This is a genomic window from Sphingobacterium spiritivorum ATCC 33861 (assembly GCF_000143765.1).
Lineage (GTDB): Bacteria > Bacteroidota > Bacteroidia > Sphingobacteriales > Sphingobacteriaceae > Sphingobacterium > Sphingobacterium spiritivorum.
Genome location: NZ_GL379770.1, coordinates 1586960 through 1817645, shown reverse-complemented (window position 1 = coordinate 1817645; position 230686 = coordinate 1586960). Strand labels below are relative to the sequence as shown.

The 230686-nt window shown below is 39.9% G+C and carries 199 protein-coding genes, 3 tRNA genes and 1 pseudogene (1 of these 203 only partly in view); 114 read left to right on the top strand and 89 right to left on the bottom strand.

All coding sequences use genetic code 11. The features are described 5' to 3' along the window. Positions 1-74 precede the first annotated feature (74 nt). The 6 genes from HMPREF0766_RS07990 (at position 75) to HMPREF0766_RS07965 (ending at position 8613) form a co-directional block, all read left to right on the top strand. Positions 75-2825: a carboxypeptidase regulatory-like domain-containing protein gene (locus HMPREF0766_RS07990; protein ID WP_002995466.1), complete on the top strand. Its 2751-nt coding sequence runs from the start codon at positions 75-77 to the stop codon at positions 2823-2825. A 12-nt stretch (positions 2826-2837) separates the two neighbouring features. Continuing rightward, complete coding sequence (locus HMPREF0766_RS07985; protein WP_236590501.1) at positions 2838-4193, top strand: DUF5689 domain-containing protein; 1356 nt, start codon at positions 2838-2840, stop codon at positions 4191-4193. 11 nt (positions 4194-4204) lie between these two features. Then, the gene (locus HMPREF0766_RS07980; protein ID WP_002995462.1) at positions 4205-5251 is read left to right on the top strand and encodes an endonuclease/exonuclease/phosphatase family protein; all 1047 of its coding nucleotides are present in this window, start codon (positions 4205-4207) and stop codon (positions 5249-5251) included. Positions 5252-5272: 21 nt separating this feature from the next. Beyond that, on the top strand, positions 5273-6406 hold the full coding sequence (locus tag HMPREF0766_RS07975) for a clostripain-related cysteine peptidase (RefSeq protein WP_002995460.1): 1134 nt from the start codon (positions 5273-5275) through the stop codon (positions 6404-6406). Between the two features lie 285 nt (positions 6407-6691). Next, positions 6692-7312 carry a class I SAM-dependent methyltransferase gene (locus HMPREF0766_RS07970; protein ID WP_002995457.1) on the top strand — a complete coding sequence of 207 codons (621 nt, stop codon included), beginning with the start codon at positions 6692-6694 and terminating at the stop codon, positions 7310-7312. A 119-nt stretch (positions 7313-7431) separates the two neighbouring features. Continuing rightward, positions 7432-8613: a metallophosphoesterase gene (locus HMPREF0766_RS07965; protein ID WP_002995454.1), complete on the top strand. Its 1182-nt coding sequence runs from the start codon at positions 7432-7434 to the stop codon at positions 8611-8613. Positions 8614-8679: 66 nt separating this feature from the next. Here the strand turns inward: HMPREF0766_RS07965 and HMPREF0766_RS07960 are convergent, their stop codons facing one another. After that, positions 8680-11070, bottom strand: a complete 2391-nt coding sequence (locus HMPREF0766_RS07960) for a TonB-dependent receptor domain-containing protein (RefSeq protein WP_002995452.1) — start codon at positions 11068-11070, stop codon at positions 8680-8682. Between the two features lie 138 nt (positions 11071-11208). Here HMPREF0766_RS07960 and HMPREF0766_RS07955 point away from each other — a divergent pair, with 138 nt between their 5' ends. Then, the gene (locus tag HMPREF0766_RS07955; protein ID WP_002995451.1) at positions 11209-12234 is read left to right on the top strand and encodes a sensor histidine kinase; all 1026 of its coding nucleotides are present in this window, start codon (positions 11209-11211) and stop codon (positions 12232-12234) included. Next, positions 12231-12929, top strand: coding sequence for a LytR/AlgR family response regulator transcription factor (locus tag HMPREF0766_RS07950; RefSeq protein ID WP_002995448.1), 699 nt, complete (start codon positions 12231-12233; stop codon positions 12927-12929). Before HMPREF0766_RS07955 ends, HMPREF0766_RS07950 begins: the two co-directional genes overlap by 4 nt. Before the next feature lie 9 nt (positions 12930-12938). On the opposite strand, the gene HMPREF0766_RS07945 is transcribed toward HMPREF0766_RS07950, so the two are convergent. Next, the gene (locus HMPREF0766_RS07945) at positions 12939-13391 is read right to left on the bottom strand and encodes an Lrp/AsnC family transcriptional regulator (protein ID WP_002995445.1); all 453 of its coding nucleotides are present in this window, start codon (positions 13389-13391) and stop codon (positions 12939-12941) included. A gap of 106 nt (positions 13392-13497) precedes the next feature. Between HMPREF0766_RS07945 and rocD the strand changes: the two genes are divergently transcribed. After that, on the top strand, positions 13498-14778 hold the full coding sequence (rocD, locus tag HMPREF0766_RS07940) for an ornithine--oxo-acid transaminase (RefSeq protein WP_002995443.1): 1281 nt from the start codon (positions 13498-13500) through the stop codon (positions 14776-14778). Beyond that, positions 14775-15734 carry an arginase gene (locus HMPREF0766_RS07935; RefSeq protein WP_002995441.1) on the top strand — a complete coding sequence of 320 codons (960 nt, stop codon included), beginning with the start codon at positions 14775-14777 and terminating at the stop codon, positions 15732-15734. Before rocD ends, HMPREF0766_RS07935 begins: the two co-directional genes overlap by 4 nt. A 94-nt stretch (positions 15735-15828) precedes the next feature. Here the strand turns inward: HMPREF0766_RS07935 and HMPREF0766_RS07930 are convergent, their stop codons facing one another. The 3 genes from HMPREF0766_RS07930 to HMPREF0766_RS07920 form a co-directional block, all read right to left on the bottom strand. Further along, positions 15829-16494, bottom strand: coding sequence for a PDZ domain-containing protein (locus HMPREF0766_RS07930; protein WP_002995439.1), 666 nt, complete (start codon positions 16492-16494; stop codon positions 15829-15831). 47 nt (positions 16495-16541) lie between these two features. After that, on the bottom strand, positions 16542-16988 hold the full coding sequence (locus tag HMPREF0766_RS07925; RefSeq protein ID WP_037459739.1) for a retropepsin-like aspartic protease: 447 nt from the start codon (positions 16986-16988) through the stop codon (positions 16542-16544). 202 nt (positions 16989-17190) lie between these two features. Then, the gene (locus HMPREF0766_RS07920) at positions 17191-18837 is read right to left on the bottom strand and encodes a glycoside hydrolase family 43 protein (RefSeq protein ID WP_002995435.1); all 1647 of its coding nucleotides are present in this window, start codon (positions 18835-18837) and stop codon (positions 17191-17193) included. Between the two features lie 318 nt (positions 18838-19155). Here HMPREF0766_RS07920 and HMPREF0766_RS22705 point away from each other — a divergent pair, with 318 nt between their 5' ends. The 4 genes from HMPREF0766_RS22705 to HMPREF0766_RS07905 all read left to right on the top strand — a co-directional run bounded on the left by HMPREF0766_RS22705 (position 19156) and on the right by HMPREF0766_RS07905 (position 23105). Next, the gene (locus tag HMPREF0766_RS22705) at positions 19156-19581 is read left to right on the top strand and encodes a DUF6660 family protein (RefSeq protein ID WP_428834890.1); all 426 of its coding nucleotides are present in this window, start codon (positions 19156-19158) and stop codon (positions 19579-19581) included. A 235-nt stretch (positions 19582-19816) separates the two neighbouring features. Beyond that, positions 19817-20548 carry a methyltransferase family protein gene (locus HMPREF0766_RS07915; protein ID WP_002995432.1) on the top strand — a complete coding sequence of 244 codons (732 nt, stop codon included), beginning with the start codon at positions 19817-19819 and terminating at the stop codon, positions 20546-20548. Between the two features lie 16 nt (positions 20549-20564). Beyond that, a complete protein-coding gene (locus HMPREF0766_RS07910) occupies positions 20565-20987 on the top strand; it encodes a Fur family transcriptional regulator (RefSeq protein WP_037460019.1) in 423 nt (140 codons plus the stop codon). A gap of 75 nt (positions 20988-21062) precedes the next feature. After that, positions 21063-23105, top strand: coding sequence for a heavy metal translocating P-type ATPase (locus HMPREF0766_RS07905; protein ID WP_002995428.1), 2043 nt, complete (start codon positions 21063-21065; stop codon positions 23103-23105). An 86-nt stretch (positions 23106-23191) separates the two neighbouring features. Here HMPREF0766_RS07905 and HMPREF0766_RS07900 read toward each other — a convergent pair whose 3' ends face one another. Then, positions 23192-24058 (bottom strand): hypothetical protein, encoded by an 867-nt coding sequence (locus HMPREF0766_RS07900; protein WP_236590502.1) that lies wholly within the window; start codon positions 24056-24058, stop codon positions 23192-23194. A 193-nt stretch (positions 24059-24251) separates the two neighbouring features. On the opposite strand from HMPREF0766_RS07900, the gene HMPREF0766_RS07895 reads away from it, so the two are divergent. Beyond that, the gene (locus tag HMPREF0766_RS07895) at positions 24252-24632 is read left to right on the top strand and encodes a hypothetical protein (protein WP_002995424.1); all 381 of its coding nucleotides are present in this window, start codon (positions 24252-24254) and stop codon (positions 24630-24632) included. Positions 24633-24669: 37 nt separating this feature from the next. Here HMPREF0766_RS07895 and HMPREF0766_RS07890 read toward each other — a convergent pair whose 3' ends face one another. Next, on the bottom strand, positions 24670-24885 hold the full coding sequence (locus HMPREF0766_RS07890; RefSeq protein WP_002995422.1) for a hypothetical protein: 216 nt from the start codon (positions 24883-24885) through the stop codon (positions 24670-24672). Between the two features lie 29 nt (positions 24886-24914). Continuing rightward, on the bottom strand, positions 24915-25922 hold the full coding sequence (locus HMPREF0766_RS07885) for a DUF6268 family outer membrane beta-barrel protein (protein ID WP_236590503.1): 1008 nt from the start codon (positions 25920-25922) through the stop codon (positions 24915-24917). A 211-nt stretch (positions 25923-26133) separates the two neighbouring features. Here HMPREF0766_RS07885 and HMPREF0766_RS07880 point away from each other — a divergent pair, with 211 nt between their 5' ends. The 3 genes from HMPREF0766_RS07880 (at position 26134) to HMPREF0766_RS07870 (ending at position 28509) form a co-directional block, all read left to right on the top strand. Further along, positions 26134-27204: a sensor histidine kinase gene (locus HMPREF0766_RS07880; RefSeq protein WP_037459737.1), complete on the top strand. Its 1071-nt coding sequence runs from the start codon at positions 26134-26136 to the stop codon at positions 27202-27204. Next, on the top strand, positions 27201-27926 hold the full coding sequence (locus HMPREF0766_RS07875) for a LytR/AlgR family response regulator transcription factor (RefSeq protein ID WP_002995415.1): 726 nt from the start codon (positions 27201-27203) through the stop codon (positions 27924-27926). Before HMPREF0766_RS07880 ends, HMPREF0766_RS07875 begins: the two co-directional genes overlap by 4 nt. 97 nt (positions 27927-28023) lie before the next feature. Continuing rightward, entirely contained in the window at positions 28024-28509 is a 486-nt protein-coding gene (locus tag HMPREF0766_RS07870) for a hypothetical protein (protein ID WP_002995413.1), read from the top strand. Positions 28510-28532: 23 nt separating this feature from the next. Here HMPREF0766_RS07870 and HMPREF0766_RS07865 read toward each other — a convergent pair whose 3' ends face one another. Next, a complete protein-coding gene (locus HMPREF0766_RS07865) occupies positions 28533-28895 on the bottom strand; it encodes a DUF4180 domain-containing protein (protein ID WP_002995411.1) in 363 nt (120 codons plus the stop codon). A 160-nt stretch (positions 28896-29055) separates the two neighbouring features. Beyond that, entirely contained in the window at positions 29056-30360 is a 1305-nt protein-coding gene (locus HMPREF0766_RS07860; protein ID WP_037459735.1) for a glucosidase family protein, read from the bottom strand. A 346-nt stretch (positions 30361-30706) separates the two neighbouring features. Here HMPREF0766_RS07860 and HMPREF0766_RS07855 point away from each other — a divergent pair, with 346 nt between their 5' ends. Further along, positions 30707-33031 (top strand): GH92 family glycosyl hydrolase, encoded by a 2325-nt coding sequence (locus HMPREF0766_RS07855; protein WP_002995407.1) that lies wholly within the window; start codon positions 30707-30709, stop codon positions 33029-33031. Positions 33032-33235: 204 nt separating this feature from the next. Beyond that, positions 33236-34825 carry a M60 family metallopeptidase gene (locus tag HMPREF0766_RS07850; protein ID WP_002995406.1) on the top strand — a complete coding sequence of 530 codons (1590 nt, stop codon included), beginning with the start codon at positions 33236-33238 and terminating at the stop codon, positions 34823-34825. A gap of 80 nt (positions 34826-34905) precedes the next feature. Here HMPREF0766_RS07850 and HMPREF0766_RS07845 read toward each other — a convergent pair whose 3' ends face one another. After that, entirely contained in the window at positions 34906-35772 is an 867-nt protein-coding gene (locus HMPREF0766_RS07845; RefSeq protein WP_002995402.1) for an AraC family transcriptional regulator, read from the bottom strand. A gap of 250 nt (positions 35773-36022) precedes the next feature. On the opposite strand from HMPREF0766_RS07845, the gene HMPREF0766_RS07840 reads away from it, so the two are divergent. The 8 genes from HMPREF0766_RS07840 to HMPREF0766_RS07805 all read left to right on the top strand — a co-directional run bounded on the left by HMPREF0766_RS07840 (position 36023) and on the right by HMPREF0766_RS07805 (position 48555). Next, on the top strand, positions 36023-36736 hold the full coding sequence (locus HMPREF0766_RS07840) for an RraA family protein (RefSeq protein WP_002995399.1): 714 nt from the start codon (positions 36023-36025) through the stop codon (positions 36734-36736). 4 nt (positions 36737-36740) lie between these two features. Then, a complete protein-coding gene (locus tag HMPREF0766_RS07835; RefSeq protein ID WP_002995396.1) occupies positions 36741-39632 on the top strand; it encodes a glycoside hydrolase family 2 TIM barrel-domain containing protein in 2892 nt (963 codons plus the stop codon). A 105-nt stretch (positions 39633-39737) separates the two neighbouring features. Beyond that, positions 39738-40904 (top strand): mandelate racemase/muconate lactonizing enzyme family protein, encoded by a 1167-nt coding sequence (locus tag HMPREF0766_RS07830; protein ID WP_002995393.1) that lies wholly within the window; start codon positions 39738-39740, stop codon positions 40902-40904. A gap of 4 nt (positions 40905-40908) precedes the next feature. Continuing rightward, positions 40909-41697 carry an SDR family NAD(P)-dependent oxidoreductase gene (locus tag HMPREF0766_RS07825; protein ID WP_002995391.1) on the top strand — a complete coding sequence of 263 codons (789 nt, stop codon included), beginning with the start codon at positions 40909-40911 and terminating at the stop codon, positions 41695-41697. Positions 41698-41962: 265 nt separating this feature from the next. Beyond that, complete coding sequence (locus HMPREF0766_RS07820) at positions 41963-44722, top strand: DUF1553 domain-containing protein (RefSeq protein WP_002995389.1); 2760 nt, start codon at positions 41963-41965, stop codon at positions 44720-44722. 5 nt (positions 44723-44727) lie between these two features. Then, positions 44728-46221, top strand: a complete 1494-nt coding sequence (locus HMPREF0766_RS07815) for a DUF1501 domain-containing protein (protein ID WP_002995386.1) — start codon at positions 44728-44730, stop codon at positions 46219-46221. Positions 46222-46231: 10 nt separating this feature from the next. Beyond that, the gene (locus tag HMPREF0766_RS07810) at positions 46232-47116 is read left to right on the top strand and encodes a sugar phosphate isomerase/epimerase family protein (protein ID WP_002995376.1); all 885 of its coding nucleotides are present in this window, start codon (positions 46232-46234) and stop codon (positions 47114-47116) included. Further along, entirely contained in the window at positions 47116-48555 is a 1440-nt protein-coding gene (locus HMPREF0766_RS07805) for a c-type cytochrome domain-containing protein (RefSeq protein WP_002995373.1), read from the top strand. The genes HMPREF0766_RS07810 and HMPREF0766_RS07805 overlap by 1 nt, the downstream gene beginning before the upstream one ends. A 116-nt stretch (positions 48556-48671) precedes the next feature. On the opposite strand, the gene abc-f is transcribed toward HMPREF0766_RS07805, so the two are convergent. After that, positions 48672-50258, bottom strand: a complete 1587-nt coding sequence (gene abc-f / locus HMPREF0766_RS07800; protein ID WP_002995370.1) for a ribosomal protection-like ABC-F family protein — start codon at positions 50256-50258, stop codon at positions 48672-48674. A 231-nt stretch (positions 50259-50489) separates the two neighbouring features. Then, positions 50490-51215 (bottom strand): DUF4397 domain-containing protein, encoded by a 726-nt coding sequence (locus HMPREF0766_RS07795; RefSeq protein ID WP_002995368.1) that lies wholly within the window; start codon positions 51213-51215, stop codon positions 50490-50492. 296 nt (positions 51216-51511) lie between these two features. Here HMPREF0766_RS07795 and HMPREF0766_RS07790 point away from each other — a divergent pair, with 296 nt between their 5' ends. The 3 genes from HMPREF0766_RS07790 (at position 51512) to HMPREF0766_RS07780 (ending at position 54505) form a co-directional block, all read left to right on the top strand. After that, complete coding sequence (locus tag HMPREF0766_RS07790) at positions 51512-52585, top strand: class I fructose-bisphosphate aldolase (protein WP_037459730.1); 1074 nt, start codon at positions 51512-51514, stop codon at positions 52583-52585. 291 nt (positions 52586-52876) lie between these two features. Further along, positions 52877-53347 carry a Cys-tRNA(Pro) deacylase gene (ybaK, locus tag HMPREF0766_RS07785; protein WP_002995363.1) on the top strand — a complete coding sequence of 157 codons (471 nt, stop codon included), beginning with the start codon at positions 52877-52879 and terminating at the stop codon, positions 53345-53347. An 81-nt stretch (positions 53348-53428) separates the two neighbouring features. Beyond that, the gene (locus tag HMPREF0766_RS07780) at positions 53429-54505 is read left to right on the top strand and encodes an acyltransferase family protein (protein WP_002995360.1); all 1077 of its coding nucleotides are present in this window, start codon (positions 53429-53431) and stop codon (positions 54503-54505) included. 5 nt (positions 54506-54510) lie between these two features. Here HMPREF0766_RS07780 and HMPREF0766_RS07775 read toward each other — a convergent pair whose 3' ends face one another. Beyond that, positions 54511-55095 (bottom strand): NAD(P)H-dependent oxidoreductase, encoded by a 585-nt coding sequence (locus tag HMPREF0766_RS07775; RefSeq protein ID WP_037459727.1) that lies wholly within the window; start codon positions 55093-55095, stop codon positions 54511-54513. 60 nt (positions 55096-55155) lie between these two features. Further along, positions 55156-55737: a Crp/Fnr family transcriptional regulator gene (locus tag HMPREF0766_RS07770; RefSeq protein WP_002995356.1), complete on the bottom strand. Its 582-nt coding sequence runs from the start codon at positions 55735-55737 to the stop codon at positions 55156-55158. 161 nt (positions 55738-55898) lie between these two features. Between HMPREF0766_RS07770 and HMPREF0766_RS07765 the strand changes: the two genes are divergently transcribed. From HMPREF0766_RS07765 to HMPREF0766_RS07740, 6 genes are all read left to right on the top strand, one after another. Continuing rightward, complete coding sequence (locus tag HMPREF0766_RS07765; protein WP_002995352.1) at positions 55899-56651, top strand: SDR family NAD(P)-dependent oxidoreductase; 753 nt, start codon at positions 55899-55901, stop codon at positions 56649-56651. A gap of 354 nt (positions 56652-57005) precedes the next feature. Next, a complete protein-coding gene (locus tag HMPREF0766_RS07760) occupies positions 57006-57833 on the top strand; it encodes a helix-turn-helix domain-containing protein (RefSeq protein WP_002995344.1) in 828 nt (275 codons plus the stop codon). Positions 57834-57922: 89 nt separating this feature from the next. After that, positions 57923-58489 carry a sugar O-acetyltransferase gene (locus HMPREF0766_RS07755; protein ID WP_002995340.1) on the top strand — a complete coding sequence of 189 codons (567 nt, stop codon included), beginning with the start codon at positions 57923-57925 and terminating at the stop codon, positions 58487-58489. 11 nt (positions 58490-58500) lie between these two features. After that, positions 58501-59559 (top strand): alpha/beta hydrolase, encoded by a 1059-nt coding sequence (locus HMPREF0766_RS07750; RefSeq protein ID WP_002995336.1) that lies wholly within the window; start codon positions 58501-58503, stop codon positions 59557-59559. Between the two features lie 12 nt (positions 59560-59571). Further along, entirely contained in the window at positions 59572-60048 is a 477-nt protein-coding gene (locus HMPREF0766_RS07745) for a cyclophilin-like fold protein (RefSeq protein WP_002995334.1), read from the top strand. 151 nt (positions 60049-60199) lie between these two features. Continuing rightward, positions 60200-61960 (top strand): helix-turn-helix transcriptional regulator, encoded by a 1761-nt coding sequence (locus tag HMPREF0766_RS07740; protein ID WP_002995331.1) that lies wholly within the window; start codon positions 60200-60202, stop codon positions 61958-61960. A 48-nt stretch (positions 61961-62008) separates the two neighbouring features. Here the strand turns inward: HMPREF0766_RS07740 and HMPREF0766_RS07735 are convergent, their stop codons facing one another. Both HMPREF0766_RS07735 and HMPREF0766_RS07730 read right to left on the bottom strand, forming a co-directional pair. Beyond that, the gene (locus tag HMPREF0766_RS07735; RefSeq protein WP_002995329.1) at positions 62009-63109 is read right to left on the bottom strand and encodes an NADH:flavin oxidoreductase; all 1101 of its coding nucleotides are present in this window, start codon (positions 63107-63109) and stop codon (positions 62009-62011) included. A gap of 20 nt (positions 63110-63129) precedes the next feature. Beyond that, positions 63130-63432, bottom strand: coding sequence for an ArsR/SmtB family transcription factor (locus tag HMPREF0766_RS07730; RefSeq protein ID WP_002995325.1), 303 nt, complete (start codon positions 63430-63432; stop codon positions 63130-63132). 717 nt (positions 63433-64149) lie between these two features. On the opposite strand from HMPREF0766_RS07730, the gene HMPREF0766_RS07725 reads away from it, so the two are divergent. Continuing rightward, positions 64150-64998, top strand: a complete 849-nt coding sequence (locus tag HMPREF0766_RS07725; RefSeq protein WP_002995324.1) for an EamA family transporter — start codon at positions 64150-64152, stop codon at positions 64996-64998. 110 nt (positions 64999-65108) lie between these two features. Here the strand turns inward: HMPREF0766_RS07725 and HMPREF0766_RS07720 are convergent, their stop codons facing one another. Continuing rightward, positions 65109-65399 carry a putative quinol monooxygenase gene (locus tag HMPREF0766_RS07720; protein WP_002995322.1) on the bottom strand — a complete coding sequence of 97 codons (291 nt, stop codon included), beginning with the start codon at positions 65397-65399 and terminating at the stop codon, positions 65109-65111. 18 nt (positions 65400-65417) lie between these two features. Continuing rightward, entirely contained in the window at positions 65418-66032 is a 615-nt protein-coding gene (locus tag HMPREF0766_RS07715; RefSeq protein ID WP_002995320.1) for an NAD(P)H-dependent oxidoreductase, read from the bottom strand. A 97-nt stretch (positions 66033-66129) separates the two neighbouring features. Here HMPREF0766_RS07715 and HMPREF0766_RS07710 point away from each other — a divergent pair, with 97 nt between their 5' ends. The 5 genes from HMPREF0766_RS07710 to HMPREF0766_RS07690 all read left to right on the top strand — a co-directional run bounded on the left by HMPREF0766_RS07710 (position 66130) and on the right by HMPREF0766_RS07690 (position 71623). Beyond that, on the top strand, positions 66130-67050 hold the full coding sequence (locus HMPREF0766_RS07710; RefSeq protein ID WP_002995318.1) for a LysR family transcriptional regulator: 921 nt from the start codon (positions 66130-66132) through the stop codon (positions 67048-67050). A 166-nt stretch (positions 67051-67216) separates the two neighbouring features. Further along, entirely contained in the window at positions 67217-67825 is a 609-nt protein-coding gene (locus tag HMPREF0766_RS07705) for a hypothetical protein (RefSeq protein ID WP_002995316.1), read from the top strand. A 9-nt stretch (positions 67826-67834) separates the two neighbouring features. Continuing rightward, the gene (locus tag HMPREF0766_RS07700; protein WP_002995314.1) at positions 67835-69706 is read left to right on the top strand and encodes a DKNYY domain-containing protein; all 1872 of its coding nucleotides are present in this window, start codon (positions 67835-67837) and stop codon (positions 69704-69706) included. Positions 69707-69781: 75 nt separating this feature from the next. Beyond that, complete coding sequence (locus HMPREF0766_RS07695) at positions 69782-70624, top strand: hypothetical protein (RefSeq protein WP_037459722.1); 843 nt, start codon at positions 69782-69784, stop codon at positions 70622-70624. A 12-nt stretch (positions 70625-70636) separates the two neighbouring features. Further along, a complete protein-coding gene (locus HMPREF0766_RS07690) occupies positions 70637-71623 on the top strand; it encodes a hypothetical protein (RefSeq protein WP_002995310.1) in 987 nt (328 codons plus the stop codon). A gap of 96 nt (positions 71624-71719) precedes the next feature. On the opposite strand, the gene HMPREF0766_RS07685 is transcribed toward HMPREF0766_RS07690, so the two are convergent. Together HMPREF0766_RS07685 and HMPREF0766_RS07680 are read right to left on the bottom strand one after the other, a co-directional pair. After that, positions 71720-73729, bottom strand: coding sequence for a DUF4874 domain-containing protein (locus tag HMPREF0766_RS07685; protein ID WP_002995308.1), 2010 nt, complete (start codon positions 73727-73729; stop codon positions 71720-71722). Between the two features lie 529 nt (positions 73730-74258). Then, positions 74259-74699 carry a hypothetical protein gene (locus tag HMPREF0766_RS07680; RefSeq protein ID WP_002995303.1) on the bottom strand — a complete coding sequence of 147 codons (441 nt, stop codon included), beginning with the start codon at positions 74697-74699 and terminating at the stop codon, positions 74259-74261. 317 nt (positions 74700-75016) lie between these two features. Here HMPREF0766_RS07680 and HMPREF0766_RS07675 point away from each other — a divergent pair, with 317 nt between their 5' ends. After that, on the top strand, positions 75017-76309 hold the full coding sequence (locus HMPREF0766_RS07675; protein WP_002995300.1) for a hypothetical protein: 1293 nt from the start codon (positions 75017-75019) through the stop codon (positions 76307-76309). Between the two features lie 23 nt (positions 76310-76332). After that, entirely contained in the window at positions 76333-76734 is a 402-nt protein-coding gene (locus tag HMPREF0766_RS07670) for a hypothetical protein (protein WP_002995298.1), read from the top strand. Positions 76735-76969: 235 nt separating this feature from the next. On the opposite strand, the gene HMPREF0766_RS07665 is transcribed toward HMPREF0766_RS07670, so the two are convergent. After that, positions 76970-77043: transfer RNA gene (locus tag HMPREF0766_RS07665), tRNA-Ile, on the bottom strand. A 42-nt stretch (positions 77044-77085) separates the two neighbouring features. On the opposite strand from HMPREF0766_RS07665, the gene HMPREF0766_RS07660 reads away from it, so the two are divergent. Together HMPREF0766_RS07660 and rpsU are read left to right on the top strand one after the other, a co-directional pair. Continuing rightward, positions 77086-77763, top strand: a complete 678-nt coding sequence (locus HMPREF0766_RS07660; RefSeq protein ID WP_002995296.1) for an HAD family hydrolase — start codon at positions 77086-77088, stop codon at positions 77761-77763. A gap of 119 nt (positions 77764-77882) precedes the next feature. After that, complete coding sequence (gene rpsU / locus HMPREF0766_RS07655) at positions 77883-78074, top strand: 30S ribosomal protein S21 (RefSeq protein ID WP_002995293.1); 192 nt, start codon at positions 77883-77885, stop codon at positions 78072-78074. Between the two features lie 270 nt (positions 78075-78344). Here the strand turns inward: rpsU and HMPREF0766_RS07650 are convergent, their stop codons facing one another. From HMPREF0766_RS07650 to xerD, 6 genes are all read right to left on the bottom strand, one after another. Continuing rightward, positions 78345-79277, bottom strand: coding sequence for an NAD-dependent epimerase/dehydratase family protein (locus HMPREF0766_RS07650; RefSeq protein ID WP_002995288.1), 933 nt, complete (start codon positions 79275-79277; stop codon positions 78345-78347). Positions 79278-79431: 154 nt separating this feature from the next. Then, a tRNA-Arg gene (locus tag HMPREF0766_RS07645) sits at positions 79432-79503 on the bottom strand. A 170-nt stretch (positions 79504-79673) separates the two neighbouring features. Further along, a complete protein-coding gene (locus HMPREF0766_RS07640) occupies positions 79674-80312 on the bottom strand; it encodes a hypothetical protein (RefSeq protein ID WP_002995286.1) in 639 nt (212 codons plus the stop codon). A 60-nt stretch (positions 80313-80372) separates the two neighbouring features. Beyond that, positions 80373-82703, bottom strand: a complete 2331-nt coding sequence (locus HMPREF0766_RS07635) for a TonB-dependent receptor (RefSeq protein WP_002995283.1) — start codon at positions 82701-82703, stop codon at positions 80373-80375. Between the two features lie 235 nt (positions 82704-82938). Then, the gene (locus HMPREF0766_RS07630; RefSeq protein ID WP_236590504.1) at positions 82939-83259 is read right to left on the bottom strand and encodes a hypothetical protein; all 321 of its coding nucleotides are present in this window, start codon (positions 83257-83259) and stop codon (positions 82939-82941) included. 89 nt (positions 83260-83348) lie between these two features. After that, positions 83349-84242 (bottom strand): site-specific tyrosine recombinase XerD, encoded by an 894-nt coding sequence (gene xerD / locus HMPREF0766_RS07625; protein ID WP_002995278.1) that lies wholly within the window; start codon positions 84240-84242, stop codon positions 83349-83351. A gap of 110 nt (positions 84243-84352) precedes the next feature. Here xerD and HMPREF0766_RS07620 point away from each other — a divergent pair, with 110 nt between their 5' ends. Then, positions 84353-87223, top strand: coding sequence for a M16 family metallopeptidase (locus tag HMPREF0766_RS07620; protein WP_002995276.1), 2871 nt, complete (start codon positions 84353-84355; stop codon positions 87221-87223). 74 nt (positions 87224-87297) lie between these two features. Here HMPREF0766_RS07620 and HMPREF0766_RS07615 read toward each other — a convergent pair whose 3' ends face one another. Next, entirely contained in the window at positions 87298-88158 is an 861-nt protein-coding gene (locus HMPREF0766_RS07615) for a sigma-70 family RNA polymerase sigma factor (RefSeq protein WP_002995274.1), read from the bottom strand. A gap of 398 nt (positions 88159-88556) precedes the next feature. On the opposite strand from HMPREF0766_RS07615, the gene HMPREF0766_RS22070 reads away from it, so the two are divergent. Next, the gene (locus tag HMPREF0766_RS22070; protein WP_081454834.1) at positions 88557-88796 is read left to right on the top strand and encodes a helix-turn-helix domain-containing protein; all 240 of its coding nucleotides are present in this window, start codon (positions 88557-88559) and stop codon (positions 88794-88796) included. On the opposite strand, the gene fmt is transcribed toward HMPREF0766_RS22070, so the two are convergent. Beyond that, positions 88767-89693 (bottom strand): methionyl-tRNA formyltransferase, encoded by a 927-nt coding sequence (gene fmt / locus HMPREF0766_RS07610; RefSeq protein WP_037460012.1) that lies wholly within the window; start codon positions 89691-89693, stop codon positions 88767-88769. The two genes, HMPREF0766_RS22070 and fmt, sit on opposite strands and share 30 nt — an antisense overlap. 93 nt (positions 89694-89786) lie before the next feature. On the opposite strand from fmt, the gene HMPREF0766_RS07605 reads away from it, so the two are divergent. The 3 genes from HMPREF0766_RS07605 (at position 89787) to icd (ending at position 94519) form a co-directional block, all read left to right on the top strand. Then, positions 89787-91007 (top strand): ABC transporter permease, encoded by a 1221-nt coding sequence (locus HMPREF0766_RS07605; protein ID WP_002995265.1) that lies wholly within the window; start codon positions 89787-89789, stop codon positions 91005-91007. A 109-nt stretch (positions 91008-91116) separates the two neighbouring features. Beyond that, on the top strand, positions 91117-93246 hold the full coding sequence (locus HMPREF0766_RS07600; RefSeq protein ID WP_002995260.1) for a cation:proton antiporter: 2130 nt from the start codon (positions 91117-91119) through the stop codon (positions 93244-93246). Positions 93247-93256: 10 nt separating this feature from the next. After that, positions 93257-94519 carry an NADP-dependent isocitrate dehydrogenase gene (gene icd, locus HMPREF0766_RS07595; RefSeq protein ID WP_002995257.1) on the top strand — a complete coding sequence of 421 codons (1263 nt, stop codon included), beginning with the start codon at positions 93257-93259 and terminating at the stop codon, positions 94517-94519. Between the two features lie 116 nt (positions 94520-94635). Here icd and HMPREF0766_RS07590 read toward each other — a convergent pair whose 3' ends face one another. Then, complete coding sequence (locus tag HMPREF0766_RS07590) at positions 94636-94968, bottom strand: winged helix-turn-helix transcriptional regulator (RefSeq protein WP_002995254.1); 333 nt, start codon at positions 94966-94968, stop codon at positions 94636-94638. A 70-nt stretch (positions 94969-95038) separates the two neighbouring features. On the opposite strand from HMPREF0766_RS07590, the gene HMPREF0766_RS07585 reads away from it, so the two are divergent. Further along, entirely contained in the window at positions 95039-95494 is a 456-nt protein-coding gene (locus tag HMPREF0766_RS07585) for a VOC family protein (protein ID WP_002995251.1), read from the top strand. Here HMPREF0766_RS07585 and HMPREF0766_RS07580 read toward each other — a convergent pair. After that, the gene (locus tag HMPREF0766_RS07580; RefSeq protein ID WP_002995250.1) at positions 95491-96027 is read right to left on the bottom strand and encodes an NAD(P)H-dependent oxidoreductase; all 537 of its coding nucleotides are present in this window, start codon (positions 96025-96027) and stop codon (positions 95491-95493) included. The two genes, HMPREF0766_RS07585 and HMPREF0766_RS07580, sit on opposite strands and share 4 nt — an antisense overlap. Positions 96028-96120: 93 nt before the next feature. Between HMPREF0766_RS07580 and HMPREF0766_RS07575 the strand changes: the two genes are divergently transcribed. The 3 genes from HMPREF0766_RS07575 to HMPREF0766_RS07565 all read left to right on the top strand — a co-directional run bounded on the left by HMPREF0766_RS07575 (position 96121) and on the right by HMPREF0766_RS07565 (position 97336). Next, a complete protein-coding gene (locus tag HMPREF0766_RS07575) occupies positions 96121-96495 on the top strand; it encodes a winged helix-turn-helix transcriptional regulator (RefSeq protein ID WP_037460009.1) in 375 nt (124 codons plus the stop codon). Positions 96496-96604: 109 nt separating this feature from the next. Next, positions 96605-96684 (top strand) — tRNA-Leu (locus HMPREF0766_RS07570). A 97-nt stretch (positions 96685-96781) separates the two neighbouring features. After that, the gene (locus HMPREF0766_RS07565) at positions 96782-97336 is read left to right on the top strand and encodes a dihydrofolate reductase family protein (RefSeq protein WP_002995246.1); all 555 of its coding nucleotides are present in this window, start codon (positions 96782-96784) and stop codon (positions 97334-97336) included. A gap of 541 nt (positions 97337-97877) precedes the next feature. Here the strand turns inward: HMPREF0766_RS07565 and HMPREF0766_RS07560 are convergent. Both HMPREF0766_RS07560 and HMPREF0766_RS07555 read right to left on the bottom strand, forming a co-directional pair. Continuing rightward, a complete protein-coding gene (locus tag HMPREF0766_RS07560; protein ID WP_002995241.1) occupies positions 97878-100682 on the bottom strand; it encodes a bifunctional aconitate hydratase 2/2-methylisocitrate dehydratase in 2805 nt (934 codons plus the stop codon). 268 nt (positions 100683-100950) lie between these two features. After that, entirely contained in the window at positions 100951-101253 is a 303-nt protein-coding gene (locus HMPREF0766_RS07555) for a winged helix-turn-helix transcriptional regulator (protein WP_002995238.1), read from the bottom strand. Between the two features lie 144 nt (positions 101254-101397). Between HMPREF0766_RS07555 and HMPREF0766_RS07550 the strand changes: the two genes are divergently transcribed. The 6 genes from HMPREF0766_RS07550 to HMPREF0766_RS07520 all read left to right on the top strand — a co-directional run bounded on the left by HMPREF0766_RS07550 (position 101398) and on the right by HMPREF0766_RS07520 (position 105482). Continuing rightward, positions 101398-101997, top strand: a complete 600-nt coding sequence (locus HMPREF0766_RS07550) for an NAD(P)H-dependent oxidoreductase (protein ID WP_002995235.1) — start codon at positions 101398-101400, stop codon at positions 101995-101997. Positions 101998-102206: 209 nt separating this feature from the next. Further along, complete coding sequence (locus HMPREF0766_RS07545) at positions 102207-102548, top strand: YciI family protein (RefSeq protein WP_002995232.1); 342 nt, start codon at positions 102207-102209, stop codon at positions 102546-102548. Positions 102549-102569: 21 nt separating this feature from the next. Then, positions 102570-102875, top strand: coding sequence for a hypothetical protein (locus HMPREF0766_RS07540; protein WP_002995230.1), 306 nt, complete (start codon positions 102570-102572; stop codon positions 102873-102875). Between the two features lie 26 nt (positions 102876-102901). Then, on the top strand, positions 102902-104167 hold the full coding sequence (locus HMPREF0766_RS07535) for an RNA polymerase sigma factor (protein ID WP_002995227.1): 1266 nt from the start codon (positions 102902-102904) through the stop codon (positions 104165-104167). Positions 104168-104416: 249 nt separating this feature from the next. Then, on the top strand, positions 104417-104848 hold the full coding sequence (locus HMPREF0766_RS07525) for a hypothetical protein (protein WP_236590505.1): 432 nt from the start codon (positions 104417-104419) through the stop codon (positions 104846-104848). Between the two features lie 172 nt (positions 104849-105020). Beyond that, entirely contained in the window at positions 105021-105482 is a 462-nt protein-coding gene (locus HMPREF0766_RS07520; RefSeq protein ID WP_002995218.1) for a hypothetical protein, read from the top strand. 86 nt (positions 105483-105568) lie between these two features. Here the strand turns inward: HMPREF0766_RS07520 and HMPREF0766_RS07515 are convergent, their stop codons facing one another. Beyond that, positions 105569-106156: an NUDIX hydrolase gene (locus HMPREF0766_RS07515; protein WP_236590506.1), complete on the bottom strand. Its 588-nt coding sequence runs from the start codon at positions 106154-106156 to the stop codon at positions 105569-105571. Between the two features lie 22 nt (positions 106157-106178). Between HMPREF0766_RS07515 and pyrE the strand changes: the two genes are divergently transcribed. The 13 genes and pseudogenes from pyrE (at position 106179) to trxB (ending at position 119974) form a co-directional block, all read left to right on the top strand. Beyond that, positions 106179-106826, top strand: coding sequence for an orotate phosphoribosyltransferase (gene pyrE, locus HMPREF0766_RS07510; protein WP_002995214.1), 648 nt, complete (start codon positions 106179-106181; stop codon positions 106824-106826). A gap of 18 nt (positions 106827-106844) precedes the next feature. Continuing rightward, positions 106845-107243, top strand: a complete 399-nt coding sequence (locus HMPREF0766_RS07505; protein ID WP_002995213.1) for an SRPBCC family protein — start codon at positions 106845-106847, stop codon at positions 107241-107243. Positions 107244-107635: 392 nt separating this feature from the next. Then, positions 107636-111046, top strand: coding sequence for a hypothetical protein (locus HMPREF0766_RS07500; protein ID WP_037459707.1), 3411 nt, complete (start codon positions 107636-107638; stop codon positions 111044-111046). 8 nt (positions 111047-111054) lie between these two features. After that, entirely contained in the window at positions 111055-111465 is a 411-nt protein-coding gene (locus HMPREF0766_RS22520; RefSeq protein ID WP_002995209.1) for a hypothetical protein, read from the top strand. Further along, positions 111426-114470 (top strand): RHS repeat-associated core domain-containing protein, encoded by a 3045-nt coding sequence (locus HMPREF0766_RS07490; protein ID WP_002995207.1) that lies wholly within the window; start codon positions 111426-111428, stop codon positions 114468-114470. The genes HMPREF0766_RS22520 and HMPREF0766_RS07490 overlap by 40 nt, the downstream gene beginning before the upstream one ends. A 7-nt stretch (positions 114471-114477) precedes the next feature. After that, the gene (locus HMPREF0766_RS07485; RefSeq protein WP_002995205.1) at positions 114478-114714 is read left to right on the top strand and encodes a hypothetical protein; all 237 of its coding nucleotides are present in this window, start codon (positions 114478-114480) and stop codon (positions 114712-114714) included. Between the two features lie 77 nt (positions 114715-114791). Next, positions 114792-115112, top strand: coding sequence for a hypothetical protein (locus HMPREF0766_RS07480; protein WP_002995203.1), 321 nt, complete (start codon positions 114792-114794; stop codon positions 115110-115112). Continuing rightward, complete coding sequence (locus HMPREF0766_RS07475; RefSeq protein WP_002995200.1) at positions 115109-115540, top strand: hypothetical protein; 432 nt, start codon at positions 115109-115111, stop codon at positions 115538-115540. Before HMPREF0766_RS07480 ends, HMPREF0766_RS07475 begins: the two co-directional genes overlap by 4 nt. A 155-nt stretch (positions 115541-115695) precedes the next feature. Next, on the top strand, positions 115696-116037 hold the full coding sequence (locus HMPREF0766_RS22280) for a hypothetical protein (RefSeq protein ID WP_002995198.1): 342 nt from the start codon (positions 115696-115698) through the stop codon (positions 116035-116037). A 60-nt stretch (positions 116038-116097) separates the two neighbouring features. Further along, a pseudogene (locus HMPREF0766_RS07460) lies at positions 116098-117205 on the top strand (IS3 family transposase). Between the two features lie 242 nt (positions 117206-117447). Beyond that, a complete protein-coding gene (locus HMPREF0766_RS07455; protein WP_002995191.1) occupies positions 117448-117849 on the top strand; it encodes a DUF6896 domain-containing protein in 402 nt (133 codons plus the stop codon). A gap of 174 nt (positions 117850-118023) precedes the next feature. Beyond that, on the top strand, positions 118024-118974 hold the full coding sequence (locus tag HMPREF0766_RS07450; RefSeq protein ID WP_002995189.1) for a 3'-5' exonuclease: 951 nt from the start codon (positions 118024-118026) through the stop codon (positions 118972-118974). Positions 118975-119017: 43 nt separating this feature from the next. Then, complete coding sequence (gene trxB / locus HMPREF0766_RS07445; protein WP_002995187.1) at positions 119018-119974, top strand: thioredoxin-disulfide reductase; 957 nt, start codon at positions 119018-119020, stop codon at positions 119972-119974. A 109-nt stretch (positions 119975-120083) separates the two neighbouring features. Here the strand turns inward: trxB and rnhA are convergent, their stop codons facing one another. Next, a complete protein-coding gene (gene rnhA / locus HMPREF0766_RS07440; protein WP_002995185.1) occupies positions 120084-120584 on the bottom strand; it encodes a ribonuclease HI in 501 nt (166 codons plus the stop codon). A gap of 111 nt (positions 120585-120695) precedes the next feature. Here rnhA and HMPREF0766_RS07435 point away from each other — a divergent pair, with 111 nt between their 5' ends. After that, positions 120696-122531: an alpha-L-fucosidase gene (locus HMPREF0766_RS07435; RefSeq protein WP_002995182.1), complete on the top strand. Its 1836-nt coding sequence runs from the start codon at positions 120696-120698 to the stop codon at positions 122529-122531. 20 nt (positions 122532-122551) lie between these two features. Further along, complete coding sequence (locus tag HMPREF0766_RS07430; RefSeq protein ID WP_002995179.1) at positions 122552-123241, top strand: SIR2 family NAD-dependent protein deacylase; 690 nt, start codon at positions 122552-122554, stop codon at positions 123239-123241. Between the two features lie 219 nt (positions 123242-123460). Here the strand turns inward: HMPREF0766_RS07430 and HMPREF0766_RS07425 are convergent, their stop codons facing one another. Next, positions 123461-123706, bottom strand: a complete 246-nt coding sequence (locus tag HMPREF0766_RS07425; protein ID WP_002995176.1) for a hypothetical protein — start codon at positions 123704-123706, stop codon at positions 123461-123463. Between the two features lie 199 nt (positions 123707-123905). Here HMPREF0766_RS07425 and HMPREF0766_RS22700 point away from each other — a divergent pair, with 199 nt between their 5' ends. From HMPREF0766_RS22700 to HMPREF0766_RS07410, 3 genes are all read left to right on the top strand, one after another. After that, on the top strand, positions 123906-124238 hold the full coding sequence (locus tag HMPREF0766_RS22700) for a DUF6660 family protein (RefSeq protein WP_380948513.1): 333 nt from the start codon (positions 123906-123908) through the stop codon (positions 124236-124238). Positions 124239-124345: 107 nt separating this feature from the next. Then, complete coding sequence (locus tag HMPREF0766_RS07415; protein ID WP_002995169.1) at positions 124346-128683, top strand: CusA/CzcA family heavy metal efflux RND transporter; 4338 nt, start codon at positions 124346-124348, stop codon at positions 128681-128683. Between the two features lie 2 nt (positions 128684-128685). Continuing rightward, positions 128686-129933: an efflux RND transporter periplasmic adaptor subunit gene (locus HMPREF0766_RS07410; RefSeq protein WP_002995167.1), complete on the top strand. Its 1248-nt coding sequence runs from the start codon at positions 128686-128688 to the stop codon at positions 129931-129933. Between the two features lie 145 nt (positions 129934-130078). Here the strand turns inward: HMPREF0766_RS07410 and HMPREF0766_RS07405 are convergent, their stop codons facing one another. From HMPREF0766_RS07405 to HMPREF0766_RS07370, 8 genes are all read right to left on the bottom strand, one after another. Then, positions 130079-130786 carry an endonuclease V gene (locus HMPREF0766_RS07405; RefSeq protein ID WP_002995164.1) on the bottom strand — a complete coding sequence of 236 codons (708 nt, stop codon included), beginning with the start codon at positions 130784-130786 and terminating at the stop codon, positions 130079-130081. Continuing rightward, complete coding sequence (locus HMPREF0766_RS07400) at positions 130786-131991, bottom strand: DUF763 domain-containing protein (protein ID WP_002995160.1); 1206 nt, start codon at positions 131989-131991, stop codon at positions 130786-130788. Before HMPREF0766_RS07400 ends, HMPREF0766_RS07405 begins: the two co-directional genes overlap by 1 nt. 96 nt (positions 131992-132087) lie before the next feature. Further along, positions 132088-132675 (bottom strand): hypothetical protein, encoded by a 588-nt coding sequence (locus HMPREF0766_RS07395; protein ID WP_002995156.1) that lies wholly within the window; start codon positions 132673-132675, stop codon positions 132088-132090. 118 nt (positions 132676-132793) lie between these two features. Then, complete coding sequence (locus tag HMPREF0766_RS07390) at positions 132794-133519, bottom strand: SDR family oxidoreductase (RefSeq protein ID WP_002995153.1); 726 nt, start codon at positions 133517-133519, stop codon at positions 132794-132796. A 24-nt stretch (positions 133520-133543) separates the two neighbouring features. Then, positions 133544-134209 carry a YiiX family permuted papain-like enzyme gene (locus HMPREF0766_RS07385; RefSeq protein WP_002995151.1) on the bottom strand — a complete coding sequence of 222 codons (666 nt, stop codon included), beginning with the start codon at positions 134207-134209 and terminating at the stop codon, positions 133544-133546. A 12-nt stretch (positions 134210-134221) separates the two neighbouring features. Continuing rightward, a complete protein-coding gene (locus tag HMPREF0766_RS07380; RefSeq protein ID WP_002995149.1) occupies positions 134222-134575 on the bottom strand; it encodes a bleomycin resistance protein in 354 nt (117 codons plus the stop codon). A gap of 15 nt (positions 134576-134590) precedes the next feature. Then, entirely contained in the window at positions 134591-135118 is a 528-nt protein-coding gene (locus HMPREF0766_RS07375; RefSeq protein WP_002995146.1) for a hypothetical protein, read from the bottom strand. A gap of 18 nt (positions 135119-135136) precedes the next feature. Further along, the gene (locus tag HMPREF0766_RS07370) at positions 135137-135595 is read right to left on the bottom strand and encodes a DUF695 domain-containing protein (RefSeq protein ID WP_002995144.1); all 459 of its coding nucleotides are present in this window, start codon (positions 135593-135595) and stop codon (positions 135137-135139) included. Between the two features lie 82 nt (positions 135596-135677). Between HMPREF0766_RS07370 and HMPREF0766_RS07365 the strand changes: the two genes are divergently transcribed. Then, positions 135678-136211 (top strand): GNAT family N-acetyltransferase, encoded by a 534-nt coding sequence (locus HMPREF0766_RS07365; protein ID WP_002995142.1) that lies wholly within the window; start codon positions 135678-135680, stop codon positions 136209-136211. A gap of 36 nt (positions 136212-136247) precedes the next feature. On the opposite strand, the gene HMPREF0766_RS07360 is transcribed toward HMPREF0766_RS07365, so the two are convergent. After that, positions 136248-137636, bottom strand: a complete 1389-nt coding sequence (locus HMPREF0766_RS07360; protein WP_002995140.1) for an MFS transporter — start codon at positions 137634-137636, stop codon at positions 136248-136250. Positions 137637-137780: 144 nt separating this feature from the next. Between HMPREF0766_RS07360 and HMPREF0766_RS07355 the strand changes: the two genes are divergently transcribed. Beyond that, positions 137781-138251: an Lrp/AsnC family transcriptional regulator gene (locus HMPREF0766_RS07355; RefSeq protein WP_002995138.1), complete on the top strand. Its 471-nt coding sequence runs from the start codon at positions 137781-137783 to the stop codon at positions 138249-138251. Positions 138252-138276: 25 nt separating this feature from the next. Next, a complete protein-coding gene (locus HMPREF0766_RS07350; RefSeq protein WP_002995137.1) occupies positions 138277-139473 on the top strand; it encodes a threonine aldolase family protein in 1197 nt (398 codons plus the stop codon). A 105-nt stretch (positions 139474-139578) separates the two neighbouring features. Here the strand turns inward: HMPREF0766_RS07350 and HMPREF0766_RS07345 are convergent, their stop codons facing one another. After that, entirely contained in the window at positions 139579-139770 is a 192-nt protein-coding gene (locus tag HMPREF0766_RS07345) for a hypothetical protein (protein WP_002995135.1), read from the bottom strand. Between the two features lie 130 nt (positions 139771-139900). Between HMPREF0766_RS07345 and HMPREF0766_RS07340 the strand changes: the two genes are divergently transcribed. Next, positions 139901-140323 (top strand): hypothetical protein, encoded by a 423-nt coding sequence (locus HMPREF0766_RS07340; protein WP_236590507.1) that lies wholly within the window; start codon positions 139901-139903, stop codon positions 140321-140323. 113 nt (positions 140324-140436) lie between these two features. Here HMPREF0766_RS07340 and HMPREF0766_RS07335 read toward each other — a convergent pair whose 3' ends face one another. From HMPREF0766_RS07335 to HMPREF0766_RS07325, 3 genes are read right to left on the bottom strand one after another with little or no spacing between them, the layout of a single operon-like run. Beyond that, complete coding sequence (locus HMPREF0766_RS07335) at positions 140437-141177, bottom strand: hypothetical protein (protein WP_002995128.1); 741 nt, start codon at positions 141175-141177, stop codon at positions 140437-140439. 1 nt (position 141178) lies between these two features. Further along, entirely contained in the window at positions 141179-142375 is a 1197-nt protein-coding gene (locus tag HMPREF0766_RS07330) for an AAA family ATPase (protein ID WP_002995126.1), read from the bottom strand. Beyond that, complete coding sequence (locus HMPREF0766_RS07325) at positions 142372-143526, bottom strand: DUF262 domain-containing protein (RefSeq protein ID WP_002995122.1); 1155 nt, start codon at positions 143524-143526, stop codon at positions 142372-142374. Before HMPREF0766_RS07325 ends, HMPREF0766_RS07330 begins: the two co-directional genes overlap by 4 nt. 385 nt (positions 143527-143911) lie before the next feature. Here HMPREF0766_RS07325 and HMPREF0766_RS07320 point away from each other — a divergent pair, with 385 nt between their 5' ends. Then, positions 143912-144343: a hypothetical protein gene (locus HMPREF0766_RS07320; RefSeq protein ID WP_002995119.1), complete on the top strand. Its 432-nt coding sequence runs from the start codon at positions 143912-143914 to the stop codon at positions 144341-144343. 284 nt (positions 144344-144627) lie between these two features. Here the strand turns inward: HMPREF0766_RS07320 and HMPREF0766_RS07315 are convergent, their stop codons facing one another. The 6 genes from HMPREF0766_RS07315 to HMPREF0766_RS07290 form a co-directional block, all read right to left on the bottom strand. Then, on the bottom strand, positions 144628-145872 hold the full coding sequence (locus HMPREF0766_RS07315; RefSeq protein ID WP_037459676.1) for a sulfate adenylyltransferase subunit 1: 1245 nt from the start codon (positions 145870-145872) through the stop codon (positions 144628-144630). Positions 145873-145942: 70 nt separating this feature from the next. Next, positions 145943-146833, bottom strand: a complete 891-nt coding sequence (gene cysD / locus HMPREF0766_RS07310; RefSeq protein ID WP_002995111.1) for a sulfate adenylyltransferase subunit CysD — start codon at positions 146831-146833, stop codon at positions 145943-145945. A 13-nt stretch (positions 146834-146846) separates the two neighbouring features. Beyond that, positions 146847-147548 carry a phosphoadenylyl-sulfate reductase gene (locus tag HMPREF0766_RS07305; RefSeq protein ID WP_002995109.1) on the bottom strand — a complete coding sequence of 234 codons (702 nt, stop codon included), beginning with the start codon at positions 147546-147548 and terminating at the stop codon, positions 146847-146849. Beyond that, positions 147538-148119 (bottom strand): precorrin-2 dehydrogenase/sirohydrochlorin ferrochelatase family protein, encoded by a 582-nt coding sequence (locus HMPREF0766_RS07300; RefSeq protein WP_002995106.1) that lies wholly within the window; start codon positions 148117-148119, stop codon positions 147538-147540. Before HMPREF0766_RS07300 ends, HMPREF0766_RS07305 begins: the two co-directional genes overlap by 11 nt. After that, on the bottom strand, positions 148120-148878 hold the full coding sequence (gene cobA, locus HMPREF0766_RS07295) for a uroporphyrinogen-III C-methyltransferase (protein ID WP_002995103.1): 759 nt from the start codon (positions 148876-148878) through the stop codon (positions 148120-148122). Between the two features lie 10 nt (positions 148879-148888). After that, on the bottom strand, positions 148889-151000 hold the full coding sequence (locus HMPREF0766_RS07290; protein WP_002995100.1) for a HEPN domain-containing protein: 2112 nt from the start codon (positions 150998-151000) through the stop codon (positions 148889-148891). A 145-nt stretch (positions 151001-151145) separates the two neighbouring features. Between HMPREF0766_RS07290 and HMPREF0766_RS07285 the strand changes: the two genes are divergently transcribed. The 4 genes from HMPREF0766_RS07285 to HMPREF0766_RS07270 are packed head-to-tail and all read left to right on the top strand — an operon-like array spanning position 151146 to position 154626. Beyond that, entirely contained in the window at positions 151146-152117 is a 972-nt protein-coding gene (locus HMPREF0766_RS07285) for a PstS family phosphate ABC transporter substrate-binding protein (protein WP_002995098.1), read from the top strand. 1 nt (position 152118) lies between these two features. Beyond that, positions 152119-153015, top strand: coding sequence for a phosphate ABC transporter permease subunit PstC (gene pstC / locus HMPREF0766_RS07280; RefSeq protein ID WP_002995095.1), 897 nt, complete (start codon positions 152119-152121; stop codon positions 153013-153015). Further along, entirely contained in the window at positions 153008-153862 is an 855-nt protein-coding gene (locus HMPREF0766_RS07275) for a PstA family ABC transporter permease (RefSeq protein WP_002995093.1), read from the top strand. The genes pstC and HMPREF0766_RS07275 overlap by 8 nt, the downstream gene beginning before the upstream one ends. Further along, positions 153817-154626, top strand: a complete 810-nt coding sequence (locus HMPREF0766_RS07270; protein WP_002995092.1) for a phosphate ABC transporter ATP-binding protein — start codon at positions 153817-153819, stop codon at positions 154624-154626. Before HMPREF0766_RS07275 ends, HMPREF0766_RS07270 begins: the two co-directional genes overlap by 46 nt. 50 nt (positions 154627-154676) lie before the next feature. On the opposite strand, the gene HMPREF0766_RS07265 is transcribed toward HMPREF0766_RS07270, so the two are convergent. The 6 genes from HMPREF0766_RS07265 to HMPREF0766_RS07240 all read right to left on the bottom strand — a co-directional run bounded on the left by HMPREF0766_RS07265 (position 154677) and on the right by HMPREF0766_RS07240 (position 160852). After that, a complete protein-coding gene (locus tag HMPREF0766_RS07265) occupies positions 154677-155459 on the bottom strand; it encodes a GLPGLI family protein (RefSeq protein WP_002995088.1) in 783 nt (260 codons plus the stop codon). Then, on the bottom strand, positions 155449-158247 hold the full coding sequence (locus HMPREF0766_RS07260; RefSeq protein WP_002995086.1) for an outer membrane beta-barrel protein: 2799 nt from the start codon (positions 158245-158247) through the stop codon (positions 155449-155451). Before HMPREF0766_RS07260 ends, HMPREF0766_RS07265 begins: the two co-directional genes overlap by 11 nt. 199 nt (positions 158248-158446) lie before the next feature. Beyond that, positions 158447-158830, bottom strand: coding sequence for a diacylglycerol kinase family protein (locus HMPREF0766_RS07255; protein ID WP_002995084.1), 384 nt, complete (start codon positions 158828-158830; stop codon positions 158447-158449). Positions 158831-158924: 94 nt separating this feature from the next. Further along, the gene (bshB1, locus tag HMPREF0766_RS07250) at positions 158925-159647 is read right to left on the bottom strand and encodes a bacillithiol biosynthesis deacetylase BshB1 (protein WP_002995082.1); all 723 of its coding nucleotides are present in this window, start codon (positions 159645-159647) and stop codon (positions 158925-158927) included. A gap of 59 nt (positions 159648-159706) precedes the next feature. After that, a complete protein-coding gene (locus HMPREF0766_RS07245; protein ID WP_002995077.1) occupies positions 159707-160198 on the bottom strand; it encodes a glutathione peroxidase in 492 nt (163 codons plus the stop codon). Between the two features lie 12 nt (positions 160199-160210). Further along, positions 160211-160852 (bottom strand): DUF4294 domain-containing protein, encoded by a 642-nt coding sequence (locus HMPREF0766_RS07240; protein ID WP_002995075.1) that lies wholly within the window; start codon positions 160850-160852, stop codon positions 160211-160213. A gap of 153 nt (positions 160853-161005) precedes the next feature. Between HMPREF0766_RS07240 and HMPREF0766_RS07235 the strand changes: the two genes are divergently transcribed. From HMPREF0766_RS07235 to HMPREF0766_RS07205, 7 genes are all read left to right on the top strand, one after another. Further along, positions 161006-163216 (top strand): RelA/SpoT family protein, encoded by a 2211-nt coding sequence (locus HMPREF0766_RS07235; protein WP_002995073.1) that lies wholly within the window; start codon positions 161006-161008, stop codon positions 163214-163216. An 80-nt stretch (positions 163217-163296) separates the two neighbouring features. Next, positions 163297-163791 (top strand): Fur family transcriptional regulator, encoded by a 495-nt coding sequence (locus HMPREF0766_RS07230; protein WP_002995071.1) that lies wholly within the window; start codon positions 163297-163299, stop codon positions 163789-163791. Positions 163792-163918: 127 nt separating this feature from the next. After that, complete coding sequence (locus tag HMPREF0766_RS07225; protein ID WP_002995069.1) at positions 163919-165196, top strand: adenylosuccinate synthase; 1278 nt, start codon at positions 163919-163921, stop codon at positions 165194-165196. A 3-nt stretch (positions 165197-165199) separates the two neighbouring features. Then, positions 165200-166486: an anthranilate synthase component I family protein gene (locus tag HMPREF0766_RS07220; RefSeq protein ID WP_002995067.1), complete on the top strand. Its 1287-nt coding sequence runs from the start codon at positions 165200-165202 to the stop codon at positions 166484-166486. A 70-nt stretch (positions 166487-166556) separates the two neighbouring features. Next, positions 166557-167216 carry a TatD family hydrolase gene (locus tag HMPREF0766_RS07215; protein ID WP_002995066.1) on the top strand — a complete coding sequence of 220 codons (660 nt, stop codon included), beginning with the start codon at positions 166557-166559 and terminating at the stop codon, positions 167214-167216. Positions 167217-167219: 3 nt separating this feature from the next. Then, a complete protein-coding gene (locus HMPREF0766_RS07210) occupies positions 167220-167942 on the top strand; it encodes a tRNA threonylcarbamoyladenosine dehydratase (protein WP_002995064.1) in 723 nt (240 codons plus the stop codon). Positions 167943-168003: 61 nt separating this feature from the next. Beyond that, positions 168004-169401 carry an exonuclease domain-containing protein gene (locus tag HMPREF0766_RS07205; RefSeq protein WP_236590508.1) on the top strand — a complete coding sequence of 466 codons (1398 nt, stop codon included), beginning with the start codon at positions 168004-168006 and terminating at the stop codon, positions 169399-169401. A 434-nt stretch (positions 169402-169835) separates the two neighbouring features. Here HMPREF0766_RS07205 and HMPREF0766_RS07200 read toward each other — a convergent pair whose 3' ends face one another. From HMPREF0766_RS07200 to HMPREF0766_RS07175, 6 genes are all read right to left on the bottom strand, one after another. Next, positions 169836-171119, bottom strand: coding sequence for a M16 family metallopeptidase (locus HMPREF0766_RS07200; protein ID WP_002995058.1), 1284 nt, complete (start codon positions 171117-171119; stop codon positions 169836-169838). After that, positions 171112-172365: a M16 family metallopeptidase gene (locus HMPREF0766_RS07195; RefSeq protein ID WP_002995056.1), complete on the bottom strand. Its 1254-nt coding sequence runs from the start codon at positions 172363-172365 to the stop codon at positions 171112-171114. The genes HMPREF0766_RS07200 and HMPREF0766_RS07195 overlap by 8 nt, the downstream gene beginning before the upstream one ends. A gap of 18 nt (positions 172366-172383) precedes the next feature. Continuing rightward, positions 172384-173280, bottom strand: coding sequence for an oxygen-dependent coproporphyrinogen oxidase (gene hemF, locus HMPREF0766_RS07190; protein WP_002995054.1), 897 nt, complete (start codon positions 173278-173280; stop codon positions 172384-172386). An 8-nt stretch (positions 173281-173288) separates the two neighbouring features. Continuing rightward, positions 173289-174290 carry an NAD(P)H-dependent glycerol-3-phosphate dehydrogenase gene (locus tag HMPREF0766_RS07185; protein WP_002995052.1) on the bottom strand — a complete coding sequence of 334 codons (1002 nt, stop codon included), beginning with the start codon at positions 174288-174290 and terminating at the stop codon, positions 173289-173291. A gap of 296 nt (positions 174291-174586) precedes the next feature. Continuing rightward, the gene (locus tag HMPREF0766_RS07180) at positions 174587-175126 is read right to left on the bottom strand and encodes an SRPBCC family protein (protein ID WP_002995050.1); all 540 of its coding nucleotides are present in this window, start codon (positions 175124-175126) and stop codon (positions 174587-174589) included. Between the two features lie 106 nt (positions 175127-175232). Then, positions 175233-175562, bottom strand: coding sequence for a Rieske (2Fe-2S) protein (locus tag HMPREF0766_RS07175; protein ID WP_002995048.1), 330 nt, complete (start codon positions 175560-175562; stop codon positions 175233-175235). Positions 175563-175629: 67 nt separating this feature from the next. Between HMPREF0766_RS07175 and ychF the strand changes: the two genes are divergently transcribed. Further along, positions 175630-176730 carry a redox-regulated ATPase YchF gene (ychF, locus tag HMPREF0766_RS07170; protein WP_002995045.1) on the top strand — a complete coding sequence of 367 codons (1101 nt, stop codon included), beginning with the start codon at positions 175630-175632 and terminating at the stop codon, positions 176728-176730. Positions 176731-176790: 60 nt separating this feature from the next. Here ychF and HMPREF0766_RS07165 read toward each other — a convergent pair whose 3' ends face one another. Further along, positions 176791-178455, bottom strand: a complete 1665-nt coding sequence (locus HMPREF0766_RS07165; RefSeq protein WP_002995043.1) for a PNGase F N-terminal domain-containing protein — start codon at positions 178453-178455, stop codon at positions 176791-176793. A 1342-nt stretch (positions 178456-179797) separates the two neighbouring features. Between HMPREF0766_RS07165 and HMPREF0766_RS07160 the strand changes: the two genes are divergently transcribed. Continuing rightward, positions 179798-180388 (top strand): riboflavin synthase, encoded by a 591-nt coding sequence (locus HMPREF0766_RS07160; protein ID WP_002995039.1) that lies wholly within the window; start codon positions 179798-179800, stop codon positions 180386-180388. Between the two features lie 3 nt (positions 180389-180391). Here HMPREF0766_RS07160 and HMPREF0766_RS07155 read toward each other — a convergent pair whose 3' ends face one another. Both HMPREF0766_RS07155 and HMPREF0766_RS07150 read right to left on the bottom strand, forming a co-directional pair. After that, the gene (locus HMPREF0766_RS07155) at positions 180392-182134 is read right to left on the bottom strand and encodes a chloride channel protein (RefSeq protein ID WP_236590509.1); all 1743 of its coding nucleotides are present in this window, start codon (positions 182132-182134) and stop codon (positions 180392-180394) included. Positions 182135-182194: 60 nt separating this feature from the next. After that, entirely contained in the window at positions 182195-183136 is a 942-nt protein-coding gene (locus HMPREF0766_RS07150; RefSeq protein ID WP_002995033.1) for a hydrogen peroxide-inducible genes activator, read from the bottom strand. 156 nt (positions 183137-183292) lie between these two features. Here HMPREF0766_RS07150 and HMPREF0766_RS07145 point away from each other — a divergent pair, with 156 nt between their 5' ends. Continuing rightward, positions 183293-185458 carry a S46 family peptidase gene (locus HMPREF0766_RS07145; protein ID WP_002995029.1) on the top strand — a complete coding sequence of 722 codons (2166 nt, stop codon included), beginning with the start codon at positions 183293-183295 and terminating at the stop codon, positions 185456-185458. 81 nt (positions 185459-185539) lie between these two features. On the opposite strand, the gene HMPREF0766_RS07140 is transcribed toward HMPREF0766_RS07145, so the two are convergent. Beyond that, positions 185540-185839: a hypothetical protein gene (locus tag HMPREF0766_RS07140; protein WP_037460000.1), complete on the bottom strand. Its 300-nt coding sequence runs from the start codon at positions 185837-185839 to the stop codon at positions 185540-185542. A gap of 217 nt (positions 185840-186056) precedes the next feature. On the opposite strand from HMPREF0766_RS07140, the gene HMPREF0766_RS07135 reads away from it, so the two are divergent. Both HMPREF0766_RS07135 and HMPREF0766_RS07130 read left to right on the top strand, forming a co-directional pair. Then, the gene (locus HMPREF0766_RS07135) at positions 186057-188930 is read left to right on the top strand and encodes a copper-transporting P-type ATPase (protein ID WP_002995024.1); all 2874 of its coding nucleotides are present in this window, start codon (positions 186057-186059) and stop codon (positions 188928-188930) included. Between the two features lie 63 nt (positions 188931-188993). Continuing rightward, entirely contained in the window at positions 188994-189329 is a 336-nt protein-coding gene (locus tag HMPREF0766_RS07130; protein ID WP_002995021.1) for a hypothetical protein, read from the top strand. A gap of 116 nt (positions 189330-189445) precedes the next feature. Here the strand turns inward: HMPREF0766_RS07130 and HMPREF0766_RS07125 are convergent, their stop codons facing one another. The 6 genes from HMPREF0766_RS07125 to HMPREF0766_RS07100 all read right to left on the bottom strand — a co-directional run bounded on the left by HMPREF0766_RS07125 (position 189446) and on the right by HMPREF0766_RS07100 (position 196849). Continuing rightward, positions 189446-190081, bottom strand: a complete 636-nt coding sequence (locus HMPREF0766_RS07125; RefSeq protein ID WP_002995019.1) for an NAD(P)H-dependent oxidoreductase — start codon at positions 190079-190081, stop codon at positions 189446-189448. Positions 190082-190101: 20 nt separating this feature from the next. Continuing rightward, on the bottom strand, positions 190102-190470 hold the full coding sequence (locus HMPREF0766_RS07120) for a DUF1304 domain-containing protein (protein ID WP_002995016.1): 369 nt from the start codon (positions 190468-190470) through the stop codon (positions 190102-190104). 11 nt (positions 190471-190481) lie between these two features. Continuing rightward, the gene (locus tag HMPREF0766_RS07115) at positions 190482-190904 is read right to left on the bottom strand and encodes an organic hydroperoxide resistance protein (RefSeq protein ID WP_002995013.1); all 423 of its coding nucleotides are present in this window, start codon (positions 190902-190904) and stop codon (positions 190482-190484) included. A gap of 18 nt (positions 190905-190922) precedes the next feature. Next, positions 190923-191348 carry a MarR family winged helix-turn-helix transcriptional regulator gene (locus HMPREF0766_RS07110; protein WP_169311206.1) on the bottom strand — a complete coding sequence of 142 codons (426 nt, stop codon included), beginning with the start codon at positions 191346-191348 and terminating at the stop codon, positions 190923-190925. A gap of 939 nt (positions 191349-192287) precedes the next feature. Continuing rightward, entirely contained in the window at positions 192288-193715 is a 1428-nt protein-coding gene (locus tag HMPREF0766_RS07105) for a SusD/RagB family nutrient-binding outer membrane lipoprotein (protein WP_002995006.1), read from the bottom strand. A 35-nt stretch (positions 193716-193750) separates the two neighbouring features. Beyond that, positions 193751-196849 (bottom strand): SusC/RagA family TonB-linked outer membrane protein, encoded by a 3099-nt coding sequence (locus tag HMPREF0766_RS07100; RefSeq protein ID WP_002995002.1) that lies wholly within the window; start codon positions 196847-196849, stop codon positions 193751-193753. Positions 196850-197358: 509 nt separating this feature from the next. Between HMPREF0766_RS07100 and HMPREF0766_RS07095 the strand changes: the two genes are divergently transcribed. After that, positions 197359-198210, top strand: a complete 852-nt coding sequence (locus tag HMPREF0766_RS07095; protein ID WP_002994999.1) for a helix-turn-helix domain-containing protein — start codon at positions 197359-197361, stop codon at positions 198208-198210. A gap of 5 nt (positions 198211-198215) precedes the next feature. Beyond that, a complete protein-coding gene (locus tag HMPREF0766_RS07090) occupies positions 198216-198614 on the top strand; it encodes a DUF983 domain-containing protein (protein WP_002994997.1) in 399 nt (132 codons plus the stop codon). Positions 198615-198703: 89 nt separating this feature from the next. Here HMPREF0766_RS07090 and HMPREF0766_RS07085 read toward each other — a convergent pair whose 3' ends face one another. The 4 genes from HMPREF0766_RS07085 to HMPREF0766_RS07070 all read right to left on the bottom strand — a co-directional run bounded on the left by HMPREF0766_RS07085 (position 198704) and on the right by HMPREF0766_RS07070 (position 204332). Next, positions 198704-200128, bottom strand: a complete 1425-nt coding sequence (locus tag HMPREF0766_RS07085; RefSeq protein ID WP_002994994.1) for a Glu/Leu/Phe/Val family dehydrogenase — start codon at positions 200126-200128, stop codon at positions 198704-198706. 492 nt (positions 200129-200620) lie between these two features. Further along, positions 200621-201187: a fasciclin domain-containing protein gene (locus HMPREF0766_RS07080; RefSeq protein WP_037459671.1), complete on the bottom strand. Its 567-nt coding sequence runs from the start codon at positions 201185-201187 to the stop codon at positions 200621-200623. Between the two features lie 87 nt (positions 201188-201274). Beyond that, positions 201275-201799 carry a peptide-methionine (R)-S-oxide reductase MsrB gene (gene msrB / locus HMPREF0766_RS07075; protein ID WP_002994985.1) on the bottom strand — a complete coding sequence of 175 codons (525 nt, stop codon included), beginning with the start codon at positions 201797-201799 and terminating at the stop codon, positions 201275-201277. A gap of 157 nt (positions 201800-201956) precedes the next feature. Further along, the gene (locus HMPREF0766_RS07070) at positions 201957-204332 is read right to left on the bottom strand and encodes a TonB-dependent receptor (RefSeq protein ID WP_002994982.1); all 2376 of its coding nucleotides are present in this window, start codon (positions 204330-204332) and stop codon (positions 201957-201959) included. Between the two features lie 126 nt (positions 204333-204458). On the opposite strand from HMPREF0766_RS07070, the gene HMPREF0766_RS07065 reads away from it, so the two are divergent. Continuing rightward, a complete protein-coding gene (locus tag HMPREF0766_RS07065; protein ID WP_002994980.1) occupies positions 204459-205466 on the top strand; it encodes a helix-turn-helix domain-containing protein in 1008 nt (335 codons plus the stop codon). Positions 205467-205468: 2 nt separating this feature from the next. On the opposite strand, the gene HMPREF0766_RS07060 is transcribed toward HMPREF0766_RS07065, so the two are convergent. Beyond that, complete coding sequence (locus HMPREF0766_RS07060; protein ID WP_002994977.1) at positions 205469-206959, bottom strand: arylsulfatase; 1491 nt, start codon at positions 206957-206959, stop codon at positions 205469-205471. 62 nt (positions 206960-207021) lie between these two features. Next, positions 207022-208428, bottom strand: coding sequence for a Gfo/Idh/MocA family protein (locus HMPREF0766_RS07055; protein ID WP_002994975.1), 1407 nt, complete (start codon positions 208426-208428; stop codon positions 207022-207024). A gap of 237 nt (positions 208429-208665) precedes the next feature. On the opposite strand from HMPREF0766_RS07055, the gene HMPREF0766_RS07050 reads away from it, so the two are divergent. The 7 genes from HMPREF0766_RS07050 (at position 208666) to HMPREF0766_RS07020 (ending at position 221671) form a co-directional block, all read left to right on the top strand. Continuing rightward, positions 208666-210918, top strand: a complete 2253-nt coding sequence (locus HMPREF0766_RS07050) for a glycosyl hydrolase family 95 catalytic domain-containing protein (protein ID WP_002994973.1) — start codon at positions 208666-208668, stop codon at positions 210916-210918. A gap of 113 nt (positions 210919-211031) precedes the next feature. Continuing rightward, positions 211032-212381, top strand: a complete 1350-nt coding sequence (locus HMPREF0766_RS07045) for a sulfatase-like hydrolase/transferase (RefSeq protein WP_002994968.1) — start codon at positions 211032-211034, stop codon at positions 212379-212381. A 71-nt stretch (positions 212382-212452) separates the two neighbouring features. Continuing rightward, entirely contained in the window at positions 212453-214786 is a 2334-nt protein-coding gene (locus HMPREF0766_RS07040; protein ID WP_002994965.1) for a glycoside hydrolase family 3 N-terminal domain-containing protein, read from the top strand. Positions 214787-214986: 200 nt separating this feature from the next. After that, entirely contained in the window at positions 214987-215586 is a 600-nt protein-coding gene (locus HMPREF0766_RS07035) for a TetR/AcrR family transcriptional regulator (RefSeq protein WP_002994963.1), read from the top strand. A 204-nt stretch (positions 215587-215790) separates the two neighbouring features. Beyond that, complete coding sequence (locus tag HMPREF0766_RS07030) at positions 215791-216993, top strand: efflux RND transporter periplasmic adaptor subunit (protein WP_002994959.1); 1203 nt, start codon at positions 215791-215793, stop codon at positions 216991-216993. Positions 216994-217016: 23 nt separating this feature from the next. After that, entirely contained in the window at positions 217017-220220 is a 3204-nt protein-coding gene (locus HMPREF0766_RS07025; RefSeq protein ID WP_002994956.1) for an efflux RND transporter permease subunit, read from the top strand. Between the two features lie 26 nt (positions 220221-220246). Then, entirely contained in the window at positions 220247-221671 is a 1425-nt protein-coding gene (locus tag HMPREF0766_RS07020) for an efflux transporter outer membrane subunit (protein WP_002994954.1), read from the top strand. 89 nt (positions 221672-221760) lie between these two features. Here HMPREF0766_RS07020 and HMPREF0766_RS07015 read toward each other — a convergent pair whose 3' ends face one another. The 5 genes from HMPREF0766_RS07015 to HMPREF0766_RS06995 form a co-directional block, all read right to left on the bottom strand. Next, positions 221761-222723 (bottom strand): helix-turn-helix transcriptional regulator, encoded by a 963-nt coding sequence (locus tag HMPREF0766_RS07015; RefSeq protein WP_002994950.1) that lies wholly within the window; start codon positions 222721-222723, stop codon positions 221761-221763. A 106-nt stretch (positions 222724-222829) separates the two neighbouring features. Continuing rightward, the gene (locus HMPREF0766_RS07010) at positions 222830-223126 is read right to left on the bottom strand and encodes a transcriptional repressor (RefSeq protein WP_003005880.1); all 297 of its coding nucleotides are present in this window, start codon (positions 223124-223126) and stop codon (positions 222830-222832) included. A 35-nt stretch (positions 223127-223161) separates the two neighbouring features. After that, positions 223162-224877 (bottom strand): heme ABC transporter ATP-binding protein, encoded by a 1716-nt coding sequence (locus tag HMPREF0766_RS07005; RefSeq protein WP_002994946.1) that lies wholly within the window; start codon positions 224875-224877, stop codon positions 223162-223164. Between the two features lie 19 nt (positions 224878-224896). Then, positions 224897-225922: a FecCD family ABC transporter permease gene (locus HMPREF0766_RS07000; protein WP_002994944.1), complete on the bottom strand. Its 1026-nt coding sequence runs from the start codon at positions 225920-225922 to the stop codon at positions 224897-224899. A 7-nt stretch (positions 225923-225929) separates the two neighbouring features. Then, entirely contained in the window at positions 225930-226784 is an 855-nt protein-coding gene (locus tag HMPREF0766_RS06995; RefSeq protein WP_002994942.1) for a heme/hemin ABC transporter substrate-binding protein, read from the bottom strand. A gap of 266 nt (positions 226785-227050) precedes the next feature. Between HMPREF0766_RS06995 and HMPREF0766_RS06990 the strand changes: the two genes are divergently transcribed. The 3 genes from HMPREF0766_RS06990 to HMPREF0766_RS06980 all read left to right on the top strand — a co-directional run. Further along, positions 227051-229429: a TonB-dependent receptor gene (locus HMPREF0766_RS06990; protein ID WP_282645182.1), complete on the top strand. Its 2379-nt coding sequence runs from the start codon at positions 227051-227053 to the stop codon at positions 229427-229429. A gap of 69 nt (positions 229430-229498) precedes the next feature. Next, positions 229499-230248: an HmuY family protein gene (locus HMPREF0766_RS06985; RefSeq protein ID WP_236590511.1), complete on the top strand. Its 750-nt coding sequence runs from the start codon at positions 229499-229501 to the stop codon at positions 230246-230248. A gap of 153 nt (positions 230249-230401) precedes the next feature. Further along, a protein-coding gene (locus tag HMPREF0766_RS06980; RefSeq protein ID WP_236590512.1) for an HmuY family protein crosses the window boundary here: on the top strand, positions 230402-230686 show its start. The gene runs 459 nt beyond the window's last position; 285 of the gene's 744 nt are visible here — the first part of the coding sequence; its start codon is at positions 230402-230404; its stop codon lies beyond the right edge, outside the window.

The window sequence follows — 230686 nt, the reverse complement described above, 5'->3', positions numbered from 1 at the left end:
CCAATCATTAACACTATAAACAAGGGGAGGAGAAGATCTTCCTCTTGTCTATTTTTTTTACTTAAAACAATACTATGCGTAATACGTTATACGTGTTATTTTTTCTTCTGGGATGTTTTCAGCTTGGTTATGCGCAGGAAAAGGCACAATTAAGAGGAACTCTTGTAGATGAAAAAAATAAAACGCCATTAGTGGGAGTCGTTGTTTCGCTGGAACAAAACAAACAAAGTGCGACAACCAATACTGACGGAGCGTTTATATTTGTGAATTTGGAAGCAGGAGAAGACCAGCTGGTCATTAACTCAGCAGGCATCAGACCTTACAGAATGTCAGTTTCTCTAACAGCTGGCGAAAACAAAACATTACCTGAAATAACATTGGTACAGGAAAATCAGATCGATATACAGACTATTCTGGGCGTCATCGATGATGATGTACTGAATGATGATGGTGATATCCACGGTCAGGATATCCGCTCATCTGTTATCCTTTCAAATGACCTCTATCTGAATAAAGTCGGATTCAAATTATCTCCTTTTCGATTTAGAGTAAGAGGATATGACAATTTTTTTGAACAGACTTATGTCAATGGCGTACTGGCCAATGACCAATACCGTCGTGTCTTTAACTTTGCTTCTATCGGTGCACTGAACGATATGACACGCAACGGTGACGTGGTCAATTACAATAACAGCGGAAATTTTACTTTCGGAGCCATAGGCGGTGCCGAAAATATCAATATGCGTGCTAGCTCCTATGCAAAAGGAGGCAAAATAACAGGTTCATATACTAACCGAAACTACTATGCCCGTGGTATGTTCAGTTATTCAACAGGATTGATGGACAACGGATGGGCTTTTACAGGTGCAATAGGTGGCCGTTATGCTGATAAAGGATTTATCGAGGGAACTTCCTACAACAATGTTTCATATGCTTTTTCAGCAGAAAAACAATGGGCTGACGGAGCACATTCCCTTTCATTTGTCACTTACGGATCTCCAGTAGTTCGCGGACAGCAGGGAGCCTCTTTCCAGGAAGCCTACGATTTGTTAGATAATAATATGTACAATCCCAACTGGGGTTATCAGGATGGAAAGGTCCGTAATTCGCGTATGGTAACGGCTTACGATCCTACAGCTGTGCTTTCACATATCTGGAAAATAGACGAAAAGACTACATTGACTTCAGGTGGTTTACTGCACTATGGCCGTTATGCAAGCTCAGCCCTGAACTGGTACAATGCAATAGATCCGAGACCGGACTATTACCGTTATCTGCCTTCTTACTTTGCAATGGATCCGGCAAATACAGATCAGTTTACCTACAATTATTACCGTGATCTGTGGACATCCAACAATACTGATGTAACACAGGTCAACTGGGATGAAATGTACAGACAGAATATGGATCCGGAAAACAGACGTAAATATAACGGAGCGGCCTTGTATATGGTAGAGAAGCGTCATTCGGATCTTCTTGAAGGAACGATCAGTTCAACATTCAACAAACTGTATGATAACAACATGCGTCTGACTGCAGGTGTAGAAGCACGTAAAACAAGATCATATCAGTACAAGACTGTTGAAGATCTGCTGGGCGCAGATTATGTACTGGATAAAGATAAATTTGCAGAACGTGATAATCCCGGAAATGATGATGTAAAACAAAATGATTTACTCTTCCCGGATCGCAAGGCATATGTAGATGATATCTTCGGATATGATTTTGATATCGATGTACAATCTGTCAATGCATGGGTAATGAATCAGTATCAGACCTCTAGTATTGATTTTCATTATGGAACAAAACTAACCTATACTGATTTTCAACGTAACGGTAATATGAAGAATGGCCGCTTCCCGAACAGCTCTTATGGTAAAGGTGCAAAATACCATTTCTTCGATTATACATTGAAAGGGGGCCTGACCTACAAGATCAACGGTCGACATTATTTATCCGCAAATACGAGCTACAGTACAGAAGCACCTATTCCGGACCGGGCTTATGTGATGCCGAGAGTGACGGATCAGGTCGTCAAAGGGCTGACAAGCAGCAAGATTTTTGCAGCTGATATTAATTATATTTTCTCCATGCCACGCTTGTCCGGACGTCTGTCTGTCTTCCAGACAAACTTCTACGATCAGTTGGAGCGAATGGCTTACTACCATGATTCAGAGCGTACATTTGTATTTCACAACTTGACAGGGGTAGACCGTGTACATCGCGGAGTGGAAGCTGCCGCTACCTACCGCCTGGATGACAACTGGAGTTTTGATTTCATCGGAACAATGGGCGAATACTACTATAGCAATAATCCGTTGGGCATTATGAATTCGGAAAACGGTAAATTGGTAGATATTGAAGAAAAAGTGTATATGCAGGATCTCTATGTATCCGGCACTCCGCAATTTGCTGGAGTACTCGCAGCACGATACTTCTACAAATATTGGTTCTTTGAAGTAAGTGCAAATGCCGTTGGCCGTAATTATCTTTCGGCATCAGCTATGCGCAGACTGGCTTCAAACTATGTCAATATCAATCCGTATGATGAAGACAGTTTCAATGCGTACAAAACACTTACCAGTCAGGAACGTCTGGATGATGTTGTCACAATGGATGCCTCCATCGGAAAGATGTTTTACCTCAAAAACCGCAGAGCATTGAATTTCAATTTTTCTGTTATAAATTTATTAAACAATAAAAATATCCGTACGGGTGGTTACGAACAGGGACGATTAGATACAACGTATCCCAACCGTTTTGCTTCCCGTTATTTCTATATGCAGGGGATGAACATCTTCTTAAACGTAAGTTATAGATTTTAATACGCTATGAATATGAATACATTTAAATATTTATTTATTGCGGTATGTACACTTTTGTTAAACGTATCGTGTGAAAGAGATTATATGGCTCCGCCGCTTAATGAGCCTAAGTATGAAGGCGCACTGGACAATATTTCTATTCTCCAGCTCAAGCAACGCTATGCCAGCATCACATCACCACAGCTTATTGCTGAAGAACTGATCATCAAAGGAATCGTTACAGGGAATGATGAATCCGGTAACATTTACAAACAGATTTATGTTCAGGATGCTTCAGGAGCGATCAATATCGGTATCGATCAAAACTCTATTTATGCCAGTTATCAGGTAGGACAGGAAGTATTTATCCACCTTAAAGATCTGTATATGGTCAAGTATGGCGGTGAATTGCAGATCGGTATGGGGACTACAAATGCCAATCGTATCAGCTGGGAAATGTTTAAAGCTAAAGCTTTTTCAAATTCATGGCCCAATGCTGCCAACGCTACTCCAAAAGTAGTTGAGCTCAATGCGTTGACAGATAATATGGTACATCAGCTGGTAGAAATCAAAGATGTAACATTTGTCAACGGTGGAAAGAAAGCCTTCACCACTGGTGATGCGACTACTAACGAACAGATCAAAACAGCATCAGGAAATGTACTTGATGTAAGATCAAGTAACTTCTCCGATTTTGCCAAAGATATCTTACCTACCGGAAAAGGAACGGTAGTCGGTATTCTGGGACGTTTTAACGGAGGATGGCAGTTGTTTCTGCGGACCAAAGCGGATGTCAAAAATTTTGATGGCAAAGCTCCTGAACCGGAACAGCCGCAGGCAGGAACATTCTTCAAAGAGACATTTGGAACAGGTACTTATCCTTCGGGCAACAGACCTAAAATCAATGATTTTACTGATTTTGACATGAAAGCTCCTGTCAAGTATACAGATGAATCGGGAGCTGCCGATATCCGTAGTGTATCCGGAGATAACGGAGCACATATCTGGCTTCCGGCAAACAGAGATGCGAATATCAAAGTAACAGGAATCAATACTTTAAATAAAGGTGATGTAACGTTGAGCTTCCAGCTGGCAGCCAATTTATTTGATGCAGGTACTTCAGCTAATGTTAACAATATTCAGTTGAAAGTGAACGGAACAGCTATAACGCTTCCTAGTCAGGTATTATCTAATGCCGCCGGAGATAACGGTAAGTTCTATACGGTATCTATTCCTAATATCGCTAAAGCAGAAACGGTAATCTTAGAGTTTATATCTCCTGCAGACGCTAATAAAGTAGGTTTCCGGTTTGATAATATTCAGTTGGTGGGCGGAGCTTCTACAGGCGGAGGTTCGAATGGTCCGATTATCGTGACACCATCTAAATAAGAGATTGCAGCATGATGAAAAAAACATATTTCAGGTCGCTTTGCATCTTATTTATTTTTGTTGTGCAGACCCATATTTCGGTCGCACAACAAAAGAAATATCAGGTGTACGCAGCAGCCTTTTATAATCTGGAAAATTTATTTGACACAGAAAAAGACACCCTGATCAATGATGAGGAGTTTACAGCTGAAGGAGGCAATCGCTGGACAGCAGAGAAATACAGAAGAAAACAGCTCAATATGGCAAAGGTCATATCACGATTGGGTAAAAAATATTGCCCTGCAGGTCCTGCATTTGTAGGACTTTGTGAGCTTGAAAATCGTAAAGTGCTGGAAGATCTTACCCAACAGCCATCACTTGTATCTCTGGGATACGGGATTGTACATTACGATTCACCGGACAGACGCGGTGTAGATGTCGCTTTGCTCTATAATCCAAGTCTGTTTAAAGTAAAAGATTCAAAAGTCTTTGCTTATAAAGTCGATCATTTGCCGGAATACAGAACCCGGGATATTCTACTCGTAACGGGCGAACTGGCAGGAGAGGAAATGCATGTTCTGGTGAATCACTGGCCTTCACGCTATGGTGGTAAATCTTCTGAACTACGGGAGCATGCGGCCTCCATCGTACGTTCTGTGGTAGATTCCTTGTATGCGCAGGATTCTCTGGCTAAAGTCGTGATTATGGGCGATTTGAATGATGACCCGGTTGATAAGAGTGTGCGCATTGTGTTGAATGCTAAAAAAACACAGCAGGAAGTCGCAAAAGGCGGACTTTTCAATACCATGTGGCAGCACTACGAGCGGGGTGTAGGCTCGCTGGGTTATCAGGGTAAATGGAATCTCTTTGACCAGATTATTATATCCGAACCGCTTCTGGGGGAAGATCGTTCAACCTTGAAATTCTGGAAATCGGAGATCTACAATCCCGAATTTCTGATTACGCAGGAAGGTAGATACAAAGGTTATCCGTTTCGTACATTCTCAGGAAATGTATTTCAAAACGGGTATTCCGATCACTTTCCAACATTAATTTATCTGGTAAAAGATTTGAATTAAATCTTTAGTTTTGAAAGATCTATGCGCATATTGATTTACCTGTATATTACCGTTACACTTTTCTTTGCCACAGGCTGTGCAAAGGATGACAATGACACCGCTATTCCGGTATCTGCCCGTACAGTAATGGTGTATATGGCAGCTAATAACAGTCTTTCCTCCGATGCCTATAAAAACCTCAATCAAATGGAGGAGGGGTTTACAGGGATCGATGGAAAACTGGTTGTTTATGCGCGTATATTCGGGCAGCAGCCCAAACTCTATGAGATCGTATACGATACAAGTCCTGAAATAAAAAGCAAGGTACTCAAAACATATAATGATCATGATTCTTCAGATCCGGATATTATGAAAATGATATTTGCTGATATGAAAAATCTTGCACCATCGCATTCATACGGAGCGATACTATGGTCACATGCCACAAACTGGGCTCCGGCAAATGCTGGAAAAATCAGTGTGCGTTCTTTTGGCGATGACAACTACAGCAAGATGGATGTACAGGTGCTGAAATCGGCTCTTCCTTCGGAATTGGATTTTCTGATTTTTGATGCCTGCTCGATGGCTTCTGTAGAGGTGCTGTATGAACTTCGACATGTTGCACCTTATATTCTGGCTTCGCCAACCGAGGTGCTGAGTGTAGGAATGCCTTATCATCAGATCAATAGTTTACTGTATGATACAGATGTAAAGAAAGGGCTTAGCGCTATTGCTAAAGCCTATATTGCTTATTATGAGCAAAAGTCAGGTTTGGAGCAGTCCGCTACTTTTTCATTAGTAGATACAAGAGCAATGGCCGGACTGGCCAGAGAAACACAGCTTCTGCTTTCTCAAAATCCGGAAGTCATTCCGACGATCAATCGAAATATTGTGCAGCGGCTAGATCTTGATCCGGCAACACCGGTCAAAGCATATGACTTTCTGGATATGTTTGAAAAACATTTTCAACCGGAGAAATTACAAAGCCTGAAAACAGCTATAGAAAAAACAGTTGTTTACAAAGCACATACCGCTAATTTTCTCGGAAAACCTATTCTGGCCTTTTCAGGATTATCCGGTTATATCCCAGTAAAAGAAGAAGCTTCATTAGCTCCCTTTTATCAGACCTTATCCTGGTCTAAAGATGCCGGTTATGACAAATTGTTCTGGTGGTAAGAAATAGTATACAAAAACCGTCCGAAATCTAGATTTCGGACGGTTTTGTTTTATATCTGTTAAGATCTCAGGATTCTGCAGACGGCGGAGTATTTCTCAGGTACTCTACCTTTATCAATATAGGCAAAAGACAGGTGTTTCAACCAAAATGACAGGTGTAAATTTATCGTACAATTGTCAGCTAAATATAAAACTTGATATCACATCCTCTTTTTCAGCATATGTTTGATCCGTATACAACTATATTCTTATTACATTACGCCTGCAATAAAATAAAGGACGGCTATGGCAGAGCATAACAAGACAGAATTTTGGGAATCAGCGTTTAATGATAAACAGGAAATGTGGGGTTTTGAACCTTCAAAGTCTGCAGTATTGACAAAAGATTTGTTTGTGCAGAAAGATCTCCGGAATATACTGATACCCGGTGTGGGCTATGGTCGCAATGCCCAGATTTTTAAAGATAAAGGAATAAAAGTTACGGGTATTGAGATTTCAGAGACTGCTATCAGAATGGCAGAAAAACACTACGGAACAGATATGCTTATCTATCATGGTTCTGTAACGGATATGCCTTTTGACAAAGAGTTTTATGACGGGATATTTTGTTATGCTTTGATTCATTTACTGAATGAAGATGAACGAAAGAAACTGATCAGAGACTGCTATAATCAATTGTTACCAGGAGGTTATATGGTATTTACAGTTATTTCCAAATCAGCACATACGTACGGTCAGGGACGTATGATCAGCACCGATCGCTATGAAATATACGAAGGTGTCCATATGTTTTTTTATGATGAAGATTCAATCCGGGCAGAATTCGGGGCATTCGGACTGTTCGGGATCACGGAAATAGACGAGAATCAGCCGTTCTATTTAATCAAATGTCAGAAAGGACAGTAAAAGGAAAATCATGATAGTTTTGCAGATCTTATGCTAGTAACGGACGGCCACACTTTTAAACATTCTTTTTAAAGTAATTTTAGTACGTACCCGTCTACCTTTCTTTAACTACGCTATATATGGCAAAAAGACTTATTCTGATATTATTACTTTTTCTGGTTGCAGATGTATATTTCTACCAGGCAGTCAGCACACTCACGGAGAATACCTGGATCCGTGCGATCTATTGGTCAGTAGATGTATTGTTATTCGCAGGAATTATCGCTATCGTATTTTTGAGGAAGGCAGGCAACAACTTACAGCGATTCATACCGATGCTGATTACAGCTATGCTGGTTATATTTATTCCGAAGTTATTCTCTTTTCCGATACTGTTAGCTGAAGATATAGTAAGGCTATTGAGAGGATTTCCGGCAAGAAGTCTATATGTAAGTGAGGCGACATTAGCCCTTGCTGTTATTATGATATTGATTATCCTGTTTGGTCTCACCCGTGGCAAGCATTTTTACAGAGTGAGAAAAGAGACTCTGTATTTTCCTGATCTGCCGGAGGTTTTTGATGGCTTTACCATTACACAATTGTCAGATATACATTCCGGAAGTCTGAATGATATCAAAGGAGTACAAAAAGGAATAGATCTGGCCAATGCACAAAACAGTGATCTATTGTTGTTCACCGGAGATCTGGTCAATAATATGGCTACAGAAATGGATCCCTGGATTCCATATTTCACAAAACTCAAAGCTCCCTACGGTAAGTATTCCGTATTGGGGAACCACGACTACGGAGACTATATCCGTTGGGATAATAAAGAAGCTAAGGAAGCAAATCTTAATCGCCTCAAAGAAGTACACGCAGAAACCGGTTTCAGATTATTGCTCAATGAAGCGGTAATAATCAACAAACAAGGTCAAAGCATAGCATTGGTAGGCGTGGAAAACTGGGGAAAAGGAGGTTTTCATCAATATGGTGACCTCAAAGAAGCTACAGCTCATATTCCCGATGACGCATTCAAAATACTGATGTCTCATGACCCTTCACACTGGGATGAGGTAACAGTTGATCACAATCAGCATGTACATCTTACTTTGGCAGGACATACGCACGGTATGCAGTTTGGCATTGAGCTGTTCGGCTTCAAATGGAGCCCTATTCAATACTTTTACAAGCAATGGGCCGGTCTTTACCAAAGAGATGGTAAATATCTGTATGTCAACAGAGGATTTGGCTATCACGGATTAAAAGGCAGGGTAGGTGTGTGGCCGGAAATAACGGTGCTTACACTCAAACGGAAAGTATAGCCAGTAAAAGAGCCACCTGGACAAGGATTCTCTAAGTGGCTCTTTTATAATAAGGTCAATTATGTTTTATTTGGCTCTTTCCCTCTCATCTTCGTTCCCAAAATTCCGTTGTGAGGACTTAATACTCTTGTTTCCAAATTTGTAGCTTAATGAAACGCGGAATCCTCTGGTATCCCTGTAAGACCGCACATCATTTTTGATCCCATTGGAATGATAACTGATCAGTGGTCTTTGTGCATTCAACAAATCTTCACCCGTAACTGTCAGAGAGAGATTCTTGTTAAGAAGCAAAAACTTCATAGAAACATCCAGTATCTGTAGTCGCGAAATATGAAAGATCTGATATCGTCCCGGAAGCTGCAGTCCATAATTTAAACCAAAAAATACGGATTTTGAAGAATTTAAAGTGAAATCATTATTGCTGTAAAAATAAGCATTGTAGCCATCAATAGATTCTACGAAACTAGTCTTTGATTTCACATGCTGATAGTTCACATTGAATCCTGTAAAACTACTCCACCAGGACCATTTACTGAAATTATAATAAGTTGAATATCCGATCTGATAGGTATCTGCATAGTTAAGGGGGGTACTTCTTGTTACATTGCTTACCGGATCAACAACAGACAGTTCCTGTCCAAAATCTGAAACCTGCGAGAAATAAACCGAATTCATCCATTTCTGCTTATAGATGTAGGAAAATTCCAGATTATCAATAAATGAAGGTTTCAGAAACGGATTTCCTTCAGAATAATAATAGGGACTGGTACGTATCACAAAAGGATTAAGGTAATCAAAGTCCGGTCTTCGGATCCTTCTGCTATAATTAAGGGAAAACGAATTGTTGTCATTCGGTACATAAGTGATATAAGCTGTCTGGAAAAATTTGATATACTTGTTTTTATTCGTCTGATTCAGATTGGTGGAGTACCCCTCTGTTTGAGTAGCCTCCATTCTCACTCCAAATTGAGTTTCCCAATGATTATCCAGTTTCTTGTGTGCTGAGAAGTATAACGCCTCATTGTACTCTTTATAATTGAAGATATTAGACTGATCCATATTCAGTACCGGTGTACCGCTTTGATTGTCATACACCAGCAGATTGTTATTGGTATTCGTATAGGATATTTTACCACCAAAACTCAGGTTAGCCCAGTTCGAAGGCAAGGTCGCATCTATCTTTGCTGAATAGTTTTTTATCTCATTGATATTACTGTTTGTAGAGGAAAAATAGCTGTCCGCAACAGTTGCGCGGTTGGCATCCAGTTCATGACCGGCAAAAGAACGAAAATCCTCTTTTTTATAGCTGAAGTAATCCATATCCATGGTAATGCTCTTCCCGGCTGAGTCTAAAGTCAGCGTATGGTACCAGTTAAGCGCATTCATCTGAGGCTTATTGCGATCTTCAACATCAGATGCGATGTAAGAATTTACAAAGCCGTTTGAAGCATTATATCTCGTAGTGAGGGGATTGTTTGCCGAAGTACGGTCTGTGAAACTGCCTAAGTATTTCACTCCGCTCGTCCATTTATCCGTTAGTTTGTAATCTGCTCCCAGTCCCAGACTCCATAGTGAACTTACAGATTTGTTGCGTACCTCCTGTGTCCACAATTCGTCTGTGTAAAAAATCCGGCTGTCTGAGCGGGTACTCAGCTTTTCCTTTCCTTTACTCATACTGGCTTGTAAAGACAACCTGTTGTGATTGTAGTTGAATAATCCCTGTAAAATACCTCCTGCATATGTTTTTTGTGTATAGGTTGTACCTATATTCGCATTCCAGGAGTTCGCTTTCGCAGTTTTGAGTTTAATATTGATCAGTCCGCTGTTGCCCTCAGCATCATATTTGGCAGGAGGGGTACTGATTACCTCAATACTTTTGATGTTGTCTGCCGGAATAGACTTCAGAAAACCTGCCAGATCCTCCTCTGACATACGTTGCAGACGGTCATCGATCATCACCAACACATTTCCCTTACCTGCGATAGAGATATTGTCGTTTTGCACTCTTACTGTGGGTGTCGCTTTCAGTGCATCGAGAGCAGTGCCTCCGGTTGCGAAAGTAGAATTTTGTACATGGAATACCAGCCTGTCTACCTTTTGCTCAATCTGTTTTTTTCTGCCGGTCACAGTTACCCCTTCGAGTTCGGTTACTTCGTCTATCTGTATATCTGCAAGTGTCGTATCCTGACGCAACAGAAGAGTTGTATTAGTAAATACCTTTCCAAACTGCTCAATTATCAGACGGTAATCTCCCTTGTCAGCTTGAATAGAAAAATATCCCAGACTATCAGTAAAAGCCTGACTGACACGTACCGACTCATTATTCAGGAGATTGATATGTACAAACTCGACAGGTTGCCGGCTTTGATTAATAATCCGGCCCTTTACCGATATCTGTTGCGCTACCGAAATCGCCTGACAAAGAACAGCAACTATAAAAAAGATAAATGTTTTCATGTGTTTAATGTTAAATCCGGACAAATATTCCCCGAAATATAGTATTGACCTATTTTTTTCGACAAACCCCTCCGCTTTATCTACGAATCCGTTTTAAAGGACTTTTATGAATGAGTACCTTTGAAAAAAAACAGTTAGATGTTGTATAAAGGAACATTGTCAAAAAAGACGGAGCGGTTTATCCATCTTATATTCTGGTTGATCGTTATCTACTTTACATTCGTGAAAAATCCGTTGTATGCCCGATTTGCGGTGCCGGACTTATTTTACACTACTTATATGATATGTTTTGTTTCCACTTTTTACTTTCATTATTTGTTAGTCATGAAATGGGCATTTAAGGCATTTAAATGGAAAAAGCTGTTTTTGGGAATAGGTGTTTCCTATCTGTTTTTTACAGCTTTACGATGGCTGTCGGAGCAGGTTGTAACAGATATATTATTTCATAAAGTCAATTATGTCAATACTACAGTCGTCAGTTACATGCTGGACAATATGCATTACAGCAGTATGCCGATTGTCTTCAGTTCTCTACTTTGGTTTGCCATCTATTTTATCAGACTTTTGGAGTACAATAAGATTATTATTGAGGAAAACAAAAACACAGAAATTAAATTTCTGAAAGCACAGATCAATCCTCATTTTATCTTCAATACCCTTAATAATATTTATTCGATGGTATACTTTCAATCCGATAAATCATTACCTGCAATTGAGAAATTGAGTCAGATTATGCGCTTTACAACTTATGAATCTCAGAAGGAAAAGATAAAGCTGGCAGATGAAATCGGATATATCAGGGCATATCTGGAATTGGAGCAACTGCGCCATCAGGAAAATGCCTTTGTTCAATTAACTGTTCAGGTTGTAAATGACCATATCGAAATACCACCTTATCTACTGTCTCCTTTAGTTGAAAATGCTTTGAAACATGGGATTGCTTCCAATACAGCTCCCATTATAATAAAGCTGAATGCAGATGCAAAAAATCTAACCTTTAGAATAGAAAACGGAATCGGAAATCATAAAAAGGATAAATTAGGAGGCATTGGACTGGATAATTTAAAGAAACGTCTGGAGATATATTATCCGGACACCCATAATTTAAACCTGCAAAGTGAGAATAACGTGTTTACAGCTGAACTGCAAATAATTTTAGGATGAAAAGAAAAATAAACTGCCTTATTTTAGATGATGAACCTTTTGCCGTAAATCTCCTGGCAGATTATGCCTCTAAGGTGTCACAATTGAACGTTATATATGCAGGAAGCGATGCCTTTGAGGTAATTGAAATATTGAATTCTGAGTCCGTAGATCTTATATTTATAGATATTCAGATGCCTCAGCTCACAGGAATTGAGTTAATGCAGATGTTTAATCAGAAGCATAATTTTATTATTACTTCCGCTTACTCCGAATATGCACTGGATGCCTTTCAGTTTAATGTCATTGATTTCTTATTGAAGCCAATCACATTCAATCGTTTTTATCAGAGTGTAGAAAAATTCAACCGTTGGCAGGATACCTTCCAGAGCAGTGAATCGGATAATTCGCTCTTTGTAAAAGCAGACCGCAAGCATTATAAAATTCAACCGGAGGATATCCTATATATAGAAGGGTTGAAAGATTATATCCGTATTCATACGGTTTCTGAACGCATGGTCGTATTAGAGAATATGAAAGATATTCTGGACAGATTGCCACAGCATCAGTTTGTACGCATACACCGATCCTATATTGTCCCTTTAAAAAGAATCAAGGTAATAGAGGGGAGTCAGATCGTCATGACCAATGGTGAATATCTCCCGATCGGTGAGACCTACCGGAAACTGATTGGTGAATGGCTGGGGAAAAACTAACCAGCCTGTCTACAAAATAATATTGCGTTTGAATGCACAGCCCAGTTCAATAATAGAATCTGTCTTTGCAATTCCCGGAATATTATCAATTTTTTCATACAATAATTGCCGCATATGTTCATGATTTTTGGCAACGATCTTAATGTATAATGTATAGTTTCCTGTAATGTAATAACATTCGGTGACTTCCGGTATTTTCTGTAATTCTTCGATTACCCGCTTTGAATCATAATCCTTTTCAAGACTGATACCTGTGAAAGCTCCCCAGTCATAACCGAGTTTTTTTTCATTCAAGACCGGCTTAGTTCCTTCCAGTATTCCCTGATCGGATAAGCGGCTTATACGCTGATGAACCATCGTATTGGAAACTCCCATTTCAGTGGCAATAGCCGAATAAGCCATTCGGCCGTCTGTGTCCAGCGTTTTCAGTATCCGGATATCAAAATCATCTAATGTATACATGGTTTTTGTTGAGTTGTATATTCAAATTTAATATAATTTGTTGTTTTAAAAGTCAAATTCAATATTTATTTGCTTTTTACATGTTATATTTTATAAGTTTGAAAATATGAATAATAATATTGAGGATATGAATATTCAAACCGATAAAACTAAAAGTGATGCTTTTATAGCTAAAGAGAATCAATATGGTGCCCATAATTATCATCCGCTTCCGGTTGTATTGGAAAGAGGAGAAGGCGTATTTGTATGGGATGTGGAAGGTAAAAAATATGTTGATTTTCTATCGGCCTATTCTGCTGTTAATCAAGGCCACTGCCATCCGCGCATTATCCATGCATTGACAGAACAGGCCAGGAAACTAACGCTTACTTCCCGGGCATTTTTTAATAATAAACTTGGAGAATTTGAAGAGTATATCTGCAAGCTATTTGGGTATAATAAGGCGCTGATTATGAATTCCGGAGTAGAGGCTGTAGAAACAGCTATGAAACTCTGTCGTAAGTGGGGATATCAGGTAAAGGGAATCCCCGATAACCAGGCTAAAATTGTATTCGCCAAAGATAATTTTCACGGAAGGACTATTTCTGTCATCTCTGCATCTAATGATGAAGTGAGTACACGTGAATTTGGTCCTTTTGTAGAAGGAATCATGCAGGTACCTTATAATGATATACAGGCTTTTGAAAACCTTTTGAAAGAAAATAAAAATATTGCAGGCTTTATTGTAGAACCTATTCAGGGAGAAGCCGGAATTATTATTCCTGACGAGACCTATCTGTCTGAGATCAGACGGCTATGTACTGCATATAATGTATTGTTTATAGCGGATGAGATACAAACAGGCATAGGGCGTACCGGCAATTTGCTGGCCTCCTACGATGTCTTCGCCTCTGCACACAACAGTAAACCTGATATTCTGATTTTAGGCAAGGCTCTGTCCGGAGGTGTATTACCTGTATCTGCAGTACTGGCTGATGATGATATTATGCTTACCATCAAGCCCGGTGAACATGGATCCACCTATGGAGGCAATCCGCTGGCTTGTGCTGTTTCCATAGAAGCGCTGCAAGTCATACTGGATGAAAAACTGACTGAAAACAGTAGAAAAATGGGTGAAATATTACGTTCCGGACTACGAGATATTGCAGCCAGGATGACTTTGATTAGAGAAGTAAGAGGTAAGGGCTTACTCACAGCTATAGAAATGAATTGCTCTGAAGAGGATGAATTAGCCTGGAATCTATGTCTTGAATTCAAAAAAAACGGTCTTTTGGCCAAACCCACACATGGCAATAAAATTCGCCTGGCACCCCCTTTAGTAATCAATGAGCAACAGATAAATGACTGTCTCCATATAATCGAAAAATCCTTAAATGCGTTTGTATGAGAAGATCGATAGAACTGATTAAGAACAGATCTGATATAGGTGCAGGAACAAGAGGCTCAGATCTAGGGATAGATGCTATAGAGATCGCTGCTATTAATAAGGGGAGCCTTTTCTTTAAGAAGTATCCGTTTGTAGATGTACAGACACGTAATGATTCCGTTTATGAAAACGATTTTAATCCATTCGGTAAACATATAAAACAGGTTTACCAGCAATGTAAGCAGGTAGCGTCAATTGTTGAAGACAGCATTCTGAAGGAAAATTTTCCTTTGGTATTCTCCGGTGATCATTCTTCAGCTATCGGTACGATCAGCGGTATAAAAGCGGCTCTTCCGGACAAAAGGCTGGGTGTGATCTGGATCGATGCGCATGCGGATATACACTCACCCTATACGACGCCTTCCGGAAATCTGCACGGAATGCCGATAGCTGCAGTATTGCAGAAAGATAATTTACTGTCCCGGATTAATGAGGTAGACAGCCATACACAGACATATTGGGAAAAACTAAAGCATGTAGGTACAGCTGAGCCTAAATTGATGGCTGAGGATCTGGTATATTTTGGCGTACGTGATACGGAGGAACCCGAAGATATGCTGATCGAAAGACTGGGCATCAAAAACTATCAGGTGGGAGAGGTGCGCACGAAGAAAGTGGAACAGTGTGTTAAAGAAGTCTTTGACCAATTGAAAAACTGCGATATTTTGTATGTTTCCTTTGATGTGGATAGTATGGACAGTGAAAAGATTTCTGAAGGAACAGGTACACCTGTCCCTGAAGGGTTCTTTCCTTTTGAAGTTACCTTACTATTGCAGGAACTGATACGTTCGGAAAAAGTAGTTTGTATGGAAGTCGTGGAAGTAAATCCTCTGTTGGATCATCATGGAAACAGAATGGCTGAAGTTACATTCGATATACTGGAACAGGTGGCACCTGTAATAGAAAGTACGGAGTAAAATCCGGGTACAGACAAGGTGTTTCTATAAGCGAGTAGTCACTAAAAAGGGAACTACTCGTTTTTTTAAAATTAAATCAGTTCTTTTCTCCTGTTTATTCTTTCGCTATTTTTACTGTTTTTATGTTGTTATCTTTATCTTTTACGGTGAGATTCAGGCTTTCACCTGTGAAGTAATTTCCAAAGAAAAGTTGACATATATCCTTAAATTCATCCACTTTATATTCATTGATCTGCAGAATAATATCTCCGCGTTTCAAGCCTGCTTTTTCTGCGTTCGAACCTTCGTATACCACAGAGGCGATATAGTCATCGTTGACAAGCTGGGAATCGAAGCCGTAAAAATTGCCGTTTGTAACGACCTGTCTGGACTGATAAGGATGAAAGTAAAAGTGTTTGTGCAAATAATCGAGCGTGATTATTCCAAACTTACCTACAGGCATGCCTATCGCATTCTTATTTTTGTTTTCCGATACATTCGTTACGATACTATCCAGAATTCCCGGGCCAATTTCAAGCTGATTAAGCAGAATTCTCAATTCCTCTCCCTCTTTTCCTGCACCAAAGAGTCCCGATGACACAGAGCCTTTGCCTTTGTAAAGCGCTTTCGCTTCTCGCTTTTTATTCAGTTCGCTGTAGGTAAGATAGGATAAAGCTAAAAGTTTGTCCGAACCACTATCAAATAAAACCCTGAATGGGGTACTTTCAGCAATTTTTATGTCTAAAAAAGGCCTGCTGTTTTTGTCAAAAGCCAACGCCATTCTTTCGTCAGGAAGTACGCGAAAATTTTCAATTCTATCGGTCAGGATTATCCATTTTTTTCAAGATCAATTTGTACAATACAATGCTTAAGGATTGTACTTCCTAAAAGTCCATCCACTGCAAAGCACTGCAAAAGACCACTGGCTGACAAGTCATATACCAGTGCCTGTGCATTTGAAAAAGAGATATTTCCGAATTGAATTTCAGGCATTTTTACAACGGGGATATCGTTTGATCTGCCGGTTACATCAGTTGTCTGTATTTTATGTTTGGATTTAAGGTTCAGTTCTGCACGTAATTGCTCTGATATCAGAAAAGGCGCACCGGTGTCCAGTATAAATCTTCTTTCCTTATTTTCAATAGTCAGTTTAACAATTATTTTGTTCTTTACATATTCAAAAGGTATTGTATCGCAAAAATTGGAATTATGAATTTTTGAAGCATTCAGATTCTGTGCGTGACAAATAGCCGGTAATGCTAAGAGGAATACCATAATGGCAACTAGAGTAGACCTGGAAAGGGGCATTGTTCTGTAACGATTAAAAATCACAGTCTACAATATAGTAAAATCAAAATAAAAAAAGCATATTTTAAATAAGGATATCAGACATAACAACAATATACAACAACGGCTGATATAACTATCAGCCGTTGTTGTTATGTAGCATATATAGTGAAATTATATAATGGTCGGTCTATTTTACTTTCAGATAATCAAAATAAGCCCATGTATTTTCATACATAATATCCTGCGCAAATAAGCCTGCCATGGCACCTGTAAATCCTCGCGCGTAATCATCAGATAATTTACCAAAGTCAAGAGTGTTACCTATTGTATTCCATTGACTTCCATCCGTGGAATAATAAAATTGTAGTTTTTCAGCATTTACAGATGCACGCATAAATACTTTTTTGACATTACCTGTCATTGTTTTTAGATCGAGCTGCTGATATCCGCCATCAGCACCTGCCAATACCAATTGGCGTTTTCCGTCATCCCCTGAAGTTAAACCCAGCGAATAAAAATGTTGTGTATTGTAATAACAGACTAATCCTGCAACATGACGGAAATCGGAAGGCTCAAATTCAACAGCTGTCTCAATAGTCTGCTGCAATGATGTAATGCGTACAGCAGCAAGACTTTCATCATATCTGGATCCCAGTGCTCTTCTGCCTTTTAGCGCAAGCTGACCTTTACGCTTATTCAAAGACAGCCAAGAAGGATTCCAGGACTCCCGGAGAGCCTGGAAGCGCATATTGAGTTTATCGGTATCAAACTGATCCACAAACGAGGTATTCATACCTGAATTAGAGCTGCTTTTTACTCCGGCTGGTGCCGGAACATACATCTCCGGCATTCCGGTTTTATTATCAAGTTCCGGCCATCCATCAGCATTCCAGCGAACCTTTTGAATAAAAGATTCACGACCCAGCGGACAATTTCCTTTTGTAGTGAGTGGCCGGGAACCGAGGTGTGTTGTATACCATTCGCCGTCAGGAGTAGAGAAAACTGTCCCGTGTCCGGATTTTTGTACTTCTGAAGACGGGTTATCTTTCGTAGTATAAAAGATTTTCGGAGCACGTTCATAAGGCCCGCTGATATTTTTGGATCTGGCGACGGATTCATTGTGATTATAACCGGTTCCCCCTTCAGCGGTAAACAGGTAATAATATCCATCTTTTTTGAGCATTTTTGGACCTTCAGTATTTGGATTTTTTTCGTCCCATCCTGAATAAATGAGCTCAGGTTTTCCCAAAGGTTTTAGTGTTTTCAGATCCAGTGCGTGCATACCTATGCCAGGAGATTCCAGCTTGCTTTCAGGACGGTGATCAAACATGCGATACACAACATAGGCCCGGTCATTATCATCTATAAATAAATAAGGGTCAAAGCCCAGTGTATTGATAAGTACAGGCTCAGACCATGGTCCTCTGGGATCCCTCGCTGTTACAAGATAATTGGGATATCCTTTTAATGGCCAGTTTATACCATTCTGAACATTCGTGAAAAATAAATAGTAAGTTCCTTTATGATAAGTGATGGAAGGAGCAAAAATTCCGTCGGAATCATCAGTTCCCCGCATATTAAGCTGACTTTCCCGTGTCAATACATGACCGATTTGTTCCCAGTTAATTAAGTCTCTGGAATGATAAACAGGAATTCCCGGGAACCATTCAAAGGTTGATGTAAAGATATAGTAATCTTTATCCACACGAACAATACAGGGATCAGGATTAAAACCCGGTAAAATTGGATTTTTTATTTGATTAGCCTGCGCATGAACTAGACTGCTTTCTAGTAAAAGAAAAAGAAGAAAGAAATAGTGGTTAACAGTTTTCATTTGGTTATAGTTGATCAATTGTGAGTTTTAAATACATAAAATAAAATTTTGCACAATATCAAATACCGTTATAAACACGAACATACAGGGTATTGAACAAAAATTACATTTTGCCTTTAACAGAAGATCGTTTTAATTTAGTTGTGTGATTTAATTGAAATGAAAAACAGATTCACTTCAATATACTTTGACACTGTAAAGTTAAATTATTACATGTACTTTAAAGAGCCTTAATGCAAGTTAAAAAAGAATTTCAAAATCTTTGAAAAAAAATCAAAAATAATTCACCTATACTATATACTTATGATGTAATACTATATGATAACAGTGGATTTTGCTCTTACCGGATTCACAAATTTGCACTTTGCAATAGTATTGTATGAAATAGTTTTATACATTTACGCGATCATGAAGTGTCTGGTAGTCATATGGGCCTTTTATTTTGTCGCGCTATCTGTAGTACCGTGCAGTGACGGCATAAATAAATGTGAGGATTTATCTTCTTCCCGGCAAAATATTAAAGATCTGCTACTTCATGATCACAATCAGGATCAGGATGATTACTGTTCCCCATTTTGTCAATGTAGCTGTTGCAGTGTTACCTTGACCGTATTTCATTTTGAAATACTGCGGATTTCAGAACCTTTTTCCCAATTTATATCTGATAGTGTAGTGATAACAGATTCGTCTGTTGTTTGCACATATACCGGAAGTATCTGGCAGCCTCCTCAGCCAATAGCTTAGTTCCTGATACAGGAGCTGCTTTCTCATTCTCCTTTGTCTGCATTTATCAGAACAAAGGCTGAAAACACAGTTAGTCAATTACATATTACCGAAAAACAAAAATAGAATAGCTTGTGCTATACGCGACCTGTTACGTATTGTTCCTGTATGAATGCAGAACGATCGTATCTATGTTTTAAATAGCATATAAGATCTATTTACACTGTCACTGTACAGTATCAATAAAAAAAATTAGATGGCATTAAAAGAAGAAATGGAACAGCAGGGTAACTGGTTGTTCCGATACAGAAGTATTTTACCAGTTGGCATTCTGATGCTTGCACTGATCATTTTTATAGAGATGAAATTAAAGCAAAGTCCATTATCAGCATGTGATTATGTTTTTGAATCATTCTGTTTACTCATTAGTCTTGCGGGCTTATTGATCAGAGCCTATACAGTAGGATATTCACCTAAAAATACCTCAGGACGTAATACTGCTCAGGGGCAGGTCGCCGATACACTAAATACTACCGGCATATACAGTGTCGTCAGAAATCCCCTTTATCTGGGTAATTTCTTTATGTGGCTTGGCCTTGCATTGCTCACGGAGAACGTATGGTTTGTCATCAGTTTTATCCTGCTTTACTGGATGTACTATGAGCGGATCATTTTTGCCGAAGAACAATTCCTCGAACGTAAATTCGGAGATCAATACAGGGAATGGGCCAAAAGAGTCCCTGTGTTCATTCCTAATTTTAATAAATTCAGCAAACCCGACATAAAATTCAATATCATTAAAGTTCTGCTCAAAGAAAAGAATGGCTTTTTTGCTTTGTTTCTGTTATTTAGTTTCTTTAATGTTATTGAGGAATATATTCGCAAACATACACACTACAATATGGTTTTTATAACAGGTTTTCTGATTGCAATGGTTAGCTATCTGATATTAAAGTGGCTAAAAGTGAGTCTTTCAAATGAAAACTGATAAAATAAGCATGACTATGAAAAACGAAATAGAAAACAAACTTAGGGATAAGAATACAAAGCCAACGAGTATGCGCATATTGGTGTATGATTTCTTAGCTTCCCAGCAGGTTGCTTTGTCACTTTCCGAAATTGAAAATTATTTTTATCCTGCAGATCGCATCACGCTGTATCGCACACTAAAGACGTTCGAAGAGAAAGGAATTGTACATAGTATACAAGAGAATAACACCAGTAAATACAGATTGTGCAGTGACGACTGCAGTGAACAGACACACAGAGACTGGCATCTGCATTTATATTGCAAGATATGTAAGCAGACAACTTGCAGAACGGACATTAGTTTTAAGCAACCATCAGATGCTGCAGTACAAATAGACGAAGTAAGATTGTTTGCCAAAGGCATATGTGAAAATTGCTTGCCTAAAAGTATGCAATAGTATTGCAGATAAAAGCTGGTTAGATTTGTACCAGTGAATAAATGATTAAGTATTAAAATAAAAAACTATCAGATCATGACAACAAACAACAAAAATAAACCGGAAAATAATGAGAATTGTTGCACATACACCGAGAAAATATATGAAAAAGCAGGAGCGAAGGATCTTATAGACGGCACAGGGAAAAAGAGTGACCATAATCATGATCATGGCGGACATAGTGATGATGACGGTCATGACCATTCTAATGTAGAAGGAAGTGTCTTCAGACTCTTTCTGCCGGCAATTATTTCTTTTGTGCTGCTGATGGTGGCTATTACCTTTGATAACTGGCTGCCTCAGAGCTGGTTTACTGGATGGCTGAGGACACTATGGTATGTAATTGCTTATATACCTGTAGGACTTCCTGTTATCAGGGATGCTATAGTAAGTGTCAGCAAAGGAGATGTATTTTCAGAATTCTTTTTAATGACCATAGCCACTGTTGGAGCATTTGTTATTGCCGAATATCCTGAAGGAGTAGCTGTGATGTTATTTTATGCTGTAGGCGAAGTTTTTCAGACATTAGCGGTCTCAAGAGCCAAAGGTAATATCAAAGCATTGCTGGATCAGCGTCCTGATGAAGTCACTATTCTGGTTGATAATCAGGCAAAAACAATCAAAGCAGAAGGTGCTCAGATAAATGATGTGATACAACTCAAACCCGGAGAGAAACTGGCATTAGATGGGGAGCTCTTATCTGACGCAGCTTCCTTCAATACGGCAGCCCTGACTGGTGAAAGTAAGCCGGATACAAAAACTAAAGGAGAGACTGTACTGGCCGGGATGATTAATCTGAATACTGTCAGTCTGGTAAAGGTGACTACAGCTTATACAGACAGCAAGCTGAGTAAAATACTGGAATTGGTACAAAATGCAACTGCACAAAAGGCTCCGACTGAACTGTTTATTCGCAAATTTGCAAAAATATATACACCTATAGTTGTTGTATTAGCTATTGCCATCTGTCTGGTTCCGTACTTTTTTGTGCAGAACTATCAGTTTAATGACTGGCTGTACAGAGCATTGGTTTTTCTGGTTATTTCCTGTCCGTGTGCATTGGTTATTTCTATTCCGCTCGGTTACTTCGGAGGCATAGGCGCGGCCAGCAAAAATGGTATCTTGTTTAAGGGAAGTAATTTTCTGGATGCCCTTGCAGAAATACAACATGTGGTAATGGATAAAACCGGAACAATGACAGAGGGCGTTTTTCAGGTTCAGGAAGTAAACTTTAAGCCTGAATATAACCAGACCGAAATATTAGGAATGGTAAATGCGCTGGAAAGCCACAGCACACACCCTGTAGCTACTGCCATACACCAATATGTAGGAGAAATTGACAGCAAGCTTATTTTGGAGAATACAGAAGAAATAGCGGGACATGGGTTGAAAGCCCAGATCAACGGGAAAGAGCTGTTGGTGGGCAATTTCAAGCTGATGGATAAGTTTAATATCGCTTATGATGTTGATCCCTCATCCATAGTATACACACTGATAGCGGTTGCGTATGATGGTCAGTTTGTTGGATATATGACCATTGCCGACAGTATTAAAGAGGATGCAGCAGAAACGATCAGACTCTTGCATAGTTTTAATGTAAAAGCAACCATGCTCAGTGGAGATAAGAGCTCTGTGGTACAGTATGTAGCGGGACAGTTAGGGATCGACAATGCTTTTGGAGACTTATTACCTGAAGACAAAGTAAGCAGACTTAAGGAAATAAAGGCCGGAAATGTACGGGTAGCTTTTGTGGGAGATGGTGTGAATGACGCTCCCGTGGTAGCCTTAAGTGACGTCGGTATAGCGATGGGCGGATTAGGTAGTGATGCTACTATTGAGACCGCAGATGTGGTGATCCAGGATGATCAACCATCTAAAATTCCGATGGCTATCCGGATCGGGAAGCAAACCAAACGCGTAGTTTGGCAAAATATTACGCTTGCATTTGTAGTGAAAGGAATCGTATTGATTCTCGGAGCCGGAGGACTGGCTACCATGTGGGAAGCAGTTTTTGCAGATGTAGGAGTCTCTCTGATTGCTATTCTGAATGCCGTCCGAATACAGAAGATGAAGTTCTAAACCGCAATAAAAACGAATTTTCTTTTCTGTTTTTACTGTCCGGAAGCTGGTACAAATCTTCCGGACAGTAAATTAATATTATAGCATTAAAATGTCACAGGTGTCGTTTTATTAAATCCTGTTTTAACAAAAGGTACCACTTGTGGGGTAAATACCTGAGGAGCAAAATCTGTTGTTTTAGTTGTCTTGTTGACAATCCACTGCGATCTCTTTTCAACAATAAACTTTAGCCTTTGCTCAGGTGAAAGACCAGGTAAAGTATAGTAGGTGATATGCTCACCTTCTTTTCCATTATTCTGGCGATATATACCTTTGATACGTACATTATTTCTGTTCTCAAAATCTTTGATAAATGGTCCGTCTTCTTCTATAATTTCCCAACGCGGATCTTTCGGACAACAGACAGATCCGTACTGTTCAGAGCGATAAGATACAAAGTGATCCTTAGGTACTTTAGGGTTCGTAAAATCAAGCTGAGGATGGTCATTTCCGGATATACGCATACTATCTACAAGTATCTGGTCTTCGACTCTTTTGATATGGTAATACACATTGGTCGTAGCCGGTTCCAGAACGATTCCGTTTTTGGTTGCATCCTCTGCGACACGCTGGTAAAATTCCCAGTCCGGAACAATTAAAATAAACTCCTTTACATCAGGAAAAAAAGATGCCGAATTTTTAAAGAGATCTACAGGCACTCTGGCAGATAAGAAGAATACATGTAATGTGTCCTGATGCTCTTTCAGTGGAATATCGATCAGATAATTATTTCCCTCATGCGCGACATGATGATCTTCTATCATGATGACATCACGATAAGCGGTATCTAAAAAATTGATTACCGTATCTCCCGTTGGAGAGGAAAGGGTAGAAGTCCCGGACTTTTGCAAATTCATACAACTGCATGCAAAAGCAAGTGCAGAAGACAGCGTAAAAACAACTAATTTTATCATTTCCGAATTTTCAATATTAACAGTTCATCAGTTACTTAGTTTTAAAGATATCACTGTTTATGATAATTGCGATATGCTGATTAATATTTGCAGGCAACGAGTTGATAAACGTAAGGTGTGAAGAAAAATATTATTGTATATATTGTAAAAAGTTGTGCTAATCTTCTATTTTTATGATATAACCCGATTAGAGATGAATAGAATAATAAACGGTATAATAATCGTTTGCTTTATGGCACTGGTTTCCTGCAGCACGTATAAATTTGTTGAAGGATCAGTATTAAAGAGTTGGACTGTCAAATCCGGAGAAGTAGCCGTCCTGAAGTCCTCAAAGTCTAAGATATACAGATTCCGGATTATCAACAATTCATATGAAGATAATGATCTGATTGTTAAAAATGCAGATGGTACATTTATACGACAAATTGCAAGTCATGATACTGCGGAGGTGAAAGCGGCACTGAATGATATTCGTATTGAAAACAGTGGCCAGAAAGATGCTATCTTTACACTAAGTGTCTTTCTGAACAGAGAGTCATTTAAAATGCCTGAAGTTAAAAAGCTAAAGCTTTGATTTAGCCTTCTATACCGGCAGAGAATGAAATATGCTTTTAATAGCACATTTCCTCACAGTTGTAACCAATTTTGTTTAAGAAAAGAATGATATCATCTCTCTGAAAAGACTGACCTTCTACGCGCAGGACATTATCACAGTCCATGAGATCAAAGTTAATAGCAAATCCGGGATACCTTTTGAGAAGTTGCTCGGTAATAAAATAAGCCATGTCAGAATTTTCAACGTCAGTTTTATATACTTTTATCATCATATCAGTTTTTTTAAAATTACAGAGAATTACTATTTTCGTTTGATTTTTGAAAAGGGATTAAACGACAACCCTATATTAAAATAGAATGCAGGATCGGGTTTTATTTTATAAATGTAGTCTTCAAATGATTTTTCCTTTTCAAAAACACGCGCTGTTGGAACTATTCTTACGCCTGTTTTCGCTGCTATAATAAAATAATTGCCAAGTAGATGCTCATAGACGAATCCGGAATTAATATCCATCTGGCTATACTGGTATTTTTGAGATGTGCCATCTATGTTATAGAGATAAAAAGAGTTACCATCCAATTCTGCGCCCATAGAAACCCTTCCCTTACGGAAAACATGTTTTCGGAGCATTAGATTTCTTGGCAGATTTATATCTGCAATGAATCCGTTATCAAATTCATGTTCATACAAAAATGTTGGAATAATAGGGATTAGAGCACTGGGGTCTATATTCCAAAGAAGTCCGATAGCCATTCTTGTTTGCCGGTTTGCCTTTAATATCATTGTTCCTGTTATTAAACCTCTGACCCTTTCAAAGTCTTTTTCACTACCATCAACAGCTACACTGGAGGAAAAGATGGTCATTTTGTTGAAAAATCTCGTAAAGTATGCCAGATTTACAGATGTATAATGAGCCTGATAATCATTTCTTTGTGTAGATTTGTCTGCCCCGGAGGTATAGGTGGGTTCAGATTCCGTCATGATGTATCGGTATCCGAGCGTTGTACCTAATGCCCACTTCTGTTTTTTGATCAGATTTAGATTGACGCCCACCATTGCCTGTGAAAAATTGGTCATTTTTCTATCCGGAAGATTTTCAGCAGCGATCTGAGCTGAGTAATTATAAGGAGTCAGATAGGAATACTCTGCATTAAAAGGCCTGAGCTCTTTGAATTTCAATGCAGCATAGGCAAGCGTCAGTTTTGTGATTTGTGCCTCTCTGGCAACACTGTCTGCGGATTGAGCCAACACGGTATTCATTGGTATGATAGAACATAAAGACAATGCTATTCGAATAGTGATGTTCATGTTTTAGTAATATGAAGATTGATTCTGTCCACAAAAAAAGCAGATATAGCAAAGCGATAATCTGTTTTTATACGAAACGGATTCTTTTTTATACCAAATGGACGTTCAGGTGCGGTTTTGTATAATAAACTCAGGTATTTGTATAATTTATATAGCTTGTCAGGTATATGTTTATATTTTTGTTCAGTTGATTTTAATCAACACAGCTCATATGAGGTACCGTTCACAAAAGATGACAGACAATCAGATTATTAATTTTATCGTTGATAAACGGTACAGGGTCTGGCGCCATATTACCCTTCTGATTACTCTTTTTTTACACCTTTATTATTCCACGTTTATAGATGCTGTAAATAATGATATTAATTATCCGGGATTGATAGCCGTGTTTATTACATTCACGATCATGTTTTATATTAATATATACATATTAGTGCCCACATTTTTTTTAAAAGCTGAGTATCCATTATATTTTTTATGCCTGATTATACTCGTAGTCACAGGTCTTACTTCTTTGGTTTTTACCTTCACTAATTATATAAAACCGCATGTAAATATTAAAGATACGTTCGAGATACATCGCTTTTACAATGGGGCAGTCATATCTATTATCATTATTCTCATAAGTACGCTGATCAAACTGATGCAGCGGTGGGTAAAAGATAACGAAAGAATAGCAGCACTGAGCAACCTGACTTTAAGTATGGAGCTGAACGAACTGAAAAACCAGATAAATCCACATTTCCTGTTTAATATTCTCAATAATATAAAAGCATTAACACGTAGCAATCCGGAAGCCGCGTCCGTGGTCATTATGAAATTGTCTGAATTTCTAAGGTACCAGTTGTATGAAAATAATGAGGATAAAACACTTTTAGTCTCCGAAATCAACTTTCTTTCCAACTTTGTAAATCTGGAAAAGATCAGAAGGGACAGCCTTTCCATTACGATACAGAATGATGTAGATCCTAAGATACTCAATAGTATTTTTATACCGCCCAATCTCTTCACTACCTTTGTAGAGAATGCGGTTAAGCATAACGTAAGTGTAGAAGATACGGATGCATATATCCGGATACAGATAACATTAGAGAACAGCAGACTGCAGTTTATCTGCAAAAATTCTAAAACAGCAGATTACCATAACCCCGACAAAAAGAACAGCGGATTAGGACTAAATAACATCAAAAGACGCTTACTGCTGTTGTACGATAAACAGTACAACCTGGATATCAACTCTTCTGATCATGAATACATTGTTAACTTAAGTATACCTGTATGAACTGCATTATAGTAGATGACGAACCTCTTGCGAGAGAAGAAATGCAGTCACTGATTTCAGAGGTTTCTGATATAGTGATTTCAGGGAAATTTTCGAATGCCAGTCAGGCACTTTCTTTTTTAAAAGATCACGATACAGATCTTATTTTTCTGGATATTCAGATGCCGTTCGTTACAGGTATTGATTTTGCTAAACAAATCTCGGGGCAGTGTCTTATTATCTTTACGACAGCTTATCCCCAGTACGCTCTGAAAAGTTATGAACTGGATGCATTGGATTATCTGTTGAAGCCTATAGAAAAAAAACGCCTGGAAAAGGCAATTCATAAGTTTATCAGCTATAAAAATCTTCTTTCCGATGCAACCGTGAAAAATACTGTAGAAGCTAATACAGAAGATTTTCTGTTTATAAAATCCGAGAGACGTTTTTACAAGATCTATTTTCAGGATATCCGGTTTGTAGAAGGACTGAAGGATTATGTGGTTATTTACACTAAAAGCCAGAAACTGATTACAGCTATGAATCTGAAAATTATGCATCAGAAATTGCCGGCCAGGAGCTTTCAGCGTGTCAGTAAATCTTATGTAGTCAATGTAGACTTTATAGATTCTTTTGATAACCATACCATTTATATGGATGAGAATGAAATTCCGCTGGGAGAGGTTTATAAAAAAGAATTCTTCGAAAGGTATTTGGGAGGACCTCTCAACTCACATAAATGAGTCTGTCTTTGCACAATGTTTTCACTGATTTCAGCGATATAATTCTATTAAATTATACTTTAATTTCGTAGATATTAATGCATTAAAAATCGACTTTATGTCCAGATTATATATTGTAATATTCCTGTCTCTGTTCTCATGTATCCCTGGTGCCGGTGCTCAGATTATCAATATCGGATATAAGTATGAAGAGAGAAGTATGTTCCAGACTACAATCAATATTCCATTTCTGATGGATAAAAATAAGCCTTACGAGTATATGGCAGGTCTGGATTACACCACTAAAAACGTGTTGGCCCCTTCAGGCATAACTCCTCAGCTGACAGGAGGATATTATATTATAGATGACAAACGTAAAAGCAATATCCTGTCCCTGCAACTGAGCGCCGGATATCTTTTCGATCTGAATAAGAACTTCCAAAATCAGGTCAGACTGTCTCCTCATTTATACTTTGAACTGAATGGTATCTTTAATTTCAAAGCAGGATATGACTTTTTGATGCCTCTGGAAAAAGGATATCCCTATGTATCAATAGGCCTCGGTGGCCTGCTGTCCCTCCGGCATATGAACATAGGATTCTGAGACCTGTGCAGATGATTGCGGCCTTATGATCTGCTCAATGCAGATATCGCTTCTTCTTTTGTTTTTACAAAGTTGATGCGACCTGTTTTATTGCTTTCATATATAAAATCCCGCAGACTATTGCTTGAATAAATCGAAAAATCACCTACTATCGCCATACGACCACTATAAGTAGAGAATTTCTGAAGAATATCGCCGGCAATGCCCGTTTTCAGATCAAAAAAATCCGGATGTACATGTGCGGCAGTTATTATAACGCTGTCCGCATCCTGATACTTACAATTCATAATAAGTTCTAAAGCATCCTGCGCATTATTTATTTCTATAGTATCAGATTGCAGTTCTGCTATTCGGATTTCGTTGATCGTTATAAAATCTATATTCATATTTAATAATAATTTGTCCTATTTCCGGACATATAGGTGGAAATCAGGGCTAAAACAAAGATAACCATCTTCCTGAAATAATTGTTCTCAGGAGAATATTAAATTAAAAATCATCCTGTTCATTACAAATAAGATGATTTCACACCTAACTATACGCTGATTATTTCTGTTGTGCTTCAGCCCAGGTTTTAAACTGGCTTATCGCTTTACTCAACACGCCCGCCGAACCTTTAAATTTTCCGGATCCGCTTGGAATATTTCCCTTTCCGTACCATTCGTAAAATCCCTGAGTGCGGATAACACGTTCAAGCATTGGGCGAACTTCTGTGTATGCTTCATGCGCAAATCCGTTTGCGATGAGTTGCTGGATCATTCTTCCTCCAAACCATGTCCAGTCACCACCATTCTGATATACAAAGGCTGTAGACATACCTCCTCTGAAAAATCCTTCAGGATAAGTCGGATATAATGTAAGTCCTATACTCGGCATCCCTGATAAACGTACATTTTCAACCATTTGCTTATTGACAACAGCTATTTCTTTTTTAGAGAGTACTCCGGCTTCTATAGCTATAGCAGTGCCACCGTGATAATGAATCTTGTTTTCATCAAATCCATCTGGCAGAGGTGATTTTCCGGGATAGATATGAGGGATAAATTTTTGATTTTTTGTATCCCAAAGATATTTTCGGATATTATTATGAATAGATTTTTGCAGCTTTTTCCATTGCTGTACCTCCGGAGCATGAGGGGCCACACTACATAAGTCTTTTAAAGCTATAATAAGCATAGCGTTATCATATACATCTATAGCTTCATTGGAAAGCTCGTTCCAGTCGCATCCAAAGTCGTCATGTGGCTGCACATCCCCCCAGTCTGCAGTCATAGCTCCATATAACAGTCCGTATTGTTTATTGTAACGCTCTCGCATCAGGTAATCAATCATTTTATTCATACGTGCCAGCACGGTCGTTCCTGCCACTTTTTCCTCCAGAATGGCATAGTCACCTATTTTACGGATGTATTTACAGACCAGCTGTATCAGAGAAGTTTCCTGATCCGTTTCCACTGTATTCTTAAAACCTACATGATCCGGAGCTGCTGCTGCATAATAAGGTGTATCATCATTCCATGTAAAATCCTTCTTCAGCACATATCCGTCCACCATCTCATCGTTTGGTTGCTGAAGAGCAAAGAATAGTAATATAGCTCCTCTGACATCTTCTTTAGAACGTTCTTCCAAAGCTGTTTCAATAAAAGTATTGAGATCTCTTGCCCATATCTGAGAGTAACCACTTCCGGCATTAAATCCTTCTTTTATAACAGACCGGGCTAAATTGTCTACATGTGTCAGTGAGGTATCAGTCAGGATAGCTGACGACAGTTTTTGATTTTCTAAGCGTTTGCTGGAATGGCAGCCAGTCAAAAATAACAAGCCGCAAAGCCAATAGAACATATTATTCATAATTATATAAAGGGTTATATGTATATACATGCAATAATACACATAATTGTAAAATAAGCAAGTGATGATTTGTAATAAAAGTATGGATAGATCAAATTAATTAGGTTTTAAAACAACGTTAGCTAAAAAGATAAAAATATAATATTTTTATTATTCGGAATTATAAAATATATTTGCTCTTATATGTATATACATTTATTGATTTTATTTGCTAAGAATAAATGATACCGGATATACAGATCTGAAATTATAAATTATGAAATATCCATGTAGTACAGACTGCACCAACACGAACGAATATACTTTGGATATTCCATATGACCATTGAAAATCAAATTATATACATATGAAATATATACTTCTCACCATATTGTCAGTCTGCACCTTTGTTATTAAAGTACCCGGACAAAATGCCGAAAAGCCTGTACGTTATGTAAATCCAAATATCGGTACAGCACATAGCCGCTATTTCTTTTACACACCCGCAGCTTTACCCTTTGGGATGGCCAAATTAGCTCCGAGTACAAATGGCAGTTATGGTAATGCTTCCGGATGGGAAGCCGTGGGCTACGATGACAGGCATCATTCTATTGCGGGTTTTTCCAATTTTCATGAATTTCAGATAGGAGGGGTTGTATTTGCACCGACTGTAGGAAAGGTAAAGACATATCCCGGAGTATTGGAAGATCCGCATTCGGGTTACAGATCCGCATTTGACAAAAAAGATGAATTCGCTACTGCCGGTTATTATCAGGTCGGACTAAAAGATTATGGCATTAAAGCAGAATTAACGGCCACAGCACGTGTGGGATTCCATCAGTATACTTTTCCGAAAACAGATTCGGCCAATATTATCTTTGACATCGGTCACAAAATGGGAGAGAGTGGACCTGTACTGGACGCTCAGGTAAGTTATAAAGACAACCATATCTCAGGCTACGTAGTGACGAAACCGGTATATGTAAAGAAGTATCAGGAATCGGCCACAGTGACTATGTATTTCTATGCAGAAATAGATAAGACGCCTGTTGCCTACGGTACATTTACAGACAGTACAACATATGCAGGAGAAAAAGAAAAACGTGGAAAAGGAGCAGGACTCTATCTGGTGTTCCATACAAGGGAAGGGGAGACTATCGGTATTAAAACCGGGCTTTCTTATACATCGATTGAAAATGCCAGATTAAATCTGATAAAAGAGGCTAAGGATCTGTATTTTGATCAAGCCAAAGAGCAGGCTTTGGAAAAATGGAATACAGCATTGTCACGTATTACAGTAAGCGGAGGTAAAGAATCTGATCGTATTAAATTTTATACCGGCCTCTACCATGCCTTGTTGGGCAGGGGGCTGGCCAGTGATATAAACGGCGCCTATCCCCGCAATGACGGTGGAATCGGTCAGATAGCACTTCGTAATAACGGTGATCCTGTCCATCATCATTACAATACGGATGCGATATGGGGAGCTTTCTGGAATCTGACACAATTGTGGGCGATTGCTTATCCGGAATATTACAACGACTGGATTCAGAGTCAGCTACTGGTCTATAAAGATGCAGGCTGGCTCGGAGACGGAATCGCAAACAGTAAATACGTATCCGGAGTGGGAACAAACTTTACAGGATTAGCCATCGCTGCAGCTTACAATATCGGTATACGGGATTATGATGTAGAACTGGCATATGAAGCAGCCCATAAAAATGAGCTTGTATCCGAAGGACGTATACCCGGCGCAGGTAAATTGGATGTAGGCGTGTTTGTCCGTCAGGGGTATTCACCATATCTCATAGACAAATCAGACAGCCCCGAACTCATGGTGCAAGGTTCGCCCTTCGGAGCCTCACATACTCTGGAATATGCTTTCTCCGCTTACGCCGTCGCTCAGTTTGCCAAGTCCTTAGGAAAAAATGAAGATTACCGGACACTGAACAGATTATCCAAAGGCTGGAAGCAACTGTATGACCCAAAAACCAAGTTTATAAGGCCTAAAGACGTTAACGGACAGTTTATAGATAAATTCAATCCTTATGAATCCTGGAGAGGATTTCAGGAAGGTAATGCCTGGCAATATACATTCTATGTACCACACACTCCTGAAGAACTGGTATCCCTTGTGGGGAAAGAAACATTTAATAAACGACTGGACAGTATTTTTACTATCTCCCGCAAGAATATATTCGGAGGAGGTACTCATATCGATGCTTTTGCAGGTATAGAAGGATTATATAACCACGGCAATCAGCCCAACTTACATATCTCCTGGCTATTTCATTTTGCAGGAAGACCAGATCTGAGCCAAAAATGGGTTAGAGCCATTTGTAATGAGTTTTACGGAACAGATGGTATACATGGATACGGCTATGGTCAGGATGAAGATCAGGGGCAATTAGGTGCATGGTACGTATTATCAGCGATGGGGCTGTTTGATGTTAAAGGCCTCACTTCTCCTGATGCCTCATTTCAGATTGGGGCGCCGTTGTTTGATCAGATAAAGATACAATTGCCTGAAGCAATACGTCAGAAACCGTTTACAATTACAACTCACGGACAAAATCCGGAAGCAATTTATATTAAGAATATGAACCTTAACGGAACAATACTCAAGAAGCCTGTGCTCCGCTTTGAAGATCTCCGCAAAGGCGGTCAACTGGATATTTATCTTAAAAGGTAATGCTAAAGACTGCGGATCATACAGATTAGGGATGATGTAACCTGAGCAGATCATATAACTTGTTATTTTGAGCAAACGATTGAGTTGGTTTGAAAACGCACTTTATGCCGTTTGCAGGCAATTTATCGCCAGAATATTACATTTCATTGAGGGCTTAAGACGTTTTATTGCTCTATTTTAGGACATATCTTATTCCAATAAATTATGAAAAAAATAGTACCTCTGTTGCTACTCATAATGGGTAGCTATGGCACTCTACAAGCTCAGTCCGCTGCAAAACTTAAAGAAACCTATAAAGAGCTAAGTATCTTTTCAGACCCTTTGGCGACTCAGTTAAGAAAGGGAATTAAAAGTGCCGATATTGCCAAAATCACAGATCCGCAGATCCGTCAGGTGGCCGAACAACTGCAATCAGGCAAATACGATAAAAACTACAGATTAGCATCCTATCATGCCATTTTATCTCCGTCCGAACTGGGCGAACAATTGTCCATAGGGGATGGCTACAGTAAATATCAGAATATCACAGGCATTTATTTGCCAATTGGCAAACAAACCATCCTTGTAGATGGAATTTCCCATGATAATCATATCAAATTAGTTGTTCCAAACTGGGACAGACATGCTCCGCAGGGGATCGATCCGACCAAAGATCCAAAAGGATGGGGAATAGAAAAACAGGAATTTGACCTGCGTAATGGAGTGAACCTTGTAGATATTAAAAATTTCGGAGGATTGGCATACATCACTTATTTTTCGGATAAGCCAAAAGAACAAATGCCTATACAGGTTCACTTTTTGAATGCAGCTGTAAATGGCTATTTTGATATCAGTAAACACAATGATCAGGACTGGAACAATCTGGTCGATCATGCAGTCTATCCTATAGTGGATGCTGTTGGGGAACACATACAAATAGCTTATCCAACGGAAGCAATTAAGAAGTATGCGTATGGTAAAGGTGTGGAACTGATCAGTAATTATGATTCATTGGTCTATCGTCAGCACCGTATATTAGGATTGATAAAGCACAACAGAGTGCCTGAAAACAAGATCCTTTCCCGTGTCAATTACAACTATTATATGTTCCGTGACGGAGACGGAGTGGCATATATGGGAGATAAACCCGGGTATGCCATGGCGATGGTCGTAGATCCTGCAAGCGTAATAAAAGGAGATCCTTGCTGGGGATTCAGTCATGAAGTAGGACATGTGCATCAGACGCGCCCATACCTCAGCTGGGGTGGTCTAGGAGAAGTGAGTAACAATATTTTTTCCCTCTACGTGACTACTTCATTTGGAAATAAAAGCCGTATTTCTGAACAAAATAACTATGAAAAGGTTCGTAACGAACTGTATGGAAAAGGTAAAAGTTACCTTCAGGACGGAGATGTGTTTAACCGGCTTGTGCCTTTCTGGCAATTGCAGTTATATTTTGCCGGGCAAGGTGTAAATCCTGATTTTTATCCGGATCTTTTTGAGGCTTTCCGCCAGCAGGCAGCCGTTGATCTCTCTAAAAACAGAAGGAGCAGAAGAAGTAATTTCATGGATAGAGGGCAAAACCCGGCCGTATACCAGCTCAATTTTGTAAAAACGGTTTGCGAAATTGGTAAAGTAGATTTAACTGAATTCTTTGACGGATACGGATTTTTCTATGTCGGCAAATTTGAGATGGATGATTATGGTAAATATAGCTATGAAATGACGCAGGCAATGGTGGACGAATGCAAAGCAGCAATACGTAACATGAATCTTCCGAAACCAAAGACTGATCTTTCCTTATTGAAGGATTAATCAGAGCGGACTGCTTTTATAGACAGTTTTCCTGACTGAAATAAAAATGGGCGCTGAAACAATTCAGCGCCCATTTTATATTAAACATCCATATCTTTCCGGTATTCTCTCGGACTCTTCTGCATAATCATTTTAAAGAACTTATTGAAATTTGTAAGATTTTGATACCCGCTTTGATAACAGATTTCAGAAATGGAAAGCTGCCTGTTCATCAGTAATTTGCAGGCGTGTCCGACTCTCATTTCATTGACAAATTTGGAAAAGGATTTTTGAGTATGCCTCTTAAAAAAGCGACAAAAAGCATTAGGAGTCATATTCACTATTTCAGCAGCCATACTCAGGGAGACCTCTTCTCTAAAATTTTGCATCACATAGATATATACATTGTTGATCCTGTTGGTGTCCTGCTCTCCAAATGTAGGTTTGTAACCTATAGAGGCCAGATTTTCACACTCATGGGTTTGATACAGGAGTTCAATCAGATTCAAAAAACCTGTTATTCTCGAAAAACTCTGTTTATGTACAAGAGATTTGATTTGGTGACTGGCTTTTTCTAATACTTTGCCGTAGAACCGCAATCCGCGCTGTGCTTTTTTTATAAAATGCTGCATGGAATAGATGGTAGATTGATCGTCAGTCAGTGTCAGCAGAAAATCTGCCGGAAAATAAATCACAATAGCTTTTGCACGTTCTTCATGTAAAGGATTGAGAAATACATCATCATTTCGCCAGATATGGGGGACATTCGGCCCCATCAATACCATATCACCAGCTTCAAAAGAAGCCACATGATTTCCTACTATACGCTTGCCGTAACTTTCTAAGATCAGTACCAACTCACATAGCTCATGAAAGTGTAGGGGATTACTCAAAAAGTTCTGGTCTACAAGTTTGATATGAATGGTTTTTTCACTGGGCGGTGACAATTCAATGAATTGCGCTTTCATAATTGATTATCGTTTGTAAATGATAATCAAATATATGAAATTGCGTCCTTAGTGAAACAATAATGATCTTTTTTGATGTAACAAAACTATATAAAGGAGTAAAAAGTTTTATTTTATGTGTATCCGGTTTTAGTTTACTATTTAGCCACCTTCTACCTTTGAAAGAACTCATCCAGCACAAATCTGAACCGCTAATTACGGTATACAATCAGGTTTTGTAAGGGTAAATTCAATACAAAAAAACAATCCGATGAAGATATATGATCCCTCAGAATTGACATGGAAAACAGATAAAGAATTGTTTAAGCGGATGCGAACCGAACTCTTTACGGCAGTAGTAGGCGATGTTATGGATCAGATTGGGCTATATCATCAGTTCTTACCTCCCTGTATCCGCGCTCTTCGTAACGACATGATCATTGTTGGGCGCGCTATGACTGTATTAGAAGCCGATGTATCATCACAGGGAGAAACCGGATTCCGAAATCCTGTATCAGCCAGCACATTCGGTTATATGCTGGAAGCTCTGGATGATCTGCGGGAAGATGAAATCTATATCTGCAGCGGAGCATCTCCGGATTATGCAGTATGGGGCGAGATTATGAGTGCCCGTGCTATACAATTAAATGCCGCCGGAGCAATTCTAAATGGGTATTCCAGAGATACAAATGGTATATTAGCATTAAATTTTCCTTGTTTCTCCTTGGGCGCCTATGCACAGGATCAGGCGCCCCGTGGAAAAGTAATAGACTGGAGAGTACCGATCTGCATAGATAAGGTCCGGATTGAAGACGGAGATCTTTTATTTGGAGATATAGACGGTGTCTGCGTAGTGCCAAAAGCAAAGGAAAAGGAAATATTAACCCGGGCATTTGAAAAAGCCAGAAGTGAAAAGATTGTCCTTCAGAAAATAACAGAAGGAATGACTGCAAAAGAGGCTTTTGAGAAATACGGAATTATGTAAACCTATGAAAATAAAAAAAATAGCCATCTGGATAGTGCTATGTGCTTTCCTTTCGTCAGCACAGGCACAACGGCATCTTCCTTTAACATATTTACCTCCTGTACCGGTTTCAGTGCAAGGTACAGACGAGGCCAGTCTATCACTGAACGGTATATGGAATTTCCGTACAGACCAATCGGCAACAGCAGCGATCAATGTTCCCGGCGAATGGGAAATGCAGGGATATCATGTAGCACCCGGAGAAAAGGCCATCTATGACAAAGAATTCACACTTCCTGCCTCATGGGTGGATAAACGTGTGGTAGTCCGCTTTGATGCCGTGAGTTCGCATGCTATAGTCAAGGTAAATGGTATCATGATAGGAGAGCACGAGGGAGGATTTGTAGCCTTCCATATGGATCTGACTTCAGCTATAAGACCCGGCAAGAATATACTTACAGTGGAAGTACGGGCGAATACGATCAGTGACATATTAGGCTGTGTATCTCAGTATGCTGCCCATACGGTCGGCGGTATATTGCGCAAAGTGACCTTATTTGCCCTTCCGCAAGTTTATATTGCCGATCTCAATGTAAACAGTACTTTCGACAATCAATACAAACACGCTAAACTGGACCTGAGTACCCAGATTGTTAATCATACCCGATCTGCACAATACGCAGGATTAAGGTACACACTGAAAGACAAAGACGGGAAAGTTGTGTTCGAAAAGAATATTTCAGAAAAATCTCTTAAAGCCCTGGAATCAAAACAGCTTGATATACGCATAGCTGTAGACAAACCCAATCACTGGACTGCAGAAACGCCCTATCTGTACGAGTTGACTACAGAACTGATGAACGATCGTCATATGATCCAGCGCAATGTTCAGAAAGTAGGTTTCAGAGAAATAAAAGTAGCGGGGAATCAATTGCTGATCAATGGCAAACCCATTAAACTAAAAGGAGTAAACCGCCATTCCATCCATCCCTTACTCGGCAGAGCATCTGATCCGGAGCTCGACCGCAAAGATGCAGCGCTGTTTCTAGCAGCGAACCTCAACTATATACGCACCTCACATTATCCACCTTCTGAAGAGTTTCTGCAGGCAGCTGACGAATTAGGCCTGTACGTGGAAAGTGAATCCGCTTTAAACTGGATTCAGCACCATGCCTCTCCGATCTGGCAACATTGGGATTACCAGGATCCTAAGTTTTTACCGCTGATGATACAGGCTAACAGAGAAAATGTCATGACGAATAAAAAGCATCCTTCTGTTATTCTCTGGTCATTAGGCAATGAATCCCGATGGAGCAAATTATGGGAGGAAGTGAACAGAACCGTTAAAATATTGGACAAAAGCAGGCTAACCGGTTTTCATGATCAGACATGGGGAGGGTTCAATAATGCAGGCAGCAAGGCGGATATAGCCAATTATCATTATCCCGGAATCAACGGACCCGCCATCACAGATACAGCCTCACGCCCCACACTTTTCGGAGAGTATGCACACTTATCTACGTACAACAGAAGGGAACTGCTGACAGATCCTGGGATAAGAGATCTGTTTAATGCACCCATGCTAAGTTTTTTTGATTCCATATATGTGCATAAGGCAAATCTCGGCGGAGCCGTATGGAGTGGAATTGATGATACCTTTCATCTTCCCGATGGAAGAATTGTCGGGTACGGACCATGGGGACCTTTAGATGGCTGGAGAAGAACAAAACCGGAGTACTATGGCATAAAGAAAGCATACTCGCCAATCCGGGTCAGCAATATAAAACGAACAAAAGACGGAATAATATGCACCATCCAGAATCGCTATGATTTCCGCTCTCTAGAAGATGTTAAGATAGTGGCATTGGTTGACGGAAAAGAAATTCAGCTGACTTCAACAATAAAACCACATGAAACAGGCGATATCCTTATTCCACAAGCAAATAATGCAGATACTGTTGAGATTATTTTTACAGATCCCAGAGGATTTGAAATTGAGCATGAGCTATTCACAGACAAGAAGCCTGTTAAGGAAGTATACGCATACAAACCCTTGTCTTTAAAAGAAGATTCAGCATTTATCTATATTACACAAGGCGATATAGATTACAGCATCAGCAAGACATACGGAGTGATCACTAGAGTCCGGAAAAACAAGGAACTGATTCTTACTAAAGGACCTTCATTAGCTATTATAGCTGCAAATACGGAAGACGGGGGCAAACCTAATGTGGCTGGAGAGACTTATCAGAATAATATTTATCCGCTCAAACACTACCCGTTATATACATTGTTTGCAAAAAATGTATCTGTAGAAAACATGAAAGATAGTATTCTTGTCAATCTTGATCTTTCCTATCAGCAGGGAGAGGGAAAACAACAATTTATCTTTACTAAAGATGGTCTTCTGAAAGTGAGGTATGAAATGGAGTATCTAAAAAGTGATATCCCGGTTTATCAGTATGGACTGATGATGGAACTGCCCCTCACTTTTGATGAGCTCACCTGGCACAGAGAAGGTCCCTTCAGTTATTATCCGCAAAACCATATCGGGCGGAATAAAGGATTTGCTAAGCTTAATGCAAATAACGTATATGAAGCTGAAGCGTACGGAAAACCCTTGGCAGCAGACTGGAAAGATGATGCAAATACATTGGGATCCAATGATTTCAGGTCTACAAAAGCCAATATCATCTCTGCAGAACTGAAACGGCATACACAAAGCAAAGTAAAAGTGATTTCCAATGGCAGGCAAGCATCCCGAAGCTGGAAACAAGACGAACATATTCAGTGGCTGATCGCAGATTATACAAATAACGGATCAGAACCTTTTTACGGAAGTCCCCACAGTAACGATCGTCTTACACTCCGGAAAGGAGATAAAATTAAAGGATCGCTCTTGCTGAAAATTGATTAGAAAAATGTAAATTACTACGATGGAGAAATCCGGACACGGGAGATCTTCCTATCTGTCTATCAGGTGTTTAGAACAGATGAAAAATATACGTATAAACCTTTTTTAATGAAGATAGTAGATGTTAAAGTCTGGTTGGTTGAAGGTGTAAAATACAACTGGACATTGCTGAAGATATATACAGACACCGGGCATACAGGCGTGGGAGAGGCAACCAACTGGCCCGGCAGTCCCATTGTTTTTGAAGCAGCAAAGCACGCAGGGCAACGGATCATCGGGCTGGATCCGATGCGAACCGATTTTATATGGACCAAATTGTATCGTGATCTGAACTGGATCGGACCTTATGGTGCCAGCATGTGTGCCATCAGCGGAATAGATATGGCATTACTGGATTTAAAAGCTAAAGTCCTGGGTGTACCCTGTTATGAACTTTTAGGAGGTGCTTTCAGGAAGGATATCCTGTTGTATGCTAACTATTGGTTTACAGGTGGCGGGCATAATAAGGCGGACTATGCTGCTCAGGCTCTGAAAGTAAAAGAAGCTGGTTTTACCGGACTAAAGTTTGATCCGTTTGCGCATACTAATTATTTATACGGAGAGGATCTTTCGTCCAATCTGACACTGACATCTGAGCAGCAGGAACTTGCATTCGAGGTCAGTAAAGCTGTTCGTGAAGCTGTCGGACCGGATGTTGATATTATGATCGAAACACATGCTATGCTCAACTTTCGGGTGGCAGTAAAAATGGCCGAACGCCTGTCTACGCTGGATATTACCTGGTATGAAGAACCGGCTGGTCCCGAAAGTGCTGATACATTGAGAGCTATGCGTGAACGAATCCCTTCCGGCGTTTCTATATGTGTTGGAGAGCGCCACTATACCAGACACGGCATTCGGCCGGTACTCGAAAAGAATGTTTGTGATATTATGATGCCCGATATTACACGTTGCGGAGGCCCTTCAGAGATGAAACGTATGGCTACGATGATGGAAGCATATAATGTATTGCTGGCCCCTCACAATCCCAATGGTCCGCTGTCAACTCTCGCAAGTGCACATGTATGTGCCGCAATACCAAACTTTTTCAGGCAGGAATTTATGTTTAATGATGTTCCCTGGCGGGATGAGGTTATCGATCAGCCTATAGCAGATATGATAAACAACGGTGTATTGACACTCAGTGAGCGCCCGGGACTTGGAGTTGATCTCATAGAGGAAGAAATGCAGAAACATCCCGGTATTCTGGAGCCCAGACCCGGATTTTACGTTTAGACACATGGCACTTACATTAGATTTAAAAGAAAAGAATGTCCTGATTACAGGTGGAATTTCAGGAATAGGATTAGGCGCAGCCATACAGTTTGCAAAAGCAGGTGCAAAAGTCATTGTTTGTGCTGATCTTTCTTTAAATAATGAACAGGTTCAGACATTTTATGAAGAACTGCATCTGTATAGCAACGATGTACATTATTATCAGACTGATGTAACGAATCATCTCGAAATAAAACAATTAGAACAAGATATCAGAAACCAATACGGGCGGTTAGATATACTGATCTCCAATGCCGGCAAAAACATATTTACTACCATATCCGGTTGTGATCAGGAAACCTGGAATACCAATCAAAAATTAAATCTGGAATCCCACTGGTTACTTGGTAAAGCAATGAGACCTATGCTGCAGGAGTCGGGACATGGAGTCATCATTATATTGTCCTCTAATCATGCTTATAGTTCTATGCAGGGTTGTTTTCCTTACAATGTGTCAAAAGCTGCACTCCTGGCTATGGTCAGGGCAATGGCAATAGAATGGGCACCATCCATTCGTACAGTTGGGATAGCTCCGGGATTTATCGATACACCCGGAAATCAACTGTGGTTTGATTCATTTGAAGACAGCCAAAAGGTAAGAATGGATACGATCGCTCTGCACCCTGTCAAGCGTCTGGGCACACCTGAACAGATAGGAGCATGGTGCGTGTTTTTATGCAGTGAATACGCAGCTTTTGCAAATGGTACAACCTACCTGATTGACGGTGGCAGAAGTGCATTAATGCAGGATTGAAACGCTATAAGCATAGCTTATAACCCGTCAGTGTAAACAAGACAGCAAAAATGTAATTCACATCGTTAAAATAGTGTCACTACCGGTCATTTTAGTTGTAGTGGTCCTCCCAAACTCTACCTAATTTTACAACTGTACACAGCTATACATGCTTTATGTTTTTTAATGAAGTACAGCTGTATATTATAAACCTTAATCTACTTATTATAAATCTGTTTTGAACAGCTTAATATCTTTAAGTCGATTTGCCAGTTGTAAATAAAAAATGATTAGAAAAATTATTGTGTTTGCAGTTTTACTGCTTCTTGTCATCGGAGTAGCCCTGTTAGCTTTTGCAAAAGAAGAACCTGTTGATTTTAGTACTGAAGTCAAACCTATACTGAATAAACATTGTATTACCTGCCACGGAGGAGTTAAGAAAAACGGAGGTTTCAGCATACTTTTTGAAAACGAAGCCTTTGCAAAAGCAGAGTCGGGTAAACCAGCCATTATTCGCGGAGATGCGGAGCATAGTGAATTCATTAAAAGATTAACCCATGAAGATCCGGAACTCCGTATGCCTTATAATGCGGCTCCGCTCAGTGAAGCTGAGATCGATATTCTCAAAAGATGGGTAAATGAAGGCGCTAAATGGGGAGAGCATTGGGCATATACCTTGCCCAAAGAAGTGGAAGTACCCAAACCATTTTCATTTGCCAGACTATTCGGAAAGTACCCATCAGGAATTTCAAATGATATTGATTATTTCGTACAAGACAAATTCAGCGACAAGGGATTGAAGTTTTCCGATGAAGCGGATAAGCAAACCCTGTTAAGAAGAGTATATCTGGATCTGACCGGAGTACCGCCTACCTGGGAAGAGATCCGCAGTTTTGAAACAGATACCCGTGAAGACGCATATGAAATACGTGTTGACAGCTTGCTCTCATCATCCCGATACGGCGAAAAATGGGCCTCATGGTGGTTAGACATGGCCAGATATGCGGATACAAAAGGTTATGAAAGAGACGAATCCAGACAGATATGGAAGTACAGAGACTGGGTCATAAAAGCTTTTAATGCAGACAAACCCTATGATCAGTTCACGATTGAACAACTGGCCGGCGATCTGTTGCCGGAGCCTACAAAAGATCAGCTTATAGCTACAGCCTTTCACCGCAATACCATGAACAATGATGAAGGCGGTACAGATAGCGAAGAATTCAGAGTGTCGTCTGTATTAGACCGGGTCAATACGACCTATCAGGTATGGCTGAGTACCACATTCGAATGCGTTCAATGTCATAGCCACACCTATGATCCGTTCAAATTTGAGGAATACTATAAATCTGTTGCTTTTTTTAACAATACAAGGGATGAAGACACCTACGGTGACCACCCCAAACTACGCTTTTACACAGCTGATGATGAAAGAAGACTGGATAGTATAAAAGACTGGATCAGTCAGACTGGCAATCCGCAGTTGGTCCGTTCAGCAGAGCTTTTTCTTCACACTTTAGAACCCAAAGTACACGCACATTACAGCGATCAGATCAGCAACGGAGCCCTGTATGACACCAAATGGCTGGGATTGCGTAACGGTGGAAATGCAAGGCTGAAGAACATAACCTTGAATGGTAAGAAACTATTCTTTCTGAATTACTGGACATCTGCTCCGGGCGGAAAGCTGGAAATCAGAAAAGACGGTCTTAAGGGCCAGATACTTACCAGTATTGATCTTCCGGCTACGCAGGGAAGACAGGTAATTCATGTTCCGATTCCGGAAACATCTGGTGTACATGATCTTTACCTGCTTGCAAAAAATCCGTCCGTAAAAACAGATGAGACTGTCCTTATGATCGAATGGTTTGCGTTCAGAGAAGGATTTCCAGATATGGATAATCCAAAAAGCCGGGATATGGAACGTACTTTCATGCAACTGGTAAATATGAACCCTGAAAGTGTGCCCGTTATGATAGAAAACCCTAAAGAGATGGCTCGCACAACCTATGTATTTGAACGCGGCAACTGGATGGTACACGGAGACGCTGTCACACCGGCAGTCCCGGCTGTTCTCAATGATTTTCCTAAAGGCGCACCGAATAACAGACTGGGATTCAGTCAATGGATCGTAAGCAAAGAAAATCCACTCACGGCCCGCACATTGGTCAATAGAGTATGGGCTCAGCTTTTCGGAAGAGGATTAGTCGAACCGCTGGGGGACATGGGCACTCAGAGTATTCCTCCTGTACATCGCGAACTGCTGGATTACCTTTCACTCAAAGTAATGAATGAGATGAACTGGAGTATCAAATCGCTTGTCCGCGAAATGGTGACATCTTCCACGTACAAACAATCTTCAGGCTTAAATAATAATCAGGTAGACAAAGATCCGGAAAACCGGTATTGGGCACGGGGACCACGTTTCCGTCTTTCTGCTGAACAGATCAGGGATCAGGCTCTTGCAGTCAGTGGTCTGCTTAGCGACAAAATGTATGGTCCCGGTGTCATGCCTCATCAGCCGGAAGGCGTATGGATGACGGTATACAGCGGTGAAGCATGGACCAAAAGTACCGGTGAGGATCAGTACAGACGTGGTATATACACCTTCCTGAAGCGAACCAGTCCTTATCCGTCATTTATCTCATTTGATGCTTCCAGCCGGGAGGTTTGTCTGGTAGACCGTATCCGGACAAATACACCGCTACAGGCATTGACGACACTGAATGACCCTGTCTACCTGGAAGCGGCCAAAGCGCTGGCTAATCAGATGGAAAAAGATGCTAAAGGTAATATCCGGCAACTTGTATCATCCGGATACCGGCGAACCATGTTTAAAGACCCTGCTGAAGATAAACTGATCGCTTTGGAAAAACTATATCATCAGGCACTGAATAATTTTAAATCCCATCCGGAAGCAGCCACTAAGTTCCTGAGCATAGCGCCTGCCGGTAATAAAAATCGGCAACAGATCGCAGCTAAAGCTGCAAGTACTGTAGTAGCAAATGCATTGTTGAATCTGGATGAATTCTTAACCAAATCCTAAAAAGTATGGTAGACTTAGATAAATTGATGCGTGAAGCACAACAATACAAATTGCAGGCTGTTACCCGAAGGCATTTTCTGAAAGACTGTGTGGCGGGAATAGGGAGCATTGCACTTGGCAGTCTGTTAGCCAGTTGTGGCGGAAGTGCTCAGGGAGATGCTCCGCTTAATCTGAATGCATTGAATCCGATGATCCCGCGTGCACCGCATTTTCCGGCAAAAGCCAAAAGTGTAATTTATCTGCATATGGCCGGAGCTCCTTCACAGCTCGAACTTTTTGACTATAAGCCGGAACTGCACAAGTTACATAACAAGCCATGCCCGGATTCCCTGTTGAAAGGTAAAAAATTTGCATTTATCCGGGGTACACCTAATATGCTTGGTCCACAGGCTACATTTGCGCAATATGGAGAAAGCGGGGCATGGATATCCGATCACTTACCGCATTTCAGCAAAGTAGCGGATGAGGTCAGCTTTTTAAAAGCGGTACATACAGACCAGTTCAATCACGGACCGGCTCAGCTGTTTATGCACACGGGAAGTGCCCGGCTCGGAAGACCGAGTATCGGTTCATGGGTGACATACGGCCTCGGATCGGAAAACAGTAACCTCCCGGGATTCGTGGTGCTGACATCCGGAGGAAAAACTCCGGATGCAGGTAAAAGTGTGTGGGGGAGCGGATTTCTGCCGTCTGTATATCAGGGTGTACAATGTCGCTCCAAAGGAGATCCGGTCTTATATATTGCCGATCCGGACGGAATGGGAAGAGATCTTAAAAAACACACGATAGATGCTATCAACAAAGTGAATATGGATGAGTATGAAACCTACAAGGATCCGGAGACACTATCCCGCATCGCACAGTATGAAATGGCTTATAAAATGCAGGTTGCAGTACCCGAGGTAATGGATATTGCATCTGAACCGGAGTATATACATGAGTTGTATGGAACACAGCCGGGTAAAGAATCTTTTGCAAACAATTGCCTGCTCGCACGCAAGCTTGTGGAACAGGGAGTACGTTTTGTACAATTATTTGACTGGGGATGGGATAGTCACGGCACCAGTGCTTCAGATTCTATAGATCTGGGATTCAGGAATAAATGCAGGGAAATAGATCGTCCGATGACAGCTTTGATTATGGATCTCAAACAACGGGGATTGCTGGATGAAACTCTTGTTGTATGGGGCGGTGAATTCGGACGTACACCTATGCAGGAGAACAGAGATAATCGCGATATGCCTTTTATGGGCCGAGACCATCATACAGATGCCTATACCATCTGGATGGCAGGAGGTGGTATACGCAAGGGTGTGACCTACGGAGAGACTGACGAAATTGGATTTACAGCAGTCAGCGGCAGGTCTTCGGTACATGATGTACATGCGACCATGCTCCATCTGCTGGGCTTTGACCACGAAAAGTTTACGTATGAGTTTCAGGGACGTCCGTTCAGACTTACAGATGTAGAAGGAAATCTCATCAGCGATATCATATAACCAATAGATTATGGGGAAAATAAAACTATTAATTACAGCTATTCTGGCTTTATTAGCAATGCAGCATTTGCAGGCTTCAGCAACATTTAAAATTCGTTTTTATGCAACAAACTGGGGCATGAATCAATCCTGGGACAGCTATTGTGAACAAGTCAAAAAAGCCGGATACGATGGTCTGGAAGTCTGGGTTCCGGGAAGCAAAGAGGAACAAAAGCAAATGTTTGATGCATTCCGAAAATATAATCTGGCCTACGCTTTCTTAAGCGGGGGCGGAGGTGCAACTTTCGAACAATACTACGACAGCTATGTGAAAAATGTGGAAATGGCTGTGCAGCTGAAACCGGATTTTGTCAATTGCCATACAGGAAAAGATTACTTCACATTTGAGCAGAATAAAAAACTGATCGAAGCTGCAGATGTTATCAGTAAAAAATATAATATTCCGGTTATGCACGAAACTCATAGGGGCAGATTTAGTTTTGCTGCACATATAACAAGACAGTTCTTAGAACAGATTCCACAATTACAGCTTACACTCGATATCTCTCACTGGTGTAATGTTCATGAATCACTCTTAAGCGATCAGACCGAAACAGTTGCAATGGCACTCGCCCGTACCGGACATATTCATGCCCGTATAGGCCAGCCGCAAGCGCCTCAGGTCAATGATCCGGCTGCTCCCGAATGGAAAAGTACAGTAGATCAACATCTGACCTGGTGGGATGAAGTGGTCCGCTTGCGTAAAGAAGCAGGAAAAAATCAGCTGACAATCACAACTGAATTTGGACCTTCCGGATATTTACCAACATTGCCCTATACCCAACAACCAGTCGCAGATCAGTGGAGTGTGAATGTATATATGCTTAACCTATTGAAGTCCCGATACCAACAATAATGATCTTTATAGAAGAATTACTTAGTTTCACAGGTCGCTGGCATCCTGTATTGGTTCATTTACCTATCGGCATGCTGTTGCTGGCCTTTATATTTGCTGTATTTGCACGCTTTGAGCGCTACCGCTATTTGTCTTCAGCAATTCCGTTCTCCCTACTTTTCGGAGCCGGAGCCGCTATTCTAACCTGCATAACAGGCTATCTGTTGTCACTTGACGGTGGATACGATACTTCGGTCTTGAGTTTTCATCAGTGGTTGGGGATTGCCGTGGCTGTCTTGAGTTTCTGGACATATACACTATACAAATCAGCTCATACAGATACGGGGCTGTGGGCGAAACTGGTAAAATATCGGTTTTTCTTTCTGGTAACCGTCGTAGCTTTATTAGGAGCTACAGGCCATTTTGGAGGAACACTTACACATGGAAAAGGATATATGAAAGATGCCCTTCCTTCGGCAATCAAGAAAATTGCAGGGATTCAGGCCGGGGAAGAAAAACTGATGCTGCTTGAAAATGTTCAGGAGGCACCTGTCTATGATGCCATAATCCAGCCTATTCTTCAGCAACGCTGTCAAAGCTGTCACGGAGACAAAAAAAAGGAGGGTGGTCTGGCCCTGCACAATCGGGAAAGCATATTAAAAGGAGGGGAGGAAGGATCTGTATTGGTAGCCGGAAAACCGGATAAAAGTGAATTGTATGCCCGTCTTATTCTGCCGGAAGGTCACGAAGGACGTATGCCACCAAAAGGCAGAACTCCCATCAGTGCCGAGCAAATACAACTTATTGGCTGGTGGATAGAGCAGGGAGCAGATTTTGAAAAGAAAACAAAAGACCTCAAACAGAATGATAAAATTGCAGCAATATTAAAGAGTCTGGAAGAAGGAGACTCGTCTTCCAAATCAGCATATGCTGCATTGCCTGATGCGCCGTCACTACCCGAAGATGCTATACAGCAATTACAGCTAAAAGGCATAAAAGTAATTCCTTTATCCGCAGACAATAACTATGTCATGGTCAACGCAATCAATTATCCGGAGTTTTCAGATGCCGATATGCAGGATCTGTTAAAGATGAAAGATAATATTGTCCAGTTAAAACTGGGGCATACTGCAATTTCCGACAAAGCCTTGTCAGAGATCGCAAAACTACCTGTACTCATGAAACTTCATCTGGAACATACCGCCATTACAAATGAAGGATTAAAATATCTGAAAGGACATAAGAATCTATATTACATAAATTTATATAAAACAAAAGTATCTGATGAAGGACTATCTTATCTGCAGAATATACCCAGGTTGGAACAGGTATATGTTTATCAGACAGGGGTAACACCTGGAGGTATAGATAAAGTTCGGCAAACCTTATCAAAATCAAATGTCGATACCGGAAACTATCAACTGCCATTTTTGGCAACAGATACAACCAGATATCAATAAAATGAGTTAGTCTGATTTTGTGTTAAAGAATACACAGTAATAGCCTGTATAATGTATAATAGTCAGGTCCGGATTTTAAATCCGGACCTGACTGCTGTAAAAGCCCAAAGGATCTGTTATAACTGTATCGTCTGCTCTATATGTATTTGATCCAAAAAGTACTCATCATGCGATATAGCGAGTAAAGTACCTTTGTAATCATTTATAGCAGAGGTTAGAATTTCCATATTCTGAATATCCAGATTATTTGTCGGTTCATCAAGAATAATAATGTCAGGGGCCTGATTGCTTATTGTAAGACAGCATAGCATCAGTCTCATTTTTTCTCCGCCGCTCAATGCCATACAAGGCTTATCCCATGTATCTCTGTCGAAAAGAAACCGAACCAGACGGATCTTTATTTCATGCTCCTGTAAAGCTGAAGAATTGAAGTGTGATGCCTGTTCAAATACTGTCAGATCACTATCGATCAGAGAATAATCCTGATCGATATATACAGCATGCCGGATCGCACTGAACAAAGTTCCGTTACTCGGCGACAAATTGCCCAGTATCATATTGATCAATGTAGTTTTACCGGAACCGTTTGCACCTTTTATAGCGTACCTGTCGCCACTGAAAATTTTAAAAGACACATTCTCGTTCCATATAGCTGAATGAGCATAAGCATAATTGATGTCTTTAGCATCTACTAACACTTTTCCTTTATGTAAGGAGGACTGATCAAATCCAAATTTCATTCTGTCCGTATCTGAGACTTCTTTGCGTAACATATCCAGATCATTTGTGATATGGCCTAATTTTTCAGCGTGAACATCCTTAATTTTGGCCGTGCTTCGCTCAGCACTGTTGCGCAGCGTATTCATCACAATGGTTGGAAGACCTGCTTTCTCCTGTTTCTTTTTACCCCGGGCATCCAGCTTTTGTTGTCTTTCCATTGTTTCCCGTTCCACCTCCTTAGCCTTACGCAATGCTTTTTCCTTACTTCTGATATCTTGTTCCAGTGCTTCTGACTCAATCTTCTTTTGCTCTACATAATGGTCATAATTGCCACCGTATATTCGGATTCCTTTAGGGCTGAGCTCGTAAACAGTATTCAGCAGATTCAGTAACTGCCGGTCATGACTTACGATAAGCAATGTCAGATTGGTCTGTGTAATAAACTCATACAGCTTCGCTCTGCCTGTACGATCCAGATGATTACTGGGTTCATCCATCAATACCACATCCGGTTCATGAATCATTACACCGGATAAGAATACTTTAGTCTTCTGTCCACCGCTCAGCCGGCTCATAGACTGCTGGAGATCGATATTTTCGATTCCCCAATAGTGAAAAGCTTTCTGGCAACGTTCTTCAATACTCCAGTCATCATCCAGTATCTGCAGTTGTTCATCTGTCATCCGTCCATCCAGTATTTCATAAAAAGCCTTCAGTTTAGCGCTTATGCCCAGCGCTTCAGCCACAGTACTTGTATTATATTGTCCGTAGTGCTGCGGCACATCATAGCATTTTGCGTCTAAATGAATCTGCCCGGAAGAAGGTTGAATCTTACCTGCAATAAGTTTGAGAAGCGTAGACTTGCCCACACCGTTGTTACCAATAAGTGCAATTTTATGCTGCTGTTGTATATGGAGTGAAATCTGATCGAATAAGAGCTCCTTATTCGGGTGTATATATGTAATTTGTTGTAAACTAATCATCAGTAATTTCTTTAAAAATTAAACAATAAATGAGCTGACTTGAGAAGTTCAGATCCCTGTTAATGCTATTAAAAGAAATTTGATATTACATATATACTGCTTTGGGTTACTGTTGCAAAGGTAGAAAATTTTCTTAAATAAATGCTAACGCAGAATTTTGTAAAATAAAAAGGCCGTATTAAACATCTGCTGTTCAACCGGCCTTCTATGTATATAAAGGAAAAAATTATGCTAATTTACAGCTTGCTTTACCACGCCAATATATAATGGGGTGTTGGTATTATCCTTCTTACCGACAAGAATAATAGAATAATAATTGTCCGGATCTAATTTTATTCCATCTCTGCTTACCAGTACGGTGCCTGATTCATCTTTTACGGATAATTTGAAAGTACCGCTAGCCTGAGGCAAAAAGATCTGATTAGCAGTAGCTGTGGTCTGAGTTTCAGTAGCTCTGTCTTTAAATTTATCATTCAAAGCCGCATCACCGATCTGCAAAGAAACTTTTCCAGGCATATCTGCTAAATTGAAGAAGCGAAGACCGGTCTGCTTTTCCGTTCCTGATGTAATGCTCATTTTTTTATCTTCTGTAATAAAGTGTTTTGCTTTATCCTTATTACCAAAAGTAAAGGAGGAATAATAAACACTGTCTTTCACTGCAAATGTGGTATCTACCAGTGTTTTAGGATCCTGAGTTCCTTTTACAATAATATTCCGGTTTCCAGTGAATAGGCCTACCCAGTCATACCCCTTATACATTAATGGAAAATACGGATTCTGGACAGCACGCTGATCCGCATAATAAACAATGCCCTGAGCATCCGAAAATCCATTGATCATGGTAAGTCCGCCTGCAGGAATGTCAATATAATTGTTGTCATCGTCTTTCAGACAGCTGCTAAGTAAAAAGCTACTTAATACAAAGCAGATCATTAGATAAAATGTATGTTTTTTCATGTTTTCTAAAGTTTAGATTTCCGTTTACCGAAATTCAGTTATTCTTTCTCTTCTGGATTATAAACGAATTGAAGAATCGAAAAGCTACAGATTTATTTAAAAATTTATGTTTATATAAATTTTTAAAGCTGTAAATTGCTAAAAAATAGTTTGTTATAATTAAATATGTCGTTTTTCAGAATATGTGGAATGTTCAATCAGATAGGAGAAATTTACATTTCCGTTAACGGTGAAGAGGACATAAAAAGCAACAAACATTTATGTATTCCAATAGTTTTAACATAAAAGAAAATATTATGGCTATAATTGATCAAATCACTACTTACCTGGGCAATGAAGCTGATGAATTACTCCGTTATGAGAGTAAAGCTGTTGCCAGAGACATACTTCATCTCCCATCGCCTGATTTTATCGATCAGGTATATGGTATTTCTGACCGTAATCCGCAGACTATCCGTAGTCTGGGACAGCTTTTTGGATATGGGCGTCTCGCAAATACCGGATATTTATCCATATTACCCATTGATCAGGGGATAGAACACAGTGCCGGTGCATCCTTTGCTGCAAATCCTTTATATTTTGATCCTGAGAATATTGTAAAGCTGGCAATAGAAGGAGGCTGTAATGCCGTTGCCACTACGTTTGGTGTATTAGGTTCCGTTGCACGCCGATACGCACATAAGATCCCTTTTATTGTCAAGATAAATCATAATGAGTTATTGACTTACCCCAACAAAAGCGAGCAAATCCTCTATGGAACCGTTCGCGAAGCCTGGAATCTTGGAGCGGCTGCAGTAGGAGCAACAATATATTTCGGATCAGATGATTCAGGAAGACAGATTGTGGAAGTTGCAAAAGCGTTTGAGGAAGCTCATCGTCTAGGTATGGCAACCATTCTTTGGTGCTATCTTCGCAATGATGCTTTCAAGACAGGAGGCAAGGATTATCATCTTTCGGCAGATCTGACGGGGCAGGCCAATCATCTGGGAGTAACGATACAGGCAGATATCATTAAACAAAAATTACCTGAATTAAACGGAGGTTATCAGGCGCTCAATATGGGCAGCAGCAGCTATGGCAAGCTCGACGAACGCATGTATACAGAACTGGCTTCAGATCATCCTATTGATCTTTGCCGCTATCAGGTATTGAATTGCTTCTCCGGTCGTGCAGGACTTATCAATTCAGGAGGTGCATCGGGTAAAAATGATTTTCCGGATGCAGTCAAAACCGCAGTTATCAATAAAAGAGCCGGAGGAACCGGATTGATATCCGGTAGAAAAGCCTTTCAAAGACCAATGAAAGAAGGTGTACAGCTTCTGCATGCGATACAGGATGTATATCTGTCTAAGGATATTACGATAGCTTAAGTAAATAGTTAGTTTACTTAAGTATGAAGTTCCCCCCCTGATCGCGGATCAGGGGGTTGCTATTCCTTAATTCTATCTCTGATTTTTTACCTGATTATCTTCATCGCCAGATGAAAACCATCAACACATCCGCATAACTGACCGATTGTTGAGGTTAAAAGCCTGCATTTTTCAGTATAAGATATAATGCAGATTACTATTATATAAAGAATGATACAAAAGCATTTCTTTATGAAAGGTTGACTTTCTGTTAAAATTATTATCTTCACGTCCGGAAAATAAGGAGCACACATGTCAAATAAAACCAATGCTGTCCGGATGCTGGATCAGCTTAAGGTCAATTATGAACTACGGGAATATGATGTTGACGAAGACGATTTAAGTGCTGGTCATGTCGCAGAATCATTGGGTCTCGATCCTAAATCATTATATAAAACCTTAGTTTTAAAAGGGAATACCGGAGGATACTTGGTCGCGGTAATTCCGGGAGATACACAACTTGATCTTAAGAAAATAGCGAAGGCTTCCGGTAATAAGAATTGCGAAATGATTCCTGTAAAAAATATACAGACACTGACCGGATATATACGGGGAGGCTGTTCGCCTATCGGAATGAAAAAAGCATTTCCGACTTACATAGAACAATCTGTCCGGGAGCAGACTTCCATTAGTATCAGTGCCGGGAAAAGGGGATTGCAGATTATCCTGAGCCCGCAGGATCTGGTAAAGGTTACGAATGCCCGATATGCTGAATTGATATAGCTGCAAGTATTTATACAAAGCCATATTATCAGCAAAATAAAACCATCATTATAAAGTATAAATAGATATTATCATTACCTTATGTTTAATTCTCCTGCAGATTTATCCACCTCAAAAAAACATTACGCCATATTGGACGGACTTAGAGGTGTGGCCGCTCTGGTCATTGTGATCTTCCATTTCCTGGAATGGATTTACAGCGATTTTAGTGATAATATAGTAGGACACGGCTATCTGGCTGTCGATTTTTTCTTTTGCTTATCCGGTTTTGTAATAGGCTATGCCTATGATGATCGTATTAATCAAATGGGGCTTAAACAGTTTTTTATTTCCAGAGCTATACGCCTGCATCCTTTAGTGATTCTGGGTGGCATCCTGGGTTTATTAGGCTATTTCTTTGATCCTTTTACCGGACCGGAAGAAGTTCTTTCTACTAGTCGCATGATCCTCATTATAGTCTTTACTCTGGTTCTTATCCCGTTTCCGGTAATGAAAGATAAGGTTTATAACATGTTTGGACTGAATGCTCCGGCATGGTCTCTCTTTTGGGAGTATATAGCCAATATTGTATATGCTTTATTTCTGTCCCGTATCAGACGGACATTCCTTATACTGTTAACCCTTGTTGCTGCAGGTGTTTTATGTTATGTAAGTTATACAGCTGGTGGCCTTTCCGGGGGATGGGGAAAAGGAAATTTTTGGGAAGGCGGTGCACGTATTGGCTATTCCTTTCTTGCAGGTTTACTTATTCATCGTTCCAAATGGATTCTACATTCCAAACTAGGCTTTGCAAGTCTTAGTATTTTGCTGATACTGCCATTTATGATGCCGTTCACATCATGGAACTGGCTGGCAGAATCTCTGGTTGTGCTTTTCTATTTTCCGTTACTTGTATCTCTGGGCGCAGGGGCAGTTCTTTCACCTTCCTTACGAAAGATCTGCAATTTTTCGGGACAGATATCCTATCCGATCTATATGACTCATTATTGGGGAATATGGGTGTTTGCTCACTATTATATGCAATACAAGCCAAGTACAGAGCAGCTTTTTTACATCATACCGGTATGTGTTATACTATTGGTATTGTTTGCGTACCTGACAATGATTATATACGATATTCCCATACGAAGATATTTAAGCCGCAAAATGCGCAAATAACACTTTTATTTTCTGTGCTGACCCAATTTTTTTACTTTTTGCAGCCACTTGTGTCTTAATGCATCAGAAGACGTCTTGACAATACCCACATAAGTCACTTTTACAGGACTGATTCCGCAAAATTGTAAGACGGAGCGCTTTAACTGATTGACACTGGGGCGACCGAAGAAAAGGCGGTAATACCATCCCGGTTGATCTAATGTCGTAATGATATGAGCCGATCTTCCTTTTAACAATTTGTCCCAAAAAACGGAATCGGGACGATACTGAAAGGCCATGCCGGGAAGGAATAAGCGATCTATAAATCCTTTGCTGATAGCCGGAAGACCTCCCCACCATACCGGATGAATCCATACAATATGATCGGCCTTCAGAATCTTTTGCCAGGCCCTCTGCAGATCGGGTTCCAACTCCATCCGCTGACGGTAACCATACCGCAGATTAGGATTAAACTGTAATTCCGATATTATGATTTCTTCCACATGAGCTCCGGACTCCAGCGCACCCTGTTTATAGGCTTCCGCAAGTGCTGCATTGAAAGAATTGCCGTTCGGATGAGCGTTGATGATAAGGATTTTATTTTTTGACATTATGGCTGCTGTTTGTACAAAAATACCATATAGAACAACAGGCTGCACAAGACAAATGTCCTAAAAAACAATTTCCCGTCTTATACGACTAAGATGCCGCTGTGTTATACCCAGATAAGTCGCCAGATATTGAAGAGGAATAAGGCGGATATAGTCAGGTTGATTCTGAAGCAGGCTGGTATAACGTTGAATGGCCTGCTGCCGCTGCAATTGAAAAATACGTTGTTCCAGTTCAATATATTGTTGTTCGGCAATCATTTTCTGAAACCGGATCCAGCCAGGATAAAGATCATCCAGTTTTCTGATATCATCAGCACTGATCACAACAAGCTCAGCATTGGAAATCGCCTGTATATTTTCCAAACTGGGAGTCTGTTGTATAAGGGATGAATAAGCCGCCAGTAATTCCTGAGGAAAACGAAAACAATAGGTAATCTCGTCCATATTGTCATTCAGATAGTAGGAACGAAAAATTCCGGAGACAACCAGTGCAACCTCACTTGAATAATTACCTTCCCGGATAAAATAGTCTCCTTTCTTTATCGACTTAGGTTTGAAATGAGAGGCAATCACATCCACTTCAGAATCGGTGAAAAGCTCAAAACTTTCTAAATAGGAACTGATTGTAATATCTGACTGCATACTTATATCCAAAAGATAAATATACAGTATTGTGGTAAGTTATTATTCAAAATTGGCGTAAAATCTGTTTTTTGCGACTTTTATTTAGAATCAGACATTCACAAGACAAACGCCTGTCAGCAAAATTGTAACTTGTACATATTCATTAAAAATAATTTATCATGGGAATTTTAGATAATAAAGTAGCTATTGTGACCGGAGCAGGATCAGGAATTGGTCGTGCTGTAGCTTTGTCTTATGGAAAAGAAGGTGCAAAAGTAGTCGTTTCAGATATTAATGAAAAAGCCGGCCAGGAAACGGTAGATACAGTTGTCCGGGCCGGAGGCACAGCCTTCTTTTTTAAGGCAGATACCTCGTCTGCAGAAGAAAATGAGGCTCTTGTAGAGGCAACAATAGAAAAATACGGAAAATTGGATATTGCCTGCAACAATGCGGGTATAGGTGGTGCAGCTGCATTAAGCGGAGACTATGGACTGGAGGATTGGAAAAAAGTAACTGATATCAATTTTAACGGTGTATTTTACGGATGTAAATACCAGCTAAAAGCTATGGAGAAAAACGGAGGAGGAGCTATCGTCAACATGGCTTCCATACATGGTATGGTCGCTGCACCCATGTCATCCGCCTATACAGCGTCTAAGCATGCTGTAGTAGGATTGACCCGCAACATAGGTGCTGAATACGGTCCGAAGAATATACGTTGTAATGCGGTAGGCCCGGGATATATCATGACACCTTTACTGACCACACATCTGGGTAAAGAACAATTGGAAGCCTTGCGTGCGAAGCATCCGATGGGACGCCTTGGCGACGCAGAAGAAGTAGCTGAATTAGTACTGTTCTTAAGCTCTGATAAAGCGTCCTTTATGACAGGAGGGTACTATCTCATAGATGGCGGTTATACTGCTGTTTAGTACTTTAAATACATTTTCAACAAAAATACAGCAAAGAATAATAATAGATTGAACGGTTGTAAAGTATTTTTTTACAACCGTTTTTATATTTTTTTGGATAATGCCGTATAAAGCAGAGAATCTAAAATCGCTAAACGTAATAATAAACAGTGTAAAACACAAAAACACCTTTCTCGGTTGGAAACAGGAAAAAACCAGAGCAAAAATTACTTTCAATAAGATGAAAAGAAGATACACACGCAGTTGAAATCACTAATTTTACAGTGAGCCTCACAGAAAAATAAAGTGAGCTTTTCAGAAAAGTAAAACAGTTACAGAATTTTTAATTTTGTAAATTAATATTATCATCAGGTTATGAATGAACAGCAAGAAGATATATACGACACCCTAAGCTATTCGGGTGTATTCCTTTCGTGCTTTTCCGAATATGGTACACACTGTGTACACTCCAAGCCCGAACACGTTTTGGTGTATATCTATTCGGGCGAGCAGGTAATCGTTGACAGAAATAAAAAGACCATTATAAAAGCGGGAGAATGCGCATTCATAAGAAGGGATAACCGCCTGCAAATGTTCAAAAACAGTAAAGGCACAGATTGCTACAAAGGTATTTCGCTGACATTCCAACGTAATGTACTGCGGGAATTTTACAGTAAGATGAATAAGGCGGATATACCCAAAGATGTACCTATATCTGATAAAAAAGCATTCAAATTAAAACAAAGCCCTGCGATAGAGAGCTTGTTCCAATCGCTAACCCCATATTTTGACAGCAATGTAAAACCAACAGAGGGAGTAACACACTTAAAATTATTGGAAGGTATTTATGCTTTGCTCAACAGTTCGGAGCAATTTTACCCGATACTTTTTGACTTTGCCGACCCGTGGAAGATTGACCTATTGGAGTTCCTGAATGAAAACTATATGCAGGAGCTTTCAATGGAACAAATCGCAGCTTTTACAGGTCGGAGTTTAGCAACATTCAAAAGGGATTTCAAAAAGATAAGCAGCCTGACACCACAAAAATGGCTCATCAATAAACGTTTGGAAATGGCTTATATCAAACTGAAAGAAGAAAAGAAAAAAGTACAGGAAGTTTATACAGAAGTTGGTTTTAAAAACCTTTCCCACTTTTCTACCGCATTTAAAAGGCAATACGGAATACCGCCGACAGAGATATAAAATTGAGCTTTACAGAAAAGTAATTTGAGCCTTACAGCAAAACCGCTGTAAGGCTTTGTTGTTAACTTTGTATTGTAAAAAGTAAGGCAATGGAAATAGAAACGACAGATATATTTAAACGGTTACGCAATGGCGAAAGCGTCCCATTCAGCGACCCTCAATATTCTAAAATAGGACAAGCCTGTAACGATAAAAAGAAATTGTTGCTTCAAATGAACGGCACAGCTGAGCCGGACGAAGTAAGAAGTTTATTGAGCCAAATCACAGGTTCGGAAATAGACAAAAGCACAACCGTATTTACACCACTACATATTAATTACGGTCGGCATATCAAAATAGGTAAAAACGTATTCATCAACTTCGATTGTGTATTTCTTGATTTGGGCGGCATTACTATTGAAGACAATGTATTGATAGCTCCAAAGGTCAGCCTGCTATCGGAGGGACACCCTGTAACGCCGGGAAACAGGGCTACACTGACCACGGGACATATCCATATCAAAAAGAATGCCTGGATTGGCGCAGGTGCTATCATTACGCAGGGTGTAACTATTGGCGAAAATGCCATAGTAGCCGCAGGCGCGGTCGTTTCAAAAAATGTTCCCGATAATACGATTGTAGGTGGTATTCCTGCAAAAATCATTAAATCGATTTAAAATAGAGAGATATGAAAAGATTATCAGTTTTAGCAGTAGTAATCCTGATGTTTTTAGGACAATCCTCCGCGCAACATACGAACAATAAAAATTCAGAGAAAATGAACTATACGGCAAAAACAGAACACTATACGTTTGAGTTGAGCGATAAAGTAACACGTCAGAAAGTAACCTTCAAAAACCGCTACGGGATTACGCTTTCAGGAGATTTATACATCCCGAAAAATAACGGCAGCGAGCCTTTGGCAGCACTTGCCATTAGTGGGCCTTTCGGGGCTGTGAAAGAACAATCATCGGGATTGTATGCCAACCAAATGGCAGAACGTGGATTTATTGCACTGGCATTCGACCCGTCCTATACGGGCGAGAGTGGCGGAGAACCGAGAAATATTGCTTCTTCTGACATCAATACAGAAGATTTCAGCGCAGCAGTAGATTTTCTTGGAATACAAAAAAATATAAACAGAAACAAAATTGGTATCATTGGTATCTGTGGGTTTGGAGGATTTGCCCTGAATGCAACAGCTATTGACAAACGGATAAAAGCGGTAGTTACTACAAGTATGTATGATATTCCACGCGCTTCGTCAAAAGGGTATTACGATAAAGTAACCTTAGAAGAACGTACAAAAACATTGGAGCAAATGAGCCAGCAACGTTGGAAAGATGCAGAAACAGGAGTGCCTGCTTATGGAAACTGCCCAAATCCGGATACACTGAAAGGAGATGAACCACAATTTGTAAAAGATTATTTTGATTATTACAAAACCAAGAGAGGTTTTCATACACGCTCTGTCAATTCCAATGCAGCCTGGACTTTAACCAATGGTTTTTCATTAATGAATATGCCTATCTTATCCTACATCAAAGAAATCTCGCCACGTCCTATATTACTTATTGCAGGGGAAAATGCACATTCCCGTTATTTCAGTGAAGACATTTACAAAATGGCAGCAGAACCAAAGGAATTAATGATTATCCCCAATGCGGTACACGTAGATTTGTATGACAAGGTTGATATAATTCCTTTTGGTAAGTTGGAAACATTCTTTAAAGACAATTTGAAATAAAATGGGTTATCTATGAAACATTCTTTTTTAATGGTTGTGGCTTTTATGACAATGCTTGTATGCAGTGCTTCGTCCTGCGATAAGAATGATAATAATAGCAACACAAATAATAACCCCGAAAACACTACCCCTATAGCTAACGGTAAAATCAAAATAAAGGTCGGTTCGCAAACCTTCACAGCTACGTTGTTAGACAACAATTCGGTAAAAGCCTTCAAGGAAATGCTGCCTTTAACCATCAATATGGTGGATTTGAACAATAATGAGAAATACTATGATTTGCCGAACAGCCTGCCGACCAATCCATCCAATCCCGGAACCATTAAAAACGGGGATTTAATGTTGTACGGTTCAAAAACATTGGTGCTGTTTTACAAGACCTTTTCCACCTCTTACAGCTATACAAAATTAGGTGCGTTAGATGATGTAACGGGTTTGGCATCCGCATTGGGTTCAGGGAATGTAACCGTTACTTTTGAAATGAAATAAGCATTGAAAAATAATTATAGTCAGCTCAAATTCCTATATTCAACAGGATTGCCAATTCATGTAACATCATGAATAACGATATACTTTTTTAAGTTCAGTTTTCGAAGAAAAATACTGTATTTTAGAAAAAAAAAGAAAGTCATCAATTCTGATGAAAGCATTAACATTAATTGTCATAGTATTAAGTATCAGTTTTTCGGCAGTAAAGGCTCAGCAGATTACGGTTGAATCTCTGGTAAAAGCATGGAAAGTAAAGGACAAAACGCAGTCTTTCAAAGCAGAAGAAACCTATGCACAGTTAAAGCAAAGAGCCGGATATGCGGCCCATCAGAAACTCATGGAAAATTTGTATTCCTATCTCAGATCACATCCGGACGACAGACTGAAGGTACGTATAGATATGTACGATATATTGGGTAAAAAAGAGTACAACAAACCGGTAAACGAAGAAGATTCTGTCCGGCTGTATGAGGATATTATGATAGCACACAAGCTGGAAGATGAACAGCTGAAATCGGAACTCTATACCTTATATGCTGAAGTAGGACACAATAATTATGTGTTGTATAATCTCAAAGCATTAGAGCTGCAGAAAAAAATCGGCTTAGCGCATTTCAAATTTGTTCACAACAGATATTTCAATGCCAGTTATGGACTATATAATAACAATGAGTATCAGCAAAGTATCGATTACGGGCTTCAATGTCTCCGGTATAAAGATGTCGCCACAGAAACCTGGGATCCGAGAGTATATCTTTTTCAGCTGGATATTGTAGGAGCTTCATATCTTAAGCTGGCCAAATATGACAGCTGTATATATTACTACAGACAGATACTGGACACCTTGCAAAAAAAGCCTGATTCATCTCCTTACATCCAAAAATTATGGCTGGGTATCGCCTCCGGTAATATTGGTCATGCCCTTATCCTGAAAGGAGAGGAGCAGGCAGGAATCCCGATGGTACAGCAATGGCTGCTCAGCAGCACGGAGTTTAACTCGTATAATAATATATCCAAGGCTTTAAATGTACTGGCGGCTGTAGACTGGCAACATAAGGAGTATGCCGATGCGTTGCAAAAGTGGAAATCAAGTTATATAGCAGCTGAAAAAGTAGGAAATTACATCGATGAATTTAAAATAGAAGCCCTGGAAGGTATAGTAAAGAGCTACCGTACATTACATAACCCGGATAGTGCATATAAATATGGAGATCTGTCCGATAAGTTGAGTAAGGAACGGTTACTTGCCATAAATTCAAAAAAGCTATCCGTTATGAAAACGCAAATGGCTTTTGATGATATGCAGGTCAATTTACAGGACATGAGTAACCACCTGAAACAGGAAAGGACGATTCGGAATTTTTCATTAATAGCGATTGTATTACTGACCATTATCAGCTTATTAATCTACAACAGGCAAAAACTCACAGCTCAGCTGTTACTTTCTAAACAGGAAACAGCTAAAAAAGAGATTTCGGATGCAAAGATGCAATTAGCAGAGTTCGCTAAGCATATCCGCCAGAAGCAACAACTTGTGCATCGCTTACAGCTGGTCATCAGGCAAAATAATTATCCGAATGAAGAAGAGGAGGGGAGTATTCACAATGATCTTTCCAATTATGTATTGGTCACGGATGAAGAATGGGGAAAATTTAAAGAAGCTTTTAGCAAAGCCTATCCGCTATTCTTTATCAGGCTCAAAGAGATTGTAGAAAGGATCACGCCGGCTGAAGAGCGATTGGCAAGTCTTATTTTTCTGCAACTGAGCAACAAACAAATAGCTAATACATTAGGAATCAGCACAGATAGTGTAGCAAGAAGTAAGAGAAGGTTGAAATCCAGAATCAACCTTCCCTCAGATATCAGACTCGAAGATTATATCAGTACGCTGAATGAATCCTCCCTAACATAAGGATGAATACAGAGTAGCATAATACTTACGTTGACTATGACAAATGGCTTAAATCAGTTGTGCAAGTGCTTCTTTGGAAAAGCCCTTCAGTTTATCCATTTGATTTTGTTCAATCTTTTGTACCCATTGTGGATCTGCTAACAAGGCACGTCCTACAGCCACCAGGTCAAAATCTCCTCTGTCGTATCTGCGCAATAATTCATCCAAAGGACTTGGCTGAGAACTTTCACCCGCAAATGCAGCCAGAAATTCGCCATCAAGACCTACAGAGCCCACTGTAATAGTAGGTTTTCCTGTAATTTTTTTGGCCCAACCTGCAAAGTTAAGATCAGATCCCTCAAATTCCGGTTCCCAGAAACGACGTTGCGAGCAATGGAAGATATCCACTCCGGCCTCTGAAAGCGGTAACAGCCATTGTTCCATTTCCTGCGGAGTCTGTGCCAGTTTATAATGGTAGTCGGCTGGTTTCCACTGTGACAAGCGGATAATGACAGCAAAATCTTCACCCACTCTGCGTCTTACTTCTTTAATAACTTCGGTCGCAAATCTGGAACGTTCTGCTAAAGTCTCTCCACCATAGCTATCTGTACGATTATTCGTGGCTTTCCAAAAGAACTGATCAATAAGATAGCCATGTGCACCATGCAATTCCACACAATCAAACCCCAATCGTTTTGCTTCTGCTGCTGCATCTCCGTAAGCCCGGATAGCAGCGTCAATGTCGTCAGTAGTCATAGCTTTACCATTGGCCAGGCCGGGACTGTTATATGCAGACGGGCCTTCAAAAGGAGAAGCAGGTCTCCATCCCGAATGGTGATCAGGCATAATACCCATATGCCATATCTGTGGCCCCATGCTGCCTCCGGCCTGATGGACTTCCTGAATGACTTTCTGCCAGCCTTCTAACGCTTTGTGCCCGTAAAAATGAGGTACATCGGGATCGTTAGAAGAAGATATACGGTTGATCACCGTACCTTCTGATAAAATCAGACCTACATCAGCAGCCGCACGTTTGCCATAATAAGAAGCGACATCCGAAGTAGGAATACCCTGAGGAGAAAAGGAACGAGTCATCGGAGCCATCACAAATCTGTTTTTAAGATGCAATGATTTGAGTTGAAAGGGCTGAAATAAATTATTATTACTCATAAAATTCCTGTTTTTTGTTTTTATAGTTCGTCTTTAAAAAAATTACTTATTAACTGTAAAATTTCTTCATTTCGTTTGTAATAGATCCATTGACCTATTTTGACGGAATGTACCAGATTAGCTTTCTGCATAATGGCCAGGTATTCGGATACTGTAGATTGTGTCAGTCCGGATTTTCTCTGTATCTGCCCCACACAAACCCCGATCTCACGAAGATCTGCATGCTCCTGATAGGGGAAGTGCGCCTCCGGATCCTTGAGCCATTGTAAAATTTGAAAACGACCTTTGTTAGAGAGCGCTTTAAATATTTCTATATAATCCATAGACAAATATATCGGGAAATCCCGATATAGTCAGCAGCATTTATAAAACATGATGAATAGCTGACAGTGGATTTATATCCGACGACAATTACGATATAGATTTGAGAAAAGAGCACAGAAAAATCATAAAGTTTTCGATTCATCTTTATACATTATCCGTTTTTTGTCCGGCATAAAACAGCATAGCTTTTTAATGGAAATGCTATTTTTGAATATATGAAGACAGGTAAAAATTCAAATCGGATAGTATTACTTATTATACTGCTGGCTTTGATTCTGATGCTTGGGGTTTGGCTGTATTTTGAATGCAGAATAAAACAAATATAATCAGACACAAATTGTGAAGATCTATTAATACCGTAAGTAACAACGTGGGAAATGAGAGGGAATTATATAAAACGAAAAAGGAGCCGAAGCTCCATTTATCACACATTAAGTAAAGTTTCCTTTAGCTTTCATCAAAAGTAATTAAATATATTTGGTTAAACAAGCGAACAGCGCTAAAATCAATTAAATTATTTTGGCTTAAGGCTAAAAGAGTCAATCACTTATATATCTTATCCGAAACTTTCATGGTTTAAATTTGATGTTAATTACAGGATTTGTCTTACGTATTTTTATGAGAAATCTGAATAGTACATTAATCTGCTTACGATATGTATTATTTTTATCTTTACCATTTCCTGCTAATGAAAGTTTAGCTTAGATTTGAACCCGATGAAAAATAAGAATATTGCTGTACCAGCAGCTCTGGCTTCCATGATCTGTGTGCAGGGGGGTGCATCTATTGCCAAAAAACTATTTCCCGTTCTTGGCTCGGCTGGCACAAGCACATTACGAATAGGTCTTTCGGCACTGTTACTGTTTGTTATCAACCGGCCACGATTGTCCGCTCTGAACAAACAACAGTGGTTATATTGCTTTGGATATGGTGCATGTATCGGCAGTATGAATCTTATTTTCTATTATGCTATTCAACGTATTCCGCTTGGATTAGGTGTGACCGTAGAATTTATCGGCCCGCTTTTACTGGCTCTTTTTCTGTCACGAAAACTTTTAGACCTCTTATGGGCATTGTTTGCATGTGCAGGCATATTGCTGATTGTACCCTGGCAGAGTAATAATATTGACATTATTGGATTGGGGCTGGCTTTCCTCGCAGGGGCATTCTGGGCCGGATACATTGTAATGGGAGGCAAGATTTCACAGGTAGTCGACAACAGAGTTGCTGTCACTGTAGGAATGGGTATAGCAGCCATATTGATCCTGCCATTTGGTATGTTAAGCGGAAGTCTCGCACAACTTAGTTTTCATTATTTACTCTTAGGATTTGGAGTAGCTATATTTTCCAGCGCATTGCCTTTTACATTGGATATGATAGCTCTGAAACGCCTTCCTCCCAAAACATTTAGTATTCTGACAAGTCTGCAACCTGCATTCGGAGCGCTCTCCGGTTTACTCTTTTTGAAAGAATACCTGAGCTTTCTGCAGTGGATGTCTATTCTCTGTGTAGTGATCGCAAGTATGGGAACGACTCTAACAAACAGATATAATGACACTTTATAATCTGTCCTAAGATTTCATATCAAAGACGGTATCCTATCCGGATTGGGACAGGATACCTTTTTAGTTTCTGATTTTTATCTTAGTGGTATAAAACTATAAGCTGCTATTTATTAATCCAGTTTTTTCATCCTGATAATCAAAGGAGCTTCCTGAAGTTTTTCTGGTACAACCGCTACAAAGTCTCGGATATAGGATTGCTGATTATGGACATCTAATCCCTGCTGATCCTGCCATATTTCATAGAACACAAACCAGTTTGGATCTTCCAGATCTTCATGCAGATCATATTTTTGACAGGCAGGCTCCTGCAGTGTCCTGCTGACCATATTCTTCAGTATTTCCAATACTTCGTCTCTATATTCACTTTTAGCTTTGATGACGGCTGTTAAGTATATATTCATAGCTTTTATATTATTTATTTAACATGTGACAGAGTTGAATTCCTCTGCAAATACGTTTTTCAAATGTAAGCGATATTGTTCCATATCCCGCTCAACCTGAGCATTTTTTTCTACATCATGAAAATGGAAGCTTTCCATTTTTTCAAGGGATACAAAAGCATTCATACGATGAAAACCAAACAGTGCTCCCTCATCTACACTGTGTTGCTGGAAGAATTCGCCTGGCAATGTGAAGGCTGTAGCCGGAGCATTCCAGCTGGTTGTCAGCATGTATTTACGTCCTGCCAGCTCACCTCCGGTACCATAATTGATTTCCGGATTATCGGACGAACGTCCATCACTATGGTATATTCCTTTGTTATGCCCCACCGTAAATACTTCATCTATATACTGCTTGAATTTGTGTGGTAATTGAAACCACCAGATAGGAGTATGGTAGATGATGTAATCGGCCCACACAAATTTACGGACTTCTTCCTCCGCGTCATATCCATGATCTATAGTGGTCAGCTGAACTTCCACATCCTCCATTTCATTGAAGAAATCAAATGTAGTAGCCGCTATAGTAGTATTGAAACGCCCTCCGGAATGTCCGAAATGCTGTCCTCCATTAATGATAAGTATCTTTTTCATATGTATTATTTTAATATGCTACAAAAATACGCCGACGGATGCTATCATAAAAATAAGATAATTTATATATTTGTATCATAATTATAATACTTCAAGTATGGTTAATCTGGAATGGTACCGCACATTTAAGGCGATTTATAAAACAGGAACACTTACTGGTGCTGCAGAGGCACTTTTTATCTCTCAGCCGGGCGTAAGTCTCCATCTGAGTTCGCTGGAATCTTATGTAGGATATAAGCTATTTGACCGTACCGGCCGGAAAATGATGCCTACGGAACGAGGAAAAGTATTGTATAATGCGGTGGTTGATGCCTTGACAAAACTGGAGGAAGTAGAGAAAAATTTTCAGAAAAGTACAGAAAAACACACGCCGACTATCAGCGTAGGGATGTGCTTTGAAACTTTTCAGATTACACTGGAACAGTATGTTTCCTCCTTACCGTTCAATCTTATCATTTGCTTTGGCGAATACCCGGAAATGCTCGATCAGCTGGACAAAGGTATAGTAGATCTGATCATCACACCACAAAAGGGAAATTCATCCCAATTGGAATTGGAACCTTTTTCCTGCGAACAGATTGTGCTCGTAGGTGGAAGCGAAGTTGATAAAGCCACTTTTGATGCCATCCGAAAGACAGAAGATATCCATCAGACAGAGAGCTGGCTGAGAGCGCAAAAGTGGTATGGTACGACAGGCGATATGGAGCATTTATTACGGTTCTGGAAACTTAATTTTGACCAACAACCTAACTTCAGACCTAATTATATAGTGCCGAATCTCAATTCCATAGTGCGCTGTCTGAGCGGAGGAAAGGGACTTGCCGTAATTCCGGACTTTCTTTGCCGTCAGGAAATAGAGAACGGACAGATACAGTTGATCTGGGAAGGAGTGAAGCCTTTGAAAAATACTCTTTACTTTGGCACCCGTAAGCAGAATTCACATCAACAGGAGATTGATCATATCAAAGATCTTTTCAGAAAGGTTATGGGAAGACCTGTGCAGCAGGAAGTCGCCTGAAGACTATCCCGGACGCAGCGATATTCTGCCTTTTTTCTTAAATCAAATAACAGATAGAATATCGCTAATATCTCATCAGGTTCAACGAATATTATTCCGGGCTCAGTTTTTGACAACAACACAGTTATATTTATGTTGTCAACACTTTTATCGGGACATTATAGGAATGAACGAATTCAGAGAAAAGGAAATAAATAATATTATCAGATTGCGACGGGTAGTAATGACCTTATTATTACTGGTTAATTTTTCGATTATATTCTTTTTTTGCTATAATTTTCATGTCGTTTACACAGAAAGAAAGCTCTATCATATCAACTTTCTGAGTTACATATTGCCCACTATCCTTTATCTGCAGGCTGTACTGGCGGTACCCTTTGGCCTACTTCTGTTTTTCACTTACAGAAGGACTGCAACTTTTATCACTATACTAAGACAATTGGATTCGGATAGCCTGCTGCTGTACCACCAGTATGTACAGGTTATCGGACGGTTTTGGGCAGGAATTGCTCCTTATATTTTCCAGACACGCCATATTATTATTCCCACACTGTTATCCCAAAAAAATATTCCTTATACAGATATTATGGATGTATCATTTTCACGGTCCAGACCGTATAAAGCACCGACTACCTATAGTATGAATATCAGAACTTTTGAAAATAAAAAACACAGCGTGACTTTCTATCAGTATGCACAGGCACAATTTGCAATGCATACATTAATGAATAAACAGCCCGGAATACCTGTGGTCAACAATATGAATATTATATAAGCGTACAGAATGAATATTGAGCAACTAACCGTGAAATTAAAGGGCAATATCTTTGACAAAAAGGGAATCCTCATATACACTATATTTTCGCTGCTGGTAATGCTTCCCTTTGGTTATTTCTTTTATGCCAAGGGGTATGATATGTTATTTCAGTTATTCGGATTTATGATTACAGGGCCGGTGAGTATAGTATTGATTGTACTGCTGTTTGCTCTGGTATATTATGCTATTATAATGCTGTTTAATTTCCTGATGAAACCTGTTGTGACCCTGTCAGTCGTAAACAAAAGTCTGGAGATCAGAAGCAGAAAACAACTTTACCATATACCGCTGGATTCTATACGTATTATAAAGGCTGTGATCAGAAACAAGCGCTGGGACAGATTGAGTATAATAACAGAAAAAACCATTCATATCAATACAGGAAATGTATTTATGGGTATTATGAATAAAGATCTGGATACCTTCTATTCCCGATTAAGTAGTATTATGGAAAATGAATACCATTACATAATATATAAAAATGAAAGTAAAGTGAAAAATATGCATATTGAACAACTTTTTGTTTACCAAAAAGGAGTGCATATTGAAACAATCGCACGACCGGTTAAGGTCAGAACGGCTCTCCTTGTATTATTAGGTTTCTTTCTGATATTGGCCGGCATTGTTTATTATCTCATTAACCGCAATAATGATGACGATCCTGATAATGAGGTGGCCCGAAATGGTGTATATCTTCCGGGAAACGGCAGTCCGTATCTGAGCTATAATAACGAGGTTTATTTTTTAAGAATGGGAGATGGTTATTTTAAAGTAAAAGATGCAGACCTGAACAGTTTTAAACAACTCACATTCAAAAATGAATATGGCAGTACAATGGGTAGCGATGCCCGACATATCTATTCCGGCAATAAAAGTATTCCCGGTATTGATCAGACAACAGCAATATATGTGGGACAGAATTATGTAAAGGACCGCAAATCTGTTTTTTACAAGACAAAACAAATACCGGATGCCGATGCTGCAAGTTTTGAAAGCCTGTCGCATCAGCGTATTAATACACCAATATTCAGTTATGCTAAAGACAAGAATAAAGTATATTACAAGGAATATGTGTTGCCTCAGGCAGATGTAAACAGTATCTCATCTTTACCTGCTACAGTAGAATATGTAAAGGACAGCAAACACGCCTACTATCATGAACATCTCTTAAAAGGGATGGACGGACGTAATTTTACAGCGGAAAAACTGGACTATGCCCTCACGTATGGCACGGATGGCCGGCAGCATGTGGTAAATGGAATCGTGTTTCCGGTAGAAGTACAGGACAGGTTATGGGGATCTGTAACAGCAGATCTCCGGCAAATGGCCTTACTTCAGAAACGCGCATCAGGGAGATTACACCTTCTCTTTTCGGATCTCAGATCGCTTTACTATTTCGATTCTGATAAACAGGCTTTCAGACATGCTAAAGCATTAAAGGGACTCCGGCCTTTTGTGAATGGAGTATTTAAAGATGATCATGTTATCTATTATACCGCTTATCAGAATATCAGAAGCCGTAAATATGGACATTTAGGAGAGGTAACCTATATATACCGATCCAAAATACCACAAAAAGGATTTGTTATATACAAAGAGGACGAACACCTGATTTTATACAGGCAAGGTAATCAGTATTACGCTACTGTAATTGATCTGCCTAATATTCATCCCATCCATTCTTCCTTGTATATTGTGAAAAATATACAACAACTGGAACGTGAACTGGAAGCCCGGAATTATGATAATGTAGCGAATCTTCTCACATCTGCAGAAGGGAAAGAATGTGCTGTAATACGAACGAAAGAACAGATTTTTCCGGATAAAGAAACCGATTAAATAATTTTTCATAAACATATGAAATACAGCGTCATAAATATCAATTTACTAAAGTACATAAGCCTTTTAGGATTTATGTTTACAACTATAATTACAGAAAGTGCTTTTGCGCAAACGACTATTGATACGCTGAAAATAAAGGCGGCAAATATAGAACGGGCTTATATAGATGAAATCAGTATTATCGGTATTTCAGGACAAAAACCGGTCGCACTGAAAGACGGTTCATACAGACTGGAAAGTAAAAATCAAAAAGCTGATATTACCCTTACAAATGGGCTTATAAGCGGAACAGTATCGGAGACAGATGGCAAGGTGAAAAATGATTATACCATAGTCAATTCTTTGATTATGACCTATAATTCATCTACGGGCTCTATCCCAACAGTTGACACTTACAGAAAGGAAAAGAATATGTTTTTCAAACAATACGAAAACAGTATTTTAAGAACAGAAGGATGGGTATCGCTGGATAAAAACAAACATTACGGCAGAGGAGTAAGTAAGTCCTATCACCGCAATGGCAACATACAGCATATTTCGGATGAAGTCTCAGAGACATACACTGATTTCTATCCGAATGGTAACAAGCAGAGGGTATCAGCGGTTGACAGATATGAAGCCTATGATGAAGACGGCAGACTGACCAATAAACAATATAGAAAAAATAATGTGAGGTATAGTGATGATTATGTGGAAGGCAAGCTCTATACACGTAGCTATCAAAACAGCGAAAGGAACGAAGTAAAAGAATACTATAAAAATGCTTTATTTCAAAAGAAAGAAGTGATCAAAACGGTCAACGGCATTCAACGATTGCTAACCTATAATAAAACAGGAAAACTGATCAGCAATGAACGTTATCTACCCGCAAATGAAATAATCCTGTACGAAGAGAAAAGACCTTCCGCACAATAAATCTATCTTATAATGAAGAAACTATTTGTAATTACCTTATTCATCAGCATACTGGCTGCCTGCAAGGAGGGCAATAAAAAAGGTCTTCCAAACCAGTCCGGACAACCGGAGATTGCAGACAGTAGTCTTGCTAAAGTAAACGAAGGCAATCAACTACAGGAAATAGAGAAAAGTGGAAGCTCCTTCTACGACTGGTACTTCAATAATAATTTTCAGTATATAGATGTTGTTAAGAATAGAAAAGGAAAATCTTCTTTGGATACCGCCTCTTATTTTAAAAAGCTGAGGGACCTTGGAACTATTTCGGAAAAATTTATCCGGGAAGAAAAGAAAAGGTTAAGCGGATGCAATTTATTTTTAGAAACGGTCAATTTTGAGGATTATGAAAATGCGGATGCGTATAAATATGATACGTATTGTGGAGATCTCTATTATATGTACTGGATCAAAAGTCAGGAACCACCGGATGAATATACGATTCATAATGTAAAACAGCTATCCGATAACAAAGGGTCAATGGACATTTACCTGAATTACGGCGGTGAGGGTGAACCTTTGTGCAGAATAGATATGGAAAGGGAAGGAGATCGCTGGAAAATAGTCCATATTGATTTTTTCAACAAGTCCAATCCTCCAACAGAAAAACAAAAATTCTATGGATATAAGTGGCAGAATGGGGAAGTAGCACTGAATATCGGAGAAAGTTCGCTGGCATTTGAATACCACGGCCAATGCGTTTATTTCTACCCCGTACGTAAGATCAGCGATACCGAATTTGAGATGATCTGGGAAAGAGATGTAGACTGCAAGTTTGATAATGGCACAACCGAGACTTTCGGTCTCCAAGAAGTCCCTCAGATAGGAAAACCTTTTGCGAGATTCACTTTAAAAGATAATATCCTTTATGCGACCTATTATTATAAACCCTGGGTCAAAGCATACTCCCAGAAAGTACAGGAAAACGTGTTTACAGAAACCTATTTTAAACGGTCCGAATAGCTCTCCTTGAACAGATCTACAAATAAATTATTCTTTAAGTTCTGAATCTAATTTTTAAAAAAAAGCCGGTATAACGTATATACCGGCTTCTTAACTCTAAAGAACTTTAATAAAAAAGTCAAAACTGCTGCTATTATCCTGATATCCGCAAGTACCTATCGTAGGTAACCACGCATCATGAAAACGTATGCGCATAGCTACAACCCCTGTTTTAGCAGTAGCAGGCACCGATATACTTCTGCTTACTGCTATCACCGTCGCGCTATTATCACTCGCATTGTTACCAATATAAAAAATACGCTCGGCAGTATTATCAAATACCCCATCCCTGTTCCAGTCCACCCACGCAATAATCCTGTTCCATTTCGTAGCGGGGCTGTTATTAAAGTTAAGGATAAAAGAGGTTCCCCTTTGCGCTTCTATTCGCTGCGTATTGTAGCTTACATAACCACCAGCAGGAAACGCATTAGCAGTATAACTGATGTTTTGCGCCGCGCCGGAGGTAGACAAGCTTTGTATATAACGATCTGCAGGAGAAACGGCATCACCCGGAGCACTACAATATTCCAGCGGTCCGTTTCCTATTAAACTGGCATCTAACTTATTGATGCCCATAACACCGCCTGCTACGTTTACCTGATTCCATTCAAGATTACAAAATCGCATAGCATAACGGGCATCCAGATAAGTAGGAGAAGCTGGATAATCAGGCATCCAGATTCCTATATCATAACTTCCCAAATTCTGTGGTTTATCAAAATTTGCCGAAAGTGTTTGTGTCACTCCTGTGTGCCAGTCGGACGGCTTATTAGTTAATTCTTTAGATTCCACAATAGTTCCATCTGCTCTCATTAGCACTAAAAATACCTTGCGCGGATTATGGATAGCGGAAAAGCCATAATTACGAATAGCAATATTACATTTGATTTGATTGGTTTCTTCAATTACATTCGAGGCAGCATAATCCAGCCACAGGCGATAGCCAAGGTGGTCCGCTACGTAATCGTATACACTACGCGTTACTCCACCATTAAAATAGGCCGGATCGTAAGGAAAGTTATTAGCATCCAGCTGTGCTTTTGTAATGGGGGTATTTTTCCAGTTTAGAATAGCCTGAGGGTAACTGTGAGTTACACTGAAAGTAGTATAACGATGATCCTTAAACTGCTTAATTGCCTGTATAGGATTGACATAATTTGCATTCCATTCACCCGTTCCTTCGTAAGGCATTTCTCCATCTACTAATGTAGATATAGATTCTGCAGATACCATGCTGTAGTTTCCTGAAGCCCAGTATCCATCACTGGAAGCATGTGGATGTGTATTGTCGGTAAAAAAGTCATTATGAAATCCTATTCGGGACTTTTCGGCGGTGGTAAGGGCAGAAGCAGTTTTATAATATGGCATACGAATTTGCGTATCTCTGTCTTGAGGTAAAATCGAGAGTATTTTTCGTAATAAATTGTCTTTGTCTGTTTGATTATATGCATTGTTATAATTATGCCATTCTCCCCATAATCCGATAGTACCCGCCTGTAAGACATGTATTACATCAATATTATTTTGTAAAACAGGTTTTAATTGATCAAGATGAGACAGTACACGTGACATAGGCGGATAAACATAACCTCCTGTACCATCGTAAGTGTATGCAAACCGAAGCACCAGTTTATATCCTTTATTTCGTACCTTGCCTAATACTGAAGATACAGTATCCAGGGCCGCTTGTGATAATGTATTAGTACCTGCAAAGTCAGTAAGATAGAGATACAACTGAGACACTTTTATATGTCCGTCTGTTGCATTATAGTTTTGTTCCAGTCTGGTAAGCCAGTTATTGCTATTTAATTTACGGTTGGTATCCCAGGGAAAGGCCAATGAAGGGATTTTAGCCATTTCCTCATACCTGAATCCTCTTTCAGGGTTAGGCAAATGTGTTTGAGAACTTCCTGCAGGCGTTAACCCGGATGCCAGATTTTGTCTGCCATTAAGCAGAATTTCACTCTTCTCCTGCAAAATAATTTCCTTATTGCAACTATTAAAAATGATAAAACACAATAGTACACCCAATCCATAAATAATTGGTTTAAAATTTGATTTTTTCATTGTAAAAATTGGTTATTGGTTAGTTAATAAAGTGTGCATAACTCTGGCTGACAATCCATATATGTGAACCGTCAGGTTTTATATTTTATAAAAAAATGCAATTTATTTTATCTTAATGTTGCCAGTGAAAACCAGCTGGCAACCAGTTGTTAGTGTGATCCGAATTAAGATTAAATATTTAATACAATAGTCCGTATTTTTGATGAAAATATCTACTTTTTTTTAAAGAAAATTATTGGATTGTTATTATTGTCTAAATACTTGGTTTTAGAAACTTTAAATATTCTTTAACAGGTTTATAAAATATACATAGGACGCCAGCGCAGGGTTTATTACAATTGGTTGCTCGGAGCATATCCAGAAAAAATAGAGAAAGTTGCTAGCCAACGGAATAATTAATCTATAGGGTACTTATATTTCTCCCGTAATTTTTCATAGTCATAAGCATTATTCTTATCCAACAATATTAGTTCGTCAATACACTTGTTTGCTATTCTTTTATAGTCTTCATATTGCTTTCTTCTTTCTGCTATTTCTTTTTTACTAAACATCCAAAATTCGTCACCAGTGTACTGTATGCTATATCCCGATAAATTTGTGCTTTAAGGATTTTAAAATTTAAAGATTGCATCCCCATGCCCGATGCTTTTTCAATTAGATTTTTAGCTTTAAGTAAATTCTCCAAGGCACCTTCTGTTCGCTGATACGGTTTGGCAAAAAAATTATTAGAAACACTTATTATCATGGCTGCATAAAATAAGCTAGTTGTATCATTTGGATTTTTTTTAAGGTTATTATTCAAGCTGTCCATCATAGGTTTGTATTCTTCCTCATAAATTTTTCCTAACATTCTATCTCCAACAATAATTTTGCCGCCATAAACTTTAAATTTTGGTTGTTGTGCAAAACAAACATTTTGATTGAATAAGAGGACTAATAGTCCTAAGAAAAGTTGCTGTATAGTTTTCATGATAAAAGGTTTTATTGTTAGAATAATCGGGAAATTTGGCACTAAAGATATTGCAGGCTTTCGGGAATATGGCTTACCTAGATATGCTTCCAAAATCGAAGAGCAAAGAGTAAAACGTTTATTTCACACTGCAAAAAAGTATTTCTGCTACTATTAATTTACAATATACGAAAATATTGTAACATAATTTAAACTACTTACCACGAATAGAAAAACTACCTCATAATTATTTTAAAATATAACCTGAGGTTGTAGGATCATCTTTTTTCTTGCTTTAATTTTAATCCTGATTACACTAACGATAAATTATTTAGAATATGAAAAAAATCTGTTTTTTAATTTTTTGTACACTAGTCCTTTCGTGTGCGAAAAATGATGGGTTCGATGCAGATGATCTCATCAGTATTGATGATCTGCAACAGAGTTTCTACCAACAAAACCCTGAGGCAAACAACCCTTACTTTCTCAACCCAAACTTTAAATCTGTAGTCAACTGGAATAAGCTCATATGGAAAAGTACCGATACAGCTTATATCAAGGTGAATGTATTGGATGCACTTACTTATCCGCTCGGGGACACAGTCATTTCATTACGGGATCAGGTATGGATTAAAGCATTCAAAAACGGCCAAAAAGAATGGAGATATTTGCTACTGACTTTTATTCCTATAGAAACAAGAAATTCCTTTTCAGGAACGATTATCTCTACTTCCTTTCAGTCAAACACCACAAAAATAGCTACCTTTAATAAAGGGAAAAATATAAAGAATCTGGATCAGACTTATGTAACTACTATCGGAAAATATAATAAAAACATGGGTTCATTAGTCACAATCGCATCTGGCAAAAAATGTGTCTATGCCTATGTAAATGGACAACTCAATCAGATTTCCTGTACAGATACGGATGAAACTGATGATGGAGACGGTGGAATTTACGATGATCCACCACCAAATCCAGGAGATTACTATCCGACAAACCCACCAGTAGGCGGAGGTGATACTGGTGAACAAAAGGAGGATGAAAACGTTGAAAATTATATTGAGAATCCTTGCCTTAAGAAAGTTGTTGATGAGATCATCAGTAACGATATTGCTTCCTTAACAAATGAATGTCTGCTGGAAGTATTCAAACAAAATGACAAGGTCAACCTTCGATTTTATGAAACAACCGCACTTCCTGATCTGACATCTGGTATTGCTAAGACAACTTATACATCTGGCTCACCTTATATGGATGTTGATATTGAACTTAATGTAAATACACTTCCAAATGCTTCACAGGAATACATTGCCTTAACTACTTTACATGAATCTATTCATGCTTATCTTTATACCAAAGGTTATTTTAATCAGGCAGTAAGCCAGCATGATGTGATGTGGTCTAGTTATATTGATGTAATGGCAGGCTATCTAAATCGTAATTATGGTACAGATATAAATGTAGCCAGAACCCTTGCTACAGATGGTTTATACGGTACTTTTGGCAGTAAAATCACAGATGAGGTTTACAAAAAATTACTTGATAAAACAACTTTACCAAGTAACATAAGGGCGGATCTTATAGAAAAGTATAAACTTGGACAAAAAGGTAAAAAATGTAATAACTAACAAAATAAAAACAGCTACGTAATATGAAAAATTCAAAAATAAAGTACATCGGTATCATTATGTTTTTAGGTCTGATGGTGGGATGCATAACAAGTAAAAAACCTGCCTGGCAAGGTAGGTATACCAAAAAGAATGTGTACGATAAGAATATCGAAAAGGACAAAATAGCTGTTTCGATTAATCTCTTTGATTATCGTGATAACAGTAAAATTGATATATCTGATGTAAAAGATCTGCCGGGAAAAGTTATTGCCTCATCAGAAAACTCCAAACTATTCTTATTTCATAAAGATTCGGTGCCGGAAAGTATCTGGATTGAAAAATTAAATAAGGGTGCTATAAAGATTCGTCCTAAAAAAGAGCACAAAAAGAATTTGATCATCTACAATCTTTATCTTGGTCACCTTCCTAGAAATATTTTATAATATAATAAATGTCAGTATTTTGAGAGGTAAATGTTTTCAAATGCTGAGGTATAAGATCTATTATTAGTTTCAATTAGCACGCAAGAAGTTAGTAATGTATTCGTAACAAAACTTCATTAAGTTAAAGAAAAAGCTATGTAAAACATAGCTAGAGGTTACACCCCCATAATTATTGTTCCTGACTACAATCAGTAGTCTAAACCAAAAAATCCCCACATTGCTGTGAGGATTTCTGTGCGCCCACCTGGGCTCGAACCAGGGACCAAAAGATTATGAGTCTTCTACTCTAACCGACTGAGCTATAGGCGCGGTTTTTTTGTTGTCTTTTCAGCGGTTATTTCTGTTTTGACGATGCAATTATCGATATTTGTAACGATAAATCAAAATTTTTGTATGCAAAAAGTTAAAAATATTATTCTGGATTATGGCAATGTGATCTTTATGATCGACTTTATGAGAGCGCAGGAAGCCTTTACTGCGCTGGGTATCAAAAATGTAGATCAGTTTTTTGCACACAAAGGCCATGCGCCACTTTTTGATGCCTTTGAAAAGGGAGAAATCACGGCGGAAGCCTTTCGTCAGGGAATTCGTGATGCTGCAGATGTTCCCTACCTCAGCGATGAGCAGATTGATGCGGCATGGAATGCACTGCTGATCGGTGTGCCGGAAGGAAATCATGAACTTCTATTGGAGCTGAAAGGAAAGTATCGTTTGTTTCTGTTGAGCAATAATAACGAGATCCATTATCAATGGATAATGGATTATCTGAAGCGGGAATATCAACTGGAAGATAATACCTCATTTTTTGAGAAGGATTATTATTCTCACCTGATGAAAATGCGAAAGCCAAATGCCGACATCTTCGAATATGTACTGAATACACATGACCTCAAACCGGAAGAAACAGTTTTTATAGACGATAGTCCCCAACACCTTGATACAGCTGCAAAATTGGGCCTTCACACATTTTTGCTGACCAAGCCTGATACACTGTCAGCCTTACTAAAACGTGAAAAATTAATAGACTGATCAGCAACCGGGAAGAATCAAAAATATATTTAAATTAAATTCGTTTATTGCAGAATAACTTCCTATCTTTGTGACCACAAAAAAAATTAAAGAGCTACGAAAGGAGGTATATAGAAAGCATGATCATTGTAAATGTAAAAGAAGGAGAGTCATTGGATAGAGCGTTAAAACGTTTCAAGAAGAAATTCGAGAAAACAGGTGTTTTAAGAGAACTTCGTTCACGCCAGGCTTTTGAGAAAAAATCTGTTACCCGTCGTATTCAGGTTAAAAAAGCAATCTACAAACAATCTTTAAATCAGGAAACTGTTTAATTATTGTTTCAACATAAAAAAGGTTATCCCCACAAAGGATAACCTTTTTTTGTTTTAGAGCTATTTTTCTCTTTCCTGATATGCAGCATAAAAGAGGGAAGAAGAGGAGATTTACATATGTTTTTATTTAATGAGCTGGGAGAGCAGGGTTGATTACATAAGCTAAAAGTAACAGAGATGCCCATACTTCTGTAACAGGTGAATAAGAGTTGCCAGAATTGAAGTAAGGAAGGCTGATAAAGGTTAACATTTACTTATTTAAATAAAACCTCACTGTTGTTGATGTTCCTTTTTTATTTGTGTAATGCCCTCTCTGAAAGAAGTTACTGAAAAATCCGGAAAGCGCTTTTTGAACTTATCAGAATCGAATATGTTATCATACGCATACCTGGGTAATAATTCCTGTATCTCCCGGGTTTTTCTGTTGAAAACAGCTCCAAGCTTTAGTATTATATTCGGAACAACAGAATAGGATAAAGGCTTAGCATATACATCAGATACCAGTTCAATAAACGCTTTATACGTCAGTCTGTTGTCATCTACAGGCAAATGCCAGGTTTGGCCGTAAGCATCTGGCGTATTACCTATCAGAGCTGTAGCTTTGCTGGCATCCGGTGTCCAGATCAGAGAGCGCAAAGTATCATCCTTTAACAGTACCAATAACTTTCTGTTTTGTTTGATGCGATCGAAGATAAATGTATTGGTAATGCTCTGTGTTTTTCCAGGACCGTAGAATTCCGGAGCACGACATATCACTGCTTCAATCTGCCCGGCTTCTATTTCGCTCAACAGCATATCCGCCATTTTTTTTCGCACCATACCTTTCCTCCCTACCGGCTCAAATACACTCTCTTCCGTAAGTACAGCTCCATTTTGGGGATACATATAGGTATTATCAAAGAATACGAGTTTCGTCTTATGCTTCTGACAAGCTTCAATAACATTACGCATTAGGAGAGGGAACTGATTCTCCCACAGTCGGGTATCCATAGGCAAACCTAACGTGAAATATACGATAGTGCTTCCTGCAACAGCTTCATCAGCTTTTACTTTATCCAGTAAATCAGCTGTAAACAGAGTATCCGTATCGTTTACTTTCTTAGGACTCCGGCTTACAAGCCTGATATCAGTTGTGTACGCACGATGTAACTCTTTTGCCAGCTCTTTTGCTATCTGTCCGTTTGCACCAAGTATGGTCTGCATAATTCTACTCTATATGATTTGCTTAATATTAAATCTAATCCATCAACAAAACAATAAAAAATAAGTTTTCAAAATATTCGGAAATTTTGGATTTTTCAGTTAGAGTATAAAGGGAATAAAAAAAGAAAGCTCCAACTTTTGTTGGAGCCTTAAGTGTTCCCGGAGGGAGTCGAACCCACATCGACAGAACCGGAATCTGTAATTCTATCCATTAAACTACGGGAACAATTCGCAAGCGAAGATAATGAAGTTTGGATTAATATCTATATTTTTTTTAACATTTTAAAGGAGGTTCATCGGCTGTGAAAAACAGCTTGCTGAACCTCCTGAGTGATAATCCTGTTATGTGATTACCTAATCCTTACAGATCAGGCATTTGCCTGAATGTATATGATTCTAGTGACCGTGGTCACCTGCATGTATAAGATGTAAATTTACTTTCAGGTCCAGATCATTCTCTCCGGAGAATTTAGTGAAATTCACATTATTCCAGTCAGCAGCTGTAATACCTGCCTTTGCACCAGGGTTAAGATGACGCAATACATAGCGGAATGTAAAAGAATCAGCTGTTTTCAGCACCGTAAGATATCCGGTAACACCAACATTCACTTTGGTATTGTCGGCTTTACGATCCGCATATACGTATTCTAATGTTCCTGCCGGTGCTCCCAGTAAGAAAACCTGATGGATATCATCCCTTTCCACAAAAGTTTGCTGTGTCTCACGGCCTGCAAAATCTTTAGCGACCATACTCAAACGGTATGTTTTGCCTTCTTCCAGATCCAGATGTGCTCCTACAGGTGGTAATAGTGGATTACCACTGAAAGAGACAGTCTCTGTTTCAGCTCCCGTAATATCATTATAATGATAGTGATCCCCGTGTGCTTCACGTTCTACTTCAGTAAAGGTTAACGTCACCCCACCCACTTCTTCCTGATCATCCTCAGGAACCGGATCATCCTTAGAACAAGATTGAAGAGCTACAAAAGATGCAGAGAAAAGTAATACGAACAGATAATGATTAAGTTTTTTCATGTTGTTAAATGTTTATTTAATAAAAAGTCAGCACTTGTACGGAATGATCAGACAAGTGTATTAAAATTGATAAGCTACACGGAAAGAGATATTCCGTCCTGCTCTGTGGGCATAGTACCGGAAGGTATCCATATAATCCTTGTATAACTTATTCATCAGGTTTTCTGCAGAAAGCGTGAGGTGCAGCTGTTGTTTTCCAATAGCCCAATTCGCGCCTGTGTACAGATCCACCAGGTGATAGGCAGGGGGAGGAGCGACATAATCCATGTCTGCTTCAAAGCGATCCTGCCGGGCCACATAACGGTGGCTTAATTTAACATACGGTTTTTGCGCCCATTTTGCGGATGTCAGATTCCATTGTATACTCTGTGTGACTCTGTCTGAAGGGATAAAGGGTAGATAAGTGTTCAAAGAAGTATTTTTAGCCCTCACAGCAGAGAATGCCAGATCATATTGCCAGTAATCAGAAATCTGATAAGATCCTTTGATGTCCACCCCATAGAAAAAGGCATTATGCTGCTGGTAACTATAAACCGGAAAAGTACCACGTATCGTTTGTCTGACAGAGTCCGGATTAGGTACAGCATAGATATAATCATAGATATACTGTGCATAGATATCCATATTAATATCTATTTTACCGGGATTATAAAGCAGGCTATTCACCCATTTTACTCCTTTTTCACTCTTCATGTCCGGATTACCGACTTCATAAATACCACTTCCGTGATGCAGACCATCACTGTACAGCTCATTAGCTGAAGGTGCTCTCCAGGCCAGACCTATATTACTCTTCCAGTTAAGAGATGGCGTAATATGATACAACAGTCCGGCAGTCCCGGATACATTGTGAAATGTCCGGGTACCGGAGTACAGCTTTTGATTGATCGTACCATCAGCATTCGGATTCCGGTAGTCATAGCGATAACCTGCCGCATCAAAGTAGCGGTAATCATAACGCAATCCAACTTCAAAGTGATAAGAATTATGATGAAACTGTGTAAGTCCGAATACACCTATGCTATGATTATCATAATTCGGAATAATCGGCGTAGTACCTGTACCCGGCTTATTGTTGTTGATCTGAATAACCCCGTTAAGTCCGAACTGAATGGCAGGTGTACGGTATAGCACATCCAGCGACTGAGTGGTCAGGGACATATCAGCCATAGGAAGATCATCAGCCTCCACACGGCGCAGATCGTATTCCCTGCGGTGATTGCGCTGATAACCATATTGTACCTCCATTGTACCGGATGCAGATAATTGTTGCTGCCATTTCACTTTTGCCAGATCATGAGTCACCTGCTGACGTGGCGCTTCTATGGTATAAGAGAAATCATACTGATCAAGTGGCCTTCCATTCTCGATAATGGTATAAATATCTTCACGTGTTCCGACATGGGCTCCGCGAAATATTCCCAGATTAGTTCCGAATCGGCTGAAGTAAGTTTCGATATGTCCGGACTTCAGACGGTATTGTAACTGGCCGGAGAAATTAAGCTCTTCCACACCGGTATTGCCCAGGTAGTACGATGCTGTACGGATATTGCCCAGTTTCTTTCCCGAAGCCTGTACACGCCAGGCCAGATCAGGAAGTGCTTTTGTATTGCCTTCCAGCATTGCCGAGGTAGTACCGCCCCGTCCGTTGCTTTCCCCTACAAGATCCAGTCGTCCGCCGAACACCTTGTTATAATCCAGTGTAGCAGGAGTAGTCACGACTACGCCCCCAAGCGCATCAGCACCATACCTTACAGCCTGTGCGCCTTTAATCACTTCGATTTTATCAGCTGTAAACGGATCGATCTCCGGAGCATGTTCCGATCCCCATTGCTGTCCTTCCTGTCTTATCCCGTTGTTGAGAACAAGTATCCTGTTGCTGTGCAATCCATTGATTACCGGCTTCACAATCGAGCTTCCTGTACTTAGCGTCGTCACACCGGCTATCCTGCTCAAAGCATCTCCTAAAAGCTTTCCCTTAGTTTCAGAAAGATCCTGAGCCGAAAGGCGGTGCTTGCTACCTGAAAGCGCTGTATTCGATACTCCAACCACTTCCACGTCATCCAGATGAATATTGGAGGGTCTGAGCGTAAAGTCCTGAGATTTATCTTTAGATAAGACAATCTGATCAGACTGAAAGGCCTCATATCCTACAGAACTGATATGCAGGGTATACGTACCTGCACAGACAGAAGTCAAACGGTAATACCCTTTGGCATCCGTCATAACAGATCTGCCGGCAGGCTGCAGGATCACTGTTGCATTGGCAACAGGAAGTTTGGTTGCAGCAGACTGAATTTGTCCTGTCCAAATATACGGACAAGAAGTCTGGGCAAAGGACAGCGAATAAGCTGTACACAATAGTAATATAGCGATTACTCTTTTAATCATTTAAAAATGGAATCAATGACAATGGACATCCACATGTGCCTAGTACAGGTCACAGCGTAACAAAATGAATCAAACGGATACATCTACGCTACAGACTGCAACCTGTCAGGCTAGCTGTGTGATGATATTCTTGAATGAGCTGACAAATGCTATGAGCAACACTCCTTAAAGGAGAATGCTATTAAAAAATCATAGACAGATTTGCCCGCAAAATGTATGTTAAAAAGGGATTTGCCTAACAAGGAGGGTCCTTGTTGGATTTAAGTGCATCAAAGCCTTTAGGTATTCTGAAAGCCAGCTTATCCTGTACGAGCCTGTTGACAGGATGCTCCGGTACAGATAGTGTCAATTCAGGAGACAGCGGTAAGATGGTGCGATCCGTATGTATAATATGACAGATAGCACATTCTGTGGCTGAATCCTTAGCCGGGGAAGAATTCCCCTGGGCATGAGCAGCATGATGATGGGTGTGGGTATATTGTACCGAATAGAAAAAAGCAAGCAACAACGCTGCTAAAAGCGTGCAATATCGGGTTATGTACTTGCGACTATTCAATACAATTTTGTAATTCTATATGCAAAAATACATCAAATACAACTAGGTTGCAAGTTTAATTAAACAATGTTGCATTTGTTTTGTTTATTTTACGATCTGGGATGATATTGTGTGATGACAGCATGCAGATAATCCCGGTCAATATGTGTATAAATCTCTGTCGTCGTTATACTTTCATGCCCCAGCATATCCTGCACAGCACGAAGGTCTGCACCTCCTTCTACCAGATGAGAAGCAAAACTATGCCTGAATGTATGTGGGCTGATTTCTTTCTGAAGACCTGTCTTGGCAGCCAGGTCTTTGATAATTAAGAATATCATAACCCTGGAAAGCGAAGTGCCCCGCTTATTGAGAAATACATAATCTTCAAATCCTGCTTTTACAGGTTGCTGTACCCGTATCTCATTCAAATAAATATTCAGGTATTTTATAGCGTGCTGTCCGATAGGAATCAATCGCTCTTTATTTCCTTTTCCTTCTACTTTAATAAAATCTATATGCAGAAAGAGGTTAGATATCCGAAGATTCACTAATTCAGAAACCCGAAGCCCACAACCGTATAATATTTCAAGAATTGCTTTGTTGCGCATGCCATCTGTCGTACTCAGGTCCAGTGCGCCGATCAGCTGATCAATCTCTTCGATATTCAGGACTACAGGAATCTTTCTGCTCAATCGCGGAGATTGAATCAATTCAGCAGGATTTTTGGTTATGAGTCCTTCGAGTTGAAGGTATCCGAAAAAAGCCTTCAGCCCCGAAATAAGACGGGATTGGGTATAAGGAGAAATATTAAACGTATTCAGCCAGACGAGAAACTCCTGTAAATGATCAACAGACAATTGGTTTACAGTAAGCTGTTGATTGGTGCAGAATACTTCCAACTTGGAGATATCATTCAGATATGCTTCAATAGAGTGGGGAGCAAGACCTCTCTCCAGTTGTAAATAACGTTTAAAATCCTTCTTATTAATTTCCCATTCCATATCCTGTACAATAGTAAATAAAATCCCGTAATAATATCAGATAGATAAAGAAAATATATTAACTTCACTGCGAACTTTACATAACTTAATTTAGTCACTCTACTCGTATTATGAAATTATTAAAACCTATTGCCCTGGCATTTCTACTGCCGGCAACTTTTTCATTGGCGCATGCCGCTAATAATCCCCCCACAAACATTCATCCGGAAGCACGTCAGATTTTAGCGACTGACAGTATATCCTGGAATACCAAACTGCCTTTAGATAATGAAGTGCTTACAGGCAAGTTAAAAAACGGATTCCAGTATTTTATACGCAAAAATACGGAGCCGGAGAAAAGAGTGGTCATGTATCTGGCAAATAAAGTCGGGTCAGTACTGGAGTCAGAAGAACAGCTGGGATTGGCTCACTTTCTGGAACATATGAATTTTAACGGATTAAAACATTTTCCAAAGAATGCATTAGTCGATTATCTGCAGAAAGCAGGAGTACGTTTTGGAAGTGATCTCAATGCATATACCAGCTTTGACGAAACGATATATCAACTTCCTATTCCTTCTGATGATCCCGAATTATTGAAAAACGGATTGCAGGTCATGAGAGACTGGGCACAGGATGCGCTATTGACCACAGAAGAGATAGACAAAGAACGCGGTATCGTACTGGAAGAAATGCGTGGCGGCAAAGGAGCACAACAGCGTATGCGGGATCAGTATCTTCCGCTTTTGCTCAACAATTCACACTATGCAAACCGCCTGCCTATCGGAACGGAAAAAAGTATTTCTACATTTAAACCGGAGGTCTTGCGCCAATTCCATAAAGACTGGTACAGACCAGATCTGCAGTCTATCATAATTGTAGGGGATATTGACGTTAAACAAATGGAAGCTGAGGTGATCCGGTTATTTTCAGATCTGAAAGCTCCGGCAAAACCAAGACCTCATGTAAAATATAAGGTAGATCTGGCTAATAAAAATCAGTTTATGGCTGTTACAGATCCTGAAATGTCATATACAGTCGGACAGATTATTATTAAACATCCGGAAGAAAAAACAGAAACAGTCGGAGATTACCGCAGAGCATTGCTTAAATCGGTCTATAATGGAATGATTAATGCCCGTATGAGTGAAATACTACAGCAATCTAATCCTCCGTTTATTCAGGCCGGTGGAGGTGTTGAAGAGTTTCTCGGAGGGCTGGATAATCTGGGACTGTACTTTGTAGCCAAGCCAGGCGAATTTGAAAACGGATTCAAAACCCTGGTTCGTGAGATGGATAGAATTCAGAAATTCGGATTTACACAAACCGAATTCGATCGTGTCATTTCTTCTATCCGTAAAAATAACGAGACAGCTTATACCGAGCGTGATAAAAAGAAATCAGAAAGTTATGTACAGGGGTATATGAATTATTTTCTTGAAAAAGACCCTGCATTAAGTAACGAATACCGTTATCAGCTCACTAACCAGCTCCTGCCTTCTCTGACGCTAAAAGAGGTAGAACAGATCGGCCAGAAGTATTATGTAGACAACAACCGCGATGTACTGATACTGGCGCCGGAAAATCAAAAAGCAAATCTGCCGGATGAAGCGAAGATCAATACCTGGTTTGCTGAAGTGGACAAAGAAGAGATCACAGCGTACGAAGACAAAGTTTCCAAACTGCCTTTATTAGCGAAGCAACCTGTAAAGGGAAGTATAGTTAAGGAAGGGGCAGCAAATACGATAGGTGTAAAAGAACTGGTACTGAGTAATGGCGTAAAAGTATTACTGAAACCTACTACATTTAAAAATGATGAAATTCTGATTTCAGCATTCAGCCCGGGAGGAACGTCCCTTTATGCAGATGCAGATTACAATTCCGCTTCTAATGCAGCCGGACTGGTCGATGCCAGCGGTGTCGGACAACTGAACAACGTAGAATTACAAAAATACCTTACCGGCAAGCGTGTAGGTATCACGCCTTATATCAGTGAGCGATCTGAAGGATTCAGCGGACAATCTGACAAAGAAGGTTTGAAAACGATGTTTGAATTATTGTATGGCTACTTTACAGAACCAAGATTAGATGATGATGTTTTCCAGAGCAACATTACCAAATCTCTTTCTTCTATCGCAAACATGGAAAATGATCCTAATTTTGTCTTTAGAAAAAGTGTATTCAGCACCTTATACGGCAATAATATCCGTCGTCAGCCCGCTTCAAAAGAATCCATACAACAGATCAATAAAGACAGGGCACTCGAGATCTACAAAGATCGATTTGCAGACGCATCAGATTTCACCTTTACTATTGTAGGTTCATTTACTGAAGAAGAGATCAAACCACTTCTCGAAGAATACATAGCCTCACTACCGTCTAAAAACCGTCAGGAGAAAGCCAAAGATCTGGGAATTCAGGAGCCGGCCAAAGGTGTAGAGACTGTAGTCAACAAAGGTAAAGAGCAAAAAGCTACTGTACAGCTGGCATACTATGGAGATTACGCATACTCAGAGGAGGAAAATATGAATCTGGATGCCTTGGAAAGCATTCTGAACATCACACTGATCGAGCGTCTTCGTGAAGATGAAAGCGGTGTATACGGAGTAGGGGCAGGAGCTAATTACCGTAAATTTCCAAAACCAAGATACAGTTTCAGTATCGGCTTCGGGTCTGCAGTAGATAAGGCACAGCCGTTAATTGCTTCCACATTGGATGAGATCAACAAAATCAAGAAAAACGGACCTACGAAAGTGGATCTTGAAAAATTTGTGATTGAGCAAAAGCGTCAGCTGGAAGTACAGTTGCGGGAGAATGGTTTCTGGCTGGGACATATTGTCAATTCGGCTCAGAATCAGGAAGACGCTACGCATATCCTGAAATACATGGACGACCTCAATAAGGTGACGGTCGAATCTGTAAAAGCAGTAGCTGATAAATATCTGAAAGAAGATCGTTTATTCAGATTTATCCTGATGCCGGATCAGCCTGCTGCCAAATAAAGAGGCCGTATCCGAAAAGCAAAAAGCTCAACCGTAATCGGTTGAGCTTTTTTTGATAATGCTATATTAGATTATTAACCTAAATATGATTTCAAAATTTTGCTTCGTGAAGTGTGACGTAAGCGCTGTAACGCTTTGTCCTTAATTTGACGAACACGCTCACGAGTTAGATTAAATTTTTCGCCGATCTCTTCCAGAGATAATTGATGATTAGAACCTAATCCGAAGAAAAGAACAATAATTTCACGTTCTCTTTCTGTCAATGTTGCCAGTGAACGCTTAATTTCCTCTGACAGAGACTCATCGATCAGAGAGCTGTCAGTGTCCGGATCATGATTTTCCAATACGTCCAACAGGGTGTTTTCTTCCCCTTGCACAAAAGGTGCATCCATGGATACATGTCTTCCGGAATTGCTCAATGTGTCAGATACCTTGTCAACTGTTGTTTCGAGGATATCAGCTAATTCTTCAGGCGATGGTTCACGCTCGTATTCCTGCTCCAGTTTGGAGAAAGCCTTGCTGATCTTGCTTAAAGAACCAACCTGGTTTAAAGGTAAACGAACGATACGTGACTGTTCGGCGATAGCTTGTAAGATCGATTGACGAATCCACCATACAGCATACGAAATAAATTTAAATCCCTTGGTTTCGTCAAAACGTTTAGCTGCTTTAATAAGTCCGAGGTTACCTTCATTGATTAAATCTCCTAAGGTCAAACCTTGATTCTGATACTGTTTTGCAACGGAAACTACGAAACGTAAATTTGTTTTCGTTAATTTTTCCAAAGCGACCTGATCGCCCTCACGTATACGTTGAGCAAGGATCACTTCTTCTTCTGCGGTGATTAAGTCTACTTTACCAATCTCGTGAAGGTATTTGTCTAATGACTGTGATTCACGGTTGGTAATCGATTGTGTAATTTTGAGCTGTCTCATTGAATATTATAATACCTTTCTGGCTGAAATGTTTGCAAAAATACAAAAAAAATGCTTAAAAACATGAGTTAAATGTAAATTATCTACTCATTATTAGTTAGTTATGACATAGCGTGAGGTGATTTTATAACATCAAAAACTGTTCCAGTATTATACAAATAATCTATACTTCAGCGTTTGACTATTCAATATAATTTATATTTTTATATAAAAAGCTGATAAACAAACAATTAATAATTACTTAAATATTTGTTAAAAAGCAACAACTAATCTCCCTAACTGACAAATTACAATTTTTAAAATCCAGTCAATAACCAAACAATTTTTCATAAAAGTTGTTTTAAAAAAGTAAATTGAACCAAAATTGTTAATCATCCCCTATAAATACATCATCACTTATGCCAATTATTATACATTTGGATGACATAATGTCCCAACGAAAAGTATCCCTAAGTGAACTGAGCAATATGGTCGGTATCACCTTGTCAAACCTCTCTATTATCAAAAACGGAAAATGCAGAGCAATTCGTCTTCATACGCTGTCAGCAATATGTAAAGCTTTGGACTGTCAGCCAGGAGATATTCTTGAATATACAGAGCAGCCTGTGTCAGCTAGAGGCAAAGCGATAGCCACGTAAGAACTCATCCGTCAACATACGCTTCTTCCCCTCAATCTGCAGGGCTTTCAGATGGATGTATCCGTCCTGAGTTGCGTATTTCAGATAAGTTTTTCCATCTGTCACATACCGACCTGCCTGAATGTCAGGCTTTGCAATTTCTTTTTGGACTTCATATATCTTGAGTACTTTGCCATCCAGGTAGGTGAAAGCTGCAGGGTAGGGACTGAGACCTCTTATCAGGTTGAATACAGTAGCCGTACTCTTATCCCAATTAATCAGACAATCTTCTTTAAATATCTTTGGTGCATGTTTAAGTGTTGTGCCTTCGATCAGCGTATCCTGCGGAACAGGAGTAAGTGAATCTGCTTTCATGGCTTTAATCGTTTGCAATAACACTTCTGCACCTTTGTGCATCAGCTTATCATGAATCGTTCCGGCATTATCATTTTCCGTAATTGGAACTTCACCTTTGAAAAGAATGTTTCCGGTATCTATTTCATGCTGCAGTAAGAAAGTCGTTACACCTGTCTTCTCTTCCCCGTTAATAATTGCATGATTGATAGGTGCCGCACCACGGTATTGAGGAAGAAGGGAACCGTGAACATTGATAGTTCCTTTAGCAGGCATATCCCACACCAGCTCAGGAAGCATACGGAAAGCTACGACCACCTGCAGATCAGCATTGAACGCCTTTAATTCTTTCAGAAATTCAGGATCCTTTAATCTGACCGGCTGTAATACCGGTATCTGATGTTCCACTGCAAATTTTTTGACCGCAGACTCATGAAGTTTCTGACCTCTGCCAGCGGGTTTATCCGGTACGGTCACCACCGCAACAACATTTTCACCCGAGTCCAGCAAAGCCTTTAATGAAGCTACTGCAAAATCCGGAGTTCCCATAAAAATGATACGCATCTCTAAATACTGATTAATGTTAAAAAATTCTCTTTCTATGCCGAATGACAAAAATGATTACCTTTGCGAAGGTACAAATTATATTAATCAGGCTTGAATTTTCCTTACTTCCTTGCTCAGCGAATTACTTTTTTAGGAAAGCGTACTTTCTCTAAGCTGATTGTGCGTGTAACAGTCAGCGCTTTTGTATTGGCGATAGCAGCTATGATCTTATCTGTCGCTGTACTCAGAGGATTTAAAGATGAAATCACCGAGAAGCAACGCGGCTTTTTCGGGGATATACTGGTTACCAAACAAGACTTGAACAGTTCATACGAGAATACGCCTATGTCTCTGAGTAAGGCGCGTATGGATGCCATACGTACATCACCTAATGTGCAGTCTATTTATCCTTTCGCTACCAAGGCAGGCATTATGAATGTAAACGGTGAAGTCGAAGGAGTACTGTTAAAAGGTGTCGATTCGACTTATGATCAGCGTTATCTGTCCAAAACTATTGTGGAGGGTGATACAATAGACTTCAATGCCGAAAACGGAGCAAATACACAAATCCTGATATCTTCTTACTTTGCCAAACGGATGCGTCTCAAACTGGGAGACGATTTTATCATGTATTTTGTACAGGAACCTGTACGTAAACGCAAGTTTGTGGTAAAGGGTATCTTCAATACGGGATCACAGGAATTGGATAAGGTGTACGTAGTAGGAGCTTTATCTCTTATCAGAAGACTCAATAACCTGGATGATCAGGAAGCAGGAGGATATGAAATAAGGGTTCGTGATTTTGAAAAACTTGTACCGACTACAGAGCAGGTAAATGATCACCTGCCGATAGATTTGAATGCCCGGAATATTGTGGAACAAATGCCGGACATCTTCGAATGGCTCAATATGCTGGATATGAACGCAAATATCATATTTGTACTCATGGTGATCGTTGCTGTTATCAATATGATTTCGTCACTGCTGATCAGTATTCTGGAAAGAACATCTATGATTGGTATACTGAAAGCTTTAGGATTCAACAACAGGGGAATTAAGAGGGTCTTTATGTATAATGCACTGTACATTATAGGATTGGGACTTCTTATCGGTAATGCACTCGCTTTAGGATTGTTTTATTTTCAGGAAAAGACCCGCTTTTTCAAACTGGATGAAAGCACATATTATATCTCTTATGTGCCTGTCAAGATTTTCTGGTATGATATAGCCGGACTCAATCTTGCTTTGATTATAATTGCTATGATCTCCCTATTTGTACCCTCTATGCTGATCACTAAGATCAGCCCGATCAAAGCAATCCAGTTTAAATAAAACCAGTGTCATAAGACTAAGTTTTCTCCCGGTTTCCCGTTGTTTTTTATATTTTTGAAACAATTCATGTTTAATCATGTATTAAAAGTAATCACGCAAGAAACTTTTTATGAACAAAACCCTGGAACATTTACAACACGCCTTTGAGGCTCCCCTCAAAAGTCCTGTCCTTATTTTTGCCCTTGTTCTTTTTATTATTCTGCTGTCCCCGATTTTATTGCGTCCCATACGGATCCCCGGAATCATAGGCCTGATTATTTCCGGAGTCGTTATCGGCCCCCACGGATTAAACTGGTTAGAAAAGAACTCTGCAGTAGATCTTTTTTCTACAATTGGTCTGCTTTATATCATGTTTATTGCTGGGCTGGAACTGGATATGAACGAGTTTAAGAAAACCAAACATAAAAGTATCTGGTTTGGCTTTTTCACCTTTATAATTCCGATTGCCATAGGCTTTCCTGTCTGTCATTATATTCTGGGTTACGGCATCCTTTCGAGCTTGCTGATTGCCAGTATGTTTGCCACACATACATTGGTTTCATATCCTATTGTCAACAGTTACGGAATCTCCAAGAACGAGGCAGTAGCGATCACCATAGGCGGTACCATTCTGACCGATACGGCAGTATTGATTATTCTGGCAGTTATTTCAGGTGCCACTCAAGGCACCATCAATCAGGAATTCTGGGTTACATTAGGTGTTTCCTTTGCTGTCTTTCTGTTTATTATGTTTGGTATCATTCCACGTATTGCCAAATGGTTTTTTGAAAAGGTCGAAAGCGAGAAAACAGCCAATTATATTTTTGTATTAGCCGTTGTATTTTTTGCAGCCTTTATGGCTGAGATGGCTGGCCTGGAACCTATTATCGGAGCCTTTGTGGCGGGTCTGGCGCTTAACAAGCTGATTCCGCATTCTTCGGCATTGATGAATCGAATTGAATTCATCGGGAATGCTATTTTCATTCCTTTTTTCCTGATCAGTGTGGGAATGATCGTCGATGTGAGTGTATTGACGCATGGTCCTACAGCACTTATCGTAGCGTTTACATTGACTATAGTTGCAGTAGCCGGTAAATATCTGGCAGCCTGGATCACCCAATTGGTCTTCAAATACAGCAAACAGCAGCGCAATGTTATCTTTGGCCTCAGTAGCGCACACGCTGCAGCTACACTTGCCGTTATTATGGTAGGACATCGCAACGGACTTATCGATGATAATGTGCTGAACGGCACTATTTTACTGATCCTTGTCACTTGTATTATTTCCACTATTGTGACAGAAAATGCATCTAAAAAGATGATTATGGCCGGAGATCAGGATGAGCATCACTACTCTGAAGTGAACGAGAAAGACGAACAACTGATGATCCCGATAGCTAATCTGAGTAATATGGAACCTATTCTGGACTTTGCGACATTGATCAAAAGTAAAAAATCACCTCATCCGATCAGCGTAGTATCTGTCGTGAAAGATGATTTTCAGGCTGAAAAGAACATGGCTACAGCACGTAAAAATCTGGATAATACAGTTAAATACGCTTCCGGTTCAGAGACTGAAGTCGAAATTATGGCTCCTGTAGACATCAATATTGCTTCAGGGATAAGCCATACCGCACAGGAAATCATGGCGAACTGCCTGATACTGGGATGGCCGCAGGAAACAAGTTTTGTGGAAAAAATAGTAGGAGAGAAGACCGAGAGTATTCTCAACCGCACAGATGCAAATCTTTTTATGTGCAGATTTGATAAACCTTTTATTTCCCACAAATCCATTATTTGCTTTGTACCCTCACTTGCAGAATCAGAACTCGGATTTGGGTATTGGATGGAAAAAATGCTAAAACTCGCACAGGAGCTATCTATACCTATGAAGTTTGTTTGTAATTCACGTACTCAGCTTGAAGTCGAAAAATACCTGGAAGAGGAGTCTGTAAGTGTACCTGTTTCTTATGAAAATTATGAAGACTGGGACAACATCTACGGATTATCTGCATATGCTGAAGAGAATGCATTACTGGCATTTGTTTCCTCCCGTTCCGGCGAAGTATCTTACAGAGATTCGCTCGATGGACTCGCAAAACGTATTGGCAGGTACTATAAGGAACGAAATTTGATACTCATATTTCCGAGCAGATTACCTAATGAGCATATCGATGCCTATGAGGATGTAAAAGCTGCTCCAATTTTCCGCAAACTGAGTCGGGAGATCGGTAATATGTTCAGTAAAGACAAAATATAAACGAAAGCACATGAGTAGTAAAATCACTAAAGACCCGAAAGGCCAGTTACAAGTTCCGGACAAACCTGTTATTCCATTTATTATCGGAGATGGTATCGGTCCGGATATATGGAAAGCGGCAGTTCGTGTATTTGACAACGCCATAGCCAAAGCATATTCAGGTCAGAGACAGATCGGGTGGAAAGAAGTACTTGCCGGTGAAAAAGCATTTGAGCAGACAGGAGAATGGCTTCCTGAAGAGACACTGAATACCCTCAGAGAATATCTGGTCGGGATCAAAGGCCCGCTCACCACACCTGTAGGTGGAGGGATACGCTCTCTGAATGTCGCTCTTCGAAAAGATCTGGATCTGTATGTTTGTCAGAGACCGACCAAATGGTACGAAGGTGTCCCTTCACCCGTCAAACATCCGGAATATGTAGACATGGTTATCTTCCGTGAAAATACAGAGGATATCTATGCAGGAATCGAATTTGCAGCTGGAACACCGGAAGCACATAAAATACAGGACTATTTAAAAACTCAACTTGAGGTAGACTATAATTTTTCGGATACCACTGGTGTAGGCATTAAGCTGGTCTCTGAAGAAGGCTCCAAACGCCTGATCCGTGCAGCCATTAATTTTGCTATTGAACAAAACCGTAAATCTGTTGCTCTGGTACACAAGGGTAATATTATGAAATATACCGAAGGTGCATTCAAAAACTGGGGGTACGAAGTAGCTGAAAAAGAGTTTGCGGCCCAGACATACACCTGGGGACAGTGGGAGCGTACAAAAGCTGAAAAAGGAGAACAGGCAGCCAATGAGGAGCAAAAAGCTGCCGAAGCAGCAGGCAAGATCATTATAAAAGATGTCATTGCAGATAATTTTTTACAGCAGATTCTGCTGAATCCGAGAGATTATGCTGTAGTAGCCACTCTTAATCTGAATGGAGATTATATCTCTGATGCATTAGCAGCTATCGTAGGCGGAATTGGTATAGCGCCCGGAGCAAATATAAATTATGCCACAGGTCATGCTGTATTCGAAGCGACACATGGAACTGCACCGAGATTTGCAAATACCAACACGATGAATCCTTCTTCTGTAATACTAAGCGGAGTCATGATGCTGGAGTATATGGGCTGGCAGGAAGCTGCAGATGCAATTGTTCAGGCACTTTCACAAACTATACGCGAAAAAACCGTTACAGTTGATTTCTATAATCTGATGACAGATGCAACGTTGGTCAAAACCAGTGAATTTGCTGATAAGATTATTGAGAAATTATAAATATTATAAGAACCTTTAATATTAAATAAAGTATTCTGAATTCTGTAAATAAGCCCTCCAAAAAAAGTTAGGAGGGCTTATTTGCATTTTATAAGACTGGCTTTCGCTGAGCAGAACTAAGATTTTTCATCCTCAAAAGTGCGTAATTGCTCCAGTAGCTTACAGATATTTTGACCACGTAAAGTAAGACTGTAAGAAGAAGTCGTTTTGTTCTTTTCTTTTTCAATTAAGCGATCCTTAATCAATTCATTCAGTTGTTTGGCAAGCATACGATCACTGACATTAGGCAACATAGATCTGAGTTCAGTATACGTCTTTACGGTGTTGTGTATTGCAAAAAGAATTGATATTTTCCATCTTCCACTAAAGAGCTGCAGAGTTCTCATAGCCTGACAATAGTCTCTCAGAATTGTTTCATTTTCCAGATTAGCGGATGACTCTTTACGCATACTAACAATTTTGTAAGTTCTTTTAGAGACACAAATTAGGATTTAACTTTGACTCATCAAAAGGCTAAATATGGAATTAAAAGAAAATATCATCCGCTTTCACCATGTCTGCATCAAAGCACAGGACATCACGGAGACCGTTACGTTTTATCAGCAGTTTGGATTTGAAGAGGTACATCACTGGTCTCTTCCTGAGTTTCAACTGGAAATGTGTGTTATGCTCTATCACAAAGGGTTGGATTGCCATTTGGAAATATGTGATCAGAATGCCAGTATACCGACACAGGGCCGCAAAAGATATCCGGAAGAAGAATACGTAGAGAATGCACTCTTACATCTCTGTTTTATGGTAAAAGACGTAGCTGACGCCATGCAGCAAGCGATATCATACGGAGCCAAACCATTGAGTAAAGAAGTCTGGGAGATCAATCTTAAAAATGAAAAGAAGAGCGTTACAGTAAACAATGGTCTGGTATATAGCCCGAATGGAGAAGTCATAGAATTTATAAAAGAGCTATCTTTCTAAGTTAATTGATCGATAAATTCAATATAATCAAGCGCACTTTGTTCTAATCGTTCGGTCGTAGCATGGTGTTCGGCACCATAAAAAGCAAAAAGAGGACGGTAGTCTGCGTGTATATATTGAAAAGTAATTTCAAATGGTGTTGTCAATTGTTGTAAGCTGTATTTATATCTTCCGTCAGCACTGAAATCCGGCTCATCGATACCTGCTGTGATAGCGAGCGCGATCTTCTTGCCCGCCAACTGGTAACTACTATCCCGGCCATATGCCCAGCCATGAGTCAGCACGACATCCAGCCATTTTTTGAAAAGGGGAGGACAATTGAACCAATAGAAGCAAAATTGAAAAATAATGCGATCATATCCGGACAGCAGGGCTTGTTCGCGTGCGATGTCGATCTTTTCATCGGGATAAGTACCATACAGATCGTGCACAGTATAGTGTTCCGGATATTTCTTTAGTTCTTCCATCCATCGTTTGTTTATTCGTGAACTGCCTAAATCCGGATGGATAACAATGATCAGTGTTTTAGTCATAATATTTTATTTCATTAAAACACAAACTTACACAGACTACCTGCAAAATGGTATATTAGCATCTGAATGTATGGTACTAACAAAAATGTAAGTATGACTAAAATAAAGGAAACATCCACTAATTACGAAAATAAGAGAGCTTTGATAGAGGAATGTCCGGAAATATATGCGGCGAACCTTATCGGAGGACAATGGACCATTGCCATATGCTGCTATCTGGAAAACGGAAAACTCCGTTTCGGACAATTGAAAAAACGCATGCCCGCCATTACAGAGCGCATGCTAACCTTGCAATTGCGCAAAATGGAAGAAAACGAACTGGTCAAAAGAACTGTCTATGCTGAAGTACCCCCCCGGGTAGAATATGAACTTACAGGGATCGGGATAGAGCTGCTTCCTATCATAAAGCAATTAGAAGCATGGGGGAGACGGCACCAGCAAAACAAGCAGGATAAAAGTGAAAATTAATTAGCTTCATAATCAGTGTATTTAGCATTATTAGTTATTTTTATTTTGCAAATATCAGGAGAATATCTACCTTTGCATCACTCCAAACAACGGAGGCCAGTAAAAAAACGCCCAGATGGCGGAATTGGTAGACGCGCTAGTCTCAAACACTAGTGGGAAACCGTGCCGGTTCGATCCCGGCTCTGGGTACTGAAGTAAGAAAACCGTAAGTTCTATCTATTAGACTTACGGTTTTTTGTTTTCCGGAATTTTTGCAGACTTCGTAATATTCCATAAATTTAATCTCATGAGAAAACTTATCTATGGGATAAACGTGAGTTTGGACGGCTGCTGCGATCACACTAAATTTAGTGGTGGTGATGATATCCATGATTACTTCAGGGAATTAATGCTAGATGTTGATCTGATTATTTACGGTCGAAAGACGTATGAACTGATGGTTCCTTTTTGGCCTCAGGTTGCACATGCTCAGTCCATGAATAAAAGTGCAAATGCATTTGCCAGCACTTTTGCTTCTATTAAACGCCTTCTGGTCTCCAGAACGATTAACCAAATAGATGATGAGTACACCACTCTTATTAAGGATAATCTGCAGGAAGAAATCCTGAAGCTGAAACAGCAACCCGGCAAATCCATCTCCACCGGAGGCATTGAACTGCCGGCAAGATTGATAGAACTGGGCCTGGTCGATGAGTTTCATATACTCGTTCACCCGGTCATAGTCGGCGAAGGCCGGCGTTTGTTTACTGAAATGCACTTGCCTGAAAATTTAGGGTTAAATCTGACCGCAACAAAAACACTCCCTTCCGGATGTATAGCACTGAGATACGAAAAGGCTTGAAATAACCTGCATTAATGCTTAAATATCCATGATACAACAACCAGTATCCGGCTATTGAAAAGGATTTAAAATATGGAAAGCGGGATTATTTATGAATGTATACTTTTTACGGTATTGTTTGGAGAAGTAGTGGTCAATACAAAATCTAAACTTGAGATTAGGTCAAATGGAATAATTTTAGAAAAGCTTTTAAAACCATACCAGATCACCTCTTTTGACGATTGACATCTTGCATGTCAGACTATGATCTTCGGGAATACCGGAGTACCTGTAATCGTAAAGGGTATACCTTTCGCCGGAATAAATATAGTCACCTAAAGTCTTACACAGGAAATGATTCTTATTATCGAAAGAATAACTTCATAAAAATCGTTTTGGGTGCGCAAGCATATTTAATAAGCTGTATAGCCTCAATTTTTTCCATTATCACCCTGAGATCAACACCATTTATATAAATAGCAGTTGTGAGATAATCTTCCAATTAAGACCGTACGCACCCAAAACGTATTTCGTCTACCTTATTGCCGGATACTCACGAAATCTAAAAAGAAATCTGATGAGCGGCAGGAGCATCTGTAGTCATTTTTTTAATAGGAGGCGAAAACTGCGTTAGCTTAATCCCTTTTACAGCAGCTTTATACTCTTCAATAGTAGGAGTTCTTCCAAAAATAGCAGACAGAACAACTACCGGAGTAGATGCCAGTAATGATTCTCCTTTTTTACGGTCAGAATCTTTAACGACACGTCCCTGAAACAGACGTGTAGATGTTGCCATTACAGTGTCACCCTGTTCAGCCTTTTCCTGATTACCCATACACAGGTTACAGCCGGGACGTTCCAGGTACAGGATATTGTCATATGATGTACGGGCAGTACTTTTAGGGGCAGCATCATCAAATTCAAAACCCGAATATCTTTGTAATACATCCCAGTCACCCTCTTCTTTGAGCTCATCAATGATATTATATGTTGGCGCAGCTACCACTAATGGAGCATGGAATTCTACTTTTCCATATTGTTCCTCCAGGTTTTTCAACATCTTCGAAACAATCTTAATATCTCCTTTATGAACCATACATGAACCAACGAAACCAAGGTCTACGTGTTTCTCTCCACCATAATAAGAAAGTGAACGAATGGTATCATGTGTATAGCGTTTGGATGCATCTGCATTATTTACGTCAGGGTCTGCAATCATAGGCTCATCTATAATGTCCAGATCAACTACAAATTCTGCGAAGTATTTTGCATTTTCATCAGGTGTTAACGGCGGTTTTTCGCCCGATCTGATCTCATCAATTCTCTTATTGGCTTTATCAATCAGACCTTTAAGTACTTGTTTCTCATTATCCATACCTTTTTCAATCATGATTCTGATCCTGTCTTTTGCGATCTCCAATGATTCAATAAGGGTATCTGGCTGAGAGATACAGATGGAAGCCTTGGCTTTCATTTCTGCCGTCCAGTCTGTAAAAGTAAATGCCTGATCAGAAAGGAGCGTACCGATATGTACTTCTATCACTCTTCCCTGAAATACATTTTCTCCGTTAAATTCTTTCAGCATTTGTAACTGAGTAGCATGCACTACATCACGAAAATCCAGATGATCATTCATTTTACCTTTGAAAGTCACTTTTACCGATTCAGGAATAGGCATAGAAGCCTCACCTGTGGCTAATGCAAGCGCTACTGTACCAGAGTCAGCGCCGAATGCAACACCTTTAGACATACGGGTATGTGAGTCACCACCTATAATGATAGCCCAGTCATCTACAGTGATATCGTTAAGAACCTTGTGAATAACATCGGTCATTGCATGATATACACCTTTAGGATCTCTGGCAGTAATAAGACCAAAGTCATTCATAAAACTCATCAGTCTCGGAATATTTTGCTGAGACTTACTATCCCAGACAGATGCCGTATGACAACCTGACTGATAACCGGCATCTACTACAGGCGAAATCACCGTTGCAGCCATTGATTCCAGTTCCTGAGCAGTCATCAATCCGGTTGTATCCTGAGAACCGACAATATTTACTTTTGCACGAACATAAGAACCGGCATGTAAAATAGCACCGGAGGTTCCGACAGCATTTCTGTTAAATATCTTTTCTACTGCAGTAAGACCCTGACCTGGATGTGAAATTTCTTTGGAAGGAGCAAATACAGTCGGAGCAACGATTCCTAAAGTTTTAGCGGCAAAAGTCTGTAATTTTTTACCAAACTCAATAGAATAAGATCCTCCGGCTTTCATGAATTCGATCTTTTGAGGAGTAAATGCTGAAGCCACATCCATTATTTCCTTTCCGTCTTTATACAGTTTTTTGGTTTTTGTATTGACGGTAAGAACAGTGCCCGTATCGACAGAATATGTTTGTTCAAGGACAGGCTGTCCCTCTGCATCAACAACCAGCTTACCGTTTTCATCAAACTTTTTCACCCAGTTTTGAAGATCCAGACCAATACCACCGGTAACACCAACAGTAGTCAAAAATATCGGAGAAATGCCGTTTGTTCCTGCCACAACAGGCGCAATATTGACAAATGGAATAAACGGACTTGCAGGTTTACCAATCCAGAGCGCCACGTTATTGACACCCGACATTCTGGAAGAACCTACACCCATAGTACCTTTTTCAGCAACCAGCATTATTCTTTTATCCGGATGTTTTTCTTTAAGCGCCTGCAACTCTTTTTGCTGCTCTTTGTTGTGCTCAAACATACACTGGCCATGAAGTTCACGGTCTGAACGGGAGTGCGCATCACTTCCCGGTGATAGTAAATCTGTGGAAATATCACCTATACCCGCAACGAAAGTCACTAATGAAATTTCTTCAGGTATATCCGGCAGCTTAGTGTAAAATTCTGCTTTAGCATAACTTTCAAGAATATCTTTGGCAATCGGGTTACCACTTTCAAACGCTTTCTCCAGACGTTCTGTATCCGCTTCATAAAGAAAAACCTGCGTTTTAAGTACTTCTGCAGCACTTTTTGCAATAGCCTGGTCTTCACCTAATGCAAGATCCAGCAAGACCTCAATAGAAGGACCGCCCTTCATATGTGATAATTGCTCAAAAGCAAATTCTGGTGAAATTTCTTTTACCTGAGAAGCTCCCAGAATGATTTCCTTTAAAAACTGAGCCTTTACACGGGCAGCACTTGTCGTTCCGGGTAAGGCATTATAAATAAAGAAATTCAATGAATCTTCACGATGCTCATGACCTGTATCTTTGATCTGTGCGATTACCTCGCTCATCAATTCAGCACCATCAATCGGTAAAGGGTGAAGTCCCTGGGTTTCTCTCTCTGCAATTTGCTTTAGATATTCATTATATCTGCTCATAAATTAATTTTAGTATTAGAAGGGGTCTTAAGTTGTCTAAACTCACAAATTTAATCAATTTATCCAAAAAGTAGTGAATTGTATGTCTACAAATTTGCTTCCTGCTTTCCTGATAAACAAAGAAATTGTAAGCACTACTCAAGAACAGCTTCTCATTTATTATTAGCCGTTTCTATTGTATAGCGCAAGCCGCATTACAGAAACAGCAACTGTTATTCTCTTTACATCAAAAAACACATCAACCCGTTAAAGCTGACAATTCTTCACTTTAATCCTGTAAAACTTTTATACGCTTATTAGTTGCCGCAGTATCATATCCCCACTTTGCAACTGCTTTGAGAACAGGAATAAGTGTTCTGCCAAATTCTGTCAGCTCATAATCTACTTTGAGAGGAGGCTTGCTTGTATGGACAGTTCGTGTGATCAAACCATCTTCCTCCAATTCCTTTAATTGAAGACTTAAAGTTCTTTCTGTGATCAACTTACATTCCTTTCTAAGTTCACTATATCGTTTTTTTTCGATTAAATGAATAAGGATTACTGCTTTCCATTTTCCACCTATGTACTTCATTGTCAGGCTAGTACTGCAGGGATATTTTTTATCGTCTATATAATACATCTGTTACTGTCTTTTTTGACCGTTATTGCAAAGGTAATACACTATACTTAGTTTTGCAACAGTAAAAAGTATAGTATAAATTTAAATGTAAACAATATGACTTTTTTAAAACTTGCAGAAAGCAGATACACTACTAAAAGCTATGTTACTGCTAAAAAGATTTCAGACGAAAAAATCGAAACATTGAAAGACATTATACGGCTTAGCCCTTCTTCCATCAACAGCCAGCCGTGGAAGTTTGCTTTTGTTTCAGATGAAAAGGTAAAAAGTGAATTAGCTGCAGCCTCTTACTGGAATGCAGAAAAAATTAATCAGGCCAGTCATCTGATCGTCTTTAGTGCTATTGATGATACTGATGCCTTTGAAAGACAAATTAACGAACATCTTCCTGAAGGTTCAGTAAACTATTACAATCGGTTTTTAAAACCAAAAGGAGAGGGGGAAATCAAAAGCTGGCTACAGCACCAGGTCTATCTTTCTCTCGGATTTTTTCTTTCTGCCTGTGCAAGTCTGGAAATTGACAGCACTCCAATGGAGGGAATTCAAAATGAAGAATACGACAAAATTCTGAAATGGGAAGGATATAAGACACTCTTTGCTGTTGCGATCGGTTACAGAAATCCTGCAGACAGTAATCAGCCGTCACTTAATCCCAAATTCCGTTTAACCTCAGAACAAATTATTCACTCTGTATAATCATTTGCGTATTTAACCAGATTTAAATTGGAATCTTTAACGTCATTAATTCTTTCAGCTACGGGATGATAATAAATATTTTATTACATATAGCAACTTTTAACATGAAATAGTTTGGCTGTAAAATCAGTAATCACTATTTTGTTTTGAAAAATGTCCCCATTTCAAAAAATCAATCGTCATTAAGTCAAACAATAAATTATAAAAAAATGAAAGAATTTGCATTAATCTTCAGACTAAAAGACATTTCTGATTTTCAACCCTCTCCTGAACAAATGCAGGAAAGGATGAACTGGTTAGCAGGCATAGCTGCACAAAACAAATTGGTAGACAAAGGAAATACACTATTACCTTCAACCGGGAGTGCTAAAACAGTAAAACCTGACAATGTAGTCACAGACGGGCCTTATACAGAGATTAAGGAGTTTATCAGTGGCTACATTGTAGTAAAAGCAGATAGCATTGATGAGGCTGTTGCAATGGCAAAAAGCAATCCGGTATTTAAAATAGGCGGAAGTATTGAAGTTAGAGAAGTTCTAAAAAGAAGCTAGTACTCCGATAATAAATTTTTTATGATTGTAGTAAAAGTAACCTATACAGTACATGACAAATATGTAAACGCCAATAAAGAAAGGATACAAGATTTCCTCGCTGACTTTAAAAAATTGGATAATACACAATTTTCTTATGCTGTATTTCAAAAAGAGGATGACAAAACATTTGTCCATCTCTCTCAATACCAAAATAAGGATATTCAGCAGCAATTGCTGAATACAGCAAGTTTTGTGTATTTTCAGGAACAACGGGACAAAAACCTGGATTCCGGACCTCAGATTGAATTTTTAAATCTTATTGGAAATTCAAAAGATATAGTATAATTATTAAGTAAGAAAAAGCAGGAAGATTGTCAGGAGAAAAAGCACATAAAGACCTTTTACCCCATTTATTCCGACAGGAATACGCTAAAATGACGGCCGTATTGTGCCGTCATTTTGGTTTACATGCTATAGAAATCGCAGAAGATATAGCCAATGATACTTTTCTGAAGGCATCGGAGTACTGGGCTATTAACGGTATACCTGAAAATCCTGTAGCATGGCTCTATACAGTAGCAAAGAATAAAACAAAAGATTATGTGAAACGCACAGCCATCTTCGAAACACAAATCAAACAGGAAATAAAACCTGAGCACATTGATAAGGAGAAGGAATTTGAATACAACGATCAGTTGATTGCTGACAGTCAGCTGGCAATGATTTTTGCAGTTTGTAACCCAGCCAATTCCCGGGAGAGCCAGATTTGTCTCGCTCTGCAAATTCTTTGTGGATTCAGTATAGAAGAGATAGCCGATGCATTTTTAAAAAATACAGAAACGATAAAAAAACGCCTGCTACGTGCAAGAACAAAACTTCGGAATACCAGTTTTCAGATTAAATCCATAAGCGAAGGACAAATTAAATCAAGGCTGGAGGTTGTTCTGAAAACTTTGTATCTGTTGTTTAATGAGGGATATTTTTCGAAAGCCAACAAGCAGCAAATCAGAATTAACCTCTGTTCAGAAGCCATACGACTAACCTTATTTCTAACGGAAAACCCGATCACAAATACCTCAGAAACTAGTGCACTGATGGCCTTGATGTGTTTTCAGAGTTCAAGACTGCAAGCAAGAATGGATATAAACGGAGAAACCATACTTTTTGACGGGCAGGACAGAACTCTATGGGATCAATCGCTGATACAACGCGGAAACTATTATCTGGTAAATGCGACAACGCAGTCCGCCAAATCTCCGACAAAATATCATCTGGAAGCCGGGATTGCTTATTGGTATACCACATCCACAGACCATAGTAAATGGATAAATATATTACAACTGTTTGATCAGCTTATTATAATTGAAGACTCCCCGATAACAGCATTAAACAGAGTCTTTGCTTTTGCTAATGTCCATGGAAAAGAAAAAGCAATTTTGGAAGCTGAAAAACTAAATTTGATCAAAAATACTTCCTATCAGGCTCTGATGGGCTATCTGTATGCTCATACAGATATAGACAGATCACTGGCACACTATGAACAAGCCATCAGATTGAGCAGGTCGTCAACTGAAAAACACACATTAAAAAAGGAAATTGAACGCCTGAAATTCGCAAAAATCAATGCAGGGAAATAACAGAGTTGTACATAATTTTAATAAACAATGCTTTAAATACATGTTACAGCAATTTTTGACTAAATCCAACGTTCAAAAATTGTTCAAAATCCCCGGAAACAGGGAAGACTCAAGACTACTATTTTATCTATTTTTGGCAAAAGCTATAGAAACATGCAGCAAATAGTTTCACTTTCAGAAAATGAACTCAGGCGATTAAAAAAGAAATCCTCCTTCAATTTTTGGATCGTTCCTGTACAAATGTGCGGCATGGCTATCATAGCAACCTGGATATTCGGAAAAATCTTAATTGGCTTAATGGTCTGTATTGCTGTGTTAACAGTCTATACAATTGTCTCACTTGTAGCGATGAAGCATCCTTCTGTTGCCGGAACCCGCAAAACAATCCGAAAACAAATTGTAGAAGATGTCCGTATAGAAAGTACAGGCTATAAATTAAAATACACATCCGTATACATCAGGCTCAGGGAAGAAGCAGATACTGCCGGAACTGATCCTGTTAATGAATTCCTGATTTATCACAGTTATGGGAGTATTGGCTACCAGCAGGACAAGGATTTACCCGGATATGCTAAAGAACTGAAAGGAGAGATTGTCGAAATAGAATATATCACCGAAACCGGACTGGTGATTGGCTTCCGCGCCAACCCTCCCTATAAATTAAATTCAACAGATAAATAGCCCTTGCAGGCTATCAGGCCCGCATACTCAAAATAAGGAACTTAGCTTTATTCTTTCAATTCTGCGCACGACGACAATACTTAACATCTTTTAACACAGGCACATTAAACTTTAGGAGTTTCTTTCGATCTATTAGATAAAATTAGTTCATTGATTACTAAAAAAATCGAAAATGAAAAAAATGCTATTATTGGTAGGTCTTATGTCCGGATTGACATTTGCTACCTATGCTCAGGAAGTTCAAAGTAAACCTGTAAAAAGAACAGACCGGGGCGAAAAAATGATAAATAAAACTCCGGAAGAAATGGCTACACTACAGACAGAGCGATTGGATAAGGAGCTGAAATTTACAGAAGCACAAAAGAAACAAGTCTATGCTATCCAGTTAAAAAATGCTCAAAAACAAAAAGAGGTCATGAGTGACAATAAAGCCGGCCGGGAAGCTTTCCGGGAAGGAATGAAGCAAAATCAGGAAGAACTCAACAAAGTACTGACACCTGAGCAACAAAATATCCTTAAAGAGAAACGTGCCCAACGCGGTGAACGTATGAAAGGCAAACGTAAAATGGATGGAGAACGCGGAAGCAGAAAAGCTGAAAAAACAGCTCCGGCCGAGGATAAAACTTCATTATAATATTAAAGTTCATATTCCGATACATTTTAATTTAGTTTAGTTAGTTTAACAGACGGGCAGCTTTATTGGCTGCCCGTTTTTTTGCTTTATTTTCTGATTTTTTTGATTACATCCAGTATCAGCGGATAGGTATTTTCCTTTACTTTTTTCAATCGGGCAGGAGTGAGCCATTCTGCTTCTGTAATATCCTCTTCATGCTGAGGAATCAACTTAGGAACTTTATTAATTCCCATACGATACCAATTGGTTGCTTTCAACACAAATTTACCCCGCATGTAATAAGTATGATAAGTTGTAATAAGTTTTGGACCCAGATAATCGATCTTCACACCAGTCTCTTCCTCCACTTCGCGCACAGCTGCAACCTTCATTTTTTCGGATTCTTCAACCTTTCCTTTGGGTAGGTCCCAGTGTCCTAATCGGAAAATAAAAAGATAGCCTCCTTCACCATTTTCAACCAATCCACCGGCAGCTTTAATAATTTTTGCTTTATCCAATATTTTTTTAAAAACAACTTCAAATTCCGGATGGATATACAGATAAGTGATAGGTTGGGTACTCTGCGAAGACTGCATGAAAAGTTTTTCCAGGTCAATTTCTTGAATGCCAATTGTTTGAGGGTTTTCAATATTCTTTGGAACGAAATCTGTCAAAATTAAAACAGATTGGTTCATATAAATTTTATAAATTTGCTGCATGAATAATTTAAATGAGGTTGAACAAAAAGTTGCTGAATCCTTACTGCAAATTAAAGCAATTAAATTGCAACCTAAAAGTCCTTTTACATGGGCTTCGGGATGGAGATCACCGATTTATTGTGATAATCGTATTACATTGTCTTATCCGGCTATCCGTACTTACATCAGACAAAAACTTTCTAAACTCATTCAGGAAGAGTTTGGAAGTGTCGATATGATTTCAGGAGTAGCCACTGCAGGTATTCCTCAGGGTGTATTAGTAGCTCAGGATTTGGGGTTACCATTTACTTATGTTCGTAGCAGTGCAAAAGATCACGGCCGCCAGAATCTTATTGAAGGCGAAGTAGTGAGCGGACAGCGCGTGGTGGTAGTAGAGGATCTGGTATCTACAGGAAAAAGCAGTCTTCAGGCCGTAAAAGCCCTGCGTGAAGCGGGTTGTAATGTAGTAGGTCTTGTTTCTATATTCAGCTATGGGTTTGATGAAGCTGTACAGAATTTCGCAGAAGCCAAATGTGCTTTTTTCAGCCTGTGTGATTATGATGCCTTAATTCAGGTAGCAGCAGAACGTAACTACATTATGGAAGAAGATGTTGATATCCTGAGACAATGGCGCATAAGCCCGTCTACATGGGAAGCAGCGGTATAACGTTAAATTTTATAAAACATGACCATTATTCAAAGTAATACAGAAATCAATAAGTCAATAGCTGAAGTATATCTGTTTTTGGCAGACTTCAATAATCATGAAGGACTGATGCCTGAAAATATTTACAATTGGTCATCTACAGCAGACGAAGCGAGATTTACTATCCAAAACATGGCTAAGCTGGCTTTGAAAATAGATCTGCGGACTCCCAATGAGGAAATAGTAGCTGTACCCAGTGAAAAAGCTCCGTTTGATCTGACGCTTCGCTGGAGACTGATATCTATATCAGAAACCGAAACAAAAGCTAACTTTGTAATAGAGGCAGATCTGAATATGATGATGAAGATGCTGGCTTCGGGCCCGCTTCAGAAACTGGCAGATCATCAGACAGCAAAACTAAAAGAATTGTTAGGATAATAATCATAACATTTTATAACAGAGGAAAAGGGAACTGAACGGTTCCCTTTTTCTGTTTACAGATTTACCTATCAGCCTGATAATATGTTAGTCAGAGCAGCTGTATTTTTATAAATACAACAAGACCAAGATTTAGCTTGGCATCCTATCACCTGAATAAACCAGAGATCCTTAAAACGTATTAAGTAACCGCAAGAATTAAGTAAACAGAAGTCAGAGAAAATAAATTTAACAAAATATTAACACTGGATTATTTTTTTATTTATATTTGTTAATTATTTTCGGATTTATAAACAAAACCATAAGTAGTTTTGTGTTACTTTGACTTGATGCTATATTTTATCCTTTTGCTATATAGAAACAGGAAACCAATTATTAACGAACTTATTGAAATGAAAAAAAGATTATTAATCTTCAATCTATTAATTTTGTTTTTTCTTGTAAACAATGCAGTTGCTCAAAATTCTAAAAGCGAATATAGGTCAACTTTAGAAAAAACATTGTTGCCGGCACCGACTACTGCTAATCTGGGAACTTACGGAAAGGTAGATATCAGCAATGCTACCGGAGGAATATCCAAGTCAATCTCTCTTTTATCTGCTGGAAAAGGTGATTTAAACTATAATCTAAACTTTAATTATTCCAGTATTGGACTACAGGTTGACGACTGGGGTAGCCGGATCGGTATGGGATGGAATGATAATCTGACTGCCTGTATAATACGGGAAGTAAGAAGCATCCCGGATGAACAGGCAAATTCAAGAGTCGGTGATACTGAAATGCCCTTTACTCAAGCCAACCTCCCTTATGCCTTTTCTCAAATAAAAAATATGGCAGATAAAAATCCCGGAGTTGATGGTGAGTATGATGTGTATCGTTATAATATTTTTGGATTGTCCGGCTCATTTTTTGTTAAAAACGGACAAATAATACCTCTGGATATCAATAATGACGTAAAAATTGTTGCAGGAAACGGAGGGCCATTCAAGTTTTTAGTGACAGTCAATTCTTCGGGGGTTGTTTACCGGTTTCAGGAAGCGGAAACGACAACTTTTGGTGACAGCGAGTACCAACCCTATCGTAACAGCTCTATTGAAACAGCCTGGTTCCTTCATAGTATGATCAAGAATAACCGAAGTATTAATTTTCTCTACAGTACAATCACATATTCGCAGATAATCGGATATAATGAAAGCTGGTTGTTTGATGAGTATCACAATAATTATGATAGATGGTGCGGAACGTTTCCTACAATCAAAGAATTTGATAAAATTAAATATGATTGTAGCCAAGGACCTGTTGTAGATTCCGGAACAAAATCGAGCAGTCTTAATAAAAACAGAATCACGACAAAGGTATTGACTGCTGTAGAAGGAGATTTATTTCAGATTATGTTCAGTTATCAGAATCGCGAGGATATATTTAATGAAAAACTTCTTTCTAAAATCGAGGTTTTTACAAAATTAAACAATGGAAGTGATATTGAACAAATAGAGTTGAAGCAGACTTTGGATTTACAATATGCTAAAGTTATATCTGATCAGACCAATGAAGCAGACGTACTTCGTTACATTCAAAATGAGCCTTGGGAAATCAATAGCTTAAAAGTAAGATATTTTTTAGAAGATATTGCAATCTCCGGAAATACCGTGAATCCCATTCATTACAAATTTCACTATCTGAACAAGGAAAATTTACCTCCCAGATTTTCTTTTAAAAAGGACTTCTACGGACTGTATAATGGAAAAAATAATGCCGGACTTGTACCAAAAGAAGCAAAGGATGAACTTATGGTTCCCTGGAACAAGGATGATTATATGCAACATGTTCCATTTGCAAACAGACATCCGACATCTCTTTCAAGTACAGGACTATTGAATAAAATTCAATATCCAACGGGTGGTAATGACAGCATAATTTATGAACCAAATGTGATTAAGTTGCTGAAAAAGAATGAAAATAGATCTTACTGGAATGATTGGTTTACAAACAGTGAGAATGCTTTTGAAGGTAACTTGTTTGATATGTATGTGCCGATTTCAGGTAAAGTACATTTAACCGTTTCATGCAGCTATGATGAGGAGATGGGACCAATGAATCGTTCTCCGGAAGAATATTTTGCGCAGATTAAGTTAGTAGGTGACGGTATTAATGGCTGGACAAACGGTACAGAATGGCAGGATATACCATTAGGTTATTCTTACTATAGCACCCGTACACATCTCGGAACAAAGCAATCTTTGATCTTTGAATCGGATAAAGACTATACATTGCTGGTGAAAATGTATGGTAAAGGTACAAAATTGAGCTTATCAATGAATTATATATCTGATACCACAACCCGGCTTGTCGATACATCATTTGTCGGAAATCGGGTTAAAGAACAATTTTTGAACGATGGAGTCGGCAATATCCGCAAGATTTCATACCTCTATCATACTGCTGATTTCCGAACTGATAACACTTTTTTGCTGAACAATAAAAGATCTGCCATTTCATATGTGGACTACAAAGATTTCCTGTCAGGTGTAGCAACTGCTCCAGACCATTGGGCATTTGGATATGGGGCAAATTACTGGTATAGTCATATACTCAATGATTCCCCTGTCATTTCTAAAAATGTCTTTAAAGGCTTACCTTATATATACAGATTTATTTCAGAAATAGAGTCTGTGGGACAGGATACAATTATTACTTTAAAAGAGTTTGATGTCAGCGCTAATGATAGTGAAAGTATGGCTGACTTAATTAGTAACCAGGATCTTAGGGTGCCATATAGTAGTCTTCGTCCGGACAACAGTGCATGGAATTCAGGAGAACTTATTAAGCAATATGTAGGAAATCTAAAAAACGGGATCTCCTTTATTCAACGAAAAACAGAGTATAACTACACAAATACTTCTTCAGTGTATTATCAGTTTACCTCCACCAAAGTCTATCCTTCCGCATACAACACCTATTCTGAGGAAGCTTTGAGTAGATATTATTTAAAACGAGGAGCCTTATACAGTAATTTTAAAAAATTGACAAGTGTAAGTGAGCATAATTATTTCATAAACACTCCAGGAATTGATTCCTTAAAGAATAATACAACTTATACCTATTCAACCACAGACAGACAATTAATCTCAAAATATAATCTGGGAAGTAATGGTAAGGCTGTTTTGGAAGAATATACATATCCTTCGCAAATGGTTTCAACAGATAGAGATCCTGGCGGAGTTTATGCTTTGATGGCATATTCCGGATATTATCCTATAGTAGAGACGATCAGAAAAGTAAATGGCACTCAGGTTTTCAAATCAAGATTCGAGTACAACAGACCGTTTTCAGGAGTATACGCCATTAGTAAGGTGGTCTCTCAATCAGGAGCCTCTTCTCCCGAGGTAAATGATGTAGAAGTAATAAATTTTGATCAGTATGGAAATGCACTTTATATAAAACAAAGAGAGAATAAAGATATTTCGTATTTGTTCTCTTATAAAAATTATTATCCGATAGCAAAGGTGGAAAACCTGAATTATACACAACTATCTTCCGCTCTTGGAAACACAGCGATTTGGAATTTTGGAAATAAAATACCAACCGATGTTGAGGTGAGAAATTTCTTATCTCCATTAATGGGAACAAAAGCCACAGTTTCCACTTTTTCATTTAAATTTTTGGATGGCATGACAAGCAAGACCGATGCCAAAGGGCAGACTGAGTATTACAAATACGATGGTCTGCAACGGTTGCAACATGTCCTGGATCAGTTTCAGCAGCTCAGACAAAGCTACCATTACCATTACCGCCCCCAATAAGTCCGATTATGAAAAGACCTCTTATATCCACGATATTAACCCTATTAACCTTATCAACGGTTAGTGCACAAAATACAGATCTGATCCTGACCAGCTACAGCGGCCAGAGTCAGATCAAAGCTCAGGGCAGTGTTACGCTGAAACCGGGCTTCCATATCCCTTCAGGCAGTACAGTTCGGATCTACACCAGCAGCAGCCTGCAGACACATCCCGTTTTACAAACCCAGCCGAGTGGAAACCAGAACTACATCCTGACACGCACCTTTCGCAAGGCAGGAGTGACACTCGCCAACCTATCCCAGTCCCGCACCGTAGAAGAAGAAAACCAGAGCATCCAGTACTTTGACGGCCTGGGCCGGCCCTGCAAAGTATACAGGTCATGGCTTCCCCTACCCACAAAGACATTGTACAGCATGTAGAGTATGACGGCTTTGGCAGGGAGAGCAAAAAATATCTTCCCTATGCCACTTCGGGGAGTATGGATGGCAGCTATAAACCCACAGCCGGAGTGGATGTGATGAATTACTACAGTCCCACTGTGGGCTGGGATGCAGCCGTAAAGAAAACAGGCTATCCCTATGCAGAGACCCGGTTTGAGAACAGTCCGCTGAACCGGGTACAGGCTCAGGGCTCACCCGGCGAATCCTGGCAGCTGAACTCAGGCCATACCGTCCGCACAGACTATGGCACCAATGAAACTAATGATGTGAAACTCTGGCAGCTCAATGCATCCGAAAACGGCGCTACAGCCACTTATTACCAACCGGGCAGGCTGTACAAAACCACCATCAAGGATGAGAACTGGAGCAGTGGCAAAAGCGGCACCGTAGAAGAATACAAAGACTTTGATGGAAGAGTAGTCCTGAAACGTGTCTGGGAAACAGAGAGCAAAAAACTGGAGACCCATTATGTCTACGATGACTTCGGCGACCTTCGCTATGTGATCCCCCCTGCAGTAACTGTTAACACATTCAGTGAAGATCCTGCAGACCCCAGCTACGATGCATACATCTATGGCTATAAATATGACGGACGCAGACGGTTAACAGAGAAAAAGATCCCCGGCAAAGGAAAAGAAGAACTGGTGTATAATAACAATGACCAGGTAGTACTGAGCCGTGATGCCAACCGCAGAGCAGCCGGAGAATGGCTGTTCAGCAAATACGATGCATTCGGCCGGGTGATTATGACCGGTATCTATACCAGTACAGAGAGTGCAGTTGCGCTGACTGCCCAGATCAACAGCAATGGCCAGACAATAGGCCGGCTCTGGGAAAACCCTGCAACCACAGACCAGGGGTATACCAATGCTGTCTTTCCGACGAATATTGCGTATTACCATACGATCAACTACTACGACCGGTATGACTTTCCGGAGAACAGCTTTGGCGCTCCGACAGGAAATCAGGCTTCCGGAGCACGGGTCAAGACCTTACTGACCGGCACCAAAACCACCACACTGGGCACAGGTACTATGCTGCTGACCACCCACTATTATGACGACTATGGCAGAATAATCCAGAGTAAGAGTCAGAACCATATCGGCGGTACAGATATCACCGACAACAGTTACAGCTTCACGGGAGAACTGGAAAGCAGCACCCGCAGACATACCGTTAACGGACAAACCACCACTATCACCACCACCAATGAATACGACCATGTCGGCCGTCTGGTCAACAGCAGGCAACAGATCAACAGTCAACCGGAAGTCACTTTATTGACCAATAGTTACAATGAAATCGGTCAGCTCAAAACAAAGACAGTAGGCGCAGACCAGCAGGGGAATAACCCGGTGAATACGACAGACTATCGGTACAATGAGCGGGGCTGGATGACAAGCACGACCTCACCCCACTTCAGCCAGCAACTCAGTTATCAGGATCCGGTCAAAGGAGCAGCAGCACAATGGAACGGTAATATCTCCGAACAACAATGGGGTCCGACGACAAGCCTCAACCAACACTTTGTGTACAGTTATGACAAACTGAACCGGTTGACAAACGGAAACAGTCCCACATCCGGCATGTCCGAAATCCTGAACTACGATGATATGGGTAATATCACCCATCTGACCCGTGACGGATCCGGGATCAGCTACAGCTATACCGGCAACAGACTGCATACCGTATCCGGTGTTATCAATGGCAGCTACAGCTATGATGAAAACGGCAATGCAAAGACCGACCGTATGGGTATGAATCTGAGCTACAATCACCTGAATCTACCACAGCAGGTGACAGGAGCAGGGAACACGATTACCTACCTGTATGATGCAGGGGGTAATAAACTTCGAAAAACAGCCAGCACCACAGGACAGCGGGATTATGCAGGCGGAATAGAATACCAGAACGGAGTAATTGAACTGATCCATACCGCAGAAGGCGTAGCCTACCGGAATGCAAACGGCACATACAGCTACCGATACAACCTGACAGATCATCTGGGTAATGTCAGAGCCACCATCTACCGGAATCCGAATACAAATGCAGTAGAGGTACTGCAAAGAGATGATTACTATCCGTTTGGCTTACAGAAATCCCCGGGTCCTGTATATGGAAATAATAAGTATCTTTATAATGGAAAAGAGAAACAGGAGGAATTAGGTGGCCAGTTAGACTACGGAGCCAGGTTCTACGACCCTGTGATTGGAAGATGGAATGTAGCGGATCCGATGGCTGAGAAATACTATCCCTATTCAGCATACAATTATGCGCTTAATGATCCGATAGGAAAGTTAGACCCTAATGGTATGTGGGTTGCAACAGCAGGAGGCTGGTCTACTAATGATCCCAATGATATTGCTGAGTTCATGCAACAAATGCAGAGAGATGATCAGGATAAAGGAGGGAAAAAGAAAAACCAACAGGATCCCCCGCAAAAGAAACTCTCATCAGAGGAATTTGAAAAGCAAAAACAGGAATCTATACAATGGCAAAATGAAACATTATTAGAGTTCAATAAAGCGTTATTAGGAATTCGTACATTATTTGCTGGTTTTGGAGGTGAAAAATCATTGCGAACTGTACAAGGTCTTAGAGGAGGGTGGATAAATTTTGGAAATAATACAGGTAGTCTAGTTATTGAAGCTGGCGGTAAATTTTCTCAAAGTGAGATTAACGCTGCAAATTATCTTAAAGATCAAGGATATAGAGTTTTTCTAAGAAATGCCGTTGGCACAAGAGCTGGAGGTAAAACGTCTGACTTAGTTGTAAATGGTGTAAATTACGATGTTTATACGCCAGTAACTAATAGTGTAAATGCGATTGTATCTGCGGTAGCAAGTAAAAACTCTCAAACGGTGGGGGTTATTATAGATCTTTCAAAAACAAACGTTGTGGGAACACAATTAAACAATATTTTGCAGAGAGTTCAGGGTAGTGGAGCTACTAATATTAAAAATATAATAATAATGCCAAAATAATTTTTTTATGCCAAAAATAAGATGTGTTTGTGACTACATAATAAATCTAAGCGAAATTCCTAGCGCTAATCAATATCTAATGATTTCAGATGTTTCTTTTGAGAAATATTTTGATGAAGAGGTAAATGCAGAAGACCTTTACAGTAAGATGATAATTGTGGCACATTGTTCAAATTGTGGTAGGTTACATGTGTTTTATGACGGCTTTGATAAAGATCAGGTTATTTATCGTGTTGACAATTAGTTTTTTGTGAATTTCAATATCATTATTAGAACCTTGGTAATTATATATCAAAGATTACAAGGTGTACAAAGTAATAATTGTCTGATAATGGTAGGATAAATGAAGAATCAGTAAATAATACTAATGAATTAATGAATCATGAATTTTTACATTCTTTAAGACAAATGAATGGCGAAGCTGTACCTGGGGATAAAAACAATCAATCTATTGTTTATACCGATGATAAAGGAGTGGTTCGCATAGAAAAAGTCGATCCTGAGGAAGCTACTGTTTTTCGTGGGGGAGCACAATCTAAAGTTTATCCGAGATATAGATATCCATCAGAGAATACTTTAAGGTTCGAGCAAGGTTTGCGGCCTAAAGCAAATTATTTAAAATCTTATCAAGTTAAAAGATGAAATATATATATATACTTTTATTGTTATGTATATCTGGTTGTTTATCGGATCACTCTACAAAGAAAGCTCGTGTAATTTATAGAATTGGTTTTGATTATATTGAATTATCATTTGATGAATCAGGGTATGCTCAGGCTAAAACTGGAAGAGGAAACTCTATAGATGAAGATAGTTTTTTTGCCGAGTCTACGACAGATAGTGTGAAGTTTTATATAAAAAACAGTAGCATTTTTTTTAAAAAACTTGAAGAACTCAAAGAAAAGAAAATTGAAAGAGCAAAAAGCTATACCAGAACTCAAATTTATCTAAATGATTCTCTTTATTTTGATACTGAGATGTATTCCTCTGATTTTTGGGATATTTATTCTAATATTTCTAATGAAATACCAGATGCATTCAATCCGTTTAAAACAGATAGATTCGATTAAAACAAACTCTTGTTGATGAGAAACGTATAACCAATTATTATTAAATAAGTTATAAGAGATACAGTTATACCGGAATACGAATGCTATAGAAGTACTGGAAAGAGATGATTACTATCCGCTAGCTGGCGGATTACAAAAATCCCCAAATCCTGTATATGGAAATAGTAAGTATCTTTATCAGCCAGTGGGCTGACAAGTGTTGGCAAAAAGAAACAAAAGGAGGTAGGAGGACAACTGGACTATGGAGCCAGATGACACCTGTCCGCCTATTGGCGGATGATCCAGTGGTTGGAAGATGGAATGTGGTGGTGGATCCGTTGACGGAACAATACAGACGATGGTCTCCATATAACTACACTATTAACAATCCAATTCGGTTTGTTGACCCGGATGGGATGGCTGTTGAGGAAATCGAGGGAGGATTCAAGTATACCAAAGAAGATGCTGTAGCTATGGTCAGCCAATTGAAAAATGAATATTTGGATCAGGATGTGTAAGTGTCCCCAAAAATCAAACAGCTTAAAACTGGACATAAATGTTTAGATTTAAGTAATAAGATGAAAAAGACACGTTTTACAGAAACACAGATTGTAAGAGCTCTCAAAGAGGGAGAAGAAGGTCGAAAGACCGATGACATCTGCCGAGAGCTTGAGATTAGCAAAGCCACCTTTTATAATTGGAAAAGCCGTTACGGTGGTATGGAAGTATCGGATGTCAAGCGCCTGAAGGAACTTGAAGAAGAAAATGCACGCTTAAAAAAGATGTTTGCTGAACTGAGTATGAATCATGATATCCTAAAAGAAGTCATCACAAAAAAAGGTTGGGGCTCCGGCAACAAAAACAGTTAACCCGGGAGATTGTCCTGGATCACGGTTTGAGTGTAACGGAGCCTGTAAATTAACAGGCATGTGCCGTTCACAATATTACTATGTTAGTAAGAAAGATAATAGTGCCGTTATAGCAGCATTAGATCAACTGTCTTCCAAACATCCTGTATATGGATTTCGAAAACTATATTCCTACCTGCGCAGGGAAGGTAAGCCATGGAACCATAAGAAAGTATACAGGGTATATAAGCTACTCAATATGAATAAGAAGAGGCGTGGCAAACGTCGGCTACCTGCCCGGGAGAAACAACCTTTGGAACAACAGATCAGTATTAATCGAAAATGGAGCATGGACTTTATGAGCGATAGCTTGGCCAGAGGGAACAGATTTAGAACCTTTAACGTGATGGATGACTGTTCCCGTGAGATATTGTGTATCGAAATAGCTACTTCTATTTCTTCTTTGAGGGTAACCCGGACACATGAACAAATCATAGACTGGCGGGGCAAACCGCTCTGTCTACGCGTAGATAATGGCCCCGAATTCACCAGTTATCATTTTGAGTTCTGGTGTAAAGATCAAGGCATCGCTATTCAATTTATACAGCCTGGCAAGCCTATGCAGAACGGTCATATCGAACGGTTCAACCGAAGTTATCGTAAAGAAATTTTGGATGCTTATTTATTTTTCAACTTGGTAGAAGTAAGAGAGCATACCCAGGCATGGATGGATGAATATAATAACAACAGACCCCATGAAGGGCTTGGGAATCTCACACCAACGGAATTATCAAAAAATATTAGACACAAACAACAAATAAATCAATTAGTAACGTAAATTAGAAAGTCCGATCCTAGCTGTCGGAAAAATGGGGTACTTACATTATAACCACGGAGCCAGGTTTAGACTTTAAGGAGTTCAAAAATGCTTTTGTCGCAGTTAGGCAGAAAAAACTGAATAACATAATCTGTATAGTTCAAAATGTATTTAAGAATTTCCATGTTTATATAGTAAGATATAATTTGCTTCAGGGTAAAATCTAAAAATGTTATTCAAAAGATATAGAAAGAACTATTTAAATGAAGAAAATAGAAGAAGCTGTTATTGATTATTTTGAATTTATAATAGGATATAAAATTTTAATTGATCAAAAGGGAATAGAAGAATCAAGCTTTATTAATAAAGGAAAAGGAGAACTTGGGTTATATAAATATCATTATCATGGAGCAGGTTGTCGTCTTGAAAAAGAAGGTGTAATCTGTGAATATGATTACTTGCCAACTAATGATTACCCTATTAAATTCTCAAGCTGGAAATTGTTTGAGTTTATGGAGACAAATCCTAAATGGAAAGCTCAAGATTATAATTTGGATGATGTACATCATTCGCTAATGACATTAGTCGAAAAGAAAAAACTTTTTCTCTTAGATTTGAACGGGGTGATGTTCCCCATTTTTCAAATAAAAGATATAAGATTTTAAGTTAGTTGATTTCATTGTATTATTGTTTCTTTTATCCTATACCTATGTAGTTAAAAATGTAAATAATTAAGTTGAAAAATATAAATTTATAATGCTATTGTCATTCTGAAATGATAATGCCATATTTGAAACTTTACTTTGTATTTTTGTATCATTAGCTAGAAACATTCATTCATGGAACTGAAATTAAAAAGACCGCTGGCATTTTTCGACTTAGAAACAACCGGTGTAAATATCCCCTTAGATCGTATCGTCGAGATCTCCATTCTAAAAGTGATGCCCGATGGAAATAAAGAAGTGCTGACGCGCCGTATCAATCCCGGAATGCCTATTCCTGCCGAATCATCTATGTTTCATGGCATCTATGATGAAGATGTAAAAGATCTTCCGTCATTTAAAGAACTGGGACAGGAGATTGCAGATTTTATAGGAGATGCGGATCTGGCGGGCTATAATTCCAATAAATTTGATGTTCCGATGCTAATGGAAGAATTTTTACGTGCAAATGTAGACTTCTCACTGGAAGGCAGAAATTTTGTCGATGTACAGAATATTTTCCACCAAATGGAACAACGTACGCTGAAAGCTGCATACAAATTCTATTGCGATCAGGATCTGAACAATGCACATACCGCAGAAGCAGATGTCACTGCTACATACGAAGTATTAAAGGCGCAATTGAGCCGATATGAAGATGTGCTGTATGAAGACAAGCATGGCAACAAGAGCAAGCCTGTAGTGAATGATGTAGCAGCTCTTCATGAATTTACTAATCTGAGTAAACCGGTGGATTTTGCAGGTCGTATTGTATACAATGAAGACGGTGTAGAAGTTTTCAGTTTTGGCAAGCACAAAGGGCGTCCTGTAGAAAATGTATTTGAAATAGAACCAAGTTACTATTCATGGATGATGCAGGGAGACTTTCCGTTATACACCAAAAAATGTCTGGAGCGTATATGGACACGATTTAAAGAAAACAGAAAATCAGCGCCTGTAGTACAGACTTCCACACCGGAAGAGAAAAAACAGGTAAAAAAGGATTTTCAACAAAAAAATAATCCGTCAAAAGGCAAAGCCATTACAGCGGATATGTTAAAAGATCTGCAAAGTAAATTTGGCAAATAAAAAGATTACATAAATCATATAAATAACTATTATTCATAATTATATGTCACAAGAAAGAGAACATATCAAATGTTTGATTATCGGTTCAGGTCCTGCAGGTTATACTGCTGCTATTTACGCAGCACGTGCTGATCTCAAACCGGTTGTATATACAGGTCTGGTACCGGGTGGACAATTGACACAGACTACAGATGTAGATAATTTCCCAGGTTACCCAAAAGGTATTCTTGGTCCTGAGTTAATGGAAGATCTCAAATCTCAGGCAGAGCGCTTTGGTACGGAAGTTAGGTTTGGTTATGTAACCAAAGTGAATCTGGAAGGCGAAATAAAAGAAATAGAGATAGATGGATCTAAAATCGTTACTGCTGACACCGTTATTATTTCAACAGGAGCTACAGCAAAATGGTTAGGACTGGAAAGTGAGCAGAAGTACAATGGATTTGGAGTATCTGCCTGCGCTGTATGTGACGGGTTTTTCTTCAAAAATCGTGAAGTTGCGATCGTTGGGGCAGGAGATACAGCTGCTGAAGAAGCGACTTATCTGGCTAAACTGGCATCTAAAGTACATATGTTAGTACGTCGTGACGAATTCCGTGCATCTAAAGCCATGGTACATCGCGTATTGAATACTCCAAATATTGAAATTCACTATAATACTGAAGCAGTGGAAATTCTTGGCGATGGTCAGGTTGTGACAGGTGTAAAGGTGATCAATAATCAGACACAGGCTACTACAGATATTCCTGTAGACGGATTCTTTGTTGCGATCGGACACAAACCCAATACAGAATTATTCACAGGTTTATTGGATATGGACGAAACTGGTTACCTGATCACAAAAGCAGATAGCACGCAAACAAATATAGAAGGTGTATTTGCATGTGGAGACGTACAGGATCACATCTACCGTCAGGCGATCACTGCTGCCGGAACAGGCTGTATGGCTGCATTAGAAGCCGAACGTTATTTAGCTGCTAAAGAGCACGCTATAGCTGAATAAAATCAACTAAAAAACGTCATTGCTAAAAAACGGATAAAGTAGTCAACATTTGAATACTTCCTCCGCTAAGCGATGACGTTTTTTTCTTTCTATAATCTTTAAGGGTACATTACCCCAGAGCTTTTTCTTCCTGCTCAAAGACAGCGTCAATCTTCCAGTTCGCTTTATCTTTTGATGCAGCTACCGCCAGTTGATCACAACGCTCATTATCCGGATGCCCGGCGTGTCCTTTTACCCAGACCAGACGCACCTGATGTAACTTATAACTTTTCATCAGACGTATCCACAGATCTTTATTCTTTTTACCCTGAAAACCTTTCTGAATCCATCCGTAAACCCATTTTTTATCAATGGCATCGATAACGTATTTTGAATCTGAGTAAATAGTCACTTGCTGTTGCGGACTTTTCAAGGCTTCCAGTCCGATAATGACAGCCATGAGCTCCATGCGGTTATTTGTAGTTCTGCGAAACCCTTCCGAAAAGGTTTTCTCTATCAGCTTACCTTTGAAAGCCTCATTTTCACCGCTATAACGAGTTCTTAGAATAGTTCCGTAACCTCCGGGTCCCGGATTACCGCTGGAAGCTCCGTCCGTATATAATTCGATCATTGGTAACAAAGTTACTTCTAATCCGCTAAAATACCTGATTTAAGTTTGAAAAATCAGGTATTTGTTCTATTTTTCATGCTTTTAAAGACATCTGATTAATTTGTAAACTTGATGAAAAAGAGAGCTATTATGGCCGCACTGCTTGGGTTAACTGTTCATTTAACAGCCCCGGCACAGCAACCAACAGAAAACAAAGCAAAAATGGAGTGGTTTGAAGATGCCAAGCTAGGCATATTTATTCACTGGGGAATCTATTCCGTACAAGGAATCTCCGAATCCTGGGCATTTTTCAATAACTATATCAATCATGAAAATTATATGAAGCAGCTAAATGGATTTACTGCTTCGAAATATAAGCCGAATGAATGGGCACAACTGATACACGATTCCGGAGCCAAGTATTCGGTTATCACCACCAAACACCACGATGGCGTATCACTGTGGGACAGCAAAGCAGACAAAGCCATTACTATAAAAAAGGATGCACAGGCCAGACAGGATGTATTGGATCCGTTTGTCAAAGCTTTACAAAAGACAGGACTAAAAACGGGATTATATTATTCACTACCGGACTGGAGTCATCCGTATTACGATGTAAATACCAGAACAAGAAAACGCTACACACTCAAAGAGGAACCTCAGCGCTGGGAAAATTATGTCAAATACTACCAGACTCAGCTTAATGAATTATCTGAGCGCTATCATCCGGATCTGATCTGGTTTGACGGTGATTGGGAACACAACTCGGAAGAATGGAAAACACAGCAAACATTATCCAATCTGCGCAAATATAATCCGAATATAATTATCAACTCCCGTCTTAACCATCACGGAGATTATGATACGCCTGAACAGGGGATTCCGGTGGTCAGACCTTCTGCACCTTACTGGGAGCTATGTTATACGATGAATGACTCCTGGGGATATCAGGCTTTTGACAAGCACTACAAAACACCTAATATGATTGTACGCACACTGGTGGATTGCATCAGCATGGGTGGTAATCTCCTGTTAGATATTGGACCTAAAGAAGATGGAACTATTCCGCAGGAACAGGTCGCAATCCTCAAAGAACTTGGACGCTGGACCGGACTTCACAAAGAAGCGGTATATGGTACAAGGGCAGGAATCCCGTTTGAACATTATCAGGGAAAATCTGCCTTATCAAAAGATGGAAAGACAGTTTACCTGTATCTTGATGCTGTAAAGCGCACAGAACATCTCACAGGGATATCTACTTCTCTAAAAGGAGTAACTGTCGTGGGACAATCCGGAATTAAAGTTCCTTATACACAAAACGCATCTTCCATCACACTGGATCTGAATACCCTCAAATTTGATCCAGCAGTCACTGTACTGGCTCTCCACTTCCAGAATACACCAACATTTATTAAAGCTGAGCCGGTAGCAACAGAGATCAGGACATTACTTAAAAGCAAAAATGCAGATGAAGCCGTTTATCAGATTACGAAACATCTTTACTCAGGTGATAATCTACTGAAAAACAATGGACTTACAGCAGATGGCCTAAACATGAATTTACCTGATCAAAAACAAGCTAATCCCGCTATTTTAAACTGGATCAGCAAGCATGCGGAAGCCTTGTATGAAACAGGAGCGGGGATCCCGGAGGGACATTACGCCGGTCTTACAGCATTGTCTGCGGACAGACAGACGCTCTATCTTTTTGTGGAGGGTAAACCCACGGGGCCAGTTGCGGTGAAGGGATTAAAAAACACGATCGCACGTATACGCATTGTAGGCGAAGGCTCTATGATTGATCATGACATCTATAACAAACTCTACTGGAGTGCTATCCCTGGAATTGTGTACATCAATGTTCCTAATGAACGCCTGGACAACAATCTTTCTGTAATCGCCGTACTGTTGGATAAGCCGATTGAACTGTACAGAGAAAAAGTAGGCGCAATAGAAAGCAATTTATAGCAGAAACAGCAACTATAGATATGAAAAGAATCGTGGTATTTACAGGAGCCGGAATTTCGGCTGAAAGCGGCTTGAAAACTTTCCGCGGAGATGACGGATTATGGGAAGGAAATCGTGTAGAGGATGTAGCCACGCCCGAAGCATGGCAACGAAATCCTGCTTTGGTGCAGCAATTTTACAATGAACGCCGCAAACAATGTCTTTTAGCTGAACCAAATACTGCGCATCAAGCCTTGGTACGTCTGGAAAATAAGTATCATGTAGATATTATTACACAGAATATAGATAATCTTCATGAACGTGCCGGAAGTAAAAACATTCTGCATCTGCACGGTCAGATTATGCAGTCACGCTCATCAAAGGATCCTTACAGTATTTATGAGATCAAAGGAGACGAACTGAAAATGGGAGATCTATGTAAATGGGGAAGCCAGTTGCGGCCTAATATTGTATGGTTTGGAGAAGCTGTACCAGCGATGATTCCGGCAATGCGAATTGCTCAACAGGCAGATATCCTTATTGTAATCGGAACCTCACTTCAAGTATATCCCGCAGCAAATCTTATTCATGACATTCCTCCGCATTGCGAAATATTTCTGATCGATCCTTCAGCAGATCAATATCGTGTACCGGAGAGAACTGTTACTATAACTTCAAAAGCATCAGAAGGAGTACCTGCATTAGTAGAACAATTATTAAGTCAGATTTAGATTTATTTGGTCAAAAAATACAACCAAATAAAATTCTGCTTTATATATTAAGAGTTTAAATAACAGATACTTAGATGAAAATACCTAACGTTTTAAGTTACATTTGATATTTTCTTATTCTCGCAGCAAACACAAAAGGCCAAATTTAATTTGGCCTTTTGTGTTTATAAAGTGAAAATATATAATAATCAATAATTTACATTATCACATCTAATGTATCTATTGATGTCTGTCATAGCTATCAATAAAGCTTTTACGCATCTCCTGAAAATGGCTCAGTACCTGCTGAATAAAAGTTTCATCCAACAATTCAAACACACCGTTGACACCACCTACCACATCTGTTTCGGCTAGTTTATAGGATTGCTCAAGCACACCTTGTTCAAACTTGATAATAAATTTTTGATTCATGCCAAAGATGGAAATCTTGCAATCAGGATGTGGCAACTCTGCTAATACTCTCATATTATTTTTCTTAATTCAAATAAACGTTATGATAAATGACCTTTTTTGGTCTGCTCTACAAATGTAGGGTTTATTTCAACTTTGTCTTACGCAAAATAGAGCATAAATGGAAGTTGAAAAATAATTATAATAGAATATTTACGTAAATCTTATTCCATCGTTTTAATAAATTTATATATTTGCAGGTAAAATCAAGAGATTGCGCATACTTGCCTACATATTGAGCATTTATTTTATTCTTCTGACACTTATACCATGTCAGGATAATCATTCTGTTTTGCCTAATATAGACCAGCTCTCAAACGAAATTTCAGCACATCGCCATATTGATCAGAACGGTAAACACGCTCATAAAGACAGCTGTTCGCCATTGTGTGTATGCGGATGTTGCTCCATAGCAGTCCACCTGCCTGATTATATTGATTTTGCATTTGAACTTCTTCCTGTACATCAGGACAAATCATTTGCCCACCATTTATCTTTCTACGCCAACGAGTATAATAGTATCTGGCAGCCCCCCAAACTTTCATAATTAATGTCGCAACATATCTCATAGCTTCGTCTATGTAGATATATTTTATTTATTCGTACTTATTTTTAAAACAAAATAAGTAGTCGTTAATTAATTATGTTATTACTATGTTGAACGCAATTATCCGATTCAGTATCCGGAATAAGATTGTAATCGGATTATTTACTCTTGTACTTATAATCTGGGGTGTATGGAGTGCCATGCATATCCCAATTGATGCTAATCCCGACATTACAAACAATCAGGTACAGATCATTACCAGATCTCCTTCTCTTGCTACACAAGAGGTAGAGCAGTTTGTTTCCTATCCTATTGAGCAAAAGCTTACTAATATCCCTGATCTTATTGAATTAAGATCAATTTCCCGATTCGGCCTGTCGGTCGTGACGGCGGTATTTGACGATGATGTCGATATCTATTTTGCAAGACAGCTGATTAATGAAAAATTAAAGGAAGCCGAGGAGAACATCCCTGAAGGTATGGGCAAGCCTGAACTGGCGCCTATCACTACCGGACTGGGAGAAATATACCAGTATGTACTGCACCCGGTCAAAGGAGCGGAAGATAAATACTCTGCAGCAGATCTGCGTACATTACAGGATTGGGTTATCGCCAGACAGCTTTACGGTACTCCTGGTGTAGCCGAAGTTAATAGTTTTGGTGGTAAACTAAAGCAATATGAAGTATCTATCGATCCTTATCGCTTACGTGCGATGAATCTGGGGATCAATGATGTATTCAATGCATTGGAGGCTAATAATCAAAATACAGGAGGAGCCTATATAGATAAAAAGCCTAACGCCTATTTTATACGAGGTGTAGGTTTACTTTCGGATATGGAAGATATCCGGAATATTGTTATCCGCAAACGAAACGGTGTGCCTGTATACGTCAGAGATGTTGCACAGGTACGGGAGGGTTCTGCGGTACGTTACGGAGCACTGACCTACAATGGTGAAAAAGAAGCCGTTGGAGGCATGGTAATGATGCTGAAAGGATCAAACAGTGCTCAGGTAGTAGGTGCTGTAAAAGAAAAATTGAAAGTAATCGAAAAGTCTCTACCAAAAGATGTTGTTGTTGAGGCTTTTTCTGACCGTACCCAATTGGTAAACCGTGCCATCCGTACTGTTCAGACTAACCTGATCGAAGGTGCCCTTATTGTGATTTTCGTTCTTATTATTTTTCTCGGAAATCTGCGGGCAGGTCTGATCGTGGCCTCTGCCATTCCTATTTCCATGCTCTTTGCATTGGGAATGATGCGTATGTTTGGCGTCAGCGCCAATCTGATGAGTCTGGGAGCTATTGATTTTGGACTTATCATAGACGGATCACTGATTATCGTAGAGGCTACCATGCATCACCTGGGGCTTCGAAAATCCAGTCAACCACTTACACAGGCAGAAATGGACGAAGAAGTCTATCAATCTTCTTCTAAGATTCGTAACAGTGCCGCATTTGGTGAAATAATCATTTTGATTGTATATATCCCTATCCTGACACTTGTAGGAATAGAAGGAAAAATGTTCAAGCCTATGGCACAGACTGTGAGTTTTGCCATTATTGGTGCACTGATCCTTTCACTGACCTATATACCTATGATGAGTGCACTGTTTTTGTCTAAAAAACCACATACCAAAGTTACTTTTGCAGACAGGCTGATGAATGCATTGCAACGCTGGTATCAGCCACTTATCAAAAAAGCAGTACGTATCAGAAAGGTGCTGGTTGCCGTCGCTGTGGCAGTATTCGCTTTTTCTATCTTTCTGTTTTCAAAGATGGGTAGTGAATTCATTCCTCAACTTCAGGAAGGTGATTATGCATTCCACTGTATTCTGCCTCAGGGAGCTTCTCTGGCACAGAGTATAGAAACGTCCATGGAAGCTGCCCGTATCCTGAAAAAATTTCCAGAGGTGAAAACAGTAGTCGGGAAGACAGGAAGTGCCGAAATACCCACTGACCCTATGCCTCCTGAAGCTACAGATCTTATTGTAACCCTCAAACCCATTAAGGAATGGACAGGGGGTGACACCTATACGGGACTGGCTGATCGTATGATGGATTCGCTATCCGTCATTCCGGGAACATTTTTTGAAGCATCACAGCCAATACAGATGCGGTTCAATGAGCTGATGACAGGAGTAAGACAAGATGTTGCGATCAAGATTTTCGGCGAGAATATTGACACCCTGGCTTCTCTGGCAGGCAAGGTGGGACAAGTGGTCCAAACAATAGACGGTGCTTCTGAACCTCAGGTAGAACGTACAACCGGACTTCCACAGATATCCATTGAATATAACCGTGCACAGCTTGGTCTTCACGGGCTTAATGTCAATGAGGTCAATAAAATGATATCTATGGCTTTTGCAGGAAGCAGCGCGGGATCTATTTATGAAAATGAACGCCGCTTTGATCTTGTTGTCCGGCTGGACAGTAATTACAAAACTTCTATCGAAGATGTACGCAATCTTCCGGTGGTAACAGGAGAGGGCGAACAGGTCCCGTTAAGTCAATTGGCAAACATTTCGATGAAAGATGGTCCTGCACAGATTAGTCGTGAAGATGGAAAACGACGTGTAGTTATCGGATTCAATATTAAGGGCAAAGATGTAACATCGGTAGTAAATGATATTCAGACAAAATTAAATGAATTGAATATTCTGCCCACAGGTTATTACTATACATTCGGAGGTACGTTTGAAAATCTTAAAGAAGCTTCTAACAGGTTGATGATTGCCGTTCCGGTGGCACTGCTGCTTATCTTTATGTTATTATACTTTACTTTCCGTTCCATTAAAGAATCCATACTTATCTATACAGCCATTCCTATGAGTGCAATAGGAGGTATATTCGCCCTTTTGCTACGTGATATGCCTTTCAGTATATCTGCAGGAGTCGGATTTATTGCATTGTTCGGAGTAGCGGTTCTTAACGGTATCGTATTGATCTCGACTTTCAATCAACTTGAAAAAGACGGTGTTCACGATGTGTTTGAGCGGGTATGGAAAGGCACCACGATACGGCTACGACCTGTATTAATGACAGCAACTGTTGCTTCATTAGGCTTCTTACCTATGGCATTGAGCACAGGAGCAGGAGCGGAAGTGCAGAAACCACTGGCCACAGTCGTGATTGGCGGTCTGATCTCAGCTACATTACTGACACTCTTTGTTCTGCCAAGTCTGTATGTACTTTTCTTTAACAAAAGCAACAAAATGAATGGTATTGCAACCAAGACACTTCCATTAATACTGGCTATTATATTATTTGTTCCGGCTCAGCAATCTTTTGCCCAGCAGGGAGCAACACGTATTACTCTGGAAAGCGCAATAAAACAGGCCATGACGGCTAATCTGGATATCAGAAAAACCACACTCCAGACAGATAAGTTTAAGGTGGAAAGTGCTAAAACTTTTGACGGCAAGACAGGAATATTTGTGGAGAATGAGGATATGGGACCGCTTGATCCGCAAGGGATATGGAAAGTCGGGCTTTCTCAGGATTTTAGCTGGCCGGGATTTTATAAGGCACGTAAAGCCTATTTAAGTAAAAATGTTGAAGTTTCTGCCATGCAGCTTGAAGAGATCAAGGCGCGTATCACCAGAGATGTATCCACCAATTACTATGAGCTAACGTATCTTGAAGCCAGACAACGCCTGTTTCAACAACTGGACAGCATCTATCAGGAACTGTTCCGTGCGGCAGATCTGCGTGTACAGACTGGAGAAGCAGCAGGACTGGAACGAATAGCGGCTGAAACTAAATGGCAGGAGAATAAAGCACTCCTGATACAAAATCACCAGGATCTGTTGATATCGGCTCAAAATCTAAGTGTAATATTGAATCAGAATATGTTTCTGTTGCCGAATGAAAAAGAGCTTGTTAAAATCTCTTTCAATAAGCGTGATATTACGGCCGCTTCGCATCCGTTGGTTCGCATTCAGGAAAAGAATGTGGAACTGGCAGAAGCCGGAATACAGGTTGAGAAAAAAGGCAAAATGCCGGATTTCTCAGGACGGGTATTCTCTCAGCGGCTGTGGGGACAAAAGAATCCGCTAACCGGGTTTTCAGTAACTGCTAATTTCCCTATATTTTCATCCGGATATTACAATAACAAAGTAAAGGCGGCACAACTGGAGTATGACATTCAGCAACAGGGACTTCTGCAGGTGCAACAGGTATTGTCAGCGGACATCCAAAATGCGGAAAATGAACGCATTAAGAATGAAGGTCAGCTTCAATTTTATGAAACCTCCGGCCTCAAGCAGGCAGAAGCGATTATCAAAGCGGCAAATCTGGGCTATCAGAGCGGAGAAATCAGTTACGCTGAGTTAAGCCAGTTTCTTACACAATCTATAGATATCAAGATCAACTATCTGAATGCGCTCAATGCATACAATAAGAGTGTCGTTAATTATCAATATTTCCAAACATCAATCAATAAATAGACATGAAGATCAACATAATTTATCCAACCTTATTATGTGCAATTGCCCTCTCTTTATCGGGGTGTGGCGGGAATCCGGCACCTTCAAAAGAAGCAGGCGAACATGCTGAAGGCGAATCCGAACATGAAAATGAATCTACAACGTCACTGACAGAAGCGCAGTTCAAACAAATCGGGCTGACTTATACTTCTATGACTCAGCAGGTTTTAAGTGACGGACTTGTTTTGAACGGACAACTTACGGTTCCAAATGACAAAAAAGCCTTTGTGACTTCTGTGTTTGGCGGTGTATTACAACAGTTGTTTGTACAGCAAGGTGATGTGGTTAGCAAAGGGCAACGCATAGGAGTGATCAATAATCCGGATCTGATCAAGACACAGGAACAACTGCAACTTACCAATAATCAGATTAAACTGGCTGAAGTTGAGCTCTTACGTCAACAGGAACTGGTAGAAGGTAATGCCGCTCCTCTGAAACGCTTACAACAAGTAGAAATGGAACTGGCCAACTTAAGAGCACAACGGAACAGTCTTCAAAAACAGCTGACCGCAGGTGGCGGATCTATACAAATGTCATCGCAGGTATCCATAATTGCTCCCATGTCCGGAACAATATCTACAATAGCAGCGCAAATTGGCTCGAACATCAATGCATCGAGTCCTATTCTGGAAATCGTTAATAACGAATCTCTTCATGTGGATGTATATGTATATGAAAAGGATCTTCCTAAAGTCAAAAAAGGACAACTTATCCGTTTTTCTGCAGTTAATAATCCCGGGCTATCTTACGAAGCACGTATCGATCAGATAGGCCAGGCTTTTGAAGCCCAGACGAATGCGGTAGCCGTGCACGCTCAGGTATTAGGAGATAAAACAGGACTGATCAACGGTATGCAGGTTCAGGCTAACCTGATCGTATCAGACAATAAGGTGAATGCTGTTCCTAACGAAGCCATTGTATCTTCTCAGGGACAGGATTACATATTCATTCTGACTGATGCACACCGGGAGGAAGAACATCACGAAAGCGGCCATGAAGGTGAAGAACATGCACACTCGCATGATGAAAAAGCAGGCACAGAGAAAGCAACATTAGTATATGAAAGGATACCTGTTATAAAAGGTGTCTCTGCACACGGGTATACAGCGATTACTCCAACAAAAGAAATTGGAGTCAATGACAAAGTGGTTCATAAAGGAGCATTTTTCTTGTTAGCCAAAATGACAAATTCAGGGGAGCATTCACACTAACTATTTTTTTTCTAATGCAGGGTGGAGTTATCCCTTTTCCATTAATTTGGGAGAGGGATTCTCTTTTTTACAGTTTTTCTTTAGAAAGGGATATCCGGAAACCAGATGAGATAACAGTAATTCAAATCACTCCGGCAATGACTACTTAAAACAAACTTAAAGGCTGCTCAACCTCATGATAACCTGGATTAAGCTTACCTGTTCTAAAGTCATTCACAATGTTATGAGCCAGTCGGGTAGGTTCGGGAATACGATACCGTCCGGTAGACTGCCGGATCACTTCCAGGCTTTTGTTCACGGACAAACCGTATCCCGGAGAGATAAAAACAGGTTTCACTGCTTCTTTTGTCCGCAATAAATGACCGATATGCTTTACTCCATCTACTATTGGTGTAGATGATCCTTTGAAACGTGCCAGATCAGCATGGCGGCCATATAATGAATTCTTGGCACATCCAATGGTTGCCTGTCCGGTAAGCACTCCAAAGTGAGAAGCAATTCCCATTTGTCTGGGATGCAGGATCCCTTGCCCGTCTAACACCAGTACATCTGGTCTCACCGGAAGTAAAGACCAGGCGTTCAGCAAAGCAGGTACTTCACGAAAGGCCAGATAACCGGGAATATAGGGAAACGACGAATGTCCGGTAGCTAATGCATATGAACGCAGCGTCATATCCGGATAATTCAGTATAACGATAGCGGCATACAGGATTTCACTACCCTTATTATAAGAAATATCAGCTCCGCCAATAGTATATATAACCTGAGCATCAGGACGGTCAAAGCGAAGCTTATGACGCAAATCTTCCTGTATTTCTGTTGCTTCCGGTAGTGTAAGTTTATTATAGTCCATTAATCAAAAAGATTAAGTTGTGCTGAAAGGGGAGGTTTTGCTTTACCAAATACTGTTCGTCCCCCGTATTTCCAGGAGTCAGCACGTTCCTTTTCTATTACTTTATCAAAGTTGTCATTTGGTGTAAATCCTTCTTCCATACGGCTTGCAACCTGGGAAAGTGATTTGATAGCCTGCGTCTTATCTGAATTGCCTAATCTGGAACGTTGTATCGCATTCTGCAAGGTTTGTATTGTATCATCATACACGGTGACCGGAACAGGGAAGGGGTGACCGTCTTTACCACCGTGAGCAAATGAAAATCTTGCCGGATCGCGGAATCGGGCCGGACTGCCATGTATGACTTCGCTGACCAGTGCAAGCGACTGGAGGGTACGCGGTCCCATTCCTTTCAGTAATAATAATTCTTCAAAGTGCTGAATGTTATTATCCTGTGCTAACCACAATACAGATCCCAGTCTTTTCAGATCCACATTTTCTGAACGGACATCATGATGAACAGGCATAACCAGATGGGTAAGCTCTTTTAATATGAGCCGGGGATCTTCAGCCACCACACTTAACATCGCTTCCTTAATCGGACGTGCAGCCTTATCTGTAAGATTGAGAATCTCGCCACAGTTTTGTCCATAAATAAAAGTGTGCGGTTCTTCTGTAAATGACTGTACCGCTGAAGAGTGCCAGTGATAACGTCTGGCTGTACTGCTCGCATCGCTCATACCTTGCTGAATCACCGTCCATTGCCCTTCATTACTGACCACAAAATTATGCTGATAGAGTTGGAAACCATCCTGAACAGCGGTATTATCCACCTTTGCAGCCAGTTTGCTGCACCTTACCATATCTGCAGCATCTAATCCGTTATATTCTGCAAAACGTGCAAGTTCGAGGGGAGTCTGCCGGGACAATTTGCCTTTACCTCCACAGACATAAATACCAAATTCCTTAGCATGAGGATTAATACTTCTCTTCAGTGCACCCATTACGGAGGTAGTGATGCCGGAAGAATGCCAGTCCATACCCATTACGGCACCCAGACTCTGAAACCAGAAAGGATTACTCAGTCTGCTCAAAAGTTCGTTCTTACCTTTATGACTGATGATCTCTTCTACAATCGCCAAACCTAATTTACCCATACGCTCTGCAAGCCACAATGGGACATGACCATAGTGTAAAGGTAAATCTGCTGTGCCGGATCGCTTCATATTACTAACAAATTTAGCAAAAATAATTTGAAATATGAAAATCCTACTCTTTTAACTTAATACAAGAGAGGCGTATACAACCGTGATATTTTAATCTTATTTAACCTCTTTAAACTTTCCGTTTTCCTGTAAGGTGTAAATATGCGTTTCTTTTGTCGGCTCTTCCTGCATATAGTTCCAGTCTTCGATAGTGATTTTACCTTTTTCGATAGTGCTGATTTTGCGGAAAGCAGATTCTGCTACTTCATCATATGCAACGGGCAGGATATCGATGATTTTATAGTTTTTATCAACCGTCAGCATGCTCGTACATAATTCCATTTCGCCTTTATGATATGTAACCACTACTGTTTCAAACTTTTCAGAGAATGGTATGCTGTAATTTATATTAAAATCAGTGGCATCTTCAATAGCCTTTTTAAGATTAATCTTCTTAATAAGTTCAGGATTTTGTTTAGTTGCGGGTTTGTAATTATCAAAATTAGTAGAATCCGTTACAGGAAGCTGCTTTACGGGAATGCTGGCCCATGTCAGATCTTTGGTATCTGAAACCGGCTTGCTTATTGTATCAGCAGATACTGCTGAAGAGATTGAATCTCCGGCGGACAGATCTTTTTTGTTTTCGGGCTTACTGTTGCATGAATATAAAAGAACAAAAGGAATAGCAAATAGTATCGTTTTCATTTAAGTAATGTATTAATTATAAAGATGTAAAAAATAAGATTATTGGAAATTCATTACTGTCAATTATTATTCCAATATCATTGATAAAAGTGATATTCAGCCTGTCTGAGCTAAGAAATTATACATTTGTATCTTTCATAGCCGGCATCGTAATTTCTTTGACACAGCTGGCCTTTGAGGTTGACAGAATAAATCGTACTGCCGCCATTACGTCCTGCAGAGGAATAAGTTCAGCATGCGTTTGTTCTAAGACTTTATTCAGGTCTTGATCATAATCAAATTCAGTAGCCAGGTATCCCAGATTCAGAATAGACACGCCAATACCGTATTCCCGTAGATTTTCCCGTAATGCGTGTACAATTCCGCGCAGAGCAAATTTAGTGGCCGAGAAAGTCACTTCTTTTCCACTATGATTCTCTAATCCCCAGGTAGAGCCAATCAATATAATCTTGGCATTTTCAGATTTCTTTAAGTTCTCTGTAAAACTCTGCACCGCCAGAAGGCAGGATGAAATATTGGTATTGATCATAGTAAGGATTTCTTCCTTTGTGTTATCCTTAAAATCGTATTCATCTGAAAAAGCATTATGTTCCCATATGCCGACATTATAAATCAGGTAATCTATACAGTTACTACCTATTACATGACGGATACTTTCGGAGGATTCAGCCGGATTTGCCAGATCAGCAGCGATCCATTCAATTTTATGATCCACTTCATGCAGATAATCGGGTTGGCTTCTTGAGATTCCATACACCAGATCTTCAGCCTGCGGGAGGTGTTTAGCTAAAGCTTTGCCTAAACCTTTACTGATACCGTATATTAAATATGTATGATTAGTCATTGTATACTTTTCGTATGTAAGTACCTACTTCTGTATAATCGTTTCGAGTAATTCACTGTCAAAGACTGATGCAGGAGAAATTACCGTTTCATTCAACGGGATATGATGACCATAGCGTTCCTTTAATTGAGCCTTGACAGCGGGATTCGTAAAATCAAAATCCTTTAATTGTTGCAACTTCCCCAGTTTTATTCCGGCGGCACGTTCATATATTTTATAGATCAGTTCAGAACAATAAATATTGTCATCGCTCCATTCAAACCTGATGTCATAATCTCTTCCTTCCAGCTTTTCACCTTCCTTTTTCATACTTGTCAGTATATCTGCTGTCAATATCTGATCCGCATTTTTAAGACGCCGGATCACGTACTGGCTATTTTCACCTCTTGCGATCCACTCAGAAAGAGCTGTTTTCTGTACCGGCTGTACAGCTTCCAGCACGACATATTCTTCACCTTCTTTAAAGATAATGCCACAGTGGGAGTAGGGAGAATTTGTAGCCAGCTGAATAGCTTTGCTTTGTTCAGAAAGAGAAGACTGAAAGATGAGGTCTGCTTCCTTTATATTGGCTTGATCAGGTTTCTGATCCTGCTGTTGTGACAGGGAAGGGTTTTCCATGCTTTTACCGATACAGGATATAAGAATGGTAAGCAGCAATAAGGCGTTAAGACTCAGCAATATTTTTTTCATGATACAGCCAGATTACACTGCTCCCTGACCGAATGTCAACAGATTGTGGTCCGGGTCAAGTAACGAAAATTCCTTTTGTCCCCATGGCTTGATCTCCAGCGGGCCATTCGGATGTATACTAACGTTGTTATCCAGAAAAGACTGGTAGCATTCCTCTATATTATCTGTCCGGATATATACCTGTCCATAATTTTCCAAAGGATCGAGTTCCCGAAACAAGAAGAAATGAATCTCAATATTTTCCTTTCGGATCATTATATAATCTCCATAGTCTCCGATTAGTCCAAAGCCTAATTCTTTCGTATAAAATGCTAGTGTGATAGCCTTATCACGCATCGGCAATTTGGGATGAATAGCAGTAAGCATTATAAAAGCATTTAATTAGAGTTCAAAAAGCTGCAGCAAAGCACTTCCCATATGTTGCAATTTACGGGTATAGTCATCTTTGCAGGCTTCATTAATTTCACCTTCCCGGTAATATATCTCATCCAACTGACTGTTCAGGTCTGCATATTGCAGCCAGCTGTCAAAATCAATATGCAATTCTACAAAATTATGCAGGCCCATTTGTGCCTGATTGTGATCATAAAAATAGAGCTTATGTTCCCTGTCAAACAGCCAGAGATCTCCCTGACCATTCTGCCCGAAAATCCAAAAGCGGTCAATATCCTGTCGGGTATAAGTTTCCGGCCAGTAACCGGGATCTGCAAATGCGCTGGTTTCCTTCCATGCCTCTGCAGCAGCAAAGAGTGTACATTCAGAAGAGATTTCCCGTGTCCTTATCTCCTTAACCAGATCTGTATAAGACAATGCAAAAGGAAAATCAACAGACTGAGGAAATGTGCTCAGTGCTTTGCCTTGTGACAATATATCCTGTTTGATTTGTTCGGTTGATCTTAGTGTAAGCATAGTACTCTATTGAAGATCTTATTCCACGTCATTTAAAAGATTATCCACATTATCCCAATTCTCATCGTCACTTATTTCACAATCAAAGTTGACCAGCCGGTTTGGGTCTGCTTCCAGTTCATTGAGCTTTCCGATTGCACTCTCCACATCATCCACATACATTTCTATCGATATTCCGCTGTCTGTTGTGATGCGGGCCACAATATGGCATACACACACTTCTCTTAGCTGTTGTGTAAAGTAATCCTCTATATCGCCATAATCCAGATCTTCATTTCGAAGATTAAATTCATCATTCAGCAGATCTACTGAGATGAAGCAATTAAACATACATTCCTGTTTATAAGGATAGTCTGCATAGGCTTTATCTACCCAGCAGGTAGCAGGTTTTCCGGAGTCGGTATCCATTAAAAAGAGTGTAATACTATTTTCCGGGTATATATTTTGTGTATCGGCTTTAATTTTATTCCATTCCATAGTTGTATAACGCTAATCTTTGACCAAATGTATAAATTTACGTTTACAAATAAGCTATTACACGCCATACAATACTTTATCCATGGAGGAGATCAGAATACTGAATAAAGATGAATTATTTCGCATTAAAGAGATTGATCGTTCAGAAGAAATTGCTGAACTGTATGTTTATACGCAAGGCCGTTTGGTATTAATACCACACAGAGAGTCTGTCAGCGGATTTGATCCGGAAGAACTGGAAGAAATAACAGTACGTCAGCATCAGTTAGTAAGTGAAGGCGGAGTAGTATATGGTGCTTTTGATCAGGACAAACTGATAGGAACAGCTTCTGTAGACTATAAACGCATTGGAGTCAGGCACAACTACAGCAAGATGGATATTCTGTACGTAAGCCATACTTATCAGGGAAAGGGGATAGGTCGACAGCTGTTGAATGCCTGTAAGAATGCTGCTTTGAACTTTGGGGCAGACAAACTTTATATTTCTGCCACCCCGACACGCAATACTATAGATTTTTATCTGAAAAATGGTGCCAGACTGACTAGGGAACTGAATAATGAGCTATTTGCCGCAGAGCCAGATGATATCCATCTGGAAATGGACCTTACAATGTAAACAGCGCAGATTATGTACTATATTTTACTCAATCTATTAGGATAAGGCCAGATTGCTTTGCCTGATCTTCTGATCCGCTAAAATGAGGTACAGCAACAGGCCTATAGCTATCAGTGCATAGACAACCAGAATCCCTATACTCAACCCTCCGACAACCCATTCGGAAGGGAATAACTGACTCAGCAAGGTCATAAATGAAAGACCTATTCCGGCTCCCAGAAAGTAGCTGGTACTTGTCAGACTGGAGGCGATACCATAGCATGCAGGATCGACACCACGAATCCCCAAAACTGACAGGCTGGTGAAGCAGAATGTCATTCCTATTCCTGAAATACAGGCTGCTCCCAGCAATACTAAGACAATAGGATGTCCTGTATAGACCGAAGCAAAGAGAGAAACAGCTCCTAAAAACATGCAGGACCAACCCAGGATACCCATTCTGACCGGATTCAATACTTTGGATATTTGAGGCAATACAAATTTGGCGACCAGTGCGGACAAGATGCTGAAGGGCACCAGCATAAGACCGGCTGCTGCTGCGGTATGTCCCATATCTTTTTGCAACATCAGGGAAATAAGAAATAAAAAGCCTATAAAAAATGCACCTAACGTAAAAAAAGCAAGATTGGAAACGACCAATGAGGTATTTCGGAATAACTTAAGATCGATCAGCGGTTCGCTAACAGATCTCAGTCGCATAAATACAAGTATCAGAAGAACTACGGCAAGCAATAATGAACCACCTACAAGAACGGGATGCAGTGCAATATGCATCAGTTCATGCGCACCGTAGGTCAGACTCAGTAATCCCAACACGAGGAGGATACCTGACACAGTGTCTGTTTTTGCCCGGATACTTTGCTTTTCATCTGCAGGCAGATAGAAAACTGCCAGTATCAGTGTCAGCAACAATATAGGGACATTGATTAGAAATACCCAGTGCCAGCTCAGGTAAGTACTTATAATACCTCCAATAGAAAGGCCGCTGCCGGATCCTATAGCTGCAAATGAACTGAAAACACCTAATGCACGATTGCGCTCCTGTGTTTCTCTGAATGTATTGGTCACTAATGATAGCGCTGCCGGCATAATAAGTGCTGCACCAAGCCCCTGCAAGGCTCGGAAAATGGCCAACATTATAAAATCTGTCGATAGTCCGGCTCCTAATGAGGTAAACATAAACAGTGCCGCACCCCATAAAAAGATCTTTTTGCGTCCCACCTGATCCGAAAGTTTACCGCCTATAATCAGAAAACCTCCAAAAAACAGCACATACAACGTCTGCAACCATTGTATACTGTCACTGCCTATACCAAATTGCTCCTGTATTGCAGGAATAGTGAGATTGATAATAGCGATGTCCAGTGCTTCTACAAATGTACCTACGGATGCCAAGATTAAGATGAGATTTTTTCTCGTTTGCATGTGCTTGAAATTTCTGACAAAATTACCTTTCAAAGAACGTATGTTAAAATTATTAGCTAAATTTGGAACAAAATAACAATAAAATATTGAATTAAATATCAATCGTTCCGATCCAACACCTTTAATTCGCTAAAAACAGAACAAATGCAACAGGAAAACTATATACTCGATGAAAAAGATCTGGCTATCCTTCGGTTACTGCAAAAAGATGCCAAATTAAGTGTAAGGGATATTGCCACACGGATCAATCTGAGTGCAACTCCTACACATGAGCGTATTAAACGTATGGAGAAACAGGGAGTTATACGGGAATACACGACAGTGGTAGATCGCAAAAAGGTCAACAAGGGAATGATGGTGCTTTGCATGATAGCCCTTAGTGCACATAATAAGAAAGCTGCCGGAAAATTTATTGAGGAAGTGGTCAGACTTAGGGAAGTGGTCGAATTTTATAATATAAGCGGTGATTTTGATTTTATGCTTAAAATTCTGGCTCCTAATATGGATGATTTTCATGATTTTTTTGTCAATAAATTATCTGAAATTGAGGGGATCGGACAAACAAAAAGTATTTTTGTGATGAATAGTATTAAGGAAACCCATCAGATCCTTTAATTTTATTGTTTTAGATTATATACCTATGTCATCTTTTAAACGTCGTGATTTTTTAAAGTTATCCGGTTTGGCGCTTCCTGCAATCGCTCAGATTGTTCCTTCAACCAGTTTTGCAGATTCGGCATCTAAGGATAAAATTCTGAATGATAGTGATGCCGTATACTTTATCAATGATGGTATTTTCTACAAGCCTGATGATTTCATCGCACAATTGCAGGCTATACAGGCTAAAGATCCGATAGAGCGGGACAGCTATGCAACTGATGGCACCATGAAGAAGCTGCTGGATAAGTGTATAAAAATAACCGGAAAAGAGGCTGCTATTTATATGCCATCCGGAACACTTGCGAATCAATTGGCGATATCCGTGCTCGGGAAATCTGCAACAAAAGCATTTGTGCAGGAAAAAAGTCATGTGTACAGAGACGAAGGCGATGCTGCTCAGACATTATTCAATAAACGATTGATCCCGCTTGCGACAGACAATCACTGGTTTGATCAGAAGGAACTGCAGCAAGCTGTAGATGTGCATGAGCAGGGAGAGGCTTTCGCTGTTCCCGGAGCCGTTGTTTCCATCGAAACTCCTGTAAGAAGAGCGGATAACCGGGTATTCCCGCTTGAAGAAATAAAGAAAATAGCTGAATATTGCAATTTAAAGGGCTACAGAATGCATCTTGACGGGGCGAGATTGCATGTGGCATCGGCATATACAGGTCATGCTATTGCTGACTATGCTCAATACTTTGACACGGTATATTTATGCCTGTATAAATACCTCGGAGCTACAGGAGGCGCTGTACTCTGCGGAGACAAGGTTGTCATTGATCAGATGCATCATCTGGTCAAAATCCACGGAGGAGGTGTTTTTACCAACTGGCCTAATGCTGCAATGGCGCTCCATCACCTGGAGGATATTGATCGTGTAATGCAGGAAGTAAAGGATAAATCCCAAACGCTTTTTAATCTCTTTAATCGGATGGATGATATTCAGGTAGAACATCCGGAGCACGGAAGTAATATCAGCCTTATGAAAATAGGGAAGGGGATAGACAGTGTAAAGTTGAGAGGGCATCTGCGTCATGAACATAATATTATCTTGGGGCAACCCCGACAAGCGGATGGAATGATTGCTGTAAAGACGAATGCAACTTTATTAAGACGGGCTAATAGTCAGCTTGTATCTGCTTTTGAGGACGCCATCCGAATGGCAAAAATTTCCTGATTACAAACCAATTATTTATCTTCTGACAAAAACAGGCTTATTACATTGATGCTGAATTGTAATAAGCCTGTCAGTTGAATATAAAACAGATATATATTTGTTTTTCTAAGTTTTAGATCTGTTTCTGAAGTTTTTTATTAAAATAAAAACAGAAAAAGCAAAGGTGAGGCCGTAGATAATGGCTAATCCCTTATGTAAAACTTTAAAATGCTCAAAGTCTATCTGCTTGTAAAGTGCAGATCCGACAATGACGGCTGTAATACCAAAAATAAATGATGATGCTTTGTTCTTTTCCATGAGTTAATGCTTATTGGCGAAACTAATTTAGAAATATTCAGGTATATAGACAAGCACCTGAAAAAATCATCACTAATAATTGGATTATGTTCAGCTGAATTTCAGTAATTTTATGAAAAATACATTTTCTATGAAACATAGACTTTTTATTATTGCTGTATTGATCTCCTTTGTTTGTATGTCTGAAGTACAGGCGCAGTCAAAAACTGTTGCTACCAACTATTTTTCAATCGCAGGAAAGGAAATATGTAATTTTGCCGGCAAATATTCAAGTGAAGGGGAAGAAATCGGCGTGATTGCTTTCGACATGTCACAAACAGGAACAAAAGTCAAAGGTAAAGCCCGCTACATGACTTTTGGAAAAAAAGCAAAAACGCTGACCTTATCCGTTGATGGAAATATTAAAAGTGACATCGCTTATATCCAGTTTAAAGATCAGAAAGGCGCTGTTGTTGCCAAAGGAACCCTAAGTATAGACGGAGAAGATACGCTTATTTTTAAGCAGACGACTTCATCCGGTCTTATACCACATGAGGCTGTTTTGCTAAGGTAGGTTGGGTGTTGGTATGATCTACAAAAAATTTCTGTATCAATAACAAGTTTGAATTTAAAAGCGTATAAGTGAAAAAAATTACTTAATTTTGGAACATATTATATTTAGAGATATTAAAGATTTATAGTTCTACCTTTTTTCTTCCCTTCAATACTAATTTGTCCTTTGTCATTGGCTGTACCAATGTGTATTCCATCACTATTATAAACTTCATACTCTATAAATTGATGGAAAGTATCTAAATGCCAATAGCGCTCATTTTTTATTTCGTAATAAACCGTTGCTCCTTTGACTGTAATTTCAGGTCTTTTTTGGAATTTATTTTCATCCTTCAATGAAAACTCTTTTACTGACCTAGTCTTTAGCCATTCTGCAAATTCAACATCATTTATTACATAATCAATCTTTACAAAATAATCAGGATAATTTAAATGCATAGAATCCCTGAACACAAGAATTTTATTTCTACACGATTCAATACCATTTTGAAGATTTAATAAAATATAATTATAATTAGAATTTAAATAAAGTTTTTCCGCAATTGATATTAACGCTTCCTCACAATTATATGCGTTATAGTTAGCAAGGTGCCATCTGATATAAGATGTTTGAACATTTGAAATATCCATTTTGACAGCCCTTTGTGAACTCAAAAATTGTCTTATTACCTTAATTTCCTCAGTAAGATATATCTCTGCATCTGCATTTAGTTCTTTATATGTATTCAGATTAGATTCCGAATAATAAATCTTAAAATCAGAATGTTTTTTTGTGAGCATTAAAACCTCTATGAAGGAATTTATTATTTTTTTATCTTCATCAAAAGCTTCAGGAAAATGAAAATATACATTCATGCTAAAACCCTAATAGTTTTTCTAAATCAATTTGAATTTGGTCAAAAAAACCCTCTGGACTAATAGCAATACGACCACCTTCTTCTATTGGAATTAGCAAGCGTTCTGTATAATTTTCCTTCTCATTTCTAGTGAATTGATATATTTTAACCAAGTCTTTATCTAACCCTTTTTTGTCTTTATTTTTATATAATTTGCATTGTACAGCAATACCATTAATTATATGGTCTGAATGAGTTTCAATTATGATTTGAATACCTGCTTGGGCAGCAATGCAAATTAATTCTGTAAGCTTAGCAATACCATTTGGATGTAAATGAGCTTCTGGGTTTTCTATTATAATTATAGCTCCTTTTTTAGCAGAAAGAATAGCTACTAATATGGGTAACGTATATGATAAACCAAATCCAACATTTTTTGCATCATAACCCGCAGTTTTCTTGGTTGTACTACGTTCATTGTCAAATGAATATTTTAAAATATATCCAAGCTTGCCTACATCTTGTATTTCAGCATTTGCACCATTAAAAATATATTTTTCCCATAATAAAACTTGAGTAAATAAATCTTTATATACTCTTGATTCTTCATCTGATATACATAATTCATCAATCACATCATCATTTCTATACTTATCAAGATAATGGACAAAATATTCAGCTTTGCCTTCTATAACAGATATCTGTTTATGGACATCAACCATTTTATCATCCTTTTCATATCTTTCTAATGGACCAAATCGAGCAGCACTGATGTATTGAAAATTGGTATTGAATAAACTAATTTTTGAAAACTTTTCAAATGATTTCTGCCATTCATTACCTTCAAAAATACTTTTATTTTCGACTCTATCTAAGTTTAGATTAATAAAAGATTTTACTTTGTCTGCTTCTGAATGAGCTTCATAAAAAAAATCGCAAATAAAATCATCATCAAAATCTAGCTTAACTTGAAAACCATCATAATCGCCAAATTCATATACAGCATCATTTACTGTTCCTATTTTAATTGGATTAGATTTTAAATCCAATATTTCAAATGATTTATCTTTTATAAAAACTTCTCTTAAGAGTAGTAGAATTTGGATAAAAGAGGATTTTCCAACACCATTTGAACCACATAAAACAGTTAAATTTCCAATTTCGATATTGGTGTTTTTATGAGATTTAAAATTGTTTAATTCAATTATTTTAATCATTTTATAAAATTAGATAAAAATGCAGAAAACTCTTTATTGCGTAGATTCACATTATCTTTAGTGGCAGTACCAGTAGTTATAGCATTCCAAAATCTTTTATTATCATTTTGTAGCTCAATAAAACTAGTAACAAATTCCTTTTTATTCTTAAGTAATTCTCTAGTTTCATCATCAGTTAATTTTGAAAAAACCGTAGAAATAATTTCAAATAGTGGTTTGTTAATTGGCTTTCTTCCATCATTAATTGATTGTCTTTTTCTAAATGAATCATTTCCAAATATTTCCCATGAAATATCTAAAGCTTTCTTAAAATCAATTACCATTTTCCTTCTGTCAACTTCATTTTCAGGGATTAATTTTGTCCCAGTTGTTATAAATCTATCCATATCTGGTTCATAGTTAGAATAGCCTTGTATATAAAAAGAAACAAATCTTGAAACAAAATCTAGGTCTTCTTGTCGTCTAGTTTTTATTGATCCACTTGTTACTTTATGAAATAATTGACCAACCTCAGTTTCTTTGGATACAAGCTTTTCTAAAAAATCAACTCTGTACCCCTGAAATAAAGCTGTTCTTATCTCTTGAGAAGTAAGAGGTACATCTCCTTGATTAATTCTACTAAAGATTGTATACTTTACTTCATCAGGAGTGCCTTTACCTATTAAGTTGATTGTTACTTGATTTGAATTGATCCTACGTTTTATATCTTTAGGTAAATCGTTCCAAGTTTTATGATTGTATTCAGTGAGAAATTCTAAATTTTCTAATTTTAGTTGAGAATTATTTTTCCCTACTTCTCCAGTACCCAACATAAAATGTTCTAATGTACTCATTCTTTGAAGTCCATCAACAACGTACCACTTTTTATTATCACCTTCATCAAAATAAAAAAGAGGGATTGGTAAATCTAGCATCAAAGATTCTATAAATCGACTTTTTTTAGTATTATTCCAAAGATTAGGAAGTCTTTGATATTTTGGTATAAGTATTTGTTTATCTTCTAATAATTCAACTAATTGACCAATATTTCGTGGTACAATTTTTATATTAATATCTTCTGGTTTAAAAGGAACTTCAATTACTATCTCTTCATTTCCTATCTCCTTTTCAATATCTGATGCTTCTTCTTCTGTAATATTATATTGATTCATGTTACTTTTATAAAATCTCTAAACTCAAATGTAAAATTACTATTTATTTCTGTGTCAACTTCTTTTAATCATCCATAATTTCATCCTTTTCTTTTAGTATCTGCTCATTGTTGAAGCTATGCAATTATAGGACTGTGTTGTATTTTCTGTTACATGATGAATTAAATTTGTATGTAAAGTAGCAAAATACAAAAAATGTATTAATAATACTTAATTAGTATAAACATATAGATTTATAAACACACAAAATAAAAGAGTAGGGGACTACCATGATTTACAGGCGCTTAAATGATCTTTAACCTTCAAATTTGGGACAAATCACAAAACATTATGTTAAGTAAACCGGTATGTAATTAGATGAAAAAAGCATAAATTAGGAGATAAGATGGAAGAAGAATTCATACATACAGAGGCAAAGGTGGCATTAATTCAAAAATTAAAACAATTTAGTTATGTGCCTTTACCAGAGCCAGTTTCAACAGATCGTATCAAATTTTCAGCAAACAATGGCGATACGTATGAGGTAATTTTATGCTTTCTCAATTTGGACAAAGCCCGTAGCATCAGTATTAATCAGCGTGATTTTGACTATACGCCACGAGTGGATTTATTGGTAATGCTTACCATATATATGCATGATATGAATCCGGTCATGTATCTGATACCAAGTATGGTATTTGCCACACCAAACGCTATATTTCAAAACCACGAGCAACCTGACAATTTACGTCATTTTTCTACATGGCAGATCAAAATCTTTACCAAAGCTATCGAAGAACTCAGTCATTACGCATTGGATGCTGTGAACGAACTGTAGAATGACGAATTCTGTAAGATTTAAATATATAAATGTCCTATAATTTATATTATGTTAAGTAATAATTTTGACACACTCATACCCTTGCATACTTTTATCTCAAAATCCAACTGCTTTTAATATCCTTAAATTCTATAGGCTTGAGTCAATTCGATATTTTCTTTTAAAAAATCCGGAATACTATTAAAAGCATTAGTCATTACAATCAACATCTTAAAAATCCTAAACAAAAAAACGGACTCCAAATCCTGAAGTCCGTTTTAAAATCTCTTTACAATTTTTATTTAAGCCACATTTTCGATAATCAGCGCGCCAACAGTCAGATTGGTTCGCGGATCAATCAAGATGGCGCGGGCGTTTGCAGGATTATCAGAAGCACGGTCAAAAATAATATCCTCAGCAGCTTTTACTTCCACTTTTCCGATATCATTGAGTTTGATCGGTTCATTATACAAATATTCCTGCGTATTGATATCAATCTTATGCAGCACATCCTGAATCTTGACTTTAGTCAGTTTGCTGTGATACTGTATCAAATATACCTGAGCGGTATCCAGCGGTTTGTTGTCAAACCAGCAGATGTTTGCTTCAAACTGTCGTTCGGCCAGAGCCGGATTTTCTGCAGAAACAATAACATCTCCACGGCTAATATCCACATCATCAGCAAGATGCACAATTACAGATTGTCCGTTTTCAGCCTTCTCAAGATGCTTTCCATTCAATTCAATCGCTTTAATACTGCTCTCTGTACCTGAAGGCAGGATCAATACCTTATCGTCAACCGACAGCCCCTCTCCCACTACTCTTCCCGCATAGCCGCGGTAATCGTGTAATTCATCCGTCTGCGGACGAACAATCCATTGTACCGGAAACCGCCAGTTTTCATTTGTATTTTCCTCAAATTCAACCGATTCCAGATAATCCAGCAAAGACGGCCCCTCATACCAGTTCATTCGGGTTGACTTATGAACGATATTATCGCCTTTTAAAGCCGATACCGGTAGATAGTCCACATGCGTCAATCCCAATTTTTGAGCCAGTTGTTCGTAGTCATGCTTTATATTTTCAAATACAGCCTGCTCATAATCCACCATATCCATTTTATTGACGCATACCAGGACCTTTTTCAGAGATAATAATTTAGCCAAAAAAGAATGGCGCTTTGTTTGTTCAATAACACCTTTGCGGGCATCAATCAATACAATAATCAGATCCGAATTGGACGCTCCGGTTACCATGTTGCGGGTATATTGAATATGTCCGGGAGCATCGGCGATAATGAATTTCCGGTTTTCCGTTTGAAAATATTTATAGGCCACATCTATAGTAATGCCCTGCTCACGTTCTGCTTTCAGTCCGTCAGTCAGAATCGCCAGATCCACCGTTCCGTCATCATTCTTACGATTCGCTTTCTGAATAGCTTCCAGCTGATCGTCTAATATAGAGTCTGTATCATAAAGCAGGCGTCCGATCAGCGTACTTTTGCCGTCATCTACAGATCCTGCGGTTATAAACTTAAGTATATTCATTTTAGTAGTTTGCTTGAGATTTGAATAATTTATTTCACCTGAAATAACAACGAGTCTATCTTTAATCTCCTTAAAAATATCCTGCTTTCTTACGGTCTTCCATTGCTGCCTCGGAGACTTTGTCATCCATTCGCGCTCCGCGTTCACTGACAGTAGACGCTTTAATTTCAGCAATAATATCATCAAGTTTCACCGCTTTGGAATCTACAGCAGCTGTACAGGTCATATCACCTACAGTTCTGAATCTTACTGACTTACGCTCGACTATATCTTCCTCATCAATATGCAGGAAAGATGCTGCTGCCATCAGCTGACCATTGCGTGTCACGACATCTCTTTCATGGCTGAAATAGATACTTGGCAAGGCTATATTTTCCCGTTTGATATAATTCCACACATCCAGTTCCGTCCAGTTTGAAATCGGAAATACCCGTACATTTTCCCCTTTATGAATCTTTCCGTTCAGGATATTCCACAGCTCCGGACGCTGGCGTTTCGGATCCCATTGTCCGAACTCGTCCCGTACCGAAAATATGCGTTCTTTTGCTCTTGCCTTCTCCTCATCCCTTCTGGCTCCTCCTATACAGGCATCAAACTGATATTTTTCTATTGTATCCAGTAAAGTGACCGTCTGAAGGGCATTACGGCTGGCATTTTTACCTTTCTGCTCCACCACTTTGCCTGCATCAATACTATCTTGTACATATCCTACAATAAGTTTTTCACCCAATTCATTAATCAGCCAGTCACGGTATTCAATGGTTTCAGGGAAGTTGTGTCCTGTATCGATATGTACCAGGGGAAAAGGAAATCTTCCCGGTCTGAAGGCCTTTTTGGCCAAATGCACCAGCGTGATCGAATCTTTTCCTCCGGAGAATAGCAGCGCAGGATTCTCAAATTGACCTGCCACTTCACGCAGGATATAAATGGCCTCTGCCTCCAAATGATCTAAATAATCCATCTATGCTACTTTGTTATTTTGTTGTAATATGTAATCCACACTCTTTCTTGCTCTGATCTTCCCACCACCAGCGTCCGGCTCTGAAGTCTTCACCTTCCTGTACAGCACGTGTGCAGGGCTGACATCCTATACTCGGAAATCCCTTGTCATGCAGGCTGTTATACGGGATATGCTCCGTTTTGACATACTGTTTTACCTGATCAAAACTCCAGTCAAACAAGGGGTGCACTTTTATAATCTGATTGACTTCATCATACTCTACAAAGTCCATATCATGGCGATTCGGCGATTGCTCGGCACGTATACCCGTCACCCATATCTTATAACCGGCCAATGCCCGGCGTAAAGGTTCAATTTTGCGGATATGACAACACTGTTTGCGGTTGTCTACCGATTCATAAAAAGCATTAGGGCCTTTGGCCGAAACAAACTCCTGCAGCAACTCTTCATTGGGCGCATACGCGCGTATAGGTAATCCTAATCTATCCAGCGTACGGCTCCAAAGTGAATATGTCTCTTTAAACAATCGTCCGGTATCTAATGTAAATACCTGAATATCCAGATGATTCTGTCCGATCCATTCTGTGATAATCTGATCCTCAATTCCGAATGAAGTAGAAAACACAACCTCTCCGGGGTACTGTATGCTCAGCTCACGAAGCAACTCCGCACCCTCTTTTCCTTCTAATGCTGCTTTTATCGTATTAATATCCATCCTGTTCAATCAAACTTTTAGTGTGTTCGTTCAGTGTTTTGACTTTATATTCAAAGTCACCCTTCAGTTTATCACGCAACTGGCTCATCAGTTCCAGTGTCTCATCAATTTCTTCCGGCAAAAGATCCTGTAAGAGATCCTTTACTCTTTTAGCGATTGTAGGAGACTTTCCATTCGTAGAAATAGCCACCTTGAGATTTCCCTTTTGCACAATAGATCCGAGGTAGAAATCACATAAAGCCGGCTTATCTGCTGCATTAAGTAAAATATTCTGCTGTTGGGTCAATACCCGGATTTCTTCATTCAGTTCCGGATTATTGGTTGCCGAGATCACCAGTTCTTTATCCTGTAAGTCTGCAGCGACAAATTCACGCTCGAATAGCTCTACATGAGGATAAGCTGCAGCAAGTGACTTCAGTTCAGTCTTAATCTCTTTACCTACAATAGTAAGCTGTACCTGGCTGTCCTGTGCGGTAAGTGCCTGAAATTTTTCAAGTGCCACAGCACCTCCGCCTACCAAAAGGGTACGGATCTGATTAAGCTTGATAAATATAGGAAACAGTGTATTCATTTACAATGCCAAGGCTTGTTCTTTGATCTTATTAAATTCATGGTGTTTGGCTACAACCTCACCCAATACAATAATGGCCGGTACACCGATACGGCGTTCCTGCGATTCATCCAGAATATCGTCAATCGTGCCTAATACTACTTTTTCGTTTGGTAAGGATCCGTTCTGGATTAATGCAACAGGGAGGTCGCCTCTCTTATGGCGTTGATAAAGTGCCACAATCTCCCGAAGTTTGCCATAGCCCATAAGCACCACTACAGTCGCATTTGAACGTACCGCCAGTTCGAGATCAGAAGACATCGATCCGTCAGATTTTGCACCGGTAATTACCCAGAAACTTTCGCTTATACCCCTGTACGTCAAAGGAATCTGCTGTAATCCGGTCAGTCCGATAGAAGACGATATACCGGGAATAACTTCAGTCTCTATATTATGCTCACGTAAAAAATCAATTTCTTCGCCACCTCTTCCGAATACAAAAGGATCTCCACCTTTGAGACGGACAACATTTCCGTAATTGACGGCATAGTCCACAAGTAAGCGGTTTATTTCATCCTGAGAGGCCGAAAGTTGTTCAGCCCGCTTGCCTACATATATCTTGACGCAGTCTAGCCGTGCGTGATCCAGCAGCTCTCCGCTGATTAATGCATCATACAGAATGACATTGGCATGCTGAATAGCTCTTAATCCTTTGACACTGATCAAATCCGGATCTCCGGGGCCGGCACCCACTAAGGTAACTTTAGCTTGTCTGTTCATGTGCTCCCTCTTAACTTTCTTGTACCTGTTGTATTAAATTCTTTTTGGCGTATACTTCATTGAAAAAGGCTACCGAACGAGCCAGATAAGCTTCAGCGAATGCCTGTCCCGGTTCATTTTTACTGATCTGAAGCACCGTATCTGCAAATGACGGTTCAAACTGATATTCACCAGCCTCTACAAAGTGGGTGTCAAACTCCTGAATCACGGCGTTCTGCGTACTTACATTGATTCCTTTTTCTAATAATAAAGCTTTGGCACATTGTACAAAGGCATTGTATGCATGATAAATCGCATCCGCATATTTATTTTCCGCATAGGCTGATCTGGCCCATGTTATTTTTTCTTCCGCTTCATATATCAGGGTAGCCACAAGATCTATCACCACACCGGCACATTCTCCTACACCTATTGCTGTAGCGAATGTCTCCTGATGTCCCCAGTCTATATATTCATCATCCGACAAATTAGTCAGATCCGAAAGTGGCTTTAAGAGCGTGTAGAAATAATTCTTACCCTGACGATCGTAGTAAGCGTGAAAATCCTCCTCTCCGATCGCTTCCTTTTTATAATCATTCAATACCAGATCCACCACATGTAGTACACGTTTGGTTGGCACTTTAATAATGCGTTCTGCAACTCTTCCGAAGCCGTCGCCAACGGTTCCGCCTCCGATCATAACCTGAGCAGCAGGAACGACTTTACCATTCGCCTTTACAGAACTGCCATGAAATCCTATATGTGCCAGACCATGCTGACCACAGGAATTCATACAACCCGATATTTTGATTTTCAACCGACGGTTATAGATAAAATCCTGATGAAATTCCTGTATATAGGTTTCGATTACCCGCGCCATTTCCGTACTGTTGGAAATACCCAGATTACAAGTGTCTGTACCGGGGCAGGTAGTGACATCTGCCGTACTTTCAAAACCCGGAGAAGCAAGTTCCAACCGGGTTAGCAAATTGAAAATATGAGGCAAAGATGCTGCTGTAGCATATTTCAACAGCAAACCCTGATTCTGTGTAATACGTATATCATCTGCGATCAGTCCGCGTAAGCCCTCGATCAGTTCCCTGGATTTTGCAGTAGGCAGATCTCCGGTGGATACTTTTACAAATACTCCGTAATAGCCTTCCTGTTTCTGCGCAAAAGTATTGGTCTCTTTCCAAAGCACATAAGCTTCAGAATCACTAAGATCAATTGCTGCCAATGCACTTGTATCCGGAGCTTCAGGCTGTACTATACGCGTCCGGTCTACATCGTAGCGTTTTACCTTATTTGCTATTTTCTCTTCTTCAATGAGGCGAATTACTTCCTCCAGACCCACCTTCTGGATCAGGTATTTAAAGCGTGCCTTATTACGATTGTTGCGTTCGCCATGGCGGTCAAATACACGCAATGTCGCTTCTATATAAGGGATAAGCTCATCTTCCGGTAGAAATTCATTGGTGATACTCGCCAGAAAAGGCTGTGAACCCAATCCTCCTCCAAGCATAACTTTGAATCCGCGGATTTCTTTCCCGTCGATAGTTTTGATTTTAGGAATGAACCCCAGGTCATGTATATATGAGAATGCGGTATCATCTTCTCCGGAAGAAAAGGACATTTTAAATTTACGTCCCATTTCGGCACATACCGGATTGCGTAAGAAATACTCAAAAGTCGCGTGTGCATAGGGCGATACATCAAACGGCTCATTCGGATCTATACCCGCAGTGGCTGATGCCGTGACATTACGTACCGTATTTCCACAGGCTTCACGAAGTGTAATATCATCTTCCGCTAATTTGGCCCACAATTCAGGTGTACGGTCCAGACTTACATAATGGATCTGTATATCCTGACGTGTTGTAAAGTGCAGATTACGGCTGGCATACTCATCTGAAATATCTGCTATTTTGAGAATCTGTTTAAAAGTAACCTTACCAAACGGCAGTTTGATCCGCACCATCTGTACACCAGGCTGACGCTGTCCATAAACTCCCCTGGCAAGGCGAAGAGATCTGAATTTTTCTTCCGGCAATTTGCCTTCTTTAAACAGACGAATCTTCTTTTCAAGATCAATAATCTCTTGCTCCACAACGGGATTCTCTAATTCTGTACGGAAACTTTGCATACACTTAATGATTTATTCTTTGGTCTTCATGACTGATGACGGATCAAATGTAAAAATAATTTTTTTAAAACCTATAATATCTACCAATTTAATATATATTTGTCATTATAAAATTTACAAGAGTATTTCTATAGACTTTAAGTAGATGTCATTTAAAATAAATAAAACTCTAATTTTAAGCATATTAACAGTAATTTTATCGTATTCCTGTGCCCCAAAAGTAAAAGACGGATATAGTGAAGAGAGAGGTTACGAAGGAAATATTTCTATTTCAGGAGCCTTTGCGCTCTATCCTCTTGCAGTTATCTGGAGTGAGGATTTCAAAAAAATACATCCCAATGTCCGGTTTAATATTTCTGCCGGTGGTGCCGGCAAGGGAATAGCCGACGCATTGACGGGAATGGTTGACATCGGACTGATTTCCAGAGATCTGCATCCTCAGGAAATTGAACGTGGTGCATTTCCGATAGATGTCGCCAAAGACGCAGTTATCTGTACGATCAACAGTAAAAATCCAAATTATCAAAAGTTAATCAGCAGAGGGCTGACTAAAAAGGAACTCGAAGATCTGTTTATTAATCAAAAATATAAAAGATGGAACGATATCGACCCTGCATTCACCGCAGATCCTGTCGTCATCTATGTACGTTCGGATGCAGCCGGAGCTGCTGAAACCTGGGCTAATTTTTTCGGGCATAAGCAAGAAGATCTGAAAGGAGTAGGAATTTTCGGAGATCCAGGCATTGCTCAGGCTATCAAAGACGATCCGAATGCTATCGGATTTAATAATATAAACTATGTGTATGATCTCAAAACGAAAAAGACAGCAGAGCACATCGATGTGCTGCCGTTGGATCTGAATGCAAACGGCAAGATTGACACAGAGGAAAGCTTCTATACAAATATTGATGACCTTACAGAAGCTGTCGCACTGAGTAAGTACCCCTCACCTCCTGCCCGTAGCCTTTCATTTGTCGCACATGGCAAACCAAAATCTTTGCTCTTGAAAAAATTTATCTCTTTTGTATTGGAGAAACAGCAGCAAAGTATCCTGCTGGAGAATGGATATGTACCCTTACACGAAGATATAATCGCTGGTGAACTGAAAAAACTTTAACATGCTTATTAATAGAATACTCAAAGATAAAATAATACAGAAATCCACATTAGTACTGCTCATAGCCTCTATCTCTGTAGTAGCACTTATTGGTATCGGACTGGCTGTTAAATCTGTACCGCTGTTTGAATCGACCAGCGTAGTCTCCCTTCTGACGCAGAAAGTATGGTCTCCAATGAAAGGTTTTTTTGGTTTTTTACCTTTTATTACGGGGACATTATCCGTCACTCTTATTGCGGTACTTGTGGCTGCTCCTCTGTGTATTCTGACAGCAGTATACCTTACGGAATATGCCGGCAAATCATTGAGAAATATGATGCTGCCTCTGGTAAATGTTCTTGCAGCCATTCCTCCTGTACTGTACGGAGTCTGGGGCGTGCTCTTTATCGTTCCTGCGGTACAGAATTATATTGCCCCAATATTCGGTGTCACGACTTCCGGCTATACCGTATTGTCCGGCGGGCTGGTACTGGCTGTAATGATCTTTCCGATCATGATCAGTATAATGGTGGAAGTCCTGCAGACTATACCTTATGAATTGAAATCTGCATCCATGTCTTTAGGCGCAACGAAATGGGAAACGATACAAAAGGTCGTATTAATAAAAGCGAAGCCCGGTATATTTGCAGCCACAGTACTGGCTGTCTCCAGGGCTTTCGGCGAAACAGTCGCTGTACTCATGGTCTGCGGAAATGTACCTAAAATACCCACGTCCATATTCGACGCCGGATATCCTATACCTGCGCTGATCGCCAATAACTTTGGAGAGATGATGTCTATTCCGTTATACGACTCCGCTCTGATGTTTGCCGCCTTACTATTATTTGTAATTATTTTTGGGTTCAATCTGCTATCAAGACTGATCCTCAACAAACTGGAGGGAAAATACAATGGCTAATGTAAAGACCAGATTATTCAAAGAGCAGGTTGCAAAGACCCTTATGCGTCTTTCCGGAATGGCCGTCACGGGTTCGCTATTCTTTATTCTGGGAACGATATTATACAAAGGCTTGCCTTATATCTCGTGGGATATGATTACGCAGGTACCAAAAGGCGGCTTTTATATTGGCAAGGAAGGCGGAATTCTGAATGCAATACTGGGCTCTCTTTATCTGGCCGGTGCAGCGACCCTGCTATCTACCCTTATCGGCATTCCTATTGCCATTTATCTGAATATCTATGTGCGTAGCGGGTCAAAACTTGCACAACTGTCCAAATTACTATTTGATGTATTGTTCGGAATCCCATCCATTGTGTACGGAGCAGTAGCCTTTAGCCTGATGGTGTGGCTTGGCATTCGCGCTTCTCTGCTGGGCGGAATTATTACGATTACATTGCTGACTATTCCTATAGTCGTCCGCACTGTAGATGAACTTATTAAAACAATTCCCGGAGACCTGAAGCACGTCACCTTGTCACTGGGTACGACCCGCTGGGAGGTAGCAAAAATATTTATCCGCTACATCAGACCCGGAATACTGACTGCTATTTTATTAGCCTTCGGACGCTCCATCGGAGATGTAGCAGGCGTACTCTTAACAACAGGCTTCAGCGACAATCTGCCTAAGTATATTGACGAACCTGCGGCAACACTTCCGCTGGCTATATTTTTTCAATTGAGCAGTCCTATTCCTGAAGTACAGGGACGGGCATATGCTTCTGCGCTTATTTTATCATTGATCATCTTAATTATCGTGTTATGCACTCATATCCTTCAATCGAAACAGAAGAAACACAAAATATAACAACCTTGAGTCGTCCTCATCTGGAAATCAAAGACCTCAATGTGTACATAGAGGGCAATCATATTCTGAAGAATATCAACCTGGCTTTGCCCAATAATTCCGTGACTTCGATTATCGGACCTTCCGGCTGTGGTAAAACTACGCTTCTGAAGACATTGAACAGATTACTGGATGATATTGAGGGTGTGGATATAACCGGTTCTGTACTGGTCAACGGTGAAGATATCTATGCAAAAGGAGCTGAAGTAACTCATATACGCAAAAAAATGGGATTGCTCTCGCAGCGCCCATTTCCGTTGCCGATGTCTATTTTTGACAATATCGCTTACGGTCCGCGCATACACGGAACCAGAGACCGTAAAAAGCTAAAACTTATCGTAGAAACACAATTGCGTAATGTCGGGCTTTGGGAAGAAGTCAAGGACCGGCTGGATCAATCTGCCACACGGCTCTCTATAGGTCAGCAACAACGTCTCTGCCTTGCCCGCGGACTGGCGGTGGAACCCGAAATTATTCTCGGAGATGAATCTACATCTGCTCTTGACCCTGTATCTACCCAAACTATTGAGAACTTACTGATCGATCTCAAAAAAGATTATACGATCGTGCTCGTAACTCATATCCTCAGACAGGCCCGACGTGTATCTGATTATATCGCATTTGTGTATAATGGGGAAATTCTTGAATTCGGAAAAACCGAACAGGTGCTTCTGCATCCTAAACATCAAGTGACACAGCAATATGTAAAAGGTTTTATCTCTTAGCACCGGTTTTTTTCCTATGCTAAGAGAACTTCTAAAACAGCTGAAATCCGCTATAGAAAGAGCCGTTGCAGATCTTTATTGCCCATCCATTTGATCAATTCTTTTAATTTCTTTGAAATCTCAGCCTTTGATTGAGGTACTGCTTTTTTGTTTTTTGTTACGCTTGCAGGTACAGCCACCTGGTTTAACTCTACTTTAGTAGCGAAATAATTGAGATTATAGGATGGAATAGCGACTCCAAGTATCATTCCCGGCAAACCATTTATCAACTCCGGACCTCCTGATACAGGAATCTGAGGAGTATAAAAAGCAACGATATATACAGAGTCCTGCATTATTCCGTTCACCCGCCTGCAGTCGTATCCCAGAATATTACGGTATTCATCAGTAAACTTCCATTTAATCTCAGCTATACTGTCTGCCAGTTGCAACTCATCTTCGCCGAAGGACAGCAATTTTTTAAAAGTACCGGTCTTGAAATTACAATATGTTTTCGTGTCATTATAATATTCCTGATTTTGCAAGAGATAGCGTTGGTTTGCAGGAAACTCCTCTTTAACATTTTCAAAAAATGTTTCCGTAGTATTAAAACTCAGTGTATTTTTAGTAATCAGCTCAGCAGGTGAATTTTTCAATAAACCATCAAAATAGATACCCGAATATCCACCCGAATTTTGAGATTTTTTGAGCTGATTCTTGACATAATTATGCAGATGAAACTTACGTTCGTAGGTAATGGTTCCGTTTTCAGGGAAATAAGCATATTGTGCCTGCGCATATTGCACCATTAAAAAGCAGGAAAGCAAAACAAGGAATACCAATCTATTGACCATTTTTACTGCCTCCTTTCATGGTTGTAAAATTATAAATGACTCTAAACATAAAAAATCTATTTATCACATTGTTTTGTGTTTCGAAAAAACTAGAGCCGTTTTGACTTCTGTTGATACCGTTTCTTTCATTAAACAGGTCGTTGACAGATACCTGGGTCTCCAGACTTTTATCTTTAAAAAACTTCTTGGACACATAAGAATTCACATACATATTGTGAATGGGCTTTGCGTATACACCAGTTGCCCCCTGGTAATTTTGATTCACATCTATGCTCAGTTTAAAGTCCTGAGGGAAGATATAACTGAACGTTCCGAAGTTGCTGATCGTAAAGGCATTATTATTAAGCTGAGACTGAACGCTTGAATTCATTTTGCTGAAACCCGGTCTGAGATTTACATTAAAATTAAACCCGGTTTTGGCGTATCTGTAAACCCCGAGACTGAAAGAGTAATTTGTTCGTTCGCTATGATTAAGCTCGGGTTCCGAAGCCGTTGTCGTTACATAATTATAAGAACTGTTATAACTTGCTGAAAGGCCGGGAGACACATTCAAATCTAACTTTTTGAATGCTTTGAAGGAGAATGATCCGTATATATTCGCGTTGAAATTCTGTTTATCAGTGACATTTACATACTGAAGTGTGCGCTGGCCAGTAGTTGGATTGACCGTGACAAACGAAGTGATATTATCAACCACATTTCCAATACCGGCATTTACAAATAAGGATTGCTGCTTAAGCTGACGGTACGAATTAAAGGATGCGGAAAGGTTATTTCTATATCCTCCCTCTAAATTGTCATTTGGCAGAAATTCTGTCCGTTGATCTGTATTCTGACGCAAAGGTTTTATCTGGCTTAAAGATGGCTGAAGCGTATTTCCGGAATAATTAAGCCGTAAACTTTTACTTTTACTAAGCTTATAGTTGACGTTCACATTCGGATTATAAGACAATTGCGTCACATCCAGTTTGGATTTATCCCCATAGTCGTCCCTTACATTAGCAGACGAAGTCAGTCTGTTATTGAAATTGATGGTCAGTTTATCGGCGATATAATTAAAACCCAGATTTCCGGTATTGCGATAATTACGATAAGTCAAATCGTTTAATACACTTTCATCAAGATCCGTATAATCTTCTGTAAGCGGATCTTTGTTAAAAGACTGGTCAAGTGTTTTGGATTGGAACCAGGCATATTCATATCCTACATTTGCCGTTACCGATTTACTCAAGGGTTCGGAATAATTAAAAGAAGACGTCAGCTGATCATTATTTACAGTATTGCGCTTGAATTGATCAATGACATCCAGACTGTCCAGATTGACATATTCTACACTTGAAAAATATTGATTCTGAGCCTTTTGATTCGTTACATTTCCGGCTATCCGCAGGGTAAGAGCGCGCTTCGGCTTTTTAAACTTTTTGGTATAATAGGCAGATAAGTCTGCATTTTCGTTTGTATTAGTATTGAAGGAACGTCCTTCCGTTCTATTAATAGGCTCATAATCCAGGGTTTGTTCCAATCCTTCAGAAAAGGAAGTATTTTCCGTTTTATTCAATCTGTATTCCAGATTAAAGGTAATATTAGAGCTGGAATCCAGTTCAAGATCATATCGCAATCCGGCCTGATGGCCATTATTCAGATTACTGGTCTTATCCTTATTGTTTTCGATTTTTGAAAATCCGGGCAACTCATCCCGGCTAAATGTGGTATTGGTGTTATCCACCTGCAGTCTGGAATATTTATAATTTGAATTGATCTTGTGCTTATTATTACTCGTCTTATCACTAAATGTAATTCCTGAATTTATAGCTTTCGGTATTCCGCCTCCTGCATATTCTCCGTTGAATCCTTCATCTCCTCCCCCTGTCCGGATAACAATCCCGCCTCCTTCAAAGGAAGATTCACCCGATCCGCCAACACCAAATTTTTGATTAGAATAATAACCCAATCCTACTGTTCCTTCATTACCGGTGACACCAAAAACACCTGTTTTCTGCGTCCCCTTAAACTTATTGACTGCGAGAGATCCTGAATAATATTTTTCTAGTCCTGCTCCACCTTTCAGCTCTCCAAACATTCCTTTTTTACTTTCTTCCTTCAGCCGGATATCAATGGTCTGTGTCCGCTCTCCGTCATCAACACCTGTTCGTGTCGCCATCTCAGATTTTTTCTCATAAACCTGAACCTTCGAAACCATATCCGAACGAATGTTCTTCGTGATCAATGTAGGATCATCTCCGAAAAATTCCTCTCCGTCCAGAAGCACCTTTTTTACGGTTTTACCCTGTGCTGTAATAGATCCGTCTGGATTCATCGTTATTCCAGGAAGCACCTTGAGCAATTCCTCTACTTTCGAACCCTCCTCAACCTTAAAACTAGCAGCATCGTATTCGATGGTATCTCCTTTTATAACCACTGGGATACGACCTGTTACCTGCGCCTCCTCCAACAGAATAGCCGTTTTGGACATATTTACCGGACCGATATCAATGGGCCGGTCCTGAATATGTACCTTTTTTACAAAATCTGCATACTGGGGATAGTTTATGATCAACAGGTACTCACCTGTATCTTTTGACGTAATAGAAAATTTGCCATTCTCGCCTGTACGGGCAAAACTCTGCATAACAGAATCTCTCGAACGCAACAATACGACAGAAGCTTTTTCTAATATTGCTTTATCTTTTATATCGATTACTTCACCTGTAATTTTAGGATTAAGCTGCGCATACAGATGCGTCAAACAGGATACAGTAAAACAGAATAAGAATAAAAATTTTTTCATCACAAAGGCTTGGTTATACGAATTGTTCGTAAATATATCAGCTTTTATGTTATGATGTAATTAAGGAGGTGTAATTTAACATTATTTAAGATATAATATTAATAAATATAAAAAATTAACTTTAAGCAATCGATTGCTTATCTTAAAAAGAAAAATAGAACAATCAAAAAAGTACAATTGGTGTTCTCATTTTTTGAAATTACAGCGCGAGTAAATTATAAATTTTGGGTAAAAAGATAATTAATCCAACTATCAGCGCGGCTGTAGCTGTAATCAGTACAGCACCGGCAGCAACATCTTTAATACGTTTAATCCGCGGATGTTGTTCCAGCGTGATCATATCGGCCATTTGCTCTATAGCAGTATTGAGCGCTTCCATAGCGATAACGAGACCGATACAAAGGCAGACGGCAATCCACTCCATTGCCGATATATGTAGCCATAGCCCCATAATAACAGCAGTTATAGCAGCCAGTAAATGTATTTGAGCATTTGTTTCCTCACGAAATAATACCTTAAGCCCTTTGACTGCATAGCCAAAACTGGCTATACGTAATTTGAGTTTATTATTCAGATTATCCATGCTTTATGATCAAAAAAAGAGTCGCTTTTCAACAGGAAAAGCGACTCCTAAAGATACAGATTACCTTTTAGAAACTGTTTAAATTTTATGGAAACTATATAAGTTCGAACAAGTCAGTAACACCTAATACTTTACGACTGGTAAAGCCTTCCGCGTACTGCACCTGGATATTTCTTCCGAATTCCCTCCCTCTTCCCTCCGTAGATTTCATAAAATCCGGATTAGAGATATAGGTCTGAGGCTCATCATCCTCACCGCCAGAAGAATTAAATTGAGTCTTATAGGCTAGTACAGCCTTTTCTTTGATATGCCAGTAGTCGCTGACATCCAGCAACACGTCCGGTCTGATATACTGATCCTGTATTAATTGCAGCAAAAGTCTTGGACGGAAAGCTTCCTGCGGTTTGCCATCTGCTTCTGTTTCTATACGGCGTAAGCCTGCCAGAAACAAGGCGTCATTGACCAGCTGGCTCGCGCGTCCGTGATCCGGATGACGGTCCGACAAAGCATTTGTAATAACAATCTCCGGTTGAAACTTACGGATACACTTTATGATTTCCCGTTGTTCCATTTCTTTATTTTCAAAAAAACCGTCCCGCAAATCCAGGTTTTCCCGAACAACTACTCCTAATATTTCTGCCGCATCCTGCGCTTCCTTTGTTCGGGTTTCAGCTGTACCGCGCGTACCAAGTTCGCCTCTGGTCAGGTCAACGATACCGACTTTCTTTCCTTCAGCTACATATTTTGCAATCGTTCCTCCTGCTCCCAATTCAGCATCATCAGGATGAACGGTCATTACCAATAAATCTAATTTCATGTTATAACATCATTATGATCCGGCACAAAGATACAATTTTCACCTTCATTCCAGTGTCATTATTCATTCAGAAGTGCTTCGATTTTGCGCGTAATGCGGGAAGAATTGGGTCCTGTAAAGGGGTAAAAGAAATCTACGACCTCCCCTTTGCGGTTAATCAGGTATTTGTGAAAATTCCATAAAGGCTTGACATCCACAGATCCGTTTAATTCTTTATGAGACAAATATTTAAACAACGGATCCACATATTCTCCGATAACATGTGTACGTTTGAATACAGGAAAGGTAACCTGCTGTTGCAGACGACAGAATGTCTCCAGCCGGCGCCCTGTGAGTGGTTCCTGTTGATTAAAATTATTAGAAGGAAAGGCCAGTACCTCAAATCCCTGTTGCTTATACTTTTGATAGAGTCGTTCCAGCGCTTTGTACTGACTGGTAAACACACATTTACTTGCCGTGTTAACAATTAACAATACTTTATCATGATAGTCTTCCAACGACTTCTTTTCGCCATTGAACTCCAAAGCGTGAAAATTGTAAACAGATTGCATAGGTTATATTTTTTATTGAAGCGGCGGAGACGCTACCGGGCGCGTTCTCTCAAAACTTCTGATAATGTTTTCGATCTCAAAATCCTCCTGACTATCGTATGTGCTTTTCAGATTGTGACCAAATACTTTTGCGATACCCTGATAGAAAAATGCGGTAAGTCCGCCTTTCATTTCTCTCACCATATCATAGCTTGTTTTTCCGGTCTGTCTGTCCACCAGTTTGATTAATATTTTCCCCTGTGACACAGACAGATTTTTTATTTCCTTGGTAAACTTTTCTTTAATTTCTTCTTCGCAGGCTTTAATCAGTCTTTTTTGTTCTTTTTTATCATTGACCAATGCCAGATCCCTGTCCAGTTGATCATATCTTTTTTGTGCATAGATTGCATACGGCAATACACGCAGCACATTTCTTCTAAGTCTAAGGTATTCCTTCTTAGCGTCCTCACTGCTCCATATACGTTTGCCCGTCACGACCACTTCCGGTATAGGAAACCAGGGCACCACTTCTCCGTCATCCAATGTAGTAGTGGCATAATGCTCCACCACTTCCGGTTCGCCTCCACCATACTGAGGCTTAATCAATGTCTGCCCTTTTCCAAAAAGAGGAAGGAGCAGAAAAAGAACAAATCCGGGTACATATATAATTTTCATTTTTGCATCAAAAAAAGCCTTTTGTTTTTATTCTGATAAATAATTTTACTACATTTATTCAAATGAAAACAGATATCCATATAAAGGTACTTCTTTTCTGTCCTAATTTACATAAAAATATTTAAAGTATCTTAAAAATTTTACAGCACGTTTATGAAAGAGTATGTGATTGATATTGAAGCTGAAAACAAAGAAATTCGCAAAAGATATAGAGATTTATTGAGAGCGTGCAAGCCAACTTTACAACGCGGCGACAAACAAGAGATACGTAAAGCATTTGATCTGGCTCTGGAAAGTCATAAAGAAATGCGCCGCAAATCGGGCGAGCCTTATATTTTCCACCCTATCGCCGTAGCCAAAATTGCTGCGGATGAGATCGGACTTGGTACTACATCGATTGTATGTGCACTGTTGCATGATGTCGTTGAAGATACAGCTATCACCTTACAGGAAATTGAAGATCAGTTTGGGAAGAAAGTGGCCCGGATCATCGATGGCCTGACCAAAATATCGGGTATATTCGATCCGAACAGTTCTATGCAGGCGGAAAATTTCCGTAAGATGCTGCTGACGCTGGCGGATGATGTACGCGTGATCCTTATTAAACTGGCAGACCGCTTGCACAATATGCGGACAATGGAGTTTATGGCGCGGGACAAGCAGTTGAAGATTGCTTCGGAAACAAGTTATCTCTATGCTCCGCTGGCTCACAGATTAGGACTCTATGCAATTAAGTCCGAGCTGGAAGACCTTTCCATGAAGTATACCGATCCGGATACCTATAAATTTATAGCGAAAAAGCTGAATGAAAAGAAAGCTGAACGCGAGAAATTTATTTCGGATTTTGTCGGACCGGTTAAAGAGATTCTGGAAGAACAGGGTATTAAAGCTGAGGTGTTCGGTCGTCCTAAATCTATTCATTCTATCTGGAACAAGATGCGCAAAAAGTCTATACCTTTTGAAGAAGTATACGATCTGTTTGCGATCCGTATCATTATAGACACGGATTATGAAAAAGAGAAAACAGAATGCTGGAAGGCCTATTCTATTGTGACGGATCTTTACAGACCAAATCCGGATCGCTTGCGCGACTGGGTGTCCTCTCCTAAAGGAAACGGATACGAATCCCTGCATACAACTGTAATGGGGCCGCGCGGTCAATGGGTGGAAGTGCAGATACGCACAAAACGCATGAATGAAATTGCGGAAAAAGGATTTGCTGCACACTGGAAATACAAAGAGTCCAATTCGGACAGCGGACTGGATCAGTGGATTCAGAAAGTAAGAGATGTACTGAGCAGTGCCGATTCGAATGCGCTGGACTTTGTGGATGATTTTAAAATGAATCTTTTCTCTGATGAGATTTTCATTTTTACGCCTAAGGGAACACTTATTCAGTTGCCAAATGATGCTACAGCCCTTGATTTTGCCTTCGAGATACATTCGGATATCGGAGCGACCTGTATCGGTGCTAAAGTCAACCACAAGCTTGTACCGCTGAGTCATAAGCTGCAGAATGGTGATCAGGTCGAGATCATCACTTCTGGTAAGCAGGTTCCGAAAGAAGATTGGCTCAACTTTGTCGTAACAGCCAAAGCCAAATCCAAAATACGTTCGTCCCTGAAAGAGGAAAAGCGCCGGGTGGCGGAAGATGGTAAGGAAATACTGGAGCGCAAACTAAAATCACTGAAGATTACCTATAACACTGATAACATCAATAAGATTTCTAATTATTTTAAGTTCCCGAGCTCACAGGAATTGTTTTACAATGTGGCCAAAGGAACTATAGATATCAAAAATCTGCGCGATTATGCTGCCAGTGAAAAACTGATTGACACTTCGCCAAGTCAGTTTAGCTCTCACATCAGTGGACTAGTAGAAAAAATAAATAAAAAAGACCTGGATACATTGTTGATTGGGGACGATCTTCAGGAAGTAGATTATACGCTTGCACCTTGTTGTAACCCTATTCCCGGGGATGATGTATTCGGATTTCTGACGGTAAATGACGGCATAAAAATACACCGTACAAGCTGTCCGAATGCGTCTAAGCTGATGGCCAACTACGGGTACCGTATTCTTAAAGCTAAATGGGCTTCTTCAACGTCCAACAATGTGGCTTTCCTTACCGGATTGCGTATTGTCGGAATCGATGACGTCGGATTGGTCAACAAGATTACTACCGTTATATCTCAGGAGTTTAAGGTCAATATCCGCTCGCTGTCCATATCAAGTAATGAGGGTATTTTTGAAGGAAATATCATGGTATTTGTCAACGATACGGATCAGTTGGATAACCTGATTAAAAACCTCAAACATATCAGCGGAATAACCGGAGTAACACGATATGAATCGGAGAATTAAATCAACTGAATCTCACATTTTCGAAAAAAGCGATATTGTGAATCTAATTTGGTAAATTTGTAAAGAATCTTAAGTTTGATATGAATCTAGCAGAAAATTACGCCACTGTAAAAAAGATATTCGAGGCTTATCTGGAGAATAAAAATCTGAGAAAGACTCCTGAGCGCTACGCTATTTTGGAAGAAATCTACTCGCGCTCCGATCACTTTGATGTTGAGTCACTGTATATTCACATGAAAAATAAAAAATATCGTGTGAGCAGAGCTACCGTGTACAACACATTAGAGCTATTGGTGTCATGCGACCTGGTGACTAAGCACCAGTTTGGCCGTAACATGGCTCAGTTTGAAAAATCTTTTGGCTATAAACAACATGATCACGTGATTTGCATAGAATGCAATAAAGTAGTCGAATTTTGTGATCCGAGGATCAACCAGATCCAGAGTCTGATGGGAGATTTGCTGAAGTTTGACATCAAACATCACTCTCTCAATCTGTATGGCGTCTGTGAAGATTGCCAGGAGAAAGACAAAGCCGCTAAGGCAAAAGCCGAAAAAACGGTTATTTCAAATTAATATTGACTATTGGTAAAATATTATAGTACATTTGTTCGGAAAAACTACTACCGTAATTTTTCCGAACATTTTTGTTTTAGAATAAGTCATTATCTAAATATATTTTTAATCTCAATACAAAAAAGCTATGCAAGTTGATGTGCTTTTGGGCCTACAATGGGGCGATGAAGGTAAAGGAAAAATCGTAGATGTTTTATGTCCTGAATACGATTTGATCGCACGTTTCCAAGGCGGCCCTAACGCCGGACACACATTGGAGTTTGATAACAAAAAATTCGTATTGAACACTATCCCGTCAGGTATCTTTAATGAAGGTATCATGAATCTTATCGGAAATGGTGTTGTTATTGATCCGATTATCCTGAAAAGAGAGTTAGACAATTTGAAAACTGCCGGCTTCGATCCGGTTGGTAAAGGAAATCTGGTTTTGGCGCGCAAAGCTCACCTTATCCTTCCTACTCACCAATTGCTGGATGCTGCTTCAGAATCCAAAATGGGTGCAGGCAAAATTGGTTCTACGCTTAAAGGTATCGGCCCGACTTACATGGACAAAACAGGCCGTAACGGTCTTCGTGTAGGTGATACTACATTGCCGGATTTTAAAGAACGCTATGAGAAACTAAAAGAAAAACATCTGTCTATCTTATCTCATTACGGTGAAATCCCTGATTTCTCTGAAAAAGAACAAGCGTTTCTGGCGGCAATTGATTATATCAAAACTATTCCTCACGTAGATTCTGAACACCTGGTGAATCAGTATCTGAAATCCGGTAAAAGTGTTTTGGCAGAAGGTGCACAAGGTACATTGTTAGATGTAGATTTCGGATCTTATCCGTTCGTTACATCTTCTAATACAACTACTGCAGGAGCATGTACAGGTCTGGGTGTAGCTCCTAATAAAATCGGCAAGGTATACGGTATCTTCAAAGCATATGCTACCCGCGTAGGTGGCGGACCATTCCCAACGGAACTGCATGATGAAGTTGGTGAGGAATTACGTAAGCTCGGACACGAGTTCGGTGCGACTACAGGTCGTGCCCGCCGTACAGGATGGATTGATATTCCGGCATTGAAATATGCTATTATGCTGAACGGTGTGACGGAACTGATTATGATGAAAGCGGATGTATTGGATACATTTGATAAAATCTATGCATGTACACACTATAAGCATGATGGTCAGGTAATTGACTACATGCCTTATGAGATTATTACCAATGAGGCTGAGCCTGTACTGGAAGAAATACAGGGATGGAATCAGGATCTGACCGGTATTACTTCAGAAAGTGAAATCCCGGAAGCACTGAAAAACTATATCTCTTATCTGGAAAAAGCGTTGGAAGTTCCTATTACATTCCTTTCCGTTGGTCCGGATCGTAAACAAACGTTATCCTTATCTAAATAATTAATGCGAATCGAAGATATACATTCGATCGATTCCTCTGGCAAATTTCATCAAAAAGCATTGCAATGGGCGATGCAATTTGATGAAATTTGCTTCTTTAACTCCAATCAGTCAGCTGATGAATGGTCTTCCTTTGACTGTTGCCTGGCCGTTAAAGCGGTATCTCAATTTGTCGCAGACGGTACAGACACCTTTTTAAGAGCACAACATTTTATTGATCAGCATGCCGGAAAATTCATCCCCGGATTTCTTTCTTATGACCTGAAAAATGAGATTGAAGATCTGACTACAGATAAAGCTGATCTTCTTCAGTTTCCCCTTGCTTACTTCTTTGTACCCGCTGTTGTCATCACCATAAAAAACGGAAGCGTATATATCGAGGCCGAGGCTCCGGAACAGATTCTCAAAGAAATAGTATCTCAGCAATACTTGCCTGAAGCATTTAAATTTGCAGATACGATCAAAGCCAGATGGAATAAAGATGAATATCTGCATGCATTCGGACGTATTCAGTCTCATATTCAGCACGGAGATTTGTATGAAGCAAATCTTTGTCAGGAATTTTATGCTGAAGATGCTTTCCTGGATCCTTTTTCTGTTTATCAGCAATTGTCAGAGGTCTCTCCCACTCCGTTTTCTGCTTTTTTCAGAATGGGTGATCATTATATTTTATCCGCATCACCAGAGCGTTTTATGGCTAAACGGGGAGATTTACTTATTTCACAACCGATCAAAGGTACTGCCCCACGAGGTGCAACAGCAGCAGAGGACGAACGCATTGTGCGTCAGCTGCAAGACTCTAAAAAGGAAATTGCAGAAAATGTAATGATTGTCGATCTGGTACGAAATGATCTGACACGAAGTGCTGTAAAAGGTTCGGTAAAAGCTGACCGCTTATTTGAAATACAGAGTTTCAGACAGGTTCATCAGATGGTATCTACAATTACTTGTCAAAAATCAGCAGATGTAACGGATCTGGAGGCTATAAAAAACACGTTTCCGGCAGGATCCATGACCGGAGCTCCGAAAATCGCTGCAATGAAACATTGTGAAGAAATCGAAAATACCCGCAGAGGATTATATTCGGGTGCAATCGGATACTTCGCACAAAACGGAGACTTTGATTTCAATGTCGTTATACGTACACTGTTATATAATGCATCCTCCCACTATATTTCTTTCCACACCGGCGGTGCGATTACTAATCAGGCGGATGGTGAACAGGAATATGAAGAATGTTTACTGAAGGCTAAAAGTTTGCTAGATGCACTCCACACATCTCTAGCTTAAATTATCTATACAAGAATAGTAGATAAAATTTCATAGCTCATTTATTTTTCTGAAATTTGCAGCGCATCGTATGTCAGCTGTCTATATTGATATCCACACCCATAAGAGTGAAACCATTACTCCCGGATCTGCTATCTGTCAGATACGCAGTATCGCACTGAATAATGGCGAAACTGTAAATAGTGCGTGCACTACAGCAGGGCTTCACCCCTGGTATTTGAATGAGAACAGAAGTGAAAGTGCACTGGCGCAACTTCGTACATTGCTTGATAATGGCAAACTTTTGGGAATAGGCGAATGTGGTATAGACAAGGTTATAGAAACGGATGTAAATATTCAGAAGGATGTATTTGCCGCTCAGGTGCAGTTGGCCACGCAATATGATAAACCTTTGATCATACATTGTGTCCGCGCTTTTGAAGAAGTGATCCAAACCTTATCTTCCCAATTGTTTCAGGGAAAAGTTATTTTTCATGGCTATCAAAAGAATGAAATTCTGGCTAAGCAACTGATTTACAAAGGATATTATCTTTCATTTGGCAAAGCTGTCTTAAACGGAAGCATGGATAAGGTGCTGACTGAAACACCTGTAGACCGGATTTTTTTGGAAACAGATAACTCGCCTGTGGGCATTGATGAAATCTACGCTTATGTGGCAGGCATAAAAAAAATTGAATTAACAAAGTTTAAAGCATATATAATGCAGAATTATCATTCTGTTTTTGAGTAATTTATGAAAGATTTGTCTTGGCTTTCACGTACGGAAGCGTTAGTAGGGCGTGAAGCATTGGAAAAACTGGCCAGTTCGCATGTAATGATGCTGGGATTGGGTGGCGTAGGCTCATATGCGGCGGAGTTTATCTGTCGTGCCGGAGTAGGTAAGATGACCATCATTGATGGCGATACGGTAGATCCTACCAATCGCAACCGTCAGCTTCCTGCCCTGTCTACCAATCACGGAGAGTCTAAGGCTGAGATTATGAAAGAAAGATTAATGGCTATCAATCCGGAACTGGATCTGACAGTGATTCAGGACTTTATTATTCCCGAAAAAATACCTGCACTATTGGATTTAAAACCGGATTATTGTGTAGAAGCTATTGATAGCATCACTCCTAAGCTGTTTTTTATTCGTCTGGCTCTGGATGCAAAAGTTCCTTTTGTCAGTTCTATGGGTGCTGGTGGAAAGGTAGATCCCACAAAGATAAAAATTGCAGATATCAGTCAATCGTACAATTGTAAACTTGCACAGCACATCCGTAAAAAATTGCGGAAGCATGGTATTCGTGATGGTGTCAAAGTTGCTTTTTCTACCGAATTGCCGGATAAAAACTCTTTACTCTACACGGATGGCAGCAATTTTAAAAAATCTGCTTACGGTACAATGTCTTATTTACCGGCAGCATTTGGCGGAGCGATTGCATCTGTCGCTATCCGTGATCTGATGACAGTTTAAATTTAAACTTCTGTTGTAAAACTAATATTTTTAGCATTATATTTGTGTAATGGCTAAAACTATGAGTGTATCAGAAAGTCGTATTTATGCTATTGTCGATATTGAGACAACAGGAGGATATGCAGCAAATAGCGGTATTACAGAGATCGCTATTTATCTGCATGATGGTCATCAGATAATTGATTCGTATCAAACTCTCATCAATCCGCATAAGGAGATTCCTTATCATATTCAGATGCTTACAGGTATTACGCCTGAAATGCTGACGGATGCGCCCTCATTTGAAGATGTGGCTGCTGATATCTATTCCTTTTTAGAGAACAAGGTTTTTGTCGCCCATAATGTAAATTTTGACTATTCCTTTGTATATGCCCACCTTAAGGCTTGTGGTTATCAATGGAAATCACCTAAGCTTTGTACTGTTCGCCTGGCCCGGAATATTTTTAAAGGATTTTCTTCTTACAGTTTAGGTAATCTTTGCCAGCGTCTGGATATTCCGATTTCGGACCGGCACCGCGCTGCCGGTGATGCAAAAGCCACTGTGATTCTCTTTGAACGTATTCTCTCGCACGATACAAACGGGCTCATCGATAGTTTTCTCCAGACACATGCCAAAGAGCAACTTCTGCCCACACATATCGATAAAGTGGTATTCGAACGCCTGCCTGCAAAACCCGGAATCTATATATTCAAAAATAATAAGGGCAAAATTATCTATGTAGGCAAGGCTATTAATATCAGAAAAAGAGTACTCAGTCATTTTACCGGAAATAATACATCCAACAGGAGACAATTATTTTTGAAGGAGATCTTTGATATTGATTTTGAAGAATCCGGAACGGAATTAATGGCCTTACTTATGGAGTGCCAGCTGATCAAAAAACATTGGCCTGCACACAATCGGGCTTTGAAACAATATGAACCTAAATTAGGTCTGATGACCTACGAAGATATTAATGGCTATATGCGACTGGCTGTTACGAAAGTTACAAAGGGAATTTCATGCATTCGCTATTTTGAACGTCCGTACGATGCCAATCAGATGCTGCTTAAACTTATTCAGGATTTTGATCTCAATCCTCTGCTTTGCGCTTTCTATTCTGACAAGACTGCCTCCGCCCACGGAAGACAGGTAGAATCCAGATATATGGAAACAGAAGATGTCGTGCAGTATAATGATAAAGTAACATTAGCTTTAGATTCACTGGCCATGGAAAAGAAAAGTTATGTTTTGATTGATCAGGGCAGACATGCTGAAGAAAAGAGTTATATATATGTAAAGGAAAACAACCTCTATGCTCTGGGTTTTCTGGATCAATACCATGAAAGTCAGCAGATCGAAGATATCATTAGTAAAGAAGATCGCTGCGTTAGTAATTATTATATGATGCAGTTAGTGGAACAATTTGCAGAAAAAAATCCGCAGAAACTTTTGTTGCCTGATCTTCATATAAGTTAAGGAGAATGGTTTATTGGATTTTTTGAGACACAAGCGAAACGCTTATGCCAGAATAGAGCCTTTATTTTACATCTCTAGCGCAGGCATTAGCGTAGTCTGTGCCTGTACTTTTATTTGAGACACAAGCGAAACGCTTGCGCCAGAGTAGAGCCTTTATTTTACACATCTAGCGCAGGCATTAACATAGCGGTGCCTGTGCTTTAATTTTAGAGGGACAAGCGATCGCTTGCGCCAGAGTAGAGCCTTTATTTTACACATCTAGCGCAGGCATTAACGTAGCGGAGCCTGTACTTTTATTTGAGGCACAAGCGATACGCCTGCGCCAGATTAGAGTCTTATTTTACATATCTAGCGCAGGCATTAGCGTAGCGGTGCCTGTGCTTTAATTTTAGAGGGACAAGCGATCGCTTGCGCCAGACTAAAGATTCAGGTCTTTACCCTTTTAACTGTCCGACAACTACTTTTATAAGATCTTCTTTTCTGAAATATTGTTTTGCTATTTCAAGTACACGTTCGGTTGTCATGGTCTTCACTACTTCCGCGTAACGATCATAATAGTCCAGCGTCATTCCTGAGAAATACACACTTTTGAACTTATCTGCATGTGAAAATATACTTTCCAGACTGCCCAGCATAGAGCCCAGCATATAATTTTTAACTACAGCTAACTCTTCTTCTTCCGCCTGCTCCGTGCACAAGATATCCAGCTCTTTATCAATCTCTGATAAAGTCTGGCTGGTGACATCCACTCCTACTTCAGAAGCAATCGTAAAGAACCCGGAAAATTTGAGACTGGCCACTGCTGAACCAATGCTATAGGTATAGCCCTTTTCTTCACGGATATTACGCATCAGTCGCGAACCGAAAAATCCGCCCAATAATGTATTCACAACTTGCACAGCCGGGAAGTCAGGATGTGTGCGGTTAATCATCGGATATCCCAGACGAATTGCGGATTGTAATGCATCTTTTTTATTTTCTACAATAAGCTGACCGTTACTGGTCTCTAATACGGGCTTTTGCTGAGCAACTATTACCGTATCGGAATGCCATTCCTCTCCAAAAAGTTGGCTAACCCGCTCTATAAGAGATTCACTGACATTACCTGCAATAAACAGTGTACAGTTTTGAGGTAAAATCTGCTGATCATAAAGATGAAGCAGATCCGTTCTTGAAATGGCATCATAAGCCTGAGCTGTAGGTACATTTCCATATCGGTTATCTCCGAATACAGCAGTATAAAACAATCTCCTGGCTACAAAATCATTCTTCTGAAGAGAGATGCTTAATGTTTGTTTGTTATTCTGTATGTACGTATCCAGCTCATGTTGTGGAATCGTCGCTGCAGTCAGGATTTCTTTAATAAGGGGCAGCAGCTTATCCACATGCTTATTCAGGACATACAAGGTCAGACTGGTCTGATCGTAACTATACTCCGGAATCAGATATGCACCATAGAAATCCACCTGTTCTGCTATCTGCGCACTTGACAACTGAGTAGTACCTTCCTTAAGCATTGCACTCAGTGTAGTATTCAGTAAAGGATTTTCAGACTTGTCATAAATATTGTTGAAGATCCATTCCAGGCGTACTAATTCCTGATCCGGATTATGAAACAGAAATGTTTTAAGTCCATTATCAAATGTCAGAGATTCAGGATGTACAAGATCAATACCGGCAATAGTATTGAATGAGGGAGCAAAAGATCTGTTAAGCATGAATAGGTTCCGGTTTAGCGTGATAAATAAGTGTAGAGGAGTTTTCTTCTCTGAAGATCTGATTAGCTTGCGCTCGAACTTCAGCAGCCGTTACGGTCAGATATTTCCCAATTTCGACATTGTAAAGATTTCCATCACCAAGTAATTCGTAATAAGCCAGATTCATGGCTTTATCCAGAATAGAAAGTTCAGCAAATACTAAAGTCGATTCGATCTTGTTCTTCACTTTTTCCAGTTCTTCGGCGCTTACTTCCGTATTTTTCAGGAAGTTAAGTTGCTCCCAGATTGCAGCTTCAGCTTCAGCAGTAGAAATACCCTCGCTAGGTTTACCCTCGATAACAAACAGATTGTCATCGATACTTCCGGTAACATAGGCATTGATTTCACTGAATATTTTCTTCTCTTTAACCAGTTTTCGAAACAGTCTTGAAGAAGATCCCCGGGATAATATATCTGATATCAGATCCATAGCCTGGTATTCGGGTGATAATCTGTTGGGACCGTGAAAGACCATGTGTACGGCATCCACCGGAACATCGGCTTCTACTTCCAGTCTGCGGGCTTCAGTCTGCACAGGTTCGGATGGCAGATTCCGGTTATACTTTTCTCCCGAAGGAATATCCCCAAACCATTTATTGGTCAGTTGCTTTACCTGCTCTAAGGTTACATCTCCCGACACTACCATAATTGCATTTAGCGGATTATAATGTTTTGTAAAAAAAGCCTTCACATCTTCCATCCTTGCCTCTTCAATATGTGAAATTTCTTTACCAATAGTCGCCCATTTATAAGGATGTACCTGGTATGCAAGCGGTCTCAGTTTGAGCCAGGCATCGCCGTAGGGTTGGTTGAGATAACGTTGCTTAAACTCCTCAACTACAACCTGTTTTTGCACGTCAAGACTTTGTTCTGAAAATGCAAGACTCAGCATGCGGTCAGACTCCAGCCAAAATGCAGTTTCAATATTTACTGCCGGCAGAGTGATATAATAATTTGTAATGTCATTGGATGTAAAGGCATTATTTTCACCACCTACTCTTTGTAAAGGCGTATCGTAGTTAGGAATATTGACTGATCCGCCAAACATCAGGTGCTCAAAGAGATGAGCAAATCCTGTCTGATCTGGAGATTCATCCCGTGCACCGACATCGTATAGAATATTGACACAGGCCATCGCTGTGTTATGGTCTTCGTGTACCAATACACGCAGTCCGTTATCAAGTACAAATTTTTGAAATTTGATCATAAATTTTTAATAATGGTATTAAGCCCAGTCGATACCCTTTTTAAGTAAGGAAAGTGTTTCTTCTTCTTTTGACCCGGGCTGCGCTTTAAAATCATAAGCCCAGTTAGCCTGTGCTGGTAAACTCATCAGAATAGATTCGATGCGACCGTTGGTCTCTAATCCAAATTTTGTACCGGCATCATATACCAGATTAAATTCAACATATCGACCTCTTCTCAGCATCTGCCAGTTCTTTTGTTCTTCCGAATAGCTTTCATGACGATGTCTGTTCGCCAATTCAGCATACACACCCGCAAAAGTACGTCCCAGATCGCAGGAGAAATCAAAGATCTGTTTGTATGACATATTGGTTTTTTCAGGAGTAAGGCGGTCATAAAATACACCACCTATTCCCCGCGTTTCATCCCGGTGACGGATAAAAAAGTAATTGTCTGCCCAGGTTTTAAATTCAGAATAAAATTCAGAATTGTGTTTGTCACATACAGCTTTCAATGTCTGATGAAAATGTTGTGCATCTTCCTTACAGACATAGTGAGGTGTAAGATCTATACCTCCGCCAAACCATCTGGTTTGCTCGTTCAGCTCGAAGTATCTGATATTCATATGAATAATAGGTACTAACGGATGATTAGGATGAAGTACAATGGAAACTCCTGTTGCAAAAAACTGATCATCCTCGACTCCAAAAGCTTTTTTTACAGGCTCCGGAAGCGTACCGTGAACTGCAGAAAAGTTTACACCGCCTTTTTCTATCAAATTGCCCGCCTGTATAATACGGGTACGGCCACCGCCTCCTCCGTCACGTTCCCACAATTCCTCCTGAAATTTAGCACCACCATCCAACACTTCCAAAGCATCGGTAATTTCCTGCTGAATAGACTTATATGTTTCGGCTATCTGTTCTTTCGTTATCATTTAAAAAATTAGGTTAAGGAATCTGCAAGGACTTTGATTGTTGGTAATGCCGGATTTTGCTGATACAGGATTTTGTATACGGCATCACATATAGGCATCTGAAGGTTGAATTTTTGAATAATCCGTTGTATGCAAGCTGAAGCATAATAACCTTCGGCCACCATATTCATCTCTAATTGAGCGGATTGCACACTATAACCTTTACCTATCATATTACCAAATGTCCGGTTACGGCTAAATTGGGAATAGGCAGTTACTAATAGATCACCCAAATAGGCTGAATGATTGATATCTCTTGGCTGAGGATCAATAACATCCACACAGGTTTCCATTTCACGGATTGCATTAGAGACAAGGACAGCCTGAAAATTGTCTCCAAATCCCAGGCCATGACATATACCACCGGCCAAAGCATATATATTCTTAAGCACAGCACCATATTCTACTCCAAAAATATCAGCGGAGATAATGGTCTTGATATATCTGTTCCTTAAAAATTTAGCCATTTCTTCAGCATGATCCAAATTTTTAGAGGCCAGCGTAAGATATGACAGCTTTTCCAGCGAAACCTCTTCAGCATGGCAGGGCCCTCCTACAACTACAATATTCTCTAGCGGAACATGATAATATTCCATCAGATATTCACCTACAACCAGATTTTCATCCGGGACGATACCCTTAATGGCAGATACTACTATTTTATTTTCAAAATCCTCAGGTTTAACATCTTTTAATGCAGCTTTAAGATAAGCTGCCGGTGTATTTAAAATTACAATATCCGAACGGCGGATAAGCTCAGCAGCATTGGTAGAAATTTGTTCCTCTGACAATTTAACTTCTACAGCACTCAAATAAGTGGGGTTATGCTTGTATTCCAATATATATTCCAGATCTTCTTGTTTACGAATCCACCATAAAATGGTTTTGTCCAACAGATTATCCGTTAACATTTTAATCATAGCTGTAGCCCAACTCCCACTGCCAATTACACCGATTTGTTTGTTTTGCATACGAATTCGTTAATTTCTTTCAAATTTAACGCTACAAATATACTTAATTAAAAACGGAAACAGTCTATTTGATACTTTGCGGTACCACGTGTATAGATGTCGTACACAACGTTATTTTAATCATAGCATACAAGTGATTCATATCCAGTGAATAAGAGTTTTCAGGAATCATCAAGATTTTCACAGGACATCTATATTGCATTGCATTTGCGGTAAAGAATGACATGGAATGGCAATTTCTAAATGGCCATCCTAGAGGAATACTATAACTGTTGCATGCAAACAGCTTACTGGTATTATTTTTCCAGTTGTCCTTTTAGTCTTTGCAGCCCTGTATCGAGATCTCCGCCTAACATTTTGTCAAAATCCATACATAATAACATCAGATTCATCGGATAATTCATATGTCCGTCAAATCCCCAGATCACCTTTGTAGATGTTGGCGAGGCGCTTTCTGTAATCATATAGGCCTGATCTTTAGATTCAAACGGTTTTATAAAACGAATCTCCATATCGATACGTTCTCCTTCTTTAATTTTCTTAATCTCCTGTTCCCCCTTACCTACATCCTTTTGCTCACTATCCCATGCAGAAATAAATCCTGGCGTTCCGTCGGTTCCGGTATATGTTTTTTTCATATTTGGATCCATAGTAGCCCATTTACTGTAATAATTCTGATTTTTGATGTATTTGATGTATTCAAACACGACCTCACGAGGTTTGTTTATAATAATTTCGCGTTTTACGGCATAATCTTTCTTTAGAAACAAAGCTGCAATCAACAGGATAACAACTAAAGCCAGAATAGCCAGCAGGATTTTCTTTAAAATTTTCATACAGTTTATAATTTGAGTTAGTGAGTTAAATATAAGACAATATATCTAATGTAGCAACGATATAAAAAACACACAAAAGACTTAATATCAAAAAAATACAAACTCGCTAAAACAGTTTTTGCCACCATTTTTTATCAATTCCTACAAACCATTTGCCCTGATCCTGTTTCAGCGGATATAAATTCACAAAATTACCTTGCCCCGGATCCCCTCTTCCGGTTTTTAGAGAAAAAGCATGTCTGTGATACGGACAGATTACACGTCCCTCTTCGCACCATCCTGTAGACAAGGGAGCTCCGGCATGCGGACATTTCTCTGAAAAGGCCACCCATGCACCATCCTGCTTTGTAAGGCAGAAATTTAATCCCGGAACTTTAACTAAGCGTATTTCTTCCGGTTTATTGAGGAATTGTGAAGGAATCTCTATCCATTGCATACTTAAATATACGATTAGTTGATTTGATTTTTCTATCTTTGTACAATTTTAAAAAACAGCACAATTCATGGCTTTACAATGCGGTATAGTTGGCCTGCCTAACGTGGGCAAATCAACGTTATTTAATTGCTTGTCAAATGCTAAGGCACAGGCAGCAAATTTTCCATTTTGTACAATCGAACCGAATGTCGGAGTAATTACTGTTCCGGACGAACGTTTAAATAAACTCGCTGATCTTGTCAAACCTCAGCGTCTGGTTCCTAATACCATTGAGATCGTAGATATTGCAGGACTGGTAAAAGGGGCTTCCAAAGGCGAAGGTCTCGGAAATCAATTCCTAGGCAATATCCGTACAACAAATGCAATTATTCACGTATTACGTTGTTTTGATGACGGCAATGTTATCCACGTGGACGGATCTGTAGATCCTATACGTGACAAAGAAATCATTGATACAGAATTGCAGTTGAAAGATCTGGATACCGTTGTTAAACGTATTCAAAAAGTGGAAAAAATGGCCAAAACAGGTGGAGATAAAGATGCCAAACGCACATTTGATATTCTCTCTGTTGTAAAGGAACATTTAGAATCCGGTAAATCTGTACGTACATCACCGATAGAGAAAGAAGATTTTGAGTTTATTCAGGATCTGGCTTTATTAACTGCAAAACCAGTACTATATGTATGTAATGTAGACGAGGCTTCAGTAAATACCGGAAATTCTTATGTTGATAAAGTAAAAGAAGCTGTAAAAGACGAAAATGCGGAAGTACTGATTATCTCTGCACAAATCGAGTCTGAAATAGCACAATTAGAAAGTTTTGAAGAGCGCCAGATGTTCCTGGATGATCTTGGATTAACAGAATCGGGTGTCCACAAATTAATCCGTGCTGCATACTCCCTATTGGATCTGGCGACATATTTCACTGCCGGTGTACAGGAAGTACGTGCATGGACTATTGAGAAAGGTTATACTGCACCTCAGGCAGCCGGAGTGATCCATACTGATTTTGAAAAAGGTTTTATTCGTGCGGAAGTGATCAAGTATGCGGACTTTATTCAATATGGTTCGGAATCAGCGGTCAAGGAAGCGGGTAAACTTAGTGTGGAAGGAAAAACATATATTGTTGAGGACGGAGATATTATGCACTTCAGATTTAACGTATAAGTATACAGCATAATTAAATAAAAAAGCCTTCCCGATCATGCGGGAAGGCTTTTTTGTTGCTTAGTAATAGAGTAGAGCTCCGGATACATTCCAATAGGATAAACTTGTTCCTTCGGGTTCTCCCTGTGGGATATGGACGCGTATAGTATGCTCTCCGGCTTTAAGATCGCCAAGATCAATGTATACCGGATTTGTAACCGTACCCGGACACCAGTTAGAGCGGCTTAAATCTGAAGATGACAGTCCGTTTTCAAAATTGCCGGATGCAGGATTAGATAACCTGTAAGAACCGCATTCTGTCCTCCATGGTGTAAATCTGAAAGCCTGCTGACCATCTAAGTATATCGTATTTGCTTTTGGAACAAATTCATCACCTTCTCCCCAGCCACCATGACCTGTGGTAATGTATCTTAGCTGTGCATTTTTGACATCCTGATCTAATGTAAACCTGACCTCCACTCCTTTCTCCTGATTAAACATGGTCGGATATTCCTGACCGCCCATTTCCATTACATTTGTGGTATTGAAAAGAGAAAGCACCTTCGCCCCTTCCGAAAACTGAGGTTTACCGGGATGAATAGTCAGACGTACAGTCACCTCATGCCCTTCTTTATCATAATTACCGATATATGTTCCGACATAGACTTCTTTACCTGCGAAACGTGGCAGAAGCTCAGAAATTTCCTGACGATAGCTCACGCTGTCCTGCCAGGTTTTACCTTTTATTTTGATGTAATTAAACTGGCTGACACCGAATGGTGTAAAAAATCGCATCAGTTCGAGCACCGGTTCAAAATTAGCCGTTTGCGTCATTCCCTGATACTTCTTACCATTGCCATTCTCATACACAGGCAAAGTATTCATTCCGTTTTGCATTCCGTCCAGAAAGCTGATATCACGATCCGCCGGAATCAGAAATACCGAACCTGTACGGTCATATGCATCTCCCTTAGCCTGCTGAATAACTTCTACAAAGGCCTGACCTTCATTCTTTTTGAGTTCAGGTATTTTTACTTTTTTGACAATGACTGTTCCGTTTGCAAATCTCAGTATGCTATCTGAACGGGTTGCATCATTAAAACGGATACGTTGCTTATAGAATACTGGGATATCGACAAATCTGCTTTTCCATAGCAAATCCCGGTAGGTCAGTTCATCTACATATGAACCTGACTCCGGTAGTTTAACCGCTGCGGGTATGCTTTTTATTTTCTTAATCTTTGTTGCGGTAACAGCTGAATTGCCATTCCTTACCATTTCCAGTACCAGGCCTAAGTTTTGTCCTAATTCAACCGGTGAAGCTTTGATTCCGGTTTCTTCTGTAAACCATAAATCTATTGTATTGGAATTAACAGAAGTAGTAGCTTTCTTAACAGTATAACCCAATATCTTTTTTGTTTCTCCTGTTATCACCAGTTTTTGCTTTTCCAGCAAAGCAGAGTCGACTGTCGCAATTTCACGACCGCCTTCAAAAGTGGAAATCTTATAATAAGCTCCGTTTTTACGATTTACAAAATAGCGTTCATAAGGGAAACGGGCCTTACCGTCAAGAATCTGCTGACTGGTAACCGCTGTCTGCTCTTTATTGGCATATACTAAAATCGGGCTTTGCTTTTCATGGATTTTACCATTACTGCTCCTCATGTAAGAAATCTGATATCCTGCTTCCTGCGCCAGTAAGGTTGTTGAAATAAGAAAAAAGAATAAAAATGAATAAAGTTTCATATGTAAATAATTTGATTTTCAATGTTCATATGGAATATCCAAACTATATTCATTCGTATTTGTGCAGTCTCTACTACATGGATATTTCATATGTAAATAATTTGCTTTTAAAAGATTGCGCTATTGTCTTTGATCCAAACAGGCTGTAACAAGTACATGAAATGATTAGATTCATTGATATCTCTTGAGACTCTGCTAAATGGATATTGCATGCTTTTATATTTGAATTCCAAAAATAGGATTTTATATAGGTGTATCAAATCTTAAGGGACGATAAAATACAAAAAGAAAAAGCCTGGAAGAATCGGGCGATTTTCCAGGCTCTAAAATACCTCTTTACGAGGCAATCAACCTAAACCTAAGACAAAGTTAGAGGTAATATAATTAACTTGCAAATTTATTATATCTTTTTGGGAAATTATCTAATGATTGCCGATGTACAACCGGTTGTTTTATCGAATAACAATAAAATTTTAAAAAAAATAAAGGTTTTCAAACGGGGAGAATGAAAACCTTTAATAACCAATTATAAACCTAAATTATGATGACACAAAGATAGTGTACATATTACACTATTCAAAATATTTTTTTATTTTTCTTAGAATTAGATTTATCCTCCTATGCTGCAGGTGCGGACACCTGCAGAGTTCTTGTGTGATAGTATTTAGAATTATATCCGCTACTCTTCTATGCTGTAAGATTCTGCTAATACTTATCCCAAACTCACGCCGCGTCAGTTGGTGTCTCCACCAACTGGTTTAACGCAAAACACAGAAGTCTCTTTTACCTTGTGATGCAGGTGGGGACACCTGCAGACGCCCTTTGTGTAACAGCATTTAAATTATATCCGCTCCTTTTCTATGCTGTAAGATTCTGCTAATACTTATCCAAAACTCACGCCGCGTCAGTTGGTGTCTCCACCAACTGGTTTATCAGCAGGACATAAAAGTATTTTGACAATAACACTGTAAATGCAGACGTGCAGACGCTGTATTTGAGAAGAGAATGCATTTACACCGCACTAAAATATATTTTTTTAAAATGATTTGTTAAATAAGATTAAGGCTTATATTCCCTTGCGGAATTTGAAAACGGGGTAAAAAGAAAAGGTTTCCAAACGGGGAGAGTGGAAACCTTTATAACCAATTATAAACCTAAATTATGATGACACAAAGATAGTGTATTTTTAACACTATCCAAATTTATTTTTATTTTTTTTATTCATTCATTACCGGACATATACTTTCCGTTAGTATTTCCTACCCGGATTGTCTATAATTCGGCCTGCAGATGACAGGAAGAAGCATGCGAATAGGTATATTTGTATAAATTAAATTATATTATGTTTACAGGTATTATAGAAACACTAGGCCGGGTCAAAGATGTTATCAGTGAAGACAGCAACCTGCATTTATATGTAGAATCTGCTATTTCCAATGAACTGAAGATTGACCAGAGTATCTCTCATAACGGTGTCTGCCTGACAGTCGTAGGTCTGGAAGGAAATATACACAAAGTCACAGCTATTGATGAAACATTGAAAAAAAGCAATCTGGGTAAGCTAAAGGCCGGAGATATTGTCAATCTGGAGCGATGCACCCTGATCGGAGGCCGCCTCGACGGACATATTGTTCAGGGACATGTAGATCAGACTGCTGTGTGTACAGCAAAAGAAGATCAGAACGGCAGTACTATATTCACCTTTACATATAGTCCTGATACACAGAATATGACTGTAGAAAAAGGATCTGTTACTGTAAACGGAATCAGCCTGACTGTAGTGGGATCAAAAGATCACGAGTTTTCAGTAGCTATTATCCCTTACACACTGGAACATACCAATCTGGGACAGATCCATGTAGGTGATGAGGTTAATCTGGAATTTGATATTGTCGGTAAATATGTAGCTAAGATAATGAGTCTTAGAAATTAGACTTTATTCCAGATAATGCCCCTGACGCATAAGTAAGGCTCTGTACTTATTGAAAACACTCGATTTCGAAACAAATCCGAGATAGTGATCCTCTTTGTCTACCACAGGGAGGATCCATACATCTTCCTTATTCATTTTTGACATCACGATTTCCATATTTTCATCACCTTTGATAATATCATTAGGTTTCTGAACAAGGGTACCGAAGTCTTTATCAATTCCTTCCTCCTCTCCCAGGAGAATGGAAAGTAAGTGCTCAATATATAAGATACCCAGAAATTTACCTTTCTCATCCACTATCGGAAAGATATTCCTTTTGGAATGTATAATATCATGCTTACGCTCATTTGGGGTCTCTCCGGGTCTTAATATCACAAAGTTAGTTTCCAATACATACCGGAGCTTCATCATACTTAAGACAGATCTGTCCTTGTCCTCATAAGAAACCAGATCTCCTGAATCTGCCAATACTTTTGTATAGATGGAGTGTTTAAGTATGGCCCTGTTTATAAGATAAGCTATGGAAGCGACCAGCATAAGCGGCACCATCAATGTATACCCTCCTGTGATTTCCGCGATCAGAAAAATACTTGTCAGTGGTGCATGCATAATACCGGCTAATGCTGCTGCCATTCCTGCCATTACGAAATTAGGGATGTTCAATGTCACAAGGCCGGTCAGATTCATTCCGTATGCAAAGGCAAAACCGAGCAGCCCGCCCATGACCAGACTAGGACCGAATACTCCCCCATTCCCCCCTCCGTTCAGCGTGAAAAGAGCAGCAAATGATTTACCAAACAATGTCAGAACGGTATATGCAACCACTACCCAGCCTATGTCCTTGTAACTGGAAAAGAGACTGTTTTTGACAATGGAGTCAAACCGTCCGTCCAGTAACTGCTGAATAGTAAGGTATCCTTCTCCATACAATGCCGGAAAAATAAAGATCATCACCCCAAGTGAAATACCACTGAACCACACTTTGTTGTAGGGATTCTTAATCTTGCTGAACCAACTTTTTATAATGGCACTTATTTTAGCAAAATATACGGTATAAAGCCCTACCAGAACAGACATGATTACATAAAAGAATAGGGCTTTAAACTCCCAGTCTGAAGTAGCTGTATGAAACAAAGGCTCACTGTATAACAACCTGGAAATGACAGATGCTAAAGCCGATGATATCAACAAAGGAATAAATGCCGGAATAGAAAACTCCGGCAATAAAATTTCAATGGCAAAGATCATTCCTGCGACGGGACTGTTAAATGCTCCTGAAATCCCAGCTGCTGCTCCACAAGCCAGTAACATGGTGATTTCGCGATACTGTAACCCAAAGAAACGACCTACGTTAGATCCTATCGCTGATCCGCTGTAGGCAATAGGTGCTTCCAGACCGGATGATCCTCCGAAACCAACTGTAACAGCACTGGTAATGATTTGCGAATATACATTATGGGGTTCTATACGACTTGATTTGCGGGAGATGGAATAGATAATAGGCGTAATTCCATGTTCAAAGTTTTTTCCCTTCAGAAATTTTCGGATATACAACACACTGAGCAGAATACCAATCAACGGAAAGACGAGATAAAAAGAATATTTGTAATGCCATTCTACATCATCCTGTAATGCAGAAGCAATAAAATGAGTCATCCCTTTTAAAACAGAGGCAGCAATTCCTCCTATGATACCAACTACAAAAGCCAGAATAATCAGAAAATTCCGGTTCGAAATCTTCTTCATGCGCCATTTATTCAATATTTCAAGCCTTTGTCTAAAATTTATCTTCATTACTATTAGGGATTAGAGACCAAACTCCATGATGTCTTTTTTCTTTTTATTCTTAAACCTGTCCGGTACAGCTTTCAAAATTTCTTTTTCAAGCGCCTGTATTGCCTGACGCTTTACATAGTTTTGAGTCGTCACGATGCTGATCTCTCGTACCGGTTCAGGCGCTTTGAAATACCTTACACGCAACAACTGTTCCTCATCGTAATCCAGAATACTCATTTCAGGAAGTATAGTCATTCCCGAATTGATATCTACCATTCTTTTCAAGGTTTCCACACTGCCGGTATTATACTCAAAAGTACCCGATGTATCCTGATTATGCTTGAAATGACAGATATTAAGCACCTGCCCTCTCATACAATGTCCTTCATTAAGCAACCAGAGTTTTTCATGTGCAATATCTTCCGGACTAATCATTTTCTTTTCAAAAAGGTTGCTTTTTTCGGACACATATCCAACAAATGTTTCATAAAAAAGCGGGATTTCCTGAATACTGTTATCATGAAGTGGTGTGGAAAGAATACCACAATCCAGAATTCCTACTTTCAGTTCATGAATAATACGCTCTGTTGTATATTCCCAGATCTGCAACTGCAGTTTTGGAAATTGCTGCATAAAAGATGATAAAACCCGTGGTAATAAGTAAGGAGCTACTGTCGGAATAATACCAACTTTCAATGTTCCTTCTAATTCCCCTCTGCTATGCTGTACGATCTCTGTTATTTTTTTACTTTCTGTAAGCACAATCCGTGCCTGATGTATGATCTTCTCGCCTATTTCTGTAGGAACAACGGGTTGGCGGCTCCTGTCAAATATTTTGGCGCCCAATGATTCTTCCAGCTTTTGGATCTGCATACTCAGGGTCGGCTGTGTGACAAAACACTTTTCTGCGGCAGCAACGAAACTACGGTAAGTATCCACAGCTATAATGTATTCCAATTGGACGAGCGTCATAATATCAATTTTGATGGGACAAAAATAGGAAGTTTTTAAGCAAAAGCTCAATATATACGTGTCTTTCTGTAATTCCTCTTCATTCCCTGTAAAGATTTGTTATTTTTGAATTTATTTTAAATCTCTATATCCATACGCAGATAAAACAAAGAACATATGAACATTTTTAACAAAAAAGGATTGGCCCTGGCTCTCCTTTTTGCCACAAGTGCGATTCAATTTTCAGCTAAAGTCCCCGATGAAGGGATGTTTCCACTCAGTGAGTTAAGCAGAGCAGGATTAAAAGCTGCCGGACTAAAGATCAGTGAAAAGGATATTTATAATCCGGGGCAGATAGGTCTTGTCGATGCGCTGGTGCAAATCAGTGGTTGTACCGGATCATTCGTGTCCGGTAAAGGATTGATTGTTACCAATCATCATTGTGCTTTCAGTGCTGTACAACTGGCGAGTAGTCCTGAACATGATTATCTTAAAAATGGTTTTGTAGCGAATTCACATGAACAAGAGATCCAGGCTAAAGGCCTGACTATTCGTATTACAGATTCGTATGAGGATGTTTCCAATCAGATACTGGGAGCTGTTTCCAATATTACTGATCCTAGCCAAAGGATTGCTATTATCAAACAAAAACGGGAAGAACTCGCTGCCAAAGCTCAGAAAGAAGATCCTACAATCAAAGCGGAAGTTTCTGAAATGTTTATCGGAAAGACTTATGTTCTTTTCCGTTATAAAACGATAGAGGATGTCAGGCTGGTCTATATACCAAGAAGAGATATCGGTGAATTCGGAGGAGAAACAGATAACTGGGTATGGCCTCGTCATACCGGAGATTTTTCTTTTGTACGTGCTTACGTTGCTCCGGACGGATCTTCAGCCAAATATTCTAAAAATAATGTGCCGTATGAGCCTAAGAAATTCTTAAAAGTAAACCCTAAAGGTGTAGAGGAAAATGACTTTGTCTTTATTCTGGGATATCCGGGTCGTACATTCAGGCATCGTCCGGCTCAATACATTGCCTACCAACAGCAGTTTTTGTTGCCGTATACATCTGAACTATATGATTTTCAAAATAAACAGATGGAACTGGCAGGTAAGGATAATAAAGCAACTGAACTGGCTTTGGCTACCCGTATCAAACGAAATGCAAATGTACTGAAGAATTACAGAGGTAAGCTAAAGGGTCTTCGCAATATTGATCTGATCTCTTCAAAAAAACAGGAAGATGAAGCACTTGCGGCATTTATCAACAGCAAATCTGAACTGAAAGCCAAATACGGAACACTGATGTCAGATATTGCCGACTTCTATGCGCGTACATTTGAAGATGCAAAAAAAGAACTTTGGTTTAATAATATTTATTCCAGCACAAAACTTCTTCAGGTTGCCCGTGATATCAATGATTTCAAAGCTGAAATGTCAAAATATAAAAGTGCGGCGGATCAGCAGAAGTTTTTTGAACTGAATATTGCTAAAGTAAAACAGACTCTAGCTGGATATTACGAAAGCTATAATATGCAGGTGGATGAAACAATTGCAGCACGTATGTTTACTGATGCTTATCAACTAAATGGTTCAAATACTATCCAGACTGTTCAGAATCTGAAATTCCCTAATCAGGAACAGGCAGGTAAATATGCGATCCAACTCATCAAAGACTCAAAGTTAAATAAGGAAACGACCTTGAATAAAGATATATTGGCAAATGCGAAAAGCTTATTGGCATATAACGATAATCTGCTGAGCTTTCAAAAAACTCTGGACCAGGAATTGACTACTTTCGGAAAAGAACAGCAACGCCGTGACGGACAACTGAATAAGTTAATGGGTGATTATGTAGCTGTAAAAGAGATCTATCAGTCCAAAAATTTCATTCCGGACGCAAATTCTACGCTGAGACTTACATTTGGAAATATCAAAGGATATACACCAGTCGATGCTACTTATATGAAGCCATTTACAACCGTTAAAGGTATATTGGAAAAAGGTAATTCTGATAATCCTGAGTTTGTGTATCCTGAAGCGATTCGTACAGCCTGGTTATCTAAGAATTTCGGTGCCTATGAAAAGAAAGACCTTAAAGATGTACCTGTAAATATTCTTTATAACATGGATACTACAGGAGGCAACTCCGGTTCTCCGATTATGAATGCCTATGGTGAACTTATCGGTGTTAATTTTGATCGTTCATACGATGCGACTATCAATGATTTTGCCTGGAACGAGAGTTACAGCCGATCTATCGGTGTAGATATACGTTATGTACTATGGATAGCCGATAAAATCGATAATGCCCAGTTTATCATCAGAGAAATGGGAATATAGTTTTCTGTGTTCACGACTAGCAAAGGCTCTTAACGATATTGGTTAAGAGCCTTTGTTATTTATACTATCCTTTGCAGCGTATTATTGTATAATATCAAATGCCAGTAGTAAGGTAGCGACAAACAAGTCTATGAGTCCCAGAAGGAATATAATATCTGCCACATCTTCCAATTTTCTTCCGGAAGCAGTATCTTCTCTTTTCATAGCTACAAAAGAAGTAATACAACTCGTCATAAAAATCACAATCGCCACTGTAGCAAATTCATCTATCAACGATCTTTCTGTCAGTTTGATGGTACGCAGAGATGCTAATACCAAAAAGCAAATACCCAACAGATTTGCTGATGTATTGAGTATATGAGATGTTCTTTTTTCAGCCATAAAGTAGAATTTATATCGGATAATCAAATGTACAATCCATTTCACAAATACTGGCATATTAAACAATACAGGTGTATCGTCTGTTAATCTTTTACAGTCAGAAGATATTCTATATTAAGCTCAGGATTGAAAACTTGTACGTTTTCCTCATAATTGTATAACATGTCTTCTATAATTATTTCCAATCTTTGTTATTACTGTTGAAAAATATAACATTATGAAAGAAGATAAATCAACGGGTCGTCATATTGATGCGGAGAAGCAACGAAAAGCACCTGTTCCGGTATCTGACAAAAGCAGCAAATACTTCTGTCCGATGCATTGTGAAGGGGACAAAATGTACGATGCTCCGGGGAGTTGCCCGGTATGTGGAATGTTTTTAGTATCTACCGAAAAAACAGATACGAATACAAAAAAAAGTAAATCAGCCAGTTGTTGCAGCACAACAAATAAACCTGAAGCCATTAAGTCTCCGAATAATAATAATGCGCAAAAATACTTCTGCCCCATGCATTGCGAAGGGGACAAAATGTACGATGCTCCGGGGAGCTGTCCGGTATGTGGAATGTTTTTAGTATCTACCGAAAAAACGGATACGAATACAAAAGAAAGTAAATCAGCAAGTTGTTGCAGCTCAAATAAACCCGAATCGACTGAACCGCAAAGTAATAAAGACGGTAACTATTACTGTCCTATGCATTGTGAAGGAGACAAAATGTACGATGCCCCCGGAAGTTGTCCGGTATGTGGTATGTTTTTAATATCTACGGATAAAGCGGATACCAATACAAAAGAAAGCAAATCAGCAAGTTGTTGCAGTTCAGCAGTACAACAAACCAAATCTCCAAAACCACGCACGAATAAAGCTGGTAAATATTATTGTCCTATGCACTGTGAGGGCGATAAGGTGTATGACCATGCCGGTAATTGTCCTGTATGTGGAATGAATCTGGAGAAGATTCCGGATATGCGGGCAAGTACACAATATACGTGTCCCATGCATTCTGAAATCGTGGAAGACGGACCAGGAAGCTGTCCTATCTGTGGGATGGATCTCGTGCCGATAACTCCGGATGATGACAATAAGACTTATGTAGATTTGTTGCGTAAGTTTTGGGTAGCCTTAGGATTTACTATTCCCATTTTTATATTAGCAATGGGTGAAATGATTCCGGGCGATCCTATAGGCAAGATTATTCCAACACATATTAACGGATGGATACAACTGGCACTGACTGTGCCAGTCGTATTTTATGCTACCTGGATGTTTTTTGAGCGTGCATGGAGATCTTTCAAAACATGGAAGCTCAATATGTTCAGCCTGATTGGTCTTGGAGCTACAGCAGCCTTTATTTACAGCCTCGTTGGGTTAATATTCCCTCAGCTTTTTCCGGCAGAATTCAGGGGACATCACGGCAATGTAGGCTTGTATTTTGAATCGGTATGTGTTATTCTGACTTTAGTGCTTCTGGGTCAGGTGATGGAGGCTAAAGCACATTCAAAAACAAATTCTGCCATAAAAGAGTTGATCAAACTGGCTCCGTCTGAAGCGACTTTGGTGGAAAATGGATCAGAACGAAAAATTGCAGTAGAATCTATTGTAATTGGAAATGTACTACGTGTAAAACCGGGCGATAAGATTCCGGTCGACGGAGAGATTGTGGAAGGAAATGCTACAGTTGATGAATCAATGATATCAGGTGAACCTGTTCCTGTGGATAAACAGGTCGGTGATAAAGTTTCTTCCGGTACCATTAACGGCAACAGGACTTTTTTAATGAAGGCTGAACGTGTGGGAGATGAAACCTTGTTATCCCAGATTATTAATATGGTCAATGATGCCAGTCGCAGCAAGGCTCCGATTCAGAAACTGACAGACCGCGTCTCCGCTATTTTTGTACCGATTGTCATTGTCATATCTTTATTAACCTTTGCTGCGTGGATGATCTGGGGTCCGGAACCACGAATGATTTTTGGATTTGCCAATTTACTGGCTGTTCTGATTGTTGCCTGCCCCTGTGTTTTGGGATTGGCCACTCCAATGTCGGTCATGGTAGGCGTAGGTAAGGGAGCAAAAAACGGAATTTTAATTAAAAATGCAGAGGCATTGGAAAAGCTAAATAAAGTGAATGTATTAGTAACGGATAAAACCGGAACTCTTACAGAAGGCAAACCTACCGTCAATAAGGTCTTTGGTATTGCTGCATTTGATACAGATCAGGTCCTGCAAATGGCTGCTGCTCTTAATCAGAACAGTACACATCCGTTGGCTGAAGCTATCGTAAAAAAGGCCAAAGAGCAGCAGTTGAAATTAGATAAGGTTGAGGATTTTGAAAATATATCCGGTAAAGGAGTCTCCGGAACTATTGGTGGTAAGCACGTATTGCTTGGAAATGAAAAACTGTTAATCGATCAGCACATAAGTATTTCAGAAGAAATACGTGGGCAGGTGGAAGCGCAGCAGGCAACCGGAAAAACGGTATCCTATCTGGCGATTGATAAAGATGTGGCGGGATTTATTACCATATCGGATAAAATCAAGGCTACTGCCAAAGTGGCTATTCAACAATTGATAGCTCATGGTGTAGATGTAGTCATGATCACAGGTGATAATGCAAAAACGGCCAATGCTGTCGCTGATGAATTAGGGATCAAACATTTTCTATCCCAGGCTCTTCCGGAAGATAAGTTACAGGAAATAAAGAAAATGCAGACTCAGGGCCAAATTGTAGCGATGGCCGGAGATGGGATCAATGACGCTCCTGCTCTTGCGCAGGCAGATATTGGAATAGCAATGGGAACCGGGACTGATGTGGCGATCGAAAGTGCACAGGTCACCTTGCTAAAGGGAGATCTGACCGGAATAGTCAAAGCTAAGATTTTGAGTGAGAAACTCACACGCAATATTAAAGAGAATCTGACTTTTGCATTTTTATATAATGTGTTGGGTATACCTTTAGCAGCCGGAGTTCTGTATCCGGTATTCGGACTGTTGTTATCTCCTATGATTGCTGCTGCAGCTATGAGCTTCAGTTCCGTATCTGTTATTCTAAACTCATTACGGTTGAATGCAGCCAGGATTGATCGTTAGAATAGCGTAAAAGTTGCGGAGGATGTATACGGATAAATTCAAAGTAAACTTTATCTTTACCGTATGAACTACGTCTACTTTATTGCATTTTGGGCTTGTCAGTGCGTTTCTACTGTTCTGTTTAAATATGGAGGGATTCACCCCAGGTATAAATGGCTGACCCTGATTATAGGTAATATTATCTTATTATCCGCAAGCTGGTTTTTGGTACAACTCTTCCGATCGGTATCTCAACCTATTGTTATAGCTCTTTGTTCTGGAGGCACATTTCTGACTGTGCAACTGACGATGGCTCTTTATTTTAAGAGTCCTCTGACCTGGGCACAGATTCTGGGAATGTTTATTATTATAAGCGGAATGGTGCTAATCACCTTTGGTGGTAAGGGCGAATCCGTTTAATCAGTTGTTCACCCGGATAGCATCTGATGCGTTTTCTTTTGCTCTAACCTGTTAGAAATATAAAACGACAAGAGCGGGACTAATAGTTCGGCTCTTGTCTTATAAAATAGTTAATTTTAGTTGTATTCGATGATGAATTCGGATAGTGGATTCCTCACTTTTTTCATGTTGACCAACCAGTCTCCCTCATTATCTCTGTACCCTATTGGTAATAAAGTGACGCTCTTCAATCCCTTTTCTGTCAATCCCAGCAATTCATCCAATTGCTGGTTGTTGAATCCTTCTACAGGTGTAGTATCTATTTTTAGTTCTGCAGCCTGAGCTATAGCAAGTCCAAATCCGATATAAGCCTGTCTCGCGGTATGCACAAAATTCTCTTCTGCGGATTGCTGAAGATACAGGCTCTTCAGGCGATCTGTATAAGATGAAAAACGACCTCTCGGCAATTCGCGCTCATCTGTAGTACGGTTGTATATCTCATCAATACGTTCTTCAGTATACTGATCCCATGCTGCAAACACCAAAAGATGGGAACAATCTGCTATGATCTGCTGATCCATTGCAACAGGAACGATTTTTTCTTTTAATTCCTGATTTGTGATCAGCAGTACTCTGAATTGTTGTAAACCTGAGGAAGTCGGAGCAAGACGAGCAGCCTCTATAATTTTATGCACGTCCTCTGTACTAACTTTTTTTGAAGGGTCATACTTCTTTGTGGCGTATCGCCATGATAAATCTTCTAATAATGACATAACTTATTTATTTAATATTTTTATGATAACAGTACAAATACAAGAGCCAGGATAGCGGGCAATGCCTGCACAAAAAAGATCTTACGGGATGCCGATATGGCTCCGTATATTCCGGCCACAATTACACACCCCAGAAAGAACAGTGTAATATTCTTTTGCCAGATCACATCTTCTATAAAGAATGACCAAATCAGTCCGGCTGCAAGAAAACCATTATATAGTCCCTGATTTGCGGCCAGGCCTTTTGTTGGACGAAACATTTCATCGGGTAAGGATCCTTTAAAAGTTTTACGGCCTGCTGTTTCCCAGGCAAACATTTCCATCCACAGGATGTAAAGATGTTCCAGCGCTACGACAGCGACTAATATCTTTGCAATGATTGTTATCATAAGGGGCGAATTTATGAATTACTTACTGTTAATTTGACTTCTATATTTCCTCTTGTAGCATTAGAATACGGACAAATACGATGTGCCTGTTCGACCAGAGTCTGTGCTTCCTTTAATTCTATTCCCGGAATATTTACTTTTAATTCGGCTTCCAGGCCAAAACCACCACCTGCTAAACTTCCTATTCCGACATGAGCTATGACACTTGTCTCCCCTGTTTTAATTTTAGATTTACTTATTACCAGGTTTAATGCGCTGTCAAAGCAAGCTGCATATCCTGCTGCAAACAATTGTTCAGGATTTGTATAATCGTTATTAGCACCTCCTAGTTCTTTTGGCATTCTGACCTGAAGATCTAACACTCCATTATCTGTCTTTACATGACCATTACGGCCTCCCGTTGCTGTTGCAACTGCTGTATACAATGTTTTCATGTTATTGCTGTTATTTTTTTAGTGATTCCTGTTTAATATTTTACTGGCAATGGTTTTTAATTGCATAAGTTCTTCTAATGTTATACCCATCTCGTTCAACATCTGTCCGGGGATACATTTCGCACTTGCAGAAAGGTCCTGTCCGGCATCTGTAAGGGATATCTCCACAGTTCTTTCGTCCTGATGACTACGCTTACGGGCAATGAGTCCCTTTTGCTCCATACGCTTCAGTAAAGGTGTCAGTGTGCCGCTATCCAACCGGAGTCGTTGCCCAATCTGATTGACAGTTTGTAAAGGATGCTCCCACATCACCAATAATACCAGATACTGCGGATACGTCAAATCCAGCTTTTCCAGAAGTGGTCTGTATTGCTGAACAATTTCCCGGTATAACGCATATATCGGAAAACATACCTGATGATCTAACATTAATTCTTCTTCCATGACAACAAAGATATACATTGATTCAAATTAAATTGTGCACAATTTAATTTTGTGATATAACACAGACAATCTACGATAACTCTATAGTGCTTTTCGTACCAAGGCTTAAAATCCCTAAAAACTGCTTAAACAGAGTTTAAACAAGGTATTTTATAGTAAAGCAGGTTAAAAATGTACTAAATACTATACAGTTTTAAGGATGAAAATTGAGGCTTACAATGGTATAAGAAAACAATTAAATATACCGTAAACTACCTGTCTGTAAGCTATTTATTAATGCAAAAATTTAAAAAAAGAAATATAAACAAGGCTGTTATGGAAGTTGTGCATGTTATTTGCAAAACTGATCATGAGTTATTAATAGAATAATTAACCAAAAAAAAATACTATGGAAACTACAGAAATAAACGCAGCAAAACTAGGACTTGAAAAAGGATATTATCTATTACTAATGGCTATCCTGGAAGTACCGGATACATCTGTTCAGAACGAGCAGTAATAAGCAGATATTAAGATACAACACAATACTTCACACACTAATCTCTACCCTGAAAAGGGTGAGATTAGTGTATTTTTAAGGCTCCTCCTTACTTTCTTTTCCCGCACCTACGCAGTTTTCTCGTTTTTCTATTCCTTTCGAAGGCAATAGAATTAGTCTCTTTAATAATTGATAATAGTCTAATTGATATTAATGGTCCGGATTGTAATCAGTTTATTGAACTATTTACATTATTAATATTCCTTAAAATTTATTATTGTTCATAAGCGACCTGACTACCAGAAAAACAATAGATAGACTCAGTATATTATACTTGATATTTAAATACACTATGATACTACTATGAGGGTAATTTATAGTTTTTAAAAATATAAATAAGGAATCGCCATATGTGCGATCCCTTATTTAGAATGATCATTAGTGAAATTAATATTAGTGAACTACAAATTCCACCAGCTTTTTGCATTAATATCATCCTTTCCCCCCATTGTTTTGACGGCGTCCTGATAATTACGCTGATTGACGGATTGCTCTGCTGCAGGATAGATCATTCTTAATGGTATACGATTTGCATTTACATTAGCTGGCCCGGGTACTAAATTAGGCCTCCTGATGCGCTTATAGTCATTCCATGCTTCCATGCCGTTCCAGAAGTAGGAAATCCATTTCTGCTGGGCAATGAGATCCAGATTTCCAGCTTCATAAGCTGCTGGTCCGGATAAGTAACCGGCAGGGATTGTAAGTCCCCAAAATTCAAAATTCATTTTTACACCTCTGTCATAGTGCGTTTTAGCATCACCTGAGATCCATTTTCTTTCAACAGCTTCACTCAACAGGAATTCCTGCTCACTATAGGTCATAAAAATTCCCTGTATAAGTTGTGTATTGCGAAAGAACTTGTAGCTAAGTTGCGAAATTTGATCGTTAGGTGGTAGTGTAGACATGCTCGACCCGGGCGTGACGCCTACAATCGATCCTGAAGGATTTTTCTTGGGCGCATCATACAGGTAGGAAAGACGAGGATCTTTCCATTTGGTTAAGAGTTCCTGCACAGGTTTAGCGCAACCTGTGATATCGATCTCGTAACTTCGTCCTCTACCGCTAGTGAACGGTGAAACTTCAATTCCAGATCCTTTATATTGGTAAACTGCATTATCAGCATTGGAACCAAAAATCGGGTACTGAGCAGGATTGCTTATGATTTTAGTAAATTCCTGAACTACACTCCGGCGGTTAGCAACTTTTGACAGTAGTCGTAAATGTAGAGCATTAGCAAATTTTTGCCATTGTTTAATATCTCCCTTATATAGCGGGTCGCCTGCGATATTTCCTTTTGCACCTGCTAAAATAGTATTGGCCTGCTCTAACTGCAACAGCAGGTCGGCATATATATCTTCCTGTCTGTCGTACTTCGGCATCTGGACACCTGCGTTGATTTTTCCGGCTTCTGTATAAGGGACGTCGCCATAGGCATCGGTAATCATTGAATATACAAGAGCCTTTAAGACCAAGGCGACCCCTACATATTCGGGTTGATTATTTTGTTTTGCAATCTGCTCAATGTCATTAATATTGGGGATCAAATCATAAAATTTCCATACTCCATCATCGGCCACCCAGTTATAAATATCTATATTGTTATATTGTAGACGTACATAATATTGGGAAACAACATTTCCCAGAGAATAATTGTTCATGACGTGCTGATCCGCCAGTTTGATCAATACATCCGGTAGTAAGATTGCTGCTGTTATTTTATCTGGAGTAGGGTTGTTCTTGTCGATATTGATCTCCTCAAAATTTTTACTGCATGACAGGATCATTGCCATAGTAGCAAAAAGGATCAAAGTTTTTAAAATTCTTTTCATGTCTTAATTTTTTATTAATTATAGCTCCGACTGTTTTAAAATTTGAAATTAACGTTGAAACCGAAGTTTTGTGTAACAGGATATTGCATGACTTCTATACCTGGCAATAAGGTGCCACCATTCATTCCCATAGTTTCGGGATCTAAAAATTGCGGAGTTTTGGTCCATCGCAATAAATTCCTTGCAACAAGTGATATGCCCAGCTCATGAATACTGAATGCTTTTAATTGTGCGGCTTTAAAGACATAGCCGATTGACAATTCTCTCAATTTGATATAAGATGCATCAAATGAATTCGACTCGGCGTTTTCTCGATTATAATACCCACCCGCAAAGTAATATTCATAAGCTGCTACAGATTTTGTATTCGGTTGGTAAGTCTCGCCACCGTTGGCATCTGTTACTTTAACTACGCCATCACCAACTATGCGGTCTCTTCCGAGATCAAGAGTGAAGGGAAGCATTCCGGTCTCCGCACCAATTGTATTCGTGTAGGAATATAGTGTTCCGCCCTTACGGATATCAAACAGAAAACTGAGCATTGCTCCTTTGTATTTGAATTGGTTTCGGAATCCAAGCATAAAATCAGGATTATAATTTCCGATTAGTTCTTTTCCTGCTGTCATAGCGGGCAACCCATTAGCCTTATAAATAATCTGTCCATCTGGAGAACGTTGAAATTTATAACCATAGATATCCCCCATACGACCTCCAACACGCGCTTCGACGGTTACTGAAGCCGGGCCCTCGGCCATTACATAATTCATATTATTTGGCAATTCCAAAATTTTACTGTTCATTTTGGTAAAATTGAATGAGGTTGACCACTCAAAATCATTGTTCCGGACAGGCACATAGTTCAATGTTGCTTCAATACCAAAATTTTTCAGTCGGCCACCATTGGTTAGGTAGCGTTTGGCTCCACTGGCAAAGGACACTGGAAAGGCAATGATTTGATCTCTGGAAAGGTTATTGAAATAATTGAAAGTAAAATTCAGACGGTTGTGCAATGCCAGTAACTCTATGCCTAATTCTCTGGTGATTGTCTCCTCATTTTTCAGGGCAGGATCTACGACCAGAGAATTGTTAGTAAATGTCCCCGGAAGATAACCGGATTGATAAGTACGGTTAATGATATTTGCTTCAGTGTCCTTACCAATTATGGCTACATTACCACGCAGTTTTAGCATATTGATATCTTCACCCAGATCGAAAGTACGATCCAATAGCCAGCTAAAAGAACCGGAAGGATAAAAATAACTGTTTTTACGTTTAGCCAGAGTAGATGTACGGTCATAGCGGATACCACCGTCAATGTAGAGAATATCCTTATAACCAATATTTGCAGTAGCTAAATAAGAGTTGATAGCCGAACGGTAGCCATTCTGATATCTGGCGGTAAATCCATTTGTGTTATTCAAAGAATAGACCTCAGGTACCGTGAGGTTGTTTGATTGCAGCATACGTTCATCAAATGTTCTGCGCATTAAGCTTGTTCCGGCAGTCAAATCAAATTGAAAATCTGATGCAAATTCTGTAGTATAGCTGGCCAGTACATCGGTATTACTTTCCTGAAAATAAATATCTTGTGTCCTCAACATACCATTCGGAAATTTCATAGCTGCCTTAGCCCTGCGATGAAACCGCTGTTCGCTCTGATAATCGAGTCCGGTACGGGCGAGAATAGAGAAATGATCCGATAACTTATAATCTAAAGATACATTCCCGAAAAGGCGATTTCTGTTGAAAGCATTAATATTCTCATAAGCGATGAAAAATGGATTATCAGCCCAGGTCAATGAGTAATTTTGTTTGACATTTTTTTCTCCCGGCTTAGCCCAATAATCTCTAAACCAATCCATATCATTGTTTAAATGATTCCAGTACAGGGTATACATCAGCCCCTCACCACCATACCCTGCAGACGGCACATTGTTACTCTTAGTCTTTACGTATGTAATACTCGTATTGAGGTTGAGGTTTGATAACAATTTGTATTGACTATGAGTAGAAAAGGTATTTTTATAAAGATCCGTATTGGGGATGGTACCCTTGTTTGAATTGTTGGTATACGAAACACGGTAACTTGCCTTCTCGGAGTCACCCTGTATGCCAATATTATTGACGAACTGATTGCCAGTGCGAAAAAAGTCTTCCAGAAAATATCTTCGGACAAATGGCACCGGTGTGTTCGTCAGAAAATCCGGGGAACCCTCCTGCAGGATTGGAGAGCCATCCATCTTCGGGCCGAAGTTACTTCCATAATCCAGAGCATAGGCACTATTGAAGCCCTGACCATATTCGCTTTGTAAGGTCGGAAGGATAGGTTTCATAAATAGAGTTGAACTATTCCCGTATACTTGCAGCGATCGTCCTGATTGTCCTTTTTTGGTACTGATCAGGATTACTCCATTAGCAGCTCTGGAACCATAAAGTGCTGCTGCTCCACCTTTAAGAACAGATACATTTTCAACGTCTTCCATATTGAGATCCATCATACCATTTCCAAAATCTGTAGGGAGATTGGTTTGATTGGTTGCATTACCTCCGCTACCAAAAATGCGATTGCTTATAGGAGTACCATCTATGACAAACATTGGTGAATTGTTATCAATATTGAGAGAATTTTCACCACGAAGAATGACTCGCGATGAGCTGGTCAGGCCCGCTGTACCACCAGTAACCTGGAGTCCTGCTACTTTCCCTGCAAGATTGTCCATTGGATTGCCACTAATCACTGTGGTCAGCTCAGCCGCCGGCAGCATCTGCACTGCATTTGCTGATTTACGAACAGCCCTTTTAATCCCTAAAGAGGTGACAACAACTTCTTCTAAGCTATTTACATCCTCATCCATAGTGATTGTTAATTCTTCACTACTCTGCGGAATAATCTCTTTATTTAAAAAGCCAATACTGCGCAGTAACAACGGGCTGCCAGCGTTAACACCTTCAATTATAAAGCGTCCTTCTTCGTCAGTGGACACACCTGACTTACTGTTTTTAATGGTTACTGAAACTCCCTTTAAAGGTTCTCCGTTCTTGTCTTTGACGATTCCTCTTATTTTGATTTGTTGACCCCAGACTACACTAGTCGATATCAGCAATGACAGAATAAGAAATACTAATTTTCTCATAAATTACTTTTAATGGTTTTACTTGAATTATCGAATATTCTTAATTAATGTTTACGAAAGCAAGATAGCGCAACTTTATTTCAATAAAATTTCCATAAGATTAAATATGTGTTAAATATAAGTGCCAAAAAGGACTATAATGAGGTTGATACAGATTAACAATTTCTCAGCATGTCTGTATATAGAAAGGTTAGAGCTAAATAATCAATGCATCATACGATTTGTACTTCTTGCACCAATTTGAAATTTTGAAGGCTCTCTATCACATGATTTTGCACAAAAACTGTAATAAAGAAAATAGTATCATCGTCTATTCCGCAGAAAGGTTGAGTTTAAAATATTTGTGCTCTATAAAAATCATATTCTTATTCCTGATTGATTCCAGTCTTTGAAAAAATTGAACTTCACCCAAGCTCTCTGGCACAATACCATTATTAATAAGTAAAAAATACCACAAAAGAAATGTAATACACCACACAAATGGTATTTATTACGCTAATTTTGTAGTCATGGTAGCAAGCATTCCTATATTAGACCAATGCTCTTTGTCCCGCACACAAGAGAATACGATCACCGTAGAGGCTTTGTCTTCTTATCTGTCCCGTAATAAGAATCTTGTGTTTCCTCACAGACATAGCTTTTATCAACTCCTATTATTCACACAGGGCGGAGGAACACATGCGATTGATTTTGAAACTTTTGAGGTAGTTCCCTGGCAGATTTATATGATGCTGCCCGGTCAGATACACCGTTGGGATTTTGAGGGAGAGATGGATGGATTTATTGTAAATTTTCAACCTGATTTTTTTCATACATTTTTGTTACGTCCGGAATATCTGAATCAGTTTTCATTTTTTTCAGGCTTGATAAAAGATCAGGTATTTGATATCAGTCCGGATTTGCAAAATGAGGTTGTGCGATTGTTCCGGGAACTGTTATCTACAAGAGATCTGGATTTTGCCAAAATCACCTTATTATATCTCTTCAGAACATTGGAAAAGAGACCTTTGCTGCAAGATAAATCTGAAAGTGCCGTGTACAATCATACTTTGTTACGGAATTTTATAAGTCTTATCGAGAGCAATTACAGGACGCTGCGACTGCCTAAAGATTATGCGAAACTTTTGTTTATAACGCCTAACCACCTGAATGCACTGGTGAAAGAATCTATTGGCTTATCAGCCGGAGAGCTTATACGAAACCGGGTATTACTGGAAGCAAAACGCCTTTTGGTTATCCAGGATTATTCCATTAGTGAAATAGCCTACGGCCTGAACTTTAATGATAATTCCTATTTCACCAAATTTTTTAAGAAAAACGAGGGTATTACTCCCGAAGAATTTAGAAAAAAACACATATAACAGCTATGAAATATACACTGTCGAACGAATTGAAATCTGCACTGGAAGGTAAGTGCCCGCGATGCAGAAAAGGAGATCTGTTCAAAGCTCCTCTCTTTAGTTTCAGGTCTAAAAAAATGAACGAGACCTGTCCGCACTGTGGTCTCAAATTTGAAAAAGAACCCGGCTACTTTTATGTAGCTATGTATATCAGCTATGCATTTAATGTAGCTGAGTTGCTGACGGCCTGTTTTGCGACTTACTTCCTTACAAACAACCTGGAGTCTCCATGGTTATATCTGGGAGTATCACTATCGGCAGCTATACTCATGGCTCCCGTGAACTACAGATATTCAAGAGTCGTATTGCTTTATTGGCTTACGCCTTCTTTCAGGTACAGGCCTGATATCTACGATGTGCAATAACTTGCCTTATTTATATAGTGTATTAATCAATAAAGCCTGCACCACTTTTATAGTAGTACAGGCTTTATTGTTTCTGATAAGATCATCCGTTAAGGGAAGATGCCTAATTGTTCGTATGCGGCACCGACTTTATTAATTGCGCATATAAAGGCTGCAGTACGCATATCCTCTACGCCTGCTGTATTTTTATATACTTCCCGGATTTCCTGATACGATCCGATCATGGTATCTTCAAGACCGGAGTAAATAAGATCTATTTCGTCCGGACCACGCAGAATGATTTTACGTTCCAGTTCTGACACTTTCTTACTGGTGAGCGATTCTATGATATTCACCAACTCTGCATACATATTTTCACTGAATCGTTTTTCAAGACGGCCGTATCTGACATGACTCAGATTTTTGAGCCATTCAAAATACGATACGGTTACACCGCCAGCATTCAGGTACATATCCGGAATGATCAACACACCTTTTTTATTCAGTATTTCATCAGCTTTGGGCGTTAGAGGTCCGTTGGCTGCTTCACCGATTATTTTTGCCTGGATACGGTCTGCATTTCCTTCATGGATAACAGATTCCAATGCTGCAGGAATAAGGATATCACAGGGTTGTTCTAATCCTTCGGCTCCGTTTTTAAAGTTTTGCGCACCTTCATAATTCAGAATAGAGCCTGTCGCTTTGCGATGCGCAAGCACCGCATCCACATCGAAACCTTCGGTGTTATATATTGCTCCTTCATACTCAATAAGCCCTACAATAAGTGCTCCCCCATCCTGAAAGAATTTGGCGGCATGGTATCCCACATTACCTAATCCCTGTACGATGACCCGTTTGCCGGCTATGCCCGTGCTGAGTCCGAGTTTTTCCATATCATCAGCAAAAGAACATGCCTCACGAACACCAAAGTATACTCCGAGCCCTGTTGCTTCTGTACGTCCTCTCACTCCACCCTGCGAAATAGGTTTTCCCGTCACACAGGCCTGCGCATTGATATCGTTAGGATTCAGCGAAGAGTAGGTATCCAGTATCCAGCTCATCTCTCTGGCTCCGGTTCCGTAATCCGGTGCAGGCACATCTATTCCGGGTCCGATAAAATTCTTTTTCACTAATTCTGAGGTGTATCGGCGGGTGATCTTTTCCAGTTCAAATTCGGTATATTTTCGGGAGTCAATCTTTATTCCTCCTTTTCCTCCTCCGAATGGAACATTGACAATCGCACATTTGTAAGTCATCAGTGCCGCTAAAGCCATTACTTCATCCTGATTGACTTCAATGCTAAAACGAATACCACCTTTACAAGGCAACTTGTGATGAGAGTGCTGAACACGATAAGCTTCAATTACTTCAATCTTGTCTCCGATCTTGACCGGAAACTTGACCTGTAAAATAGAATTACAGGCTTTGATTTGTTCCAATATTCCGGAAGAGAAGGGAGTGAATTTGGCTGCTTTATCAAAATTTTGACTAACACCTTTGAAAAAGCTGTAATTTTCTTTTGATGTGTGGGACATAAGATATTTGTTAGTTTACATTTAATTTATTTTTGGTAATCTATTGCTGCAGTAAGCAGTATTTGATGGATTAAAGTTAATATTTTTGCATCTCAATAATCCACTATCTGCGCTGAAAACCAGATTTTTACCATATTATCTTTGTTCTACTGATTTCTTTAAAAATCAATAAATAAAAGACCGGTTTCTGTAAAAAAACAATAGTTTTTCACTCGATTTTCCATCATCTTAAAAAGATAAAAAACGCTGAAATTGTTTGCTGCCAGCCGGATATTCTCTTTTTACAGCCTGCTTGCTTAAATTATAAAGATTTATTTTTCCGGCAAAGGCTTAGCTCATGATTAAAAAGCTGTTTTCACATAGCCTGGGACCTGCTCCATCCTGCCGGGAATGCGGAGCAATTCCTATAAAAAAAGAAACGGCAGTAAACCTGAGTTTACTACCGTTCAATGCCATAAATACCGACCTCACATCTTCCCCACTTTTATTTATTTACGGCATCAGCACATGATCAATTACATGTATAGTACCGTTTGATTGATTAACATCAGCTATGGTTACTTTGGCATCGTTACCTTTGCTGTCACGTACATACAGATCTTTCCCTTTTACCCAGAATGTGATTTTTTCACCCTGTACAGTTGCCACACTAGCCTTACCTCCACCAGCTTTCACCATATTCATAATGCTCTTTGCATCGTGCTTACCTGCAACAACATGATAGGTAAGAATAGTTGTCAGTTTTTCTTTGTTTTCCGGTTTAACCAAAGATTCTACAGTACCTGCAGGTAATTTGGCGAATGCTTCATTTGTAGGAGCGAATACCGTGAATGGTCCTTTTGAAGACAATGTCTCGACAAGACCGGCAGCTTTTACGGCTGCGACCAATGTGGTGTGGTCTTTGGAATTCACTGCATTTTCCACAATGTTTTTGGACGGATACATAGGAGCACCTCCTACCATTACTGTTTTTTCTTTTTGTTGTGCAGATACATTTGCTCCGCAAATCAGACTAAGTGAAAATAAACTCAGGACGATTAATTTTGATGTTGCTCTCATGATGTCTTGTTTTTGAAAATTGATTCTTTTTATTTGCTTTCTTTCTCTCATTTACGACATTGATAGCGGAGCGGATTTCATTTTTTATTATTTTTTTTGATCCGGTTCAAATTCCAGTGATATGGAGTTCATACAAAACCGTTTTCCGGTGGGTGGAGGCCCGTCATCGAAGATATGTCCCAGGTGCGAATTACAGCGTCCGCATAATACCTCTGTGCGTACCATATTGTAGCTATTATCTTGTTTATAAATAACACTATTCTTTTTGAGTGGCTCATAAAAGGATGGCCATCCGCAAGTAGAGGAAAATTTGGCTGTAGAACGAAATAAGGGATTGCCACATACGGCACAGTAGTAGGTTCCTTTGACATCATACTCATAGTATTTACCGGTAAAAGCGCGTTCTGTCTGCGCTTCCCTTGCTACGGCATATAAGTCCGGATCCAGAATCTTCTTCCATTCTGAATTTTTGATATTTAGCTTCTTTGTATCTGTGCGGGAGTAATACGGGTTTCGGCTAGCGGTCTGCTGTGCATTACTGTTGATGCCGATACAGACCAGGAGAATCGCCATCAGGATTATTCTCCTTGTTATGATCAGATAGTTTTTCATCTTTTTATGTTTGAATCTATTAGTAAGTACGATAAATGCAGGGTAATAGTTTGCAACAAAACGTAAAATATTGTTTACGTATACAAGAAAAGACCATGTCTGTACAGCATGATCTTTTCAAAATTTATTAATAGGTATCTTAAGCTATCCGGAAATGCTAAAAGCTGTAACCCAGACTCAATCTGAAGTTGGCAGGTGGCATAGCTCTCCAGCCGTAATGCTTATATCCCCAGGCTCCCGGATAAAAACCAACGTAATTATATCTGTTGGTCACATTATTGACCACAAGAGCGATATTATAGTTGTCTCTTTTATAAGACATACCGGCATCTATCGAGAAAAAATTATCAGGCAGATATTTCTCTTTTGTGACAGGCCATGCAGCACGTTTGGTCTGCAATTCAAATCCTGTAGAAATACCGAACCCTCTGAATCCACCGTCCTGAACCGTATATGTCAGCCAGCTATTCGCGATGTGGCGGGCTGTTCCATACAGCATCTGCCCTATTTTAGCCGCATCATTGTCCCTGGATATTTTTGCATCTGTATACGCATAGTTAAGCATGATATTCCATGACCGGTCTATCTTTCCGTTAATATCGACTTCTATTCCTTTGGATGTGGCTTCTCCCGATTGCTCTACAAGATTCGGTCTGTCTGGCCCTGCAGATGTAAGCACATTGGTCTTGGTCAGGTGATAAGCTGTCACGCCTGTCATCAGACTACCGCCAAACCATGTTTTCTTCAGGCCGGCTTCCTTGTTAATCCCTCTTGAAGGATCTGCCGGGTCTCCGTTTACCTGTGTTCCGACCTGTTCCTGAAAACTTTGATCGTAAAGCGCATATACTGTCAGGTCCGGCCTCAGAATACCGGTGATGCTGAAACGTGGCGTGAGCGCCTTATTATTGACGCGTTTACCATCAGAAGCTTTACTGATTTTGCTGGTAGTGGTATATCTTGCCCCTGCTCCCAATCTTAGTTTATCATTTAGCAGATGCATTTCTTCCTGAAAATGCACAGAGTAATAGGTATATTCTGTGAGGGTCGATGCGCCTCTCTCCCGTAAAGGTTTACTTCTGTCGTATGCCGGCAGATTACTTTTTGTCAGATTTCCGAATACAGGATTATAGATATTGAATTTACCGCCTACCAATCCCGGAACCTCTGACCAGTCGGCTACATAGAACTTACTTCCCATATCAAGACCTAACAATACATTATTCTGTACGGATCCGATATTAAATTTTCCTTTTGTAAAGACCTGCCCCACTGTAGAGGTATTCAAGGCATCATTTATACTCAATCCGCGATCTACCGAACCTGTACTGTCGATAGTATTGTATCGCGCATAAAGGGATTCACCTTCCATCGCTGAATTAATATAGCCAAACTTCGCTGTCAGCATCCAATTGTCGGATATCAGGTGATTGACTGTTCCGAAGATATTATGCTCTTTTACCACTGTGGGATCCAGAATAGGATCTCCAAAATTAAAGGAACGCGGCAATTCTTTGAAACCTTTGAGACCGTATGCATACTTGGCAAATCCGCCTGTAAAATTGTTCTGCGAATAGATGTATTCAAATGTCAGATCTGTTTTGTCAGAGGCAATATACCTGAATGAAGGATTGAGCACAAATTGTTCATTCGATACATTCATCATATGCGATCCTTTTTTAGTGCCCATAAGATTAAACCGTCCCAGGAATTTACCATCTTTGGATAATTTACTGTCTATATCGACCTGTGCACGATAAAGTCCGAAACTACCTAATGTAAGTTGTGCAGCATTTGCGCCATTTCCTTTAGGTGTTTTGGTGACCACATTATAAAATCCTCCGGGTTGTGTATTTCCCATCATAAATCCGGCCGGGCCTTTTACAAATTCAATACGTTCTACAAACGCCATATCTTCACGCAGAGGTCCGAAGCTCCCGCTTACATCCATTCCGTTTCTAAGGTTGGAGGCGGTATATCCCCTTACAGCGATGCCGACACTTCCCTCTTCCTGATGATAAATAGTCCGGGCTCCGCTAATATTTTTGGTAAAACCTTCTGCAGTAGAGAGTATAATCTGATCATAGATAAGCTGCTGATCTATAACGACAATATTTTGTGGTGTGACAAGCAGATTTTCCGATAAACGTAATGTATAAGAAGGTATTGATTTTCTGTTTATACTGATAGAAACAGAATCCAACTGACGGATCTGATGACCGATTACAAAATCCAGTCTTATACTTTTGCCTCCTTCGATCTTTATCTTCTTTTCTTCGGCAGTATCAAAATAGGTTGCTTTTATGGTGTAATGACCATCGCTCAGATTATCAAAATGATATTGACCTTCGGCATCCGAAATCGTGGTCTGGAAACCGTTATTTAATATAAGTACGACATCTGCCAGCGGATCTTGTTTTGAATTTGTTAGTTTTCCTTCTATGCGACCTGATTCCTGAGCCCATATGTCTGCCGGTCTAAGCAGAAACATAATAACAAACAGGAACAGGGCAGTTACAGTTGATTTAACTTGCATCTTTTTTCTTTATTTAGAATTAGTTTAATTAAGTTTGTGATAACAGCGCAAAAATAGACTTCCGATGTGATTGGTTGTTTTGCAGTTGGTATAAATACTTTTTAATTCAGGAGGACTTTAGCCGCCATGGAGAATCCGCGAACTCAGATCATACATTTCTTCGAAATAGATACACTTCCAACAACAGAATCACCTGTTCAAAACTATCAGACCAAAGTTTTGGACAATGATCTGGGACAATTCAGCACAGGTTACATATATGATTGCGAAGAGTTTGTTGTCAGGGATTACAATTTCAGTTATAAAAAGGATTACAAACATCATTTCATTACAAAAGGCAATTCTTATATCGAGATCAGTTTTTTATTTAATCCGATTGCTGTACAGGATACAATCAATACGAAACCGAACACTTATTTACCTTTCCATAGCTATGTTTATTACACTCCTCCTAAGTCTGCGGTTCAGATCGAGTTTAAAAAGGATGTAGCCTATCATAATCTTGATGTATATGTCTCCTTTTCCTTTTTTAATGAATGGGCCGATACCAATCCGGCCATAAAGGAGTTTGTCCGCACAATAAATGAAAACCAGTATGCTGTACTTTTTGACAGGGGTATTCCGCTGAATAAAGAAATCTTTTCATTACTTGACGAAATCCGTAATTGTGAACTGGAAGGAGTAAGCAGATTTTACTTTATCAAAAGCAAGATCCTGTATCTGTTAAGTATACTTTTTAAGCTTGGAGAATATGAGACTGTTGTTCCCGAAAGCGCAATCGTAATATGGAGAAAAGAGGAGATTCATATTTTACAAAAGGTGGAGGAATTTATAGTCCGCAATTCAGAACAGTTTTTTACAATTACGTTTTTATCCCGAAAATTTGCAATAAATGAATTCAAACTGAAAAAGGGATTCAAACAGCTGTATGGTAAAGGAATTTTTGAATATGCCAATTCCGTGCGGATGGAAAAAGCACGTCATCTTATCGAACAGCAGGATTATTCCCTTAAAGAAATTGCCTATCAGATCGGATATTCAACACCTTCTTCCTTTTCTGTGGCCTTTAAAAATGAATATGGCATGTCTCCTGCCCTTTTCAGAAAGCAAATTATGGCACTATCAGCGATGTAGTATTACTTTTTCATCTTATTGTTCAGAAATTCCCATTCCAGTAGATGTGAATTCTGATGTTCACGCAGCTGGATTTCATCCATTCTTTTTATAATATCCGGATGCTCTTTTGCCACATCAAGTTGTTCTGAAGGGTCTTCATTCAGATTAAATAACATCCATGGACTGTCCTTATCTTTTCTAACGTCAATACGCACAGCTTTCCATTGTCCCATCCGGACGGCTACCTGTCCACCTTTTTCAGGATATTCAAAATAGATATACTCCCGTTGTTGCTGCTTTTCTGTCTGCCCTGTAAGTGTGGGCAATAATGAAATGCCGTCAGTATTATTGGTTTTAGTATTGGCTAATTCGGCAAAAGTTGCCATCATATCGTACTGTACGGATATAAGATCACTTTGTGTTCCTGCTTTTATACTGCCCGGCCATCTGACAATAAACGGTTCTCGTATACCGCCTTCAAAAAGATCCATTTTATACCCCCGAAGATTGCTTAGGCTATTGAAATATTTAGTCTGAACTCCTCCGTTAAAAGTAGCTCCGTTATCACTGGAAAACATAATAATGGTATGTTCATCCAGACCAAGATCTTTGATCTTGTCCAATAAAAGCCCTACCTGCGCATCCAGATAGCTTATCATTGCGGCATAGGTAGACAGAGGGTATCGGGATGGATTATATCCTTGCTCCCCGTAGTATGGTTTTTCTTCTTTGAATTTCCCTATATATTTTTCTACCCATTCCTGAGGAGCCTGCAGGCCTACATGAGGGATGGTGTAGGGCAGATAAAGGAAAAAAGGTTTATCCTGATGCTGATCGATAAAAGCCAAAGCCTTTTTCGTCATCTTTTCAGGTGCGTAGTCAAGTCCTTCATATTTTTGAAAGTCAGCATCAGAAGCGGTCTGCGGATTGATTCGCGTATGCATATTCACTTCTTTATTCCGTAAGGTATCCCAGCTCCCGTTTTCCCACAGATGTGTCGGATAATAATTGTGAGCCTGCTTCTGATCCAGATATCCGTAAGCATAATCAAAGCCCTGCTTATTGGGATCACCGGTAGTATTTACCATTCCCAACCCCCATTTACCTATTATCCCGGTTGTATAACCGGCATTTTTTAGCATTAAGGGTATCGTAAAGGTTCCTTCCGGCAACGGCATCTGCCCGCCCTCTGTATCATCTGTAAATCCACCCATTTCATAATTACCCCTGATATAGGCATGTCCGCCATGCTTTCCGGTTAGCAACATTCCACGTGCGGGCGCACATACGGGTGAAGAAGTATAATGCTGTGTAAACTTCATTCCTTCAGCAGCCATCCGGTCCAGATGAGGGGTTTGTATAAGCTTTTGACCATAGGCTCCGATTTCGCCATAGCCCAGATCATCAGCATAGATATAAATAATATTAGGCTTTAGCTGTTGACCCTTAGCAATAAGACATGTTACAGATGCCAGCAGGTAAATGAATACCTTTAAGTAAGGCTGTGTCATAGTATAGTGCTCTATAAACGGGAGATTCCGGAAGTATTTCCGGAATCTTTTATTACGTATTATTATTTGCCTTTGACACCTGTAGTGCCACCACCCTTCAGCGTAAGTTCTACAGGCTGATTGGTCTTCCAGGCTCCTTTTGTAAAATCAGGTATATCTACAGAATTTGATCTGTTTTTGACCGACTTCTCGCTCAACGGTCCTATGACACTCCAAAGTGCCGCATCGTACACATCCTGATCCAATGCAAGTCCGTTTCTCAGGCAATCGATCAATCTCCAGTCCATCATAAAGTCCATACCGCCGTGCCCCCCGACTTTCTTAGCCATTTCTCCAACTTTCAGCACAATTTCGGGTGTATACTGCTGTTCCAGCTTCTTCATTTCGTCTGCAGAGATCCAGTCATGTCCAAAGGCAATCTTCCCCGGTTCAGGCCACTTTTGCGCGTATCCCTTTGTGCCGCTTATGGCATGAATACGGGAATACGGACGGGGACTTGAGACATCGTGTTGCAACATAATAGTCCTGCCCTTATGTGTACGGACAGTAGTGGTATTCATATTTCCTCTGAATTGCTTATTCGCAAACTGCTTATAAAAATCATCTTTGGCTGCCAATTCCTTAGCTCTGGCTGACATACTGAAATCATTGGTAGAGACAGAAGTCAGGTAATCCATCTGATCTCCTCTGTTGATATCCATGATCTGACATACCGGTCCCAGACCATGCGTAGGGTATAGATTTCCGTTGCGGAAGTTTTCCTTCAGACGCCACATATCATAATAGGAATTCTTATCAAAATTGCTGTCCAGCAGGTCATGAATATATGCACCTTCGCCATGTAATATCTCACCAAATACCCCTTGCCTTGCCATATTGAGTGTCATCAGTTCGAAAAAATCATAGCAACAATTTTCCAGCATCATACAATGCTTTTTTGTGGCTTCTGAAGTTTCGACCAGCTGCCAGCATTCTTCCACTGTTGTTGCAGCAGGAACTTCTATTGCGACATGCTTGCCTGCTTTCATCGCATATACAGCCATGGGTGTATGCAGATGCCAGGGTGTACAGATATATACAAGGTCTATATCCTTACGATCACAAAGTTTTTTCCATTCATCTTCCTTGTCAGCATATATATCGGGGACAGGACCTGATACGTTTTTAAGTGAGCGCTCTGCTATATTTCTGCGGATGTCACTGATGGCTTTTATTTCTACTCCATCGATATGGTTCATCCGGTATATCGCACCCGATCCGCGATTGCCCACACCTATAAAACCAACTCTTACTTTTTCAAGTTTTGGAGCCTTAAAACCACACATATTGAACGTTTTAAGTCCTGCCAGCTTATTAATTTCACTTGTTTCAGGTATAGAGGTATTGGCTTGCACCAACAGGCTGCTGCTGAGGACGCTTAGACTGGACAGTCCGGCGAGTTTGATAAAATCTCTTCGGTTAGAATTCATAAGGTTTATAATAATTAAAGATAGATTGAATCTATAAAGATAAGAGATAGATCTCAACCTTAATAAACCAAAATTAACCATATCTACAACTTATTTAGCCAATTACAAAATCCAACACCTTTAAATACTCAGGGAAACGAAACAAAAAATGTCAATTTTGTTGCTAAAATGGTTAAAATAAGTGCAATTCTTCCTCTTCCAAACCTTTAACTTTATGGATTCTACCCCTTATCAATTATGAATATAAAGAAATCTGTCCTGTTGTACCTGATGGTTTATGTTGTGCTGCATCTGCAAGCCCAAAACCTGAAGGAGTATAATCTGCAATCCGATCATCTTGCGACAAGATGGGATGAAGCCATTCCTCTCGGAAATGGTATTTTGGGAGCTTTGATCTGGCAAAAAGATAATACACTACGCTTATCTCTTGACCGTGCGGATCTCTGGGATGAACATAAAGCATTCGAATGGCAGCAGCATAATTTCAGATGGGTGCAAGAGCAGGTAAACAACAAGACTTACGAAGCGGTGCAGCAATGGGGGGATGCTCCGTATGATGTGTCGCCCTACCCCACCAAACTTCCGGCTGCAGCGCTGTCTTTTGATCTTTCCGTATTGGGTAAAGCAATTAGCAACATCCTGGATATCCGGCGTGCAGAAAATACAATCATATTTGATAACGGAAATACTTTCAGATGCTATATACATGCAACTGAACCAATCGGCTATTTTGAGATATGCGCAAAGCAGATAGACAAGCTGATTCCCCGATTGCTGCCACATCAGTATGAGGCAAAAGGAACCGGCACCACGAATGTCAGTGTAGTAGAAGGCCAGCATTTGGCAAGGCTGGGGTATAAACAGGGCATATTAAAGAATTCTGCACAGCGCCAGTTACTTCACCAGCCTACTTATGATAACAATTATTATGAAGTAGAGCTGGAATGGAGAAGATCGGGAAAGGATAAACTGATCGGTATGTGGACTGTAAGCAATAACCGGAAGGCAGATGTATCAGAAAAAATGAATAAAAAATCTGAACAAGCCTTACAAAACAGCCACCTTAGCTGGTGGAATAGGTACTGGAACAAGTCATCGGTGTCTCTTCCTGACACCTTACTCCAGCGACAGTATTATCTCGACATGTATAAGTTGGGGGCAGTGGCACGTAAAGGGGCACCGGCCATCACTTTACAGGCTGTATGGACAGCAGATAACGGAGGTCTCCCACCATGGAAAGGTGATTTTCACAATGACCTGAACACACAGCTCAGCTATTGGCCGGCTTATACCGGCAACCGGCTGGCTGAAGCTGCGACATACACGGACTGGCTTTGGCGTATCCGGGAAGCCAATGTGGATTATACTAAACATTATTTTGGAGTGGAAGGCCTTAATATTCCCGGCGTACTTACCTTAAATGGTCTGCCTATGGGCGGATGGATACAGTATTCTCTTTCCCCTACTGTAAGTGCGTGGACGGCTCAGCATTTTTACTGGCAGTGGAAATACAGCATGGATGATGTTTTCTTAAAAGAAAGAGCCTATCCCTATATTATTGCAGCAGCTACTTATCTGAAAAATATAACGGAACTACGGGAAGGGAAACGATATTTACCCTTAAGTTCCAGCCCGGAATACAATGATAACAGTATAAATGCCTGGTTTAAAGACTGGACCAATTTTGATCTGGGATTAGCACGTTTTCTGTTTGATGCAGCAGCAGAAGTCAGCACAGCCACCGGGCGTAAGACGGAGACGGCAGACTGGAAGAAAATAGCTTCCCAGCTACCCGATTATGCCACAGATGACAGCGGTATGTTAATGGCTCCCGGTGTACGCATGGAACATTCACACCGGCATATGTCTCCATATATGGCCATTTATCCGCTGGGAAGACTGGATATCAACAATCCTCCGGATGCTAAGGTCATCCTCAAATCGTTGAGACATCTCGAGAAACTGGGTACACGCGCATGGGTTGGTTACTCATTTACGTGGATGGCATGTCTTCATGCCCGGGCCAAAGAAGCAGATCAGGCTGTGAGCAATCTTCAAAAATTTGCTGGTAATTTTTGTTCAACAAATTCATTTCATCTCAACGGAGATCAGAAGGGAGGACAATATTCCGGATTCACATACAGACCTTTTACATTGGAAGGCAATTTCGCATTTGCACAAGGCATACACGAGCTGTTGCTTCAGAGCAAGTCCAGATATATAGAAGTCTTTCCGGCTGTTCCGCAATCGTGGACTGATGTTTCCTTTACCAATCTCCTTACCGAAGGAGGATTTGTAATCAGCGCAAGTAAGGAACATGGCCTATTGAAATCCGTAAAGATCAAAGCAAATCGTACAGGGGTATTACATTTAAGATCGGATGAAGCTTTAAAAACAAAAAATGGCAAATCTCTTGTAAAGGATCAGGATACCTATACTATTTCTCTAAAAGCCAATGAAGAATTAGAATTGACAGCTTCAGCATTGTAACACAGCTATGCGTTTACTAAAAGAGGCATTAAGCTGTCTGTTTCTGATTTTAATAATTTATTCTATATTTTTAGCGCATGAATCTCAAACCTATACTTTTATACCTACTGTGCATGATTTCCATAGCTGGATATGCACAACAAAAACCTAATATTATTTTTGTTCTGACAGATGATCTGGGCTATTCAGACTTAGGCTGTTACGGAAACCCGAGTATAGCGACTCCTTTTTTAGATAAAATGGCAGCTAAAGGAGTACGTGCTACAGATTATATGGTAACGAGTCCTTCCTGTACCCCTTCCCGCGCCTCTCTGCTGACGGGACGCTATGCCTCCCGATATAATCTGCCTGATCCTATAGGTCCGGGTGCCAAAAACGGCCTGCCGGCACAGGAAGTGACTATTGCAGAAATGTTAAAGGAAAAAGGTTATCGTACTGCTTTGATCGGCAAATGGCATCTGGGTGATCATGGAGAGTACCTGCCTAATAAGCAGGGCTTTGATTATTTCTATGGTATGCTCTACAGTCATGACTACAGAGATCCGTATGTCAAAACCGATACAACCATAAAAATATTCAGAAATCAGACTCCTGTTGTTACCCGGCCTGCAGACTCTGCACTTAGCCGGATTTATACAGAAGAAGTGAAACAATATATTAGCCAGCAAAAGAAGGGTGAACCTTTTTTCCTTTATTATGCTCATAATATGCCGCATCTTCCAGTCGCCTTTTCAGCTGAATCCGGGCGCATGAAAGACCTGCACTTTGCCGGTCCGTTAGGTGCAGTACTGGAAGATCTGGACAGACAGCTCGCTATTATGTGGGCCAGTCTGGAGGAACAGGGACTTGCGGACAACACGATTTTTATGTTTTCCAGTGATAACGGGCCCTGGATTGAATATCCTGTCCGTATGAGCGGCGATCATAAAACCAAAAACTGGCATGTTGGTACCGCCGGAGTATTTCGCGCATCAAAAGCACAAACCTACGAAGGAGGTGTACGTGTGCCCTTTATAACGTACTGGAAAGGCCATACTCCTGAAGGACTCACGCTCCGTAATGCGATCAGCAATGTCGATATACTGCCTACACTGGCGGAATGGACGGGAGCTTCGGTTCCGGCATCCCGAACATTAGATGGCCAATCTATCGCAGCTTTGCTGACTTCTAAATCTGAAAATATAACAGCAGATCACAGACCTATTTATCTGGTCAATCACGGTAAGGTAGAAGCTGTAAGAAAGGGAAGCTGGAAATACAGAGAGCTGCCTGCAGGTGTGAATAACAATTCCGGCAAACCCTACGAAGCCGCAAAAGAATTATTTAATATCTCCTACGACCCGAGTGAACGAACGAATGTCATTAGTGAATTTCCGGAAAAAGCACAAGAGCTAAAAGCACTGTTTGATGCCTTTGATGCCGGTCTGGACACCTACAGTACCACAAAGAAGTCACATAAATAAAAACTGAAGAAAAGAAAACATAAGCACCTTATTACAAATAAATTAAAATAAACTTACATCACCATTTATTCATGAGGAAATTATCTGTAGTCATCTACACTTTATTGCTATCCGTTCCATTGCCATTAGCTGCCCAAAAACCTGTTTACAAAGACGCATCCCAATCCGTTGAGATAAGAACCCGGGATTTGATTCAGCGCATGACCCTTGAAGAAAAAGTAGGCCAGTTGCTTTGTCCGCTTGGTTGGGAAATGTATGAACGAAAAGGAAATACAGTGACCGTATCACAAAAATTCAAGGATATCGTAGCTAACAAACATATCGGAATGTTGTGGGCAACCTTGAGAGCTGATCCCTGGACACAAAAGACAATTGCCAATGGTCTGAATCCTCAGTTGTCTGCAGAAGCTGCGAATGCCCTGCAAAAATATGTCATAGAAAATACACGTCTCGGCATCCCTGTCTTTCTTGCCGAAGAAGCTCCTCATGGTCATATGGCCATTGGTACGACTGTATTTCCGACAGGAATAGGTCAGGCTTCTACCTGGAATCCGGCCTTATTGCAAAAAATGTCTGCTACAGTAGCGAAAGAAGTAAGACAACAAGGTGCTCATATCAGTTATGGCCCTGTATTAGATCTTTCCCGTGATCCGCGCTGGTCACGCGTGGAAGAAAGCTATGGCGAAGATCCAGTACTGACCGGTACGCTGGCAGCAGCTATTGTTAGAGGATTAGGATCAGGTAACCTTTCTGATCCGTTTGCTACTATCCCTACACTAAAGCATTTTGTTGCTTATGGTATTCCAGAAGGCGGACATAACGGTAGTGCAGCCAGTGTAGGCGAACGTGAACTCCGGGAATATTTTCTTCCACCTTTTCAGTCAGCTGTAGCTGCAGGAGCCAAATCTGTAATGGCTGCCTACAATTCAGTAGATGGAATCCCCTGCTCTTCAAACAAATTTTTACTGACGGACATACTCCGTAAAGAATGGAGTTTTAACGGATTTACGGTTTCTGATCTGGGCAGTATCGAAGGTATAAAAGGAAGTCACCGTGTTGCTAAAGATCACAAGCAGGCTGCTATATTAGCTATAGAAGCCGGTCTTGATGCAGACCTCGGCGGCAATGCTTATGTAAGACTGATCGAGGCCGTGAAACAGGGGGAAGTGCAGGAAAACAGCATTGATCAGGCGGTCAGCAGAATACTGGCATTAAAATTTGAAATGGGCCTTTTTGAAAAACCATTTGTAGATGTCAAAACAGCAAAAAAAGAAGTTAAAACCGAATCTAATATTGCCTTATCAAGACAGGTTGCCCGAGAATCGATCGTATTGCTGGAGAATAAAAATAATATTCTTCCGCTACGCAAAGATGTTAAAATCGCTATCGTAGGCCCGAATGCTGACAATGTATACAATATGCTGGGTGATTATACTGCTCCGCAACCAGACGGAGCTGTAACTACTGTCCGTCAGGCTATATCTGCACGTCTTCCCAAGGCACAGGTATCGTATGTGAAAGGCTGTGCTATACGTGATACGACTAACAGTGATATCCCGGCTGCAGTGACTGCTGCCCGGCAATCAGATATCATTGTGGCTGTTGTAGGCGGTTCCAGTGCCCGTGATTTTAAGACTGAATATATCTCCACAGGTGCAGCTGTAGCTTCCGATAAAAGTGTAAGTGATATGGAAAGCGGCGAAGGATTTGACCGTTCTACGCTGGACCTTCTGGGCAGACAAATGGAATTGTTAAAAGCGCTAAAGCAGACAGGTAAACCGCTTGTTGTCATCTACATACAGGGCCGTCCCCTGAATATGAATTGGGCTGCTACACAGGCTGATGCTCTTTTGTGTGCCTGGTATCCCGGACAGGAAGGTGGTCATGCTATTGCCGATGTGCTTTTCGGAGATTATAATCCTGCAGGAAAAATGCCGCTCTCCGTTCCGAGAAGTGTGGGGCAAATACCGGTTCATTACAATCGAAAAAGTTCGTTGGATCATCGTTATGTAGAAGAAGCAGCAACCCCTCTTTATGCATTCGGATATGGCAAAAGCTATTCTGATTTTGAATATAAAGATCTGAAAATACAAAAAGAAAATACCGATTACCACGTGTCATTTACATTGACAAATACCGGAAAATATGATGGTGATGAAGTGCCTCAATTGTACATCCGTAATCAATATGCATCGGTATCCCAGCCTGTACAGCAACTCAAACATTTTGAACGTATACATCTTAAAACCGGAGAATCCAAAACGGTTTCCTTTGTCCTGACAGCCGGGGATTTTTCTGTTATCAATACACAGATGAAAAAAGTATTGGAACCGGGCAGCAGTTTTAAGATCCGTGTAGGTTCAGCATCTGATGATATAAGACTGCAGCAGGATCTGGAAATTTAATATTTTTTTAGAATGAATCATATGGATTTCCTCTCTAAAATTAGTGTGCAAGCCCTCAGAACCCATATTTTGACATGGATTTACTTTCAAATCCCGGTTTTGATCATTTACTTAATGACAATATCATGTCATTTTGTATGATTTTTTTTTCGATGTTTGCAATTCATTTAACGATGTTAAATAACTTGATATAGTTAAAAATGGGTAGCAAAGAACGTATTCAACGCCTCAAAGATGAAAACAGAAGTAAGATTCTGGATGCCTCTCTTCAGATTGTGAAGGAAGAGGGCTGGCATGCATTGAGTATGCGTAAGATAGCGGATATCATTGAATATACTGCTCCCATGATCTATGAATATTTTGCAAATAAAGAAGCCATACTTATTGAATTGGCCAATCAGGGATATATCATGCTGTCCGTACGCGTTAAAGAGGCGAAATTACAGGAATCAGAACTGGAGAAACAGTTAGAAGCAATGTGGTTTACGTATTGGAACTTTGCTTTCGAAGAGAAGGAATTGTACCAGCTTATGTTTGGTGTAGGTACCCAGTGCTGCGGATTTGAAAAGTCTTTCCTTTGTGTAGAATCACATGGAAAATTGATAAGTGATGTCATCCGCGAAATCATGAAAGATCAGCAACCTTCAGAAGAATTGATATGCCGGAAGTATTTTACTTTCTGGTCCGTTATTCACGGACTTATATCCATTAATCTGGTAAATCAGGGAAATGGGGATACCACAAATCAACAAGTATTACGGGATGCTATTTATGGTATTACCCGTTCGCTGAAAGATTAATTTTTTTTGCAGGCAACTAAAACGTTGTTAGGTAATTTAACAGTGTTAAATATTTGATTGATTTAATTAATATCATTGCATCCATTCTGTCACTTACTGGCAGTTTATTTTTACAATTTAATTAACAGCGTTAGCATATTTAATTATGTTAAACAGAACTAAAAGAACATAATTTAGCACCCATCATACAATCTTAATTTAATAATGAAAAAATCACTATTTACTAATCTTTTAGAGATCTATCGCCTATCATTTAACAGTGTTAAACCTTTTAATAGTGTTAAAATAGCTTTTTATCTTTCAGGAGCACTCCTGTATAGTTGCTCTACCGGAACGAGTAAACCAGCAGATGCAACTCCTCCTCCTGCCGCCTTACCTGTCATGACTATCCAGATGGCAGATGAAACTACCTATCAGGAATATCCGGCATCTATAGAGGCGTTGGCCAATGTCGAAATACGTCCTCAGATCGAAGGTATACTGGATCATATCTATGTGGATGAGGGACAAAAAGTAACAAAAGGTCAATTGCTGTTTAAGATCAATGACCGACCTTATCAGGAGCAGCTGAATCAGGCAAAAGCTAATCTTCAGGTTGCTCAGGCTTCTCTGGAAAATGCGGAGCTGGAAGTGGAGAAAAAGAACCGTCTGGTTAACAACAAAGTATTGACAGACTTTCAGCTGCAAACTGCTGTCAGTGCACGCAACGCAGCAAAAGCGAGTGTACAACAAGCTAAATCCGCTATAGAAGCAGCCAAAATAAACGTGGGTTACACACTTATCCGCGCATCTTCAGACGGATATATCGGACGACTTCAAAAGAAACAGGGAAGCCTGATTACGCCTATGGATGCACAGGCTTTAACAGGATTGTCAGATATAAGAGATCTGCATGTATACTTTTCTCTTAGTGAAAATGATTTTGTTCAGTTCAAGAATAATGCAAAAGGAAAATCCATAGAAGAGAAAATAAAGAACCTCCCCCCTGTCACTCTGGTACTTTCTGATCAGCAAAATTACGAACATACCGGAAAAATAGATATGGTAGACGGTCAATTCGATAAAAATACAGGTTCGATTACCCTCCGTGCGACTTTCCCTAATCCGGACGGATTGTTGAGAAGTGGGAATACAGGTCGTATCAGATTGAGTAAATCAATCGATCAGGCTTTATTGGTTCCTGCTGCAGCTACCCTTGAAATTCAGGATAAGATCTTTGTATATACGGTTGGCAAGGATAACAAAGTAATGCAACAACCTATTCAGGTACTGGGCAAAACCGGCACTAATTATCTGGTAAAAGATGGATTGAAAGAGGGTGACCGTATTGTAGTCAAAGGAATAGACATGCTACAGGAAGGACAGGTCATTGCTCCACAGACCGAAAAAGTTGATGACAACAAATAATATTTTGAAATACACAAAAGACTATGCTTAAAAAATTTATAGAAAGACCTGTACTGGCGACGGTAATCTCCATCCTGCTCGTAATCCTCGGCGTAATGGGAATGCTTCGCTTACCGCTTCAACAGTTTCCGGATATTGCTCCTCCGGCTGTACAGGTTATGGCGCTCTATCCGGGTGCTAATGCTGAGACTGTACTTCGTGCTGTAGCGCCTTCTCTTGAAGAATCCATCAACGGGGTGGAAAACATGAGCTATATGAGCTCCACGGCAAGTAATGATGGTTCACTGATGATCACCGTTTACTTTAAGTTAGGAACGGATCCTGACCAGGCAGCTGTGAATGTGCAGAACCGCGTGGCACAGGCCACCAGCCAGTTACCTAGTGAAGTTATACAAGCCGGTATTACTACAGCTAAGCAACAGAACAGTCTGATTATGGTGCTCGATCTTTATACAGAAGATGAGAGCCGATATGATCAGACCTTTCTGAATAACTATGCCCAGATCAATATTATTCCCGAATTAAAGCGTATATCCGGTGTGGGACAGGCTTTGATCTTCGGTGGCAGTAAAGATTATTCTATGCGTGTATGGCTGGATCCGAAACAAATGGCCAGTTATAAACTCACACCTTCGGAAGTCATGGCTGCCATACAGGACAAGAACGTAGAAGCTGCTCCCGGTAAATTTGGGGAAAGCAGCCGGGAATCATTTGAATTTGTCATCAAATACAAGGGTAAATTAAACCAACCTGCGGATTATGAAAATATTATTATCCGTTCCAATGCAGATGGCTCCATTCTGCGGCTCAAAGATGTAGCCCGTGTAGAGTTAGGAGCATATACGTACGGTAGTAATACCCGTATTAATGAAAAATCGGGTATCAATATCGGAATTATGCAACTGGCAGGTTCTAATGCCAATGAGATCCAGATCGCTATACAGCAATTAATGGAAAAGGCTGAAAAAGACTTTCCGAAAGGTGTAAAATACTTAGTACTTTACAACACTAAAGATGCGCTGGATCAATCCATCAGTCAGGTGCAGCATACCCTTATAGAGGCATTTTTACTGGTTTTTCTGGTCGTATTCCTTTTTCTTCAGGATTTCCGGTCTACCCTTATTCCGGCTATTGCCGTACCGGTAGCGATTATCGGGACATTCTTCTTTATGCAGCTCTTCGGTTTCTCGATCAATTTGCTGACTCTGTTTGCATTGATACTTGCTATCGGTATAGTAGTGGATGATGCTATTGTCGTGGTGGAAGCGGTACATGCAAAGATGGAACATACCCACCTTCCGCCAAAACTGGCTACTACTTCGGCCATGAGTGAGATCACGGGTGCGATTATTTCTATTACGCTGGTCATGTCTGCCGTATTCCTGCCTATCGGTTTTATGGAAGGATCTACAGGTGTATTTTACAGACAATTTGCTTTTACACTGGCCATCGCTATTGTTATTTCAGCGATCAATGCGCTGACACTGAGTCCTGCATTATGTGCATTATTTCTTAAAGCACCGCAGCACTCCGAACATCCGGCTCCCAAAGTATCCTTTAAAGAGAAATTCTTTGCCGGTTTCAACGTAGGTTTTGATCGGTTGACAAAAAACTATGTGGGGAGTCTCCGCTTTCTGGTCAAATACAAATGGGTAGGTCTTGCAGGATTAGCCATTGTAGTCCTGCTGACTGTACAGATGGTACGCAAAACGCCTACCGGATTTATTCCTTCAGAAGACCAGGGCTTTATTGCCATATCTCTTTCTATGCCTGCCGGAGCTTCATTAGACCGCACGAATCAGGCTTTAAGAGAAGCTGAAAAACAACTTCAACATGCGCCTTTTACACAGACCCTCAATGTGCTTTCCGGATTTAATATCCTGACGCAATCGACAAGTCCTTCGGCCGGGGTTGCCTTTATTCTGCTCAAACCGCATGATCAACGCGGAGATATCAAAGATATCAATGCCATCATGGGTGATGTCAATCAAAAACTGGCCGGAATTAAAGGTGCAAATTTCTTTGTGTTCACTTTTCCTACTGTTCCCGGATTCAGTAATGTAGACGGTCTGGATATGGTATTGCAGGATCGTACAGGAGGTGATCTTGGTAAATTCAGTACTGTAGGTCAGAAATTTATCGGAGAACTGATGCAACGTCCGGAGGTAATGATGGCATTTACCACATTCAGAGCAGACTATCCGCAGTACGAACTGGAAGTCGATGATGTGAAGGCTGAACAGCTAAGCGTAAGTACAAGAGATATTCTGCAGACGATGCAGTCGTACTTTGGTAGTGCACAGGCATCAGATTTCAACAGATTTGGAAAGTATTACCGTGTCATGCTCCAAGCTGATAAGACAGAACGTTCTGAGCCTTCGGCTATGGACGGTATTTATGTGAAGAATAAATTTGGAGAGATGGTTCCGATCAATACCCTCGTAAGGCTCAACCGTGTATACGGACCGGAGACAGCTTCCCGTTACAATCTGTTTAATTCTATCGGTATCAATGCGATTCCAAATCCGGGCTTCAGTTCAGGAGATGCTATCCGTGCCGTTGAAGAAGTCGCCGCTCAGCAGCTGCCGTCAGGATTTACCTATGAATTCTCGGGTATGACTAAAGAAGAGATCACCTCCGGAGGTCAGTCTACAGTGATCTTTATTCTGTGTCTGGTCTTCGTATATTTTCTGCTGGCCGCTCAATACGAAAGCTATATTATTCCTTTGGCAGTAATCCTTTCTATTCCTACCGGAATATTTGGCGTATTCGCAGCTATCGGCATGACTGGTATTTCAAATAATATCTATGTACAGGTTGCTCTTGTCATGCTGATCGGACTTCTGGCCAAGAATGCCATTCTGATTGTAGAATTTGCCATTCAAAGGCGTAGGACAGGTCTTTCTATCGCAGCATCTGCATTTGAAGCAGCGAAACTCCGTCTTCGTCCTATTATCATGACTTCATTAGCCTTTATTGTAGGTATGATTCCGATGATGGGTGCTACAGGACCTTCCGCACAGGGAAATCATTCCATCAGTATTGCTGCTGCAGGAGGTATGTTTTCCGGAGTAGTGCTTGGTCTATTTATCATACCTGTATTGTTTATTATTTTTCAGAGCCTGCAGGAAAAAGTATCAAAGCCAAACTTTAAAAAGAAAAACGGATCAGCAGTTACAGCTGTGACAGGACATGAGCTACAGATAGCCGATCCTTCTCAATCTTAACTGCCCAACTATTATATATCACTTATATGAACATAAAATTCTATAGCGTCACTATCTTTCTGATTACACTCATCCTGTCTGGATGTAAGACAGAGCGGTTAGCTACGCATGTACCGGTCACCCTTCCCGATAATTATCGGGATAGCGATGCGCTCAAGACAGATACAAATACCATCGGTTCCATTCCCTGGCGGGAATTTTTCAAAGATGCCATGCTGCAACAATTAATAGATTCGGCCATCCGGCAGAATATGGATATGCAACTTGCAGTAAAAAACATTGAAGCTTCCCGCCTGTTGTTAAGTCAGGCTAAAGCAGCAAATCTGCCGAATCTTCAATTGCGAGTCAATGCAACCAGTACAAATCCGTCCAACAACAGTATGAATGGGCTTAGCCTTAATCAGTTTCTGGGTGCGAATCATGTGGAAGATTATACAGCTGCCCTCTCCCTGTCATGGGAGGCTGATATCTGGGGCAAGATCAAAAATCAAAAAGCCGCAGCACTGGCCTCCTACCTTCAAACTGAAGAAGCCCGTAAAGTAGTGCAGACACAGCTGGTTTCTCAGGTTGCACAGGGATATTATCAATTGTTAATGCTCTATCAGTTGCAGGATATTGCGAAAAAAAATCTCCGTCTGAGTGATAGTACTTTACGTATTGTTCAATATCAGTATGAAGTCGGTGATATCAGTTCATTAGCTGTAGAACAGGTAGCGGCGCAGCGTCTGGCTGCTGCAGCTCTTATTCCGGATTTTGAACAGCAGGTACAGATTCAGGAAAATGCCATCAGCGTACTTAGTGGTCAGTTGCCACACGCTATTACAACTACAGCAACATTGAATACCATTACACTCCCTGAACATCTGCAGGTTGGTATTCCTGCTGCTATGTTGAGCCGCAGACCTGATGTAAAAAGTGCAGAGTTAGCGATAGCAGCAGCTCAGGCTAATCAGCAAACAGCAAAAGCAAGTATGTATCCCTCACTGGTGATCAGTGCAGATGCCGGAGTCAATGCATTCAAATCCAGCAATTGGTTTAATCTGCCGGCTTCTCTTTTTGGAGTAGTGGCAGGCAGTATTACACAGCCCATATTGCAACGCAAACAATTACGTACACAATATGAAGTATCCCGTGTCGAACAGGAAAAAAGTGTAATCAGATTTAAGCAATCTGTTATTACGGCTGTAGGAGAAGTATCAGATGCCATGATCTCCATACGTAAGCTCAAAGAAAAGGAAGTAATTGCTTCTGACCGAACCAACAGATTAAGAAATGCCATCGGACATGCTGATCTTCTGTTTGAAACGGGTATGGCAACCTACCTGGAAGTCATTACTGCTCAAAGTAACGTATTACAGAGTGAACTGGAACTTGCTCAGCTCAAAAAAGCTGAACTGGCAGCTATAGTAGATCTTTACAGAGCATTAGGAGGCGGATGGACTGCTGAATAAGGCATCTATTATATAGCAAAGTCCCCAAAATATTTTGGGGACTTTGTTTTTATATCGGTAATAAGCATACTATAGATTACAGTGTATATTTATGTTTTTAACTCACCGGGAGATATCCCGTAGTACTTTTTAAATGCACTGCTGAAGTTATTCTGATGCCCAAATCCTGTAAGCAGCGCAACTTCATATACGGTCATTTGTTTAGCGAGCAGTAAAATTCTCGCTTTTTCCATACGTACACGTGTGAGATAGTCGTGTATGGTGACCGAAAAATATTCTTTAAAATCCTTACGCAGCTTACTTTCACTCATCATCACTTCAGAAGCCAGCTCCTTTTGTGTCGGTGGATTTGCAATACGTTGTTCCAGTATCTGGCGAGCCATTTCCAGACGATATATATCATCTTCATTAAAGAGCTCATTATTCGGCGTTCCCTGCTCGTTGTATTGTTCAAACTGATACATCAGCAATTCCACAATCCGGGATTCGGTATGCAGTCTCCGGATTTCTCCCGTCTTTTTGGATGTGAGAAGTTCATCAATAGTATGCTGCATCTCATAAGTAGCCATCAGATCTTCCTCCGCAAAAGAAGTATAATGTCCCTTTTCTATATTCTTGACAAAATCTCTGTGAAGTAACGAATCCCGTTTTATCAGATTGAGATAATATTCTTTAGATATTACCGCAATAAAGTAACTGTAATCCACTCCTGTCTTGACCTCATGACTGGACTTGACGGTAGGGATATAACGGATATTGTGTCTGCTCATACCGTACTGGGACTTACTGTCGATAGATTTGTAGAAAATAAACTGACTGGTAATCACCTCTCCTTCTACTTCCGTATAAATATGCACCGGCTGATCAAATCGCATATTGGTGTGTAAAATAAAGAGGCCGCTCGTGGATAACTGAAAATTGGTCATCGTAATCGGATCCCGTTTGATTTCTACCCGCTTCTCGACCAACGGTTTATCCGGAATATACAGATCAGGAATTTCTTCTATAAAAAGCCATTCATCTAATTCTTCTATTTTACTTTTGATCAACATACAGATGAAACAGGATTACGTTAGGGCTAAAGATACAGGATTTTTTCAGGAAACGTTAGTTATTTAAAATCTTTCTAAATAGAATGTCAAATAAAAAATTTCAGGTTTATGCCTGTCTGCTCATCTGTAACAAAGGCCGGTAATGTGTCTTACGGTCTTCTCCTGTGCGTTGCTCTACAATACCCGCTTTTACTAATAATTTTAAGGTCTGGTATATACAGCTGATACTGACATGACGTTGCAGGCTGATCCACAGATCTACAGCATCAATCCAGTCACGATGCAACAAGATATTTTCCAAAATATACTGTCTTTTCTTCGAGTGTTGTAGCTGCTGTTCTGCATAATAGGATTCCAACATTTGCTGTACTTTTACCGGAGTGGAAGATGATAGATTGCTCATAAGGAATTGTTTTATAGATTGGTATCGGTTTTTACTCAAGTATTTAATATAGAAGACCATTCCGGCGAATTATCTGCCGGAATTACACTTTTATCTACCTGCACGGAAATCATAATATGCTGATGGCTGTCACATATGTCGATGGAAATCAGTTCCGCATCATCTGCTACTTTACTTAGCCATATATGAGATGACTGTATGTTGTCTATGGTGAGAACAAGTTTTTTATCCAGTATCATATATCGTCCGCCCTGATCTACCAGATTTTGAATACAGCCGCTGTACTGTTGACGACAGCCGTTATTGCGGATGAAAAATGAAACCGGTAACTGTTCTGCGGCACATCTGGCCAGTATCCTTTTGAAGAAAGTGAAATCCTTTTTAGTGATACGATCATACGAAACGGTCTCCTGTTTATTCAACAGTCGTTGACACGATTTCTCTGCAGCTGTGAGTGTCTGTTCGGCAGCTTTATACGAACCCAGCAAGTGCATAAATGCATGCTGAAAGTCCGAACCATCTCCCAATGTCACCATAAAGACTAAATTATCGTTTTCATCATAAAACCTGAGGCTTTTCTCCCATTGATGAGCTACAGCAAGAACCGTTTTGCATTTTGCCAGTTCGATCTGTATCTCAGACGTATTATCCCGAAATATAAAATATCCTTCCTCCAGCTCCGGTTCCTCCAGTATACAACGAATGTCCATCTGTACAATCCCGGTTCCTACGGATGAATTGATAATACCCAATCCGACCAAACCTTTGAGTAATCCTGCATAATCTTTGTTTAGAACAGCTACCTGATTGGGGTATGCAATAAAGAGCAAATCGATTTCAGAAATTTCGAGTTGTTTAGCCAGCACTGATAGAGAAGCATTGGGATGCAGGTCATGAAGCTGCAAATAACGTTCTCTCAAATCTTCTTCCGTCTTGCTCGCCGGCAGTTTACTATTGAAATGAGCAGCATCCATTTCGATTTCTTCCATTCTTATCAACGGTTTCAGGGTTTTGGGATGTATGTGTACATCTGCTTCTACCGAAAATACTGTATACAAACTTTGCTTATCCAGTACTTCTATTGCTGTACCATCAAACCATTTTCTACCGTTTTTGAGCATAATAATTCGATCGGCATATATACTGGCCAGATTCACATCGTGAAGTACCACCACTACCATAAATCCCTTTCTTGACAAAGCCTTTGCAATGGCCAGCACCTGCTGCTGATAACGCAGATCTAACGCAGAAACAGGTTCGTCCAATAGTAAAAGACTATCCGGATTATCCCAAAGCTGAGCCAGTACACGGGCCAGTTGTACACGCTGCTGCTCCCCTCCGGAAAGACTCAGGTAAGAACGGTCCGCAAACAGTTCTACTCCACAAATCTTCAGGACTTCATTTACAATATCCAGATCATGTGCAGCAGGACTGGATTTAAAATGCGGGTATCTTCCCATGATCACAATATCTTTCACTTTAAATGCCATACTTATGGCATTTTGCTGAGAAAGCATCGCTCTTCGTTTAGCCAGTTCTGTCACATGGTAACTACTCAACGACTTACCATACAGATGTATACTGCCCTCTGTAGCTTCCAGATCACCACTAAGCAGACGCATTAATGTAGATTTGCCGGCCCCGTTAGCGCCAAGCAACGCTAAGACTTCACCTTCTCTCAATTGAAAGGAGACGTCTTTGAGCAGTTTTCTACCTTTTATTTCATAAGTAAGTTTTTCGACACGCAACATGCTCTATACTTTTAATTCGCTATTCTTCAGTCAATAAAATGTAAAGGAAAACCGGAGTTCCCAATAACGCGGTGATGACCCCTATCGGCAGCTCAACAGGAGCTGCCAGTACCCTTGCTAAAATGTCCGCCACCGTCAGTATCAATGCGCCAAATAACGCTGAACTTACCAGGACATATTTATGCTCTACACCTCCCATCAGACGTACAGTGTGGGGGACTAATAATCCTACAAAGCCAATAATCCCGGATACAGACACTGATGCTCCTACCGCCATAGTAGATAAGAGCACCACCCACCTCTTGACCCGGTCGGTACGCATTCCCAGCAGATCAGCCTGTGATTCGCCCAATGCAAAGGCATTCAATGCTTTACTGAAAAAAGGTAATATCAGCAATGGGATCAGTATAAACGGAGTAATGGCCGCCACATTTTCCCAGGTAGCACCTCCCAGACTGCCTAACATCCAGAAAGTGATGGTACGCAGTTGCTGTTCATCTGCCATATACGTAATAAGACCTGTCAACGCACCTGCAAATGCATTGATGGCAATTCCAGCCAGCAACATCGTGGTGACCCGGGGTCTTCCTTTTTTCCTGGATAACTGATAGACCAGTAAAGACGTAATGCCTGCTCCTGCAAAAGCTCCGAAAGCCAGCAGATAATAGCCGATTAACTCGCTCAGACCTACAAACAATACGGTTTCAAATGCGATAATCAGTACCGCAAATAAAGACGCCCCTGCCGAAATACCAATCAGTCCGGGCTCCGCAAGAGGGTTACGGAAGATACCTTGAATAGCAGCTCCCGAGATCCCAAGTGCTGCACCTACCAACACACCCATTAAAACACGCGGCAGGCGCACTATAAACAACACATCACTGTATATATCATCTACTGCAACGGAAGAAGCCAGCCCTATCTTCTGTCCCAGCAAGACCAGCACATCCCGTACAGGAATGTAAAATGCACCCATTCCCATAGCGACAATCATAGTGACAGGCAGAATAATAAGAAGGCTGATAATAATAATTTTTTCTTTCATCGGTATTTTACAAAGAAGCTACAATAGCTTTATTCAACTGTGCTACAGCTTCAGGTAACCGTGTACTGAAATTGATCAGTAAAGGACCATTCATCTGGATTATTCTTTTATTTTTTCCGGCTTCTGTCACCCGCATTCCCGGCATTTTCAGCACCGCATCCTTCCCTCCCAGACTGCTTACCCCAAAATCAAACATCAAAATAATGTCCGGATTCGCTTTCACCAGTGATTCAGTCGTGTAAGGTTTGAAATCTGCAAATTCCTGAACCGCATTCCGTGCGCCGGACAATTCGATAATAGCATCGAGACTGCTGCCTTTGCCCGCTACACTCATCGTACCGGTACCTCTTGCATAGACAAACAATACTTTGGGCTTACGTCCCTTCAGATTCTTCTGAGCTGCTGCCTGTACTTCAGCCATATCTTGACTAAACTTGCTGGCCAATGTCTTACCTTTATTACCATCACCTAAAGCCTGGGCGACAGCCTGGATATAGCTCATTGCACCTTTTGCAGAATAAATCTGTTTGATCGTTACGAAACGGATACCGGCAGATTTTAACTGCCGTATGATTCCTGCACTTACATCACCTTCAGGTGCCAAAATCAGATCCGGTTGATAAGCGATCAGTACTTCAGCACTTACAGAACGGTTCTTACTCACCTTTGGTAATGTAACTGCTGCAGCCGGAGATACACTTGTCACATCTGTGGCTACGATAGCGCCACCATATCCTAAAGCATATACCGTCTCTGTCAGCGCACTGCTTAATGTAATGATACGTTTCGGCAGCCCGTATACAGATACGGATATACAGCTCAAAAGAAGAAGGCAACTCAGTAATTTATGTATAGAAGTCATTCGTTTCCGATTACAATATCTGTTTACTTTACAAAACAATCAATAATTAGTCTAAATAAAAATTTTACATTTTATAAACATCTTCTCTTTTTCTCACACCACAAACACTAACAAATTGATTTAATGCAAATTACAATCAACAAAACAATAGTTTACACTCAAATAAATATCACTTTACATATAATATTTAGCAGATTTCATACAAGTTTTCTCGATGACAATGACTTGTTTTGCAATATTATTTAGATTGATTAAAAATAAAAATAGTGAATCAAATTGTTTTTTATATCAAAAACATCATCTGTATACTTTTTTTTACGGTCATGCATCAGCTTGTCTACAGCCAGCAAAAGCTTCATATCAACGGCTATATAGCAGATGCAGACGGACAGCTTATCCCTAATGCAACTGTAACACTGCTGCCGGATAATAAAGTAGTAATGACAGATGAAAAAGGACGATTCAGTTTTACGGAATTATATGAAGGAACCTACAAAATCCGGATATCCTGTGTAGGCTATAAGGCTTTAGAAAAGGAACTTGATCTGGAGAGAAGGAGTCTGCAGCAACTAAAACTCATCGTTGAAACCGATGAAACCAGTTTAAGTGAAGTGGCAATCGAACAACGCATACCCAGCGTAGATAATCTGCTCCGGGCGGAACAGGCAGCCATGCCGGTGACAGTGATCACACGCAGGCAAATTGAACTGATGGGGAGCCGACGGCTGGATGAGGTCATGAAGGAACAGACCGGGGTGGCAGTCGTAAATGATATATCAGGCGGATCCCGTGCCGTAGGCGTACAAATGCAGGGATTCAGCAGCAATTATGTAATGGTGCTGATCGATGGGCAACCTATGCTGGGTCGCAATAACGGAAATTTCGATCTTTCCAGAATATCTGTAACTAATATTGAACGTATAGAAATCATTAAGGGAGCTTCTTCCTGTCTGTATGGAAGTGATGCTCTTGGCGGAGCAATTAATATCATTACACGACACGGAGCATTAGCTCCTCAGGCCAATGCATCCATTCTTTACGGAAGCCTCAATATCGTAGATGCTACTCTTGAAGCTGAAGCACCATTTGCTTCCCAAAGAGGATCTGTAGTGGTATCGGGCAACTATTATCGGACAGATGGCTATAACAGCAACTCCTATATGAAGGATGGGACGACGCTGCCACCCTATTCCAATTATAGTTTTCAGGGACGTACGCGCTACCGGCTTACCAAAAAAGGGACAGTAGGATTCACGGCACGATATGCCGAACGGCATTCAACGATGATCAACGACTGGTCAGATGATCTGGTGAATAAAGACAATCAGACAGACCGGGATCTCAACCTAGCCGCCAGTTATGATCATCAGTTTGAAAACGGATTGCGCAGTATGACCAGATATTACTATACCCGGTATGAAACACAGATGGATGCCGAGTGGGTAAAACAAAGTGCATTGATAAGTGCACAAAAGTTCGGACAGCAGGTACACCGGGTTGAGCAACAATTTGCTTACTCCCCGGTATCATCCGTCAAACTGACAGGAGGATTAGGCGGAAGCCTCGAACTTATGGACAACAAAGAATTGAGTGTTGAGCGATCACTCAACACCGCATTCGGATACGTACAGGCCGAATGGAAAACATCGGACAGACTCAATACACTGGCCGGTGTACGCTATGATCGCACAAATGTATACGGCGGAAAAGCAAGTCCGAGTTTTGGTTTGCAATACAGCCTGTCAACCACGCTGTTATGGAAAGCCGGAATCGGTGCAGGTTTCAAATCTCCGGATTACAAAATGAGATATCAGGCATTCTTTAATCCGGCAGCCAACTACCTGGTATTAGGAACAGATGTACTCAAAGAAACCTTGCAGGCAATGGAAAATGCGGGTGAATTGAGCTACAAAAACAGCTATGTAGTCAATAAAACTGCCAACAATCTGCAGGCAGAGAAAAGTATATCGTTCAACACGGGTATAGTGTGGCAACCTCAGAAGCGTTTCAAAGCAGAAATGTCGGTGTTCTATCATCGTATCGACAATCAGATAAACAATGTGCTGGTAGGTTCAGGAACCACCATTGGGCAGATATACACATACCGCAATCTGCCCAAAGCTGTTAATAAAGGCTTAGAACTGACGCTGACAACACAATTGCTGTCTGATCTGGAACTTTCTGCAGGTTATCAATACCTCATCGCCAAAGATCTGAGTGTATTGGACAGCATCCGCTCAGGAAGGTGGCCGTTCAATCAGACCATCAACAATCCTGTGACCGGAGAATCTACGCCGGTTACAACCAAAAGTTACTGGGGAATCGAAGACCGATCACGCCATATGTTCAATCTCAAAGCATTATATGTGTACAGACCGCTGGACCTGAGTTTCAATGTAAGAACCAATATCCGTGGCAAATATCCCTTCCAGGAAATAAATGGCAACCAGTTTATTGACAAATTTGATGCTTTTGTACCGGAACATGTGCTGCTCAATATCACCATAGAGAAAAAACTATGGAACGACCGGCTATCGCTACGGGTCATAGGCGACAATATATTAAACTTTACCCATCAGTATATGCCGGGGCAACCCGGAAGAGTAATCCTCGGAGGTGTCGGTTATCGATGGTTTAAAGAATAAAACAAATCATACACAGCTATAATACAAATTATGATGAAATATCTGAATATACTAAACCCCAAAATACACATGGAAGATAAAAATCTTATTATGAATGAATTGTACCCTCTACATTGGTTCAGAAAAATAGGCTTTGGACTGTTAAGTTTGCTCTTCATCCTGAGCACTTCATGCAGCAAGAATGAAGATGATCCCCGTCCATCATTGGAAGATGGCAAAAGTACGGTCGTATATGATCTGCCTGGAGATACGGAGGCATCCATGGCCGGCAATGTGGATGGAAAGGAGAAAAGAGACTTCTACACCTTCCTTTTCAGGTTTCGCGACAAACGCCAGATCTGGATCAAAACAAAGGCAGATTCTCTGCAATGGCTCAAATCCAAAGACTGGGATCTCGCTTTTACAGGTCCGTACAATTCAGAAATATATGTCAACAATGCCAATTACGAGTACAATCCGGGATTCGGAGGACAGGCATCCAATACAGCTGTAGTCCTGGTTGATCAGGCATATGAGAATGTAACTGTCGCTCCCGACGATGCAACCTTCAGCAAAAGTGAAGTCAACAAGATCGGATGGGCTTCTTCACAGGGGTCTTACGGTTGGTTTCGCTATAGTCTGGATACTCATATTATGCAGGCTTTGCCCAATCGTACCTATATTTTACGTCTGCCCGATGGAAGATATGCCAAGCTGCAGCTCATTAATGCATATAAAGGTAATCCTCCGGCAGTCACTAATCTGAACTGGCCGGCTCCTTATTATACATTTCGCTATTTTGTTCAGCAAGACGGAAGTAAAAACCTGACTACCAGATAATAAAAAGAAGAAATTGAAATCCGAATCTTATACAGGAAACCGAATTTCATACACTAAATAGCGGTTTTAATAGCATCATCTATTAAAAATACCTTTATCTTAGCATCATTATTTAGAATTAATTTAAATAAAAATAATAACTATTATTAACACATGAAAAGTACAACCATCAACTCTTGCATCATGACGATCCAAAAGACCGTGTTGCTACCCATACTGGTAGGCTTTATCTTTATCGGCTGCAGTAAGAGTGATACCCCACAACCTGATCCGGAACCCGAACCGCCTACTGCAGAAAGTATGTTTAACACACTCATTACTGTCAAAAACTTCGGGGAAGCCTTACCGCAGGGAAGTGAACCAACGACTAAACAATCTCCTATATATTTTAGCCTGGAAAGTAAACAAGGAATCAACCCGGACTACAAGCAGACCGCC

Excerpts from the sequence above, each read along its gene's own strand:
- HMPREF0766_RS07920 (WP_002995435.1), bottom strand. The coding sequence starts at position 18,837 with ATGAAAACTGTTAACCACTATTTCTTTCTTCTTTTTCTTTTACTAGAA.
- HMPREF0766_RS07200 (WP_002995058.1), bottom strand. The coding sequence starts at position 171,119 with ATGCTTAACAGATCTTTTGCTCCCTCATTCAATACTATTGCCGGTATT.
- HMPREF0766_RS07365 (WP_002995142.1), top strand. The coding sequence starts at position 135,678 with ATGGAGGAGATCAGAATACTGAATAAAGATGAATTATTTCGCATTAAA.
- HMPREF0766_RS07520 (WP_002995218.1), top strand. The coding sequence starts at position 105,021 with ATGAAAAAAATGCTATTATTGGTAGGTCTTATGTCCGGATTGACATTT.
- HMPREF0766_RS07715 (WP_002995320.1), bottom strand. The coding sequence starts at position 66,032 with ATGAAAAAGATACTTATCATTAATGGAGGACAGCATTTCGGACATTCC.
- HMPREF0766_RS07860 (WP_037459735.1), bottom strand. The coding sequence starts at position 30,360 with ATGAATAATATGTTCTATTGGCTTTGCGGCTTGTTATTTTTGACTGGC.
- HMPREF0766_RS07640 (WP_002995286.1), bottom strand. The coding sequence starts at position 80,312 with ATGAAAAAACTTAATCATTATCTGTTCGTATTACTTTTCTCTGCATCT.
- HMPREF0766_RS22280 (WP_002995198.1), top strand. The coding sequence starts at position 115,696 with ATGGAAATAGTAAGTATCTTTATCAGCCAGTGGGCTGACAAGTGTTGG.
- HMPREF0766_RS07060 (WP_002994977.1), bottom strand. The coding sequence starts at position 206,959 with ATGACACAGCCTTACTTAAAGGTATTCATTTACCTGCTGGCATCTGTA.
- cysD (WP_002995111.1), bottom strand. The coding sequence starts at position 146,833 with ATGGATTATTTAGATCATTTGGAGGCAGAGGCCATTTATATCCTGCGT.
- HMPREF0766_RS07635 (WP_002995283.1), bottom strand. The coding sequence starts at position 82,703 with ATGATTAAAAGAGTAATCGCTATATTACTATTGTGTACAGCTTATTCG.
- HMPREF0766_RS07540 (WP_002995230.1), top strand. The coding sequence starts at position 102,570 with ATGATTGTAGTAAAAGTAACCTATACAGTACATGACAAATATGTAAAC.
- HMPREF0766_RS07055 (WP_002994975.1), bottom strand. The coding sequence starts at position 208,428 with ATGAATTCTAACCGAAGAGATTTTATCAAACTCGCCGGACTGTCCAGT.
- HMPREF0766_RS07410 (WP_002995167.1), top strand. The coding sequence starts at position 128,686 with ATGAAGATCAACATAATTTATCCAACCTTATTATGTGCAATTGCCCTC.
- HMPREF0766_RS07120 (WP_002995016.1), bottom strand. The coding sequence starts at position 190,470 with ATGATAACAATCATTGCAAAGATATTAGTCGCTGTCGTAGCGCTGGAA.
- HMPREF0766_RS07945 (WP_002995445.1), bottom strand. The coding sequence starts at position 13,391 with ATGTATACATTAGATGATTTTGATATCCGGATACTGAAAACGCTGGAC.
- HMPREF0766_RS07820 (WP_002995389.1), top strand. The coding sequence starts at position 41,963 with ATGATTAGAAAAATTATTGTGTTTGCAGTTTTACTGCTTCTTGTCATC.
- HMPREF0766_RS07960 (WP_002995452.1), bottom strand. The coding sequence starts at position 11,070 with ATGAAAACATTTATCTTTTTTATAGTTGCTGTTCTTTGTCAGGCGATT.
- HMPREF0766_RS07220 (WP_002995067.1), top strand. The coding sequence starts at position 165,200 with ATGCGAATCGAAGATATACATTCGATCGATTCCTCTGGCAAATTTCAT.
- HMPREF0766_RS07855 (WP_002995407.1), top strand. The coding sequence starts at position 30,707 with ATGAAATATATACTTCTCACCATATTGTCAGTCTGCACCTTTGTTATT.
- bshB1 (WP_002995082.1), bottom strand. The coding sequence starts at position 159,647 with ATGAAATTAGATTTATTGGTAATGACCGTTCATCCTGATGATGCTGAA.
- trxB (WP_002995187.1), top strand. The coding sequence starts at position 119,018 with ATGTCACAAGAAAGAGAACATATCAAATGTTTGATTATCGGTTCAGGT.
- HMPREF0766_RS07230 (WP_002995071.1), top strand. The coding sequence starts at position 163,297 with ATGAATCTAGCAGAAAATTACGCCACTGTAAAAAAGATATTCGAGGCT.
- HMPREF0766_RS07910 (WP_037460019.1), top strand. The coding sequence starts at position 20,565 with ATGAAAAACGAAATAGAAAACAAACTTAGGGATAAGAATACAAAGCCA.
- HMPREF0766_RS07025 (WP_002994956.1), top strand. The coding sequence starts at position 217,017 with ATGCTTAAAAAATTTATAGAAAGACCTGTACTGGCGACGGTAATCTCC.
- HMPREF0766_RS07345 (WP_002995135.1), bottom strand. The coding sequence starts at position 139,770 with ATGGAAAAGAACAAAGCATCATCATTTATTTTTGGTATTACAGCCGTC.
- HMPREF0766_RS07900 (WP_236590502.1), bottom strand. The coding sequence starts at position 24,058 with ATGATAAAATTAGTTGTTTTTACGCTGTCTTCTGCACTTGCTTTTGCA.
- HMPREF0766_RS07020 (WP_002994954.1), top strand. The coding sequence starts at position 220,247 with ATGAACATAAAATTCTATAGCGTCACTATCTTTCTGATTACACTCATC.
- HMPREF0766_RS07825 (WP_002995391.1), top strand. The coding sequence starts at position 40,909 with ATGGCACTTACATTAGATTTAAAAGAAAAGAATGTCCTGATTACAGGT.
- HMPREF0766_RS07195 (WP_002995056.1), bottom strand. The coding sequence starts at position 172,365 with ATGATCAAATTTCAAAAATTTGTACTTGATAACGGACTGCGTGTATTG.
- HMPREF0766_RS07185 (WP_002995052.1), bottom strand. The coding sequence starts at position 174,290 with ATGCAAAACAAACAAATCGGTGTAATTGGCAGTGGGAGTTGGGCTACA.
- HMPREF0766_RS07850 (WP_002995406.1), top strand. The coding sequence starts at position 33,236 with ATGAAAAAAATAGTACCTCTGTTGCTACTCATAATGGGTAGCTATGGC.
- HMPREF0766_RS07395 (WP_002995156.1), bottom strand. The coding sequence starts at position 132,675 with ATGAAAACGATACTATTTGCTATTCCTTTTGTTCTTTTATATTCATGC.
- HMPREF0766_RS07320 (WP_002995119.1), top strand. The coding sequence starts at position 143,912 with ATGGAAGAAGAATTCATACATACAGAGGCAAAGGTGGCATTAATTCAA.
- HMPREF0766_RS07700 (WP_002995314.1), top strand. The coding sequence starts at position 67,835 with ATGAATATTGAGCAACTAACCGTGAAATTAAAGGGCAATATCTTTGAC.
- HMPREF0766_RS07760 (WP_002995344.1), top strand. The coding sequence starts at position 57,006 with ATGAATGAACAGCAAGAAGATATATACGACACCCTAAGCTATTCGGGT.
- HMPREF0766_RS07215 (WP_002995066.1), top strand. The coding sequence starts at position 166,557 with ATGTCAGCTGTCTATATTGATATCCACACCCATAAGAGTGAAACCATT.
- HMPREF0766_RS07290 (WP_002995100.1), bottom strand. The coding sequence starts at position 151,000 with ATGCAAAGTTTCCGTACAGAATTAGAGAATCCCGTTGTGGAGCAAGAG.
- HMPREF0766_RS07580 (WP_002995250.1), bottom strand. The coding sequence starts at position 96,027 with ATGACTAAAACACTGATCATTGTTATCCATCCGGATTTAGGCAGTTCA.
- HMPREF0766_RS07275 (WP_002995093.1), top strand. The coding sequence starts at position 153,008 with ATGGCTAATGTAAAGACCAGATTATTCAAAGAGCAGGTTGCAAAGACC.
- HMPREF0766_RS07955 (WP_002995451.1), top strand. The coding sequence starts at position 11,209 with ATGTTGTATAAAGGAACATTGTCAAAAAAGACGGAGCGGTTTATCCAT.
- HMPREF0766_RS07260 (WP_002995086.1), bottom strand. The coding sequence starts at position 158,247 with ATGAAAAAATTTTTATTCTTATTCTGTTTTACTGTATCCTGTTTGACG.
- HMPREF0766_RS07370 (WP_002995144.1), bottom strand. The coding sequence starts at position 135,595 with ATGGAATGGAATAAAATTAAAGCCGATACACAAAATATATACCCGGAA.
- HMPREF0766_RS07265 (WP_002995088.1), bottom strand. The coding sequence starts at position 155,459 with ATGGTCAATAGATTGGTATTCCTTGTTTTGCTTTCCTGCTTTTTAATG.
- HMPREF0766_RS07040 (WP_002994965.1), top strand. The coding sequence starts at position 212,453 with ATGAGGAAATTATCTGTAGTCATCTACACTTTATTGCTATCCGTTCCA.
- HMPREF0766_RS07550 (WP_002995235.1), top strand. The coding sequence starts at position 101,398 with ATGACTTTTTTAAAACTTGCAGAAAGCAGATACACTACTAAAAGCTAT.
- pyrE (WP_002995214.1), top strand. The coding sequence starts at position 106,179 with ATGAATAATTTAAATGAGGTTGAACAAAAAGTTGCTGAATCCTTACTG.
- HMPREF0766_RS07145 (WP_002995029.1), top strand. The coding sequence starts at position 183,293 with ATGAACATTTTTAACAAAAAAGGATTGGCCCTGGCTCTCCTTTTTGCC.
- HMPREF0766_RS07090 (WP_002994997.1), top strand. The coding sequence starts at position 198,216 with ATGAAATATACACTGTCGAACGAATTGAAATCTGCACTGGAAGGTAAG.
- pstC (WP_002995095.1), top strand. The coding sequence starts at position 152,119 with ATGCTTATTAATAGAATACTCAAAGATAAAATAATACAGAAATCCACA.
- HMPREF0766_RS07725 (WP_002995324.1), top strand. The coding sequence starts at position 64,150 with ATGAAAAATAAGAATATTGCTGTACCAGCAGCTCTGGCTTCCATGATC.
- HMPREF0766_RS07805 (WP_002995373.1), top strand. The coding sequence starts at position 47,116 with ATGATCTTTATAGAAGAATTACTTAGTTTCACAGGTCGCTGGCATCCT.
- HMPREF0766_RS07080 (WP_037459671.1), bottom strand. The coding sequence starts at position 201,187 with ATGAGAGCAACATCAAAATTAATCGTCCTGAGTTTATTTTCACTTAGT.
- HMPREF0766_RS06995 (WP_002994942.1), bottom strand. The coding sequence starts at position 226,784 with ATGACTTCTATACATAAATTACTGAGTTGCCTTCTTCTTTTGAGCTGT.
- HMPREF0766_RS07675 (WP_002995300.1), top strand. The coding sequence starts at position 75,017 with ATGAAAAAAATCTGTTTTTTAATTTTTTGTACACTAGTCCTTTCGTGT.
- HMPREF0766_RS07135 (WP_002995024.1), top strand. The coding sequence starts at position 186,057 with ATGAAAGAAGATAAATCAACGGGTCGTCATATTGATGCGGAGAAGCAA.
- HMPREF0766_RS07435 (WP_002995182.1), top strand. The coding sequence starts at position 120,696 with ATGAAAAAGAGAGCTATTATGGCCGCACTGCTTGGGTTAACTGTTCAT.
- HMPREF0766_RS07475 (WP_002995200.1), top strand. The coding sequence starts at position 115,109 with ATGAAATATATATATATACTTTTATTGTTATGTATATCTGGTTGTTTA.
- HMPREF0766_RS07660 (WP_002995296.1), top strand. The coding sequence starts at position 77,086 with ATGCAATTATCGATATTTGTAACGATAAATCAAAATTTTTGTATGCAA.
- HMPREF0766_RS07085 (WP_002994994.1), bottom strand. The coding sequence starts at position 200,128 with ATGTCCCACACATCAAAAGAAAATTACAGCTTTTTCAAAGGTGTTAGT.
- HMPREF0766_RS07390 (WP_002995153.1), bottom strand. The coding sequence starts at position 133,519 with ATGACTAATCATACATATTTAATATACGGTATCAGTAAAGGTTTAGGC.
- HMPREF0766_RS07485 (WP_002995205.1), top strand. The coding sequence starts at position 114,478 with ATGCCAAAAATAAGATGTGTTTGTGACTACATAATAAATCTAAGCGAA.
- HMPREF0766_RS07350 (WP_002995137.1), top strand. The coding sequence starts at position 138,277 with ATGTCATCTTTTAAACGTCGTGATTTTTTAAAGTTATCCGGTTTGGCG.
- HMPREF0766_RS07710 (WP_002995318.1), top strand. The coding sequence starts at position 66,130 with ATGGTTAATCTGGAATGGTACCGCACATTTAAGGCGATTTATAAAACA.
- HMPREF0766_RS07615 (WP_002995274.1), bottom strand. The coding sequence starts at position 88,158 with ATGAGACAGCTCAAAATTACACAATCGATTACCAACCGTGAATCACAG.
- rocD (WP_002995443.1), top strand. The coding sequence starts at position 13,498 with ATGAATAATAATATTGAGGATATGAATATTCAAACCGATAAAACTAAA.
- HMPREF0766_RS07300 (WP_002995106.1), bottom strand. The coding sequence starts at position 148,119 with ATGAATACACTGTTTCCTATATTTATCAAGCTTAATCAGATCCGTACC.
- HMPREF0766_RS07515 (WP_236590506.1), bottom strand. The coding sequence starts at position 106,156 with ATGAACCAATCTGTTTTAATTTTGACAGATTTCGTTCCAAAGAATATT.
- HMPREF0766_RS07975 (WP_002995460.1), top strand. The coding sequence starts at position 5,273 with ATGCGCATATTGATTTACCTGTATATTACCGTTACACTTTTCTTTGCC.
- HMPREF0766_RS06985 (WP_236590511.1), top strand. The coding sequence starts at position 229,499 with ATGGAAGATAAAAATCTTATTATGAATGAATTGTACCCTCTACATTGG.
- HMPREF0766_RS07155 (WP_236590509.1), bottom strand. The coding sequence starts at position 182,134 with ATGAAGAAGATTTCGAACCGGAATTTTCTGATTATTCTGGCTTTTGTA.
- HMPREF0766_RS07505 (WP_002995213.1), top strand. The coding sequence starts at position 106,845 with ATGACCATTATTCAAAGTAATACAGAAATCAATAAGTCAATAGCTGAA.
- HMPREF0766_RS07590 (WP_002995254.1), bottom strand. The coding sequence starts at position 94,968 with ATGCGTAAAGAGTCATCCGCTAATCTGGAAAATGAAACAATTCTGAGA.
- HMPREF0766_RS07050 (WP_002994973.1), top strand. The coding sequence starts at position 208,666 with ATGAATATAAAGAAATCTGTCCTGTTGTACCTGATGGTTTATGTTGTG.
- HMPREF0766_RS07450 (WP_002995189.1), top strand. The coding sequence starts at position 118,024 with ATGGAACTGAAATTAAAAAGACCGCTGGCATTTTTCGACTTAGAAACA.
- HMPREF0766_RS07045 (WP_002994968.1), top strand. The coding sequence starts at position 211,032 with ATGATTTCCATAGCTGGATATGCACAACAAAAACCTAATATTATTTTT.
- HMPREF0766_RS07815 (WP_002995386.1), top strand. The coding sequence starts at position 44,728 with ATGGTAGACTTAGATAAATTGATGCGTGAAGCACAACAATACAAATTG.
- HMPREF0766_RS07895 (WP_002995424.1), top strand. The coding sequence starts at position 24,252 with ATGAATAGAATAATAAACGGTATAATAATCGTTTGCTTTATGGCACTG.
- xerD (WP_002995278.1), bottom strand. The coding sequence starts at position 84,242 with ATGGAATGGGAAATTAATAAGAAGGATTTTAAACGTTATTTACAACTG.
- HMPREF0766_RS07255 (WP_002995084.1), bottom strand. The coding sequence starts at position 158,830 with ATGGATAATCTGAATAATAAACTCAAATTACGTATAGCCAGTTTTGGC.
- HMPREF0766_RS07790 (WP_037459730.1), top strand. The coding sequence starts at position 51,512 with ATGGCTATAATTGATCAAATCACTACTTACCTGGGCAATGAAGCTGAT.
- HMPREF0766_RS07400 (WP_002995160.1), bottom strand. The coding sequence starts at position 131,991 with ATGAAGCGATCCGGCACAGCAGATTTACCTTTACACTATGGTCATGTC.
- HMPREF0766_RS07830 (WP_002995393.1), top strand. The coding sequence starts at position 39,738 with ATGAAGATAGTAGATGTTAAAGTCTGGTTGGTTGAAGGTGTAAAATAC.
- HMPREF0766_RS07705 (WP_002995316.1), top strand. The coding sequence starts at position 67,217 with ATGAACGAATTCAGAGAAAAGGAAATAAATAATATTATCAGATTGCGA.
- HMPREF0766_RS07430 (WP_002995179.1), top strand. The coding sequence starts at position 122,552 with ATGAAAAGAATCGTGGTATTTACAGGAGCCGGAATTTCGGCTGAAAGC.
- HMPREF0766_RS07285 (WP_002995098.1), top strand. The coding sequence starts at position 151,146 with ATGTCATTTAAAATAAATAAAACTCTAATTTTAAGCATATTAACAGTA.
- HMPREF0766_RS07330 (WP_002995126.1), bottom strand. The coding sequence starts at position 142,375 with ATGATTAAAATAATTGAATTAAACAATTTTAAATCTCATAAAAACACC.
- cobA (WP_002995103.1), bottom strand. The coding sequence starts at position 148,878 with ATGAACAGACAAGCTAAAGTTACCTTAGTGGGTGCCGGCCCCGGAGAT.
- HMPREF0766_RS07965 (WP_002995454.1), top strand. The coding sequence starts at position 7,432 with ATGGCAAAAAGACTTATTCTGATATTATTACTTTTTCTGGTTGCAGAT.
- HMPREF0766_RS07110 (WP_169311206.1), bottom strand. The coding sequence starts at position 191,348 with ATGGAAGAAGAATTAATGTTAGATCATCAGGTATGTTTTCCGATATAT.
- rpsU (WP_002995293.1), top strand. The coding sequence starts at position 77,883 with ATGATCATTGTAAATGTAAAAGAAGGAGAGTCATTGGATAGAGCGTTA.
- HMPREF0766_RS07735 (WP_002995329.1), bottom strand. The coding sequence starts at position 63,109 with ATGAGTAATAATAATTTATTTCAGCCCTTTCAACTCAAATCATTGCAT.
- HMPREF0766_RS07875 (WP_002995415.1), top strand. The coding sequence starts at position 27,201 with ATGAACTGCATTATAGTAGATGACGAACCTCTTGCGAGAGAAGAAATG.
- HMPREF0766_RS07015 (WP_002994950.1), bottom strand. The coding sequence starts at position 222,723 with ATGTTGATCAAAAGTAAAATAGAAGAATTAGATGAATGGCTTTTTATA.
- HMPREF0766_RS07315 (WP_037459676.1), bottom strand. The coding sequence starts at position 145,872 with ATGAATATACTTAAGTTTATAACCGCAGGATCTGTAGATGACGGCAAA.
- HMPREF0766_RS07810 (WP_002995376.1), top strand. The coding sequence starts at position 46,232 with ATGGGGAAAATAAAACTATTAATTACAGCTATTCTGGCTTTATTAGCA.
- HMPREF0766_RS07730 (WP_002995325.1), bottom strand. The coding sequence starts at position 63,432 with ATGGATTATATAGAAATATTTAAAGCGCTCTCTAACAAAGGTCGTTTT.
- icd (WP_002995257.1), top strand. The coding sequence starts at position 93,257 with ATGAGTAGTAAAATCACTAAAGACCCGAAAGGCCAGTTACAAGTTCCG.
- HMPREF0766_RS07180 (WP_002995050.1), bottom strand. The coding sequence starts at position 175,126 with ATGAAAATTTTAAAGAAAATCCTGCTGGCTATTCTGGCTTTAGTTGTT.
- HMPREF0766_RS07690 (WP_002995310.1), top strand. The coding sequence starts at position 70,637 with ATGAAGAAACTATTTGTAATTACCTTATTCATCAGCATACTGGCTGCC.
- HMPREF0766_RS07980 (WP_002995462.1), top strand. The coding sequence starts at position 4,205 with ATGATGAAAAAAACATATTTCAGGTCGCTTTGCATCTTATTTATTTTT.
- HMPREF0766_RS07925 (WP_037459739.1), bottom strand. The coding sequence starts at position 16,988 with ATGGTATTCCTCTTAGCATTACCGGCTATTTGTCACGCACAGAATCTG.
- HMPREF0766_RS22070 (WP_081454834.1), top strand. The coding sequence starts at position 88,557 with ATGCCAATTATTATACATTTGGATGACATAATGTCCCAACGAAAAGTA.
- HMPREF0766_RS07140 (WP_037460000.1), bottom strand. The coding sequence starts at position 185,839 with ATGGCTGAAAAAAGAACATCTCATATACTCAATACATCAGCAAATCTG.
- HMPREF0766_RS07950 (WP_002995448.1), top strand. The coding sequence starts at position 12,231 with ATGAAAAGAAAAATAAACTGCCTTATTTTAGATGATGAACCTTTTGCC.
- HMPREF0766_RS07545 (WP_002995232.1), top strand. The coding sequence starts at position 102,207 with ATGAAAGAATTTGCATTAATCTTCAGACTAAAAGACATTTCTGATTTT.
- HMPREF0766_RS07030 (WP_002994959.1), top strand. The coding sequence starts at position 215,791 with ATGAAAAAATCACTATTTACTAATCTTTTAGAGATCTATCGCCTATCA.
- HMPREF0766_RS07905 (WP_002995428.1), top strand. The coding sequence starts at position 21,063 with ATGACAACAAACAACAAAAATAAACCGGAAAATAATGAGAATTGTTGC.
- HMPREF0766_RS07685 (WP_002995308.1), bottom strand. The coding sequence starts at position 73,729 with ATGAAAAAATCAAATTTTAAACCAATTATTTATGGATTGGGTGTACTA.
- HMPREF0766_RS07745 (WP_002995334.1), top strand. The coding sequence starts at position 59,572 with ATGAAACATTCTTTTTTAATGGTTGTGGCTTTTATGACAATGCTTGTA.
- HMPREF0766_RS07560 (WP_002995241.1), bottom strand. The coding sequence starts at position 100,682 with ATGAGCAGATATAATGAATATCTAAAGCAAATTGCAGAGAGAGAAACC.
- HMPREF0766_RS07740 (WP_002995331.1), top strand. The coding sequence starts at position 60,200 with ATGAAAGCATTAACATTAATTGTCATAGTATTAAGTATCAGTTTTTCG.
- HMPREF0766_RS07100 (WP_002995002.1), bottom strand. The coding sequence starts at position 196,849 with ATGAGAAAATTAGTATTTCTTATTCTGTCATTGCTGATATCGACTAGT.
- HMPREF0766_RS07500 (WP_037459707.1), top strand. The coding sequence starts at position 107,636 with ATGAAAAAAAGATTATTAATCTTCAATCTATTAATTTTGTTTTTTCTT.
- HMPREF0766_RS07160 (WP_002995039.1), top strand. The coding sequence starts at position 179,798 with ATGTTTACAGGTATTATAGAAACACTAGGCCGGGTCAAAGATGTTATC.
- HMPREF0766_RS07680 (WP_002995303.1), bottom strand. The coding sequence starts at position 74,699 with ATGAAAACTATACAGCAACTTTTCTTAGGACTATTAGTCCTCTTATTC.
- msrB (WP_002994985.1), bottom strand. The coding sequence starts at position 201,799 with ATGAAAAACTATCTGATCATAACAAGGAGAATAATCCTGATGGCGATT.
- hemF (WP_002995054.1), bottom strand. The coding sequence starts at position 173,280 with ATGATAACGAAAGAACAGATAGCCGAAACATATAAGTCTATTCAGCAG.
- HMPREF0766_RS07835 (WP_002995396.1), top strand. The coding sequence starts at position 36,741 with ATGAAAATAAAAAAAATAGCCATCTGGATAGTGCTATGTGCTTTCCTT.
- HMPREF0766_RS07490 (WP_002995207.1), top strand. The coding sequence starts at position 111,426 with ATGGCTTCCCCTACCCACAAAGACATTGTACAGCATGTAGAGTATGAC.
- HMPREF0766_RS07865 (WP_002995411.1), bottom strand. The coding sequence starts at position 28,895 with ATGAATATAGATTTTATAACGATCAACGAAATCCGAATAGCAGAACTG.
- HMPREF0766_RS07620 (WP_002995276.1), top strand. The coding sequence starts at position 84,353 with ATGAAATTATTAAAACCTATTGCCCTGGCATTTCTACTGCCGGCAACT.
- HMPREF0766_RS07235 (WP_002995073.1), top strand. The coding sequence starts at position 161,006 with ATGAAAGAGTATGTGATTGATATTGAAGCTGAAAACAAAGAAATTCGC.
- HMPREF0766_RS07650 (WP_002995288.1), bottom strand. The coding sequence starts at position 79,277 with ATGCAGACCATACTTGGTGCAAACGGACAGATAGCAAAAGAGCTGGCA.
- HMPREF0766_RS07010 (WP_003005880.1), bottom strand. The coding sequence starts at position 223,126 with ATGAGCAATCTATCATCTTCCACTCCGGTAAAAGTACAGCAAATGTTG.
- HMPREF0766_RS07360 (WP_002995140.1), bottom strand. The coding sequence starts at position 137,636 with ATGCAAACGAGAAAAAATCTCATCTTAATCTTGGCATCCGTAGGTACA.
- HMPREF0766_RS07870 (WP_002995413.1), top strand. The coding sequence starts at position 28,024 with ATGTCCAGATTATATATTGTAATATTCCTGTCTCTGTTCTCATGTATC.
- HMPREF0766_RS07405 (WP_002995164.1), bottom strand. The coding sequence starts at position 130,786 with ATGGACTATAATAAACTTACACTACCGGAAGCAACAGAAATACAGGAA.
- HMPREF0766_RS07000 (WP_002994944.1), bottom strand. The coding sequence starts at position 225,922 with ATGAAAGAAAAAATTATTATTATCAGCCTTCTTATTATTCTGCCTGTC.
- HMPREF0766_RS07380 (WP_002995149.1), bottom strand. The coding sequence starts at position 134,575 with ATGCTTACTGCTATTCATCCCAAATTGCCGATGCGTGATAAGGCTATC.
- ybaK (WP_002995363.1), top strand. The coding sequence starts at position 52,877 with ATGTCAAATAAAACCAATGCTGTCCGGATGCTGGATCAGCTTAAGGTC.
- HMPREF0766_RS07375 (WP_002995146.1), bottom strand. The coding sequence starts at position 135,118 with ATGCTTACACTAAGATCAACCGAACAAATCAAACAGGATATATTGTCA.
- HMPREF0766_RS07425 (WP_002995176.1), bottom strand. The coding sequence starts at position 123,706 with ATGAGAGTATTAGCAGAGTTGCCACATCCTGATTGCAAGATTTCCATC.
- HMPREF0766_RS07525 (WP_236590505.1), top strand. The coding sequence starts at position 104,417 with ATGGCTATCATAGCAACCTGGATATTCGGAAAAATCTTAATTGGCTTA.
- HMPREF0766_RS07225 (WP_002995069.1), top strand. The coding sequence starts at position 163,919 with ATGCAAGTTGATGTGCTTTTGGGCCTACAATGGGGCGATGAAGGTAAA.
- HMPREF0766_RS07305 (WP_002995109.1), bottom strand. The coding sequence starts at position 147,548 with ATGGATATTAATACGATAAAAGCAGCATTAGAAGGAAAAGAGGGTGCG.
- HMPREF0766_RS07210 (WP_002995064.1), top strand. The coding sequence starts at position 167,220 with ATGAAAGATTTGTCTTGGCTTTCACGTACGGAAGCGTTAGTAGGGCGT.
- HMPREF0766_RS22705 (WP_428834890.1), top strand. The coding sequence starts at position 19,156 with ATGATAACAGTGGATTTTGCTCTTACCGGATTCACAAATTTGCACTTT.
- HMPREF0766_RS07555 (WP_002995238.1), bottom strand. The coding sequence starts at position 101,253 with ATGAAGTACATAGGTGGAAAATGGAAAGCAGTAATCCTTATTCATTTA.
- HMPREF0766_RS07885 (WP_236590503.1), bottom strand. The coding sequence starts at position 25,922 with ATGAACATCACTATTCGAATAGCATTGTCTTTATGTTCTATCATACCA.
- HMPREF0766_RS07755 (WP_002995340.1), top strand. The coding sequence starts at position 57,923 with ATGGAAATAGAAACGACAGATATATTTAAACGGTTACGCAATGGCGAA.
- HMPREF0766_RS07325 (WP_002995122.1), bottom strand. The coding sequence starts at position 143,526 with ATGAATCAATATAATATTACAGAAGAAGAAGCATCAGATATTGAAAAG.
- HMPREF0766_RS07750 (WP_002995336.1), top strand. The coding sequence starts at position 58,501 with ATGAAAAGATTATCAGTTTTAGCAGTAGTAATCCTGATGTTTTTAGGA.
- HMPREF0766_RS07035 (WP_002994963.1), top strand. The coding sequence starts at position 214,987 with ATGGGTAGCAAAGAACGTATTCAACGCCTCAAAGATGAAAACAGAAGT.
- HMPREF0766_RS07340 (WP_236590507.1), top strand. The coding sequence starts at position 139,901 with ATGAAACATAGACTTTTTATTATTGCTGTATTGATCTCCTTTGTTTGT.
- fmt (WP_037460012.1), bottom strand. The coding sequence starts at position 89,693 with ATGCGTATCATTTTTATGGGAACTCCGGATTTTGCAGTAGCTTCATTA.
- HMPREF0766_RS07930 (WP_002995439.1), bottom strand. The coding sequence starts at position 16,494 with ATGGCGTTGGCTTTTGACAAAAACAGCAGGCCTTTTTTAGACATAAAA.
- HMPREF0766_RS07005 (WP_002994946.1), bottom strand. The coding sequence starts at position 224,877 with ATGTTGCGTGTCGAAAAACTTACTTATGAAATAAAAGGTAGAAAACTG.
- HMPREF0766_RS07845 (WP_002995402.1), bottom strand. The coding sequence starts at position 35,772 with ATGAAAGCGCAATTCATTGAATTGTCACCGCCCAGTGAAAAAACCATT.
- HMPREF0766_RS07130 (WP_002995021.1), top strand. The coding sequence starts at position 188,994 with ATGAACTACGTCTACTTTATTGCATTTTGGGCTTGTCAGTGCGTTTCT.
- rnhA (WP_002995185.1), bottom strand. The coding sequence starts at position 120,584 with ATGATCGAATTATATACGGACGGAGCTTCCAGCGGTAATCCGGGACCC.
- HMPREF0766_RS07105 (WP_002995006.1), bottom strand. The coding sequence starts at position 193,715 with ATGAAAAGAATTTTAAAAACTTTGATCCTTTTTGCTACTATGGCAATG.
- ychF (WP_002995045.1), top strand. The coding sequence starts at position 175,630 with ATGGCTTTACAATGCGGTATAGTTGGCCTGCCTAACGTGGGCAAATCA.
- HMPREF0766_RS07970 (WP_002995457.1), top strand. The coding sequence starts at position 6,692 with ATGGCAGAGCATAACAAGACAGAATTTTGGGAATCAGCGTTTAATGAT.
- HMPREF0766_RS07095 (WP_002994999.1), top strand. The coding sequence starts at position 197,359 with ATGGTAGCAAGCATTCCTATATTAGACCAATGCTCTTTGTCCCGCACA.
- HMPREF0766_RS07795 (WP_002995368.1), bottom strand. The coding sequence starts at position 51,215 with ATGAAAAAACATACATTTTATCTAATGATCTGCTTTGTATTAAGTAGC.
- HMPREF0766_RS07355 (WP_002995138.1), top strand. The coding sequence starts at position 137,781 with ATGCAACAGGAAAACTATATACTCGATGAAAAAGATCTGGCTATCCTT.
- HMPREF0766_RS07240 (WP_002995075.1), bottom strand. The coding sequence starts at position 160,852 with ATGAAAATTATATATGTACCCGGATTTGTTCTTTTTCTGCTCCTTCCT.
- HMPREF0766_RS07720 (WP_002995322.1), bottom strand. The coding sequence starts at position 65,399 with ATGAATATATACTTAACAGCCGTCATCAAAGCTAAAAGTGAATATAGA.
- HMPREF0766_RS07565 (WP_002995246.1), top strand. The coding sequence starts at position 96,782 with ATGAGAAAACTTATCTATGGGATAAACGTGAGTTTGGACGGCTGCTGC.
- HMPREF0766_RS22520 (WP_002995209.1), top strand. The coding sequence starts at position 111,055 with ATGAAAAGACCTCTTATATCCACGATATTAACCCTATTAACCTTATCA.
- HMPREF0766_RS07245 (WP_002995077.1), bottom strand. The coding sequence starts at position 160,198 with ATGCAATCTGTTTACAATTTTCACGCTTTGGAGTTCAATGGCGAAAAG.
- HMPREF0766_RS07840 (WP_002995399.1), top strand. The coding sequence starts at position 36,023 with ATGAAGATATATGATCCCTCAGAATTGACATGGAAAACAGATAAAGAA.
- HMPREF0766_RS07270 (WP_002995092.1), top strand. The coding sequence starts at position 153,817 with ATGCACTCATATCCTTCAATCGAAACAGAAGAAACACAAAATATAACA.
- HMPREF0766_RS07915 (WP_002995432.1), top strand. The coding sequence starts at position 19,817 with ATGGCATTAAAAGAAGAAATGGAACAGCAGGGTAACTGGTTGTTCCGA.
- HMPREF0766_RS07600 (WP_002995260.1), top strand. The coding sequence starts at position 91,117 with ATGAACAAAACCCTGGAACATTTACAACACGCCTTTGAGGCTCCCCTC.
- HMPREF0766_RS07770 (WP_002995356.1), bottom strand. The coding sequence starts at position 55,737 with ATGCAGTCAGATATTACAATCAGTTCCTATTTAGAAAGTTTTGAGCTT.
- HMPREF0766_RS07695 (WP_037459722.1), top strand. The coding sequence starts at position 69,782 with ATGTTTACAACTATAATTACAGAAAGTGCTTTTGCGCAAACGACTATT.
- HMPREF0766_RS07205 (WP_236590508.1), top strand. The coding sequence starts at position 168,004 with ATGAGTGTATCAGAAAGTCGTATTTATGCTATTGTCGATATTGAGACA.
- HMPREF0766_RS07585 (WP_002995251.1), top strand. The coding sequence starts at position 95,039 with ATGGAATTAAAAGAAAATATCATCCGCTTTCACCATGTCTGCATCAAA.
- abc-f (WP_002995370.1), bottom strand. The coding sequence starts at position 50,258 with ATGATTAGTTTACAACAAATTACATATATACACCCGAATAAGGAGCTC.
- HMPREF0766_RS07335 (WP_002995128.1), bottom strand. The coding sequence starts at position 141,177 with ATGAATGTATATTTTCATTTTCCTGAAGCTTTTGATGAAGATAAAAAA.
- HMPREF0766_RS07165 (WP_002995043.1), bottom strand. The coding sequence starts at position 178,455 with ATGAAACTTTATTCATTTTTATTCTTTTTTCTTATTTCAACAACCTTA.
- HMPREF0766_RS07990 (WP_002995466.1), top strand. The coding sequence starts at position 75 with ATGCGTAATACGTTATACGTGTTATTTTTTCTTCTGGGATGTTTTCAG.
- HMPREF0766_RS07575 (WP_037460009.1), top strand. The coding sequence starts at position 96,121 with ATGACTAAAATAAAGGAAACATCCACTAATTACGAAAATAAGAGAGCT.
- HMPREF0766_RS07780 (WP_002995360.1), top strand. The coding sequence starts at position 53,429 with ATGTTTAATTCTCCTGCAGATTTATCCACCTCAAAAAAACATTACGCC.
- HMPREF0766_RS07890 (WP_002995422.1), bottom strand. The coding sequence starts at position 24,885 with ATGATGATAAAAGTATATAAAACTGACGTTGAAAATTCTGACATGGCT.
- HMPREF0766_RS07765 (WP_002995352.1), top strand. The coding sequence starts at position 55,899 with ATGGGAATTTTAGATAATAAAGTAGCTATTGTGACCGGAGCAGGATCA.
- HMPREF0766_RS07985 (WP_236590501.1), top strand. The coding sequence starts at position 2,838 with ATGAATACATTTAAATATTTATTTATTGCGGTATGTACACTTTTGTTA.
- HMPREF0766_RS07175 (WP_002995048.1), bottom strand. The coding sequence starts at position 175,562 with ATGCAATGGATAGAGATTCCTTCACAATTCCTCAATAAACCGGAAGAA.
- HMPREF0766_RS07775 (WP_037459727.1), bottom strand. The coding sequence starts at position 55,095 with ATGTCAAAAAATAAAATCCTTATCATCAACGCTCATCCGAACGGCAAT.
- HMPREF0766_RS07385 (WP_002995151.1), bottom strand. The coding sequence starts at position 134,209 with ATGAAAAAAATATTGCTGAGTCTTAACGCCTTATTGCTGCTTACCATT.
- HMPREF0766_RS07150 (WP_002995033.1), bottom strand. The coding sequence starts at position 183,136 with ATGACGCTCGTCCAATTGGAATACATTATAGCTGTGGATACTTACCGT.
- HMPREF0766_RS07670 (WP_002995298.1), top strand. The coding sequence starts at position 76,333 with ATGAAAAATTCAAAAATAAAGTACATCGGTATCATTATGTTTTTAGGT.
- HMPREF0766_RS07415 (WP_002995169.1), top strand. The coding sequence starts at position 124,346 with ATGTTGAACGCAATTATCCGATTCAGTATCCGGAATAAGATTGTAATC.
- HMPREF0766_RS07880 (WP_037459737.1), top strand. The coding sequence starts at position 26,134 with ATGAGGTACCGTTCACAAAAGATGACAGACAATCAGATTATTAATTTT.
- HMPREF0766_RS07455 (WP_002995191.1), top strand. The coding sequence starts at position 117,448 with ATGAAGAAAATAGAAGAAGCTGTTATTGATTATTTTGAATTTATAATA.
- HMPREF0766_RS07065 (WP_002994980.1), top strand. The coding sequence starts at position 204,459 with ATGGAGAATCCGCGAACTCAGATCATACATTTCTTCGAAATAGATACA.
- HMPREF0766_RS07125 (WP_002995019.1), bottom strand. The coding sequence starts at position 190,081 with ATGTCATTATTAGAAGATTTATCATGGCGATACGCCACAAAGAAGTAT.
- HMPREF0766_RS07070 (WP_002994982.1), bottom strand. The coding sequence starts at position 204,332 with ATGCAAGTTAAATCAACTGTAACTGCCCTGTTCCTGTTTGTTATTATG.
- HMPREF0766_RS07935 (WP_002995441.1), top strand. The coding sequence starts at position 14,775 with ATGAGAAGATCGATAGAACTGATTAAGAACAGATCTGATATAGGTGCA.
- HMPREF0766_RS07115 (WP_002995013.1), bottom strand. The coding sequence starts at position 190,904 with ATGAAAACATTGTATACAGCAGTTGCAACAGCAACGGGAGGCCGTAAT.